Source organism: Vibrio mediterranei, from assembly GCF_900088415.1.
Lineage (GTDB): Bacteria > Pseudomonadota > Gammaproteobacteria > Enterobacterales > Vibrionaceae > Vibrio > Vibrio mediterranei.
In genome coordinates this window covers 115,343-346,028 of record NZ_FLLQ01000001.1, presented here as the reverse complement: position 1 = coordinate 346,028, position 230,686 = coordinate 115,343, and the positions used below count along the sequence as shown (strand labels likewise).

At 42.5% G+C, this 230,686-nt stretch carries 193 protein-coding genes, 6 tRNA genes and 2 pseudogenes (2 of these 201 cut by a window edge); 87 read left to right on the top strand and 114 right to left on the bottom strand.

Annotation, left to right across the window (positions count from 1 at the left end; all coding sequences use genetic code 11):
* A protein-coding gene (locus tag VME0621_RS01530) for an SOS response-associated peptidase (protein ID WP_062458818.1) crosses the window boundary here: on the top strand, window positions 1-363 show its 3' portion. It extends 216 nt beyond the left edge of the window; only the last 363 of its 579 coding nucleotides appear in the window; the start codon falls outside the window, past its left edge; its stop codon occupies window positions 361-363.
* A gap of 271 nt (window positions 364-634) precedes the next feature.
* On the opposite strand, the gene VME0621_RS01525 is transcribed toward VME0621_RS01530, so the two are convergent.
* Window positions 635-880 (bottom strand): YgjV family protein, encoded by a 246-nt coding sequence (locus VME0621_RS01525; protein WP_006072803.1) that lies wholly within the window; start codon window positions 878-880, stop codon window positions 635-637.
* Window positions 881-1,156: 276 nt separating this feature from the next.
* Window positions 1,157-1,474 (bottom strand): DUF496 family protein, encoded by a 318-nt coding sequence (locus tag VME0621_RS01520; protein ID WP_006072802.1) that lies wholly within the window; start codon window positions 1,472-1,474, stop codon window positions 1,157-1,159.
* A 166-nt stretch (window positions 1,475-1,640) separates the two neighbouring features.
* Here VME0621_RS01520 and VME0621_RS01515 point away from each other — a divergent pair, with 166 nt between their 5' ends.
* The 5 genes from VME0621_RS01515 (at window position 1,641) to luxQ (ending at window position 6,708) form a co-directional block, all read left to right on the top strand.
* Window positions 1,641-1,880, top strand: a complete 240-nt coding sequence (locus VME0621_RS01515) for a hypothetical protein (protein WP_081875790.1) — start codon at window positions 1,641-1,643, stop codon at window positions 1,878-1,880.
* 50 nt (window positions 1,881-1,930) lie between these two features.
* Entirely contained in the window at window positions 1,931-2,590 is a 660-nt protein-coding gene (locus tag VME0621_RS01510) for a YceH family protein (RefSeq protein ID WP_062458816.1), read from the top strand.
* Between the two features lie 60 nt (window positions 2,591-2,650).
* Window positions 2,651-2,935, top strand: a complete 285-nt coding sequence (locus VME0621_RS01505; protein WP_062458813.1) for a GIY-YIG nuclease family protein — start codon at window positions 2,651-2,653, stop codon at window positions 2,933-2,935.
* Window positions 2,936-3,010: 75 nt separating this feature from the next.
* Complete coding sequence (locus tag VME0621_RS01500) at window positions 3,011-4,114, top strand: autoinducer 2-binding periplasmic protein LuxP (RefSeq protein ID WP_038226789.1); 1,104 nt, start codon at window positions 3,011-3,013, stop codon at window positions 4,112-4,114.
* Window positions 4,114-6,708: a quorum-sensing autoinducer 2 sensor kinase/phosphatase LuxQ gene (luxQ, locus tag VME0621_RS01495; RefSeq protein WP_062458810.1), complete on the top strand. Its 2,595-nt coding sequence runs from the start codon at window positions 4,114-4,116 to the stop codon at window positions 6,706-6,708. The genes VME0621_RS01500 and luxQ overlap by 1 nt, the downstream gene beginning before the upstream one ends.
* A 49-nt stretch (window positions 6,709-6,757) precedes the next feature.
* Here luxQ and VME0621_RS01490 read toward each other — a convergent pair whose 3' ends face one another.
* The 5 genes from VME0621_RS01490 to VME0621_RS01470 all read right to left on the bottom strand — a co-directional run bounded on the left by VME0621_RS01490 (window position 6,758) and on the right by VME0621_RS01470 (window position 12,814).
* A complete protein-coding gene (locus VME0621_RS01490; RefSeq protein WP_062458807.1) occupies window positions 6,758-8,017 on the bottom strand; it encodes a hydroxymethylglutaryl-CoA reductase in 1,260 nt (419 codons plus the stop codon).
* A 161-nt stretch (window positions 8,018-8,178) separates the two neighbouring features.
* The gene (locus VME0621_RS26755; protein WP_088879041.1) at window positions 8,179-8,340 is read right to left on the bottom strand and encodes a hypothetical protein; all 162 of its coding nucleotides are present in this window, start codon (window positions 8,338-8,340) and stop codon (window positions 8,179-8,181) included.
* Between the two features lie 209 nt (window positions 8,341-8,549).
* Window positions 8,550-10,721 carry a YccS family putative transporter gene (gene yccS, locus VME0621_RS01480; RefSeq protein WP_062458803.1) on the bottom strand — a complete coding sequence of 724 codons (2,172 nt, stop codon included), beginning with the start codon at window positions 10,719-10,721 and terminating at the stop codon, window positions 8,550-8,552.
* Window positions 10,722-10,840: 119 nt separating this feature from the next.
* Entirely contained in the window at window positions 10,841-11,779 is a 939-nt protein-coding gene (ylqF, locus tag VME0621_RS01475; protein ID WP_062458800.1) for a ribosome biogenesis GTPase YlqF, read from the bottom strand.
* Window positions 11,780-11,914: 135 nt separating this feature from the next.
* Window positions 11,915-12,814: a LysR substrate-binding domain-containing protein gene (locus tag VME0621_RS01470; protein ID WP_062458799.1), complete on the bottom strand. Its 900-nt coding sequence runs from the start codon at window positions 12,812-12,814 to the stop codon at window positions 11,915-11,917.
* A gap of 112 nt (window positions 12,815-12,926) precedes the next feature.
* Between VME0621_RS01470 and VME0621_RS01465 the strand changes: the two genes are divergently transcribed.
* The 6 genes from VME0621_RS01465 (at window position 12,927) to VME0621_RS01440 (ending at window position 18,572) form a co-directional block, all read left to right on the top strand.
* Window positions 12,927-13,862, top strand: coding sequence for a DMT family transporter (locus VME0621_RS01465; protein WP_062458798.1), 936 nt, complete (start codon window positions 12,927-12,929; stop codon window positions 13,860-13,862).
* A gap of 125 nt (window positions 13,863-13,987) precedes the next feature.
* Window positions 13,988-16,138: an LruC domain-containing protein gene (locus VME0621_RS01460; protein WP_082795510.1), complete on the top strand. Its 2,151-nt coding sequence runs from the start codon at window positions 13,988-13,990 to the stop codon at window positions 16,136-16,138.
* A 9-nt stretch (window positions 16,139-16,147) separates the two neighbouring features.
* Window positions 16,148-16,636, top strand: coding sequence for a hypothetical protein (locus VME0621_RS01455; protein ID WP_051867989.1), 489 nt, complete (start codon window positions 16,148-16,150; stop codon window positions 16,634-16,636).
* A gap of 104 nt (window positions 16,637-16,740) precedes the next feature.
* Window positions 16,741-17,217 carry an RNA-binding S4 domain-containing protein gene (locus VME0621_RS01450; RefSeq protein WP_038226816.1) on the top strand — a complete coding sequence of 159 codons (477 nt, stop codon included), beginning with the start codon at window positions 16,741-16,743 and terminating at the stop codon, window positions 17,215-17,217.
* Window positions 17,218-17,314: 97 nt separating this feature from the next.
* On the top strand, window positions 17,315-18,058 hold the full coding sequence (locus VME0621_RS01445) for a phosphatase (protein ID WP_038226819.1): 744 nt from the start codon (window positions 17,315-17,317) through the stop codon (window positions 18,056-18,058).
* 118 nt (window positions 18,059-18,176) lie between these two features.
* The gene (locus VME0621_RS01440; RefSeq protein WP_006072776.1) at window positions 18,177-18,572 is read left to right on the top strand and encodes a cytochrome b562; all 396 of its coding nucleotides are present in this window, start codon (window positions 18,177-18,179) and stop codon (window positions 18,570-18,572) included.
* Between the two features lie 73 nt (window positions 18,573-18,645).
* Here the strand turns inward: VME0621_RS01440 and VME0621_RS01435 are convergent, their stop codons facing one another.
* Window positions 18,646-20,349: an FAD-dependent oxidoreductase gene (locus VME0621_RS01435; RefSeq protein ID WP_062461577.1), complete on the bottom strand. Its 1,704-nt coding sequence runs from the start codon at window positions 20,347-20,349 to the stop codon at window positions 18,646-18,648.
* 161 nt (window positions 20,350-20,510) lie between these two features.
* On the opposite strand from VME0621_RS01435, the gene VME0621_RS01430 reads away from it, so the two are divergent.
* From VME0621_RS01430 to VME0621_RS01420, 3 genes are all read left to right on the top strand, one after another.
* Window positions 20,511-20,849, top strand: a complete 339-nt coding sequence (locus VME0621_RS01430; protein ID WP_082795550.1) for an ArsR/SmtB family transcription factor — start codon at window positions 20,511-20,513, stop codon at window positions 20,847-20,849.
* Between the two features lie 90 nt (window positions 20,850-20,939).
* Window positions 20,940-21,356, top strand: a complete 417-nt coding sequence (locus VME0621_RS01425) for a YeeE/YedE family protein (protein ID WP_062461575.1) — start codon at window positions 20,940-20,942, stop codon at window positions 21,354-21,356.
* Window positions 21,357-21,367: 11 nt separating this feature from the next.
* Window positions 21,368-21,802, top strand: a complete 435-nt coding sequence (locus tag VME0621_RS01420; RefSeq protein WP_062461574.1) for a YeeE/YedE family protein — start codon at window positions 21,368-21,370, stop codon at window positions 21,800-21,802.
* A 141-nt stretch (window positions 21,803-21,943) separates the two neighbouring features.
* Here VME0621_RS01420 and VME0621_RS01415 read toward each other — a convergent pair whose 3' ends face one another.
* Window positions 21,944-22,792 (bottom strand): endonuclease/exonuclease/phosphatase family protein, encoded by an 849-nt coding sequence (locus VME0621_RS01415; RefSeq protein WP_167542842.1) that lies wholly within the window; start codon window positions 22,790-22,792, stop codon window positions 21,944-21,946.
* A 341-nt stretch (window positions 22,793-23,133) separates the two neighbouring features.
* Here VME0621_RS01415 and nrdD point away from each other — a divergent pair, with 341 nt between their 5' ends.
* From nrdD to VME0621_RS01395, 4 genes are all read left to right on the top strand, one after another.
* Window positions 23,134-25,254: an anaerobic ribonucleoside-triphosphate reductase gene (gene nrdD, locus VME0621_RS01410; RefSeq protein WP_038226824.1), complete on the top strand. Its 2,121-nt coding sequence runs from the start codon at window positions 23,134-23,136 to the stop codon at window positions 25,252-25,254.
* Window positions 25,255-25,287: 33 nt separating this feature from the next.
* Entirely contained in the window at window positions 25,288-25,758 is a 471-nt protein-coding gene (gene nrdG, locus VME0621_RS01405) for an anaerobic ribonucleoside-triphosphate reductase-activating protein (protein ID WP_038226826.1), read from the top strand.
* Between the two features lie 135 nt (window positions 25,759-25,893).
* Window positions 25,894-27,078, top strand: coding sequence for an amino acid aminotransferase (locus VME0621_RS01400; RefSeq protein WP_062461595.1), 1,185 nt, complete (start codon window positions 25,894-25,896; stop codon window positions 27,076-27,078).
* Between the two features lie 51 nt (window positions 27,079-27,129).
* Entirely contained in the window at window positions 27,130-27,840 is a 711-nt protein-coding gene (locus tag VME0621_RS01395) for an ATP-dependent zinc protease family protein (RefSeq protein WP_062461569.1), read from the top strand.
* 54 nt (window positions 27,841-27,894) lie between these two features.
* Here VME0621_RS01395 and VME0621_RS01390 read toward each other — a convergent pair whose 3' ends face one another.
* Window positions 27,895-28,431 (bottom strand): hypothetical protein, encoded by a 537-nt coding sequence (locus VME0621_RS01390; protein ID WP_038226829.1) that lies wholly within the window; start codon window positions 28,429-28,431, stop codon window positions 27,895-27,897.
* A gap of 112 nt (window positions 28,432-28,543) precedes the next feature.
* Window positions 28,544-28,921, bottom strand: a complete 378-nt coding sequence (locus tag VME0621_RS01385) for a YgiW/YdeI family stress tolerance OB fold protein (RefSeq protein ID WP_062461566.1) — start codon at window positions 28,919-28,921, stop codon at window positions 28,544-28,546.
* Window positions 28,922-29,100: 179 nt separating this feature from the next.
* Between VME0621_RS01385 and VME0621_RS01380 the strand changes: the two genes are divergently transcribed.
* The 4 genes from VME0621_RS01380 to modC are packed head-to-tail and all read left to right on the top strand — an operon-like array spanning window position 29,101 to window position 33,132.
* Window positions 29,101-30,570 (top strand): cobyric acid synthase, encoded by a 1,470-nt coding sequence (locus VME0621_RS01380; protein ID WP_062461564.1) that lies wholly within the window; start codon window positions 29,101-29,103, stop codon window positions 30,568-30,570.
* Window positions 30,570-31,328: a molybdate ABC transporter substrate-binding protein gene (modA, locus tag VME0621_RS01375; RefSeq protein WP_038226838.1), complete on the top strand. Its 759-nt coding sequence runs from the start codon at window positions 30,570-30,572 to the stop codon at window positions 31,326-31,328. Before VME0621_RS01380 ends, modA begins: the two co-directional genes overlap by 1 nt.
* A 2-nt stretch (window positions 31,329-31,330) precedes the next feature.
* On the top strand, window positions 31,331-32,023 hold the full coding sequence (gene modB, locus VME0621_RS01370) for a molybdate ABC transporter permease subunit (protein ID WP_038226841.1): 693 nt from the start codon (window positions 31,331-31,333) through the stop codon (window positions 32,021-32,023).
* The gene (modC, locus tag VME0621_RS01365; protein WP_062461561.1) at window positions 32,020-33,132 is read left to right on the top strand and encodes a molybdenum ABC transporter ATP-binding protein ModC; all 1,113 of its coding nucleotides are present in this window, start codon (window positions 32,020-32,022) and stop codon (window positions 33,130-33,132) included. The genes modB and modC overlap by 4 nt, the downstream gene beginning before the upstream one ends.
* 43 nt (window positions 33,133-33,175) lie before the next feature.
* Here the strand turns inward: modC and VME0621_RS01360 are convergent, their stop codons facing one another.
* Complete coding sequence (locus tag VME0621_RS01360; RefSeq protein WP_038226845.1) at window positions 33,176-33,613, bottom strand: DUF3069 domain-containing protein; 438 nt, start codon at window positions 33,611-33,613, stop codon at window positions 33,176-33,178.
* Between the two features lie 234 nt (window positions 33,614-33,847).
* Between VME0621_RS01360 and VME0621_RS01355 the strand changes: the two genes are divergently transcribed.
* Together VME0621_RS01355 and VME0621_RS01350 are read left to right on the top strand one after the other, a co-directional pair.
* Window positions 33,848-34,810 carry a GGDEF domain-containing protein gene (locus tag VME0621_RS01355; RefSeq protein ID WP_096443838.1) on the top strand — a complete coding sequence of 321 codons (963 nt, stop codon included), beginning with the start codon at window positions 33,848-33,850 and terminating at the stop codon, window positions 34,808-34,810.
* Window positions 34,811-34,987: 177 nt separating this feature from the next.
* On the top strand, window positions 34,988-35,917 hold the full coding sequence (locus VME0621_RS01350; RefSeq protein WP_062461555.1) for a Solitary outer membrane autotransporter beta-barrel domain: 930 nt from the start codon (window positions 34,988-34,990) through the stop codon (window positions 35,915-35,917).
* Window positions 35,918-35,932: 15 nt separating this feature from the next.
* Here the strand turns inward: VME0621_RS01350 and VME0621_RS01345 are convergent, their stop codons facing one another.
* On the bottom strand, window positions 35,933-37,171 hold the full coding sequence (locus tag VME0621_RS01345) for a GGDEF domain-containing protein (RefSeq protein ID WP_038226851.1): 1,239 nt from the start codon (window positions 37,169-37,171) through the stop codon (window positions 35,933-35,935).
* 293 nt (window positions 37,172-37,464) lie between these two features.
* Here VME0621_RS01345 and VME0621_RS01340 point away from each other — a divergent pair, with 293 nt between their 5' ends.
* From VME0621_RS01340 to VME0621_RS26055, 8 genes are all read left to right on the top strand, one after another.
* A complete protein-coding gene (locus VME0621_RS01340) occupies window positions 37,465-37,740 on the top strand; it encodes an HlyU family transcriptional regulator (protein ID WP_062461592.1) in 276 nt (91 codons plus the stop codon).
* Between the two features lie 344 nt (window positions 37,741-38,084).
* On the top strand, window positions 38,085-39,623 hold the full coding sequence (gene pntA / locus VME0621_RS01335) for a Re/Si-specific NAD(P)(+) transhydrogenase subunit alpha (RefSeq protein ID WP_038226853.1): 1,539 nt from the start codon (window positions 38,085-38,087) through the stop codon (window positions 39,621-39,623).
* Between the two features lie 8 nt (window positions 39,624-39,631).
* Window positions 39,632-41,035, top strand: coding sequence for a Re/Si-specific NAD(P)(+) transhydrogenase subunit beta (gene pntB, locus VME0621_RS01330; RefSeq protein ID WP_006072736.1), 1,404 nt, complete (start codon window positions 39,632-39,634; stop codon window positions 41,033-41,035).
* 623 nt (window positions 41,036-41,658) lie between these two features.
* On the top strand, window positions 41,659-43,113 hold the full coding sequence (vxrA, locus tag VME0621_RS01325; RefSeq protein WP_099046327.1) for a sensor histidine kinase VxrA: 1,455 nt from the start codon (window positions 41,659-41,661) through the stop codon (window positions 43,111-43,113).
* Entirely contained in the window at window positions 43,088-43,747 is a 660-nt protein-coding gene (vxrB, locus tag VME0621_RS01320; RefSeq protein ID WP_038226856.1) for a response regulator transcription factor VxrB, read from the top strand. The genes vxrA and vxrB overlap by 26 nt, the downstream gene beginning before the upstream one ends.
* A complete protein-coding gene (locus VME0621_RS01315) occupies window positions 43,747-44,625 on the top strand; it encodes a DUF2861 family protein (protein ID WP_062461552.1) in 879 nt (292 codons plus the stop codon). Before vxrB ends, VME0621_RS01315 begins: the two co-directional genes overlap by 1 nt.
* A gap of 91 nt (window positions 44,626-44,716) precedes the next feature.
* Window positions 44,717-45,835, top strand: coding sequence for a conjugal transfer protein TraF (locus VME0621_RS01310; RefSeq protein WP_062461549.1), 1,119 nt, complete (start codon window positions 44,717-44,719; stop codon window positions 45,833-45,835).
* A gap of 78 nt (window positions 45,836-45,913) precedes the next feature.
* Window positions 45,914-46,075 carry a YoaH family protein gene (locus VME0621_RS26055; protein ID WP_006075648.1) on the top strand — a complete coding sequence of 54 codons (162 nt, stop codon included), beginning with the start codon at window positions 45,914-45,916 and terminating at the stop codon, window positions 46,073-46,075.
* 1,246 nt (window positions 46,076-47,321) lie between these two features.
* Here the strand turns inward: VME0621_RS26055 and yciH are convergent.
* Together yciH and VME0621_RS01300 are read right to left on the bottom strand one after the other, a co-directional pair.
* Entirely contained in the window at window positions 47,322-47,633 is a 312-nt protein-coding gene (gene yciH / locus VME0621_RS01305) for a stress response translation initiation inhibitor YciH (protein WP_038226864.1), read from the bottom strand.
* A gap of 1 nt (window position 47,634) precedes the next feature.
* On the bottom strand, window positions 47,635-48,009 hold the full coding sequence (locus tag VME0621_RS01300; protein WP_038226866.1) for a DUF3319 domain-containing protein: 375 nt from the start codon (window positions 48,007-48,009) through the stop codon (window positions 47,635-47,637).
* Window positions 48,010-48,106: 97 nt separating this feature from the next.
* Here VME0621_RS01300 and VME0621_RS01295 point away from each other — a divergent pair, with 97 nt between their 5' ends.
* The gene (locus VME0621_RS01295) at window positions 48,107-49,066 is read left to right on the top strand and encodes a site-specific integrase (protein WP_062461545.1); all 960 of its coding nucleotides are present in this window, start codon (window positions 48,107-48,109) and stop codon (window positions 49,064-49,066) included.
* On the opposite strand, the gene VME0621_RS01290 is transcribed toward VME0621_RS01295, so the two are convergent.
* Both VME0621_RS01290 and VME0621_RS01285 read right to left on the bottom strand, forming a co-directional pair.
* Window positions 49,063-50,058: a D-alanine--D-alanine ligase gene (locus VME0621_RS01290; RefSeq protein WP_062461541.1), complete on the bottom strand. Its 996-nt coding sequence runs from the start codon at window positions 50,056-50,058 to the stop codon at window positions 49,063-49,065. The genes VME0621_RS01295 and VME0621_RS01290 overlap by 4 nt on opposite strands.
* 164 nt (window positions 50,059-50,222) lie before the next feature.
* Window positions 50,223-50,813 carry an SPOR domain-containing protein gene (locus VME0621_RS01285; protein WP_062461538.1) on the bottom strand — a complete coding sequence of 197 codons (591 nt, stop codon included), beginning with the start codon at window positions 50,811-50,813 and terminating at the stop codon, window positions 50,223-50,225.
* A 244-nt stretch (window positions 50,814-51,057) separates the two neighbouring features.
* Here VME0621_RS01285 and VME0621_RS01280 point away from each other — a divergent pair, with 244 nt between their 5' ends.
* Window positions 51,058-53,742 (top strand): bifunctional acetate--CoA ligase family protein/GNAT family N-acetyltransferase, encoded by a 2,685-nt coding sequence (locus VME0621_RS01280; RefSeq protein WP_062461535.1) that lies wholly within the window; start codon window positions 51,058-51,060, stop codon window positions 53,740-53,742.
* A 9-nt stretch (window positions 53,743-53,751) separates the two neighbouring features.
* Here VME0621_RS01280 and VME0621_RS01275 read toward each other — a convergent pair whose 3' ends face one another.
* From VME0621_RS01275 to VME0621_RS01265, 3 genes are all read right to left on the bottom strand, one after another.
* Window positions 53,752-54,639 carry a LysR family transcriptional regulator gene (locus VME0621_RS01275; RefSeq protein WP_006074908.1) on the bottom strand — a complete coding sequence of 296 codons (888 nt, stop codon included), beginning with the start codon at window positions 54,637-54,639 and terminating at the stop codon, window positions 53,752-53,754.
* 116 nt (window positions 54,640-54,755) lie between these two features.
* Window positions 54,756-56,789 carry a TonB-dependent hemoglobin/transferrin/lactoferrin family receptor gene (locus VME0621_RS01270; protein ID WP_062461531.1) on the bottom strand — a complete coding sequence of 678 codons (2,034 nt, stop codon included), beginning with the start codon at window positions 56,787-56,789 and terminating at the stop codon, window positions 54,756-54,758.
* Between the two features lie 212 nt (window positions 56,790-57,001).
* Window positions 57,002-57,367, bottom strand: a complete 366-nt coding sequence (locus VME0621_RS01265) for a hypothetical protein (protein WP_006074906.1) — start codon at window positions 57,365-57,367, stop codon at window positions 57,002-57,004.
* A gap of 508 nt (window positions 57,368-57,875) precedes the next feature.
* Between VME0621_RS01265 and VME0621_RS01260 the strand changes: the two genes are divergently transcribed.
* From VME0621_RS01260 to VME0621_RS01250, 3 genes are all read left to right on the top strand, one after another.
* Complete coding sequence (locus tag VME0621_RS01260; protein ID WP_062461528.1) at window positions 57,876-59,108, top strand: L-lactate MFS transporter; 1,233 nt, start codon at window positions 57,876-57,878, stop codon at window positions 59,106-59,108.
* Between the two features lie 151 nt (window positions 59,109-59,259).
* A complete protein-coding gene (locus VME0621_RS01255; RefSeq protein WP_062461585.1) occupies window positions 59,260-61,614 on the top strand; it encodes a fatty acid cis/trans isomerase in 2,355 nt (784 codons plus the stop codon).
* A 30-nt stretch (window positions 61,615-61,644) separates the two neighbouring features.
* Window positions 61,645-61,830 carry a hypothetical protein gene (locus tag VME0621_RS01250; protein ID WP_006074903.1) on the top strand — a complete coding sequence of 62 codons (186 nt, stop codon included), beginning with the start codon at window positions 61,645-61,647 and terminating at the stop codon, window positions 61,828-61,830.
* 51 nt (window positions 61,831-61,881) lie between these two features.
* Here VME0621_RS01250 and VME0621_RS01245 read toward each other — a convergent pair whose 3' ends face one another.
* The 3 genes from VME0621_RS01245 to torS all read right to left on the bottom strand — a co-directional run bounded on the left by VME0621_RS01245 (window position 61,882) and on the right by torS (window position 65,773).
* On the bottom strand, window positions 61,882-62,346 hold the full coding sequence (locus VME0621_RS01245) for an RES family NAD+ phosphorylase (RefSeq protein ID WP_062461525.1): 465 nt from the start codon (window positions 62,344-62,346) through the stop codon (window positions 61,882-61,884).
* Between the two features lie 77 nt (window positions 62,347-62,423).
* The gene (locus VME0621_RS01240; protein ID WP_062461522.1) at window positions 62,424-62,777 is read right to left on the bottom strand and encodes a hypothetical protein; all 354 of its coding nucleotides are present in this window, start codon (window positions 62,775-62,777) and stop codon (window positions 62,424-62,426) included.
* Window positions 62,778-62,851: 74 nt separating this feature from the next.
* The gene (gene torS / locus VME0621_RS01235; RefSeq protein ID WP_065311643.1) at window positions 62,852-65,773 is read right to left on the bottom strand and encodes a TMAO reductase system sensor histidine kinase/response regulator TorS; all 2,922 of its coding nucleotides are present in this window, start codon (window positions 65,771-65,773) and stop codon (window positions 62,852-62,854) included.
* Window positions 65,774-65,865: 92 nt separating this feature from the next.
* Here torS and torT point away from each other — a divergent pair, with 92 nt between their 5' ends.
* Together torT and VME0621_RS01225 are read left to right on the top strand one after the other, a co-directional pair.
* Complete coding sequence (gene torT, locus VME0621_RS01230) at window positions 65,866-66,858, top strand: TMAO reductase system periplasmic protein TorT (protein ID WP_062461515.1); 993 nt, start codon at window positions 65,866-65,868, stop codon at window positions 66,856-66,858.
* Window positions 66,859-67,003: 145 nt separating this feature from the next.
* The gene (locus VME0621_RS01225) at window positions 67,004-67,459 is read left to right on the top strand and encodes a methylglyoxal synthase (RefSeq protein ID WP_006074898.1); all 456 of its coding nucleotides are present in this window, start codon (window positions 67,004-67,006) and stop codon (window positions 67,457-67,459) included.
* A gap of 49 nt (window positions 67,460-67,508) precedes the next feature.
* Here the strand turns inward: VME0621_RS01225 and VME0621_RS01220 are convergent, their stop codons facing one another.
* From VME0621_RS01220 to VME0621_RS01205, 4 genes are all read right to left on the bottom strand, one after another.
* Window positions 67,509-68,423 (bottom strand): alpha/beta fold hydrolase, encoded by a 915-nt coding sequence (locus VME0621_RS01220; protein ID WP_062461512.1) that lies wholly within the window; start codon window positions 68,421-68,423, stop codon window positions 67,509-67,511.
* Window positions 68,424-68,595: 172 nt separating this feature from the next.
* Entirely contained in the window at window positions 68,596-71,757 is a 3,162-nt protein-coding gene (locus tag VME0621_RS01215) for a response regulator (RefSeq protein ID WP_062461509.1), read from the bottom strand.
* Between the two features lie 100 nt (window positions 71,758-71,857).
* Window positions 71,858-72,727 carry a YdcF family protein gene (locus VME0621_RS01210; protein ID WP_062461506.1) on the bottom strand — a complete coding sequence of 290 codons (870 nt, stop codon included), beginning with the start codon at window positions 72,725-72,727 and terminating at the stop codon, window positions 71,858-71,860.
* A 12-nt stretch (window positions 72,728-72,739) separates the two neighbouring features.
* Complete coding sequence (locus VME0621_RS01205; RefSeq protein WP_038226897.1) at window positions 72,740-73,138, bottom strand: OsmC family protein; 399 nt, start codon at window positions 73,136-73,138, stop codon at window positions 72,740-72,742.
* A 126-nt stretch (window positions 73,139-73,264) separates the two neighbouring features.
* Here VME0621_RS01205 and msrB point away from each other — a divergent pair, with 126 nt between their 5' ends.
* Window positions 73,265-74,401, top strand: a complete 1,137-nt coding sequence (msrB, locus tag VME0621_RS01200; protein ID WP_062461503.1) for a peptide-methionine (R)-S-oxide reductase MsrB — start codon at window positions 73,265-73,267, stop codon at window positions 74,399-74,401.
* 258 nt (window positions 74,402-74,659) lie between these two features.
* A complete protein-coding gene (locus tag VME0621_RS01195) occupies window positions 74,660-75,754 on the top strand; it encodes a mechanosensitive ion channel family protein (protein WP_370736745.1) in 1,095 nt (364 codons plus the stop codon).
* A 46-nt stretch (window positions 75,755-75,800) separates the two neighbouring features.
* On the opposite strand, the gene VME0621_RS01190 is transcribed toward VME0621_RS01195, so the two are convergent.
* Window positions 75,801-76,202 carry a hypothetical protein gene (locus VME0621_RS01190; protein ID WP_082795548.1) on the bottom strand — a complete coding sequence of 134 codons (402 nt, stop codon included), beginning with the start codon at window positions 76,200-76,202 and terminating at the stop codon, window positions 75,801-75,803.
* Window positions 76,203-76,312: 110 nt separating this feature from the next.
* Entirely contained in the window at window positions 76,313-77,365 is a 1,053-nt protein-coding gene (gene aroG / locus VME0621_RS01185) for a 3-deoxy-7-phosphoheptulonate synthase AroG (RefSeq protein ID WP_062461497.1), read from the bottom strand.
* Between the two features lie 381 nt (window positions 77,366-77,746).
* On the opposite strand from aroG, the gene VME0621_RS01180 reads away from it, so the two are divergent.
* Entirely contained in the window at window positions 77,747-79,363 is a 1,617-nt protein-coding gene (locus VME0621_RS01180) for a VRR-NUC domain-containing protein (RefSeq protein ID WP_065311642.1), read from the top strand.
* A gap of 55 nt (window positions 79,364-79,418) precedes the next feature.
* On the opposite strand, the gene VME0621_RS01175 is transcribed toward VME0621_RS01180, so the two are convergent.
* Entirely contained in the window at window positions 79,419-80,099 is a 681-nt protein-coding gene (locus VME0621_RS01175) for a MaoC family dehydratase (RefSeq protein WP_062461491.1), read from the bottom strand.
* A gap of 332 nt (window positions 80,100-80,431) precedes the next feature.
* Between VME0621_RS01175 and VME0621_RS01170 the strand changes: the two genes are divergently transcribed.
* A tRNA-Ser gene (locus VME0621_RS01170) sits at window positions 80,432-80,522 on the top strand.
* A gap of 132 nt (window positions 80,523-80,654) precedes the next feature.
* Window positions 80,655-81,377, top strand: a complete 723-nt coding sequence (gene nfsA / locus VME0621_RS01165) for an oxygen-insensitive NADPH nitroreductase (RefSeq protein WP_062461488.1) — start codon at window positions 80,655-80,657, stop codon at window positions 81,375-81,377.
* Window positions 81,378-81,441: 64 nt separating this feature from the next.
* Here nfsA and VME0621_RS01160 read toward each other — a convergent pair whose 3' ends face one another.
* Together VME0621_RS01160 and VME0621_RS01155 are read right to left on the bottom strand one after the other, a co-directional pair.
* Complete coding sequence (locus tag VME0621_RS01160) at window positions 81,442-82,785, bottom strand: sensor histidine kinase (RefSeq protein ID WP_062461485.1); 1,344 nt, start codon at window positions 82,783-82,785, stop codon at window positions 81,442-81,444.
* A 2-nt stretch (window positions 82,786-82,787) separates the two neighbouring features.
* Entirely contained in the window at window positions 82,788-83,480 is a 693-nt protein-coding gene (locus VME0621_RS01155; RefSeq protein WP_062461482.1) for a response regulator transcription factor, read from the bottom strand.
* A gap of 444 nt (window positions 83,481-83,924) precedes the next feature.
* Between VME0621_RS01155 and VME0621_RS01150 the strand changes: the two genes are divergently transcribed.
* Entirely contained in the window at window positions 83,925-85,538 is a 1,614-nt protein-coding gene (locus tag VME0621_RS01150) for a hypothetical protein (RefSeq protein WP_062461479.1), read from the top strand.
* 39 nt (window positions 85,539-85,577) lie between these two features.
* On the opposite strand, the gene VME0621_RS01145 is transcribed toward VME0621_RS01150, so the two are convergent.
* The 6 genes from VME0621_RS01145 to VME0621_RS01120 form a co-directional block, all read right to left on the bottom strand.
* Complete coding sequence (locus VME0621_RS01145; RefSeq protein ID WP_062461476.1) at window positions 85,578-86,369, bottom strand: EAL domain-containing protein; 792 nt, start codon at window positions 86,367-86,369, stop codon at window positions 85,578-85,580.
* Window positions 86,370-86,577: 208 nt separating this feature from the next.
* Window positions 86,578-87,624, bottom strand: coding sequence for a GMP reductase (locus VME0621_RS01140; RefSeq protein WP_062461473.1), 1,047 nt, complete (start codon window positions 87,622-87,624; stop codon window positions 86,578-86,580).
* Window positions 87,625-88,150: 526 nt separating this feature from the next.
* Window positions 88,151-89,683, bottom strand: a complete 1,533-nt coding sequence (locus VME0621_RS01135; RefSeq protein ID WP_062461470.1) for a bifunctional ADP-dependent NAD(P)H-hydrate dehydratase/NAD(P)H-hydrate epimerase — start codon at window positions 89,681-89,683, stop codon at window positions 88,151-88,153.
* 138 nt (window positions 89,684-89,821) lie between these two features.
* Window positions 89,822-90,064 (bottom strand): hypothetical protein, encoded by a 243-nt coding sequence (locus tag VME0621_RS01130; RefSeq protein ID WP_006073638.1) that lies wholly within the window; start codon window positions 90,062-90,064, stop codon window positions 89,822-89,824.
* A gap of 36 nt (window positions 90,065-90,100) precedes the next feature.
* Complete coding sequence (locus VME0621_RS01125) at window positions 90,101-90,997, bottom strand: DUF6279 family lipoprotein (protein WP_062461467.1); 897 nt, start codon at window positions 90,995-90,997, stop codon at window positions 90,101-90,103.
* 108 nt (window positions 90,998-91,105) lie between these two features.
* Window positions 91,106-92,092 (bottom strand): cytochrome-c peroxidase, encoded by a 987-nt coding sequence (locus VME0621_RS01120; protein WP_062461464.1) that lies wholly within the window; start codon window positions 92,090-92,092, stop codon window positions 91,106-91,108.
* 495 nt (window positions 92,093-92,587) lie between these two features.
* Between VME0621_RS01120 and VME0621_RS01115 the strand changes: the two genes are divergently transcribed.
* The 3 genes from VME0621_RS01115 (at window position 92,588) to VME0621_RS01105 (ending at window position 95,057) form a co-directional block, all read left to right on the top strand.
* Entirely contained in the window at window positions 92,588-92,980 is a 393-nt protein-coding gene (locus VME0621_RS01115) for a glycine zipper family protein (protein ID WP_062461461.1), read from the top strand.
* Between the two features lie 66 nt (window positions 92,981-93,046).
* Window positions 93,047-93,865, top strand: coding sequence for a LysR family transcriptional regulator (locus tag VME0621_RS01110; RefSeq protein WP_038226931.1), 819 nt, complete (start codon window positions 93,047-93,049; stop codon window positions 93,863-93,865).
* Between the two features lie 175 nt (window positions 93,866-94,040).
* Complete coding sequence (locus VME0621_RS01105) at window positions 94,041-95,057, top strand: OmpA family protein (RefSeq protein WP_062461458.1); 1,017 nt, start codon at window positions 94,041-94,043, stop codon at window positions 95,055-95,057.
* A 47-nt stretch (window positions 95,058-95,104) separates the two neighbouring features.
* Here the strand turns inward: VME0621_RS01105 and VME0621_RS01100 are convergent, their stop codons facing one another.
* Window positions 95,105-96,373, bottom strand: a complete 1,269-nt coding sequence (locus tag VME0621_RS01100; RefSeq protein WP_062461455.1) for an O-acetylhomoserine aminocarboxypropyltransferase/cysteine synthase family protein — start codon at window positions 96,371-96,373, stop codon at window positions 95,105-95,107.
* Window positions 96,374-96,606: 233 nt separating this feature from the next.
* Here VME0621_RS01100 and VME0621_RS01095 point away from each other — a divergent pair, with 233 nt between their 5' ends.
* Window positions 96,607-97,476, top strand: a complete 870-nt coding sequence (locus VME0621_RS01095) for a patatin-like phospholipase family protein (protein WP_038226936.1) — start codon at window positions 96,607-96,609, stop codon at window positions 97,474-97,476.
* Window positions 97,477-97,510: 34 nt separating this feature from the next.
* Here the strand turns inward: VME0621_RS01095 and yqfB are convergent, their stop codons facing one another.
* From yqfB to VME0621_RS01080, 4 genes and pseudogenes are all read right to left on the bottom strand, one after another.
* Window positions 97,511-97,819 (bottom strand): N(4)-acetylcytidine aminohydrolase, encoded by a 309-nt coding sequence (yqfB, locus tag VME0621_RS01090; protein WP_038226938.1) that lies wholly within the window; start codon window positions 97,817-97,819, stop codon window positions 97,511-97,513.
* A 9-nt stretch (window positions 97,820-97,828) separates the two neighbouring features.
* Window positions 97,829-99,424 (bottom strand): annotated as a pseudogene (locus VME0621_RS27100) (SbcC/MukB-like Walker B domain-containing protein); the annotation flags it as partial.
* Window positions 99,425-100,203: 779 nt separating this feature from the next.
* Window positions 100,204-100,873: pseudogene (locus VME0621_RS27095) on the bottom strand (AAA family ATPase); the annotation flags it as partial.
* Between the two features lie 6 nt (window positions 100,874-100,879).
* Window positions 100,880-102,025 carry an exonuclease SbcCD subunit D gene (locus tag VME0621_RS01080; protein ID WP_062461449.1) on the bottom strand — a complete coding sequence of 382 codons (1,146 nt, stop codon included), beginning with the start codon at window positions 102,023-102,025 and terminating at the stop codon, window positions 100,880-100,882.
* A gap of 442 nt (window positions 102,026-102,467) precedes the next feature.
* Between VME0621_RS01080 and VME0621_RS01075 the strand changes: the two genes are divergently transcribed.
* Complete coding sequence (locus VME0621_RS01075; RefSeq protein WP_038226944.1) at window positions 102,468-102,764, top strand: hypothetical protein; 297 nt, start codon at window positions 102,468-102,470, stop codon at window positions 102,762-102,764.
* A gap of 33 nt (window positions 102,765-102,797) precedes the next feature.
* Here the strand turns inward: VME0621_RS01075 and VME0621_RS01070 are convergent, their stop codons facing one another.
* The 9 genes from VME0621_RS01070 to VME0621_RS01030 all read right to left on the bottom strand — a co-directional run bounded on the left by VME0621_RS01070 (window position 102,798) and on the right by VME0621_RS01030 (window position 114,586).
* Entirely contained in the window at window positions 102,798-104,090 is a 1,293-nt protein-coding gene (locus VME0621_RS01070; RefSeq protein ID WP_062461445.1) for an ATP-binding protein, read from the bottom strand.
* Window positions 104,091-104,101: 11 nt separating this feature from the next.
* Window positions 104,102-104,809, bottom strand: a complete 708-nt coding sequence (locus VME0621_RS01065) for a response regulator (protein ID WP_038227740.1) — start codon at window positions 104,807-104,809, stop codon at window positions 104,102-104,104.
* Between the two features lie 326 nt (window positions 104,810-105,135).
* Window positions 105,136-108,291 carry an efflux RND transporter permease subunit gene (locus VME0621_RS01060; protein ID WP_062461442.1) on the bottom strand — a complete coding sequence of 1,052 codons (3,156 nt, stop codon included), beginning with the start codon at window positions 108,289-108,291 and terminating at the stop codon, window positions 105,136-105,138.
* Window positions 108,292-108,294: 3 nt separating this feature from the next.
* The gene (locus VME0621_RS01055) at window positions 108,295-109,428 is read right to left on the bottom strand and encodes an efflux RND transporter periplasmic adaptor subunit (protein ID WP_062461439.1); all 1,134 of its coding nucleotides are present in this window, start codon (window positions 109,426-109,428) and stop codon (window positions 108,295-108,297) included.
* Window positions 109,429-109,552: 124 nt separating this feature from the next.
* Window positions 109,553-110,407 (bottom strand): mechanosensitive ion channel family protein, encoded by an 855-nt coding sequence (locus VME0621_RS01050; protein ID WP_038226948.1) that lies wholly within the window; start codon window positions 110,405-110,407, stop codon window positions 109,553-109,555.
* 28 nt (window positions 110,408-110,435) lie between these two features.
* A complete protein-coding gene (gene pepT, locus VME0621_RS01045; RefSeq protein ID WP_062461436.1) occupies window positions 110,436-111,665 on the bottom strand; it encodes a peptidase T in 1,230 nt (409 codons plus the stop codon).
* A 448-nt stretch (window positions 111,666-112,113) separates the two neighbouring features.
* The gene (locus VME0621_RS01040; RefSeq protein ID WP_006073603.1) at window positions 112,114-112,302 is read right to left on the bottom strand and encodes a hypothetical protein; all 189 of its coding nucleotides are present in this window, start codon (window positions 112,300-112,302) and stop codon (window positions 112,114-112,116) included.
* A gap of 286 nt (window positions 112,303-112,588) precedes the next feature.
* Entirely contained in the window at window positions 112,589-113,542 is a 954-nt protein-coding gene (locus tag VME0621_RS01035) for a TerC/Alx family metal homeostasis membrane protein (RefSeq protein ID WP_062461433.1), read from the bottom strand.
* A 468-nt stretch (window positions 113,543-114,010) separates the two neighbouring features.
* Entirely contained in the window at window positions 114,011-114,586 is a 576-nt protein-coding gene (locus VME0621_RS01030) for a hypothetical protein (protein WP_062461430.1), read from the bottom strand.
* Between the two features lie 170 nt (window positions 114,587-114,756).
* Here VME0621_RS01030 and VME0621_RS01025 point away from each other — a divergent pair, with 170 nt between their 5' ends.
* Window positions 114,757-116,811, top strand: coding sequence for an alpha-amylase (locus tag VME0621_RS01025; protein WP_062461427.1), 2,055 nt, complete (start codon window positions 114,757-114,759; stop codon window positions 116,809-116,811).
* 49 nt (window positions 116,812-116,860) lie between these two features.
* Here VME0621_RS01025 and VME0621_RS01020 read toward each other — a convergent pair whose 3' ends face one another.
* Genes VME0621_RS01020 through VME0621_RS00995 form a run of 6 tightly spaced genes read right to left on the bottom strand, consistent with a single transcriptional unit; the run spans window position 116,861 to window position 132,487 of the window.
* A complete protein-coding gene (locus VME0621_RS01020; protein WP_062461579.1) occupies window positions 116,861-117,742 on the bottom strand; it encodes a PstS family phosphate ABC transporter substrate-binding protein in 882 nt (293 codons plus the stop codon).
* A gap of 25 nt (window positions 117,743-117,767) precedes the next feature.
* Window positions 117,768-118,385 carry an OmpA family protein gene (locus VME0621_RS01015; protein ID WP_038226954.1) on the bottom strand — a complete coding sequence of 206 codons (618 nt, stop codon included), beginning with the start codon at window positions 118,383-118,385 and terminating at the stop codon, window positions 117,768-117,770.
* On the bottom strand, window positions 118,385-119,701 hold the full coding sequence (locus VME0621_RS01010) for a TolC family outer membrane protein (protein ID WP_038226955.1): 1,317 nt from the start codon (window positions 119,699-119,701) through the stop codon (window positions 118,385-118,387). The genes VME0621_RS01015 and VME0621_RS01010 overlap by 1 nt, the downstream gene beginning before the upstream one ends.
* A gap of 18 nt (window positions 119,702-119,719) precedes the next feature.
* Window positions 119,720-121,048, bottom strand: a complete 1,329-nt coding sequence (locus tag VME0621_RS01005; RefSeq protein WP_062461424.1) for an HlyD family type I secretion periplasmic adaptor subunit — start codon at window positions 121,046-121,048, stop codon at window positions 119,720-119,722.
* The gene (locus tag VME0621_RS01000; RefSeq protein WP_062461421.1) at window positions 121,038-123,182 is read right to left on the bottom strand and encodes a type I secretion system permease/ATPase; all 2,145 of its coding nucleotides are present in this window, start codon (window positions 123,180-123,182) and stop codon (window positions 121,038-121,040) included. Before VME0621_RS01000 ends, VME0621_RS01005 begins: the two co-directional genes overlap by 11 nt.
* Before the next feature lie 26 nt (window positions 123,183-123,208).
* Window positions 123,209-132,487, bottom strand: coding sequence for a T1SS-143 repeat domain-containing protein (locus tag VME0621_RS00995; RefSeq protein WP_062461418.1), 9,279 nt, complete (start codon window positions 132,485-132,487; stop codon window positions 123,209-123,211).
* Between the two features lie 265 nt (window positions 132,488-132,752).
* Here VME0621_RS00995 and VME0621_RS00990 point away from each other — a divergent pair, with 265 nt between their 5' ends.
* On the top strand, window positions 132,753-133,400 hold the full coding sequence (locus tag VME0621_RS00990) for a hypothetical protein (protein WP_051868007.1): 648 nt from the start codon (window positions 132,753-132,755) through the stop codon (window positions 133,398-133,400).
* Window positions 133,401-133,438: 38 nt separating this feature from the next.
* Here VME0621_RS00990 and VME0621_RS00985 read toward each other — a convergent pair whose 3' ends face one another.
* Window positions 133,439-133,654, bottom strand: a complete 216-nt coding sequence (locus tag VME0621_RS00985) for a DUF3820 family protein (RefSeq protein ID WP_062461415.1) — start codon at window positions 133,652-133,654, stop codon at window positions 133,439-133,441.
* A gap of 162 nt (window positions 133,655-133,816) precedes the next feature.
* The gene (locus VME0621_RS00980) at window positions 133,817-134,158 is read right to left on the bottom strand and encodes a cupin domain-containing protein (RefSeq protein ID WP_062461412.1); all 342 of its coding nucleotides are present in this window, start codon (window positions 134,156-134,158) and stop codon (window positions 133,817-133,819) included.
* Window positions 134,159-134,342: 184 nt separating this feature from the next.
* Here VME0621_RS00980 and VME0621_RS00975 point away from each other — a divergent pair, with 184 nt between their 5' ends.
* On the top strand, window positions 134,343-135,545 hold the full coding sequence (locus VME0621_RS00975) for a potassium/proton antiporter (protein WP_006073575.1): 1,203 nt from the start codon (window positions 134,343-134,345) through the stop codon (window positions 135,543-135,545).
* 87 nt (window positions 135,546-135,632) lie between these two features.
* On the opposite strand, the gene VME0621_RS00970 is transcribed toward VME0621_RS00975, so the two are convergent.
* Window positions 135,633-136,721 carry a ketoacyl-ACP synthase III gene (locus VME0621_RS00970; protein ID WP_062461409.1) on the bottom strand — a complete coding sequence of 363 codons (1,089 nt, stop codon included), beginning with the start codon at window positions 136,719-136,721 and terminating at the stop codon, window positions 135,633-135,635.
* Window positions 136,722-136,901: 180 nt separating this feature from the next.
* Between VME0621_RS00970 and trxC the strand changes: the two genes are divergently transcribed.
* Window positions 136,902-137,336 carry a thioredoxin TrxC gene (gene trxC / locus VME0621_RS00965; RefSeq protein WP_062461406.1) on the top strand — a complete coding sequence of 145 codons (435 nt, stop codon included), beginning with the start codon at window positions 136,902-136,904 and terminating at the stop codon, window positions 137,334-137,336.
* Between the two features lie 23 nt (window positions 137,337-137,359).
* Here trxC and VME0621_RS00960 read toward each other — a convergent pair whose 3' ends face one another.
* Window positions 137,360-138,262, bottom strand: a complete 903-nt coding sequence (locus VME0621_RS00960) for a helix-turn-helix transcriptional regulator (protein ID WP_062461403.1) — start codon at window positions 138,260-138,262, stop codon at window positions 137,360-137,362.
* 72 nt (window positions 138,263-138,334) lie between these two features.
* Between VME0621_RS00960 and VME0621_RS00955 the strand changes: the two genes are divergently transcribed.
* A complete protein-coding gene (locus tag VME0621_RS00955) occupies window positions 138,335-139,717 on the top strand; it encodes an MATE family efflux transporter (RefSeq protein WP_062461400.1) in 1,383 nt (460 codons plus the stop codon).
* Window positions 139,718-139,797: 80 nt separating this feature from the next.
* On the opposite strand, the gene VME0621_RS00950 is transcribed toward VME0621_RS00955, so the two are convergent.
* The gene (locus tag VME0621_RS00950; protein ID WP_038226965.1) at window positions 139,798-140,685 is read right to left on the bottom strand and encodes a LysR family transcriptional regulator; all 888 of its coding nucleotides are present in this window, start codon (window positions 140,683-140,685) and stop codon (window positions 139,798-139,800) included.
* A 258-nt stretch (window positions 140,686-140,943) separates the two neighbouring features.
* On the opposite strand from VME0621_RS00950, the gene VME0621_RS00945 reads away from it, so the two are divergent.
* Complete coding sequence (locus VME0621_RS00945) at window positions 140,944-141,312, top strand: MaoP family protein (protein ID WP_031495460.1); 369 nt, start codon at window positions 140,944-140,946, stop codon at window positions 141,310-141,312.
* Between the two features lie 122 nt (window positions 141,313-141,434).
* Here VME0621_RS00945 and VME0621_RS00940 read toward each other — a convergent pair whose 3' ends face one another.
* From VME0621_RS00940 to VME0621_RS00910, 7 genes are all read right to left on the bottom strand, one after another.
* Entirely contained in the window at window positions 141,435-141,872 is a 438-nt protein-coding gene (locus VME0621_RS00940) for an ATP-dependent zinc protease family protein (protein WP_031495458.1), read from the bottom strand.
* A gap of 4 nt (window positions 141,873-141,876) precedes the next feature.
* Window positions 141,877-142,896, bottom strand: coding sequence for a succinylglutamate desuccinylase/aspartoacylase family protein (locus VME0621_RS00935; protein ID WP_038226967.1), 1,020 nt, complete (start codon window positions 142,894-142,896; stop codon window positions 141,877-141,879).
* Window positions 142,897-143,802: a 30S ribosomal protein S6--L-glutamate ligase gene (gene rimK, locus VME0621_RS00930; RefSeq protein WP_038226968.1), complete on the bottom strand. Its 906-nt coding sequence runs from the start codon at window positions 143,800-143,802 to the stop codon at window positions 142,897-142,899.
* A 492-nt stretch (window positions 143,803-144,294) separates the two neighbouring features.
* On the bottom strand, window positions 144,295-145,308 hold the full coding sequence (gene galE, locus VME0621_RS00925; protein WP_062461397.1) for a UDP-glucose 4-epimerase GalE: 1,014 nt from the start codon (window positions 145,306-145,308) through the stop codon (window positions 144,295-144,297).
* A gap of 101 nt (window positions 145,309-145,409) precedes the next feature.
* Window positions 145,410-146,825, bottom strand: coding sequence for an FAD-dependent oxidoreductase (locus VME0621_RS00920; protein WP_062461395.1), 1,416 nt, complete (start codon window positions 146,823-146,825; stop codon window positions 145,410-145,412).
* Window positions 146,826-147,078: 253 nt separating this feature from the next.
* Window positions 147,079-149,511, bottom strand: coding sequence for an ABC transporter permease (locus VME0621_RS00915; RefSeq protein ID WP_062461392.1), 2,433 nt, complete (start codon window positions 149,509-149,511; stop codon window positions 147,079-147,081).
* A gap of 3 nt (window positions 149,512-149,514) precedes the next feature.
* On the bottom strand, window positions 149,515-150,189 hold the full coding sequence (locus tag VME0621_RS00910) for an ABC transporter ATP-binding protein (protein WP_006071725.1): 675 nt from the start codon (window positions 150,187-150,189) through the stop codon (window positions 149,515-149,517).
* On the opposite strand from VME0621_RS00910, the gene tesA reads away from it, so the two are divergent.
* From tesA to VME0621_RS00890, 4 genes are all read left to right on the top strand, one after another.
* Entirely contained in the window at window positions 150,188-150,796 is a 609-nt protein-coding gene (gene tesA / locus VME0621_RS00905) for a multifunctional acyl-CoA thioesterase I/protease I/lysophospholipase L1 (protein ID WP_038226973.1), read from the top strand. The genes VME0621_RS00910 and tesA overlap by 2 nt on opposite strands.
* Before the next feature lie 137 nt (window positions 150,797-150,933).
* On the top strand, window positions 150,934-152,130 hold the full coding sequence (fabV, locus tag VME0621_RS00900; protein ID WP_006071722.1) for an enoyl-ACP reductase FabV: 1,197 nt from the start codon (window positions 150,934-150,936) through the stop codon (window positions 152,128-152,130).
* Window positions 152,131-152,314: 184 nt separating this feature from the next.
* Window positions 152,315-154,204, top strand: a complete 1,890-nt coding sequence (locus tag VME0621_RS00895) for a putative bifunctional diguanylate cyclase/phosphodiesterase (RefSeq protein ID WP_062461389.1) — start codon at window positions 152,315-152,317, stop codon at window positions 154,202-154,204.
* A gap of 87 nt (window positions 154,205-154,291) precedes the next feature.
* Entirely contained in the window at window positions 154,292-155,947 is a 1,656-nt protein-coding gene (locus tag VME0621_RS00890; protein WP_006071719.1) for an ABC-ATPase domain-containing protein, read from the top strand.
* 36 nt (window positions 155,948-155,983) lie between these two features.
* Here VME0621_RS00890 and VME0621_RS00885 read toward each other — a convergent pair whose 3' ends face one another.
* Together VME0621_RS00885 and VME0621_RS00880 are read right to left on the bottom strand one after the other, a co-directional pair.
* A complete protein-coding gene (locus tag VME0621_RS00885) occupies window positions 155,984-156,595 on the bottom strand; it encodes a DNA-J related domain-containing protein (protein ID WP_062461386.1) in 612 nt (203 codons plus the stop codon).
* 101 nt (window positions 156,596-156,696) lie between these two features.
* Window positions 156,697-157,536 carry an isopenicillin N synthase family dioxygenase gene (locus tag VME0621_RS00880; protein WP_062461384.1) on the bottom strand — a complete coding sequence of 280 codons (840 nt, stop codon included), beginning with the start codon at window positions 157,534-157,536 and terminating at the stop codon, window positions 156,697-156,699.
* A gap of 198 nt (window positions 157,537-157,734) precedes the next feature.
* On the opposite strand from VME0621_RS00880, the gene VME0621_RS00875 reads away from it, so the two are divergent.
* Window positions 157,735-158,343 (top strand): DUF2238 domain-containing protein, encoded by a 609-nt coding sequence (locus VME0621_RS00875; RefSeq protein WP_062461381.1) that lies wholly within the window; start codon window positions 157,735-157,737, stop codon window positions 158,341-158,343.
* On the opposite strand, the gene cutA is transcribed toward VME0621_RS00875, so the two are convergent.
* The 5 genes from cutA to VME0621_RS00850 all read right to left on the bottom strand — a co-directional run bounded on the left by cutA (window position 158,333) and on the right by VME0621_RS00850 (window position 161,370).
* Window positions 158,333-158,653 (bottom strand): divalent-cation tolerance protein CutA, encoded by a 321-nt coding sequence (gene cutA, locus VME0621_RS00870; protein WP_062461378.1) that lies wholly within the window; start codon window positions 158,651-158,653, stop codon window positions 158,333-158,335. The genes VME0621_RS00875 and cutA overlap by 11 nt on opposite strands.
* A gap of 11 nt (window positions 158,654-158,664) precedes the next feature.
* Complete coding sequence (locus tag VME0621_RS00865; protein ID WP_062461375.1) at window positions 158,665-158,916, bottom strand: hypothetical protein; 252 nt, start codon at window positions 158,914-158,916, stop codon at window positions 158,665-158,667.
* 4 nt (window positions 158,917-158,920) lie between these two features.
* Window positions 158,921-160,642, bottom strand: coding sequence for an SgrR family transcriptional regulator (locus VME0621_RS00860; RefSeq protein WP_062461372.1), 1,722 nt, complete (start codon window positions 160,640-160,642; stop codon window positions 158,921-158,923).
* 63 nt (window positions 160,643-160,705) lie between these two features.
* The gene (locus VME0621_RS00855; protein WP_062461369.1) at window positions 160,706-160,939 is read right to left on the bottom strand and encodes a DUF3389 family protein; all 234 of its coding nucleotides are present in this window, start codon (window positions 160,937-160,939) and stop codon (window positions 160,706-160,708) included.
* A complete protein-coding gene (locus VME0621_RS00850) occupies window positions 160,936-161,370 on the bottom strand; it encodes a hotdog fold thioesterase (protein WP_006071705.1) in 435 nt (144 codons plus the stop codon). Before VME0621_RS00850 ends, VME0621_RS00855 begins: the two co-directional genes overlap by 4 nt.
* Window positions 161,371-161,509: 139 nt before the next feature.
* Here VME0621_RS00850 and VME0621_RS00845 point away from each other — a divergent pair, with 139 nt between their 5' ends.
* Window positions 161,510-162,292, top strand: coding sequence for a M48 family metallopeptidase (locus VME0621_RS00845; RefSeq protein WP_065311641.1), 783 nt, complete (start codon window positions 161,510-161,512; stop codon window positions 162,290-162,292).
* Between the two features lie 47 nt (window positions 162,293-162,339).
* Here VME0621_RS00845 and VME0621_RS26490 read toward each other — a convergent pair whose 3' ends face one another.
* Window positions 162,340-162,555, bottom strand: coding sequence for a hypothetical protein (locus tag VME0621_RS26490; RefSeq protein ID WP_143696316.1), 216 nt, complete (start codon window positions 162,553-162,555; stop codon window positions 162,340-162,342).
* Window positions 162,556-163,052: 497 nt separating this feature from the next.
* On the bottom strand, window positions 163,053-164,000 hold the full coding sequence (locus VME0621_RS00835) for a hypothetical protein (RefSeq protein ID WP_062463863.1): 948 nt from the start codon (window positions 163,998-164,000) through the stop codon (window positions 163,053-163,055).
* A 449-nt stretch (window positions 164,001-164,449) separates the two neighbouring features.
* Between VME0621_RS00835 and VME0621_RS00830 the strand changes: the two genes are divergently transcribed.
* Both VME0621_RS00830 and VME0621_RS00825 read left to right on the top strand, forming a co-directional pair.
* Entirely contained in the window at window positions 164,450-165,697 is a 1,248-nt protein-coding gene (locus tag VME0621_RS00830) for an outer membrane protein transport protein (protein WP_038226987.1), read from the top strand.
* Between the two features lie 16 nt (window positions 165,698-165,713).
* Window positions 165,714-168,107, top strand: a complete 2,394-nt coding sequence (locus tag VME0621_RS00825; RefSeq protein WP_062463865.1) for a VolA/Pla-1 family phospholipase — start codon at window positions 165,714-165,716, stop codon at window positions 168,105-168,107.
* A gap of 56 nt (window positions 168,108-168,163) precedes the next feature.
* Here the strand turns inward: VME0621_RS00825 and VME0621_RS00820 are convergent, their stop codons facing one another.
* A complete protein-coding gene (locus tag VME0621_RS00820; protein WP_006071694.1) occupies window positions 168,164-169,216 on the bottom strand; it encodes a cysteine synthase A in 1,053 nt (350 codons plus the stop codon).
* Between the two features lie 272 nt (window positions 169,217-169,488).
* Between VME0621_RS00820 and VME0621_RS00815 the strand changes: the two genes are divergently transcribed.
* The gene (locus VME0621_RS00815) at window positions 169,489-170,331 is read left to right on the top strand and encodes a patatin-like phospholipase family protein (protein ID WP_062463867.1); all 843 of its coding nucleotides are present in this window, start codon (window positions 169,489-169,491) and stop codon (window positions 170,329-170,331) included.
* A gap of 92 nt (window positions 170,332-170,423) precedes the next feature.
* On the opposite strand, the gene VME0621_RS00810 is transcribed toward VME0621_RS00815, so the two are convergent.
* Window positions 170,424-171,617: an acetate/propionate family kinase gene (locus VME0621_RS00810; protein ID WP_062463869.1), complete on the bottom strand. Its 1,194-nt coding sequence runs from the start codon at window positions 171,615-171,617 to the stop codon at window positions 170,424-170,426.
* A gap of 275 nt (window positions 171,618-171,892) precedes the next feature.
* On the bottom strand, window positions 171,893-173,797 hold the full coding sequence (locus VME0621_RS00805; RefSeq protein WP_006071603.1) for a DEAD/DEAH box helicase: 1,905 nt from the start codon (window positions 173,795-173,797) through the stop codon (window positions 171,893-171,895).
* 363 nt (window positions 173,798-174,160) lie between these two features.
* Here VME0621_RS00805 and rnb point away from each other — a divergent pair, with 363 nt between their 5' ends.
* A complete protein-coding gene (rnb, locus tag VME0621_RS00795; protein WP_065311640.1) occupies window positions 174,161-176,176 on the top strand; it encodes an exoribonuclease II in 2,016 nt (671 codons plus the stop codon).
* Between the two features lie 82 nt (window positions 176,177-176,258).
* Here the strand turns inward: rnb and VME0621_RS00790 are convergent, their stop codons facing one another.
* Complete coding sequence (locus VME0621_RS00790; RefSeq protein WP_062463879.1) at window positions 176,259-176,606, bottom strand: DUF3024 domain-containing protein; 348 nt, start codon at window positions 176,604-176,606, stop codon at window positions 176,259-176,261.
* A 184-nt stretch (window positions 176,607-176,790) separates the two neighbouring features.
* Here VME0621_RS00790 and VME0621_RS00785 point away from each other — a divergent pair, with 184 nt between their 5' ends.
* Window positions 176,791-177,606 carry a phosphate ABC transporter substrate-binding protein gene (locus VME0621_RS00785; protein ID WP_062463875.1) on the top strand — a complete coding sequence of 272 codons (816 nt, stop codon included), beginning with the start codon at window positions 176,791-176,793 and terminating at the stop codon, window positions 177,604-177,606.
* Window positions 177,607-177,770: 164 nt separating this feature from the next.
* Window positions 177,771-178,091: a heavy metal-binding domain-containing protein gene (locus tag VME0621_RS00780; protein WP_006069660.1), complete on the top strand. Its 321-nt coding sequence runs from the start codon at window positions 177,771-177,773 to the stop codon at window positions 178,089-178,091.
* Window positions 178,092-178,144: 53 nt separating this feature from the next.
* On the opposite strand, the gene pulA is transcribed toward VME0621_RS00780, so the two are convergent.
* The 11 genes from pulA to VME0621_RS00725 form a co-directional block, all read right to left on the bottom strand.
* Window positions 178,145-181,777, bottom strand: coding sequence for a pullulanase-type alpha-1,6-glucosidase (pulA, locus tag VME0621_RS00775; protein ID WP_062463881.1), 3,633 nt, complete (start codon window positions 181,775-181,777; stop codon window positions 178,145-178,147).
* Window positions 181,778-182,310: 533 nt separating this feature from the next.
* Window positions 182,311-183,834, bottom strand: coding sequence for an alpha-amylase (gene amyS, locus VME0621_RS00770; RefSeq protein ID WP_099046343.1), 1,524 nt, complete (start codon window positions 183,832-183,834; stop codon window positions 182,311-182,313).
* Window positions 183,835-184,058: 224 nt separating this feature from the next.
* A tRNA-Cys gene (locus tag VME0621_RS00765) sits at window positions 184,059-184,132 on the bottom strand.
* Window positions 184,133-184,163: 31 nt separating this feature from the next.
* Window positions 184,164-184,250 (bottom strand) — tRNA-Leu (locus tag VME0621_RS00760).
* Between the two features lie 79 nt (window positions 184,251-184,329).
* Window positions 184,330-184,403: transfer RNA gene (locus VME0621_RS00755), tRNA-Cys, on the bottom strand.
* 32 nt (window positions 184,404-184,435) lie between these two features.
* Window positions 184,436-184,522: transfer RNA gene (locus tag VME0621_RS00750), tRNA-Leu, on the bottom strand.
* Between the two features lie 321 nt (window positions 184,523-184,843).
* Complete coding sequence (locus tag VME0621_RS00745; RefSeq protein ID WP_065311639.1) at window positions 184,844-185,089, bottom strand: nitrite reductase; 246 nt, start codon at window positions 185,087-185,089, stop codon at window positions 184,844-184,846.
* A gap of 203 nt (window positions 185,090-185,292) precedes the next feature.
* Window positions 185,293-185,366 (bottom strand) — tRNA-Cys (locus tag VME0621_RS00740).
* Window positions 185,367-185,547: 181 nt separating this feature from the next.
* Window positions 185,548-186,993, bottom strand: a complete 1,446-nt coding sequence (gene viaA, locus VME0621_RS00735; protein WP_062463854.1) for an ATPase RavA stimulator ViaA — start codon at window positions 186,991-186,993, stop codon at window positions 185,548-185,550.
* A gap of 84 nt (window positions 186,994-187,077) precedes the next feature.
* The gene (locus VME0621_RS00730; RefSeq protein WP_062463852.1) at window positions 187,078-188,739 is read right to left on the bottom strand and encodes an ATPase RavA domain-containing protein; all 1,662 of its coding nucleotides are present in this window, start codon (window positions 188,737-188,739) and stop codon (window positions 187,078-187,080) included.
* A 175-nt stretch (window positions 188,740-188,914) separates the two neighbouring features.
* Entirely contained in the window at window positions 188,915-190,408 is a 1,494-nt protein-coding gene (locus tag VME0621_RS00725; protein ID WP_062463850.1) for a VWA domain-containing protein, read from the bottom strand.
* 222 nt (window positions 190,409-190,630) lie between these two features.
* Between VME0621_RS00725 and VME0621_RS00720 the strand changes: the two genes are divergently transcribed.
* Window positions 190,631-191,149 (top strand): NUDIX hydrolase, encoded by a 519-nt coding sequence (locus tag VME0621_RS00720; RefSeq protein WP_062463848.1) that lies wholly within the window; start codon window positions 190,631-190,633, stop codon window positions 191,147-191,149.
* Window positions 191,150-191,159: 10 nt separating this feature from the next.
* Entirely contained in the window at window positions 191,160-192,164 is a 1,005-nt protein-coding gene (ltaE, locus tag VME0621_RS00715) for a low-specificity L-threonine aldolase (protein ID WP_062463846.1), read from the top strand.
* 43 nt (window positions 192,165-192,207) lie between these two features.
* On the opposite strand, the gene VME0621_RS00710 is transcribed toward ltaE, so the two are convergent.
* Both VME0621_RS00710 and VME0621_RS00705 read right to left on the bottom strand, forming a co-directional pair.
* Entirely contained in the window at window positions 192,208-193,023 is an 816-nt protein-coding gene (locus VME0621_RS00710; RefSeq protein WP_062463844.1) for a helix-turn-helix domain-containing protein, read from the bottom strand.
* A 17-nt stretch (window positions 193,024-193,040) separates the two neighbouring features.
* A complete protein-coding gene (locus VME0621_RS00705; RefSeq protein ID WP_062463842.1) occupies window positions 193,041-193,799 on the bottom strand; it encodes an EAL domain-containing protein in 759 nt (252 codons plus the stop codon).
* 263 nt (window positions 193,800-194,062) lie between these two features.
* Here VME0621_RS00705 and VME0621_RS00700 point away from each other — a divergent pair, with 263 nt between their 5' ends.
* Window positions 194,063-194,380 carry a c-type cytochrome gene (locus VME0621_RS00700; protein ID WP_038227003.1) on the top strand — a complete coding sequence of 106 codons (318 nt, stop codon included), beginning with the start codon at window positions 194,063-194,065 and terminating at the stop codon, window positions 194,378-194,380.
* On the opposite strand, the gene VME0621_RS00695 is transcribed toward VME0621_RS00700, so the two are convergent.
* On the bottom strand, window positions 194,366-195,223 hold the full coding sequence (locus VME0621_RS00695) for a LysR family transcriptional regulator (RefSeq protein WP_062463840.1): 858 nt from the start codon (window positions 195,221-195,223) through the stop codon (window positions 194,366-194,368). The genes VME0621_RS00700 and VME0621_RS00695 overlap by 15 nt on opposite strands.
* 118 nt (window positions 195,224-195,341) lie before the next feature.
* Between VME0621_RS00695 and VME0621_RS00690 the strand changes: the two genes are divergently transcribed.
* On the top strand, window positions 195,342-195,713 hold the full coding sequence (locus VME0621_RS00690; RefSeq protein ID WP_062463838.1) for a YybH family protein: 372 nt from the start codon (window positions 195,342-195,344) through the stop codon (window positions 195,711-195,713).
* A 138-nt stretch (window positions 195,714-195,851) separates the two neighbouring features.
* Window positions 195,852-196,286: a hypothetical protein gene (locus VME0621_RS00685; RefSeq protein ID WP_031493468.1), complete on the top strand. Its 435-nt coding sequence runs from the start codon at window positions 195,852-195,854 to the stop codon at window positions 196,284-196,286.
* Window positions 196,287-196,357: 71 nt separating this feature from the next.
* Here VME0621_RS00685 and VME0621_RS00680 read toward each other — a convergent pair whose 3' ends face one another.
* Complete coding sequence (locus tag VME0621_RS00680) at window positions 196,358-197,098, bottom strand: sulfite exporter TauE/SafE family protein (protein WP_065311638.1); 741 nt, start codon at window positions 197,096-197,098, stop codon at window positions 196,358-196,360.
* 381 nt (window positions 197,099-197,479) lie between these two features.
* Here VME0621_RS00680 and hpfG point away from each other — a divergent pair, with 381 nt between their 5' ends.
* Together hpfG and hpfH are read left to right on the top strand one after the other, a co-directional pair.
* Entirely contained in the window at window positions 197,480-200,011 is a 2,532-nt protein-coding gene (gene hpfG / locus VME0621_RS00675) for a (2S)-3-sulfopropanediol dehydratase (RefSeq protein WP_062461344.1), read from the top strand.
* A gap of 71 nt (window positions 200,012-200,082) precedes the next feature.
* Window positions 200,083-201,048, top strand: a complete 966-nt coding sequence (hpfH, locus tag VME0621_RS00670) for a (2S)-3-sulfopropanediol dehydratase activating enzyme (RefSeq protein WP_038165968.1) — start codon at window positions 200,083-200,085, stop codon at window positions 201,046-201,048.
* Here the strand turns inward: hpfH and VME0621_RS00665 are convergent.
* The 4 genes from VME0621_RS00665 to VME0621_RS00650 form a co-directional block, all read right to left on the bottom strand.
* Window positions 201,045-201,392, bottom strand: a complete 348-nt coding sequence (locus VME0621_RS00665; RefSeq protein WP_062461341.1) for a DOPA 4,5-dioxygenase family protein — start codon at window positions 201,390-201,392, stop codon at window positions 201,045-201,047. The genes hpfH and VME0621_RS00665 overlap by 4 nt on opposite strands.
* A gap of 114 nt (window positions 201,393-201,506) precedes the next feature.
* Window positions 201,507-202,799: a DEAD/DEAH box helicase gene (locus tag VME0621_RS00660; RefSeq protein WP_231892895.1), complete on the bottom strand. Its 1,293-nt coding sequence runs from the start codon at window positions 202,797-202,799 to the stop codon at window positions 201,507-201,509.
* Window positions 202,800-202,961: 162 nt separating this feature from the next.
* On the bottom strand, window positions 202,962-203,294 hold the full coding sequence (locus VME0621_RS00655; RefSeq protein ID WP_038227010.1) for a YnfA family protein: 333 nt from the start codon (window positions 203,292-203,294) through the stop codon (window positions 202,962-202,964).
* Entirely contained in the window at window positions 203,287-203,955 is a 669-nt protein-coding gene (locus VME0621_RS00650) for an isochorismatase family protein (RefSeq protein WP_062461338.1), read from the bottom strand. Before VME0621_RS00650 ends, VME0621_RS00655 begins: the two co-directional genes overlap by 8 nt.
* A 183-nt stretch (window positions 203,956-204,138) precedes the next feature.
* Here VME0621_RS00650 and pncB point away from each other — a divergent pair, with 183 nt between their 5' ends.
* The gene (pncB, locus tag VME0621_RS00645; protein WP_062461335.1) at window positions 204,139-205,374 is read left to right on the top strand and encodes a nicotinate phosphoribosyltransferase; all 1,236 of its coding nucleotides are present in this window, start codon (window positions 204,139-204,141) and stop codon (window positions 205,372-205,374) included.
* A gap of 22 nt (window positions 205,375-205,396) precedes the next feature.
* Here pncB and VME0621_RS00640 read toward each other — a convergent pair whose 3' ends face one another.
* The gene (locus tag VME0621_RS00640) at window positions 205,397-205,612 is read right to left on the bottom strand and encodes a TIGR02450 family Trp-rich protein (protein WP_006069640.1); all 216 of its coding nucleotides are present in this window, start codon (window positions 205,610-205,612) and stop codon (window positions 205,397-205,399) included.
* A gap of 94 nt (window positions 205,613-205,706) precedes the next feature.
* The gene (locus VME0621_RS00635) at window positions 205,707-206,291 is read right to left on the bottom strand and encodes an acyl carrier protein phosphodiesterase (protein ID WP_062461332.1); all 585 of its coding nucleotides are present in this window, start codon (window positions 206,289-206,291) and stop codon (window positions 205,707-205,709) included.
* Between the two features lie 250 nt (window positions 206,292-206,541).
* Here VME0621_RS00635 and VME0621_RS00630 point away from each other — a divergent pair, with 250 nt between their 5' ends.
* Entirely contained in the window at window positions 206,542-207,150 is a 609-nt protein-coding gene (locus tag VME0621_RS00630; protein WP_006069638.1) for a DUF6198 family protein, read from the top strand.
* Between the two features lie 21 nt (window positions 207,151-207,171).
* Here VME0621_RS00630 and VME0621_RS00625 read toward each other — a convergent pair whose 3' ends face one another.
* On the bottom strand, window positions 207,172-207,753 hold the full coding sequence (locus tag VME0621_RS00625; RefSeq protein WP_062461363.1) for a dioxygenase family protein: 582 nt from the start codon (window positions 207,751-207,753) through the stop codon (window positions 207,172-207,174).
* 170 nt (window positions 207,754-207,923) lie between these two features.
* Here VME0621_RS00625 and VME0621_RS00620 point away from each other — a divergent pair, with 170 nt between their 5' ends.
* The gene (locus VME0621_RS00620; RefSeq protein WP_062461329.1) at window positions 207,924-208,649 is read left to right on the top strand and encodes an HAD-IIB family hydrolase; all 726 of its coding nucleotides are present in this window, start codon (window positions 207,924-207,926) and stop codon (window positions 208,647-208,649) included.
* A gap of 71 nt (window positions 208,650-208,720) precedes the next feature.
* Here VME0621_RS00620 and ptsP read toward each other — a convergent pair whose 3' ends face one another.
* Genes ptsP through dhaK form a run of 3 tightly spaced genes read right to left on the bottom strand, consistent with a single transcriptional unit; the run spans window position 208,721 to window position 212,829 of the window.
* The gene (ptsP, locus tag VME0621_RS00615; protein WP_062461328.1) at window positions 208,721-211,117 is read right to left on the bottom strand and encodes a phosphoenolpyruvate--protein phosphotransferase; all 2,397 of its coding nucleotides are present in this window, start codon (window positions 211,115-211,117) and stop codon (window positions 208,721-208,723) included.
* A 2-nt stretch (window positions 211,118-211,119) separates the two neighbouring features.
* Window positions 211,120-211,755, bottom strand: a complete 636-nt coding sequence (gene dhaL / locus VME0621_RS00610; RefSeq protein WP_006069634.1) for a dihydroxyacetone kinase subunit DhaL — start codon at window positions 211,753-211,755, stop codon at window positions 211,120-211,122.
* Between the two features lie 15 nt (window positions 211,756-211,770).
* Complete coding sequence (gene dhaK / locus VME0621_RS00605) at window positions 211,771-212,829, bottom strand: dihydroxyacetone kinase subunit DhaK (RefSeq protein ID WP_062461325.1); 1,059 nt, start codon at window positions 212,827-212,829, stop codon at window positions 211,771-211,773.
* 349 nt (window positions 212,830-213,178) lie between these two features.
* Here dhaK and VME0621_RS00600 point away from each other — a divergent pair, with 349 nt between their 5' ends.
* From VME0621_RS00600 to VME0621_RS00580, 5 genes are all read left to right on the top strand, one after another.
* Window positions 213,179-214,264: a glycerol dehydrogenase gene (locus VME0621_RS00600; protein WP_062461322.1), complete on the top strand. Its 1,086-nt coding sequence runs from the start codon at window positions 213,179-213,181 to the stop codon at window positions 214,262-214,264.
* 123 nt (window positions 214,265-214,387) lie between these two features.
* The gene (locus VME0621_RS00595; protein ID WP_062461320.1) at window positions 214,388-214,951 is read left to right on the top strand and encodes a TetR/AcrR family transcriptional regulator; all 564 of its coding nucleotides are present in this window, start codon (window positions 214,388-214,390) and stop codon (window positions 214,949-214,951) included.
* A gap of 233 nt (window positions 214,952-215,184) precedes the next feature.
* Complete coding sequence (locus VME0621_RS00590) at window positions 215,185-217,149, top strand: NHL repeat-containing protein (RefSeq protein ID WP_231892894.1); 1,965 nt, start codon at window positions 215,185-215,187, stop codon at window positions 217,147-217,149.
* Window positions 217,150-217,403: 254 nt separating this feature from the next.
* Window positions 217,404-218,033: a heme-binding beta-barrel domain-containing protein gene (locus VME0621_RS00585; protein WP_062461314.1), complete on the top strand. Its 630-nt coding sequence runs from the start codon at window positions 217,404-217,406 to the stop codon at window positions 218,031-218,033.
* Between the two features lie 327 nt (window positions 218,034-218,360).
* Window positions 218,361-218,732, top strand: coding sequence for a hypothetical protein (locus VME0621_RS00580; protein WP_006069628.1), 372 nt, complete (start codon window positions 218,361-218,363; stop codon window positions 218,730-218,732).
* A 95-nt stretch (window positions 218,733-218,827) separates the two neighbouring features.
* On the opposite strand, the gene VME0621_RS00575 is transcribed toward VME0621_RS00580, so the two are convergent.
* A complete protein-coding gene (locus VME0621_RS00575) occupies window positions 218,828-220,012 on the bottom strand; it encodes a MalY/PatB family protein (RefSeq protein WP_062461306.1) in 1,185 nt (394 codons plus the stop codon).
* 68 nt (window positions 220,013-220,080) lie between these two features.
* The gene (gene malX / locus VME0621_RS00570; protein WP_062461303.1) at window positions 220,081-221,655 is read right to left on the bottom strand and encodes a maltose/glucose-specific PTS transporter subunit IIBC; all 1,575 of its coding nucleotides are present in this window, start codon (window positions 221,653-221,655) and stop codon (window positions 220,081-220,083) included.
* A 236-nt stretch (window positions 221,656-221,891) separates the two neighbouring features.
* Here malX and malI point away from each other — a divergent pair, with 236 nt between their 5' ends.
* Together malI and VME0621_RS00560 are read left to right on the top strand one after the other, a co-directional pair.
* Window positions 221,892-222,914: a Mal regulon transcriptional regulator MalI gene (gene malI / locus VME0621_RS00565; RefSeq protein ID WP_062461300.1), complete on the top strand. Its 1,023-nt coding sequence runs from the start codon at window positions 221,892-221,894 to the stop codon at window positions 222,912-222,914.
* 133 nt (window positions 222,915-223,047) lie between these two features.
* Window positions 223,048-224,718: an amidohydrolase gene (locus tag VME0621_RS00560; protein WP_062461298.1), complete on the top strand. Its 1,671-nt coding sequence runs from the start codon at window positions 223,048-223,050 to the stop codon at window positions 224,716-224,718.
* An 8-nt stretch (window positions 224,719-224,726) separates the two neighbouring features.
* Here the strand turns inward: VME0621_RS00560 and VME0621_RS00555 are convergent, their stop codons facing one another.
* Window positions 224,727-225,335 (bottom strand): LysE family translocator, encoded by a 609-nt coding sequence (locus VME0621_RS00555; protein ID WP_062461295.1) that lies wholly within the window; start codon window positions 225,333-225,335, stop codon window positions 224,727-224,729.
* 119 nt (window positions 225,336-225,454) lie between these two features.
* On the opposite strand from VME0621_RS00555, the gene VME0621_RS00550 reads away from it, so the two are divergent.
* The gene (locus VME0621_RS00550; protein WP_062461292.1) at window positions 225,455-226,468 is read left to right on the top strand and encodes a GlxA family transcriptional regulator; all 1,014 of its coding nucleotides are present in this window, start codon (window positions 225,455-225,457) and stop codon (window positions 226,466-226,468) included.
* Here VME0621_RS00550 and dhaR read toward each other — a convergent pair.
* The 3 genes from dhaR to VME0621_RS00540 form a co-directional block, all read right to left on the bottom strand.
* Window positions 226,460-228,394 (bottom strand): dihydroxyacetone kinase operon transcriptional regulator DhaR, encoded by a 1,935-nt coding sequence (gene dhaR / locus VME0621_RS00545; RefSeq protein ID WP_062461289.1) that lies wholly within the window; start codon window positions 228,392-228,394, stop codon window positions 226,460-226,462. The genes VME0621_RS00550 and dhaR overlap by 9 nt on opposite strands.
* A 320-nt stretch (window positions 228,395-228,714) precedes the next feature.
* Window positions 228,715-228,864 carry a hypothetical protein gene (locus tag VME0621_RS26750; protein ID WP_038227019.1) on the bottom strand — a complete coding sequence of 50 codons (150 nt, stop codon included), beginning with the start codon at window positions 228,862-228,864 and terminating at the stop codon, window positions 228,715-228,717.
* 185 nt (window positions 228,865-229,049) lie between these two features.
* On the bottom strand, window positions 229,050-230,686 hold the 3' portion of the coding sequence (locus tag VME0621_RS00540) for an alpha-glucosidase (RefSeq protein ID WP_062461286.1). The gene runs 382 nt beyond the window's last position; the window shows 1,637 of its 2,019 coding nt (coding positions 383-2,019); the start codon falls outside the window, past its right edge; its stop codon occupies window positions 229,050-229,052.

Sequence of the window (230,686 nt, the reverse complement as noted above, 5' to 3'; positions counted from 1 at the left end):
GAAACGGTATCTATTAAACCGACTTTTCAACAAGCTTTTGCTTTACATAGGGTCGTTGTACCATGCTTTGGTTGGTATGAATGGAGTCAAGGAACCTCGTCCACTGAAAACAAAACCAAGTATTTATTTTATGCAGCAGATAAGTCGCCTTTGTATATGGCAGCTATTGGTTATCCGGAGTCGACGCGGGTTATCACACTCACCACTGCACCGACACAGGAGTATCTACGCTATCATCACCGTATGCCAGCGCTGCTTGCGGCTGAATCGGTTTCAGATTGGCTTAATTGCAATGCTCTCGAAGCGGAGGCCTTGTTGAAAAGTGGATTAATACGTAATGCTTGGACTTGCCGGCCCGCATAAAAAGCTAAGTGAAAACAACATCACTTGTGATTCATCGAGAAGGAAGTAAAATCTTTCAGACTTTCAAATACAAAGGGTAAACTTGGTATGATGCTCATCGCTTATAAACTGGTGAAATTAGCGATTATTACTGCTGTGTTTTTGACAATTTTTGATCTGGTTGCTTACGGTGAAATAACGTGGTTCAGCCGTTGGTTTGGACTTTAAGCAAGAAACCATTACGTATAAAAAAAGCCTCATCTAGTGAGGCTTTTTTCGAATTCTGTTTGTACTAAGCGTTAGAGCTTACAACACGCTTTTCTTGTTGCATCTTGATTAGAAAGTAAACGTTGACGCAAGCTATAAAGCCGTTGGTGATAACAACTGGCATAGAATCAATAGCCAGCCCATAAGCTGTAAATAATGCACAGCCGATAAAGTTCAACACTCGTAGCTTTACGATATCCTTCATCGTTAATGAGATAGCCACCATAATTGATGCTGCATAACCCAATAACTCAACCATATTAATGTCCATAATGTGCTCCTCTAAATCTTGCCAGTGAGTCTGGTACCTATTCTTCTCATCATGAGATTTACGAGGAAGCTCCTTGCCTCGAACGGTGTTGCTAATTCGGGTGCACTATATCAGCCAGAGTTCTGTGATGGAAGCCTCACTTTTGTGTTCGGAGAGGGTTAGCGATTACGCAAACGTTTTTTTGGCTGACCTTAGTTACGAAGAACGGTTTTTGTTGAGTAAAATGTTAAAAAAAAAGCCCGCTTTAAAAGCGGGCTTATAAATCCGGTTAGGCGATTACTTCTTACCTTGAACCATTTGCTTGTCTTCTTCAGTCAGTTCGCGAATACGACGGCTGATATCACGACGAGCTTTTGAAATCTCGGCGCTCTTGATGATGTGGTCATCAACACGATCTTCGTAGTCTGCTTTCATATTTTTGATGATGGTGACGATTTCATCGTGAGTCATTTCAGGCTTGATATAGTCCATCAAGTTTTCTAGCAAGTCTACACGTTTACGGTTATCACGAACTTTTTTCTCGTTATCTAGAAGCTCGCGTTTTAGTTTGTTCTTACGACGTGCTTGTGCAACGATCTCGAATACGCTACTCATAAGTCCTTTCCTAAATTATTGTCAAAATCTAGCTTGATTAAAGCATAACAAAACTCGATATAACAGCCCTTAGATCAATACTGACGGTCTATTGCTCATAATGTCATCACTCAAGAAAGAAACAATTGAGTTAATAGCTCACTTAGCGCTATGATTTCCGAACCCAATGTTTGTCAATTTAAAGAAAACCATGTTACCTCACTCAAAAACACTTCCTGAATTCAAAAGTGACATAGTGATCAATCAAGAGGAACCTCAAGTTTCGCCGTCAAGGAAACTGAAGGGAGCTTATATCAATGAGCGTTCTCGACTGGAAGTGACGGAAGTTGAGCTCAACCGCAGTAAGGTTGTGATGGTCGACCAAGATGGCAATTTCATTAGGGTTCCGTTTCTTTCTGAACACTAGGTACGTATGCTTACTTCTGTAAGGTTTAAAGCGAATAAAAGGATATAACAATGAATATAGAACTTTCCTTGGTCGAGGCTCGTGTTATCGGATGCCTTATCGAAAAAGAAGTGACAACGCCCGATCACTATCCCCTTACGTTGAATAGTCTAACAACAGCATGTAATCAAAAAAGCAATCGTGACCCAGTGTTATCTTTGTCAGAAGCCGAAGTTCAAGATGCAGCTCAAGCATTGATTTCTCGCCGTTTAGTGAGCGATGAAAGTAGCTTTAATAGCCGTGTATCGAAATTTCAACACAGGTTCTGTAACACCGAATTTGGTGACCTAAAACTCAGTGCTCAGGAAAAAGGTATCGTATGTTGTTTGCTGTTGAGAGGCGCTCAAACTCCGGGTGAATTGCGTACTAGAACTAACCGTTTATGTGAGTTCACGGATGTTAAAGAGGTAGAAGCTGTTTTAGATGCAATGAGCAGTCGCGAAGGTGGGGCTCTTGTCGTTAAGCTCCCAAGAGAAGCCGGTAAACGCGAGTCGAGATATATGCACCTATTCAGTGGTGAAATCGATATTGAGGAGTTTGCGCAGCAATCTGCCGGGCCAGTTTCCGTCTCCACTCCGACGACCGAACGTATCGAAGCTCTAGAGCAAGAAGTTAAATCTTTAAAATCTGAGCTTAGTGAGCTAAAGGCGCTGGTCAATTCACTTATGTAATGCGAGAAAGGGTAGCAATTATCGCTACCCTTGTTTTTTAGCGTATTTAGAAATTAAGTTATGGAAGTTGAACACGAAGAGCCATCCTGGTTTGTTTACCTTATTAGAACGTCTCAATCGGCACTGTATTGCGGGATTACTAATGATTTGCAGCGGCGCTTTAAACAACACCAAGAGGGTAAGGGAGCAAAAGCGCTACGCGGTAAAGGACCTTTACAGCTTGTGTGGAGTCAATCCGAAATAAACAAAAGTGAAGCTCTAAAAACAGAAATAGCTATTAAGAAGCTCAAGAAAACGCAGAAAGAAGGTCTAGTAAAGCAGGCTGTCCGTTTCGAGCGAAAATAACAGTAGCAAGATGACTGGCTGAACACATCGATGTTGTATACACTTGTTCTATAACAGAATAATGATAAGCAACACATGAACAGAATCTATTCAACTTTGCTAGCTTCCATAATCATTCCATTCGCCACTCAGTCGGCAGCGAGTGAAATATTGCCGGGCTATTGGGATTACCAAGAATATCTCCGTGCCCATCCTGTTCAAGAACAGCTTACCAATGAACTTTCCGAGGTGGTTAGGCAACAGCCAACACCACTCTCTGTCGAGCAAAATAAACCTGTCACAATATCAGTAGTTTATCCCGGTCAACAGGTTTCTGATTATTGGGTAAGAAACATTAAAGCGTTCGAGACACGTATGGAAGAACTTGGTATCAACTATGAGCTAAACCAAGTTTTTACTCGACCCAATATAGATTTGCGACAGCAAAGTGTTTCGTTGATGGAAGCGGTGAAAAATAAATCCGGTTATTTGATTTTTACACTAGATACGACACGTCATCGTAAGTTTATTGAGCACGTTATTCATTCTACTGATACAAAACTCATCCTGCAGAATATCACTACACCAGTGAGAGCATGGGATGAAACCCCTCCATTTCTTTATGTTGGCTTTGACCATGTGATCGGCAGTCATCTACTCTCGGGTTACTTTAAACAGCGATTTCAGAATAGCCACTCTTATTCTGTTTTGTATTTTTCAGAAGGTTACGTTAGCGATGCACGCGGTGGTACGTTTATCCAAGACATGGAAGAGTCAGGGGACTATCAACTCGCTTCGTCCTATTACACTAAAGCGAATAAAGAGAGTGGCTACAAGGCGGCATTAAGTAGTTTGCAACAGAACCCAGATATTAGCTTTATTTACGCCTGCTCAACGGATGTAGCTTTAGGTGCTGTTGATGCCCTAGAGCAACTTAAACGAAATGATATCGTTATTAATGGCTGGGGAGGGGGATCTGCCGAACTGGATGCAATCGCTAATAATAAACTTGATGTAACCGTTATGAGAATGAATGACGATACCGGTGTTGCCATGGCGGAAGCCATTAAGTGGGATCTTGAAGGAAAACCAGTACCAACGGTTTATTCCGGTGATTTTGAACTGGTTACCAGTGAAGATTCGCAATCAAGGATCGATGAATTAAAAAAGAAAGCATTTAGATATTCTGATAAAAGCTGATGCCACTAACGAACTTCAATAAACATAAAACACTCGCCACTCTTATTACCCGTACTGTTGTATGGGTAGTGACGATCTTTACTGTTGGCGTGTTGATTCAAAGTTGGCATTTAAGCCGGGATATTGTGCAAGAAGAAGTCCAACGAACCTCTCGCCAAACGAGTAGCTTAATACATAACTTCTTCGAGTATCGCCTCGCTTCGTTACAAATTTTGCAAGACAGCAATGCTAAAAGTGATACGGTTGAGAGCTTTTTTAACAATCACGATTCTCGCTCGCTAGACTATTTTTTTCTGCGGGAAGACAATCTTGAACCAATCCATTCACCAGACTTTCGTTTTATCAGTCATTTAAGTGATGTAATTTGGGATGACGGTAACGCGCTTTTCTATGGTTTAGAGTCCTCAAGTCTAACTGAGTTGTTTCATAAAGTGGACATTCACAGCAATTGGAACGCATTGGTCACTGATTCCCAGTTAGGACTTAAGCATACTTTGATTCGACGTACGCCAATCATCCAGAGTGAGTCTGGGGAAGTCCTTGGGTTCCTATTTGTTGGGGTTGTTCTTGATGACAATGCCGGTTTGTTAGCGAGCTTGTTACGTGGCAGCAATAGCGATGATGTTATTCTGCGTTTTGGTAATAAATTTATTGCGTCGACTATTTCACCTGATGACAATTATACGCTTAAATCAATTTCTGATTTGATTTATAGCGGAGAAACAGATTTAAACCGATTATTGATCACTGAAACAAACTTAACGGTAGGGACGAAACAAGACGTCTTGAGTATCTTTTCAGTACAACGAAACCCTAGTGTTCTGGCACTGCGTAATAGCTATTTGTTCTGGATTTTTCTTTCACTTATCGTCATAACCACCATATCTTTTTTAACCAGGCGTTGGCTAAATAGAAAGGTGACTCAAGAGTTGTCTGAGCTGATGGTTTACACCAAGGTTGCTGTAAACAAAGAGCGTGTTCAGAGGTTCGCTGGTTCAAGTATCCATGAGTTCAATCATATTGGTAATACACTAAGCAACACATTTGAACGCTTGTCAGAACAGGAAAAACTGTTCCAAGATCTATTCAATTTTTCTTTATCTCCAATTATTGTTTGGACTGAGAAAGCTACGATTCTACAAATTAACCCAGCAGCAAAAAAATCACTAGAGCTGTTTGAAGAATTGAATCAGTCAAATAGCGAGAGCTTTGTTTCATTTGTAAACGAGATGACCCCACTTGTCATGAAGGCGAGTATGGGGGCAACATTAACAGGTATTGATGTCCCTATCGGAGAAAAAGTATATCGATGGAGTCTATCAGCGATTCAGACTAGAGATGACAGTACACTGGTACTTTCACAAGGACAAGACATTACCAAATTGGTAGAGGCGGAAAAACAAAGTATCAAAGCCCGTAAAGAGGCTGAGTGGTCTGCTAAGGCCAGAACTGACTTTTTGGCGAAAATGAGTCACGAAATTCGTACACCATTGAATGGAATCTTAGGTATTTCGCAGCTCCTTAAGCAAGGGGGTGATGATGGACAATATCAAGAGCAGATTGAAGTGCTTTGTAACAGTGGCGAACACCTACTGGCAGTACTGAACGATATTTTAGATTTCTCTAAAATTGAAAATGGTAGTTTTAAACTTGAAAAGCATAACTTCAAGTTCAAAGAAGTGATTACTGCGATTGAGGGGATTTATAAGCCGCTTTGCGATCATAAGAATATTGAGCTCGTTATCCAAAATAGTTTGAGTGCAAATACAGCGTTAAACACAGACCAAGTCCGATTGAATCAGATTTTGTTTAATCTGGTTAGTAACGCGATCAAGTTTACCCACAAAGGTTTCGTCAAGGTGAGCTTTGCGCTTAAAACAGCCGAATCGAGCAAAACAAATTGGTTAACCATCCATGTTGAAGACACTGGTATTGGTATCCTAAGCGATCAAATTCAGCAGATCTTTGACCCATTTGTTCAATCGGAAGCAACGTTGACACGTGAGTATGGCGGTAGTGGTCTTGGGTTAGCGATTGTTAAAAACCTAGTAACTATTTTTGATGGCCAAATCAATGTCAGTAGTGAGGTAGGTCGCGGGACTAGATTCGAAGTTAGGCTACCGGTAGAAACGGCAATAGGACAAGCAGAGCAAAGTGTTGAAGAAACCGTTATCGATTTTAGTTTGTTTTCTGAAATAGTGAACGTGTTACTGGTAGAAGATAATCATACCAATGCCTTTATTGCCAAAGCCTTCTGTGAAAAGTACGGCATGAATGTGATTTGGGCTAAAGATGGACAGGAAGCGCTAGAGATTCTAAATACGATGTCATTTGAGTTGATCTTAATGGACAACCAGTTGCCTTCTGTATCAGGTATTGAAGTGACTAAGCGAATTCGAAATACGATAAATCAAAAAGTACCTATCTTTGCTTGTACCGCGGATAACTTAGATTCAACCCGACAAGCCTTCTTCGCTGCTGGGGCAGATTTTGTCATTGTGAAACCGATCAAAGAGAAATCGCTGTACGAAGCACTCCGACATTTCAAGAAATATCACTATCAGCTAGGGCCACAACAGGCTGCAGAGAAGTAACAAAAAGGGAAGCGAAATTCGCTTCCCTGCTTTTAATCGTTTGATTGAACTAACGAGCTAGCTTGTGATGAGCATTTGAGAAGTGGCCAGCACAAAATGCGCCAACAATTGAAAGCTCACCCGCCAAACAAAGGCTCGCTGCTACTTCTGCCAAGGCTTGGGAGTTACCGGTTCCATGTAAACCTAGCAAGTCTAAGCAGGCTTTTTGACTCGGTAAGCTTGTGCCGCCTCCAACAGTACCTACCATTAAGTTTGGGAGGGTGACGCTTGCATACAACTCACCTGCATCAGTGACCTCCATGCGCGTCATACCAATAGCCGATTCTGCAACGCAAGCAGCATCTTGCCCACAAGCGATATAGAGTGCTGCTAACGCATTAGCATAATGTGCGTTGATACCTATCGTACCACTGAGCGCTCCGCCAACTGTGGTCATCTGACCAAACTGAGCCATTTTCTTTGGGGTGGTGTGAAGGTATTTCTCGACTAACCTTGCTGGAATTAGAACTTCAGCAGTGACTTTCTTGCCTCTAACGCTACGTAAAGTTTGAGAGTTAGCTTTTTTATCACCGGATAAGTTACCGTCGAGAAACGCATATTCAGGCTTGATAGGGGTATGCGTCAGGATGTAATCAAATACAACGTTGGTTGCTATGGTCACCATATTCTGACCTGAAGCGTCTCCTGTCAAATACTCAAATACCAGATAAACATGATTACCTTCGATATTGACGTTGATATCGCTTAACTTTCCGTGTGATGTTGTAGATTCAGCCAATTGTTTAAAGTGGTCAAACTGTGTTACTAACCAAGCCACAAACTTTCCGGCTTCAATTAACGACTTGAAGGCGAAACCAGGGGTGCGCGTTACGCCTTCATTAAGCAACATAGCGCTAGCACCGCCGCAAGCAGTAATAAGATTGGCACCTCGGTTGTAAGAAGCGACGAGAGCGGCTTCTGTTGTTGCTAATGGGATTTGGTAGTCGCCCTGTGCAAATAACCCATTGACCCGTAGAGGCCCCGCTGTACCAATAGGCATTTTTAGAGTGCCTATGAAAAACTCGATATTTTTAGCATAGCTATCCATTTGGGATTCGGTATGGACGTCGAGTAATTGTGATTTAGCTTCTGAGTTATCAAGAATTCCCCAACGGTAATCAACATTACGAGCAGTTAGATAAGGGCTGCGATTCACTTTTCGAGAAGGTGTATGTTGCTTAGGCGATAACTTGGCATCGAACTCAGTCAAAGTGAGGTCTTTATCAATACTAGTGAGGTAATCACGTTTGTGAAGGTTAACTTTTGGCATGCGGATCTTAGTAAAACAGTTTGGAAGGGAATTCTACCCACCTAACACTCAGATACAAGGAGTTCCAGTGCGGTTATGTGACATCTTATTACTTTGCCACGTGAATCCAATGGGTTACTGAGAGAAAATGCAATACTTTGAAACAATACAACGATTGGTATTTACTGGAATAGTTGCGTTAGAGCGCTCATTTCTTCTTCACTAAGTAGGCTTGCAGCACTCGGGGAAAGCTGGTTGGATATCTCACCTTGTAGCGCTTTCAATTGCTGGGGAGAGAGCAATTTTAGTTGTTCTCTTAGCTGTTCAAACTGTTGCGTCGACATTTTATGACCTTTATTTAAATTGTTGAGTAAAGCAGTCTGAGTTCCGTTCATCTTCACATCGTAATATGGCGTTGATGTTTAATCTATCGTTGAACTGATGAGAATTTGTCCGAGTATTGTAAGGAACAGTTAATTGAACTGTTAGAATAGTCAGGTTGCTTTCGCTTACAATTATTTGAAGCAACCTGAATGGTGGGGAGCGGTGAGACCTAAACTTGTTTGAAACTCTCACTGTGTGGTTGGGTTAGAGTGTCAGTTAACGCATGAAATTCGGGCAACATTCGATAGATTAAGTGCAATTGTTGCAACACCATGCGAGCCGAACGATCATCTTCATCGCGCCACTCTATTAACCTGCGGTGTATATCAAACTGATCAACAGTAGTAACGTTATTTTCATCCCCCGTTCCTTCAAGTTGATTTTCCAATAACTCAATATGATGGTTTATGGTTCTATGTGCCTCTAGTACGAGAAGGTGAATTGATTCATCCTCTAGTCGTTGCCTATGAGCCCCCAAAGCAGACACATAACTGAGAAGCGCATGACTTAATGTTAGGAATCTGAAGCTCCTATCGGTATCCACTTGATAACGCCCTGGCTCCGCCAACATATTTGAAATCGCGGTAGAAAGATTAGCATCGGCATTATGAGCATCGCGCCTTGCGATGCGATAATTCAAATCGTCTTTTTTACCCAGGCGATATTGGCCGATGATCTGCATTAGATACTTTCGATTTGTCCTCAGCGAATTCGCCATGATCTTATGCATGCGTTTCGACTCCCAATCCGGGAGAATAAAGTAGACGGCACTTACTGCTAGAGCACAGCCGATAAGTGTGTCCATCAGCCGTGGCAATACTACGGCATAACCTTCACCAAGCTGGTGAAAACACAGCAGTACAAGTACGGTGATAAAGCCAGTAGCGTATCCGTAATTGTTGATTCTAAATGCAAAGAACATGACACCAGAAAGAACAATCAGGAATAATTGGCTCTCTGGAGAAGGGAAAAGAGTAAGTAAAGGGACGCCAACAAATAACCCCACAAGGGTACCTGCAATTCGCGCGGAGAGCTTTTGACGTGTTGCGCTGTAGTTTGGTTGGCATACAAATAGTGTCGTTAGTAAGATCCAATACCCTCGATCGAGATCGAAACCCTGAATGATGCCGTAGCCAATGGTCAACGCTATTGATAGGCGAACGGCATGTCGAAAAAGAATCGACTCCTTCGACATACTTGCTTTGATTCGATTCCACATCGCTGTGAACGTGTGTGGGTTGGTGTCGTCCAGTATTCCGTCTTCCAAAAAGTTACTATCTGGATTGCTGACGTTACTAAGCAGCTTTTCTACAGTTGCCAAGTTATTAAACAGATAGTTGAGCTGAACTAACAAAGGTGACCATTCGGGGTTGTTTTGTTGTTCTAGATACTCAATTGAATCTTGTAATTCGACTAACGCTTTAATGGAGTCATTGCTGTGAGAGTACTTTTTCCCCAGCTTAAGTGCAAAGGCGATCTCTTTACAGGCTTTTGCCTGCATTTCTAAGACATGCTTAAAACGAAACAGGACATCAGAATGCGAAAATTGTGTTGCTAGTTCTTGATAACGATAGTGACTTGAACTTACGCGCTCATGAATGTCTTGCGCGATAAAGTAAACCTGCAAAAAGCGATCACTTGGCCCATCGACGTGACCACGTCGAGAGCGGTTTAATAACGTTGACTTGCAAGCGTTGAGCGCAAAGACGGTACATGCATTAAGGCTGGCTTCTTTTAAGCGATGCGGCTGCGGAATAAGGTTTAAAGTAGGGTGGAATAAGTTTCTTTTGGCATCTAGGTATAAACTCAACTCGTTGAACACGTTAGAGAGACTTTGTTGAACAGGCTGCATTGGCCAGAAACTATTCCAGATAATAGAGACTAAGTAGTACCAACTCGCACCACCTAGTAGTAACAACGGCTGGAACCAGATGTTCGTACTTTCATGAGCTCCGAGCATGGTGTAGATGGCGATTAACAATGAGCCGAATGCGATACTAGAATAGCGAGGACCGATGGCACCGAGAATAATGAACAGGAACGTTGAACAAAAAAGTCCAATCGCAAACAACCAAGGTATGTTAAATAGAATCTCAATAGAAAATGCGGCAATTGCAAAGCAAATGAGGGTAAGGGTGATGGCTTTAATGCGCCCGAAGAAATTGTCGTCAGTTTCGGCTAGCGCAGCGGCGATGACGCCGAGAATTAATGGTGTAACCCATGTGTGTTGCTCGAAGTACCAAGCTGGAATCACAACGCCTAATAGCGCTATGAGCATTAACACACTGTAGTTAAAGGTTTTATTGGCCCATTGAAGGCGAAGTTGACCAAGAATGCTCACAATAGAATGCTGTATCTGATAAAACCGTTATTCTAGCAGAAACTACTGTGTCTTATAAATGACTGTTTTCTAGGAAGAACGAGCGACATTCGTTCTCCCTAATCGCAAGAGGTGCGGGATTAACGTTTGTTCTTTAGATAACGTTTACGGCGCTCTTCTTTACGTTTTGCTTTCTCTTCTGCTTTTCGTGTAGCTTCTATTTCAACTTGTACGAGCTCTTCAGTAATCATTTCAGGCAATTCAAGGGTGACCTGACCTAGAGTACCGTTCCGCAATTCGTGAAGTAGAATTTCAGAGGCTTTGTGAAGATTCACACGGCCACCAGATTGTAAAGCACCGCGTTTACGACCAATTAGCTCCATAAGTTCTAAATCAGATTCTGGAAGCTCTTCGTCGATCTGATAACGTTCTTTTAGACGCTCTGGATACTGAGCCGCCATATACTCCACGGTGTAGAAAGCAACTTCATCGTATTCGATAGCGGTATCTTTTACTGCGCCAGTAGCCGCTAATCTAAAACCACTATGAGGGTTTTCTACTTTTGGCCATAAAATCCCCGGAGTATCAGAAAGAACGATACCGTTTTGCAAGTTGATTCTTTGTTGACGACGAGTAACCGCTGGTTGGTTGCCGGTCACAGCGATGGTTCTACCTGCAAGAGTGTTGATGATAGTTGACTTACCAACATTTGGGATTCCCATGATCATCGTGCGAATGTTTTTACCAATCTCTTCGCGGTGTGGCGCGAGCTTTCGACAAAGCTCAAGAATTTTGTGCACTTCTTGAGTATTAGATGTGGTGATGGCCATTGCCTTAACACCTTGCTCTTTCTCTAGGTGCTCGATCCAAAGTTCCGTCTTTTCTGGATCCGCCAGATCACGTTTATTCAACACTTTGACGACAGGTTTGTCGCCACGGAGTTGAGAAATCATAGGGTTTTCACTACTAAATGGAATACGTGCGTCAAGCACTTCAATAATGACATCTATTTGTGGGATGACTTCTTCGATTTCTTTGCGAGCCTTGTGCATGTGGCCTGGAAACCATTGGATAGACATGAGTGAAAACCTATATTTTGAAATTTGTGCACATTGTAGGAGGTTCAACGAGATAGTAAAGCCCTGCATTCAAGTGGTGAGCGAAGTTTTTGTCGTGATGTTCTTGAATAGTAGGTGGAGAAACGCCTTTATTGTCTACTCTTTTTGGCCGAACTCGGTATGTAGCCATCGCCTGAGGGTAATAACACTTTCGTATTTCAAGCTCTTTGGAGAACACGCAAAATAGAACGCTTGATACGGATTTGGCGTGGGGGAACCAAGCTCTACCAGCAGTCCTTGTTCCACTTCATCTTTAATAAACAAACGGTGAGTGACAAGTATGCCTAAGCCTCTGATTGCGGCATGAATAGCCTGTACAGAAGCATTAAAAATCAGGTGATTATGGTATCTAGGGAGTGTTAAAGCATTGGTTTTACACCATGTATCCCAATCGTGTTTCCTTCTATCGTTGGTGACCAAAATACTAGGATAATCCACCAGCACAGCGTCGAGTGATATAACTGTATGTTGATCGAGTAGGTTAGGGCTGCACACCAACACCAGTTCATCGTCACCCAGCTTTTCACAATAGTAATCTTGCCATTCGTCTGTTTTTCCGTGAATCAAGGCGACATCGACGCCTTCTCTCTCAAGGTTAAAACTGCCAATTAAATTCGAAATACGGATATCCAGATTTGGAGCATAATGTTGGAGATTGGTTACTCTAGGGATCCACCAGTGAAGAGCTAATGAATTAACCATGTTAACAGTAAGCCTATTTGTCACTGTTTTGTTAAGCAATGCTTCATTAGCTTCAACAATTTTCTCTAGAGCAGGCGCAACTTTTTTGTAGTAAAGGCGGCCTTGTTGATTTAACTCTATGCGCCGACCTATTCGATGAAACAGCTTAGTATCGAGTTGCGCTTCTAGGGATTTAATTGACTGACTCACAGCTGAGTGGCTTACGAATAGCTTTTGTGCCGCTTCGGACATGCTACCTGTTTCTGCTACGGCTACGAATGTATAAATGGACTTGAGTGCAACGTATTTATTCATTTATCACTGTATGTAAGTAAAACTTACATAATCATTAATAATTACTCAGTATTTTTCAGTGATCGCGATCACTATAATTTAGCCCCAAAGACACATTTCGTGAGCATAATACATGGCAAAAACTACACTAACCCATACTCCAGTTTTCTATATGCTATCGTCGACACTTAGCTTATCTGTCACTGGATTACTAACTAAGTATCTGTCTGAAAGTTTCGATGTGACCACATTGGCGTTCTTACGATTTGCGCTTCCGGCATTTCTCATATTTTCGATACTGCTTTTCACTAAGATAAGGAGGCCTAATGTTGCCATGGCCAAATTACTCGTTGTAAGAGCACTGTGTATTGGGGCGTGCCAATTGTGCTTTATCTATGCATTGAACAAGCTCTCTTTGGTAGAAAGTGTGGTTCTATTTGGAACTGGGCCTATTTTTATCGCAGTTTTGGAAAAGGTAATCTTCAATATTAAACTTCATCGTTCAACAATCGTAGCGCTGTTGATGACGTTTATCGGAGTGGTAATGTTGGCCAATAATGGTAGTGGGTTTGTTATCAAGCCTGAACTCTTGGTCGGTCTTTTGGCGGGTTTCTTTAATGCTGGTTCTCAGTTGAGCCTTTATAAAGCATCAAAAACGGAAATGTCAGGTTTAGAAACCAATGCGTGGACATTTGGTATTGCTAGTTTAATTCTACTACCGATGGTGATGTTTTCTCATTGGCCTTCTCCTCAAAGTATTTTCAACGACAATGCTGTAAATACTGGGGTACTTTTGGCTTTGGCGATTATGGCACTACTGATTATCAACACGCAGGTTTCGCGACACAAAGCCTATTCAACTGCTGATAGCAATTCCCAATTAGCACCTTTAATCTATAGCAATCTGGCTTTCACAGCCTTATGGCAATTGCTTGCGTTTGATGTTGATTTCAGTTACACGCAGTTACTAGGTTTAATGCTCATTGTTATGACCAGTGTTATAACAACGGTGCTTCCGTCCCAAAAGGTCATTATTTCTCATAAAGAAAAGTCTTCCTTCGCAGGTTAGCCAAATTGAATTGCAGATTGAAAATAGATTCAATAGTAACCTTAACTACCTGAAATATTTGTATTAAATATATGGCATGAGTTTTGTAGAAATCTGATTAGTCATTCATAAGCAGGGAACAGCAGATGAAAAAACAGATGTTACCACAAGGCTCAAAACGACTGATGGCATCCTTGGCTCTAAGTGGAGCTTTATTCAGTGCGACCAACAACGCTGCGCCGTTTGATACGTGTCCAAGCAAAGCCTATCTTTTTCAATCAAATCCAGTTCAAGTCTATGGTGTAAACCTTGTCACGGGTTCGACTAGTCTATTGCAAAGCGATACTGGTATGAATGTGAACATTAATGGTGTGGGCTTTGACTTTGATAACCGTTATATCTATGGCTATGACACTAGCAATAAGCGGATCGTTCGTTTAGGGAGCGACTTCCAGGCAGAAGTAGTAAATACATCGGGTTTACCAACTGACCATACTTTTTATGTTGGTGATGTCTATGAAAGTGTTTATTACCTATATAGAAAAGGAAAAGGACTTTTTACTATCGATATTTCACCGCTTGCGAGTGATAGTAGTGCGGTTTTACCGGTTAATCGAGTGACGACGCGTGCGGTAGTAAATCTCACTGACTTCGCCTTCCATCCAAGCGACGGTAAGCTATATGGCGTAGATAACGGCTCGGGTGCTTTATATTCGTTTAACGCTAGCACAGGTCAGGAAACTTATATTGGTGATACTGGCGAAACGGGTACGTTTGGTGCAGGGTACTTCGATGTAGATGGCTATTATTATGTGTCGAGAAATCAAGATGGTCAGATCTATCGCATTGACCTTTCACCAGGTAATGCCGCAAACATAGCTGCGGGCATAGTTCCGGCTGTCAAATTTGCCGATGGTCCAAATTCGAACCAAAACGATGGCGCTCGATGTGCGAACGCACCAGTGATAGATGAAGACTCTAACATTGATTTTGGTGATGCTCCGGAAAGTTACTCAACAAAGCTTGCTGACAATGGCCCACGACATGAGCTCGACGGTAGTACATGGTTAGGAAGTGGGGAACCAGATGGTGAACAAGATGGACGTTACAACAATTTAGCGGATGATGAAATAGGCACTGATGATGAAAACGGTGTGGGATTTGTCACTGCGGTTGAACCAGGACTCGACAGTATTGTTAGGGTTAATGCTTCCACCTCTGGATATCTGTCTGCATGGATAGATTGGAACCAAGATGGTGACTTTGCGGATGCTGGGGAGCAGGTTTTCACCGATGAATCGCTGTCTGCGGGAAACAACGATCTAGTCTTTACTGCTGATATTAATGCAACGGTGGGTACGACTTGGAGTCGTTTCCGCTTTAGCCAACAAACAGGGCTAAATTACTTTGGTGGTTCAACGAGTGGTGAAATAGAGGATCATGCTCTCACGGTTACCGGAGATGGCATCACAGTTCGCTATTATCCAAATGCTACCGGTTATGCCACCGTTGCCTTTGAAGATAACTGGCCTTATACCACCGATTATGACATGAACGATGTTGTTGTTCGTTACCGCGTCACGGAGATTCTTAAAAATGACCAAGTAGTTAAATCCAAAATCGATGGTTACTTAGGGGCAGTGGGTGCATCTTACCATAATGGCTTTGCTATCCGACTTAAAGGTGTCAACCGTGACGATATTGATAGCGCGACCACTCGTCAAATTCAAAACGGAGAGACATTAGCTTCAAGTGGATTAGAGCTGATTTCTAATGAAGCGATTATTGTCATCACAAACGATACGTCAACATTTAAAGTTGATGGTTGTGATTTCCATAGGACCTTGTCTTCATGTGCTGAGCAAGAAGATGTACAACTCAACTTTACTGTTCACGTTAACTACAATAGCGGCACTACAACGGGGCTAATGGCTATGCCGTATGACCCTTTCATCTTCGCAACAGACAATACGTATCATGGAGATGGGTATACTGAACCAGGACGTAAATGGGAGGTTCACCTACCTAACTACGAACCAACTGAACAATTTGATGCAGATATGTTCGCTGGGTTAGGCGTTGATGTTAGCAATTCAAACACTGGTGTGTACTTTAAGACAGCAGAGAATCTACCTTGGGCGCTGTTAATCAATGATGAGTGGGAGTGGCCACTGGAGTATATCGATTTAGTTGTTGCGTATCCTCAATTTGCGACCTACGCAGAGTCATCCGGAGAGAGTGCTCAAAACTGGTTTGAATCGCAATATGCTACCCCCGGTAAATGTTACGTTCCTTAGGAGAAGATTATGAATACCAAATATATAGCTTTACTTATTGCCTTCGGAACACTCACTGCCTGTGGAGGCGGTGGTGGTGGCGGTGACTCTTCAGGTGGAGGCTCTACGGGGAATACTACCGAGGCAGCCCCTGAGCCTGCTCCCGCACCACCTCCGGTTACAGTTTCTGTAACAAGAACAATGGATGACCTGTCTATACCAGACACATTAGACTATAAGCCGATCGAAGATTATTCATTGGACATTGACGCGAGTAATGATGTAACTGGTAGAGCATTTGCCTCGGTATATACAGAATATGAGGACGACGGCTCTGGTGTACTCACTCCAGTGTACGACAGTAAAATCGCTTCTACGTCACTGGATAATGGGAGTGCACAAATCGATTTTTCAGCGGCAGAACATGTTGATGCGTTCTTGGTAGAAATCTGGACGTATGATGGCAACCCACCTGCTCAGAAACTGGTGTCAGCGAGTAGTAGCAACCTCGCTTGGTAACAAAAAGAGGAAAATAAGAATTGCCCCGTTTTACGGGGCTTTTTAATGGCTTGCTAGTCAACAACACAGTACAATGCGAGAAAATACTAGATTCAAATCACATTATGAGCCAAGAATACAACGACGAACACTATGACGATGATGCCATTGAGATTGAAGCTATTGGTATCGAAGTTTCAAGTCATCCAATCGAGCTATACAAACTATTTAAGGTAGCAAACCTTGTTGGAGGCGGCGGTGAAGCTAAGCACTTTATAGCGGAAGGCTATGTAGCGGTGAATGGCGAGCTAGAAACGCGAAAACGACGCAAAATGTATGATGGTGACTTCTTTGAGTTTAACCAAGAATATTATGTCGTTGTATGTGACAAACCGCCTGTTGAAACTGAGGAAAGAAAACAACTGCAATCTAAACAGCCAGAGGTAGCAGCGCCTTCGTCAAAACAAAAAAAGCAGAACAAGCAGCAAAAAAAGACGAAAGAGCAATCGGCTAAACAGAAAAAGAAATCTACTGAGCCGAATAAAGCGCGCTCTAAATCAAAAGACCCTAATAGCGGACGTGGCGGTATCGATTTTTTCTAAGACGATTTACGTTATGCGAGCAATCGATATTCGCTGTCGTTAAAGTGCCACACTTTCCGCTGATAATAGAGGCTTAATAGCAATAGAGGAGATAACAATGAAATTTGAGGTAGATACGCATACTCATACTTATGCAAGTGGGCATGCCTACAGCACCATTATTGAAAATGCTAAAGCGGCAAAAGAACATGGATTAAAAGTCCTGTGTACTACAGATCATGCTGATTCAATGCCAGGTGCCCCTCACTTTTGGTTTTTCTCCAACCAACGTGTTATCCCAAGGTTTCTATCTGACGTTGCTATTATTCGCGGTGTAGAGGCAAATATTCTTAATGTGAATGGGGACATTGATGTACATCCCACGTCATACAAAGCACTTGATTGGATTATTGGCAGCTTTCATGAGCCTGTGTTTAGACCTTCTACTAAGGAGGACCACACTCGAGCGCTCATCAATACAATTGAAAGTGGCAATGTGGATGCGCTTGGACATTTGGGAAATCCGAACTTTGACTTTGATTTTCAAAGCGTAGCGGACTGTGCCGCAGCCAATCATGTCGCAATAGAGATCAATAACTCAACGCTGAGAGGGCACAGCCGAGTCGGAAGTGTGGATCGCTGCTATGACATCGCTCGAGCAGTAAAGCGCGCGGGTGGGTACATCACTACAGGCAGTGACTCACATTTTTGCGATACCATTGGTTTATTCGAACTGACCAGTGAATTGCTTACTACGGTTGAAATGCCGACGGATAAGATTATTACTTACAACGCTCGTCAATTCTTGGATTTCCTAGAGCTGAGAGGACGCGCACCTATAGAAGAGTTTGCCGAACTCTAAGATTTGCGTAAATAACGTTTAGAAACAATTTCATTAACGTTGTAGTAACGAGATTTAGTAAACTCGGTATTCAGACCTCAGGAAACTGGGGTCTAATTGATCTTCAAAAGGAATAATAATGATAAAAATAACTACGGCTAGCCTGCTTACATCAGTTCTTTTATTTTCTACTAGTGCTCTAGCAGAGGAGGTGGACCTCAAGAAGAACATGCAAGCCATGAAGTTAGCATTTAAACAAGCAGCAGAAGCTCAGTCCATTGACGAAATGCGCAAACCAGTACTTGATTTGGAAAATCTAATTGCCGACTCAAAGCAAGGTGATTATCCACCAGAGAAAACAGAATTGTATTTGGAAGGTTTCAAAAAGCTGTCAGGCGCGGTAAGTGAAGTCAATGCGGAACTGGATCAGGGTGACCTTGAAGCGGCCAAGCAATCATTACGTGAAGTGGACAGCTTGAGATTGGAGTACCATGACAAGCGTAATCCAAGCATTTGGAAGCGTCTGTTTGGTTAACTGATATCGAATTCGGACATTAAAAAGGAGCACTCTTTGAGTGCTCCTTTTGATTTAGATTAAATAGGTAGCGCTATGCCTGTGCAAACTTAAAGGTTCGGTAGCCCCCAATTAAGTTCTTCGCTTTATAGCCATTATTCACTAATTGACGATATGCAACGTTACCGCGTAACCCCACTTGGCAGTAAATAATGATCTCTTTATCTTTAGGAAGCTCATCCATACGTTGGCGCAGCTGATCTACCGGTATATTAATTGCGCCGTCAATGAAACCAACGTTTTCTAACTCACCTGGATTACGTACATCCAGCAACAACTGGTTGTCGCTCAAATTAACTATTTCATCGAAATGTATCGGTGTTGCATCACCTTTTAAAATATTATTGGCAACGAAGGCTGCTTGGTTGATGACATCTTTGGCGCTGCCATAAGGAGGAGCGTAAGTTAGTTCAAGATGTTGTAGCTGCTCTACGGTCATTCCTGCACGTTGAGCCACAGCTAAAACATCGATACGTTTATCAATGCCGTCTTTTCCTGCTGCTTGCGCACCAAGAATTTTGCCAGTTTCGGGGCTAAACAATAGCTTTAACGAGACTATTTCCGAACCAGGGTAATAACCGGCATGACTAGCGGTATGTACGTATACTTTCTCGTACGCGATATTATCACGTTTAAGCAACTTTTCGTTTTTACCCACGGACGCTACAGCAAGATCGAAGATCTTAACAATCGCAGTACCTTGTGTGCCTTGATAACTCTCTTTACGGCCTAACATGTTGTCAGCAGCCATCCGACCTTGACGATTAGCAGGCCCAGCTAACGGAACGAAGCTAGGTTTTCCTGTGATGAAATCAGGATCTTCAACAGCATCGCCTACTGCATAAATATACGGGTCGCTGGTTTGTAGGTGTTCGTTGACCGAGATACCACCAAACGCACCAAGTTCGAGGTCTGCGTTTTGGGCTAGGGTATTTTCAGGTCTGACACCAATAGACATGATAAGCATATCAGTGTTTAAGGCATCGCCATTGTTTAATGTTAAACGTAACTTGCCTTGCAAATGTTGATGTTCGTTTAACTCTCCTGCATTTTGATCGGCAATATGTTCATTTGGAATATACTCAACAGATTCAAGTGCTGCACTCAACCTGAGATCAACGCCTCTTTGTTTAATCTCTGCATGTGCAAAACCTGCCATTTCTTTATCAACGGGAGTCATCACCTGATCAGCCATTTCAATTAAGGTGGTACTGATTCCTAGCTGTTGGAACGCCTCCATCATTTCTAGCCCGATAAAGCCACCGCCAACGACTGTCGCATGCTCAGGCTTATTCATTTGAATCGTCTTTATGATTCGATCCATATCAGGGATATTGCGAAGGGTATGAGTCAATGGGTTATCAATGCCCGGTATGGTCGGTACAAATGGAGCAGCGCCAGGACTTAGCAATAGAAAGTCATAACTTTCAGAATATTCATTACCATCAACGAGATTGCGAACAGTAACAAATTTGTTCTGTTTATCGATGGAAATGACTTCGTTCATAACACGAACGTCAACATTAAAACGAGCGAGGAAACTCTCTGGAGTTTGAAGTAATAACTTTGAACGGTCGGTGATATCTCCACCTATGTGATAGGGAAGACCACAATTTGCGAATGAAACGAAAGGTCCGCGCTCAAACATAATAATTTCGGCTTCTTCACTCAAACGTCGAGCTCTTGCTGCTGCAGATGCGCCACCTGCAACTCCGCCTACGATTAAAATCTTAGTCATACTTTACCTCTGTCAGTGTCGTTTAGGTACGATGTCCTAAACGCGCATTCAATGTTCATTTGTCGTTACTATATCAATAAAATTAGAAAAGTCTAATGTAAAATTAACTAAATATTAAAATGCTAATTAAGCATTGACTAAAGTAATGAGTTGGATAGATAATGCGCGCTATGAAAAATGATAGAATCGTGGAGACTACCGTTGTGGACTTAATGGAAATGAAAAGCCGAGTCATCGATGTAGCGGATGTACTCAAAACATTATCACACCCTGACAGACTATTTGTTTTATGCCAGCTTGTTGATGGCGAACAAGGTGCAGGCCAGCTTCAGTCCAACTCAAACTTAAGTCAATCGGCTTTCTCTCAACATCTGTCTGTATTAAAGAAAGCAGGGTTAGTAGAGATAAGAAAAGAAGCTCAACATGTCTATTACTCTTTAAAAGATCAGAGAGTTGCAGGGCTTATAAGCCAATTACATAGTTTGTATTGCCATGGATAGGGCTTTTCTGGAGTGGGTTTAATTTGCGAAATTTTTCGTTAAGTTTCGCCACTTACATTATTTTTAGATTTAACTCTTAGTGAGGTAACAATGGAGTTTTCAATTCCGTGGACATCGTTATTAGGCGGCATGATGCTAGGGCTTTCCGCGACAATTTTGTTATTGTTCAACGGCAAAGTAGCAGGTATTAGCGGCATAGTGAGCAAGATCTATAAAGGAAGAGCTGGCGATACAAGCTGGCGTGTATTGTTCGTCATGGGGATGGTTGTCGGTGGAGTAGCCACCGCAAAGTGGTTTGGGTTAGGCCCTGTTTCTATGGTGGTGTCAACGCCATTAGTTCTTATCTCAGGTTTACTCGTGGGTATAGGTACTAAATTAGGTAATGGCTGTACAAGTGGTCATGGTATTTGCGGAATGGGTCGATTGTCTGTTCGATCAGTAATGGCGACTGTAACCTTTATGGCGGTGGCCATGATAACCACATTTGTTATGACACACGTGCTTTAGGAGTTTTGAATATGCAAAGGTTGATATCCATTGTTGCAGGTTTGCTATTTGGCGCAGGTATGATCATCTCAGGCATGAGTGATCCAAAGAATGTCATTGCTTTTCTGGACGTTACTGGACATTGGTCACCAGATTTGGCGTTTGTAATGGGTGGAGCATTATTGGTATTTTCACCAAGCTATTGGCTAATCATCCGCAAAAGAAAGGAGCCAGTATGTGCAGATTCATTCGGCTTGTCGGACAACAAGAAAATTGATGGTCAGCTACTAAGCGGTGCCGCTCTGTTTGGCTTAGGTTGGGGGATTGCAGGTATCTGCCCGGGACCCGCAATTGCATCGATGGCAAACGGCAGTTATAGCGTCTTGGGTTTTGCTGTCACTATGTTGGTTGGTATGTTCATTGGCGATAATATCTCGAGGAAAGAAAACGGAAAACAAGCAGCGTAGTGGCTTATCGTATTTATTGGATTACTCCTCAACTAAAGTGACATTACAGTGCTATGTCCACTAAGAAGAGCACTCTTGAAGTTTGGGCTAAAGTAATAACCAAAATACTGTAAACATCGAAATTGGAAATGTCATCTCTAGTTAATCATACAACTTTATCGATAAAGGGCAGTGATCACTCATTTGGTACTTTAGCACGTCCTCGACTGGCATGAGACTTTGAACAGCAGGACTTGTTCTTAACTCTGGACTGACGATGATGTGATCGATTAGAGAGCGAAATTGGTGTGTTTTGCCGTTATTCTTGCGAGATTTTACTTTACACGTGGCTTTAGTTTGCTGAGAGGTTAAACGCGGCGCAGTATCTAGACCATTGGTGATTATCTTCCATAACCAATCGCTTTTATAGGCTAGGTTGTGATTGAAATCACCTAACACAATGTATAGCTCATTTTGTTGTTCGACCTGCTTTAGCCAACTATTTATGACTTTTCCTTGTTTTTTTAAAGTATGACATGAGTTTTGATTGACGAATTTTCCCGAGCAACCGGCTTTTAAGTGTACTGACAACAGGTTTATTGTTTTGTTGTCCACGTTAAGTTTGATTGCAGAAGCAAATCTTAGTTTACTACCTGTACTAAGAGGGAAGTCCGCTGCGTCTTTGATGGACAAACCCTTTTTCACAGCGAAGCCAGTGTATTGGTTAATCGCGGAGAATTGATGTTGTTTATTAGATGGCAGTGCACGATCCGACAAATAAATGTCGTAATCGTTGCCAACTATTTTACGGATGGCTTCCTGGCTATCTACTTCTTGAAACGCTAACACAGAAGGGGAAAGGACTTCAAATTGACGTGCTAAAGCGAGAAAGTCGTCCTTGCCCCTTTGACTTGCTTCGAACTTTGATGAGGGATTAAGCGTTAACCATTCAATATTCCATGTGGTCAGCGTTGTCGCAGAGACAAATGTAGGAAAAAGTGATATTCCCATTACTAAAGAAAATAACCACTTATAATAACTTAATGTTCTTTTCATCGTGCTTGCCATTTTAAAATTCCCTCACAGCCAATGTGCCGCAAGCGTTACTAAAATTGCAACCGAAAATGCGTTAAATTTCGTGACAAATTTTGTTTTTCCTTCATATGAGATCTACTTCATCTAGATCGAATTCTTCTTGCTCAGTAGCCAATTTTTATTGATCTGAATCAATACTTTGATTTGGTGCTTTTCGTTAAATACACCACAATATATTGTGTCAGAATAAAAAGTAACAACCCTATATAGTGTGTTTGTGGATAACTCTGTGAGTATACTTTGGGTAAGGAGAAAGGGTGAAAACAATCGTAATCAAGAGAGACGGCTCTCGTGCTCCGTTTACAAAGGATCGTATTGAAGCTGCTGTGGTAAGTGCGGCGGAACATGCAGATAAAGAGCTCGAAATCTACGCTAAAAATGTGGCTTTAGCGGTAGAGCTCAAACTGCAGGATTGCGAACATGTAGACATTCAAGAAATTCAAACAGCGGTAGAGAATGAACTAATGCAAGGTCCATATAAAGGACTTGCTCGTTCGTACATTGAATATCGTCATGACCGTGATATTGCTCGTGAAAAGAAAAGCGCTCTGACTAAAGAGATCGAAGGTCTGATTGAAGAAAGCAACGCCGATCTTCTTAATGAGAACGCTAATAAAGATGGCAAGGTTATCCCGACGCAGCGTGATTTGTTGGCGGGTATCGTCGCTAAACACTATGCGAAGACTCGAATTCTTCCTAGGGACGTTGTGCAAGCACACGACGAAGGCGACATCCATTATCACGATCTTGATTACGCGCCTTTCTTCCCGATGTTTAACTGTATGCTCATTGATTTAAAAGGCATGTTAACGCATGGCTTTAAGATGGGTAATGCTGAGATTGATACTCCTAAATCAATTTCAACTGCTACAGCTGTAACCGCACAGATTATTGCTCAAGTGGCAAGTCATATTTATGGTGGCACAACGATTAACCGTATTGATGAAGTGTTAGCGCCTTACGTAAAAGCAAGCTATGACAAACACCTTCAAATTGCTCAAGAGTGGGACATTCACCAGCCTGAAGCATTTGCTCAAGCTCGTACGGAGAAAGAATGTTATGACGCATTCCAATCATTAGAGTACGAAGTCAACACCTTGCACACTGCCAATGGTCAAACACCATTTGTTACCTTCGGTTTTGGACTTGGTACGAGTTGGGAGTCAAAACTAATCCAACAGTCGATTCTGAAGAATCGAATTGCTGGTCTTGGTAAAAACAGCAAGACAGCAGTCTTCCCTAAATTGGTGTTTGCGATCAAAGATGGCTTAAATCATAAGTCTGAGGATCCAAACTACGATGTTAAGCAGCTAGCGTTAGAGTGTGCGTCTAAGCGTATGTACCCAGATATTTTAAACTACGATAAAGTGGTTGAAGTAACGGGGTCATTTAAAACTCCGATGGGCTGCCGTAGTTTCCTTGGTACTTACGAAGAAAACGGTGAACTTCAACATGAAGGACGCAATAACCTAGGTGTTGTGAGCTTGAACCTTCCTCGCATTGCTATCAAAGCCAATGGTAGTGTTGAGAAGTTTTATGAGTTATTGAACGACCGTTTAGTGCTGGCGCGTAAAGCTCTTGAAACTCGTATTAGTCGTCTAGAGAAAGTTAAGGCTCGTGTTGCCCCAATCCTTTATATGGAAGGCGCATGTGGTGTACGTCTAAAAGCAGACGACTCTATCGCACCGATTTTTAAGAATGGTCGTGCATCAATTTCTCTTGGTTACATTGGTATTCATGAGATGGTTACGGCTCTATTTGGTAATGATGTTCATATGTACGATGACAATACTATGCGCGACATGGCGCTTGATGTTATTAAACATATGAAGCAAGTGGTAAACCAATGGGCTGAAGAAACCGGCTACGCATTTAGCTTGTACGGTACACCAAGTGAAAACTTATGTAGTCGTTTCTGCCAAATTGATACTAAAGAGTTTGGGATCATCGAAGGGGTGACAGACAAAGGCTACTACACCAATAGCTTCCACCTCGACGTGCAAAAGAAAGTTAATCCATACGACAAGATTGACTTTGAAATGCCTTACCCAGAAATTTCCTCTGGTGGTTTCATTTGTTACGGCGAATTCCCAAACATGCAGCGTAACATTGAAGCTTTAGAGAATGTATGGGACTACAGTTACACACGCGTTCCTTACTATGGTACGAATACACCGATTGATGAGTGTTATGAGTGTGGCTACATGGGAGAGTTTGACTGTACTAGCAAAGGCTTCACTTGCCCTAAATGTGGCAACCACGACTCTACCCGAGTCTCAGTAACACGTCGTGTATGCGGTTATTTAGGTAGTCCAGATGCGCGTCCATTTAACTTTGGTAAACAAGAAGAAGTTAAACGTCGCGTTAAGCACCTTTAATATCAATTTACTAAGAACCAAGAGAGTCAATATATGAATTATCATCAGTATCATCCTATCGACGTAGTCAATGGACCTGGTACGCGTTGTACTCTCTTTGTTTCGGGCTGTGTTCACCAATGTCGAGGCTGCTATAACCAAGCGACATGGTCTTTGCATTCAGGGCATAACTTTACCGATGAGTTGGAAGATCGGATCATTGCGGACCTAAACGATACTCGTATTAAGAAGAGAGGTTTATCGTTATCTGGAGGGGACCCGTTACACCCGTCTAATGTAAGCCGAGTACTACAGCTGGTGGAAAGAGTAAGGCGTGAGTGTCCCGATAAAGATATCTGGCTTTGGAGCGGTTATTTGTTACAGGAGCTGTCACCTGAGCAGCAACAAGTGATTGACCTAGTGGATGTGCTTGTCGATGGTAAATTCGAAAAAGAGTTAGCTGACCCAGAGTTAGAATGGCGGGGCAGTTCGAATCAAGTGATTCATCGATTCAAACAGTTTTAATATAAAAGAGGGAGCGCAATGCTCCCTTATTATGTACACTCCGAATTAATCCTGTTTATAACAAAACTATTTCAATATTTTTAATCTAATGCTAACGTGATGCCACTACTTGAATTTCAAAGGGTTGTGACTTTCATGTTCTCTCAATTACCCGAGCCAGTGCTCGATCCTATTCTTTCCTTATCCGTTGCTTTTAGAAATGATGAGCGTGCCGACAAAGTTGATTTAGGCATTGGTGTTTATCGTAACAGTGACGGGCAAACTCCAATAATGAAAGCCATTGCTGAAGCTCAGCGCATTGTCACTACTGAACAACAGACTAAAGCTTATGTTGGTCTTGCTGGGTGTGAAGAGTTTAACCAAAGTATTGCCAAAGTTGTGTTTGGTGAAACACCTATTTATGATCGCATGTCCGTCATTCAAACTCCGGGCGCGAGTGGTGGTTTGCGCATGTTGGGAGATTTACTCAATGTCGCTCAGCCAGGGACAACGGTTTGGCTTTCGAACCCAAGCTATGTAAATCATAAACCAGTAATGGAAGCAGCGGGCCTGCAGGTTAAGTATTATCGCTACTTCGACCCTGCAACTAAACAGGTTGACCGTGATTTAATGCTATCTGATATTGCTCAAGCAGGGCAAGGCGATGTCGTATTGCTTCATGGATGTTGTCACAATCCAACTGGCGCGGATATATCGCTAGAAGATTGGAAAACCATCACAGAGCTAAGCGTGAAAAATGGCTTTGTACCATTTGTTGACGTCGCTTATCAAGGCTTCGGTGACGGGTTAGAGCAAGATGCATATGGTCTTCGACATATGGCTGAAAATGTTGAAGAAATGCTCCTTACTACGTCATGTTCTAAGAACTTCGGGCTATATCGTGAACGTACTGGAGCGGCGATCGTCATTGGTAAAAATGCGACTGAGGCTGCGAACGCGAAAGGTAAACTACTTACATTAGCTCGAGCGACGTACACAATGCCACCGGATCATGGTGCAGCATTGGTTAAAACCATCTTGGCCGATGAGTATTTAACCAACATGTGGTCAACGGAACTGACTGAAATGCAACAACGACTGGTTGCGTTGCGTGATGGCCTTTGTAAAGAATTGAAAAATACTCATTCATCTGATCAATTTGACTTTATCATGTCTCACAAAGGCATGTTTACTGTGCTAGGATTTACACCAGAGCAAATGCAGCGTTTGCGTAACGACTTTGCTATTTACGGTGTAGACGATGGGCGAATTAACATCGCTGGCTTATCAGAGTCTCAATTACCTTATGTAGCCAATGCGCTGATTGCTGTCAGTCAATAATCGATGAGCATTTATGCGCGTCACAGAAATAGAATGAATAAAGGTGAATGAATGAAACCGTGGAAAGTGATTTTACCACTGATGTTAAGTGGTGGCTTGGTAGCTTGCTCTACTACACCAACTGAGCCAGTGACTCCACCACAAGTTGAACAGCCTAAGCAAGACACTGAAGCTGCAAAATCAGAAACAGAAAAAAGTGCAACGGAAACTGAGATCACAAAAAAAGAAAGTGATACTCAGAAAGCACAACCAGAGAAAGAGACAAAACCCGCAGAGAAACCAGAAGCTAAGCCAGAAAAGCCAGTTGCTAAACCTGCACCAGTGAAAAATGAAGAAGGTAAATTGATACTAGGTGAGCAAGAGTATGTTCGTTTAGTTGATATGAAAGTTACGACTAAAGCACGAATTGACACAGGAGCAACTACATCGTCACTGAGTGCTGTCGATATCGTTCCGTTTGAGCGTGATGGTAAAGAGTGGGTTAAGTTCAAGGTAAAACATAGTGGTGTAGAATCTAAAGAGATGAGTATGCCAGTTGAGCGTTGGGTAAAAGTAAAACAGTCAAGTTCAGAAGAGAGTGATAAACGCCCAGTTATTGTATCCGTCATTAAGATTGGTGATATGACTAGCAAGACTGAGTTTACTTTGGCTGACCGCACGCATCTTAAATACCCAGTGTTGTTAGGTCGCAGTTTCTTTAGAGATGTCGCTCTTGTAGATGTGAGCCGTAAATACGTCCAACCTAAGCCAAGCGGTAAATAATCCAAGTAAAGAGTAATAAAAAATGGCTTTCCAATCGGAAAGCCATTTTTTTATTTAGAAGTTAAATGCAACAGACATTTCTACTTGGTTTCCGTAGGTGCCGTTGTCAAATAAGGCTGCGCCTATTGACAGAGCGTCGGTAGAGTGAAATCTAGCGCCAACTTTCCATATAAACTTGGTGTCGTCATTGCCGTTAAGCATACCAATTCGTGCGTCTCCTTCTACATTTTGAAGGAACCAGATACGTGAGCCAATATTGAACTCAGATGCAAAGTCTGTATCCCAAGTGTCGTGGTTTTTTTGTTTGATGTTGTGCACTAGTAACTGGCCGTACACGTCGGCAAATTGTCCTGCTGGACCGTTAAAACCAATACCGCCAGCGACATCCCAATCACCATCAAACCGACTATCACCTCGCACTATAAAGTGTGTATTTTCGGTAAAGTACGTCGTAAATTCTGCTCCCATAGTGCCAGGATCTGCGCCTAAACGAATTTGAAAAGCATTGTAGTTAAAGTTGTTAGCGTAAACCAACGAAGGGGCGGCGACTGCTAATGTTAATAGCGCAGTACGGCTTGCTTTACCTAGCATGAGAACTCCGTGATAAATTGATGTCGACATAGTCTCTAAAAATGAGTTTGTCCAGTATATAGAAAAATGGTCTGCAAAATACAGACCATTTTTGACTAAGTCGAACTTTTCTTTACATTATTTGAATGTGGTCAACCTCAATTTCTGGCGTATTTCCACCTTCGTACTCTCCGAAAATTCTTACTTGAGTTTCATTATTAATCGGAGTTGTTAATCGTGCATCGTCCATATCTACCTGAATTTCAGCTTCACCATCACTGAAGATAAACTTATCGTCTCGAACTTGACGAACTAAATAGCCATCAACAATAACGTTTTTCTCAGTTAACATACTGGTATCGGTTAATAACTCAGTTACCGAGATTGTTTCAACAGGCCCTGTATATACTACGCTAGGCGCCTTAGAATCATGATGTCCATCATCTTTTGCTAGCACAAGAGTCGGAGTAAGAATTAATGCTGCTGCTAGAGTCAATACCGTTTTTTTCATAACTTGGTTCCTTTTAGAGTGCCTCTTTAGTTGTCGGTTGTTATTAAAGCGCAGTTAAGCTTAACCATTGCTGAGTGCGGCATTCATATTCCATTCACTGAGGTTTTTTAGGCTGTCGGTTGGGTCTAAGGAGTAAAAAAGGTAAACTTACCAAAGACTTCATAGCAATTTGAGAATATATGCGTCGCACTTCACAAGCTCTAATGGTTCAAGGAACAACTTCAGACGCAGGAAAAAGCGTCTTGGTGGCAGGATTATGCCGGGTACTCGCGCGGAAAGGGTTCAATGTTGCCCCATTCAAGCCACAAAATATGGCGTTGAACAGTGCCGTTACGAAGGATGGCGGTGAAATAGGTCGGGCGCAGGCTGTTCAAGCGCAGGCTGCTGGAGTTGATGCGACGGTGGATATGAACCCGGTTCTGATTAAACCCAACTCTGATACTGGTGCTCAAATCATTATTCAAGGCAAAGCATTTGCCAATATGGATGCAGTAGGGTTCCATGACTACAAAAAAGTGGCCATGCCTTATGTTCTAGACTCTTTTTCTAAACTAGCCGATCACTTCGATGTCATCATGATCGAAGGAGCTGGAAGCCCTGCAGAGATTAATCTTCGACAAAACGATATTGCCAATATGGGTTTTGCTGAAGAGGCCGATGTACCTGTAATTATTGTTGCGGACATCGACCGGGGGGGAGTATTCGCTCATTTGTACGGCACATTAGCATTGCTATCTGAGAGCGAACAGAATCGAGTCGTTGGTTTTGTTATTAACCGCTTTCGGGGCGACATTTCATTGCTAGAGCCAGGGCTTGAATGGTTAGAACAAAAAACAGGGAAGCCTGTAATTGGCGTAATCCCTTTTATACACGGACTTAATATCGAAGCAGAAGACGCCATCACTGCGGAGTATGTGACCGCCGAAACAACTAAACTAAGCGTCGTGGTTCCCATACTCACTCGTATTAGTAATCACACCGATTTTGACGCGCTCCGGTTGCATCCTGATATAGACTTTCGATACGTTGGTAAGGGAGAGCGAATCGATAATGCTGATTTGATTATTCTTCCGGGTACGAAATCTGTTAGAGATGACCTTAACTATCTGAGAGAGCAGGGGTGGGATAAGGATATCTATCGACATCTACGATTTGGCGGAAAGGTGATGGGAATCTGTGGTGGATTTCAAATATTAGGCAAGCACATTACCGATTCACTCGGTATCGAAGGAAAAGTCGGAACTAGTGACGGTTTAGCCTTACTTGATGTCGACACTGAACTACTCCCAGAGAAACAGCTGACCAATGTCAGTGGTGTGTTATCTCTTGAAGGTACAAGGGTTACTGTTTCTGGTTATGAAATACATGCGGGACAAAGCACAGTTTTAAGTCAGGCACTAATTGAACTCAGTGTTGGCACGAAAGATGGTGCAATTAGTGAGGATAATCAAGTAATTGGGACCTACCTTCATGGCATACTGGACTCTTCCGAATTTGTATCTTTATTGGTGCGCTGGGTAAACGGAGAGTCTGTTTCTAGTTATTCGATTAACGATGAAAAGGAACAAGCGCTGGATACGATAGCGGATGCTCTCGAAAACCACCTAGACCTTCGCCAACTCTGGCCAGACTTGGGTTTCACAAACTGATGAAAAAGTTATTAATTTCATTTTTAGTTACACTGTCACCAGTGACGTTAGCGGCAACGCTTAATATATACGCTGCGTCTTCTATGACGAATGCCGTTGATGAATTAGCCAATGAGTTTAATCAGCAATCAAATGTTGATGTAGTAAAGGTTTATGGTGGTTCTTCTTCTATAGCACGTCAGATTTACCAGGGCGCTCCAGCGGATCTGTTCATTTCTGCTAACGTTAAATGGGTGGACTATTTAATAAAGAAAGGGACAGTCGAAACAGAAAATGTATCCAATATTGCACAAAATCGACTGGTGTTAATCAAAAACAACGCCGTAACACATAAAAGTGCGTTTGTGTTCGATTCTGCGAAGAGTTGGGAGGAATGGTTAAATGGTGAGCGCTTGGCTATAGGGACAGTATCCTCTGTACCGGCCGGTATCTATGCCAAACAATCGCTCGAATCTTTAAATGTCTGGGCGTCTGTACGTTCTCATTTAGCACCAGTTAATAATGTTAGACAAGTATTAGCTTTGGTTGAGAGAAATGAGGCTCCATTAGGGATCGTCTATAAAACTGATGCGATGGCAAGCGATTCTGTTGAGGTAATTGGCGCTTTTCCTGATACGACCCACGATCCTATTATTTACCCACTAGTTAAATTGAATTCACGCCACGAGACCCAAGAATTTGTAGAGTTTATTAAGTCTCAGCCAGGCCAAAAAATCTTGGCCAAATACGGATTTTCGCCATTGGGTGGTAACCACTAAGTATGTTAACAGACTACGAAATCCAAGCATTACAGTTAAGCCTCAAAGTGGCTGGTGTAGCTATAGTCTGGCTTATTCCGATAGGAGTTTTTTTAGCGTGGATCTTAAGTAAGAAAGAGTTTTACGGCAAAAGCATTCTCGATAGCTTGATTCATCTTCCTCTGGTACTTCCTCCCGTGGTTATTGGTTATTTATTACTGATTTCTATGGGCAGACAAGGGTTCATTGGAAAATTCATTTATGATCTTACAGGCATCAGTTTCAGCTTTAGTTGGAGAGGAGCCGTCGTGGCTTGCATTATTGTATCTCTTCCCCTTATGGTTCGCTCTATTCGCCTCTCAATGGACAGCGTCGATCAAAAACTTGAGCAAGCTGCACGTACCCTTGGTGCTTCGCAAATCAAGGTTTTCTTTACCATCACTTTGCCTCTCGTCATTCCAGGAGTAATCAGTGGGACTATGCTCTCATTTGCTCGAAGTTTGGGGGAGTTCGGCGCAACAATAAGTTTTGTGTCAAATATCCCTGGGGAAACACAAACCATTCCACTCGCTATGTACAACTTCTTAGAGACCCCAGGTGCGGAAGATGCAGCTATGAGGCTATGTATTATCTCGATTGTTATTTCTCTAGCATCCCTCTATTTTGCAGAAGGACTAAATCGTTGGATGAGTAAGCGATTAGGTGTAGCGAAATGAATAGAATAAGTCTCGACGTAAAAAAGAACTTCTCTGATAGAAGCTTTCACTTAAAAACACAATTACCATCGAAGGGGATCACTGCCATATTTGGACGCTCCGGCGCTGGTAAAACGACGTTGATTAATTTGGTCAGCGGGCTTTTGACGCCGGACTCTGGCTTGATTAAAGTCGAAGACCGCATTTTGTTCGACTCAACCCTAAAGCTTGATGTTCCGATTGAAAGGAGACAAGTGGGTTACGTGTTCCAAGATGCAAGATTGTTTCCCCATATGACTGTTAATCGTAATTTGCGTTACGGCGTCACAGATGGCGACTCGGAGTATTTTAATGAAATTGTTGGACTTTTGGCTATTGGGGATTTGCTAAATCGTTATCCAAGTAGCCTGTCAGGGGGAGAGAAACAGCGTGTTGCAATCGGAAGAGCACTCCTAAGTAAACCACAAATTTTACTAATGGATGAGCCATTAGCGTCATTGGATATTTCTCGCAAACGTGAACTAATGCCGTTTTTAGAGAAACTATCGCACTCTATTGATATTCCAATCCTTTATGTCACTCATAGTTTGAATGAAATTCTTCGTCTTGCTCAGCATCTAGTAGTCATCGAAGATGGCAAAGTTGTGGAGAGTGATACCATCGAAAACGTTTGGAGTTCATCGATTATGCAGTCGTGGCAATCATTTTCAGATAGAAGCTCCTTGTTTAAGGGAGAGATCCTTGAACAAAATAATTATTACGGGCTGACGAAAGTAGCGTTAACAGAACAGCATTATTTGTGGGTTCAACATACAGAAGGTGTGATTGGTGAACATGTTCGATTAAGAGTTAGAGCTAGTGATGTATCCATCGCGCTAGAACGGCCAAATAAAACGTCTATCCGTAATATTTTATCTTGTACAGTGGGAGCTATTCACCTGGGAGGTAAAGGTACGTCAAGACAGAGCGTGGAAGTCATTCTCTCACTGACGAATCAACAAAAATTGATAGCAACAGTCACTCAATGGGCGATTGATGACCTGGCACTAGAAGTAGGCCAGAAAGTATATGCTCAAATAAAGGGCGTCAGTGTTTCTCAGAAAGACGTGGCGATTGAGCCGCAAATATAGAAAAGGTCGCTAACAAGCGACCTTTAAATGAGAACATGGTGTTTTATTTCTCAAATACTTCTTTGAAATCGCGCTTCAGAATAGCATCACGACGCGCTTTCTTAATCTGCTTAACCATATCACGAATACAATTGCTTAAAACTTTATCAAGCAGTTGAGCTCGATAGTCTTCTTTCTCTTCGTCAGTCATATCAGCAGGGAAGTCCATAGTTGTGAACTCTTCCATTGTGCTTACGCCCGCGAATGCTTGGCTAACTGAGATCAAAGCATGGAACTGCTCAAAGTTATCAAGGATATTCTGTGCACTGGCAGGTAATGTGTCCCAAGCTTCACGCACCGCTTCTTCAGTCACCTCGTGAATAGAGACCACCATGTTATGCAATTCTTCAGGCACGTCATCAAACGCGATGACTTGACGTAATTCTGGGGATACCAATTCTAGGTCAACTTTGGTTGCTTCGTTATTTTGTGTCTCAGACATACTACTATCTCAGTGTGTAAAATTGCGCTTATCCTAGGAGAAGCAATGTAAAAGTCAATAATAATCGAAGTCTCGGCAAAAATCCTCCCGATATTGGACAAATCAACCTTATCAATACGTTAAAACCTCGATTAAAGTGGGACTGGATGAATATTGTCCTAATATGTGTTATATCTGACTCATTAGGGTTGGCATGCAATTACAGGAAGGCTTATGACACCCATGGATTCTTCAATGAGAATTCTTCTCGTAGATGATGCGCAACTAGAACGGATGCAGCTTCAAATTCGACTGAAACAACTTGGCCATGTAGTAGAAGTTGCCGCGAGCGGAAGAGAGGCGCTAGCCTTATACCCATCATTTGATCCAGAACTTGTTCTCCTTGATATCTCAATGCCGGAAATGGACGGCTTTCAGGTGGCTGCGGAGATAAGAGAACGCTATCAAGCAGACTGGATTCCCATTATTTTTCTGAGCAGTCATGATGAACCTGAAATGATTGCAAAGGCTATAAGAGCGGGGGGTGATGACTACTTGGTTAAACCAGTTAATAAGATAGTCTTGCAATCTAAACTAGTCGCCATGCAACGTATAGCGGATATGCGTCGCGAACTGAAGCAAGCAAGTGCGCAACTAGAAGAGGCTAATAGGGCGTTGCAACACCAAGCAAATGAAGATGGACTGACTAAACTATTTAACCGTCGTTATATGGATGAAAAACTCACTGAGCTTATTCAATGGCACGGTCGTCATCAAATACCGCTCTCGGTTATTTTGATGGACGTCGATCACTTTAAGGCGTTCAATGATAATTATGGTCATACCGAAGGTGACCAGTGTTTAATCAATATAGCTCAGTTTCTCGATGTGATGTTTATTCGCAGTGGCGAGTATGTCGGCCGATATGGCGGTGAAGAATTTGTTATTGTACTCAGCAAATGTGACATTCATGAAGCGAAAGAGAATGCGGCTAGGGTTAGGGAAGGGATTTCTCAATTAAACATACCGCATCAGTTTTCCAATACAACGGACAGAGTTACGTTGTCACTTGGAGTGTTTAGTTTGGTTCCTACGGGTACAGAGACAATTAACGAGCTGTATGAAAGTGCTGACAAATTGCTTTATCAAGCAAAACGAACCGGTAGAAACAGGTATGTTTCCCAAATTGAAGGCGATATCATTAGTACAACGTCTTGAGTCTAGCGTAATATGCACGTTATGAACTCCTCAATTATTGAGGAGTTTTTTTATTTAGTTCTGTAGATAAATTCCTAAATTACAAACTGTTACCCACAAATATTCATTGTGGGGCTATTATTAATATATTTCTTCACTCGGTAAAAATCTGTGTCCAAGGCTCGTTTCGTTTCTTTGATGTGTTTGACAACTTTATCTTCCCAAAGTGTGGCTGAGCCTGAATTTCGTGACTTGTTTGAAGAAGATTTTGCAGCAGCTATCATTCTCACAGACAGTGATGCTCTAACATTAGGGTTCAAAGACTTTGATCCAAGCTCAGTGCTCAATATTGATAACGACGAAATAGGATCTCAAGAAGCACTTGATCGACGTAAGAATATTGCCGTTTCAGCATTGCCACTTACCTTTGCGTTAAATGATGATGATAGTTTCCAACAGAGGTTAACACTTAGGTTTTCAGCGCTTAGAATTGAAGACCAAATCCTAGATGCACCAGACAATCATACCAAATATGTTTTGGGAGCTTTTACGGGCTATGAACAAGAAATACAGTTCTCTAAACACTGGACATTTGAGACAGGTATAGGTGCACACCTTCAATACCTTCACAGTGACTATGATTTTCAATCCTCTTATTCAAAACTATTTCAACCGTTCCTAGATGGCAAAGTGGTCAATACGTCTGCGTGGGCGGCGAGTCTACAGCCTAAAGTCGGCTTCAACTACCACAAATACAAACCTTGGGGGGAAGTGAAGTTTAATTCAACCTTCAACTATTTCTCAGGGGTAGGTTGGGGAAAGGCAAATGATGGGGATGTCGGAACGCCTGAAGGTTGGTATTGGTCAAATGAAGCGAAATTGTTTTATGACGTAACTGATTGGGGGCGTTCAGTTCAGACTATCTACACAAGTCTTAGGCGAGTGGATATTGGCGGAGATACAGTCGGTATGCTTGGATCCCCTCATTACTACGAAGGAACGGTTGGCTGGCTAATGACGCCTCCGTTTAAAATTGAGTTTGTTGATAATATTGGGATAGGGCTAAGTATTAACTATGGGAGTGATCTGAAAGGCGGTAGCATTGTGCTGTTTTTCAACCAAGATTAGTTCACTAAGATAGCATCAACGGGCGCACTGAACTTGGTTTCGCCCTTTTTCTTTGGCGCTGTACAACGCTTTATCGGCTTTCTTTAAAACTTCTTCTGGCTTTCTTGTTGCTTTGCTATCTGCTGCACCAATACTTACAGTGATGCTGACTGTTGAACCTTTGCTATTCGCGTTACGTTGTTTTGCGCCTTTTTTGTTGTCATTTGGGCGTTCGGCGTTATTTCTAATTACCATTTCATAATCGGCTATCTTCTCTCTAAGTTCATCAAGATAGACTTTACTGTCCTTGGCTGTTTTACCCTTAAACAGAATTGTAAATTCTTCGCCGCCATATCGATAGACTCGTGCGTTACCGCCAACAGATAACATTCGTGAAGCAACCAGCTTTAGTACATCGTCACCGGTATCGTGACCATAGGTATCATTAAATTTCTTAAAATGATCAACATCTAACATAGCAACAGTAAACTTCCTGCCCAAATGTTTCATATCCATTTCTAAAGCGCGACGACCAGGAATATTCGTGAGTCGATCATTGAATGCCATTTGATGACTGGCAGAAATAACATAAATAATGACTAAAACACCCGCTAAAGAAAATAGGGTGCTAGACATATGCGGGACATGAAAGAAAATGAATGTGCTGCTCGCAAGCAAAATACTGGTATACACAACAGCATCTATTGGGCGATTGTAATTTAATAAGAAAATACCCGTTGCTCCAGTTATAGCTAGGCTATACAAAACTAAAACCAAAGGTAAACGCGAGATTTCGGGGATCGCTAAGAGTAGATCACTGTCAAAATGGTTAAAGCCACCAGTAGCGAAGTGGCTCAATATCAAATAGCTCCACAGTAAAAAGCTCATAACAATCGCAGAGAAAAGGTACATTCCCTTGCTTAACACCCCAGTGTCTGGAAATAAAAACGCAAGACAGCAAGCAACAGGCAGTAGAAGGCTTAACAAGGAGAGTTCTAAAAGAGTTGTACCAGTTGATAACGGAGTTTGTAATCTAAATTGAATGACGCCGTATGCCAACAACATAGAAAGCGCCACCATAGCAATGCGCGATTGCTTAAAGCTGTGACTCAGTGCGAAAGCAGTACCAAACAAAATGTAGGGCAAGTTTGTCACAAAGCCTGAGTTGGCTTGAGTTGCTGCAATGATATGATTTAAGCCTACGAGTATACCCGCAATCATGATAAGGGGAATAAATAGCCGGAACAGATTTGAGCTAGCAAAAGAGGTCGACATTAACGATATGACTCAGAGACTTGGCAGTAGATTATAGTTCAACATCTTAGGATACGGTAATTTGATGTTTTGCCAAGTGATTTGTTAATGGGAGACTCAAAACTCACACCATTTTCTCAAACTTAATAAAAATCGCTTCAATAATTTAATGAGTTTATAAAACCTAACGCCTATACAGGCGAAGGCAGAAGCAACGCAAACTGTAAACAAGATTCACTTTCCATACGCTAATGGTTGACCAAGCGCTCCAAACCCTACAACATGAATCAATCCATATAGAAAGAGGAAAAAAAGTGGGATTCTTCTCTAAGTTATTTGGTGGCGCTAAGGCTGCCGAGCCAAAAATCGTTGAGCCAGTAGAGTACAAAGGCTTTTTGATCTACCAAGAAGCATTGGCTGAAGGTGGTCAATACAGGGTTGCTGGCAGAATTACGAAGCAATTAGGTGATGAAACAAAAGAGCATCGTTTTATTCGCTCTGATGTGGTTGGGTCTGAGTCTGATGCGAATGAGCTGATGTTGAAAAAAGCACAAATGTTCATCGACCAAATGGGAGACAGTATTTTCTAACGTCAACCCAGCCACCAATATACTGATGTCGATTGATGAAGATTTATTCTGGCAAGACCAGTATTAGTTGTTTGATTTAATTGATGTTGGTCATCTGCTTGCAGCATTTATTGTCATAATATGACCTACCTACACGAAATTCCTCTGCGAAAGCGTATTATAGCACTGGTAAGACCTCTATATTGAGGGTTTCGTGTGGTTTTTTTACTAAAGATGCCTGTTTAAAAGTCATTACGTTCAGTTATATGTAATGAAATATTGTTTTTTTATTACAAATTGCTTGATGTTGTGCACTTGGTTGGTTAAAAAAGAACAATACTTCTGCCAATAGTTAAGGAATAGCTATGCAAATTGGTGTGCCAAAAGAAATTCTCGCGGGAGAAACGCGAGTCGCTGCGACGCCCAAGTCGGTTGAGCAGTTACTAAAATTGGGGTTTGATGTCTCAATAGAATCACAAGCGGGTCTGCTTGCGAGTTTTGACGATTCAGCTTATGAAGCCGCTGGAGCAACCATCACTTCTTCAAAGGAAGTATGGGAGTCGGATTTAGTGCTAAAAGTAAATGCGCCTACTGATGAGGAAATTGCCTTCCTTAAAGATGGAGCGAGTTTAGTAAGCTTTATATGGCCTGCCCAGAATCCAGAGTTAATGGAAAAGCTTTCAAGTAAGAACATTAACGTGATGGCTATGGATTCGGTACCGCGAATCTCTCGTGCACAGGCTTTAGATGCATTAAGCTCCATGGCCAATATTGCTGGTTATAGAGCGGTCGTTGAAGCAGCACATGAATTTGGACGCTTCTTTACTGGTCAAATTACCGCTGCTGGTAAAGTGCCACCCGCTAAAGTGCTGGTAGCTGGGGCTGGGGTTGCTGGCTTAGCTGCGATCGGCGCTGCAGGTAGTCTTGGCGCAATCGTTCGTTCATTCGACGTGCGTCCAGAGGTAAAAGAGCAAGTAGAGTCGATGGGTGCAGAGTTCTTGGAAGTTGATTACCAAGAAAACTCGGGCTCAGGTGATGGCTACGCGAAAGAAATGTCAGATGAATTCAACAAAAAAGCAGCTGAACTCTACATGGAGCAAGCGAAAGATGTTGATATCATTATTACCACGGCATTGATTCCTGGTCGACCAGCTCCAAAGCTGGTAACAAAGGAAATGGTTGATGCAATGAAGCCTGGCAGCGTTATCGTTGATTTAGCTGCAGCGAATGGTGGTAACTGCGAATACACTGTTGCTGACCAAGTGGTGACAACAGAGAACGGTGTTAAAGTTATCGGTTATACAGACATGGTAGGCCGCCTTCCAACTCAATCTTCTCAGCTCTATGCGACTAACCTAGTCAATCTTCTAAAACTTCTTTGTAAAGAGAAAGATGGCAATATTGACATCGATTTTGAAGACGTTGTACTTCGCGGTGTAACCGTAGTTAAAGAAGGTGAGGTCACATGGCCAGCACCGCCAATTCAAGTCTCTGCTCAACCAGCTCCGGCAAAAGTAGAAGTAGCCAAACCTGCGGAAAAAGCAGAAGAGCCAACGTCACCAGTGAAAAAGCTGCTGGGTCTTGCTGCTGCCGTTGGTGTATTTGGTTGGGTTGCTTCTGTTGCACCGGCCGCGTTTTTATCTCACTTTACAGTCTTCGTATTGGCGTGTGTAGTAGGTTATTACGTGGTATGGAACGTCACACATGCACTACATACACCACTCATGTCGGTAACTAACGCGATTTCAGGGATTATCGTTGTAGGTGCACTTCTTCAAATTGGACAAGGAAGTGGCGTTGTCACGTTTTTATCCTTTATCGCGGTATTAATAGCAAGCATCAACATTTTTGGTGGCTTTACCGTAACCAAGCGCATGCTTGAAATGTTCCGTAAAGATAAATAGGAGGCAACATGTCTGCAGGATTAGTACAAGCAGCATACATTGTTGCTGCATTATTTTTCATTATGAGTTTAGCGGGTCTGTCTAAGCAGACCTCAGCACGTGCTGGTAACTATTACGGCATCGCTGGTATGGCAATCGCGTTAATTGCGACTATTTTCAGTCCTGATGCGCAAGGCTTCGGCTGGGTTATTGTAGCAATGGTAATCGGTGGGGCGATTGGTATTTTCTACGCACGTAAAGTAGAAATGACTGAAATGCCCGAGCTAGTAGCAATTCTTCACAGCTTCGTAGGTTTAGCGGCTGTTCTTGTTGGTTACAATAGCTATATTGATCCACCGGCAATCGCTAACGTTGAAATGCTTTCTGAAGCCGAAGTTCATGCTCATCATGTAATTCACATGGTAGAAGTCTTCTTAGGCGTGTTTATCGGTGCAGTAACCTTTACAGGTTCTATAGTTGCATTCGGTAAATTACGCGGGGTTATTTCATCATCGCCACTTAATATTCCCCACAAACACAAACTCAACCTTGCTGCGATTGTTGTCTCAACCTTGCTGATGATCTACTTCGTGAAAGCAGACGGCAGCATGTTTGCTCTAATTGTGATGACACTGATTGCCTTCGCATTCGGTTATCACTTGGTTGCCTCCATTGGTGGCGCAGATATGCCAGTAGTCGTTTCAATGCTTAACTCATATTCAGGTTGGGCAGCAGCGGCAGCTGGTTTCATGTTAGCAAACGACCTGCTCATCGTTACAGGTGCATTGGTCGGATCGTCAGGTGCAATCCTTTCTTACATCATGTGTAAAGCGATGAACCGCTCGTTCGTGAGCGTTATTGCCGGCGGATTCGGTCAAGAAGTCGTTATTTCAAGCGATGAAGAGCAAGGTGAACATCGCGAGACATCGGCTGAAGATGTTGCCGATATGCTCAAAAATAGCAAGTCAGTTATTATTACTCCTGGATACGGTATGGCGGTGGCTCAGGCTCAGTATCCAGTGCATGAAATTACTGAAAAATTGCGTGCTCAAGGCGTAGAGGTGCGTTTTGGTATTCACCCTGTCGCTGGCCGTTTGCCTGGACATATGAACGTTCTATTGGCAGAAGCGAAAGTACCTTATGATATCGTTCTGGAAATGGATGAAATCAACGATGACTTTAGCGAAACTGATACGGTCCTAGTTATTGGTGCAAATGACACGGTTAACCCAGCAGCTCTTGAAGATCCAAATAGTCCTATTGCTGGTATGCCAGTTCTAGAGGTATGGAATGCGCAGAATGTAATTGTGTTTAAGCGCTCGATGAATACCGGTTATGCGGGTGTGCAAAACCCACTGTTCTTTAAAGAAAACACCTCGATGCTTTTCGGTGATGCGAAAGAGAGTGTGGACGCTATTTCCAAAGCGCTTTAGAGCCCAATCAAAAATAAAAAAGCCAGCATAAGCTGGCTTTTTTTGTGTTCGGTTATAACTACTATAACCTATAGAACCTCGGTTAACTTGTAGTCTTTGAATTGATCTAAGCCTAACCACTCTGTAGGAACAGCACTTCAATTAGGGGACTCCGATGATAAAATCTTTTGTTTGCTTTACAGTCTTTGCCGCGATTATGTCAGTTGGAATAGTGAACTATGCAAAGGACTCTAAATCTTATTATCTAGTTCATAAAACTCATCTCGCCGATATCACGTCAACGCTCGATAAACGACACGAAGCCTGTACACAGTATTTTAGTTGTTCAACACCCCTTTATTCACAGCCAAAGTATCAAGCTTGTATCGATCCAGATCATGGAACTGCAAATAGCATCTTGCGTCAAAAACGCATAGCTGAACTGCGGCTAGCGAAACTAAAAGGTCGAGTTGGAAAGATCTTGACTTCATAACTCGGGCTATTCCTTTAAGTCAGAATGGTAAATAGAGTCGCGAATCGTGTTTTCCAATAATTGACAAAATAATTGCGTGCACTTGGCGCGAATCTTGCCGATAATATGTAAATTAGTGTTTTTGTATTATTGACCAGACAAGATTATTCGTTTGAAGAAACTAGCGCGCCCTTTGCTTACCATTCTATCTATTGTTCTTGCTCCTCTGGCTTTTGCTGAGTCGCTACCTGAACGTATAGATAATTTCGTCAGTTTTTTTGATTTTGAGCAAGCGACCGCTTCATACGATGTAAGGGTTATTCAGGCTGATTACCCGACACAGCTTCTTACACCTATATCTATGCTTCCTCAAACAAGTAAATACCCCTTGAAAGAAGTACAACAACTCTATCGGTTGGCTGAAAAGTGCAGTGGCACGTTACCACTAAGCCCTTTAATCACAGAACCTTTAGTTTTTACTAGAGCAATGTGTGGTGGTCGTAAGTTATCGACGAAATGGTTTGCGCGCAGTGGACTGATTCATCCCGGTGGTGGTACTTACGCAGCTAGGTACATCACCAAATACCCAGATAAAAAACAAGAACTTCAAAAGTTTATGCACATCAAAGAAAGAGAGTTGGCACCTCCAGGTTCTCTCTTGGGTAGGCTGCAAGTAATGGATGAACAAACCGTCATTTCTTTAATCCGAGGTTCCTCAATGTTCGTTGAAAACGAGGAGTTGTGGTTGAGAAGAGGTGATATTTACTATTTGTTCCCTTCAAACATTTGGACCTCGAAAGCCAAAGAGGCTGGCCTCAACTTTAAACTGGCTTCTCAAACCAATACGTGTTTCGTGCAACGAGGAAACCTATGTTGGGAAGTTGAGGATCATTCTGATGTACTTCGTATTAGCATGATCAGTTTGATCATCGCTAACATACTTTTAGTAATTGGTTGGGCAATCTATCGCTGGAATACGAAACGTCAAGAGATGAAAAGCCGGATGCTAGTGTTACAAATTCTTACACACGAATTGAGAACACCCATCGCCAGTTTATCTCTGACTGTCGAAGGGTTTAGACGTGAATTTGAGCACTTACCAGAAACTGTATATGATGAGTTTAGAAGACTATGTGAAGATACGCGTAGACTGCGTCAGTTAGCTGAAGCCAGTAAGGATTATTTGCAATCTGATAACAAACCTTTATCGACAGAATGGCTACCATCTGTACAGGATTGGTTAAGTTTCAAAGCAGAGGAAGAATTTGAAGCTGACGTGAATTTGACTATTAATCAAGACGTAGCCGCTAAAATTAACATATATTGGTTAGGAACTTGTATTGATAACCTAATACGTAACGCGATTAAGTACGGCGTTGCACCAGTGAGTTTGAATGTTGTGACTTCTTCAAACTCTATCAAAATTGAAGTCATCGACAACGGACAATTAACTTCAAAGGACTGGCGTGAGCTTAGAAAGCCATTTGTAAGTAAGGCAGGCCTCGGCCTTGGCCTTACTATAGTAGAATCTATGGTTGGTCGAATGGGCGGTAAGATGTACCTAGTCGGGCCACCAACAACATTTATTTTGGAGATACCTTGTGAAACAGACACTGCTACTTGTTGAAGACGACAAGAATCTAGCTGACGGCCTTTTGGTGAGTTTAGAGTTGGCTGGTTATAACTGCCTTCACGCTGAATTCATCTCTCAGGTCGAGCAACACTGGGAAGAAGCAGACTTGGTAATTCTCGACCGACAACTTCCGGATGGTGACTCAGTAGAGCACCTTGCTGGTTGGAAGAAAATCAAAGATGTTCCAGTGATATTGCTCACTGCGTTAGTCACAGTAAAAGACAAAGTAACCGGCTTAGATGCAGGTGCAAATGATTATTTAACCAAACCTTTCGCCGAAGCTGAGCTTTTTGCTCGTATTCGTGCACAACTTCGCGCACCAGAAGCTGACTCGGAAGATGCCACTAAGGTTGTAACAGAGAGTTTGGTGATCGATAAAGCGACTCGTGAAGTGAACTATAAAGGTGAACTGATTACATTAACGCGTACTGAGTTTGATTTGCTGCTATTCCTAGCAAGTAACTTGGGACGTGTGTTTACTCGTGATGAGCTGCTTGACCATGTTTGGGGTTACAATCACTTCCCTACGACACGAACTGTTGATACCCACGTGTTACAACTTAGACAGAAACTTCCTGGACTAGAGATCGAAACACTTCGTGGTGTTGGCTACAAAATGAAAGGCTAATGTCTAGAGCATCAAAAATATTTGCGCTAGCAATCCTTACGGCATCAACATCAGTTGGTGCCGATTGGTTTGAAAATAATACAACTATTACGCAAGCGCACCGTCATTTACTTAATCGTGATTTGGAATCTATGTTCCAATCGCTAGTCGAAGAGTGGCAGCAACAACCGACTAAGAGTATCAAAAACCATATAAACAGGTTGTTTTTACAATCTTTAGAAGTGGATTGCGGTAAGGGTTACTCCTCCCAACCTCTACCTGAATGGATTGACTCCGTGGTAGTAAGACAACAATCTATTCAAAGTCCAGGAAGAGACACCTATTTATCTGCGATAGAAATTGAATCAAAGCGTGTCATTTCAGAAATAAGCCTAAAAAAATGGGTTGATCGGAGAGTTTCTAATGACAGCGAATTTTACGTCAATCCGATTAGTGACGCTGTAACTGAAGAGGCGGCTTATGGAATTCGCTACAACTTAACATCTCCATTAGATGTCGGTCTTTATCGTCTTGATGTGCGCTTACTTGATGGCGAAACTTGGAGTCAGTGGTTAATCTTTACCGATCAATCATTAAAACAGACAGTTCGTTGGTCAGCGAAAGATGAATGGCGTATCGAAAAAAATGCACTTCTAAACCCTTATTGCCCGTTGCCAAAACTCGAAGTTGGTTTATACGATTACATTGGCGGCAAATATACTCAAGTATGGGGCAAAGAATACGAATCTGATTACCCGACGAGTCTAGAAGCCAACAACATCACGCCTGACCGCTATGTATTAGCGGTTTCAATGAAGCAAAGTCGTTGGCAAGGTCCAATACTTTTCGAGCGCTCTCAAATAATTAGTAAAACGTTTGACGTTTCCGCCGACGAATAGCTCATTAGAAAGATTTCCCTCTGAAATCACTAAAGAATCTCGAATCGACGCCGTTAATAAATGCACAAAGGATTAACGGCGTTATTTTTAGATGAAAACCCAATTAAAAACACTAGCAGCCCTTATTATTACTACTTCTATGTCGGCAAGTGCTTCGACGTTAGCGATCGATGCTCGTGGCGATGCAATGGGCGGAACGGGGGTTGTCTCTGCTTCTTATCTTACTGCTCCATTCTATAATCCAGCACTGGTTGCAATCTATCGACGAAACGATGATGCAGGAATGTTGTTACCTAGCCTAGGGCTTAACTACAACGACGAAGACAAAATGTTGGATAAAATTGATAACGTCGTAAATAACCCAAGTGCTTCGGCGCTTAATGAGTTAAATGGTACACAGGCCAAAGTGGATTTTGGTGGTGCAATAGCATTTGGGATTCCCAACCGCTATATCGCTGCAAATATTTTTGGCAAAGCTTATGTGGAAAACGTAGCAACACCAGATATTGACCAAACAGGTAGTAATGATGCGGAAAAAGCGGCTAGGTCAGCAGTCAAAACCGCTTCAGTAGCCGTTACTGAAATCGGAATATCCTTGGCTAAGTACCAAACCTTATTTGGACAACATTTTTCATTCGGCGTATCTCCAAAAATCCAAAGAACCTATACCTATGCCTCAGTAAGTTCACTAAATGATTTCAATTTAAACAATATAAGAGAAAACTCTCAGGGCGATACTGCATTCAACGTTGATGCTGGAGCACTATGGTTCCATGGTCCGTTTAGAGTTGGATTTTCGGCCAAAAATATGTTGTCTCGAAATATTGAAACTGCGAGCGGCACTAAGAATATTGGTGGGAAAGACATACAATATGGTTATGAATACCAATTGTCTCCTCTGTATACTGTTGGTGCTGGTTTTATAGCAGATTACTTTCAATTTTCTGTGGACTACGACCTTAATACTGAAAAGAAATTCACACAGTTTGACGATGACGTAAGAATGCTAAGAGCAGGTATAGAAGTCGACTTAGCGCGACAAATTCAGTTAAGGGGAGGGTATATGAAAAACATGGCTGGTGATTCAGATGGAACATTTACAGCAGGTATCGGTTTACGTCCTCTAAATATTATTGAAATGGACATTGCTGCAAGTTACACATCACCTAAGGCTATGGGGGCTTCAATCAACTTTATTGCAACCTATTAGGTTTAATTCCCTTGCTAGTAAATCTAAATAGTCTATAGTCCTGTCATTAATTAACGTCCGTGTTATTGGGAGGACTTTATGTTTGACGATTTATCCCTTAGCCATGAAGAGCAGCAAGCTGCTGTAGAACGAATCCAAGAACTGATGAAGCAGGGGATTAGTACTGCTCAAGCGATCAAAATCATAGCTCAAGAGATCCGAGAAGAAAAATCGAAAGACAGTTCTGACGAACAAAGTTGATTTCTGTTATTCAAGTTTATCTATAAAGCCCTTTTAAAGGGCTTTTTTTGTGCCCAAATTTAATCCATTCGAATATCAAATACATGCTACAAAATAGAGCTAAAACGCTCGTGATTCATGAGCACTTGGTGATTGCGAATAACTCTTTCTATATATATCAACTACTTATAGCAGCATTATCTGCCGTCAGCTTCGTTCAAATATATGGACTTGTAATAAAATTACTTAACCGTTCGAGCAGTGTATATGTTGCAGTGAATTATGCTGCTCAATAAAAGCAGGTGGTTAAAGAATAGTAAGTAGTCACGATCTAAATTTGATCATTTTTAGGTGAGCGAGGCTTGTAACAATAAAGAGGCATGCCTTCGATTACAAAGACTGATAGGTGACTTTGATTAGTCAAAACCAAATAAAACATGACAGTGTCACGTTTATGATAATCTCTTAGTTAGCCAAATAAGATCACCAGAACTAAGACTAGAGTTGCGACTATTAGAAGCACACGCCATATCGGACGTGTGTTTTGAACATCTGAACCGTTGTGATGACACATACCCATAACAAAAATACTCGACTAATTGATTCCATTTGTTAACCATAAAGGTTCCTCCAAGGTTAAAGTCAACGATCCAAAAAGACTAAACTAGGACAACAACCAGTACGGTGCGTAACAAAACATAAATGTGGTTTCGTGTTAAAACGTTATTATGTAAGGAGAGAAGTTTAAGGTAGGTTGTCTAGGTTCCTTCAAAGTGATGCTGCTTTTAGTTGGGAACATTATGCACATACGCCGTCAGGTGTTTTTGGATGCCACTTGAACTCCCCAACATTCAAGTGGCTTTTTTTATCGTCATTATGTTTCTATAACGTGAGGTTTCGTTTTTAAGAAAGGAACATGTTCTTAAGGATTTATACAAACTCGTTGTCAGGCCTTAGATAGCTAGAGTGTTAATTGAAACTCTAGAATCATAGAAGATAGTTTTTAGGTAGTTGTCAAAGGCCTTAATACGTCGTTATATATACCTCATGATGAGTGCGTATTATCTATCTTATGTTAAATACGATATGCAGGAGATTAAAATCCTTACCTTAAACCCGCTCCACTACCTTGTTTTATCCCAGATTTAACCATAATCGATATTTACCATAAAATACCTAATAACCACATGAGTTAATCTACGTTTAACTCAGTGTCGATTAGGTTTAAGAAAGCCAGCATAAAAATGCTGGCTTGTACGCTGTTGGATTAACCGCCTGCAAGTTTAACGGTATATCCTTTTTTCTCTAACGCGGCTTTTATTTTGTCTCTTGCGTCACCTTGTATTTCGATGTTGCCGTCTTTGACAGAACCACCGCAACCACAAACTTTTTTCAGTTCTGCTGCGATAAGCTTTAACGCGGCATCCTCTAAGTCTAAGCCAGTGACAATTGAAACACCTTTGCCTTTGCGTCCTTTTGTCTGTTTTTGAATTCTAACGATACCATCGCCTTTTGGACGTTCTGGCTTTTGTTTTTCTTCTTTAATGCGTCCGGTTTCTGTTGAATATACAAGAGTCATGTTAGTTCTTAGTTTGTTCTGCTTTCTTCTTTGCGATTAGATAAGCTTCAATGTGTCGCTGAATTGCAAGCTTACCACCTTTGATAAGTTTACCATTAAACATGCAGTACCAGGCATTATTTGCACCTGTATCATTCTTTATAGTAAACCCATGAAAGTTCTCTTGGGTGCCAGCTGACCCGCTCGCGCGTTCTGTTGCTGCTTGCGTCAGCTGTGATGGGTCTATGATAGACGCCGTATCACACCACCAATCAATGCTTTTTTTAACCGCAGGTAGAGAGCCTTGTAACTCTCTATTTTTAATAGTTACTTTCCATATCTGGTTTGTTGTACCAATGGACTTGAGGGTAAACCCACGATAACTCGCTAGAGCCATAAAGATCTATCTCTTATTGTGTACGTTGATGCTTTACATTGCGTTTCACATGGTATCAGTTATTCTAAACCAATCAATTGAGTTATAGTGCATTAGTATGAAAAAAGACATACCCAGAATCACAGAAACAAAACAAATTGATAGATATTTGACGAAACTTAGAAGTTCTATAGATAACAATACCTTTGATGAACTAACGTCTTATCGCTACTCTAAGAATTCCGTCGTCGCAATGGCCAAAGATTGGCATTTGTTCAATGAATTTTGTATCTACTCTCACTACCCATCGCTTCCAGCGTCCGTTGCCACCATAAAAGCATTTTTCGAGCGTGAGCAACAAACACGAAAGTACTCAACGCTAAAACGTTACGCTGTGACTATATCTTTAATTCACTATCTGTTCGAGTTTAAAGACCCTATCAAATCAAGAGAAGTTGGCTTACTTCTTGAAAAAATAAGAGTTTTAGGTGTTGATTCTGTCTCAGAAACTCAAGCATTAACACAGGAACACTTAAAACAGTTGAGGTTGATACTTGGTTGTAGTCAATCTCCGAAAGATATTAGAGACATGGCAATATATAGCGTGATGTTCGAATGCGCATTAAAACGGCGAGATTTACGTCAACTATCTCGAACGAATATTCAGCTTAACGAATACGGTGATTGTTTCGTGGAAATTGAAGGCGCAGTTTACCAATTGAGTAATGAATCAAGCACTATTCTATTGCGATGGCTAGAATTGACACCCTGCTCTACTGTTTTTACCGGTATTGACCGACACGGCAACATTAAGGACAACGAACTAAATGATTCTTCGATTTTTCGAATCTTACGTCAAGCCAGCAACATACTTGACCTACCGTTTGAAGTTAAATTCTCTTCCCAATCGTGTCGTGTAGGTGCTGTTAAAAAGTTGGCTCAGGATGGCCTGAAAATAAAAGAAATTCAAGAATTTGGTCGATGGGCTAGCCCCGCCATGCCACTACAATATAGCGGCAAGCGGACATTATCCGAAAAGGAAAAAGCAAAGTTTAAAGACGACAATAACTATGATTAACGGAATGAAGATTCAATACAGTCCGACAAGAACTCAGAGAACTCAAGACCAGAATGCTCGACCATCTTTGGAAACATAGAAATCGGTGTCATACCAGGAAAAGTGTTAACTTCGTTTAGGTAAATCTTGTTATCTTCTGTCAAAAAGAAATCAATTCTTGATAAGTGTCTGAGTTTCATTTGAGTGAATACTTTGACCGCACAGGTATGAATGATTTCTAACTGCTCGTCTGTTAGGTCACTCGCTTCTACTGTTGTAGTTGAATGACTGTCTGCACTGTACTTTTCATCATAAGTATAAAATGCACCATCAGGAGCAATAATTTCACCAGGCCTGGTGACGCACAATTGTCCTTTGTACTCGTACGCTGCGACCTCAAGCTCTCTTGGTTTTACTGACTGCTCAATAACAACTTGGTCCGAATAACCAAAAGCAGAGTTAATACTAGCATCTAACTGTTCGATATTAGTTACGCTGTAACAACCTACCGAAGAGCCCTGCTTTGCGGCTTTTACGAACACTTTCCCCCACTTTTCAAAAGCTTGAGCAGCTCTAGTATGAGCGTCTTTATCGTTTTCGGTAAGGAATAGATAAGGTGTATTAGGTATGCCTAATGTGTCATACCACAGCTTTGAGGTGATTTTGTTAAAGCTATTGCTACTAGCTTCAGGCCCACAGCCCAAATACGGAATACCAGCCATCTCAAAAAGAGATTGAATATCGCCGGTTTCACCAGGGAAACCGTGAATACAAGGAACAACGTAATCTATATGTAGAGTTTGTTGATCATTAACAAGGGCTTTTTGATTAAGGTCTAAAACAACTAAATGACCATCACTGCACTTCCAGCCCTCTTGAGTTATTTCAACCCGGGTAACATTGAATCTAGGATTGAGTTTGAGTTGGCTTTCTAGAAAGTTAGCTGAAACGAGAGACACCTCGTGCTCAGCAGAGCCACCACCACATAGAAGAAGGATATTGAGTTCTGACATCTTAAGCTTGTCCTTAAATTGCTTTCACTAAATGATAAACGATCGAGAAACAACATTCAGTTCTAAATCTGTTAAATCTGCCGCCATAGTTACTGTCTGCACATAATACATACAAAAACGCGCTCAATTTTGGATTGAACGCGTTATAACATTAGGTGTATCAATTAATTCAGCTTGCTCAATGTCGGATATTCCGACTTCTTGATTTGGTCGATGCTACGTACAAACGGCTTAAGGTTTTTAAACTCATTTGGCAGTGTTGCGATAGCTTCCTTCGCTTGTTGCTTCGTTGCATAGTCACCGAAGAGAATTGAATACCATTTCGTTCCGTTTACTACCTTGTAGTTTTGCCAAATTGGCTGGCCGTTCTTTGGTAGTTTATCGGAAAAAGTTGCAACTTTGGCTTGGCTGCCAACGGCAACTACTTGAATTGTGTAGCCAAAACGGAAATCTTGCTCAGCTTGTTTTTTTGATGGTGGTACGATTTTTACTACATCATTTTTAGCAGGCTGTGTTTGGGTCGTTGTCGTGGAAGTTGCAGCCACTTTTTGCTCTTGCACAGGGGCTTTCTGTGCCGCTGGCTCTTTCTTAACATCTTCTGTTTGTGTGGCCGCTACGGCAACAGGAGCAACTGTCGTCGTTTCTACAGGAGTGTAATCCTCTCGGTAACTTTCAGATTTCACCTCGGTTGTATACTCACTAGAAGAACACGCTGCTAACAATGAAACTAAACTTAAAATAACGACTTTTTTCATTTTATTACTGCCTGAGTTAATAATTCCCTAAATCATGCAGACAGAATTCTCTTGAATCAAAGATTCACAGCACCTGTCCTTTCTTCCTGTGACATGTTACACAATAATTGAGGTACAGCAATATGTTATGTCTAATTTTAGGAGCCAACGATGTCTAAGTGATGCCTTACTAGACTACTATAGTTAGGTCTTATAAGGATCGCATGTAGGTCACCGTCGTCTTTTACTGCTGTAGAGGTAAACCATGTCGTTAGATACTCTTTTCAAGCCATCTTCTATTGCTGTTATCGGTGCATCGATAAAGCCTCATCGAGCAGGTAGCGTAGTGATTAAAAACCTTCTCTTGGGAGGTTATCAAGGTACGATTTTGCCCGTTCATCCTCGATATAAATCTGTTAACGGCATACTCTGCTATCGCGCAGTGAGTGAACTTCCGCTAAAACCAGACGTAGCTATTTTGTGCACTAAAGGCGAGCGAAACGTAGATTTATTCAATGATCTTGCGATTTCTGGCGTGAAGACCGTTATCGTAATGGCATCAGATATGAGTCGTCCGTTTGATGATACGGCAACGATAGAACAAAAATGCCTTCAGATAGCGCAGCAGTCTGGCATGCGTATATTAGGTCCAAATAGCCTCGGCATCCTTTTACCTTGGCAAAACTTTAATGCGTCATTTTCTCCTGTTAACTGTAAGCGAGGTAAACTAGCGTTCATATCTCAATCATCAGCGGTTTGTACCACTATACTTGACTGGGCTAATGATAAGAACATCGGTTTTTCCGCGTTCTTATCTATTGGTTCTGGATTGGATGTGGATTTCGACGAGTTACTTGATTACCTAGCGAGAGACAGTAAGACTGAATCCATTCTGTTGTATGTAGACTCTATTCGCGATGCTCGCCGTTTTATGTCGGCTGCGCGTGCTGCATCACGTAACCGCCGGATTCTGGTCTTAAAGGCAGGAAGAAACAATCTGACTAATTTAGTCAAAGGCCATGAATCCGACTCATTTGATATCGTTTACGACTCGGCGATTCAGCGCGCTGGTATGCTGAGGGTAAACAACACACACGAACTATTCGCGGCAGTAGAAACGCTAACACATTCCGTCCCGCTTCGGGGGGAACGACTGGCTGTGATTACGAATGGAATTGGTCCAGCAAACATGGCACTGGATACGTTGACCGATCGAGGTGGCAGTATCGCCCAACTTTCCGATGACACAATATCCAAACTGTCTAACGTTTTACCTGATACTTGGTCCAAAGGAAACCCTATTGACCTTGTCGGTGACGCAACTGCGAAAAGGTACTGTGACGCACTGAGCATAGTCTTAGACAGTGATGATGTGGATGCTATTCTAATCATGCATAGTCCATCTGCGACAGCAGATTCGCAGCAAACGGCAACGGATCTGATTGAAACAATAAAAAAACATCCTAAATCCAAACGATTTAATATTTTGACGAACTGGTCTGGAGAAGCGACAGCTAAAGACGCCCGCCTTTTATTTACCAATCATGGCATACCGACATACAGAACTCCTGAGAGCGCAGTCACGGCCTTCATGCATTTGGTCGAATACCGACGAAATCAATGGCAGTTAATGGAAACACCAACAACGACAGACTCGTATACCACAGAGCAGCTTTCTAAAGCTCACGAATGGCTCGCATCCCATGTTGAATCCATATCAGAAGATAAAGAGTTCACGCAACTCGAATCTCATATCTGCGAACAACTATTTGATTTATTTGAGCTTCCTACTCTTCCCACTTGGTTGGCTCATGACCCAACAGAGGCGATACATCTAGCAGAAAACATAGGTTACCCTGTCACAGTAAAGCTTCGTTCTCCTGATATTGCTCACAAGTCTGATATACATGGCGTCATGTTAAACTTGAGAGATGCTAATGAAGTCAGTAGCGCGGCACAGTCAATACTCGATCGAACCAAGCTCTCCTATCCCGAAGCAAGGATTGAAGGATTGACGGTACAACAAATGGCTAAGATTGCAGGTGGTCAAGAGATTCGCGTCAAAGTCATCACTGATGCTACGTTCGGGCCAGCAATCTTTCTAGGCCAAGGTGGTTCAGACTGGAAAATTGAAAAAGAGGCGGTCACCGCATTGCCACCAGTCAATATGGCTCTCGCTCGCTACTTAATTATTAATGCAATCAACAAAGGAACGTTAAGGTTCCAGCAATCTCCGAATCCTGTGAATCTTGGAAACTTAGCTCAATTTTTAGTGAAAATTTCACAGATCATTGTCGCTTGTCCTGAGATACACGAATTAGATATCCACCCACTCCTTTTAAATGGTAACGACATCACTATATTAGACGCTTCAGTGGTGATAAAAGGCTACGAGGGTGAGCCTCAAGCTCGGCTCGCAATCAGGCCGTATCCTACTGAGATGGAGGAGCTCATAACATTGAAGGATGGCTCAAAAATCTCGTTACGCCCTATTCGACCTGAGGATGAACCCTTTCATGCAGACTTCATTAATAACGTCACCAAAGAAGACCTTTATAAGCGCTTTTTTTCAGACGTCGGTGAGTTCAACCATGAGGCGTTAGCAAACTTAACTCAAATCGATTACGACCGCGAAATGGCATTTGTCGCTGTTGATCTTAGTTATGCTAATCCACATATTATTGGCGTTTCTAGAGTTTTGGTTACCCCAGATAATTCTGATGCCGAGTTTGCCATCTTGATACGTTCCGATTTGAAAGGCAAAGGACTTGGGCGAGTACTAATGAACAAAATAATTGATTACTGTAAAAGCAAGAATACTAGACAGATTTCCGGAATGACCATGCCGACAAACCGTGGGATGCTCACGCTAGCTCAAAAATTGGGTTTTGAGCTAGACGTGCAGTTCGAAGATGGCGTGGCAGATATGGTTTTAATGTTAAACCGATAACTTTAACAATTATTGCAGATCCCAAGTGTTGGCTAAATGGCGTATGCACCAAGACTTGGCCTCTCCAATATTGTTTCTTTTCCAAGCCATAACGATATCTATGGTCGCTTCATCGGTGTCTTTGATTCGTTTGAGCTTACCTTCTTTGATCAAGGTATCAGCTACTTGTGTTGGTAAGGTCCCAATCCCAAGCCCTTTTACCAATGCATCTATTTTAGTCACTAAGTTTGATACGGTAAGACGAGGTTGCTTCTCCAGGATATTTACACTTAATGCAGGTTGTTCTCTCGCAGTATCGGCGATAGCAATAACTCGATATTTTTCACGAGCACTACTGTCAAACACACCACTGCGTTTATGTACATAATGATCCGTTGCAGCGACCCAGGTCATCGACATGGGTCCGAGTATTTGTGTTTTCACCCCTTGAGGCACTACTTCAGGTTGAGGGCACACCAACAAAGCGCAACGGTCTTCATTTAAGGACTCCCAACAACCCGCTAACACCTCTTCCTCTAGTTTGATTCTGGTTTTGCTGACCATGCCAAGTTTATCAACTAAATCAAAAAAATTGCCAACAGGAATAATGCTGTCATATGCAATAGTAAGATCGAGCTCCCAGCCGTTTGCGAGTAAACGTGCCTCATTGACCATATTCTCTGTGGCTTGGAGTATGACTCGTCCTCTCTCTAGAATTAGCTTCCCTGCATCCGTTAACGATGCTTTGTGGCCCGAACGATCAAAGATCATAATATCTAAATCTTGTTCAAGTTTTTGAATCTGATAGCTCAGGGATGACGTTGCTTTATCGAGTTCTGATGCAGCTGCAGCAAACGACCCTCTTCTTTCAATCGCGTCAAGAATATGAAGAGCCTCTAGTGTTATGGGGTTATGCACTTAACTTCCTTATCAATGAAACAGATAAATATATAATACAACCTAGAGCAAATAAAAAAAGCGACTTCATTTAGAAGCCGCTTTTCTACGTTATAGCATTTTAAAATCTGAGCATATTAAAATGTATATTGAGCATTTAAGCGAACAGAACGACCTGGTTGATATACTTGCGTCCATGCTGTTCTGTAATTTTCATCAAAGGCATTAATTAAAGATAAATCAACCTTTAGCCCTTCGAGGTTGCTTGTAGGTTCCCAAGATGCATAAAAGTCAACAAGTTGGTAAGAGTCAAATGGCCCCTCGGTGTAGCCTGTTGGAACTCGATCCTGTGCACTTACGAAAGTAGCCCTAGTACCGATTTTGGTGTCGATATTCCAAAGACCATATTGTAAATGTGCAACCCATTTATCCGCCGGAATGTTAGTAATCCATTCATCAGTATCGGTATCTTTACCACGAGTCTGTCCGTAAGAAAGACCAACTAATAGTTGTTGCCAACGATAGTCAGCGGCGACTTCATACCCCGTAAGCTCAGCGTTATCTATATTGCTTGATTTACTTGTACCAGCACAACCCTCAAAGGAGCCCGGAGGATTGCAAGTTCCTGCTGGAGTCATGTCGACATCTAGATTGATGAAGTCTTTAACTTTATTTTGGAAAGCTGCTGCCGTTATGTCTAAAGAGTCATCCGCAAACACGTTTTCAAAGTTAAATTGGCCCTTCAATTCAATATTATGCGACTTTTCTGGATTTAGTTCTGGATTTGGTACAAAGATATTGCTGGGCCCGCCAGGGTAGTAAGCAAAATGCGTTCCGCTCATAAAAAGTTCTGACGTGTCCGGAGCTCTAAATGCTTCATCGTAACGTACTGACCATGCCATCCATTGTTGGGCTTGCCAAAATAGGCCAACAGAAGGTGACCAAGAAGACTGATTGTTGTCATCGTACCCTTTCGCTTTCGATGTAAAAGAGTCGTAACGTACGCCAATGTCAGCAACTACAGATTCAATGATTTGGTAGTTGATATAACCAAACGCTCCTATAACAGACGTTTGTGCATCTGTTGGTAATTCAGGTCTTCCCGAGACAGAAGCAGCGCGATGTGCATCTAGGTCGTCTAAGTATCCATCAACACCGGTAAATAGTTTCAATTTTCCAGATTCAGACTGGTTTGTAATGTTAAAGCCGGTAGTATTTAACTGAGAAATATCGTCTCCTTTAATCGATGGATCGTTCTCTGTAATCTTGGTGTCATTTCTATAAAGAGATGCTTCTAGGTTCACCCATTCGTTGTTAGGGTTGAAGCTGTAGTCAACGCCGTAAGATTGATCTTTAGTCCTACGGCTAATTAAAGAATCAGGGTCGTTAAGCTGCCCACTAGAATCGCCAACTACGGGCGGGTGTCCATCCAGATCCGCATAACGTAGATTGAAACCGAGTTTATGAGCTTGGTTAATTTGCCAATTAAACTTTGCTAGACCTGTTTTATTAGTCGCTTCTGTTCCATAAAGCGTTGAACCATCCCCCTGCTTCATATAGCCACTATCTTTATAACTACCTGCAAGAATCCAATCGATGTTGTCTTTTTTGTTAGCTAAAGCCGCAGTGTTAGTCCAAACATCTCCATTGTCTTGATAACCTACTTTAACACGACCACCTAAACCGTCGTCTTCAAGGATATCGTCGGCACTCAACGTATTTTGTACTACTACACCACCAATAGCTCCTGAGCCATACAATGAACTTATAGGTCCCTTTACAACTTCGACGCTACCTAAAAGAGAAGGGTCTAAAAAGTAAGTAGGTCGATGTCCGTACTGCATGTTTTGGCGGTTGCCATCAATAATTTGAAGGACCTTGTTACCACTTAATCCTCGAATGTTTATTGATTGATTTCCTGGTACATTTGCTCCGTCAATCGATACGTTGGGTTCGTATTTTATAGCTTCTGCTACCGAGTTGGGCTGGATTTCATCGAGCTTCTCCAAATCCACCTTAGCTACAGAACGAGTTTTGTCCTGATCCGTTTTTTCCGCTCGAGAGCCCGTTACAACCACTTCATTTAGAGAGGACACATCCTCTTCTGCCATAGCATTTGAAGAAAGTGCTAGCACCACTGAGCTAGCGATAATCGACAGTTTAAGTTTCATAGTTCCTTCTTTATATCTGTTCGAATCACATCAAGGATGTTAATTATTACAAATATAAATACGAATTACTATCATTTCCACTTGCGTTAATGGTGATTATTTTCATCTTTACATTGATTTACACGATAATATGCGCTCTATTTTATATAGTCTTTTAGGCACAAAAAAAGGAAGGTAACCCCTTCCTTTCTTAGAAAACTTGAATGATATCTTTAAGCCAAGGATGACTTCATCACTTTTGGCGTTGGAGTAATGCTATCTCTATAGCTAAACCACAAGTAACTTACGGCAATAATGTAGAACAGGTATGAAAGTGCAAAAACTATAGGAGATGTAATCAGGTCATTTGAGATACTGAGACCAACACCAACTACAGTAACGGTCAATTTGGCCATTGTACCTAACAACAATAAGCCCATAGCAAACTGAGGGAACCTAGTACTTGCAAAAGCAATCATGTAACAAGCCCCTACTGCCAGTGAAGCAATAGATAAGCCTAAAAGGTATGAGTGAAGGTGATCAGCTGCCGCATAACCTGCTCCAAGTGAAACACCAAGCAACATTAAAATCTTAGTCATGAACATAAGCTACCTCAACAAAATAGAAAAATAGTATTTGAAATATCCATTTTTCAAATATGCAAACTCATTTTACATGTATTGTCTGCGTTATTTTATCGAAATTCAAGCACGTTTTTTACGCAATTTCTTTATTTAAATCGACGCTATTTTTGCTGTAACAAATAGATAACACAACTTACCCTTGGTCGCCTTTATTTACAGTATGTTACGTATTTTACCTATGCCAATGGTAACCTGGTTAACAATTAAATTACATAAAAGCGTATTCGAATTAATTTGAATTTCTGTGAACAGAACCGGAAACACAATCAATGAAACAAAAAATTAACCTAAAGGTGTACCTAATTTTACATGAGTGAGTTTATTTGAACTAATTCAAATAAATCGATTCCAATCACAGTTTTATTGGTTATAATCCGCGCTCATTTGCGACATATGTTGATAAACGCAAACTTAATTTGAATTTTTAACCCCCGAACATTGTTCGAAATATCAGAGAACCAAAATGAGCAAGATTGATAAAGCTATGCGAATCCTAATTGCTGGATTCTGTATCAACCTTTGTCTTGGCATCCTATATGCTTGGAGTGTCTTCAATAAAGCGTTAGTTAGCGAATGGGGCTGGAGTGCTGCTGATGCATCTTCACCTTATGCTATTGCAACCATCACCTTCTCGATCTGTCTTTTAGTTGCGGGTATTCTTCAAGACCGTATGGGTCCACGTAACATCCTAATTCTAGGTGCAGCACTAACTGGCTTAGGCATGATCGCTTCAAGCTTTGCTCAATCAGTTCTAATGCTAAATATTACCTTTGGTGTTATCACTGGCGCAGGTATCGGTTTTGGCTATGCATGCCTGTCTCCTTCAGCTATGAAGTGGTTCCACCCTTCTAAGAAAGGTATGGTTAATGGCTTAATCGCTGCTGGATTTGGTTTAGCAGCGGTTTATCTGGCGCCTTTGACTTCATCTCTGATTGGACAAATGGGGATCAGTTCTGCGTTTATGGTTCTGGGTGTTGGTGTCTTAATCATTGCAGTTCCACTTGCTGCTACTATCAATAACCCACCAGCAGGTTACGTTCCAGCAGAACCAAAAGTAAAAGCCGGTAAAGCACCGGTTCAAGTTAAAAAGGCTGCCGATATTAGCTGGAAAGCGATGCTTAAAACACCTCAATTTTACTCGCTTTGGATCATGTATGCATTTGCAGCGGCAGCAGGCTTGATGATTATCGGTAACATCACCAATATCGCAAGTGTTCAAGCTAACTTACCAAATGCTGTTTACCTAGCTTCATTACTGGCTATTTTCAACTCTGGTGGTCGTATTGCAGCGGGTATCCTATCGGATAAAATTGGTGGCGTTCGTACGCTGATGCTTGCGTTTATCTTACAAGGCGTAAACATGGTGATGTTTTCGACTTTCACTAGCGAATTCATGCTAATTATCGGTACCGCTGTTGCTGCAGTTGGTTACGGTACGCTTCTAGCTGTATTCCCTTCTCTAACTGCGGAATATTACGGTCTTAAGAACTACGGTACTAATTACGGCGTACTTTACACCTCTTGGGGTATTGGCGGTGCAATCGGTGCAGCAATCGTTGGTTACTCAATGACTCACGGCGGCGGTTATAACCTAGCCTACACTATTTCAGCGGCAATGATGGGCGTTTGTGTGGTTCTGTCTTTCATCACTAAACCAATTTCAGAGCAAAAAGCGACGCAACTTTCAGCGGCTTAACAGCTCTATCTAATATTGTTTCATCAAGGCTCAACGTTCCGTTGAGCCTTTTTTTTGTTAAACGTTGGAAAAATATTGATTTATTAACAAAAATTAGCACTATGCATAACAAGGAATTTGAACGCAATTTGCGTAGCATTGAGAGCTAATGATGAAAACGAAAAGTATTGTCCTTTATTTACTTGTACTGGTGTTTTCTGGTTGCGCCACTTACGCCGGCTTAAACTATGACCAGCTATTTGGGAAACCAGAAGTCCGAGAAAGAACTGTTACCCCAACCTCGCCCACTGCGGATTACTTTCTTACTGAAGTAAAACCAATCATCGATAACCGCTGTGTTGTATGTCATGCGTGCTATGACGCACCTTGTCAGCTAAAATTATCCTCTGTTGATGGAATCGACCGAGGTGCTAGTAAAGAAATGGTATATCAAGGTACTCGCTTAACGGCATCTCAACCAACGCGATTGTTTGAAGACGCACAAAATACCTCTGAGTGGCGAGAACTCGGTTTCTTTCCTGTTTTGAACGAACGTCAACAAACATTAGCTGGTAACTTGGACGCTGGACTGGTCTCTCGAATGATCACTCAAAAAGCCAGACATCCTCTTCCAGAAACGGCACAACTTGAAGGTTTTGATTTCTCTATTGATCGCACTCAAGTTTGCCCGACCATTGAAGAATATGACGCTTATGAATCAGATTATCCGCTCTGGGGAATGCCTTTTGGCATGCCTAATTTGGAACCATCGGAGTATCAAACGCTGATTGCTTGGTTGAGTGCGGGAGCAAAAATGAACGCGCCTATTCCACTGAATGCAGAAGAACAAATGATGGTCGACAAGTATGAAGTATTATTAAACAAAAGTGCTCGCAAAAACCAACTTGCCGCTCGCTATATATATGAACATTTGTATTTGTCTCACTTGTATTTTTCAGAGATTGAGTCTCAACGTCGATTTTTCACCATTGTTCGTTCATCAACTCCTCCAGGAGAACCATTAAAACGTATCGTCACCAGAAGGCCTTATGACGCACCGGGCGTGGACCGTGTCTACTATCGGCTTGTTCCCGTTCGAAGCACCATTGTTGATAAAACCCATATGCCGTTTGCACTTAACGATCAGAAATTGGAACAATGGTATGAATGGTTTATTGAACCGGATTATGTCGTTCAGGCCTTGCCAAGCTACGACATCAATATAGCAGCTAACCCTATGACGGCCTTCAAGGACATACCTGTGAAAGCGCGTTTTAGCTTTATGTTAGACAACGCGCAAAACACTATTATGGCGTATATCAAAGGGCCTGTTTGTCGCGGACAGCTAGCGCTTAATGTAATTAACGATCGTTTCTGGGTGTTCTTTTTAGATCCAGAGAAATCCGATATACCTGCGGTAAGCCAATTTTATCAAGATCAAGCTGACAACTTAAAGCTCCCTAGTGAGCTAGAAAGCAATACCGTCCCAATCACTAACTGGGTCAAGTATTCGAATCAACAGGCTCGATACCTTGAGGCTAAATCTGAGTTTATGAACACGTGGTTTAAGGGTGGAAAGCATCTGACAACTGATGTACTTTGGACCGGGGATGGCGAGAACCCAAATGCTGCGCTAACCGTCTTTAGACATTTCGACAGTGCATCGGTTGTTCAAGGCCTAGTTGGTACTAAACCCAAAACGGCATGGATCTTAGACTATGCGCTGCTTGAGCGTATTCATTACCTACTCGTCGCAGGCTTTGATGTTTATGGGAACTTTGGCCATCAACTTATCACTCGTATGTTTATGGACTTCTTGCGTATGGAAGGAGAAAGTAACTTTTTGGCTCTGTTACCAAATACAGTTAGACATGAAGAATTCAGTAGTTGGTATCAAGACCAAAGTCCGCAATTTAGTGCTTTCTTACAACGAAACATCAAACCATTTAGTCAACCGACTCAAGAGCTTTACTTAACCACAGATTACAAATCTGAGCTATTTGACAAGATTGAAGCCAAACTTGAGCCAGTGCTGCATGACCGATTTAAAATCGTCAACACAGGTCTTTCTGCAGAAAATGAAGCCTTGCTTCAGCAGATCGATAGCATCACAGGTGAAGGACTTAAATCCGTACCACAGATCATTATGGTTATGATAGAAACCGAGTCAGGTAATGAACAGTTATTTACGCTACTGCACAATAATGCTCACATTAATATTTCGAGCTTATTTTCAGAAGAAGCCAACCGCGATTACAAGAATGACAGTCTCACATTTGTGCGTGGAGTGATCGGCAGCTACCCTGCTGCGTACCTAACTCTCAAAGAGCGCGAAATCAGAAATTTCGTTAACGAACTTAAAAATATTCAGGATGAACAGAGTTACATAAAACTGCTAGACAATTATGCAGTTAGACGTAGTAGCAATGAATTCTGGGGTTTTAGCGACCGCGTTCATGAGTTTTACCAACGCACCCAGCCTATCGAATTTGGTCTTTTGGACTATAATCGATTTGAGAACAGATAGGTGCTCTCCGGAACTCTTAGGAGGTGTATGATGAGCATTAAAGATAGCATTGAAGCCATCGAGCAACAGATATATGTTGCCTGTTCAGACGGCGACTACGAGGCCGTAAATATGTTGGAACACCAACTTGAACATTTGAGAGGACTATCAAACAGAGGACTTGATGAAGACCCTTATGCGATTGAACATCGCACCTTTTATGAAGACGAACGGTAAATCATCAAGGACAATCTAATGCAAAGGGCTCATATGAGCCCTTTTTCTGTTTCATGATTTAATAGTGAGCTGATCACCATACACCGCAGCGAGACGCCCATCCGGATCATATAAGGTGATTTCACCATCCTCCCAACGAAACGCGACCAAGTTATACTCGCCTACCATTTGATAGCTAGGTACTAATAAAGCTCTAACCTCAGGACGTTGTTGAAGTGCTTGATATAGAGCCCAGCCCAAAGGCTGTTTTTTCTTCAACAGCTCAAGTCGCCAACCAGGAGAGAACTCTTGATAATATAAACGTAAATCGAGTACTCCATTTATGTCGATATGGTATGAGCATAGCGTCATCGGATCGAGCAAACGTGTTGATGCGCCACCAGCTACCTCGGCAATACACGTTTCCGGCTTCAAACTTAAGTAAAGTGCTGGTGATCCCTTAGGATTGAATCGCCCACCCACGCGCGCAGCCCCTTCAGTACTCAGTGGAGACCATGCCCAAACGGGGTTGTGCATTCGATAACAAACGCCTTGATACCTAGTTAAAGGTGCAGAAAGCAGGCTGGATATCAATGGGTTGGTTTGACTCAAAATCACTCAAAAGAACCCATTTCTTTTGCTGTAATATAATCGTTCAGTGCGACTACACCGTCAGCTTTATACTGCTTAATGATCTCCGAAGGCGTCAATCTACCAAACGAGGCGATCGGTTCTCCAATAAACCATGACCAAGCCGCTTGCTCACTCGAAAACCAAGGTTGAACCCTTCTTAAAAGTGCATGGACCTCTAAAAGACGGGTTTGAATTCTCGCTTGCTTTATGCGGTCCACTCGTTTTAATGACTGAACAGGTAAGTCCACAAATAAAGCGATATGATCAACTGTCGTGTAAAACGCGTTGGCCCATAGTTTGGGATCTTCTAACCCTTCACGTTGTAAACTCAACATTGGCACCTCGACAAATTAATGACATGATATGACGTCAATTATATGTCAATATCAGCAAGTAGTCACCTTTTGGTTCAGTCTGTATATTTATCCAGTACTGCTATCAGTGAGTCTACGGACATTCTCTGAGCCGCAACCAAAGGTTCCAGCAGTTCTAAATATCGTCCAAGTTGATCTTCTGAAGATTCGATGGATAAACAGATTTCAAAAAGTCTACTTAAGCCAAGAGAGCCTGCAGAGCCCTTCATTTTGTGGGCTAACGCCTTAATATCTTTAGCATTATCAATTTGTGCTGCTTGTTCTAACTCGTGTAATGTCTGCTCACTTGTACGAGTAAATGCGTCTACAATCTTGGCCATTCTTTCGATTCCTAGCACTTTGATGTCTGCCTCAATAACACTAGGATCGATAATACCCGTTTGTTCAATAGCAGGTTCTTCATGAGTAGAAATTACATGTTCTTCATTTTTCATTTCGAAATCGCGGCCTTTTAACTTCGTTTGTATCATCTCTTTTAACGCTTCCCTATCTACGGGTTTCGGAAGGTAGCCATCAAAACCTGCTTCTAAGTAGCTCTCAACTTCCTCACTAAATACGTGAGCAGAAACGGCGATCATAGGCGCATGATGTTTTTGTGCTTGAGAATCTTCGATTTCACGAAGTTGATGCATTAGGTCAACGCCATTGCAGTCAGGAAGGTTGATATCAACTAGGACGATATCAAAGTCGTTATGAGAAAAAATATGTTTTGCATCATGGCCACTTTCAGCGCAAATGACATGGTGTCCCATATTCATTAAAAAGCCTTCAGCCACCATTGCGTTAACTGCATTATCTTCAATCAACAGGATGCGGCCATTTACCGTTTTAGTGATACCAAGCGGTTGGATTATTTCTTGTTTATCTATAGTGCATTGCTCCAGTGGAACAACAAACCAAAAGCGGCTACCTTCTTCTAAGTAGGAGTCAACGTAAATTGCCCCATTCATCGCTTTGACCAATTTTTGGCTGATCGCTAAGCCAAGCCCAGTGCCGCCTGCAGTCGAATACCCATTTTCAGCTTGAGTAAATGCGTCAAATAGATTGAGCTGATCCTCAGGGCTGATACCAACTCCTGTATCTGAGACCTCAATCATGACACACGTTTCGTCATCTGGATCGAGTGAGACGTATATATCCACTTGGCCGGAAGGTGTAAACTTAATAGCATTACCAACGAGATTATTAAGCACTTGGCTTAATCGAGTTACATCGCCACAATAGACATCAGACACGTCACTTTCGATATGAAATTTAAAGTCGAGACCTTTCTCTAACGCTTTGCCTAACATAAGTTGATAGCAGTCTTGGATCATACGATAAAGATCAAACGGCTTATTTCTGATTTCTAAATGCCCTGCTTCTATTTTAGAGTAATCGAGCACATCATTGAGAATCGCAAGCAGGTTCTGACCACTTCGATTAATGACATCCAGAAACTTCTGTTGCTGGTTGTTTAGTGGTGTCTCTTCCATTAAAGCCGCTGTACCTAGAACTCCATTCATAGGAGTGCGTATTTCGTGACTCATTGTCGCCAAGAATGCTGATTTAGCGCGGTTGGCCTGTTCCGCAGCATTTCTCGCTTTAGCGTGGTTAAGAACTTCTTGATTTAATCGTTCATTACTCTTCTGAAGTTGTAACGTTCGATCCGCTACTATCTCTTCAAGATGTTCTTTGTGCTCTTGAAGCTCTCTTTTTGCCGCTGCTTCGGCCTCAGCAACCACTTTGAGTGCCTGAGCAGTATTGCGAGCGGTGATGATGGCTTGTCCCATATGAGCAAGTTCATCATTACCCTTGACGGTGACATCCACCTTTAACTGGCCTTTAGCAATGGAAAGTAGTGCTGATGAGTATTCACCTAGACGTTTCACTACGGACACATAAACCACTCGCCATACAATCAAAACAACAACGACAAAACCTGCAATAGATAAAAGAGTTAACGTCCATTGCGCAAAACTTAATGTCGAAGATAGCTCAGCCACTGCTTTCGTGGTCGCCGCATTTGATTGATCGACCAACTTAGACGCCGTGGAGTTTAACGACGTAAACTGTTCTAGGGTCTCTTGCATTAACGTCTTAGAGCGTTGTCTAACATTGTGTTTCTGAGTAAGTAATGAGAAAACGCGCTTTCCTTGAGATAGTTCAGCCAAAAGCTCACTCATTTGCTTAGAACGAGCTGGGTCTTCAACCCCTTTGACTCGTCTTGTCATAATACTGATGTTGTTTTGGTAGTCCTTCTGCAGTTCTTCAATTCGGCCGAGATCTGAAACTGTACGACTCTCCTCAATTTGATTTAGAGTCTTAAAAGCCAATAAGTGCAACTCATGTAATCGTTCCGACAAGTCAAGGTCGACTTCTACCAAACTGTCTAGCGCATCTAGGGCATCGGCTTTATTTTCTTGCTCCAGTAAGCGATATATGTGAGTGACGTTCGCAACGGCGATAGTACTGGTGTTAAGAACCTGAGTGCGCGTTAGCTGCTCGAGTTCTTCTGCTTTTACTCTTAGAAGCTCGACTTCATCATCAATAGACTGATCCAATGTAATAGATTGCTCCACAGCAACTCCAAGCTCGACAAGACTATCAATAATTGATTGGACATAGTTCTCAAGCTCGTTGAGCAATTGCGAATCAAATGAGTCTGAACCTAACGTTTTTATATGAGTGAGGAGCGCTTCCAAACGTGAAAATAACACCTTGCCGGCTTCTTGGTGTTGTTCTTTGGTTTTCGCATTAGACAAGGTTTGGACAGAAGCGATGATACGAGTACTCAACTCTGATACTTCACGCGCTTCGAGCATTGAAGGAATAGCGGTATCGACTACATTGCGCTCTGTTTTAGCAACAAAAGAGAACCCTGATACACCGATAGCCGTTGATAACAGAACCAACATCGCCATAACAAGAAACGAGAATAATAATTTACGGCCAATACTGGCTTTAGCGAGTAACATTAACCACTCCGGCAGAATCCACTTCTTTACTCTTTGATAGTACGCTATATTTTGCAGTGTTGAAGATAGAGATGCCACTAAACGATTAACCAATGTCAAAAAAAAACATATTCCATTCCATTTTCTCTGCTGCCTTGCTCATTTCTAGCTCGCAAGCCATCGCGTCTCAAGAAAAGATCTGTGCAATTTATCCTCACCTCAAAGATTCCTATTGGCTATCCGTTAACTACGGCATGGTTCAAGAAGCCAAAGAGCAAAAAGTAGAGTTGAAAGTGTTAGAGTCTGGTGGCTACCCTAATATTGATAAACAAAGGGCTCAGTTAAGCGCTTGTCGTCAATGGAACGCGGATGCCATTATACTGGGCACCGTCTCGCCTACCGCATTCACACACGATTTATCGGTCTATACAGGTGATGTACCAGTTTTTGCAACCGTTAATCACCTTGTCGTCGACAAACAACAATCTAAACACGTGAAAGGCGTGGTTGGCGTTGATTGGTATTGGATGGGTTACAGAGTTGGAGATTATCTTGCCAAGAAACACCCCAAGGGCTCAGGAAACACCCCTGTAGCATTGCTACCTGGTCCTCGCTCTAGTGGTGGCACGAAGCCCGTCATTCTTGGGTTTCTCGAAGCTATCAAAGATAGCGACATCAATGTAGTAGAAACTCTATGGGCTGACAATGACAAAGAGTTACAGCGTAACTTGGTTCAAAAGGTTATAGAGGACCACGATAGTCTTGCCTATATTGTTGGGAGCGCTGTTGCGATTGAAGCAGCAATCAGTGAACTACGAAGTTCTGGGAAAGAAGATAGTATTGAGCTTTTGTCCATCTACCTCAGTCACGGTGTTTACCGTGGGTTACTGCGAGATAAAGTTCAACTAGCTCCAACAGACAAAATGGTTGAACAAGGTCGCCTCTCATTGCTCCAAGCCACTTCTTACTTGAGAGGTATTCCATTTCAAAAAGACCAAGCACCGAGTATTGAAGTACTTTCACCGACACACTTATCGAGTCTAGCGATTGAAAAATCACTATCTCCTACAGGCTACCGACCTGTCTTCTCAGTCCAAGGAGATTAACTGTCACAGATATCAGCTATCTTCATTGATACTGAGTAATACAACTATTAACATCAAAGTATCTTGATACCTTTCAATTCCAATAACGAATGTGACAATACTTGGTTATTGGAATTGGAAGATAAACACTTAGGAATTGAGTCAAATGCAAAAAACCATTCGTACCATGCCTGCACATAAACATATTGCACTGGTCGCACATGACCATTACAAACCAGAATTGCTGCGCTGGGTACAAGAGAACAAAGAGAAGTTACAAGGTCACTTTCTCTATGCGACCGGCACTACTGGTCACATGTTAAGTAAAGAGACCGGCTTGGCAATCAAAAGTATGATTAGTGGCCCAATGGGTGGCGACCAACAAATCGGTGCGTTGATCTCTGAAGGTAAACTAGACATGCTGATTTTCTTCTGGGATCCACTAAACGCGGTGCCGCATGATCCTGATGTAAAAGCTCTACTGCGTATCGCTAGTGTTTGGAATATCCCTGTAGCTACAAACCGTGCAACGGCCAACTTCCTGTTTGAGTCGAACCTTCTAGAGCAAGAAGTTGAAATCGAAGTCCCAGATTACGATGCATATCTAGCAGAGCGAGTCTAGGTACTCAAGCAAAGCGCCAGTTACTTGCTGGCGCTGTCAATTTGCGACTTTAAGTCCGAGCTAGATGTTCCAACAGTGCAACATTCACTTGCTCCGCTGCTTCAAACTGCAATACGTGACCAGCATTCTTCAATAACACTAAGGTTGTGTTTTCACCCAACATATTAACTACCCTGCTAGCATCTTTAACCGGTATTACTTTGTCTTGGTCACCCCAAATGACCAACTTGTTTATGCCACTTAGTCCGACTACTTTATAATCTTCGCTAGGATCTGTGGAAATTAGGTTATTAGCCGTATCAATAATGGCTCTTCTGAAACCTTTGTATTGCATCTGTTCTGCGAATCTTTTTTCCCAATTAGGCTGTTTTTCCGGATAGACTAAATCATTCAGTTGATTAGCGGCAAGTTTGGGAATAAAGAAACTATAACCAAGCCATTTGCCAATAACTGGTAATGTCAATGGCCCAAGATCAATAGGCTGATTAAACGGCGCAATGTAACCCACACTCAGTACTTTGTGTGGGAATGTTGATGCGTAGGCCGATACTATTGCGCCTCCCATAGACAAGCCAATCAAGTGAAATTTATCCGTCGGCACAACTGCCTGCGTTAGATCTTCTATCTGGTTAACGAATAACAGGCGATCATACGTTGTATTGGGTCGGTCACTAAAACCGCGTCCATACAAATCAAATGTGAGTACTCTGTAGCCAGCATCAACAAGTGCAGAGACGTTTTTTTCCCACATATATGAAGGTGCAGAGAAACCATGAATCAGAACCACTACGTCGCCACTTTCGTCACCTTGTAATTCATAGTGAACATAACCCTCTGATAGTTTGGTAACTCTTCCAGGAACTAGGGCCCGGCTATACTGGTCGAGGTAACATTTCTCTTTGTTACGCATAATGGGTAATAATAGAACGGCAAATATAAGAATAGAAATCGAAATAAGTAGCATCGAAACACTCACGTAATTTAGGTTGCTTCATAGTAGGTGTTTCGTGGCGACGGTTCACCTAAGCAAGCGAGCAAAGTATGCACTTCTCTAATAGTACAATACCAATGCTATCTTTCGAGACACTATATTTGCTGCGGCAGTACCATTGTTAAAAAGACTGAGCCTGGAGAATCTATAGATAGTTGTTCATTTCATGTAGGAGTTTTTCTCTGCGAACAGGCTTTGGCACATACGCATCCATTCCAGCATCAAAACACTTCTGAATATCATCATCGACCACACTCGCTGTTAACGCGATTATTGGCGTTGGGTTCAATCCATTCTCTTTCTCGTACGAGCGGATATCCTGTGTTGCATGAAAGCCATCTTTTACTGGCATCATGCAGTCCATCAAAATGACATCGAACTTACCTTGACTGATAAATAGCTCTAATGCCTCTTGGCCATCAGCTGCTATCACGTAATCAAAACCGGCTTTTTTGAGATGTAGTGATGCAACCTTCTGATTAACTAAATTATCTTCCACCAACAAAACTCTTCCAGAAGAGAGAGCATCAGATACAGACTTCGTCTCTACCGGTGCTGGCCTAGATTTAAGTGTCTGTTCAATCGATGTATTGTTATCGAGCGTAACAGGACTATCGACCGCTCCTTTGAGCTCAATAGCAGATACGATCTTTTCTTTTAGTATTTCGGCTTTGAAGGGTTTAGGTACATAATCATCCATACCCGAGTCAAAACATTTCTGAATGTCATCATCGACCACACTCGCTGTCAAAGCAATAATAGGAGTATGAGGTAGATGGTTATCGGATTCGTGACTGCGTATTTTTTCTGTCGCTTCGAATCCGTCCATAATAGGCATCATACAGTCCATCAAAATAAACGCATAGCTTGTATCTTTCTTGTAATGCTCAATAGCTTCTACGCCGTTGTTTGCAACATCATATTCAAGCCCCATTTTGTTGAGGTGCAAGCTAGCTACTTTTTGATTCACGATATTATCTTCAACTAATAGGACTTTGACTCGTTTGGTAGCGTGAGTGTCGCTGTTTGGAGTAGCTAGCCCTTTATCTAACGTCCGACAGCAAGCTTCAAGAGATTTCAAAAGTCGATTACCCAGCAAAGGGTAAGTAATGAGTGCGCTAATGTTATTGCCAAAGTCCTTATTCGAGCTTGCAAACTGCCTGATTAAACATATCGCCGTTCGATTAGCTTGAATCTCTGCAAAGTGTGTTTCATCCTTATCTGAATTGACGTCTCCGCCTTCAACATAGATTAATAAGGTCTTGTTGTGTGAGTTGAGCAAGTCAACCTCCTGAATTGAACGGCAAACCCGTGCAATATTCAGCTGATAAAAGCCAAGTTCAGTACGTAAACGACGCTCATAGGCTAATGAATCACAAACAATAACGAGCTCATCTAAGACTAATGGACTTCGGTGCTGGTACTCTCTTTCATCAATGGCTAGTTCTAAGGTAAAGTAAAAGCGACTCCCTACTCCCTTCACAGAATCAAGTTGAATTTCCCCTCCCATCAATTCAATCAATTGAGTGCTGATCGCTAATCCTAAACCCGTACCTCCAAACTGTCGCGTTGTGGAATCATCTTCCTGAGCAAACGCTTCGAAGATTTTAGATTGTCTTTCTTTGTCGATGCCAATACCTGAATCCTGAACTTCAAACATCAACGATGCCATATTATTAGACTCACCTTGATAGCGTACCCCTATGGTAACACTGCCTTTATCAGTGAATTTGACGGCATTAGACATAAAATTCATTAACACTTGACGCATACGATGATCATCAGCAAGAACACGAAACGGAACGTTCTGGTCGATATCAACGTTTAGCTCTATGCCTTTCTCTTTGACTTTTGGTGCCACGATCGATGCGATGTCATAAATCGTTTCCCGAATAGAGGTGGAGTGCGGGTTGATTTGAAGCATCCCTGATTCAATTTTCGAAAAGTCTAGGATGTCATTTATTAGGCTTAATAGCAGTTGGGATGAAGTCTCAATTGTATCAACGTAATCTTTTTGAGTAGCAGTCAGCTCCGTATCAGACAAAACTTCAGATATACCGATAACCCCGTTTAAAGGAGTACGAATTTCGTGTGACATGTTCGCCAAGAAACTACTTTTCGCTTTACTCGCTTCGATGGCATTCTCTTTCGCCTGCTCGGCCGCGTTTTTAGCTTCGAGTAATTTCCGTTGACTCTCTTGCTGCTCGTTCGTGAGCCTTTCGACTTCACGTGCAAAACGGCTCAATTCGTCTTTACCACCAATTCGAGCCGTAAGCGGCATGTTTCCAATACTTTTTTCATTCTCTAGGAACGATAGGACCAAGCTCAAGTTACGAGTTACACGATGAGCAAGGCTTATCCCAATGCCCACCACCAAGATAGTTAAAACGCCAACTAATGTTAAAAACAATAGTCTTTGCTTTTCAAAACCAGAGACAAGTTCTCGAATTTCAATTCTAAGTTGTACTTCAATAGACTGGGACACGCCCTGAATCAGATTAAGCCTTAAGTCTAGCGCTTCCATTCCAAGCTTAATATCAGCTACAGGTAAATCAGTTGCACTCTTAGCATTTAAAAGCTGCTCTCTAAAAACCCTGCTTTGTTCAAAAGCAGGGTTGGAAAAGGCTCTAAGCAACAAACTAACTTGAGTTTCATCGGCGTTTATCGCGATAAATCTCTCTACAAAAAGTTGCTGGCTTTGCACTAAGTTAATTATCGATTCTCTTGTTGATAGCATCGCAACACTATCTGTTTGATCGTCATTTACTAAAGTATTGATCTGCCATATTTCTTCCCCCGCCCAAAACATTAGCCACTCTAATTGTGCGACAGATACCAAATGTCCACCAACTTGTGGGATCACGGCTGTTAATGGCGTTTTCTCTACAAACAACAGTAATTGCTTGTAACTCTCATTTTGCCAATCAACGAGCTCATTAGTCTCCGCTATGTCTTGGCTCTCTCTAATTGATTCAATCGTTTCAAAATAGTCAGTAAGAATGTTATCAATCCGTTTTAGATCTTCCACATCGTATATTTTTGCGGCGTACTGCTGGAGAGAATCAAGAACGGGGGAAAGCTCAACCGTCGTCTTATTTAGCCTCGTATTGTTTGACTGCGACTGTGTATCAGAGAGTATTTCTGAAAAACGCACTAGCGCTTCTACTTTTTCAAGATTGTTTAGTTGGAGGTTTAGGGTAGAAATCTGACGAGATGCCAAGAAGATAATCAGTGCTATCGGTAGTAACACAAGTAAAACCATTTTACGTTGAACCGACAAATTATTCCAAAAGTTAAGTTGCCTCATTCCCTTGCCCAACTAAAGTTTAGATACTTTGAGTGTAGGACATCATAGAGACAGGTCGAACTAATCGACTAATTTAATGAAATTTTTTACCAAAAGCCTGTTATCGCCACCACTTAATACTCTCGTCACGCTCAGGATCCAAATATCGATTTAAGTAGTTTAATAAAGTGTCGAATAAAGAAAGATCGTTCTCTATATCACTGGTGTTCTCTGTTGACGATGTTCTTTCAACTGCTGCCCTCAAAGCCGGCAGTTGATCATACAATACAGCATGAGTTGTAGGCGAAACGATACCTTCTAACTGTGCTAATGCACTATGGGCAATGGATAATGGTTTTACGATAACTTCAGATAAAGGACGTCTGTACACCTTATCCCTAACCCCCTCCAAATACACGCGGTATGTCGTCAGTTCATCTAACAAGAGGAACAACTGTCCATTTATACAGCTGTGAGGATAAGGTACTGGGAAATGTGACTTTATGTCAGGTGAGATATTTAAATTCAACCCTGCTCGCTGGCATTCAGATTTTAGGTAGCGTAGCAAACCTTGCTCATCGAGTAAGGACTGGATAGTAAACATTCTTGCCAAGTGGTAATCATTCGAAACGAACCTAACCTCGATTTGCGCACCGTTTTGTAGCAATTCACTTTCCAGTAGTACCTCAGACAAGTGAATGATGTTTTCCACCGTACTTGTTGATTTTTCTTCAAGTAAAACAGCGCCAATGTTGGAGTTGGTCATCGATGAAAGGCCGGTTTCAAACGCTTCAAACATTAATCGAGCTTCGGAAACTGATTGCCCATTCGTCATACCACCACAAAATGCAATGATCGATGAACTACAGTCATTGCTGCCAACATGACGCAAGATTTCTTCCACTCTAGACATCCCTTCCAGAGTGAGTGCATTTTTGTTGAGGCGCTTTCCTAGAACAACGATAAGTTGATCGAATTCCTTTTCTTTCACCGATGTCGTCCTTTAAATAATTTCCCAGGAGTGAGTCATTTCAACGCCGGCACCAAGCATGAGACATACCGAGCAATATTTCTCTAATGAGTCTTTAGTTACCTTAGCCACTAACGCTTCATCAAGATTGTCGCCACTGACTTCAAAATGGATGTTAATTGCAGTAAAGATTCTTGGTGCGATCTCACGTCGTTCTGTCGTTAGCTTCGCATTTACCGACGTTACGGCTTGGTTTTCTGACTTTAATCCATCAACTACATCAACTGAGCTACAACCACCTGCTGCCATTAGAACCATTTCCATCGGACTTGGCGCGGTTTCGCCACCACTGCCATCCATCACGATTGAATGACCAGATTGAGATTGTCCTAAAAACTTGAATCCTTCGATCCATTTCACTTCCGCTTGCATATAAACCTCTGCAGTCCGACTGATTGTAAGGACTGAGATAGTAACCGATAAAACGGCAATTTGAAATTTTTCCCCGGGCTGCTCTGTCTACTAGAAATAACAAACACTACTTAATTTGGAGCTTTAATGTCGAAATTCACCAAACTACTTATTGCAATAGTAGCGGCCGTTCCACTTCTTTGGCTTGTTATACCTCGTGAGGGGATGGCAGACTCCCCTAAAACACAAGCGGCGAATCAAGAGATCGCGACTTTAGCGGGTGGCTGTTTCTGGTGTACTGAATCTGATTTAGAACAGTTGCCTGGAGTGACAGAAGTTGTGTCTGGTTATGCGGGAGGTCAACAACAAAACCCGACTTACCGCCAAGTCGCGAGTGGCAAATCAGGTCATATTGAAGTTGTTCAAGTAATCTATGATGCTGACGAAGTCTCGTACGAGCAAGTTCTTGACTACTTCTTTCGTCATATTGATCCAACTGATGATAAAGGCTCATTCGTAGATCGAGGGCCGCAATATCGCCCTGCTATTTTCTACCATAACACCGAGCAAAAGCAGATTGCGGAGCGATTTATGTCTGAGATAGATTCACTCGGTGTGTTTCAAAAACCTCTCGCTACCGAGTTGATTGCTTTTGATACTTTCTGGCCTGCGGAGGAATATCATCAGGATTTTTATAAAAAAAGTAGCTTGAAATACAAATACTATCGATACAACTCGGGTCGTGACCAATACCTAGATGAGATTTTCGGTGAAGACAGAAAAGATAATCCAATGACCCTTCGCCAAATGATAGATAGTCAGGCCAGTAAAAGCTCATTAAAGCCTTATTCAAGGCCAAATGACAACGAAATCAAACAGACCCTTACTGAGTTACAGTTCTATGTTACTCAAGAAGATGGTACAGAAAAGCCATTCAACAATGAGTATTGGGATAACAAAGAGGATGGTATCTACGTAGATGTTGTTAGCGGAGAGCCTTTATTTTCTTCCACTGACAAGTACAAGTCGGGAACAGGCTGGCCTAGCTTCACCAAACCTATAAACGAAAGTTACATTGTCACAAATACTGATTACAAGATGATTTTTCCAAGAACTGAAGTAAGAAGCAGATTTGCAGATTCTCATCTTGGACATGTGTTTAAGGATGGCCCCGCTCCTACAGGACTGCGTTACTGTATGAACTCAGCGGCAATGCGTTTTATTCCAAAATCAAAGCTTGCACAGCAAGGTTATGAACAATACTTAGCTTTGTTTGACCAATAAGTGGGCAGCATAAACTTATGCTGCAAGTGTTGCTCATTTTTCAAAGGTTGAACGCACGCGATACCAGTCGACTCTCGGTATCGCGTTTCTTTTTTGTATCAAGAAAAGGAGCTGTTCCATAAAATAAAAATCACTTTCTGCATGTACTATCCTTATTAACCTGAGTAATATCCGATAATTACAATTCATTTACTCATTGATTGTTCTGAACAATGACATTGAGTTAAAGAAAGGTTTCTAACGGCGATGAATAGTTCAATGGATACACTACAAAACTATATTCAATCTTTTGGCTACGATCTATTAAGTAATCTACTGCTGATCACTGGTGGTAGCTTCCTTCTTTGGGTTATTTGGCGAATATTCTATGGGCGACTTGAAGCACTAACTCAAAGAACCAATCTTGTATGGGATGACCTACTCATCAAAGCGGTTAAGGCTCCAATTAGTGTCCTCATTTGGCTATGGCCTGCCACCGTCTCTATTGGGTTAGTGTTGAGCTCTCATACAGAAACGGATACAAGTTGGTTAAATAAAGTTGACTTACTGCTTGTTATATCAACCTTTATCTGGATTTTTCTTCGACTTATTCAAAACGTTGAAGAGCATGTCTTGGCTCAGAAAAAGCGCGATGAGACGACCGTTCAGGCCATAGCAAAAGTAGCGCGCTTGTTTTTTATCTCTATAGGCATTTTGACAGTAATGCAGGCGCTAGGCCTAAGTCTATCAGGTCTACTTACTTTTGGTGGTGTCGGTGGCTTAATTGTCGGTCTCGCGGCTAAAGACCTACTGTCTAATTTCTTCGGCGGTATGATGATTTATTTCGACCGCCCTTTTAAGGTTGGTGATTGGATACGCTCTCCAGACCGAGCAATAGAAGGAACTGTAGAACGTATTGGTTGGAGGATGACCATTATTCGAACTTTTGATAAAAGACCGCTCTATGTTCCAAACTCTGTTTTCAGCAACATTGTCGTCGAAAATCCCTCTCGTATGCTTAATCGTAGAATCTATGAAACGATTGGTCTTCGTTATGACGATGGAGACAAAGTCAGTCAGATTGTTGATGAAGTGAAAACCATGCTAGAAAATCATAAAGATATCGACACCAAACAGACACTGATGGTGAATTTCGATAAATTTGGTCCTTCTTCGCTTAACTTTTTTATCTATACCTTTACCAAAACAGTAAACTGGGCTCGCTATCATGAAGTAAAGCAAGATGTCTTATTACAAGTAATGGACATTATTAAGAAAAATGACGCTGATATCGCCTACCCTACGCAAACTTTGAAACTTGATCCTGTCTCGATTCACGAACACCCCACTGTGAAAGACATCATTGTTGAGTGACTTTAAAAGGGAGCATTTAATGCTCCCTTTTCCGTCATAAAACGCATTAGCTTTTGAGTTGTCTGGCTTGATACTTTTCTGATTTGAATCCGCCATTTCTTCGTTTCATCTTTACCTCTACGGATCTAGCCTTGTTGGAAACATCGTAACGGATAGCCTGCTTCAGGTAAGCATCATTTAGTCTAGACTCTCTCGCCTCGAGTTTTATTGTTTTCGAAGAACGATTCACGTGACAACGATAATCCCAGTCGTTGTTACCATCTTTTAACGCCAGAAGTATTTGTTTTCCGGCTAGCCCTTTTGTATTGATTCCACGTGGTTGTTTATCAATGGCAAGCGCTAGACCTGCCGTACAGAGTTGTTCATTGGTCAATGTGGTTGCACTTACGGTAGTAGGAAGAAGAACGCTAAAGCAAACGATGAGGATATGATGGATAGACAGCTTCATTATATTTAACCTAAAAATATGATAAGGCCACACATAATAGTATGCCATACTGTATAATTCAATAAAAAAGCCCTCGGTTAGCCAAGGGCTTAGACATCTATCAAAAATGCTTATGCTTTACGACGTGCTTCAACAGCGTCTGCCAGTTCACGAAGTACATTTTCAGTATCTTCCCAACCGATACACGCATCAGTAATCGACTGACCATAAGTTGGCGCAACTCCATCTACTAAATCTTGGCGGCCTTCAACTAGGTGAGACTCAATCATTACACCAAAGATAGCGTCTTCACCGTTAGCCATCTGCTGAGCTACATCGCTAGCAACGACTTTTTGACGTTGGAATTGCTTTGAGCTATTCGCATGACTAAAGTCAATCATAACTTTTGCAGGTAGGGCATTCGCTGTCAGCTCATCTTTGATCGCTTTTACATGATCAGCACTATAGTTTGGCTCTTTACCACCGCGCAAAATAATATGGCAGTCAGGGTTACCAGCGGTTTCAATAATCGCCGAATGACCGTATTTGGTTACAGACAAGAAATGGTGAGAAGCGCTAGCAGAGCGAATCGCATCAGACGCAATCTTGATGTTACCGTCAGTACCGTTTTTAAATCCTACAGGGCAAGAAATACCAGAAGACAGTTCGCGGTGAACTTGAGACTCAGTTGTACGTGCACCAATCGCACCCCAGCTAATAAGGTCAGCAACATATTGCGGGCTGATCATATCAAGGAATTCACTCGCCGTTGGCATGCCCATATCAGTCAAGTCCAGGAGTAGCTTACGACCCATACGCAAGCCATCGTTAATCTTGAATGTGTCGTTTAAGTAAGGGTCATTAATGAGGCCTTTCCAACCTACTGTTGTGCGTGGCTTCTCAAAGTAAACGCGCATTACGATTTCTAGTCTGTCACCAAGTTCGTCACGCAGTACTTTTAGTCGTTTGCCGTACTCAATCGCCGCTTCAGTGTCATGAATAGAGCATGGACCGACGATCACTAGCAGACGGTCATCGTCGCCTTGAAGGATATTGTGGATTGCTTTACGTGCGTTAAACGTTGTTGAAGAAGCAACTTCTGTCGCTGGAAACTTCTCTAAAACAGCAACTGGTGGTAATAGTTCTTTTACTTTATTAATTCGTACATCATCAGTTTGAAACATTGCTTACTTCTTCCTATTCTTTTAAATCTACATCTTTGATACACGACCGCATTCCATTTTGTGACTTATGTCGTGCTCTTTCCTTGTAACTTATCTGCTTCGAACAATAAGTTCAATCACTATTTAAATAAAAAGGCAAATTAATTACTCGTTTTTAAAATTAGACACAGTGTAAATATATTAATACAGCTATTTTTGAATAATAATCATACAGTTAATTAATATTGTCAGAAAAACATCCATTGGGCTGATAGATCTACATCACTAATCTACGACTCAACAAACGCTCTGTTATTGGTAGTGTGATATTTTTTATAGCTCAAATTACTCAACTAATATTTAATAAAACGGAATTCACCTAAACAAGAAGCGTCGTTCCTAGTGCCTGTTTTTTCACCACCTACTCTGCCACCTAAGTATTATCGAGATAACTTCATACGTTTGTTGTTGCATGTTGAGTCTATCTACTCTGATTTATTGAAACAGAGTGAACGACATTGGATTGAATCGTTTCACACTCTTAGTGAAAACGCACAATGCCTTGTTATTCGGTTAATGACTCGCAAGGGGATTTGGTTTAGAGACGATAAACTGAACTATCCCGAGATCGGCTGTCTCGATTCACCTATATTAGAACTCATAGAGTATGGTTTTATAAGTACAGAGCCACCGACAAGTTCATTTGAACTCGCTTCCACGTTGTTATCAAAACCTGAGATTCTCGCTTTTTATTCAGGTCTAAAACGTACCGCTAAAAAGAACGAACTGATAGAACAGTTACATCACAAACAGCCTAATCATGTTCCGAAACTTCCGTTCACTGTCGTCAGACTGTTGGACGATGAGGTGTTACCCCTTCTTTGTTTACTATTCTTTGGAAATCGGCACCAAGAGTTTGCACAATTCGTTTTAGAGAACTTAGGAATTCATAAGTTCGAGAACTATGAAGTGTCTAAGGCAACTAGGTTGTTCAATAATAGAGCGGAAATAGACTCAACTCTTGAAATTACAGATCTAAGGATAGCGTACACAGAACTCACAAAGCCTTGTTCTAAGCTCATAAGGCAATTTGCTGACTTGCTCCCATCTGCAAACGGAAAGTACGCCACTAGACAATTAGACAAACTCACTAATTTAATCGCAAGAGATCTAGAACGACATGGCGACCTCGACCTCGCTTTGCGCTTGTTCGAGTCCTCCCGACTTCCGCCCTCGAGGGAGCGACAAGTTCGTATACTTATTCATCAAGAAAGATTCGAGGCAGCCATTAAACTTGCACTAACAATGATTAAAAACCCTCTAAGCATTGATGAGCAAGAAGTCGGAGAACGACTAAAAGCTAAACTCGACAGGAAATTAAAGACAACTCTTGAGAAGACGGTCAAACCTAGTTTTCCAGAACGTAGGTTCAATCTTGACTTATCTCATGAGCGTGTTGAGTTAGTTGTTTGCAATAAGTTATCTGATCTAGGATGGGAGGTTTTCTATTTAGAGAATCAGTTTCTCAACACTATGTTTGGCTTGGTATTTTGGGACATTATTTTTGCCCCTGTCGAAGGCGCTTTTATCAATCCATACCAACGCCAACCGCTCGATTTATATCATCCGTCATTTACTGAAAGGCGAAAATACGCAATCGAGCAAAGACTATCCGAAGTTAAACAAACTGGTATTAAACCGTACCTAAGCATTCTAGAAACCAAAAGAGATATTCAGAACCCATTCATTGTTTGGGACCTAGTGGATACCGAATGGTTAGAGTTGGCAATGACATCCATTGACTATGAGCAATTAGCAGATTTGTTCGCTGTTCTTCTCTCAGACCTAAGAGCATATCGCAATGGTATGCCTGATCTAGTCGCGTTTGAAGGCAACGAATGGTTATGGTGCGAGGTAAAGGGACCTGGTGACAAACTTCAGAACAATCAAAAACGTTGGTTTAAACAGATGGAGAGATTAAATATTAATTATGAAGTGTGTTACGTCAATCATGACTGAGTTAGTGGCAAGCAAAAAAAAACCAGCAATGATGCTGGTTTTTTTGAAATTCGACTTAGAAGTGTAAGTGAATCACAGATGTCGCAATGCACGCTGGGCGACGGATTCCTTCTATTTCTACGCGTATTTCACGCTCTATCTCAAGACCTTTCTTGAACGGTGTAACTTTGACCAAGGTACTCTTAGCACGAAGGTTACTACCTACCTTAACTGGATATGGGAACCTTACTTGGTTCAACCCGATATTTACCATCATCTTCGCAGTCGGAAATAGAGGTTTATCTGGGTCAACACTATCTGTTAGTGCTGGCAACAAAGACAGAGTTAAGAAACCATGTGCGATAGTGGTCTTAAATGGTGATTCTTGTTCTGCTCTTTCTGGATCAGTGTGGATCCACTGGTTATCTTCAGTAATTGATCCAAATTGATTGATTCGTTCTTGACCTACGTGAATCCAGTTACCTTCATGAATCACAGTGCCAATTTTGTCTTGCAGTTCGTCAAATAGTGCCTGTGCTGCGGGCTTGAGCACAATTTCTGGTTCGACCTGTACTACATGTGGTTCATTTACTGCAGGCTTGTGATAGTCTCTGACCCATGCTAAAAAATTGCTATGGTTTGTCTTGTCGACAAACTCAGTCCAATATTCGCGAATAGTGGGCGACATCCATTGCATAAGCTCAGACTGATGCTTAACCGAATCAGCTCTTTGTTTAAACAATTTTACAACTTTCATCTTGACCTCAAATCTCAGTTCATAAGAACTAACCTTACTATTTTGAAGCATGTCCCTTCATCACGCAAACTTTTTCGAGCGAACACGCGTATTCTGAACGCTGTTTTATTGATAAATTTCAATATCTTAGCAATAAAAAACATTATTTTATTTAGCAGTAAAACTCGCTGAATATCCTCTTTTAGTAAAACAATCTTCTTGGAATCACACACATAACGAGCATCATGAGTAAATCGACATCACTTTGACTACATTTAACGCAGTCAGTGCTCCAAAGGGAATTTTCTTCTTTACAGCCCTTTCCTATGATTCTATTATTAGCGCCACAAAACGGAGAGATGGCTGAGTGGTTGAAAGCACCGGTCTTGAAAACCGGCATACGTTAATAGCGTATCTAGGGTTCAAATCCCTATCTCTCCGCCACATTCTAAAGCCTCGCTAAATGCGAGGCTTTTTTCTTTATTCTACAATCCTCTATGCAATTCAAACTTGCAATCTCCTATGAAAAGAAACTAAGGTTCAGTAAGTTATATTAGCCATAGGGACAAAAGGAACGTGAACTCTACTCTAGAAACAATACTCAACCACCGTTCTATTCGAAAATTTAAGCAGCAACCTATCGATAAGGATATTCTAGACACTATTTTTAAAGCTGGAATTGCCGCATCATCATCTAGCCTATTGCAAGTCGTCTCTATTATCAGGGTCACAGAGAAAGATAAGCGCAACAAACTGGTGGAACTTTCTGGCAATCAACCTTATGTGGCTCAAGCCGCTGAATTTCTCGTTTTCTGTATAGACTATCAGCGACACCAAGAGTTAAACCCAAACGTGAAAGTTGACTACACAGAGTTAGGTTTAATCGGTGCTATTGATGCCGGAATAATGGCACAGAACTGTTTAGTGGCGGCCGAGTCACTAGAGTTAGGCGGCGTCTATATCGGAGGCCTGAGAAATAAAGCGGCTGAAGTTGATGAGTTGTTAGGTTTGCCCCCGCACTCTGCGGTTCTTTTTGGGATGTGTTTAGGATATCCAGACCAAATCCCAGAGGTAAAACCACGCTTGCCTCTTGACGTCATTGTGCATGAAAATGAATACCATCAGCTAGATAAAAATGCGGTTGCACAATACGATGATGTGATGCTTTCCTATTACGCACATCGATCAACAAACCAAAAAAGCAGTACGTGGTCTTCACAAGTTACTAGTAAGCTAGAAGGTGAATCTCGACCTCATATGCTCGGTTACCTAAACAGTAAAGGTTTGTTCAAACGCTAATTTCTACAGTAAGAACTCATGACTTAACCTCTTTCTAATCATGAGTTCTTTCGTACAAAGTAATTCACTCTTTCGGGATCACTACTGTAAAACGGGCGCCACCAATGTGGCTTTCATCTACAGATACACTCCATCCTAAGTTTCTGCTTGCCTGAGCGACAATAGCTAACCCTAGACCGAATCCGCCATTGTTATGATTTCGCGAAGAGTCCAAGCGCGAGAAGGCGATAAATACTTCCTCTCGCTTTTCAATAGGGATGCCAGGACCATTATCTTCTACGTCCAAAGTCCAACATGAGTGGTACTCTCTCAGGGTGACATTGACTACCCCGCCACCGTAACGAAGTGCATTTTTAAGTAAGTTATCAATGACCAATTTGGACAAGCACTTAGAAGCCAAATACCTATCATCTAGGATGTTTGAATCTTTGATAAACTGAATTTGCTTAGTATCAGCGATAACATCGATACGTTTTTCAACTAGTTCAGAAACGGAAAATGCCTCGCGAGCGATTGGTAGTTCACCGTACCGACCGTTAGTAAGCCTCGATAACTTAAGAATATCACTGGTTAAATGGGAAATGTCTTCAATATAACTGTCTATGTCGTTAAAGAGTGTTTGTTTGTCCTTTGTATCCTCTCTTCTGAGTAAATCACTGGCCATTTGAATTCTAGTTAGGGGCGTTCGGATTTCATGAGGAATAGCCTGAGAAAACACCAGCGACTCTTTTACTCTTAGTTCGATATCATCAGCCATATCGTTAAAACTATGAGCGAGTTCTTTTATCGGTGAAATATGGAACACCTCAGAGCGAACACTAAGGTCACCTTGTCCAAATTTTGTCTGCACAGCTAGTAGTTTGTTAATGCGCTTGTTGACTCTGTGCAACGGCAAGTAAATTAATCCTGCTAAAGCGATGCTCAATGTCACGAATAAGGCAAAAAAGAACTGGTTATCGCTGTCTTCATACCATTGAGCGTCAGCACTAAACGGGTCTTCGGTTTCTATAAAGAATAGTTGCTTGTTGGTACGTGGTATTGGAAAAGCGGCTACGAATAACTGGTTATTTTTTATATAAACATCAATGCCATCTCTTCGTTTGAATAGTTCACAATCTGAACAGACGTCTGTAATGGAAATAGCACTGTCCGATAGCATCAATTTGTAGTCGTAATACAGCAAAGAGGACGTGGTGTTGAGCTTATGATAAAATCCGTGCCTCTCATATTGACTATCGATATAATCTTGAACGTAAGAATTACCATTGTCGATAAAAGAGCCAATATCCTCGTGTCTTAATAAAACGTTCGTGACATTGATAAAGATGAAGAAGGTTAATACTAACCCTACTAGACTTTCTATATACAAGCACGTAAACATGTTTTTCGGCTGAGACTTAATTTTCATCGTTAAGCCTTAACCAGTCTGTATCCTTGGTTTCGAACTGTTTTGATAATTGCGTCATATATTTCAGCTTGAATCAGCTTTTTCCTTAAGCCTGATATTCGCATATCGATCGAACGGTTGTAGGAACTGTACTCAATCCCTCTTACAACTCGACAACAATGCTCTCTAGAAACTGTTTTTCCCTTATTTTCAATAAGTAACTGAAGAATTTCAAACTCAGAGTTAGTAAGGTTTAAAGGTTTCTGTTCATAGTATGCAGTCTGGTTCTCACTATTAACGACGATTCCATACGCATCTGATATATATAGTGTTTTTTCAGCTTGTTGGTCAGGTTTATAACGGCGCATTAACGCTTCAATACGAGCAACAAGAATATGGCCTCTCACTGGTTTTGTTATATAGTCGTCGGCCCCTAGCTTGAATAGCGATACCTCACTCATTTCATCTTCTGCTGCCGTAACTACCATAATCATTCCAGAATAAAATGCGCGCGCTTCTCGACAAATATCCACCCCTGACTTTCCTGGTAACATTAAATCTAATATCACTATATCGGGTTTAAGAGAATCGATTTTGTTCAGAGCTATTGATCCGTCTTCAATCCAGTTCACGGTATAGCCTTCTGCCTCCAAGAACATTTTGGTTAAATTTCCAATATGCATGTCATCTTCGATAAGCAAAATATTGCAATCCATAACTCCCCCTTAAAACGTAAACGCGCCGGAGTATATTGAAACTTGAGCATTTCTCAATGCCAATATAAAAAAACATAAAAAAGTTTAGTATCACGGATTTTACAACGGCCTTGCTTACATTAGCTTACTCCCCCCAAATATACGGTACGTAACACCGTTTAGATTAATACTTTAGTGGTATCAAATTACTCACAGAACCGAAAGATTACATTTAATGACTAAATGTGACTAAATAATTATTGAACTCATACTTACAAACACCTTAATTGAGCACTGTAACTCCATTTTTACACCTAGATTTCTGCTCTGTATTTATTACTATCGCGCACAATTCAGAGGCTAGGTTCACGTTTTAGAACTGCCCCACTTCGTTTATAAGCATTAACGTATTTCTAATAATGTTGAGCTTGTAAAGGTTATCGTTAGAAATCATTAGGAAATAAAATGCATTTGATTAAGTTGCTAAGCTTGAGCGCAATGACACTAGCTATTGCTTCAGGCTGTAAGTCAGACAGCGATTCAAGTAATCCAACTTCACCCCCTCCAACAATTCCAACATCGAAGACCGTGAGCAACATATCAATTAGTCAAGTTAGTAAGTCACTTCCACCAGAGCTCAACATCGCAACCAATGCTGGTTTTAACCTCTACGTTTCGGTAACTCCATCAGGCACAGCGACGACGCAATTGAGATCGTCAGGTATAAATAATGGTGCTATACATATCATCGCGTATTTTGATGAATCAAAATATCCAGATACTGTAGAAAAGGAGAAGCATAGAACAATCGTCAACTATAAAGTTGAGCGAGCAACCAAGATTCTTCAACATCTGATGTCCAACGTCCCTAACTCACAGTATGGAGAGAATAAATCGTCAATCGCTGCACTCATGGCTCAACGAGAAGCCACATTGATAATGACGGAAAACGATGAGCAAAACCAAATGATGCTCACCAAACTCTTTGTCAGCGAAGCGTTTCGTCAAAACAAAATAGATGATTGGGTATCAAAAGTTCCTTCTGCACCAAGTGTCCTTGATACAACATCAGAATCTAATTTCTTGAACTCTCTAATACCGCTAGCGTCGTCTGATGAGGATCTCTTAGATAATATTATTACTTCGATCTTAACCGGCGTACAACAAAGTCCCGATAGCCCCAAGTGGCTCATCAACAGCCAATCATTAATGTTCAGAGAGTTAACACTTGAAGGTGACTGCCACTATATGAGTAACTTCGCAAACTATTGCGAAAACTTAGGTAAACATGCAGATAGAGACGCAGGGTTTGAAGAAATACTTCACTTGTTTCAAGCACAAGGTATCGCTCCTAATCCGACGTTTTATGTGTTTCAACAACAGATTCAACAACGAGCGCTCTCACTCTATACCGATCACAAAAACGGCCAGTATTCACCATGGCAACCAAGCAACAGAAGTTGGCAAGATTGGAAAAATGACGACATAGACCCAGCTATCGGACCAAGTTATTCTCATGAGTACTTTGCGGCTGCGTTCGAAGCTTACATGGGCATGTGGGAGCACAAGAGCGAAGGTTTAGATAACTACCAAGCTGTAACTCGCTCTCAAATGCGTTCTATTGATACCGAGTCAGCCTTTTGGATAGAAAACATGTTCCACGACTACTTACAATACACCGCAAATATCGATTCCAACGGTGTCAAGACGTATTACAACCACCGATTTCCGCAAGGGGGCTTAACCCCGACGTTCAATATGTCGAAAAGCACTCATCCACCTCTCGAACCGTATACCTTTAAATCTCGCTGGCTAGTTAACGCAAAAATCGTAGGTGATGCAACGATTAACCTTAATGCCAACGACCAGGACAATCGTATTGAAGGTAATAATAAAGACAATGTGGTAGATGGTAAGGGTGGCAATGACGTCTATATTATTGATGAGGACTTTGCTAACTGCGTTATCACAGAGCAGAAATACGCAGTTGCAGTGCAATGTTCAAACACAGGAACAGATACCCTAGCGAATTTCGAGGCTATTCAGTTTAAAGATCGCACATACTCCCTCGTGCAATAACTCCTGCTCTAGGAAGCAACCTTATTGGCTTGCTTCCTATCAATCTAAGTTACTTTCCAATATTTTCATAGCATTGGGTTTTGCTAAGCCGAACCCTTGAAACAATGACACTCCATGCAGTTGACAGCGCGTTAATGTGTCTTGATTTTCAATGCCCTCTGCTACAGTAGTTGCGCCTATTTTATTCGCAATGGTTACCGCTTCAGAAATTTTCTCATCACACAATAAGACGCTTCTATCAATTTTTAGATAGTCAGCTTTAATTTCTAGTGCGCGATCTTTAGTGGAATAGTCTGTCCCATAATCATCAAGTGCCGTCTGCACACCAAATTTCGCGAGTTTGCCCTTACCCATGACAATAGCGCGGATGTCAGATTCTTTAAACTCGGTAATTTCAAACACTATTTGTGATGGTACTGCACCAAATTCACCTATTCGTGTCATGAAACGTTCAACGGCAAGAGGTTCATTTGCAAGCAGCTCGAACACACACGGAGAGACGTTTAGGAATAACTTTCGTCTTCTAAAACGAGAACAAGAAAAGTTATGCAGGTGTAACTTACAACATAGAATAGTACAGACAACATTTATCTCTACTTGTCGCTCTAAATCAGCAAAGTAACGCGCCGGTTCCAGTTTCTGACCAGAGATGTGCTTTATCCGAGCTAGCCCCTCAAGTGCAACAAGTTCTAATTGTTGGTTGAAAATCGGTTGGAACACACTAGTAAATTGAATGTCTTGATACACACCAGTGGCAAAGCCATCTGGTTGTATTTTTAGCAGCTTTTGCACCGTGTCATATTGATTAGAATATATATTGCCAATGTCCATATTACGCAAACAGTCCTTTCTTTGCGGGTTGCAGCACGAATTATCGGCGCAATAGTACCAAACCCCTGTTGTGAGATACGTAATACCATGTAAGCAAGGCTCTTTTTTGAGTCTAGTATTGGAATTGAGGCAGAAACAATGCAGAAAGATAAGATCAAAAAAGAGCCGCCTAGGCGACTCTTTTATCAGGGCTTGGATTAAAAGCTAATTAACCTTCTTTACCAAATACGTTGTTCTCTTGCTCTTGTACACGGATGAAAGTCGTACGCTTAGTTAGCTCTTTCAGTTTCGCTGCGCCTACGTATGTACAAGTTGAACGAACGCCACCAAGAATGTCTTGGATTGTGTTGTTTACGTCACCACGGTAAGGCAGAAGAACCGTCTTACCTTCAGCGGCACGGTAGTTAGCAACACCACCAGAGTGTTTGTCCATAGCAGACTGAGAAGACATGCCGTAGAACTTCATGAATTGCTTACCATCTTGCTCGATGACTTCGCCACCAGATTGCTCATGACCAGCTAACATACCACCTAGCATTACGAAGTCTGCACCGCCACCGAAAGCTTTAGCAACATCACCCGCACACGCACAACCACCATCACCAATAATCATGCCACCTAGACCGTGTGCCGCGTCAGCACACTCGATGATTGCAGAAAGCTGTGGGTAGCCAACGCCAGTCTTAACACGTGTAGTACATACTGAACCAGGACCGATACCTACCTTAACGATATCCGCGCCAGCTAGAATCAGCTCTTCACACATATCGCCAGTTACTACGTTACCTGCTGAAATCGTTTTCGTTGGGAATTCAGCTCGTACTTTTTGTACAAACTCAACTAGGTGCTCTGAATACCCGTTCGCAATATCGATACAAATGAATTCTAGATCTTCGCTTAATGCTAAGATTTCTTTTGTTTTCTCGAAATCACGCTCAGACGTGCCCGTTGATACGAATACTTTGTTCAATGTTTCTTTTGTTGCACCAGCAACAAACTCAGCCCACTGCTCTACTGTGTAATGCTTATGCATCGCAGTCATTACACCGTGTTGTGCTAGCGCTGTAGCCATTTCAAAACTACCAACAGAATCCATGTTAGCTGCAATTACTGGTGTACCAGACCATTGACGACCACTGTGCTTGAATGTAAAATCGCGGGTTAAATTTACTTGAGAACGACTTTTCAGTGTTGAACGCTTAGGGCGAAACAGTACATCTTTAAAGCCTAACTTAAGTTCTTGTTCGATACGCATTGTGTAAATTCCTTGATTTATATAGTACATGTTCCAGTGGGCATATGACTAAGCATAGTGCGTTGGCTCTCCGTTGGCAGACGGTTTACCTTTCTTCGGACACAAAAAAACCGGAGCGTTGGCAGACGCTCCGGTTTTCAGCATTATAGGTCGCGAAAATAATCTCGCAAGACTGATATTTTAATTTTTTTTGTGTTACTATTCCGACAAGTTGCAAATCCGCTGATTATCAATCCTATCTTAACGAAATAAAATCTCTCCAACCCTCTGATATAACAGAAAAAACCCACGTTATTTACATAAACAAGCTTACTTTAGCACTCGACGCAAACGTTTTTGCACTGTGCAAATATCGAGCTCTCAACACCTGAATGTACATTTATTAACCAATTTTTGTGGTTATTCTTGTTATCTATTAGCTCATTTTTACCGATTGATTCGGAAAAAAACCGCTATTTTATATAACCTCTGAACTGTTCAAATCAAAAGTCATTGTTCTTATCGCCATCACGAATACTTCAAACGCTTAAGATGAAACATAATTGTCATGATTTCGAACTAATCGAATTTGTGGGAGTAAATCAGAAGCTAGCATGCCTACTTCTCCATGTTCCTTTGACTCCTGGTCAGCCGCAAGGCTGTGAATCAAAGTGCCAAGAGTTGCAGACTGCATGTTGTTTTTTCCCTGTCCTAATAGAGCTAAGATTGTTCCAGTCAATAAATCACCCATTCCACCACTGGACATCCCTGGGTTTCCTGCATGACAGACAACCATTGACTGACCATCATAAATCAGTGTTCCTGCACCTTTCAGTACCACTACTCCACCGTAAGTTTTTTGTAATGCTCTAATTGCCTGAAAACGGTCCTTCTCTATATCACTTATACGACAGTTTAATAATTGTGCGGCCTCACCTGGATGAGGTGTGATGATATGGTTCTTCAAGACAGCTGTGTCGCTTTGTATCTGGTTAAGCCAATATAGGCCATCTGCATCAATGACGACTGGAAGATCCAACGACATCGCCAACTTCAGTGTTTGGTCAAAAACTCTAGCGGACCAAGCTGTTCGTCCTAACCCCACTCCAATTGCGATGGCGGAGCTCCAATTTACGCGCTCAGTCAATGATTGGGTGGTGCACGCATCAATCATCGCCTCTGGTAGCAACGTTCTTATTGGTGTGACACTCGCTTCGTGGGTTAAGACGGCGCAAAGCCCACCTCCTGCTCTCAAACAAGCCGCAGAAGCCAGATAAGCCGCCCCACTCATTCCATTGTTTGCACCAACCACTAGCAACTTTCCATGCGTTCCTTTGTGAGAATCTTTTGCTCTTTGCGGAAGATAACTCATCCAATGATTGTTGGTTAATACGACGTTTGCTTTATTCTGTTGAGCAAACTCCCTATCTACCCCTAATCCAGCAAAATGCAGGTGTCCTGTAAATGCTCTAGCTCGACCCGTAACTAACCCTTGTTTGACGCCGATAAAAGTCACGGTTCTATCAGCTTTGATCGCGTTTCCCAAAACAACACCGGTATCAGTATCAAGTCCAGAAGGAGTATCTATCGAGATGATTGGCTTAGAAGACTGGTTTAAACGATCAAACACATGAGAATAGAAAGGACGTACTTCACCTGAAATACCTGTCCCTAATAAAGCATCAATAATAACGTCAATGTCATCCGCAACCACATTTTCCGGCGAATCAATAACGCCACCAGCGGCTAGAAATTCATCTCTAGCTCGCAATGCGTCACCTTTAAGTGCGCTTGAATCGCCGATTTGCCAAACCGTAACGTCATAACCTGCACAAAGACTTAGTTTAGCGACGATATACCCATCGCCGCCATTGTTACCCTTACCGCAGCAAACTAGCAGTTTTCGAGTCTCTGAATAGTAAGTTTGTATAAGTTCAAATACTGACGCACCAGCCTGCTGCATTAAGGTATACATTTCTATACCCAATTGTTGAGCTACGATCTTCTCTCCTTCGCGAACTTGTTGCGAAGTGAAGAGCGATTCAGGCAAGGATGTTATATTTTGGTTCGAAGAGATCATTGTGTGCTCCCGTTTAACCCTAGTGTCAGCTTGTTGGGCAACAAGTGAGGGGCGACAAAGCTTTAGCTATTCGCTTTATTGGTATTTATCCAAATGTTAGCAAACGGGGCACTACAAAGGTGTGAATGAGATTACAAGTTAAAACTGAGGCCAGAAAATATGCAGCGCAAACCTCAAGACAATGGCGAAAATGATCAAAGCTACACCTAATCGATAACGTTTGTATTCATCAACGCTCATGGGAACGCGTTTATAGAACATCGTGACGACGCCCTTCCAATCTTGACTACGACGACCATATTGCACGATACCTGTGATAATGAACAATACACCGGCAAGTAACAGAAGTTTCTCTGTCCAAAAAACACCTTGCTCTATCATAACCCAACTCACTCCTTAAACTGGTTCGTAACTAGTTTATGATGGAAAGGCGTACTTTTCTGTAGAACTATAGTCTAATAGCGCACTTGTCATTAAGTCTGAAGCGATGTCTCGCCAACCGTCAATTTCTTCTATTAGATGTTGATGTTGTTTTTCTGTCACACTGCTGAGCGCAAGAGCTATGTATTTTTCTGCTACTAGTCGATTGTTAGCGATTTTAAGTTTTAGTTTCTCGCTATAAAAACTCTCACTGTCATTTAACAAACGCTGAAATTCTGGTTGAAAGTAGCCTAAGTCCGAGCGCCGGTTAAGCAACTGACGCATAAAGTGTTGCATCTGCTGACGATGGGCTTGCCAATCAAATACAGTAACATCCATTTCATTTGCCCAACGACTCGCAAGTGTTTTTTGCTGCTCCGTCAGAGGTCCGAACCAACGCTCCAAATTCTCTTCAATTCGCTGTTGGTAAATAAGTCGAACATCTTCGTCTTGGAGGCCTTGATACTTTTTAATGAACTTATCGTCTTTCTGCTCTAAATTTTCAAGTAACTCTTTCACTTGTTTATCTGTCATCTGTTGTGTCAATGCATACAGATCAGGGGTAATCTGAGCGACTAATCGTTTTGTATGCTGCCTCACCTGTTCCATCTGCAAAGAAACATATTCTGCATCCACAGTTTTTGGATCCTTATTTCGTATATCCGTCAACTGTTGTAGGTAACGAGGCAATTCATTGGACTTATGCCAATCACCAAGAACAAGAATACGCTCAGTTAATATTTCCTCCTGGCCGTCTTCAAGCGTTACATAGTCATCAATATAATCAACAATGAACCAATCCAAATTGCTATATAGAAATTTGGTAGTACACCCTGTTACAATTAACAAACTGACAAATAAGCCAAAACTCTTAACCCAGCCAACCTTTTTCATATAAATACTTCTTCCTTAATATACGTTAACGCGGACTTATACGAAGTTTAAGATAAGATTAGATTGAAAATGACTAAAGCGCCCAACTTTGAGCGCTTTTTAACTTGTTTAAATTTGTGGTCTTGCAGTTGAGTGCGTTGACGGAGGAAGGTGAGGTAAAGTGATCTCAGGCTGCTCGCCTGTAAGCGATCTTAAGAATGCGGTGATTTTCTTCGATTCGTCTTTAGTTAAGCTTTGCCCTAACTGAATATCAGCCATTACTTCTACTGCTTCTTGCAAATCCCATACAGAGCCGTCATGGAAGTATGGGTAGGTAAGTTCTATGTTGCGGAGTGTAGGAACTTTAAACACATATTTATCGAAATCCTTTCCTGTTACCGCGGCTCTGCCGATGTCTGGATTATCTGTTTTAAATGCTTTGACCAAGCCCATTTTTTGATACATCTGGCCTCCTGCAAGTGGTCCACTATGGCAAGCGGTACAGCCTTTTTGCTTAAACAACGAATAGCCTTCGACCTGTTCGGCAGTCAAGGCTGAATCATCACCTTTTAGCCACTTATCGAACGCCGCATTGGGGGTTCGAAGCGTTTTTTCAAACGTTGCAATAGCATCTGTTACTTCGTTAATGGTAAAGTTCTTTGAACCATACGCACTTTCAAACCACTGTTGGTATTGAGGGATGGATTGCAAAGTCCCAATAGCGAGTTCATGTGAAAACGCCATTTCTATCGGGTTTTCAATAGGCCCTGCGGCTTGCTCTTGAAGGTCTTTCGCACGTCCGTTCCAGAACTGTACGAAGTTTAAATCTGAGTTAAGAACCGTCGGTGAATTGATAGGTCCAATTGCCCACTTGTGACCGATAGAGCTTGGAAGATTATCTACACCACCTTTCGCCACATTGTGGCATGAATTACACGAGATCGTATTGGATGCAGACAACCTTGGTTCAAACCAAAGGGCTTTACCCAAGTCGACTTTTTGTTGGTCCAAGCCAACAACGGGTTCAATCACCTTAATCGGCTCTTGATCTTGCCTTTTCGCATTAACGTTAAATGCGATACCTACTGCTATTGCTGTTACTATTACATTTCTCATTGCTTATTCCTTTGCGCAAATATGTAAATATTAAATACAAGCGAATACCGACGATATATATCGTCTAGTTAGGTTATAATTATTATTAAAATCAACAAACTTATGGCTTATTTGTTCGTCGCAACAAAACAGTAAGGAAATATTAATCGCTTTTACAATGCAAATTTTAGATTAAGCTGATGAAAAAAAGGAATGTAAAGTTTAACAAGCTGCCATCCGCCTTTATTTATGGGGATTTGAAAAAATAATGAGAAATTAGTCATTACAGTAATTCTACATTTTGTTTACACACTTTATTGATTTAAATCAACCAGAAAATTTATCGTTAGAAAAGAAACGATACACTAGATCCATTTATTTCTTCATCACATTTCTCTAGTGAATTCCTAAAAGTCCACCATATGCGTTTCATCCAACGCTATACGTAATAACCGATATTCCAAATTGACACACCGATTTCGTTAACATGCTCCCAAATCAACCGGAGTACCCCCCATGAAAAAACCTTTATTTTCTTTACTGTTAGTCTCTACATTTGCCTTGCCTAGCTACGCAAACATCATCGTTGATATGCAAGGTGTGGACGAAAAAGACTACATCTACGATCTACACCAGTGCGAAGAGATGTCTGGACAAGTACAGAAGCAAAAATCATCAGGTGGAGCAATAAGCGGTGCAGCTAAAGGGGCTGCTTTAGGTTCAGCTGGCGTAGCAATCGCTGGTGGATCGGGTACTGAAGGCGCGAAAAAAGGTGCTGCAGTGGGAATGGCGGCTGGCGTTCTTGGCCGAAACCGCGCTAATCGTGAAAACTCAGAACAATATAACCAAGACAAGCAGACAGTAGTTAAAAACTGCATGACTAACCGTGGTTATGTGGTACTGAACTAATAATTGCTAAGTTCCTACCCAACAATTATAGTTTCCTTACATTAGCTAAATGGTATCAACTTGCCGATGAACGATCTCAATGCGCTACGCGTATTCCTAACCTTGATGCAAACGCAATCTACGTTAAAAACAGCCAAAGCATTAGGTCGTTCTCAGTCCTACGTCTCTAAAACGCTGGCTCAATTAAGGATCGACTTAGCGGACCCGCTGTTTGTACGCAGTGCAGAAGGCTTATCTCCGACTAGTTATGCTCAAAACATTGAGCCTAAACTAAGAAGTGCCCTCGCAGATATTACCGATGCTTTAAAGCCGGATACCTTCAATCCGAAGTCTGTGGATAAAATCACTTTACACATCATCGAGCCTTACTTAATCGGTTGTGGCAAAGAAATTATCGATGCCATTCGCTCGCATACATCAACGCCAATTGAAATCAGGCAATGGAACAAAAGCTCAGAATCGTTGCTTCTGACGGAAGAAGTCGATCTTGCAGTTCATGCTTTGACTGACAAACCGCAATCTATTTATCAGAAATATATTCATACTGGTACTGGTGTGTTATATGGCAATACGGACGGAGAATACGTTAAGTATATGGTTGCCGATCTAAATGAACATATTGATTGGTACAAGCTACTTGATAGTGACGCTCAAGCAACCATTTTCGTCGATAATCATGCCTTGATGACACAGTTAATGGAACAATGTTACACATTGCGGTATATCACGTCCGAAACACCAGAAAAAGCTCCCTTACATTTAGACATGGCTATCTTAACCAAGGCGTCGCGTAAAAATGAAGAAAAGGTAAAATGGCTAATAGAAATCGTTGAGCCGATTCTGAGACGTTATACCCCTCTCTCTTACAGCAGCACACCCAACTGATACTTGGACATAGTTCACATATTTTGGTTATCTTCGTCAGTTATTTCTTATAAATGAACAAAACACTCTTTTTTAATATGAAACCAGTTTTATTTCTTTGAAAAAAAAGCGGACCTCACCTATTTTTAGCAGTGATGTAATACATCGTACAGTTAACGATAAAAAGGACGTCATTATGAGAAAAACAGTGGTAGCAGCATCAATTATAGGAGCGATGACAGCTTTGCCAGTTATCGCCGACGAAGGGCTTTATCTGGGTGGCCGTTTAGGGGGGTCTCAACTCTCTGATGCGTGTAACATCTCAGGAGCACCTTGTACAGACAGTGGTTTCAGTGCTGGCTTCTTTGCCGGTTACGATTGGAATGACTATATCGCGCTCGAATTTGCTTATGATTGGCTAGGTAGTTATGAAACGTCATTTATTGACGGCACTGGGTATAAACAAGATGCCAATATGAGTGCTCTCACACTTGCGCCTAAATTCTCTTATCCTTTCACTGACGATTGGTCAGTGTTCGGTAAGGTTGGTGCGGCATACACAACTTACGGCGATAGAACGTCGACAGCATTAATGGGTGGCGTTGGTGTTGAATACGATTTCGCTACCGCTTGGTCTGGACGCTTGGAGTATCAACGAATTAACGACGCTAAAGATGATTGGTTTAACACAGATGTCGATACATTCTGGCTAGGCGTTTCATACTCGTTTGGTAATGCAGCAGCTGCAGCGGCGGCTACTGCGGCGGCAGCTACTGCAGCTCAAGCACCTGCAGAAGAACCACCTGTAGTAGAAGCGGTAGTGATGACTAAGACATTTGAGCAAGTGTCTGGTCAAGAGAACTTTGCATTTAACAGTACTGAGCTTGATGAGAGTAAGAAGTCTGACTTTGATCCACTTATCGCTCTAATGCAAGATCACCCAGAGTCAACGGTAACCATCACCGGTTATACTGATTCATCTGGTCCCGAAGAGGTCAATCAACGAATTTCTGAAGAGCGCGCTGAATCCATCGCCGCTTACTTGGAATCTCAAGGTATAGAACGTTCGAGAATGACGGTTAGTGGCATGGGCGAAGCTAACCCAATTGCCGACAACTCAACGAAGGAAGGTCGTGCGCAAAACCGTCGCGTTGAAATTACTGTTCCTGAGTTCGAATACACCACAGAAGAAATGGTAGAAAAAACTCAATAGTAATCTTTAAGAGCAAAAAGAAACCGAGCTTAGCTCGGTTTCTTTTTTTATGCTTTAAGTGCTTGTTCCAAGTCGGCCAGTATGTCATCTATATGCTCAATACCAACTGAAAGCCTAATCATCTCAGGACGCACTCCCGCTTCTAACTGTTCAGACTCACTCATTTGTCTATGAGTTGTAGAAGCAGGATGACACGCTAACGATTTCGCATCGCCAATGTTCACCAATCTCTTAAATATTTGTAACGCGTCATAAAAACGTACACCAGCTTCATAACCGTCTTTTAAGCCAAAAGAAAGAATTGCTGAGGGTTTCCCACTCATATATTTGCACGCCAGTTCATAGTGCGCCGAATCTTCTAAACCTGCATAAGACACCCAACTCACTTTCTCGTGTTGCTGTAAATATTGCGCCACTTTCAAGGCATTTTCAGTATGGCGCTCCATACGTAAAGGGAGAGTTTCTAAACCTTGTAACAACATAAATGCGTTCATCGGAGAGAGCGCTGACCCTGTATTGCGCAAAGGTACGGTTCTAGCTCGACCTATAAACGCTGCTGGACCAAATGCCTCGGTATAAACCACACCATGATAAGATGGCTCTGGTTGATTGAAAACTGGGAATCGCGCTTTATGCTGGTCCCAAGGAAACTTCCCAGAATCGATAATCACACCGCCGAGCGAAGTCCCATGTCCGCCAACATACTTTGTCAAAGAATGCACCACTATGTCCGCACCATACTCGATGGGTTTACAAAGTATCGGAGTCGCAACAGTATTGTCGACAATGACAGGAACGCCTTGTTGATGTGCCAACGAAGAAATACCTTCTAGATCGACGATATTCCCTGCCGGGTTACCAATCGATTCGCAGTAAACTGCTTTGGTATTTTCGTCAATTAGCTCGGCAATCGATTCTGGCTTGTCATCTTTAGCAAACTTTACTTGAATCCCTTGCTTGGGCAACATATGAGCAAATAATGTGTATGTTCCGCCATAAAGTTGAGGCGTCGAGACAATGTTATCTCCGGCTTCAGCTAGAGTCAGAATGGCATAGTTAATCGCGGCACTACCAGCACTAACCACCAACCCAGCGATTCCCCCTTCTAAAGCAGCCATGCGCTGTTCGAGTACATCATTCGTTGGGTTCATAATGCGAGTATAAATATTACCTGGTACTTCTAAATTGAATAGATCCGCTCCGTGCTGTGCGCTATCAAATTCGTACGCTACCGTTTGGTAAATGGGCGTCGCGACTGATTTTGTCGTAGGGTCCGTTTCATATCCGTGATGAATTGATAGTGTTTCGTCTTTCATTGTCGTTCCTTTTACAAAGTCCTATCTTTCTGGACGTTTTTAAGCGTCAGCCTTGCAGTATTTCATTACTAAATCGAGAATTCTTTGAATCAGTCCAAAAAACCAACATGAGTTTTGCTTTTAAACCTGATGTTTTATCGGTTTTACCAATTAATGAAATAAGTAGAGCCAGTTATACGTGCTTCAACAATCCTAGTATTGTTGTAACATAAACCAAGAGAAGAGAAATCCATATGATCGACAAAGCACTGATCGTCGAAGGTGGCGCAATGCGAGGCATATTTGCGGCAGGTGTATTGGACGCATTTTTAGAGCAGTCCCACAACCCATACCACTTCGTTATCGGCGTTTCTGCTGGAGCATCGAACCTACTGGGATATTTAGGGAATGCTCCTGGTCGAAGCTATCAAGTCATTAAAGAGCTCGCGACTAGCAAGCAGTTTTACAACCCTAGACGATTTGTATCTGGGGGACATCTCGTGGATGTAAAATGGCTATACGAAGAATCCAATAGACAGTTTCCACTCGACCAAGACACGGTATTCAATTCAGTACCTTTTATTGCCGCAGCTACAAATGTTTCAACAGGTCTACCGGATTACTATGAAGTCACTCGCTCCAATATCGCTAAAGCATTAGAGGCAACCGCTTCATTACCTCTAGCCTATAAAGAAACGCCTTGCTTTGATGGTGGATGTTATACCGATGGTGGCGTAGCAGATTCTATTCCCGTACGTGAGGCTTATCGTCGAGGAGCCAGAGACATAACGGTTATCCTGTCTCATCCGTTAAGCTATGAAATGCCCAAACCTAAATCAGGTTGGCTGATGAAAAAGATGTTTGTCAAACACCCAAATGTAGGCCGAGCACTCACTAAACGCGCTCAAAACTACAATGAGTCTTTGGATTTTATCAAGAACCCGCCACTTGACTGCGTCATTCGTGTCATCTCTCCACCAGAGCATTTCCCGGTGCGACGTTTAACAATGAAAAAAGAGTTGCTGGATGTAGGTTACGATATGGGACGAGACGAAGGAAGAAAGCATGTTCACCACCTTAGAGGTGAACATGTCTATCAACAAGAAGAGTGCCCTTTTTGCTAACAACCGGTGTTTTAGGAACAGACCTTACAAGCGATTATGCTAGCTCAAACGTGATTACGTACAATTCGTTCTCACTAGGATAGATGTCACGGATGACCTCTTTTAGCTGAGGCAAAGTCATGTTCTCTTGATGAGCGTGAGCCTCATTAATGTCGTCGTATTGGATCGCCTCAATAGAAACAATGTTTAAATTTCCAAACTTTCTACCAGTTTCAAACGTTGCAACAGGAATAACTCGTCCTAATTCAAAATCAATTTCTGTTTTGTCGCGAATCGTAATTGTTTTCTTACCTGACAAAATATCAGTTTCGAACCTTTCGAAAAACGTGATTTGGTCTAGCATACAATACCCTTAATTAACCAAACTTACTGTACTACCAACTCGCGATGCATGGACATCTAGACGAAGTGGCATTTGTTCTTTTAATTCGGAGACATGGGAAATAATCCCAATTGTTCGTCCGCTTTGTTGAAGTTCAACTAGAGTCTGAACTGCAAGGTCAAGTGACTCTGGATCTAAGCTACCGAATCCTTCATCGATAAACAGCGTATCCAATCGAATGCCGCCACTATAGGATTGAACAACATCTGACAAGCCTAGTGCCAAGGAAAGCGCTGCCATAAATGACTCACCACCCGAGAGCGTCGCCACATCACGCCATTTTCCTGTATATGCATCCTCTACTATCAAATCCAAGCCAGACCCTGCATTACCTTTACTTCGTGTTTCTTTTCGTTTTAGGTCATATCGACCTTTACTCATCAATCTCAATCGTTGTGATGCTTGGATAAGTACGTCGTCAAGCAATACACCTAATACAAAACGATGAAGACTAATTTTATTACCCGTCTTACCATTAGCCACGTCACTCAATGTCCCAACCACTTGATATTGCTTATCAAGCTCTGCATTTTGCGACATCAACGAGTTCACTCTAGCTAATACGTTATTTAGGCTATCCAATTTAGATTGCTGTTGTTGGTACTGACCTAACATATGTTGATACGATGCATCTGTTTCATTTTTGGCAACAAGCAGTTCCTGGACGTTCGGATGCTCAGCGCCTTTCAACTCTTCAGTTAATAGTTTCAACTGCTCACTAACTCTAACCTCATCTCGAACAAACGTCTCAAGTTCAAGCTCAAGTGCAGCGATACGTGGCTCGTCTACTATCGAGGACAAGAAGGCTTCCTCGTCAGAAAAATGACTACTCAACAGTAGAGTCTTCCACCTCTCTACTGAAGACGCATGTTCGTTTGATAAGTCATTCAATTGCTTAGTTAATGTGTCCAAATGAGACTGATATTTAACCAAGGTTTCTGCTGTCTGATTAGCATAGCGCTGTGCTGCTTCAAGCGCCTGAGAAAGCTGTGTTAGTTCATCAGAGATTGAAGCTTGACGCTGAAAGACTAATTGCGCATTAGCGTATCCAGTCTTGTTGTTCGATTCCAATTGTACAACCACTGCTCTCAGTTGCTCTTTTGAAATTGCCGCTTTATTGACTGAATTCGTTAACGTGTTTAATAACTCTTGCTTAGCTGATGTTTCGCTAACGTGTTTGTTAAGCTGCGATTCCATAGCGTTTAAATCAATCTTGTTGAGCTCACTAATTTTGTTTTCAAGCATCGTTATTTGATTCTGCGTTTCAATAGCAGATTGATCTAACTTTGCCTCTTCTAACTCTAATGAATTTATAAGGTCGCTTCGCTGTAATACGGCACTGTCTAGAACACTATTTAGTCTTACTAGCTCTTGTTGCTGCTGGTTTAGCTCTGCATTTACGCTCGTTTCATTGGCTCTAAGGTCATTCAATTGTTGTAAGCTAACGGTTTCCTGTGATGGTGCAGCTAGTTTAGGGTGTTCAACACTACCACAAACTGGACACGCGGTACCTTCTTCAAGAGTCGCGGCCAATATCGAGGCTTGACTAGAATGCCAAGCTATTTCACATTCTGTACGCTTGCGAGTAGCGGCTTGAGCTGAAGCTGACAAGTTTTCAACCGTAGATTGAGTGTCATTTCGCTGTTTCTGCAAGGCTACAATATTCGCGGCTAATGTTTTAAGTGTTTCAATACCTTGCCATTGTTTTCGCCGCTCATTGAGTGACATTGTCACTTCACTAAGTTTCTGCTTCTCTTTTCCAGCGTCAGTTAACGATTTTTCAAGCGTTAGAGTTTGCGCCTGAAGTCGTTCGACTTCATCGGCTATTTGTTTATGCTGATCTACATATGTGTTGAATTGACTGTCAGCATGTTGAGCTTCTCGCCTTTTATCATCAAGTTGGTTCAGAGCTTTTTCTAACTGCTTTAAGGAATAGCTTTCTTCATTGAGCGCTTCACTTCTTTTATGAACCACTTTTTGTTGTTCCAAAGCAGTAATAGACGCATCTCTTTCCTTTTCCGCTTGTTGGATTTTTCCACGCCCAATATCAATACGTTCCGATAAAGTTGACATGTTTTGTGCAAGCTTTATGGTTTCATCAAAAGTAGGTTTGATCTTTATTGCCTGCTTGTGACTCGTCATAATTTGCTTGTTTAGTGCAATTTCTCCACGTTTGTCGTTTAGCGTTTTCGCCTCAGCCTCTAAGTTATTCTTAGCTTGGAATCTCTTTTCTAGTGACTGCGCTTGATCATATGTTTGCTGAGCTTGGTTTTTTCTCTTTTCAACGACCTGTAATTCTTGCTTTGCTCGCTCAACATTGGGAGATAACATGTCTAAAGAGTCATTGAGCTGCTGTAAAGATTCAAGAGAAGCTACATCTAATGCGCCTTTAATTTGGTTATCAAATTCCTCTTTCGCTTTGCGAATACCTGCTGCTTTATCAAAAAGAGTACGTTCTATCGCCGTATAGACTTGTGTTTGAAATAACTGACCAAAGATAGATTCCCTCTCTTTAGAACTTGCGGTTAGCAACTCTCTAAACTTTCCTTGAGGAATCACCATCACTTGTCGAAACTGCTTAACGTCAAGTCCTAGCAGTTCTTGTATCGCGACACCTACTTGTTTAGGTTTATTAGCAATAAGCGTGTTGTCGTTAAGCTTAAGTAATGTAGCACTATGGCTTCGTTTTGTTGTACCTTCTCCACGCTGTTTTGGAACTTCCTGATCGGGACTACGAGTAACCTCATACTTCTCACCCGACAGTTCAAACTCAAATACCAAGGTGGTCAGCGTTTTACTATCGGCATAATCACAACGCATTTGATCGCCAGTACGCTCGCTTCCAGTGGTCTCGCCATAAAGCGCGTAGCAAATCGCATCCAGTATTGAGCTTTTTCCAGAGCCTGTAGGGCCATTGATAAGAAAAAGCGGACAATCACCTAGCTGAGAAAAATCAATAATCTCTTTACCAGAGAATGGACCAAACGCCTGCAGAGTCAGTTTTAAAGGTTTCACTATTGATTACTCCTCAGACTGCTTTTTCAACGACATTACAACTTCTGATAACATGTCCTTTTGATTGTCTGTCATTTCGTCACCTTGGACTTCCAGGAAAAAGTCCCTGAACATATCCACTTCAGAACGACCTAAACGGGCTTGTGATATTTCTTTATCCACACCGACCAACATTCCAGGCTTTTCTAAATGAAGTACGTTTGGGTAGACCTCTCTTAACTTCGCCATAGGATCGAGAATCGCGTGCTTATCCGTCAGTCTTACCAATAGATAATCATCAGAATTTGCATCACTTCGACCTAGTTCAAGTAAGTTCTCTAACTCTCCTTCAAGCACTCGCATATCGTGCGGAGCGTTTAAAGGCAAAGCTCTTGTGGTAATCTCGCCACTCTCATCGCAGATTTCCACCAACGTCACGCTTTTTCTATGATGCTGCTCTGAAAACGAATACTTCATGATAGAGCCTGAATAACGAATGGTTTCTAGTCCTCGTTTTTGAGCTTGATGAAGATGGCCTAACGCGACGTAATCAAACGACTTAAAATGTTCATAGCTAACACGATCGGCTCCCCCTATTGATAATGTTCTCTCCGATTCACAAGTCTCAGCACCATCAATAAAACAATGGCTAATAACTATATTATGTACATCTTTATCTAGGACATTACCGATCTGAGAGGTAAGGTACGCATGAGCGTCGTCATGATTATTGATTTGGATATCATAATGGTGCCTCACCGTTTCAGGGTCGCTATAAGGCATACCATAGAAGTGAACGACTCTATCTTGATCGGAAACAATCTCGACAGGAGTACAGAGTTGCTCAAGTGAACTAATAATGTGTAGGCCTGCTTTATCAAATTGCTTTGAACCGAATCCCAACCTCTTTGCCCCGTCATGGTTACCGGAAATCATAATTACCGGCACGTTCAAATCTTGAACCATGTGATTCAAAAAACCATCGAGCACTTCAATAGCTGCGGTTGGTGGTACTGAACGATCATAGATATCACCAGCAATGACTATGGCGTCAATTTGGTTTTCAGTAACGTATCGAGTGATTTGGTTCAAGACTTGCTTTTGATCTTCAAGCAAAGAGACATTGTGAAACTGTCTCCCTAAATGCCAATCAGAGGTATGGATAAATTTCATGTGGTTCAATTTGTTATCGATGATTTCCTTTTAGCAAAGTATATCATCAGCGCTTCAAATTCCTGCGAAAAACTTCTCGCTGAAGCCACTTAGCCTTAATTGCCATATTCTTAGCTATAACTGCCAAAAAATGGGGGTTTTATGAATTTTGATATCAGTTTAGTTATAAATATCACTACTCCCCGACAAAAATAAAAACGGGTAAAAGGGTTTATGAGAGTCAACCACAGTTGATTTAACTGTAATTACTCGCGATGTTGGTCATGTGTGTTTCATTATGCCGTGGTCACGTTATCAGCTTTGCTTTTTGTAACTTAGCTGATATCACAATTGGTTGATTTTCTCTTATCGCGGCCTACTCATGGATGGCAGGCCGCACTTTTAATCCACTCAAAGATACGTCAGACAAACAATGTCTAGAACAATAATAAAGGAGACGAAAATGAAAGCTCCACAGCGAAAAGATAGAATTGAAGACCTTCTGCAAGGGGTCGCTAAAGAAGTACATGCCTACCTTCACGAATGCGGACGTTCAACTTCCGATGGTTGGGTTTCTTCCGTGACGATTCAGAAACAACTTGGTCTAAAGCATCATTGTAACCCCATTGGGTGTTCAAATGACACGCCCAAAAGCTGGGTCTTTAGCGTCATTATGAGAAAACTACAAGACCAAGGTAAAGTAGAGTATAAAAAAGTGGGGTCCCGCGTTACCTATCGAAGCCGTACCTGCGTGCATTGACAATCGACAACCGTTACCAATAAGAAAGGAGCCTTACAGCTCCTTTCTTATTGGTAGAATCAAACTAAAACAGGCTCCGCCCAGTTCACTGTGACTAACTTCCACATCTCCTCCATGGCGAAGCATAATGTGTTTCACAATGGCAAGACCTAGTCCATAGCCCCCAGATGCCCTATCCCTTGCTTTATCGACACGATAAAACGGTTCAAACAGCATACTCCAATGTTCTGGTTCAATCCCGATGCCATCATCATGAACTTCGATTGCTATATGGTCAGAATCTGGAACTACTTTTACAACAATCGTATCTTTTGCATAGCGTTTAGCATTACCAACCAGGTTTACTAATGCCCTGCATAACAGAAAACCATCAATCTGTGTTAGTAACTCGGTCTGATAGGTTTGTAGAAGAAACTTTTGACCAATGTGATGTTCCCATTTGGTGTGATTCTCTTTGAGCCATTCTACTAGGTTTACACTCTCTAAATTAATAGCAGCATCAGGTCGTTCCACTCGGGCATAATAGAGCAACTCATCCACTAACTTTTCCATGTCTTCAGTATCTTCAATAATACTGGTTAGCTGCTTTTTAGCTTCTGGGTCTTGTATCTGTTCAAGCAGGATCTCGCTTTGCCATTGAATCCTAAATATTGGAGTTCGCAGTTCATGAGCAACGGCATTAGTTAATGCTTTATTACTGATCATAAGGTCAGCAATCTTGGTCGCCATTCTATTAAAAGTACGATTAAGCTTGCCTAACCTCACCCAATGACGCTCTGAGGCTCTCGCTGCAAAATTACCACTGGCAAATTCCATCGCTGTTTTCTCCAAAACCCTTAAACGACGGCTCAAGAACCAAATGAGGACAAAGCTGAATGCAACAAAGCTTGCTAAGAAAAACAGCCACACTACTTGATTCCCAAACTCAATAGCTTTAATCAGCTCAGAGTCTGGGTCATCAGAGAGCTCAAAGTAATTAGGGTTGTTGTCAAACTTCAACCATAAATGACTGTCATCATTTAACAAAAAATGCGTATCTTGGTTTTCTTTGAAATATTCACTGATGGGCTCTGGAAGCTTATCTTGCGGATATTGCTCTAACAAACGGTGTGTTTTATTTGCGAAAAGCTCCATTAGTTCAATGGCTTGCTCATCACTTTCATTGGTTGACACATGATTCATGATGTCACGAAACGCTTCCACACGAAGGTTAGCGTCGACTAAATCAGGATCCGTCTTACCGTAAATTAAGTATTCATAACCATAGATACTGGCTGCGAACAGTAAGATCAATCCTACTAGAGACTCTACAAATATACGCCACACAATAAGCTACCTTAGTGTTTCCAACCATCGGCAACAAATAGATAGCCTTTTCCACGCACAGTGATGATACCTTTAGGGTTTGTCGCATCATCAGAAAGTTTTTTACGTAGCGTCACTATACGGTTGTCGATAGTACGATCAATACCATCATAGTCTATGCCGCGTAATTGGCGAGTAAGGTAGTCTCTTGAAAGAACCTCCCCAGCCGATTTTCCAAGTAACCACAATAGGTCAAACTCACTGTCAGTCAGAGCTACATCAACATTGTCATACTTACAGCTTCTGCTTTTTTGGCAAATAACTAAGCTGCCAAAGGACATAGAATTTCCGTCTACTTGTACGTGGTCGTCCGCTGGGCGTCGTAATAAATTACGGACACGAGCTAGCAATACACGAGGCTTAATCGGTTTAGATACGAAGTCATCAGCCCCTGTTTCTAACGCAGCAACGTGATCAAAATCGTCATCACTGGCCGTGAGCATTAATATTTTTCCCTGATAACTGTCTCGAACCTCTCTACATATAGACAAGCCGTCTTGGCCTGGAAGCATGAGGTCTAAGATTGTAATGTCAGGATTGAACTCGGTAATTAGCTCAGCTGCTTCATTGCCTTCGAAAACTGTCTTTACCTCAAAACCTTGAGCTTTAAAGTAATCGCCTAACATCACGTTGAGCTTCGTGTCATCTTCTACAATTAACAATTTTTGATTTACCATGATTGAGTCCAACTCTTATCTATATTGATCGCAACAATACATAAATTTACATAATACTACAATCAGACCTGTTTACAGGTGCGTCAGATTATTCTTAGCACGCGTGTTGGTGCATATAACTACATTTATACAAATTAACTCTATAATACAATAACTTATCCCATCACTCTAATCAGTATTAATTGAACGCCGTACAAAATACAGCGCTAGTCTCTTTTTTAGATCCTACTGTATGGATTTGTCAGAATCCAGAAGACAGAACATTACATTTTATAAAAAAGCCCCTCTAGATAGAGGGGCTTTAGATTTGAATTTAGTTTTTTTTTAGATTATTCGTCGTCTTCTAGAGGTACTAACTTAGTACTTCCACCACGTATTTTTTCACGTCGATGCTGAATCATGGCGTAGAAACCCGGGATTAAGAACGTACCGGCTAGTAACACACATAACAAGCCACCAACTAATGAAATACCTAACGAGTTTTGACTTACGTGACCTGCACCAGATGCAAAAATCAAAGGGAATATACCTAAGATAAACGACCAAGACGTCATGTTCACTGCTCGGAATCTCAACATACCGCCTCTAACCGCTGCATCATCGATAGCCACATCTTTATCTTCACGTTCTAATTTGGCGAATTCTACAATCAATATCGCGTTCTTCGCCGCCAACGCTATGAGCAAGACGAGACCTATTTGCGCATAGAGGTTAAGTGGCGTACCTGTGAGATTAAGAGCTATAAACGACCCCAATGTCGCGACCGGAACAACGAGTATGATGGCTAAAGGAATTGTCCAACTCTCGTATTGAGCCACCATGAACAGATAAATAAATATTAGCGCAAGTGCAAACGCGTAAATCGCTTGGTTACCCGCTAGTACTTCTTGATATGCCATCCCTGTCCATTCATACTGGTAACCCATTGGGAGTACCTCAGCAGCTACCCTTTCCATCGCAGCAATCGCGTCACCACTAGAATAACCAGGAGCTGGTTGTCCTTGAATAACAGCACTTCGGTACATGTTGTATCGCCACGCCACGTCCGGTTCAAACACTTGTTCGTAAGAAACCAATGTGCTTAATGGAATCATCTCACCGTTGGAAGAACGCACGTGGAACAATTGTAAATCTTCCATTCCACTTCGATACTGGGCGTCAGCTTGTACCGTAACACGGAAGTTCTTACCAAACATCGTGAAGTCATTCACGTACAATGAACCTAAGTTACCCTGTAGCGTTTGAAATATCGATGAAAGAGGGATACCTAACTGTTGAGCTTTCTCTCGGTCGATGTCGACATAGTAGTGTGGGACATTCGCTCGGAAAGTACTAAACGTGTAGGCTATTTCTGGTTGTTGATTAGCCGTCTGAATCACATCTTGCATTACCAGAGCTAGATCAGTCCGGCTTCGTCCTAAAGTATCTTCTAGAACAAACTCAAAACCCGAAGCTGCGCCCATACCCGGAACCGCTGGTGGTCCCATCGCAAACACAACAGCTCCTGGAATCTGCTGAGCCGCCATTCCATTAACTCGTGCTGCAATCGCGTTTGCAGAATGATCACCTTCAAATCCGTTTCGCTCGCTCCAGTCTTTCAATTTGATAAACAGTGAAGCACCATTGGAAGCCGCCGCTCCGGTCATAAACGCATATCCGTTAGCAACTGTGATTCCGTCGATTCCCGGTTCCTGCTCTACTAGATTCACCAATTTTTCAGTGGTTTCAGTAGTACGAGATAACGAGGCAGAATCAGGAAGTTGGACGTTTACCAGTAGAATGCCTTTATCTTCTTGAGGAACAAACGCTGTTGACGTATTTTTCGAAAGGAAAGTTACTGCCCCTACCGCGATAATAAAGAATGTCATTAGCAGCAAGGCTTTTTTAACCAAAAACCCTGCAACTTGGCCATATCGCATCGTGATGCGTTCTAACAGTCCGTTAAACGTTTGGAACCAACGAGCTGTGTTTCCTCCGCCCTGTTTCAATACTAATGAACAGAGTGCTGGTGATAGTGTCAACGCATTGATCGACGAGATGATTACCGAGATACAGATAGTCAACGCAAACTGGCGGTACATGATCCCTGTGATCCCCGGAAGCAACGTCACAGGAATGAATACAGCTAATAGAACCAGCGTCGAGGTAATAATCGGCCCCGTCACCTCTTTCATCGCCATCAAGGTTGCTTTTCTTGGCGAGATATGAGGATTGCGCTTCATGATGGTATCCACATTCTCGATAACCAAGATGGCGTCATCCACCACGATACCAATTGCAAGAATGATCCCGAATAAGGTTACTGTATTGATCGTAAAGCCGGTCATGTTCATCACGGCAAAAGTACCAATTAAAGATACCGGGATAGCAACAACCGGAATTAATGTTGCTCGCGCACTACCTAAAAACAGATAAGTTACTGCGATTACCAGTAAAATAGCTTCCACCAGTGTTTTAACTACGCCCTTGATCGATTCTGCAACGAACACCGTCGTGTCATAACTGGTTTCATATGCCATTCCCTCAGGGAAATTGACACTTAGACGCTCCAGCAAATCCATCACTGCCTGTCCACTTTCTAATGCATTAGCATCAGATTGTAGGTTTAGCGCAACGATTGATGCGTCCTCCCCACGGAATTGACCACTACCGTCATAGAACTTCTTACCCAATTCAACACGAGCAACATCTTTTAAGTAGACCGTTGAACCATCAGAGTTTGCTCGAAGAACGACGTTTTCAAACTCGCTGACTGACTCAAGACGACCTTTAGTTACTAAGTTAAATTGTACCTCTTGTGGATCAGCATAAGGCGCAGCACCGACCCTACCCGCAGCAACTTGAACATTCTGTTCCGCAAGCGCTGCATAGACATCGCTGGTAGTCATTTTAAGATTCGCTAGCTTATCGGGGTCTAACCATACGCGCATCGCGTATTCACCGCCACCAATAACGTTAACTTCACTAATGCCTTTAACACGAGCCAGCTGATCTTTAACGTTGAGATTAATGTAGTTAATCAAGAACTGGTCATCGTAACGACCATCTGGAGAATAGAAGTTGAGTACCATCAACAGATCAGGCGAGCGTTTTTTAACCGTCACGCCGACCATACGAACTTCTTGCGGAAGTTTTGATTCTATCTGCGATACTCGGTTTTGAACGTTAACCTGAGCCATGTCCGGATCAGTACCGATGTCAAAGGTAACGTTTAGGTTATATGAACCATCATTAGCACTCTTTGAGGACATGTAAATCATGTTCTCTACACCATTCACCGACGTTTCTATCGGATCGGCGACAGCTTCTTCAACGACTTCCGCACTTGCACCGGTATAATAAGCGGTAACACTTACCGATGGCGGACTGATTTTAGGGTACTCAGCAACTGGCAGAACCATCAAAGAAATAGCACCGGCGAGCGTGAGTATTATCGAAATGACCAAAGCGAACTTTGGTCTTTGAATAAAGAAACGACTTAACATGTATTAGGCACCCTGTTCTTGTGACTTAGGCTCTTGAATACGTACAGGGATTCCATTTCTTACACGTTGTAGACCTTGAGTGATAACAACATCAGTAGTTTTAAGACCAGAGCGGATCACAACCCCCGTTTCCACCTGAGGTCCTAGTGCAACATTGCGGCGCTCCGCCACATTTCCTTCAGAAACGATCATGACAAAGTCACCTTCTAGGTCAGTTTGTACTGCTCGTCTTGGCACAGTAACCACGTCACTCGCCTCTTTTTCCATAAGCTCTACGCGAACATGTTGACCCGGTAGCAGTCTTTGGCTTGGGTTTTCGACCACTGCACGCATCGCTAATGTGCCAGTATTAAGATTAATTCGGTTGCCTAAAAAGTCGATTTTCCCTTGTTGTTCATAGACGCGACCATCTTCTAGGATAACGTTGACTGCTACGCCATTAGATTCATCAGAACCATCACCTTCAATTTGGTCCATGCCTAACGCAAGTCGTTCTCGCTCTGAAATACTGAATGAGGCATAAATAGGATCCATACTCACAAGAGTAGTAAGCACACCTGAAGACGGTGATAACAGGTCACCCGTACTTACTTTACTGTCAGAAATTCGACCTGTGAATGGTGCTCTGATCGTAGTATGCGATAGGTTTACTTCAGCAACTTTCTCTTGTGCAATTCCAGCTTCTAATTGCGCGCGAGCGCTCATTAGTGAAGCAGTTAATGCATCAAATTCGGCCTGAGAGATATTGTTTGATTTAACTAGGTTTTTACCACGCTCGAAGTCCAGTTCTGCTTTCTTTAACGAGGAGCGAGCTTCTGAAACCATAGCTTTTGCGCTCGCTACTTGAGCTTCAAACGTTGAAGGCTCAATGGTATAGAGCAAGTGTCCTTTTTCTACAATTTGCCCTTCTTGGAAATGACGTTCCAGTAAGTAGCCTGAGACTTGAGCTGTAATAGCCGTGTCTTCTACCGCATCCATGCGTCCGATATAAATTTTACTTTGTTGATGAGGAACCACCTCCACCGCTTGGGTTTGTACTAGAGGTGCTGGCGCGTTTTGTTGGGTATTAGTTGTTTCACCGCACCCTGCTAAAAGAACAGCAGAGACTAGGCTAGCAACGAGTAGTTTTTTAGGCATTGAAACACCATTTTATCTTCTAATTGGAACAAGCTTTGGCAGACTAGCAAATTACAAGTCAGCTGAATGTCCGAGAAGTATTAATAGTTATGTTGAAAGTGTTTCAAAATATAACGAACTGTTTTTACGTAGTTTTTTCTATATCTTTTGGAAATGCATGGTGGTAGATATTCATAAAATCAGCGCGAATTTCTTGCTCTAAATGTGTCGCTAATTCTGTAGGACAAAATATCATTACATGTAGAATTTGTTCCCCCGTCGCGCCACTAGAAATGTGGATATGTGGCTCTGAACCAGGGAGATCGACACCGGCATGTTTCTCTATAACACTGTTATAGCGCCGCGCAACATCGATAAAGCTCTCACTATGGTGTTCAATTTTACTCGTAAGTTCAGGTAATAATGGGAATAAGTTGTCAAACCCAGGGACAATAATAGAAAAGCTATGGTAGACATACCTTTTCATGAAGTTTAGGTTTTTTACCGCGTAAGTGAAGAACATGCTGTTTGGCAAAGTGATCGTTTTGCCAGTGAAGTGATATTGGCCGTGATACAAGTCTATCTCTTGAATAACAGTCGCCATTAAGTTGTGCTCTATTACCTCACCACTCGTTTTGCCAACCTCAATCCAATCTCCGATTCTAAATGAACGAGAGCTCGCTCTTTGGATAGAACCAGTAAAGCACAGGATAATTTCTTTGGAAGCAACGACAATAGCGACGGCAATAGCCGTAACCGACAGTGCAAACTCACTGATTTCAGACTTCCAAACCAAAAACAACGTGATAACGATAATAGCAAAAGAACCATTTTTAGTTCTCGACATCCATTTACGCTGATCTTCCGATAAGAAAGCGACATCCCCTCGGATACCAGAAAGGGTCACTCGGCGAATGACTAAGATAACAAAGACGACCAGAAAGCTTAATAACAGTTTGTTTTCTAATAAGAACGCTATTACTTTTTGAAAATCTTCCATGGTCGCCTACTGCATAACTTTGTTTTCCTTAACGATAACGAATTGCAGTGTCTTTCGCAATTTGCACAATCACGTTTACTGCTAATTCCATTCCTTGAACGGTAATAAATTCATGAATACCGTGGAAATTATAACCACCAGTAAAGATGTTTGGACATGGTAGGCCCATAAACGATAATCGTGCTCCATCCGTACCACCACGAATCGGTTTGATGTTTGGCTTAACATCGCAAGCTATCATCGCTTGTTTAGCAATATCGACAATATGTGGATGTGGTTCAACCATTTCCTTCATATTAGAGTAGTTATCAGTGATCGTTAAAGTGACGAGTTTCTGTTTGCTACCTTGGTTAAATGTCGCGACCTTATCCTCCAGGTAAGCTTTTCGTCTCTCCAGACCTTCTTGCTCAAAGTCTCGCAAAATATAATGTAGCGTAGATTTCGGTACTGACATTTCTGCTGTTGTCAGGTGGAAGAAGCCTTCATAGCCTTCTGTCATTTCAGGCGTCTCTTCTGAAGGCATTTCTGCTTGGAATCGCGATGCGAAAGTCATGGAGTTCACCATCTTGCCTTTCGCCGTGCCAGGGTGAACATTGTTACCATGAAACGTCACCATTGCGGCGGCTGCATTAAAGTTCTCGTATTCAAGCTCTCCGACAGGTCCACCGTCTATCGTGTAGGCCCACTGTGCCCCGAACCTCTCAACATTAAACAAGTCCGCGCCACGTCCTATCTCTTCATCTGGGGTGAAGGCAATTTTGATGTCGCCGTGAGGGATATCTGCATTTTCGATCAGATACTCTACTGCAGAAATGATCTCTGCAATACCTGCTTTATTATCTGCACCCAATAGCGTCGTGCCATCGGTGGTTATGATGTCATGCCCATGTAACTCATGAAGATCTGGATACTGTATCGGAGACAAGACTTCCTCGCCCTTACCCAAAGCAATATCACCACCTTGATAATTTTCTACTAGTTGAGGTTTTACGTTAGCTCCTGAAGCATCAGGGGCTGTGTCCATATGTGCAACAAAACCGATGGCTGGAACGTTGTAGTCAACATTGGAACGAAGTGTTGCCATTACATATCCGTTGTCATCTAAAGCAACTTCATGCAGACCTAGTGATAGAAGTTCGTCTCTGAGAAACGCAGCGAATGTCGTTTGACCTTTTGAACTTGGACAACAACCTTGTGACGGGTCTGATTGCGTGTCAAACGTGACATAATTGAGAAACCGGTCGATAAGACTTGTCATTTTTTCACCTTACGTTCTTATGAATATTGGTACTCATCATACGTAAACTCATTGCCACTAAATTGCGATGAATCAGTTTTATATAGATTGAGTGAGAAAAACGCCAATTAATATACGCCTATTACCCTACGCCCTAAATTTGATAGTTTGGGCTGATGACGATTAGAGACATTAGATAAATAATGAGTTTATAAATTACGTTTACCAATCTAAATGTGGGCTTATCTTATGACGGTCAATAAACATTACGTGTTTTCTCCAGAGGATCTTAGTGAGGCTACTGAAGTAGTTACAAAAAACACATCTCGGGAATCAGAAAGAGTTGAGTTAGTAAAAACGTTACAGAAAAAAGGTGGTTTTGAAGAACACTGATAGGGTTAAGATTATTAAAACGAGCAAAAAAAAGAGCACCTAGATAACTAGGTGCTCTTTTTCAAATTCTTTGTGTTTATCGGTTTATACCGATATCACGCTGCATGTGACCAGATAATTCGTTTGCGTAGTAAGTGTTCTCTACTTCGCCTTTACCGAACATAATGTCTAGTAAATGTGCAATCAATCCTTTGAAGTTAACCGCGTAGGTTTTCTTTTCCATAGAGGGTACAGCGATAGTTTCGATGTTCATTGCTTGTGCCATGATTGCCTCTCTTAAAAACTGGGTAACTCGTTGTTGTTGGTGACAATATTAGGCAAAAAAACGCTGTTTAAAAAATGACAAAATTTGGGGATTCGCATTAGTTATTCTAATAAAACAAGGCGTTAACAACAGCCAGTTGATGTTATCTCAGAATGGTGACTACATAGTCAGAATGCGCCTAAATAAATGCATAAATATCGCACCAAGTACTTGGCAATAATGAAGTTGTTGTATTATTGTTAAACAAAAAACCTCTTATAATTAAGAGGTTTTTTGCTATTTGTCGTTAGCTATTCTTATCCACCATATGAGGTTCGCGCTTTTCTCGATAGAGCGATGCAACCGTTGCTACGGTCATAGTCACTAGAATCACACTTAACGACACCCAAGTTGGGATTTCCCAAGCTGAACCTACTAATGCCATTTTCACACCGATGAAAATCATAATGAATGACAACGCTGGTTTTAAGTAAACAAAACGATTCATCATCCCTTCAAGTACAAAGTACAAAGAACGTAGCCCAAGCAGAGCAAATACGTTAGCTGCTAGTACTAAGAACGGCTCTCTAGTAACTGCAAAAATCGCAGGAATTGAGTCTAGAGCAAACATAATATCCATAAACGCAATCACACCGATTACGACTAACATTGGTGTAAATACACGTTTGCCGTTTTCGATAATAGATAACTTGTTACCATGAAAATCATCTGTAACCGGCACTAACTTTCTAATTACACGTTCAGGTAATGGGTTAACTTCATCCTCACTTGAGTCTTTAGCAAGCTTAATACCTGTCCAGATCAAGAACGCCGCGAACAAGTACATTACCCAGTGGAACTCAGCAAGTAACTGAGCTCCAACACTGATCATGATTGCTCTTAAAACCAATGCACCTATAACACCCCAAAGCAGAGCTCTTGGTCGCAAATGTTGAGGTACTGCGTACTGGTGGAAGATAATTGCAAACACGAACAAGTTATCCACGCTCAGCGATTTCTCTAATAAGTAACCCGTTAAGAAAGACACCGTCGCCTTTTTCGCGGTGTAATCACTTGCTGGAGCGTAAAAATCCCAAAATAAGTAAATCGTTGCAGAAAAAGCAAACGCTAGTAAAAACCAAAACACACTCCATATCGCTGCTTTGCGAATAGAGATTTGACCACCGCGAGTTTGATATATGTCCAACGCAACCAAAGCTAGCGTTAGTACAAAGAAAGAAACATAAATAGATGGGCTCATAAGTCCTCCAGGCGGAAGGACGAAGAGTATGGGTGTCGACCTTCCACAAACAAATACTTCACTCAGTAACAAAATACTGAGCATTTGATTGCGTTGGTCTCGTCAAAGCGCTGTCTGCGCTCTTATTTGCCGGATAAGCTCTAGACTTAACGAGATGACGACAAATAAACGGGTGACTACTCCCCAAAACGAGCGGATTGTATGCCTCAAATTTGAGGTTGTCTATCTTTTTTGTGGGCTAAAAACGAAAAAACCAGCACTTTCTTTTTATGCTGGTTTCACGTCTTGGTTTGTAAAGCTTGATTACGCTTTTACTTTATCCGTTGTTTTCTGGTTTGTTTCTTTCCAGTATTGAATACGACAACGATGAAGCTGTGCACGTCTCATTTTTTTCATGGTTAACTCCTTCTATACTTTACGCAATTCAAGTTACTTTTTGAATGTAACATTGAAATGACAGTCGTAAGACTATTGTGTGACAGTGTTAGAAAACTGGGGAAAGTCCCAAGTGAGCATGATTTGCTCTTTGTCACTTGTCATTAAAAGCGTTTCTGTTGCTAACGTATTCTGAATCTCATTTTTGCGGATCCAGGTAAATAGTTTGGACTCAGAAATGGGATATAAGTTCAAAAATTCTATGAGTTTCTTATCGGCTATATGAGGTAAATCCTGATTGATTAAATCTTCAACAATCAATTCCTTACCCGCTATTTTAACGCTTTTTAATTGATAGCCGTCAGAACGTAGTAAGGTCTGAAGCCTGGTGTAATTTGTAACCGTCATTGGTATGAAAAAAGACACTCGCGCTACTGACTGATTCACAACATCGATCTCAGCCACCATAGGAATGCCACGGTAGTTTGTGTCAAAACCGCAATAACGCTGATGTTCTATTTCACCACAATCATATACATCAGACAGCGACCTAACCTGATTTAAGTCACTTAATGGCAACTCTCCCATCACATAACGAGATGGCCATGTAGTCATAGCAAAGCAGATAGAGGGAATCAGTAGTGATAACAACAATATTCTTAATTTCATCTCTCGATGATACCTATTATTTCTTTCTACGAACTCATCCCCCTCTAACTCATCCCTAAGAATCCGTTATGTGAGCTTACTCTGACTTTGAGGCGTAGAGCATGGGAATGATGTGAAACCGCTTGAGGCAACTTACAGTAACCTCGGATTATTAGAACAACGGAATGAGCATGAAACATAAGACCCTACTTGCTTGTATGCTGTTGGCTTCGCCATCGCTATTTGCATCACCCTACTTAACCATCTCTACCTCCACAACGAGCAGAGACTATCCACTAGACCCTACAACACCATTAGTCGTCACTCTTAATAAAGATAAGTATCAGCTCGAGATCAGCGCTATAGACACGCTCTGCAATAATGAGCTGCCCAATAAGGTTAAGTTCAACACTCCAGTTCCTCTACTATGCGACAAAATATCTACTTTGCCTTTGAATATTAGGTTCACCGGAGACTACGCCTTCATCTACGATGAAAAACTTCACACGTTGACCTTTAAACGACAACCTAAAAAAGTGGCTAAAACTGAGTTTAAACGTCCAATACCAAATGTTAGGTGCGAACAGCTCCCTAACCAGCTCCAAACTATTGATCTAGGAAGCTCTTACCCCGACGGGACACAGTTGAAGGATGTGTTTTCAGGTTCAGTAGTCACTGTACATAATGGTCAAGTCTCACTACAACCAAACGCATCGAGTGGCGGTCTAACCTTGTTAGAGTCAGTTAAATCAGTCCAATCGAACACCAAGTTCGATTATAGAAACGCCAACATCTATTTCGTCATGGTCGATCGTTTTAAAGATTCCAACCCGGAGGCAATACAACCTTATGGACGTCAAAAAGATGGTAAAGATGAGGTCGGGACATTTCATGGTGGCGACTTAAAAGGCGTCACTGAAAAGCTAGATTATATTAAAGCGCTTGGTACCAACGTGATCTGGCTTTCTCCCATCGTAGAGCAGGTACATGGTTTTGTTGGGGGTGGCGATAGCGGATCGTTTCCATTTTATGCCTATCATGGTTACTGGGCTCGCGACTTCACCAAAATTGACCAGAGCTTTGGTAATGATAATGATTTGAAGCAGCTTGTTTCTGAAGCCCATAAGCGTGGGATAAAGGTTTTGTTGGACGCTGTCATTAATCATCCAGGCTATTCAACACTTGCCGACCTCCAATTCGACCACATTGATGTTGCCAAAGCTACCAATGTACTTCCAAAGACCTGGACACAATGGGCACCTAAGAAAGGTGAAAATTGGCACAGTTATCACATCAATATAAATTACAACTCACACCATTGGGCTGATTGGTGGGGACCTGATTGGGTAAGAACTGGTCTACCTGGCTACGATAAGCCAGGCTCTAGTGACACAACCTTGTCCCTTGCAGGTCTGCCAGATTTCAAAACAGAATCGAATAAAACCGTTCAACCACCAGAGTTTCTATTAAATAACCCAGGCACACGAGTAGTCGCTAGAGACAATTATACCGTGGCGGACTACTTAATCGAATGGCAAACTGATTGGGTTAAACGCTTCGGTATAGATGGATATCGAGTTGATACCGTCAAGCACGTTGAAGGCGAGGTCTGGAAAAGACTCAAAGCTGAAGCGACTTCTAGTCTTGAGTTGTGGCGTTCAAAAAATAACGTTGAAGGACAGCCTTTCTGGATGATGGGTGAAGTATGGGGGCACAGCGCCTACAGAAGCCCCTACTTTGATGATGGGTTTGATGCTTTAATTAACTTTGATATGCAAAAGAAGCTCGACAAAGGCGCTGCATGCTTTAGCCAGATGGCGGACACTTATCAGCATTACGCTGACTCCATTCAAAGTTCACCTGATTTCAATCCAGTAAGTTACATGTCGTCTCATGACACAGAATTGTTTTTTAGCCGCTTTAAAGACTATGACATGCAACGAAATGCGGCCAATGCCCTGCTACTAAGCCCTGGCGCGATTCAAGTCTACTACGGCGATGAGGTGGGAAGAAACATCGGTCCTTATGCAGATGATTTCCATCAAGGTACTCGCTCGGACATGATTTGGGAGCTTTCAAATGATAAGCAAAAGTTGTTAAAACACTGGGAAACAGTTGGACAATTTAGAGATCGACACCCAGCCATAGGAGCAGGAAAACATACAGTATTGGCGAATGACAACGCTTACGTATTTTCAAGAGAATTAGGCGACGACAAAGTCGTCATCGCCTATTTTGGAAACTAACAGCTAGAGCCATTCAATCAAGAGTTCTTAGGCCAATAAGCCTAAGAGCTCATTTATATCCTCCTTCTATCATAGGTTCATCTAGCTTTAGTCTAATTCGATTACGTTGAATAGCTTCTGGCGGCAAACTGATAAACCCATATCGATTGAGCACTGGTTTCTGCTCTTCAGACAACGTTAAGCCAATAAAGAACTCTTCTTGCTCATTAAAATACTCTCGATTCGGAGGTAGATTTAGATACATGTAGTAAACGCTAGCTAGCGGATAACGTCCAGACAATATCGTTTCTTTATTGACATCATAAGACTCACCAAAACGGTTGGTGACTTTTAAAATATTGGTATCTTTCAGTTCATCACTATAAACGGTATAACCGAGCGCCCCTTCCTCACCGGAAATTTCATTTAAAAATGTTAGTTTGTCAGACACAAAGTGCGTCGCAACGTATTCGTCATCTTTACATGTCACCCAACTTGAAAACTCCTTGTGCATTACTAATTGATTGTCGATAGCAAAAGGAACCATAGGGATAGTGCTCTGTCCATTACCGTCCGCCCACCTCACCACATCTGGTTGTGAATGGCAGCCAAAGACTCGTTTTAGCTCCGCCACAGAAATAGATTGGGTTTGATTACTTTTATTAGCGACAATTGCTATCACATCAGCCGTAAAGAACAACTCCGTTGGCTTATAACCATGTACTTGAACAAATTTTGCCACCTCTCTGTCTTTCCATTTACGAGAGCTAATTCCCATGGCAAGTTTGTTATTGGTGATGCTATAAGGAACATCAGCACTACCCTTAACAGTGATATCTAATTGCTTTGCTTCAACTAATGCCTGCATTAAAGGGACTAAGTTGTGCTCAACCGCAACAATAGAAGGCGGTGTCATTTTCTGCTCTGCTAGGGCGAACGGAGAAACTGCCATGCTACCGATAATTACTATACTCAGTTTATTCACTGGGAGCCTCCACCTTAGTCGCACTGCTTAAGTTTTTTTCCGAAGTAAAGATATCCCACTCCTCGGTTACTTTCATTTCAGGGCGATAAAAAACCGCTATCGTTCGACGCTTACGTTTATGAAGCTGTTCTGTGTAATACGTTGTTTGCGTGAACTCCTGCTCCGAAATGCGTTCTGATTCAATACCCATTCGCTCAAGCTCATTACGGATTGCACCAGTGCGTCGCTTAGCAAGCGCTTTGTTGTAAGTATCTGTTCCTTCTGAGCTCGTATCCCCTATTAGAACCACGTTGGAGTTAGGGTATTGCTCCAACATATCGACAAGTCGCTTCACTTTAGACGTCTGGTCGGAACGTAATTTTGATTTATCGAAATCAAAGTCAACACTTACAACCACTGGTTTGTCGGAAATTTGCCAATCTGCGCAGCCAGTATTGTCGACCGCGACATGCTTGGGAGTATCAAGGCATCGGTCTCTTTGATTAATAACGCCATCTTGGTCTTGATCACGTAAATCATCAATTTGATGTCTATTAGTTTGAACGTTTGGAGATTCAGCACAACCAATAAGCAAAAAAGGAAGAAGCCCCATGATAAATAATCGCTTCATTACGACTCTCCTTCTTTTTGCCACTCGTCTGGATGTTCAACACGTAATGCGTACGTCAGCACGCCCATCGCGTTTAATAGTCGATATGCAGCAAAGGTGCGATCATACTTACTTCGGATATAGTTTTGTCTAGCAAGAAAGACCTCAACTTTGGCATCCAAGACATCAAGCAAACTGCGTCGTCCTACATTGAATTGCTGGATGTAACCAAGTTCAGCAATTTTTGCCGCATCGACATTTTGTTGGAGCAGGCGAATTTGTTGTTCCAACATTGAGTAAGCATTCCACGCTAGTTCAGTACCCTCTCTTACTTCACGTTCAGTTCGTACTCTTATGGCACGTGCCTCCTCTAAACGCCACGCCGAAGACTCCACTCGTGCATTGGTTGAAAAGCCACTGAAAATATCGTAATCCAGCGTCACCATGGCGCGCATATCTTCATCTGGACCCACTACGTTTCCTACGTTACGATTTTTGTTTGCATGCAGCTCCAATTTAACTTCCGGATAATAATCGCCTTTTTCACGTCGAATCTCTTGCCTTGCGGCGTCCATATCAATCATTGCAGCTTGAATCTCAGGATGGTTATCAACTGCTTGCTGAATCGCTGTATCAAGGGTGCTTGGGAGCAATCCACTGTCGAATTTTGGAAAGACCAATTCGCTTCCAGGCTTGCCTACTAAGCGCAAAAACTGTGTTTTCAAATCATAGAGGTTGTTTTGAGCCGATATTTGAGATGACTGTGCCGTCGCGACACGTGCTGAGATCTGTGCTAAATCTGAATTACTTGCCAACCCTTTCTGTTTTTTGTCTAACACGTCTTGATATATTTCTTGGTGCTCAAGCACATTCCTATTAGCCAATTGCAGTAACGTTTCTGCTTCTAATAGCTCCAAATATATTCTGACAACATCAAGCGATACATTTTCAGCCCTTGAAATCAGGGTTAGACGCTCAGCTTCAGCCTCATAGCCAAGGCGTTTTACATTCGCACTAGTACCGAATCCATCAAATAACAGCTGCGATACCCGAACGCCTAATTCGGTTCGGTTTAGTCGCCTATCATCTGGGTCGATATAATTACCATTGTTATAACGAGTCTCTTCAACACCTGCCGCAGCATACAGATTTACTTGCGGTAAGCGATAACCACTGGCTGCATCACCATCTCTAATTACCGATTGATACCTAGAGTACTGGGCAAGTACTTCTGGACTATAATCGATTGCAAATGCTACTGACTCTTCTAGTGAGATCGCGTGAGCTTGAGATGCAAACGCCACACACATAGACAGCATGAGCTTTGAACAACGCATACTTTTTCCTTGTCGTTATTATCGTTCTCGTAAAGAGTTCTGTTTCGCTCTCAGTATTGGTTTTAACCAATAACTCAAAACTGTTTTTTCCCCGGTTAAGATGTCCACTGCTGCCTGCATCCCAGGAATGACTGTAAAGGATTTTTGTTCGAGTGCTTGCTGATCCAGTTCAATGTGAGCTCGATAGTAAGCCGCACCATCCTCAGTTTGCAGCGCATCGGCACTGACATATGTCACTTTGCCTTTTTGTCCACCATATATAACAAAATCATAGGCCGAAAATTTAACTGTTGCCTCCAAACCTACTGAAATAAAAGCAATATCTTTTGGAGCAATCTTGGCTTCTACGATCAAGGCCGAGTTTTTTGGCACTAATTCCATAATGGGTTCTCCTGGACGAACGACACCACCAATGGTTCGAACGAACACATCTTTAACAGTTGCATCGACAGGAGAGGTAATTTGAGTTCTTCGAAGTTGGTCAGCAATTGCTTGTCGGCTTTCATTAAGTTGGGCTAACGTTGCTGAAACTTCATTGAGTTGTCCTTGCGCTTTAGTTCTGAAGTTGAGAGCGATACCACGATGGTCCGCGATTGCTTCTGAATACGCGGCACGTTGTTTTTGAGCAGACACTTTTGCACTCGATAAGTCGCCTTCCAATCGTATTACGTCGCGGTTGAGTTTCAAAAGTTCCACTTCAGCGACCGCACCGCTTTCCACAACAGACTTAAGAAGATCACGCTCTTTTCTTACAATGGTTAGGCTGCTCTGCAATGTACGGACACTAGACTGGGTATCACTGTATGCTTGTGCCTGCTGTTCAATGCGGAGCTTGGATTCTTCTAATTCAGATGTCACCTGTTCAAGTCGCTCATAGTAATTGGCCTTAGCATTAAACAACGCTGCACTTGAGTTATCATTAGTGACGATGTCGATAGGAGTAATAGTAACTTGGCTTTGCCAGTCGCTCTGTTTGTTATCGACTTTTACAGATGCCAACTCAGCTTCTAATCTCACCTTTTGCGCACTTAGGCTATCAAATTGCTTACCAGATTCTTGAAACGAAGCCCGAAATCGAGTGTCATCCAAAACAGCTAACGGTTGACCCTTAATAACCGAATCCCCCTGCCTGACAAGAATATTCTCGATCAACCCTCCCTCTAAGGATTGTATTGTCTGAACCGATTGGCTTGGTACCACAGAGCCTTCTCCAACGACTACCTCGTCTAAGGTTGCCCATGCTGCCCAGGCAACAATAACGACTACCAAGACTGCAATTATCCAAATGAGTTTTCGTGAACGGTAAGCCAATTGACGATTATTCCATTCGATGTGACTAGTGCTCATGATTACCTCCTTTTACGACAGAGATATTCTTTACTTTATGTTTGCTAGACCTACGCTCGAAGATTTCTTTTGGAGTGCCCTCTAAAACAATCTTTCCCCTCTCAAGGACGAGCACACGGTCACACAACGCCAAAAATGACTGTCTATGAGAACTAATCACCATGGTGATATCTTTGGGCATCCTTAACAGCGCTTGATAGAAGCGTTGCTCTGCTTGACTGTCCAGAGCACTAGTTGGTTCATCAAGAGCAAGCAGTTTTGGTTGACGATATAATGCACGTGCTAAAGCGACGGCTTGTCGTTGTCCTCCGGACAAGTTCCGTCCACCTTCTCCTACCTGCGTTTCTAACCCATTAACCAAACGTGGCATATAATCGTTTAGACCGGAGAACTGAATAGCATACGCTAGTCTTTTCTCATCAAACTGAGTATCGCCAAAGGTGATATTTTCGAACACAGACCCGAAAAACAGCACGCTATGTTGAGCTACCCAGCCCGTCGTTTCACGAAGGACACTATGCGGCCATAATTTTGAATCCAACCCCTCAAAATACACCTGACCACTGCTAGGAGCATATTGTTTTAACAGTAAAGACATCAACGTCGATTTACCCGCCCCCGCAGCACCGACTATGCCAACCCGCTCTCCTGCCTGGATTTCAAGATCAATGCCAGAAAGAACTTCAGACTGCATTTCGGGATAAATAAACCCAACATTATCGAGTTTAATTCTCCCTTTAAACGTTCCCCTTTCTAATACCTGATGATTGGTGTCCTCTTGAGGCAAACTCATGATTTGGTTTAGCCCTTCCATTGCAGTTTTCGACTGCTGATATCTCAGCATCAGCATTGATAACTGATTAATTGAACTTCCAGCTCTACCACTAAGCATGACAATGGCGATGAGTCCTCCCATCGTCAGTAGCCCCTCCGAAATCTGATAAACACCAAACACAATAAGTGACACCGTCACCACCTGTTGGCTAGATCGAATACTATGTGAAATGATATTGGTGTAGGTTCTTGAGCGGGTTTGCCAAGTAGAAAGCGATGCGACAACTTGCTCCCAACGCTTTTGGAGTAATCCTTGAGCGTTATTTTGTTTTATTTCGGAAAGCGCGTTTAGGCTTTCTATTAACTGTGCTTGACGCTGAGTTGAGAATCGAGAGGTTTCTTCAAGCGTACTTTCCACTTTGCGCTTCATAGCAATACTAATAGTGACCAGTAACAACATAACCCCCATAGGGATCAGCATCATAGCTCCACCCAACCAACCGATTAGCACCAAAAACAAGACCGTAAATGGTAAATCGACCAAGGTCACTAACGTCACTGAAGTCAAAAACTCTTTGACTGAATCAAAGTCTTGAAGCTGTCTCGAAAACGCACCAACCGATTGAGGACGGTTTTCCAACTTCATGCCCATTGTTTTACTGAATAGTTGCGAGGAGAGTTTGTTGTCAACATAGCGACTAGCCATATCGGTTACTGAACTACGTGACTCCTTTAGTATCCAATCAAACACAATAACAATAGCGACGCCGGCAGATAATACCCATAGCGTATTAAAGGCCTGATTAGGTACCACTCGATCGTAAACGTTCATCGTAAACAGAGGCACGACAAGAGCTAGGACATTAATAACAAAAGAAGCGACTAGGAGATCACGATACCATGACTTTACTTCTTTGAGCGTCATTAACAACCAGTGTGTAGGAGTTCGCTGTTTTAAATCCTCAGCACGTTGATCGACTTTACTGGCTGCGTTGATTTGCCATAAAGGTTTGTCAACACGAGTTCTGAACTCTGAAAAATCAACCGTTGATTGTTGAAAGTCATTCGCCACCTCAAGATACGTAACTTGCTGCCCGTCTATGCATGTAATAATTAACGGGGTTCGTTCTTTACTTTCGATGACTACACACGGCAAAGAGGCTTTGGTAAGCTCGTTAGTCGACAGCTCCATAATATCAATTTCATGTCGTTCCAATGCTCGAACAAACAAACTTTCTGATAGCTTACCGTCATCTAGAGGTAACCCTGATTTTATTTTTACTGGATGACAACGTACTTCAAAATGCCGACATAGCCATTGAACCGCTTCTAACCAATTATCCTTATTATTTCTCTCCACCGCATGTCCCTACTGCTTAAAGCGACCTATGACAAAATTAAGTTCTGGTCGTCTATCATTTTTTGGATTATATCGACCTCTGCGACACCTGAGGTGCTCGTTCCACCATATAAACTGTCTAACGTTGTATTTTCTAAAACGATATGGTGTTTAACATTAGTTCCATCTGGCTTGATGTCGATTCGTACGTTAGCTCCGTCTTGAATCAGGTCCATCTGTTGGTCGGCCTGAGTTGCTGTTGATACGCCTGACAAAATACCACTGAGGTCTATAGAGTCTGTATTTTTCTCTGTGTCAAAGTCTTTTATCGTGTCCGTATGTCCAATGATTCCCAATTCATCAGCACCAAAATAGAATGTGTCTGCCCCCAAACCACCGTACAGAGTGTCACTGCCATTACCACCATCGATAAAGTCATCCCCACCTCTTCCGTCAAAAGTATCGGCTTTATGAGTTCCTAGAAAACGGTCGTCTTCGGAAGCGGCTGTTGCACTGTCATTGATAGCAGTGTCATCGTCATACAATGTGATTTGGAGCTCTGTGCTTAAACCGTCTGCCGTATTTCCATTTAGTTCTGCACTCGGCTCAAGGGTTAAGGTGAAATCCAATGGATTATCAGTTGGTATGGCTGGATAACCAGTGATTGAAAGGTCAGCTACATCCGCAAAATCTACGATCCAATCGCTTCCGCTTGCCTGGCCTTTGGATAGGGTAATGTCTGTTGGTAGCCCAATAATGGTAAGTGTTCCTGTCTCTGCATCCGCAGGGTTAACCAAAGACATACTTAGACCTAATGGTATGTTGCCTTCCGCACTCGAATATATGGCGTCGTACTCAAGAGTTAGAATCGGCTCGTCTGGTTCAGGCGTTATAGATAGGTGAACCGTATCCTGCTTAATTGGTCCGGGGTCATAAACTCGATTGCCCAGTACTGTGTTTTGATCTAACGTATCCGCGGTGATGGTCATATCCATTTCGCCAAACGCGTTGCCAGCAAACAGTTCAATACTACTGATGGAACTTGCGCCTACGATTATTGTTGCCGTTGCTATATTACCCACTTGGACAAATTTGGCGGTCTTTCCATCGATTCGAATACTCTCTATTCCATCAATAGCATCCGGATCAGTCGTACCTTTAACGGTTACCACTATCGTTAGAGACTCGTCACTGTTGGTCTCAAGGCTGGTGATCTCTACAGGAATTTCAATAACGGCATCTTCATCTCCTGATACCGATTCTGGTAACCCAAAGAATTCAATATCATCACCAACGGGTTTAACACCCAGAGTAAAACTGGATTCCGTAACCCGAGTATCATTAGTAGCCAGTTCTTGTGTAATGGCTTTGAGTTCTAATGGAATATCACCACTGAAATCAAGTGGAGGTAAGATGTACGTGTCATTGAGAGTCGCTACATCTAACTGCCACTCATAAGTAGGTGAGCCATTGAAAGAGCCACCATCTAAACCATTGTTAGGGAGTAATTGATAGCTCGAACCAGATTTGATCACTACCACCGCCCCTTCGGGCACTCCAGATACGCTCAGAGACATGTTTTCCGATCCATCTTTGTCAATCAGATCAGCGTCTAGCGCAGCAAGAGATATATAACTATCTTCGTCCCCTAAGATGTCACTAGTCACAAGGTCGGCGGGATCCACAATAGGGTTGATGGAGATGACCTTCGTTACCGTTTTAGTTTGTGTATCAGATTCCGAAAGACAGTCGGTTTTGTCGGTAATCGACACACTAGCAGTTAATGACAAATCACCACTGTAATGTTCTGGCGGTACAAGCTTCACATCAGGTAGTTTGGTCACATCAGTCAATGTCCATGAGCCATCGCCATTGTCCACCAGCCAACTCGGGTTACCATCTGCAACAATCTGAGCTCCGTTGGAAACGGCTATCGTGAAGGAATTAACGGTTTCTTTACCAGTCGCAGAATCCCCTTCACCTACCACAGTCTGACCAAATTCGATTGAATCCCCCAATATCAACGTAAGGCCTATATCTGTCGTTACGTCTTCATCAATATCCGTAAATGCAGTAGACAAAATAATTTCATCTACCACAGGTCGAATTTCGATATTGATAGTTTGACTGGTCGTTAAAGAAGACCCATCACAAGCCGAAGTTTCCGTCGTTTCAACAGTAAAAGATAAACACCCAGCAAAGTCCTCATCTAAGCCTTTAATTTGCAAATTACTTAAGCCGCTCTGGCTTATGGAATAGCCGACTAGCTCTCCGTCATCGTCATATACTGGAATAACACCATTGCCCTGTAGTTCAACATCATCAGGTAATGACGAGGAAGGAACATAAAATGAAATATCGTTGTTTGGGTCACTCGCGATGTCAGGATTTAGAAGGCCCGATAGATCGAGTATTTCGGTCCCTTCATCAAACTCGATATCGTCACTGGCTTCAATTTCACCAGGAGGACCGACAGGGTCACAAGGTTTTCCACCACCGCCACTATGCCCGGTAATTTGTATTTGGAATACCCCATCAATGTATTTGGCGTCTTCGCCGTCGATCACTCGAGCTCGAACCACTATATCTAGCACCGGTGTATCCACATTGCTCTCTATTGACACACCATCGAGAATAAACTTGGATAGCTCTTGTACACTCTCACTCGTTAACCCTTGTGCAGAAATAAGCCAGTTGCCATCTGGCGTTTGTTGAGGTTCATTACCGGTACTATTTACCACTAGGTCATAGCCATTAGGCATTTCTAATATGATGTAATCTAGATATTCTGATCCGTCGATGTCTTCTTCAACAAATTTAACCGCTGCGGAAACATCCACTGGTGACCCGTCATCACTAGTAAACAAGTCGACAGACGTTTCCAAACGAGTATCGATCTCAACTCTTGCGTCTACAACAACGGTTAAATTACCTGAAATCATTTTAACGCTTGTAGCGCCCAATCCTGATGTATCCGTTACCTCATAACGAATAGGAAGTGAGAACGTTCCACTTAAATCTTCTGTTGCGACAACACTTAATCGCCCGCTGTTTAGTAAGCTGTCTAAAGTAGGTGTTGTAGAGTCTAGTAGGGTTTCAAGGTCTAATCCTGATGAAGGTATGGTAATCGCCGCGCCGTCAAAATAGAGCGTGAGGTCATTGGGCACTGAATCGATATAATACCCTGTCAGAGATTCACTCTTATCGTTATCTCCACTTATTCTAGGCTCTAGCTCCAGAGCTATTTGAGCATCTTCAATACCAGAAGTACCTACAGATAGTCCATCACTTTGATCAACGACGGGTAATAAATCAACTTGGATTGTATAGTCGAACGAACCTGAGTCGCCGTCGGGCTCCGTAGAAATAACCGTCGCATCAAAAGTAAAACGGCCACTAAAGTCCTCCAACGGTTTTATGAACAGTGAAGCCAATTCACTATTACTTACCTGATAAATATTCCCCGTTGTTGGATCAATTCCCGCGATAGTAAGCGCTACGGGATTGCCTGCACTATCTACGATTGAAACATCATCAGGTATATTGGTTATTAGGATGTTCAGCGTTTCAGAGACATCATCATCGGTTGTAACAAATTCAAAATCCAGAGGAACTAAACCATCTTCAAGGAAGCTACCGACTGTCCTGATAGTATTCGTGCCGCTATCAAATCCCCAGTGACCATTGCCAGCATCCTGTGCAATTGGCTCATCTACGACGCCTTTCAGATGAATATTGATTGTCTGAGTTTCGCTGAAAGCTTCGCTGTTTATTGGCGTCAACCCATCAATCGTCGACTCAATTGATACGGCAGTAACTTGAATTGAGAGCGACTCGGTAACCGAGCTAATATCTTCTTTTGGTACCAAAAGTGCTTGCGAATTAGCAATAGCATCAGAATCGACACGATAGGTGTTAGCAGAGATTAATTGAAAGCCAGTCCCCGTAAATGACCAACCATCTTGTACGACAATATCGTATTTCAATGTTTCCGAGCCATCTGTATCGGTTAAATTACCAAATATGGCATCTTTTAGATCAATCGTTTGATCTTCTAAACCTCTAATGTCTTTTACCGTTAGCTCTGGTTCGTCGGCATCGGGAGAGACTTCAATTACCACTAAGTTGGAAATCTCTTCCGTTTTGTCGTCTGGATTTGAGAAAGTACTACCTTTTTCTGTAGCAATCGCTTTGATATTGAAACTAAACTCGCCCGCTAAATTCTTTTGAATCGTCACGGTCATATCGTCTAACTGGCTTTGCGTATAGCTTTTTCCTTCGATGATTTTGCTACCATCAAGCTTAATCGTTACACCACTAGGTATGTTAGATATTTGATACGAAAGATTCTCTGATTTGTCGATATCTGTTAATTGAGCATCGATATTAAGGGAAAATGTTCGTCCAATGTCTTCGGTTAGATTGTATTCAAATTGCGAACTCGCCCAGTCAGGGGCATCTGCGACGGGTAAAACCGAAACTTCGAGATTTGCACTGGTTACGTCTTCATCTGCAACTCCAGTTCTGGTTATGGTGGCCCCTACAACCAGTGCGACAATACTCCCAGTAAGCGTCGTGTTTGACTCATTAAGTTTTGGAACATAAGTCAAATTGCCATTAGGAACGAAATAATCCCCCGTAGCCTTGACAATTTGCCCACCCGATAAGGTGACCACTCCACTCCCATCAGGTGTCAACGCTACGTTCCCAAAATAGAGAGTACCACCTTGTAGGTTGCTAATCGTAATTTCACTGACATTTTCGTTCTGATCGAAGTCACCAACATAAACTTTGATATCTAAGCTAGCAGTTTCATCTTCACGGATTTCAGTATTGGCAACGCGAATAACCCCTGAAGAGTCATCCAGCACCAAAGATGCTGTGCTGGTGACGGTATCACCATCAAAATCAGTGACAGTGAATTCGATGTCATCGATCAAAGCAGGAGTCGCATCGACATCACTATCGGTCGTTATGGTATACCGCCCATCAGAGTACAAGCTAAACGTACCGTAGCTTGAATTAGAGTCGTACTGGTTAGTAAGGGTAATAACAACAGGTTCTCCCCCAGAGAAATCATAATCAGTGGACTCGTATTTAAATGAAGTGACCGTCGCACCATCAACACCCATCGCGGATGCACTTAACAGATTACCTTTAAATGTTTCTCCCTCAATAAGCTCTAACGTGTTATCTGTTGAGGTCGGAATATCATCAGTGACAACAACCGTTAAATTAGTAGAGACTGATTGGTCACCATCTGCATCGGTCGCAAAAACGGGGAAATCTACGTCAAGAGTGTTGGCACCGTTACCACTTGGGTGATCAAGTGGCTTTGATAGGATAAATTCTGCAGACCCATCTACATTGAGCCGAATTCTAAACACTTCATCACCAGAATTCGCTTGTGTCCCAATAAACCAGTCGTTGATATCACGAGCAGCTAATACGATATTTTCTCCACCACTTTGGTAACCTGAACCGTTAAATGTTGCGATATCGACATCAAACGAAACGATGGTATCTGAACCTCGAATAAACGAAAGCGCTCCAGTATTTTTCACCTCTACTTCCGGTGATTCCGATAAGTTCGCCTCGTCGATCTCCAGTGATGTGGTAGAAATAGAAGGATCTCCCCCATCGTAGATTTTGACTGTAGATATTTCAGTCGTTTCAGTACCATCAAAATCTTTAGCAACAATAGGAAGCTTTATCGATAACTCATTTAGGCTTCCATCATCACCGTGATCAATCTCCTTAAATACACGGAATGAAAGTTGGAAACTAGAGGTTAAGCCTGATGCAACTGTGTAATCGTTAGGTAACGCTGCTCGGAATACGACGACACCATTTTCATCAATACCATCAAAGGTTTTGTCTCCATTATCGCGCCAAAAAATACTTAGCCCATTGGTAGTAATTGGAGAACCTCCACTATCGACGACTACATCACCAGTACTCACTCCTAAATCCACTTCAACAATACTATCGACAGACGCACTTAGAGTGAGCGTGCCACTATCACTTGTTGACGTACCATCAGGCGCCTCACCTATTGGCAATTCAGTTACGGCTAAAGATGTTGAACCTAAATTTGCTTGTCCCGAATCACTAACGGACACATTCAAGGTCAGTTTAGTTAAATCGTTATCAGAGTCTCTCGCTGTGACCACGAACGGGAGTTGCATAGGATCAGCGGTGTTATCAAGTTGCTGTTTGAGGTCAAAGGCATAATCAACGGTACCGCCAGTCTTTGCGTCCGGAGCCACAAACGATAAAACAAAAACGATATTAGACACATCCCCAACGTACCCCGTCAGAATCGAGCCTGAAGGACTTATGGTATAAAGCACTTCCTCGCCATTACTATAGACAAGAGGTTGTTCTGCCTTTAGAAAGTAAACAGAGGCATCATTTTGTTGGTTCGTATCTAGATCATCGGCACCAAGCCCTACTTCAAATTGTCCTGTTGCAGAAGCACTATTACTACTTACATCGGCTTCGGATACCGACGCATCACTATTTGACGTTAATACTGGATCGGAACCATCTTCTATTAGTAAAGTAAATTCCCCTGGCTGCAATTCTGTCCCATCAGTATCTTTTCCGCCTATCAACAACGGTAACTTCAATAAGTCATTTTTGTTGGGGTGATTTAATGGACGTTCTAAGATAACTTCTATATTGCCAGTGACAAATGTCGCGTCGCCCGATGCTACAGAACCTGTCAAAGTGATAGTAAAAACCGTTTCACTACCTGATTTCGCCGTAATGACGGTTGAATCATCATTTAAGCTATAGTCCAAAGTCATTAAACTTGAACCGCTCGTTAGCGATAAACTATCGAGCAGATTAAGCGTGGAACTCTCGAAAAATAGGCTATCGGGGTCGGGATTGTCTGAGCCCGGAGCAACCGAAAAGTGTGCATTAATTGTCTGCGGACGTAAATCAGCATCCGCTTCAATAAATGAAGTAGAACCGTCAGTAACATCTCCAGCCTCACCATCGCGAATAAATATAGTCGCGGTTGCCTGCCCAAAGTCGTTTTCTTGGTCCCCAGCGATATAGTCAAACTGAATTTTTGGGTTAGTCGAATCATCAAGATTTCTGCTGGCGGAAAAATTGTAGTGGCCATTAGCAAATACAGATAATTGACCTTCTGCCAAAGTTACAACAGTAGGAGTGCTACCATTGACAGCATAATCCACATTATCAATGGTTATTTGAGATATCAGTAACGTACCATCCAAGTCGATATCATTGTTCAGTACATTTCCAGATTTAACTTCACCTTCGGTAACAAAAGCGAAGTCATTAAATAGAAGTGGTTCAAGGTCGGCTATATTGATTGGTAAATGGCCGATAACTACTTCAGTAGTGCCATCAAGATCGGTTTGAGTACCTTGTATCAATATTGCGGTTTGAATTGCGTTTAAAGATGGGTCTTGGTCTATAACTTCTTTGAAGGCAATATTGACCGTATCACCAGAAAGTGTTGCTTCAAATACCGTTTTTCCGTCACTGCGTATACCGGTTATTGACGTGTCAGTGATCGATAAAGTGATCGTCAAACCAGTGGATGTTAATTGATCAATCAAAGATTGATTACTATAAAATTTAAAATCCGCTCCTTGAATTCTTACATCGGATTCTTGTTGTTGATTACCAAAAATACCAATAATCGTATCTGAGAAAGCAACGGATTCAGGCAACACAATGGTGGGCATATCGTCAAGTGCAGTATTGCCTACCAAGTTCGATACTTTTGCATCGAGTGTCCATTCGGTACTTTTATCGAGTGCAGATATGTCGATGTTGCTGACAACCCACGCTCCCGAACTATCCACGTCTCCCAAGAACTCTAACGTAGTCGTCCCATCGCTTACTACGACTGTGACGGGCAAGCCTTCTTCTACGAGACTGGTTGTTCCTTGTAGCGTGGAAAGATTACCCCCTCGAAAAGAAAGAATATTGAATCCTTGTAGAGTATCAATATCAATAATCGGTTTAACCGTATCAATGACCGATGTATCCGATGCTGAGGCTGGGTTTCCGGCAATATCGACCGTAGACGCAATAACCGTAACAGAGCCGTCATCGAATGATGAAAGATCAACACCTGTTATCGACCATTCACCGTTTACTATAGTCGCAGTTTGTTTTATCGGCTTCCCATTTAGTCCAGTAATCGTAATCTCGACCGTTTGACCATCTTCAACATCAATGACTGTTCCCGAGATCGTCGAGGCTGTAATCTCATTCTCATTGATTGCACCATCAACATCCTCAAAAGAAACTGTAATTGAAGCTTGCGTATCCTTAATGATGGTATCTGTTGATGTTGCAGGATTACCGGCAATGTCGATAGTGGAAGCCTCAATGGTTAATACTCCGTCGACTAAACCTGTGACATCAAGTGTATTAACATCCCATACACCAACAGCATCAACATTTGAGGTCCCAGAAAGCGTATTGCCTTGCTCATCTGTTATAACCCAATTAATGGGCTGACCCGACTCAACATTAGTGACCGTTCCTAGATATACACTCGAACCTACCTCTTGAGCGTTCAAGTAATCGTCGCCGAATCCGTCAGCTTCCACTGTAATTCCCGCCAAGGTATCTTTAATGGTACCGTCATTGGCGGAAATACTATTTCCAAAGTCATCAGATATGAAGGCTGTCACCACTAACGGACCTTCGACTAGCTCTGTTAACACCACGCCTGAAACAGAATATTGTTCATCCTGAGTAGTCGCTTGGGCTTGCACTGTGTTGCCATCTTGGTCGGTAATGGTTATCAGAACAACACGGCCATCTCGCACATCGGCAGCGCTACCTAGGATAGTGACATCTGGCACTTCAAATTGATTTTCGTAACCATCACCTCCGTCGAGAATCTGAACCGTTAATTGCGCCTGGTCTGATAGGATGTCGAGCGTTGTCGTTTCTGGCCTAGATTCTTGTGTATCGAATAATCCGGGTCGGGTATCAAACCCCGCTCGCGCAATGGTTTCATCCAAGGTTGCTTTCAGGGCGATGACAAAACCACCACTGTCGCTAGAACTGGATGAAATCGTATCTACAGTCCCTTGTGAATTAACGATGTTGTTAGATAAGTTATTTAAGGTTTGAGAAAGCTCACGTTCAATAGCAGCAATCTGAGTTTCAGATAACTGCACATCTTCCCCCAATTCCTCAACCTCTTGTCTAACAAGCTGAATTCCATCTAATAATTCCTCATCATCAGCTACTCGTTGCCACGAGCCGTCAGCGAATATTTTCCAAACCACATCGCCAAGCTGCATATAAAGAACCGGGACCATAGTAAAAACCTTATGCGACACTAAGTTATTCATTAAGAATAGTATTTCTTACAATCTCTGCATGAAATGTTGTAAAAATACGGTGTTATTCTCAGTTTAAATACTTATCAACATTCTTATCATTGCATTGATGACGAAAATTCTGGGCTAAAGATCGCATTTCCTACCAATAAACGTTACGAACCTTGTCTATTTACTAGGCTATGTATGATGTAGTGATTCATATAACCACATGTTTTTAATGGATAAATGAAAGGGAACTTCAATGGCAAAAATAATCTTGTACATGCCCACACCAACAACTGATCTGCTGTCTTACATTGAATATGGCGATCAACTTAACGACAAAGGCAATTTATCGACTTACGCTGGGCATCGGAAAAATCATCAATGGATTGAATATCTGCTAAACACTAAGAATAAAGAAGCGATCCAAATTTGGTATGAACCAAAAACTGTAATAAACGAATTAAAAACCATTTCTAACGACGACCAAATCTATATTCGAGGACATGGCGAACCTGGGAGCGAGTTTATTAAAACCTCAAAGGGTGGTAAGGAGCTAGGACATCGATTTGTTGTTGATCGATTGAGAGAAAACGGTTTACCCAAATCTTTTAGAGGAAAGATAAAGTGCTATAACTGCAATAGTGGCTCGTGGCTCAACGGAAAACGCAGTTTTGCACAAGCACTGGCGGATTACATGTATGGCTGGGGTTATGACAAATGCACCTATTACGGATACAGAGGAAAACTTGATTCGTACTATAAACAAGGTACGCAAGGCGTACACAAGTACATTCGCGAAGGAGCATGGGATGTGAATCAAGGTATTTGCAGGGCTAGAGATGGCCGGGTACAGATAAAACCTCAGGCTCTTAACCCCACTCAATGGGAGTCTCTATCAGGTTAACGAATACAACTAAGCGACGCACATAGCGTCGCTTTTTACTACATTCGCTTTAATGGCTTGACGACACTATCTAGCCCTTCAATTTTCAGCGCCAAGCACAGCTGAAGCAACTCCCCTAACTCGCCATTAGGCCAACCTTTTTTGTCAAACCACAATAAGTACTCTTCAGGTAAATCGATCAATACCCTGCCCGCATACTTACCGAACGGCATTTGAACCCTAGCGAGCTTTACTAAATTTTGTTTATCTAACATTTTATTCTTGGGACTAATCAGGTTCTTTTATGGTGAGTAATCTTAAAGATGTTCAACCAAATAGCAATATAAACAAAGAGGAAGAAGACAATAGTTAAAAACTAAGCAGCGAATCGCAGACCTCAAGGTCAAACACTTCTCTAGGATTTAAGTTCGGAATTTCTACTCACTCCCATCTTTCGGATAGAACACAGCCAACCAAATTGTCAATGAGGACTCTGAGGTGGACTTTACTCGATGCTTGACGTGTGCTGGTATATCAATGTAATCACCAACACCTAAGGTCACAAAAGTACCGTCATAGTACTCAATAACACCTTCTCCTTTCAAAACAGTCACCCATTCATTTTCGGTTTGATCATACCAATCACCAATTGGTGTAAAGTGGCCATCTGAAACGATACGTTCAATTCTCACTCCCTCAGAAGCAATGATGTCTTCAAATACTTCATTGGTTAAATCTTTTGGAATTTCACCAAATATATTTCCTCTCTTCAATCCCATTTATCTATTTCACTCTAGTTATGTAACCAACTAAAATACTTACAAAATTTTTGCTTGTAAGTTAAAGCTCTATCGTTAATAAGATACTATAATCTAAACAAATAGAAACATAGAGTTTACGAATCATTTTCCATTTTGGTTTCTGATTTATGTCATTTGGAACAACAACGATAATAGGACATACATGAACTTTGAGTTTGGACTCGTAGGTTTTGCGGCGTTAATTTGCGTAGGCATTCTGTTACATCACCCTTCTCGTACTCTTGGCTTACCTTCTCTTTTGATCTTTATGGCGGTAGGTCTGGTCATAGGTAACGGTGAATTTGGTTTCGTCTATGACAACTTTACACTTACTTCTGCAATCGGGGCGATTGCATTAAATATTATTGTCTTTGTCGGAGGTTTGAGTACTTCGACACAAAGCATCAAAGTGGCTTATAAAGAAGGTGGCGTACTTTCCTCTCTTGGAGTTGTATTTTCCACTGTTGTCTTCGCGGGTATTATCTATGTTCTCTTTGGTCTCCCGCCGGTGCATTGTTTATTATTTGGGGCAATAGTTTCCTCAACGGATGCAGCTGCGGTCTTCTCTATCCTTGAATCCAAGAAACTAAAACTCAAAGAAGACACTGACACTATCTTAGAATTCGAATCAGCAACTAATGACCCTGTCGCTTTGATACTAGTCGTATTGCTGACCAGTCTTGCCCTTACTCCCGATACGGTTCCTTCAGTTACAAGTATCGGAATCGAGTTATTACTGCAGATCTTTGTCGCGCTAGCTATAGCCATTTCTATCGGTAAGCTATGTACTCACCTGTTAAACAGCATCAAACTTGAAGAATATGGGCTAATCCCGGTTTTCATTTTAGCTTCCGCAGTGCTAGCAATGTATGGAAGTGATTTGCTCGGTGGCAATATTCTACTCGCTTCCTATGTCGTTGGAGTGGTCATTGGCAACGGCGTAAAACGTGGTATGGAAGTCAGTCGCCACTTTTTTAATAGTCTTTCGTGGTTAGCTCAAGCAATACTCTTTGTCGCTTTAGGATTACAGATCTTCCCTCAAGAACTATTCAAAGTGTTCTGGCAATCCTTGCTACCTGCTTTCTTGTTGATTCTTGTAGCAAGACCGATAGCAGTACAGCTATGTTACCTGCCTTTCAGAAAAGCCAGTTGGCAAAAACGTTTATTTATATCTTCTATCGGATTGAAAGGAGCAACACCTATCGTATTTGCACTAATTCCTGCAGCCGCAGGGGTTGAAAATGCGGTTACTATGGTTCATATGGTGTTCTTCATTGTTGTAATATCGGTGTTCGTGCAAGGTGGGGCGATTGAAGTGTTGGCAAACAAACTCAACCTTAAAGAAGTTAATACACCAGAAGACTAAGCACTTATTCTATATACACTCGATTGTTTAAGAGTCTATAAAACAAAAGAGCCAGAGAAACTCTGGCTCTTTTAGTTCACAAAAACCTTATTCAGCTGGTTTATTGTGACAATGCTCAATAGCAGTTTTCATCAGCTCTAGTGCAGACTTGTCACACGGTGGCAATGCAGCATCGCTAGTGCCAATTGGCTCGACTCTTTCGCCCCATTTGATGTAGCTAGCGCCCCACGTCAGACCCGCACCAAATGCGGCTAGCAACAAGTTATCTCCTGGCTTAACTCTTCCTTGCTCCATTGCCTCACAAAGAGCGATTGGCACAGTCGCAGCGGAAGTGTTGCCATATTTTTGAATATTGACGAATGCTTTATCTTGGTCGATTCCAGATAAATCACACAAGGTTTGAATGATACGGATATTAGCCTGATGCGGAATCACAACATCAATATCTTCTTTAGTAAGGTTAGAACGAGTCAAAACAGTATTCGCTGCCGCCCCCATTCCTTTTACCGCTCGTTTGAAGATCTCTTTACCAATGAAGTTGAACTCAAAGTAACCGTTATCTGCTGCGAATCTCTCCATAGAAGTGCCAAATTTTGGCACAGCGAGAATATCGCGACCTTTTGCATCACAACCAATTTGTGCATCTTGAAGTCCGACTTTACTTTCAGTACGAGAGAGCACTGCAGCACCTGCCCCGTCACCAAATAGTACGGCGGTATCACGCTCACTCCAGTCAATAAAGAACGAAAGTCGCTCAGCACCAATAACGATGGCGTTACGATAGTTACCTGACTGAATCAGTTTTGTGGCCGTTTCAAGGCCATACACAAAACCTGTACAAGCCGCATTTAAGTCAAACGCAGCGGCTGCTGGAACACCTAAGTTTTGCTGAACTCGTGATGCTGTATTGGGGATCAAAGAATCTGGAGAACACGTAGCAACGATAATCAAATCAACTTCATCTGCCGTGATTCCAGCACATGCCATTGCATGTTTAGCAGCAACGGTTGCCATTTCAGAGGTGTTCACATGGCTAATGCGACGATTTTCTATACCAGTACGGGTTCTAATCCACTCATCGGATGTTTCCATTACAGTGCTAAGATCGTGGTTAGATAAGATCGCTGGTGGAAGGCACTTACCCCAACCAGTGATTTCGGCGTAAAATGTTGTCATTCTGTACCTATTTTTTTATAGTTTTCGTCAATCGAGATAGACAAATAATATCAATCAGCTCACTGTGATAAGTTTCAATAATAACTTGTCTATCCCGACTCTAAGAGCTTCGAGTATACTCATAATCTAAGGCTCACAGAAGCCTAATTTCATAAATTCAATTCACGGTTGGGAGAGACCATGTCGACTATCAATACCCGTTGCCCATCATGCAATGGACTTAATCGTTTACCCGCAGAAAGAATCACCGAGTCACCTAATTGTGGTCGTTGTAAAGCACCGCTTCTTGATGGCCAACCAGTTGAAGGGACGCTAGACAACTTTTCCGCACTTTTAAACAGTAACCAACCTGTTGTTGTCGATTTTTGGGCCACGTGGTGCAATCCTTGTGTTGGTTTTGCGCCCGTGTTCCAACAAACCGCCGAAGAACGCAAAGGACAAGTACGATTCGTGAAAATTGATACAGAGCAACAGCAACAACTGGCAGCTCAATTTCAAATCAGAAGTATTCCGACCATTATGGTGTTTAAAAATGGTCAGCGCGTGGATGTGATCAATGGTGCCCTGCCAAAAGGTCAATTCGACCAATGGTTAGAGCAAGCTATTGCAAAATAACCACCATAGAGCGCAGAAGCGCTCTATCTTTCTTCATTCGATTGCATGACTTGTTTACGATATGCACTTGGCGAACTACCCATATGTTTTGTGAACCTATGGGTAAAATTGAACGGATCACGATATCCTAATCGCTCCGCAATCATGGCAATTGACCAATCGTTATTTCTTAGCAAATCACACGCTTTTTCCATACGTAGATTAATGAGTCTTGCTCGTGGTGACACGTTGTAAAGCCGTTTACATATTCGTGCGAGTTGCTCTTCGCTTAAAAATGTCTTATTCGCCATAGTTTTAACAGTCCATGGTAGATGAAGCTGACCTTCAATTTGGCTGAACAAAGCTTGTACTCGGACTGTCGAGTCAGTAGGCTGCGACTCAAGTCCAGTTATAATACGGCACACTTCCCCTACTAGCAGTTTTCGATAACTTGCTCTGCCACCAATTTCCAAATACAGGAGTGTCATTAAGGCCCAAATCCGTTCACAACCATGAAATGGCAGTACTTTCTGTCCTAAATCAGATAAAGCTTGCCAGCGTGGTCGGTCTTTAGGTAGAAACCAGATCATGCGCCAATGTTTATATTGAGGGTTGATCTCAAATCGATATGGTGTGTGTGCTGGTAATACGACTATCGAGTACGGCTCGATAGGAGCAACAAAATCCTCCGTCATCAACACGCCACCACCTTCGATTGTAAATAAGACTGTGTGTACATCAATGCCCTTGCGCTCCACATGGTAGCCTTCAATCAAGTTTGCCATTCCAGCCATGAAGATATCTTCAGGAATGAACTCGGGGATATCGTTGGACGAAAGAAAGCGTTCTTCACATGCCTCCGATAAAAAGACTTCATCTACCCACTCAGATTTGATGTTAAATTCATCAATGACGGATTCGCACAGGTTTTGTCTATTTTTGAACATGGTTTTGATGTCTCAATTTTCTTATATTACCACCGTTTATATGATTCAAATCACACTTTCAGGAGGGCTGCTATGACAACTAAAACCTATCTTAAGTCATCTAACAAGGCTTCTCAAAACCATCTTCTCTCTTCTGTGGTAAAGCTTGGTTTCCCCGTCGCAATTCAAAGTGCACTTGTTGCAATTTTGGCACTAGCGGACGTACTGATGGTCAGTGATTTTGGTAAGGAAGCAACTGCTGCAGTAGGCATTGCCTCTAAATGGCACTTTGTCGCTATTATGATCATGGCTGGAATGGCTTCAGCCAATGGTGTACTTGTTGCCCAGTATTGGGGACGTAACGACAAACGTAGCGCCAAAACTATCACCCAGCTTTCAATGGAGTTCGGTGCAAAGCTGTTAGTACCCGTGACATTAGGTATCACGCTCTTCTCCAGTTTTATTATGATGCTGCAAACCAACGACGCTACCGTTATTGAGCTTGGCGCTACCTATTTATGGTATGCGTTTCCGGTACTTATATTGACTCACGTGGTGATTGTAGCGGAATCAGCCATGCGCTCATCCGGTGACGCTGTCACACCTTTAATTCTTGGGGCTATGACAATCTTTATCAACATTGCCCTCAACTTCTGGTTAATTAAAGGCGGTATGGGTGTCCCTCCAATGGGCGTAGCCGGCGCTGCATTAGCGACAACGATATCCAGATTACTTCAGGTAATTTTCATCTGGGTTTATCTCAACCATCGTAACCATTGGCTTCTTACAGAAGCGAAACTTGAGAATACCGAACGACTCTGGGGTTCTTATAAAAAACTCGCGGTGCCGACCACACTTAACGCTATTTTATGGGCAATGGGTACACTTATGTACCAAGTGATATTTGGTCATATGGGCACTACCGAGCTCGCTGTTTTTAGCATGATGGGACCATTTGAGTCGCTGTGTTATTCGTTGTTTTTTGGTATTTCGGTAGCCTGCTCTGTGCTACTTGGTCAATCCTTAGGCAGAGACGAATTTGAACAGGCATTCAGTATGTCTAAATTCTTTATTAAAGCGGTATTCTTGTTTGGCATCGTCACTGGAGCGATTCTACTACTTGGTCGTGAAGTCATTCTTGAGTGGCTGAACTTAACCACCGATGAACTTTATCCGCTTGCTGCTCCCGCTATGTTTATTCTGTGTAGTGCGATATGGTTACGCATGCTGAACCTTATTATCATCAACGGTATTCTACGAGCCGGAGGAGATAATAAGTTTTGTTTAAGAATGGACTTCATCGCAATGTGGACTGTGGGACTTCCGCTAACCGCAACCGCAGCGTTTGTATTCGGACTTGAATTTCAGGTTGTCTATGCCTGTATGCTTTTTGAAGAAGTCGTTAAGTTTGCTTTGTGTTTCCACCGTTATTTAAAACGCTATTGGATGAATAATTTAACCGTGGTTAGTGCTTAGTAATCTGTAAATGCAAAAAGGCTTCACTTGTTTAGGTGAAGCCTTTTGCTATATGTTACTAGAGTACGTAAAGCTGTTACTTAATCCGTATTTTCCCCAGCCTGCTGCATCAAATAACTTGTCGTTGGTTCAATAGTATTAATCAGTTTTTCTACTTGGAGTATCGCCTCTATAGACGTGCTGTTTTTGCGGTAACTGATAAATAAAGGACGAGACCAAACCTCAGACCCGTCGACTTGATAGAGCTGTCCAGAGTCTAAGAAAGGCTCTACAAGTGAAGATGGCAAATACGCACAACCACCCTTCTCAAGAATAAAGTCCAACGCAATTCGACCTGTTGAAGTGCGTAGATATGGTGCTGGAATATTTGGATGTCTGTCCGCATGCTCAAAAGCAAATTGTGTACCCCAGTCCACATATACATATTTATCTTTAAAAGCATCATCAAGCTCGCGTTGCTCTGTTGAAACCAGAACTAACGTCAATTCAGCAATCTGATGGCTTTTAAACTCCTCGACTTTAAATGGGTCGAATGAGAACGCAAGATCTAGTGTACGCTCAAGTAGTTTCCTATTTAGCTGCTCGCGCCCCAGAGACTCAGCCACAAAGCCATAACCCGTTAATGAATCAGTGACAACACTTAAACAGTTTTGCAGATAGGCGTCCCAAATATTAGGTGTACCGCCAATCGTCAATTGCAACGCTTTATTGCTCTCTAATGATAAGTCAAACGTCGCTTGCTTTAGCGTCGATACCATTACTTCTGCGTACCCTATTAGCCTTTGGCCAGCCGACGTTAGTTGGATGTTGTTTCTGTGCCTTGTAAACAGCCGAGTATCAAAGTATTCCTCTAGTTGTTTGATGCGAGCACTCACAGCGGCCTGAGTTATATAGAGATTTTCTGATGCGCGGCCAAAGTGCTTTTCCTTCGCGACTTCGAGGAAAGTTTGAAATACTTTTACGTCCATAAAATGACTCTTAAACAGATTCTAAGTAGTTGAGCTAACGAAAAAGTTAGCTCAGTATTCTTACACAGTTATGCTGTATTAAGCATAAAGAAATTTTGTGATTTCGACAAAAACAATTCGTTTCCTTTCTTGCCGTTTTCACACTATTTTCAGCATCGAACCAACACGGGATTCAACCGGTTTAGTCGACTTTTCTTTGGATTGTTGCGGAGCCACCTGAATTACCTTGCTTTACTACCTATTTGCTTTGAGGTCTCTATGACTGAAACTCAATTTCGCCACGGCAAGAAACGTTTTTATGATGCAGTAAAGTTTCCACGCGGATTCGCTAAATCGGGAGATTTTACACTTTTGGAAGAAGACATCTTAGTGACTTATGGTGAAACTATGCTTGCGCTTGAGCGCGGTGATATTTCACCAGAGAACGCTGAAGAGAAACACTTCACTAAAGTGATCGTTAACCCGAGTAAGGCGAAATCTAAACTGGAACATACTTGGCTTAAATACGTTCGCTTAGCGCGCGGAAGACGAGCGTTCCACACTTTAAATAGTAAATCGAAGTATCACGAAGCTTCGAAAGACTATGATTATGATATGGATAACGATGACGTTCTAGAGCCAGCATAAGTATTGTGATCTTTCCTCCTAAACGCAAAGTAGAGCCAAGTGCTCTACTTTTTTTTGCGCCGTAAACGCTCGCATATTCTTCCTAACCTCAAATCACAAAAAACCGCCCGAAGGCGGTTTAATTAGTCAATCAGAAACGCTCTGCTAGGGTCTACATAGACTTTGTCGGCCATCGCTTCACGTCCTAATAACATCATATATGACATATCCTGACGATTACTTAATGTAATTTCAATTGGCCACTCTCTATCCCCTAATCGGAATAGTGTTTGAATCACACAACGTTGCTCTGAGTCACCGTTGGATGATTTGATGCGCCTTGAGTCGTGGATAAGTGACTCACAGTGTACGATTTCTTCCAAATGATAGATATCTGGATGAAGATCGTATTGAACATACATGCGCCCGTCACGTTTGAAGCGTTCAAGGTTGTCCACATGAAGAGATGAGGTTTTAGCCCCAGTATCAATACGAACTTCGAGATCGAAGATTCCCAACTCAGGAAGACTGCACACTTCCAAGTTACCAATTATCATTCTGTCATTATATGTGTTTGGCATAGTGTTACATGCTCGGTTCTACAGGAACAATCGATTCTTGCATGATTTCGATATGTTCAAATACCTCTTCTGCGCTATCTCCAAAATACGCAATGTGATACATAGCTTCACCTTCCTGTACTAAAGGAATGTTCTGCTTACCAATGATGATCCCCGTACGGTTGGATTTTACTTGGCTGATATTATTTCCTAGCGGGCCATTGATATCTGCCAATGTTTCGCCTTTCTCAACCATAGAGCCAAGTTGTACGTACTCTTTAACAAATCCACTCGCATCTGCACGAGTCCAATCACTGCGGTTAGCGATAAACGGCTCAGTTTTCGCTTTAGAGACACGCTTACGAATCATGCCAAGTGCTTTGAGCACTCTCAAAACGCCTTTAACGCCAGTCTGAATCGATAGTTCATCAAAACGTAACGCTTCACCGGCTTCATAAAGCAGCACTCGAGCACCATGATTTACAGCAGCTTCGCGTAAAGAGCCATCACGGATGTTGGCATTCAACAATACTGGTACTGCAAATGCCTCCGCTAGACGCTTAGTTTCTTCATCTTCAAGGTTGGCACGAATTTGTGGCAAATTAGAACGATGAATCGCGCCTGTGTGTAAATCAATACCATAATCACAATGTGCGACAATGCTTTCTAAGAATGTATGAGCTAGTCGACCAGCAAGAGAACCTTTCTTCGAGCCAGGAAAACAGCGATTGAGGTCTCTGCGATCTGGCATGTAACGGCTTTGGTTTAATACGCCGTAGACATTCACCATAGGTACATAAATTAACGTACCATTCTGGAGTTTTAGGTTCTCTGCGATAAGACGACTGATGATTTCGATACCATTCAACTCGTCACCATGTACCGCTGCACTGACAAACACCACTGGGCCTTCTTTTTTAGAACGAATGACCTGTACTGGTATTGATACTTCTGCATCGGTATATAGCTTAGCTACTGGTATATCTATTTCTTTACGCTCTCCCGGGCGTATTTCTACGCCCGCAATGACAAGCTCTTTTGCCATTTAACCACGTCCTTTTGTTTTGTTGTTGTTAGGCTTGGCATTTTTCTCGATAAACTCGTAAATTAAGCCCGCCACATCTTTACCTGTCGCGTTTTCAATTCCCTCTAGGCCTGGTGATGAGTTAACTTCCATCACTACTGGGCCATTTTTCGATTGCAGAATATCAACACCACACAGGTTCAGTCCCATCGCTTTAGCCGCAGCTACAGCAGTCGCGCGTTCTTCTTTAGAAAGCTTAATAAGCTGAGCACTACCACCGCGATGTAGATTTGAACGAAACTCACCTTCTGCCGCTTGACGTTTCATCGCCGCAATCACTTTGCCACCAACGACAAAACAACGAATATCAGCGCCATTAGCTTCTTCAATGAACTCTTGTACCAAGATGTTAGCTTTAAGACCCATGAACGCTTCGATAACACTCTCAGCAGCTTTGTGAGTTTCTGCAAGCACCACACCGATACCTTGAGTACCCTCTAACAGCTTAATGACAAGCGGTGCGCCACCAACATTCTTGATAAGATCTGGAATATCATCTGGCTTACTAGCGAAACCAGTTCTTGGCAGACCGATGCCTTTGCGTGATAGCAGTTGCAATGAGCGCAGCTTGTCACGTGAACGGCTTATCGCAACCGACTCGTTTACACAAAATGTACCCATCATTTCAAACTGACGTACTACTGCCGTTCCATAGAACGTAATAGATGACCCAATTCGTGGAATGACTGCATCGTATTGAGGTAACTCCTCACCCATATAACGGACTTTAGAGTTACTACTAGTAATATCCATATAGCAATGCAGGGTATCAATGATATCCACTTGATGTCCCCTCGCTTCCCCTGCTTCTTTTAGGCGGCGAGTTGAGTACAAGTTTTCGTTGCGAGATAGAATCGCAATGCGCATGGCAGTATCCTCTTATAGATGTTTAGTTTTATGAGTGTGAAACCCCGGTATCGGACGACCGGAAAGAGCGTGCACCTTAAGAGTTTAGTCGATAAAAATACAACGATTGTTTTTGACCGTTACGACAATTTATTTTTATCGTTAATTACGCAAATTTGGGGCATAAAAAAACCGGCTTTCGCCGGTTTTTGTTAATAAATTCATTCAGATAAAAGGTATGTAATCAAAGTGTTAGAATGAATATTACTTATTAGCCATTTCTTTCTTAACCATTACTACTGCTGCAACTACGAAAGTAATGATGAGTGCTAACTCCATTGAGTTCCCCTTAGATTAAAAAGTTATTTCATACATAAAATTAAGTGCTGGTACCATTTTATCAAAATTACAACAATTTCATACTTTTTATTCACTGCTTAAGGAGATCCAGATCAAAAAAGAGCGCATTATGCGCTCAATTGTTATCAATGGTAATCCAATGTTAATAAAACATTATTCCGGATACCCTTCTGGGTTTTGCGATTGCCACTTCCAACCGTCAGTTGTCATATCTTGTAATGATCGTGTAGCTACCCAACCTAAATCTTTATTAGCTTTACTTGGGTCTGCCCAGCACTCCGCAATATCGCCAGGGCGACGCTCTACAATCTTGTAAGGAACTTGTTTTCCTGAAGCTAACTCAAACGCCTTAACCATATCTAATACACTCGAACCATTGCCCGTCCCAAGATTATAGACGTGCAAGCCTTTTTGATTATTCAGCGTCTTGAGAGCCGCAATATGGCCATCTGCTAAATCCATAACATGAATGTAGTCACGAACACCGGTACCATCTGGCGTCGGATAGTCATTACCGAATACCGAAAGAAATTCACGACGTCCAACAGCAACCTGTGAGACGAATGGCATTAAGTTGTTAGGGATGCCCTGAGGATCTTCACCCATTTCTCCGGTTGGATGTGACCCTACTGGGTTAAAATAACGCAGCAAAGTTATCGTCCAGTCTGGGTTGGCTTTCTGGAAGTCTGTTAAACACTCTTCAACCATTAACTTACTTCGGCCGTAAGGGTTAGTCGCACTTGTTGGAAAACTCTCTGTGATAGGAACAGAAGCTGGATCACCATAAACCGTTGCAGATGAACTGAACACTAAGTGCTTAACTCCGGCTTCTCTCATCGCGTCTACTAAAACTAACGTACCGTTAACGTTGTTATCGTAATACTCAAGTGGCTTTTCAACAGATTCACCAACCGCTTTTAATCCAGCAAAATGAATAACTGAATTGATATTGTGCGCTTTCAGAACTTCCAGTAGCGATGATTTATCGCGTACGTCACCTTGGATAAATGTAGGTCGTGTACCAGACACTTTTTCTATTCTGTCTAGCACAGCTGCTTTTGCATTGTATAAGTTATCGAAAATGACCGGCGTCATACCTGCATTTATTAACTGTACACAGGTGTGGCTACCTATGTAACCAGCCCCACCAGTAACTAAAATATTCATTTGCCAACTCCATGTCTAATCTACAAAGGATTATATGCAATCGAAACTGAATTACGACCATCAATGGTGAGAATTACTCTAATTTATCTTTAATTGATTGATTAATAGGCGATTGCCAACTCTTCAGGGTACCCTCTACTCAACGCGATTTGTTTCGCCCGAGCTTCAATAGCATCAACGTCCTCAATTATTGAGTCCACGTCATTAACTGTAGTGGCAGGAATACCAAACCATTTTTCAGCGATCTTCTTACCGGCAAGCAGCGCAGAAGAGGCTTTCACAATTTCCAGTCGAGCGTAACATTCTCCTTCGAAGCTTACATCTGCAGCTCGAAGGCTTGGGTCGTTGCCCGGAATTTGCTGCGCACCGTACAAAGGTGTTCCAGCTGGCTGAGCTGTCTCAAAGCAAGGAATATATTGACTAAGGTGTTGTATCGCGTTGCAAGCTCGCTGTGTTTGAACTTCCAAAGACCAACCTTTGTCGACTTTGTTAATTAGGTTTTGCGGCAATTGAGGCTGTGCACTCTCTGATGTGGACTGGACAAGTCCTTCATTAAATAAAGTAATGTTCTTAGTCATACCATGAAGTTGAAAGTACCCGCCAGGGTAAGGCGTCAGCTGAGCCATACCTTGTGGCGTACCACGTTTGCCATGAAAAATAATTTCTGGCCATTTTTCATTCTTATGACTTTGCCACTGAGTAACATAAGCGGCTTTAAACTCAACAAGACGCTTTCGCGATAATCTCAGTTGGTCATCAATAATGCCTGTTCTAAAGCCACAGGCATTAATGACAAAATCAAAATGAGCTTCACGACCATTTTCAAATTGTAATGTATACCCCTCACCCAATTGAAAAACACACTGAATGCAGCAACCCGTATGAATGTCCAGGTTTGTTAAGTTATTAGAAGAGAGCTCAACTGATGCCGCCACGCGAAATAGACTTAGGCCGTATTCCTGCACTACGTAAACCGGATACTTAAGCTTGTTCAAATCAGCATGCTTTGCGAAAGGTATTAACCACTCATCGATCGTGGAAGGTTTTTTTGGAGCTTCAAGAGATGCCAAGGCTTTCAATTGCGCAAAGCTAAACTCATGAAAATAGTCTTCAGGACTACCCAGTACTTGGTTAGCTGGATTCGCTTTCACTAATTGTAGGTAGCTTTCTCGAAGTAGTTCTAAACGAGGTAACAAGGACTCCGGCGTACCATCATCATTTTTTGGGACGGCTATAACGGTGGGACGCTTATTGACTGTAGCGGGAAAGAACTTCACGAAGTCTATCGACTGAACTAGCAAATCGAGACATTGTTGCTGGGAAAGCTCACGATACAGATTGCCACCAGCATGCAGATGACAAATTGGTGGGCCGCTAACTAGGTTGTTGTTTTTTTCAAACAGCGAAACACTTAGCCCTTGCTTTGCTAGATAAAGTGCCACTGTCGAACCAGCCACACCTCCACCAATGATTGCAACTCTTTTACCGCTGGTTGCCACCGCTAAATCTCTGTTCATCGCTTAGTTATCGGCGTTATAAAGGAGGTCAATTTTAGCCTTTTAATTTATTAAAAAAAATCACTATTTTTGTGATGTTTTTCTTGACAGTAATTCAGTGCATAACTCAAACCAATGTGTATTTTGAGTGAAATTCCTTTCCATTACCGATAAATCAATGGTTACAGTTTTATGCCAATAATTTTACTATCGAGTTATCCAAGACTTTATCCACCGATTTTGTGGATAACTCATCAAAATCGGTGGCTAACTATTAAGCAAACTGCTTCTGACTTGTAGTAAGCATCTGTCGTATCAATGAAAATAACACTAGTGCTAACGTGACGAAAGCGATTGCAGGTACCATTACCCACGTGGATAAATGCCAACTCCACGGCAATTCAAAACCGAACTTCATGATCGATCCAACTACGACTTCTGCGCCAAAAGTAGCGACGAAACCAGCTGTTATCGCCATAATGCCGTACTCAGCCCATATTGTCCGAACAATTCGTTTTCGACTGGCGCCAAGTGTACGGTACAGACGAATCTCTGCCTGTCTTTGAGATAAGCTCAAACGGAGTAAAGTAAAGATGAGTAACACCCCAGATAAAACGCCCAATGCAGCTAATACGGTAATTGACCAGACTATTTGGCTAAGTAACCCTTGAATCTTCTCTCCCATCAACCGAATATCCATTAAACTCACCGTTGGATGATTTCGTGATAATTCTCCAATCAGAGCATTATCTTTGTCTTCTAGTCGAAAGCTCACTAACCACGCACTTGGGATATCAGCCAACACATCAGGGGTAAAGATGAAGTAAAAGTTTGGTTTCATATCGCGCCACTCAACAAAGCGAATGGAGTTGATTTTTGCCGTTACTTTTTGCCCGTTGATAGTGAATCCAAGTTCATCCCCAAGTTTAAGATTCAGGTTTTCAGCGACCTCTTTCTCTACTGAAACACCGTTAGTTTCAGTCCATTCACCCTCAAGAACCTCGTTATAGGTCGGAAGAGATGCAGCGTAAGTAAAGTTAAGCTCTCTACTTAAGGCATCTTCTTGTTCTAGCCCTTGTTTTTGTCGAGACTGAGCGTCTTCCCCATTAATCTCAGTCAGTCTGCCTCTAGAGATAGGAAACGCCTCTGAACGCTGGATGTTGTTGCCGTCGAGTGCATCTAGGTAAGTTTGCTTCTCATGCTCGCCTATATTAAGCGCAAACGCATTAGGAGCGTCTGCTGGCAGTGTACGCTGCCAATCGCTTAATAAGTCACTTCGAACTAACCAGATGGTCGTTAACAACATTAATGACAGACCTAGCGCACCATATTGTAGTCCAGTATGGCGCTTACTACGGTTGATGCGACTGACCGCTAATTTCATAGAGACAGGCAGCGACACTTTTGAAAGAAGCAAGGTGAAAACAACGCTAATCGCCCCTAGAACTAAAAACAGACCAACAATGCCTGCGAGAACTATCCACACTAAGTTGTTATCACGATACGCAATAAGCAAAGGAATAAGGGGAACGAGAATCAATAGGTAGATGAACCCACCACGCTTCTCATCCGCGCTTTGTAACACCTCTACAGAAGAGACTGAGATAAGTTTATAAAGTGGTATACCCAGAGCTGGTACACCGATACACAAGCTAGAAACGACAGCGATGAATGCTGGCGTCATGCCATAGCTTGGAAGTGGATCGGGTAGCAGGTCAGTAAGTGGCAATCGAAGTAACGTTTCGAGAAGCGTACCCAATACCAAACCTGCAAAGATCGCTAACGCCACCAGCAACAAAGTTTGAATACTAAGCCAGCGAACCAACCATGCTTTGCTTGCTCCTAAGCTTTTTAACATAGCTACAGTTTGTCTTCTGCTCTGGACGTAATTTTGACAAGTCAGAACTAACGTTGTTGCCGCCATAATAATGATGATAGCGACCGTAAGAGACAAGTACTGAGTGGTTCGATCGAATATTTCATTAGTACGACTACCCGAGCTTTGATCTCGCCATCGGTCACTTGGTGTTAGCTCTATTTGGTCTTTTAATGTTGCAATCGCGGTATCGTCACCCGTTAAATAAGCCCTGAATTGAACACGACTGCCCAATTGTACCGCACCCGTGGCATCTACCGAATCTTGGTGAATATATGCAGTAGGCATCTGCTGGAACGGATTAAAGCTAATACCGGGCTCCTCCAAGATGACGCCACTCACCGTTAAATCTGCGTCACCAACAGTGACAACGTCACCCTGACTAACACCAAGCTGCTCAGCGATCCGACTGTCCAGCCATAATTCTCCAGGTTTCACGCGATGCTGAGTACCCGTATCGGTTGCAAGCGTCAACGTTCCTCTCAAAGGAAATCTATCGTCAACTGCCTTAACGGTAATAAGCTGCATGCCATTATCACTAAAAGACATCGTGGCAAAGCGAGTATAAAAAGAAACGTTGAGTCCAGAGGACTCAATATATTGTTGATTGGTTGGCGTTATTGGGTTCGCAGTGATGTATACCGTATCAGCGGTAAGTGCATCTTTGCCCTGCTTGACAATGACTTGCTCCATCCGCTCTGCAAGTGCTGCTAAGCCAAAGATACAGGCAATGATTAGAGTGAGTGAGATAGCAATCGGCCAAAGTTGCCCTTGCTTAATTTCATCAATGCTCCAACTAACTAGCCTTTTGTTAAGTCCTCCTTGTGCCATCGCTTATTCCTCTTCCAACTTTCCAGCATTCATGTGGAACACGCGATCACAACGTTTTGCTAGCGTTAAATCATGGGTAACTAACACTAATGTCGTGCCATGTTCTTTGTTAAGATTAAAAAGTAACTCAACGATCTTATGCGCTGTATTTTGGTCTAAGTTTCCAGTCGGCTCATCGGCGAAAAGGATTTTGGGACTGGTCATGAATGCTCTAGCAATAGCAACACGTTGTTGTTCTCCCCCTGACAATTGCGATGGCAAGTGATCGATACGATGACCAAGACCAACCGACTCTAACAGTGCTTTAGCTTTCTCAGTATCCTCATCTTCTCCCTTCAACAGGCAAGGTAATGTCACATTACCCAAAGCAGATAGACTCGGAATCAACAAAAAGCTTTGGAAAACGAAACCCAAATGGTCACTGCGTATCTTGGCTCGAGCCTCATCATCAAGACTGGATATGTTTTGTTCGAGCAGCTGAATCGTCCCATTTGAAGGTACATCTAGTCCAGCCAACAAAGTCATCAGGGTTGACTTACCTGCACCCGATGTTCCCACGATTGCGATGCTTTCACCCTCTTGAATAGACAGATTTACATTCTCTAGGATTGTTAAATGCTCCGTTTTCGTAGACACTACTTTGGTCACTGATTCAGCTTTGATTATGGAAGAACTCATGATTCGGCAACTTTCCTATTTCGTTTTAATTGTTATTTCCTTGGCCTCTTTTCATGCAAAAGCGGCAACGTTACTCATTCTCGGGGACAGCTTAAGCGCAGGTTACAACATGCGCGCAGAACAGAGCTGGCCAACGATGTTATCTGACGAGTTATCATCAGGTGATGAACCGATGAAGGTCATCAACGGCAGTGTTTCTGGCGATACTACGAGCAATGGCCTCGCCAAGCTCCCAGGTCTTCTTAAACAACACTCGCCAGACTACGTCCTAATAGAATTAGGTGCTAACGACGGCTTAAGAGGATTCCAGCCTAGCATAATCAAGAACAACTTGGCGTCGTTGATTGAGATAAGTCAACAGGCTGGTTCAAAAGTTCTGTTAATGCAAATTCGTATTCCACCGAACTATGGAAAACGTTATGCGTCGATGTTTGAGGGTATCTATCCTGCCCTTGCCCAAGAGTCTGGGGTACCTTTGTTACCCTTCTTCTTAGAGCAAGTCATTATCAAGCCAGAATGGATGATGGAAGACGGATTACACCCAAAACCAGAAGCACAACCGTTCATTGCCCAGTTTGTTGCAGAAAGCATGCAGCCCCACCTTTGACTCTCTCGTTGAAACTTTTTTAAAGTTTCTTCAATTTAAGGGCATCAGATTCACCTTTTTGATGCCCTAGCTCAATATAATTTACAACACTTTACGTTATTCTGTTCCTTTATCATCGTCTTAGATAGGTTGTATAAATGATAATTGAACCGATTATCAGCGGTGTCGTCGCACGGTCAGCCCACCCAGAGGGCTGTAAAAAGGCGGTCGATAACCAAATTGATTACGTAAAGTCTGCCGATCCGATCAAGAACGGACCTAAACGAGTACTCATTATTGGTGCATCTTCTGGTTTTGGATTAGCAGCGAGAATTGCTCTTACATTTGGTGGTGCTGAGGCCGATACCATTGGTGTTTCCTTCGAGCGAGGGCCTTCTGAGAAAGGCGTCGGGTCTGCCGGATGGTACAACAACATTTACTTCAAGAAACGTGCAGAGCAAGCCGGTAGACGCGCTATTAACATCGTTGGAGACGCATTTTCAACGGACGTAAGAGAACAAGTTATAGAGGCTATTGAGACTTACTTTGAAGGAGAAGTGGATCTGGTTATCTATAGCCTTGCTACTGGAGTAAGACCGAATAGCGAAGGTGGCTTCTGGCGTTCTGCAATTAAACCTATTGGAGAGTCTGTTTCCGGTGCAACTATTAACCTAGAAACTGAACAATGGGAAGACACCACTTTAGAGCCGGCCAACGATGAAGAAATTGAAGGCACTCTCAAAGTCATGGGCGGCGAAGATTGGGAAAGCTGGATTGATACTCTGGTTAATTCTGACTCTGTAGCAGATGGATTCAAAACTATTGCATTCTCGTATATCGGCCCAGCAGTAACACACCCTATTTATTTAGACGGAACTCTTGGCCGAGCGAAAGTAGACTTACACCAAACTAGCCATGCCTTAAACTTGGAATTGTCTAATTTCAATGGCAACGCTTACGCTGCAGTTTGCAAAGCACTGGTCACAAAAGCGAGTGTGTTTATCCCGGGTTTGAGCCCTTACCTACTTGCTTTGTACAAGACCATGAAAGCACAAGGTAAGCACGAAGAGTGTATTGAGCAGATGCAACGTTTGTTTTCAACCAAACTCTACGGCCAAAGCAAAATTCCAGTGGACGGTGAGCGTTTGATTCGAATGGACGATTGGGAACTGGATCCAGATATTCAAAATCAAGTAGGTAAGCTACTCGACCAAATGGACGCAGACAATTTCAAAGCCGTTGGTGATTTTGAAGGTTTCCAGCGAACATTCTTGAATCTGAATGGATTTGCCCTAGATGGGGTCGACTATTCTAAAGAAGTTGATGTAGATAGTCTTTATCGATTAAAACCATAGTTTATTGCATCTTTTAACCACAGTCTCAATTTTGAGACTGTGGTTATTCTTATCCCTCTCTACCTACCTGTAAAGCCTCCGTGCATCGCTCGCCGCTAATAGACTACTTATACTTAAAGAATAATAAAGTTCGGTTGAATCAATAATCAGTGATCATTTCAAACCACAGGATGTGGAACTATCTATGCGTAATTATCAAGCGTTAGAACCTTTAGGCTTTCTTTCTGATTCGGATATTCGAAAGATAAGAGGCGTACTTACATTACACGAAAGTGACCGTATGAATGAACCTGTATGGGGATATTGTACACTGCAAAACCAATCGATAGCTTTACAATACATTGACCATAAGAGCGCAACGTCACTATTTCAAAAGGGAGATGAATCCTCTGCCCCCTTTCGATTCCCTTGTAACCATGAATCAATCGCCAAGTATTTTGAAAAGCTTTTAGACAAACTAAACATGGATCTGTCTCAATATACTGTCGATTATCTCGAAATCTTCAACGCCAGCGACAAGCCATTAGGTTTGGCGTTTATCATTCATCAATTTGATAAGGATGCAAAAAACACGCTACGCCTACTAGTCGATCAGATTCAATCCATTGCTGCACAAAAAAAACTCTCACAAACGATTTTGGACATGGAATTAAGCTTTAAAACGTCACTTAAAGAACGTGACCACCAGATTGCTTTGCTTGAACAAAATCTTCAAAACCTAAAATCGAAAAATTCCCTTCTAGAAAGGCAGATGCAGTATCAGAAAAATCATGACTCGGCCACTAACATGTTAAACAGACAGGGGTTGGAAAATGCTCTAGAAGCCTCATTCAACAGTCGGGCTATCATTGACGGTAATGCGTATCTTTCTGTCATTTTTATCCAAATCACTAACGGAGAACGAATTCAAGCCAGGATTGGCTGCGATGGCTTTGATACGTTGCTATCGTTATTGGAACAGAAGATTAGCAAAAACACGCCACACATCCATTACTACGCTCGTATTTCAACGACTGAACTTGCATTAACAACCATTGTTCCCTCTTTCGACGAGCACTTTTTACCCAACCTTTGCCGACAACTGTCCGAAGTAGCACGGCAAGGCATGTTTTATCGCGATCAAGAAGTGCATCTACATGTCTTTATGGGTGTAGCAAACTCGTACCATACCGATAACTCTACAGACCTGATCAATAACGCATTTCACGCTGCAGTATCATGTAAAGAATCAGGGGCAACTGTAAGTACATTCACCCAAGCAGACCAAGATGAGCAGAAAGAGTTTAACCAGCTTGAACACTATTTACTTCAGGCCGTGAGAAATGACGATCTTATTCTTTATTTTCAACCAAAGATCGACTTAAAGAATGATAAATGGATAGGTGCGGAGGTACTGCTGCGTTGGAAGCATCCTGTTTTGGGTGACATCTCCAATGAAGCTCTAATTCATATGGCCGAACAAAATGGGCTTATTGTTGAAGTAGGTTATTTCGTGCTAAGGAGCGCGATTGATAAAGCCTCTGAATGGATTGAAATCGCACCTGATTTCACTCTGTCTGTGAACGTATCTGCAAAACAGATCTGTTCAGCCCGTTTTGCTGACAGAGTTCTCGAGATTTTAGAAAACAATGAGTTACCATCAACCAATTTAGAACTAGAACTCACTGAAAGTTGTCTTGTTTCTAACTTCGAAGTGGCTTATCAAAATATAGTTCGCCTTAAGGGACATGGCGTTCGATTTGCTCTTGATGATTTTGGTACTGGGTATGCTTCGTTTAGCTATCTTCGAAAACTTCCATTCGATTGCATAAAAATAGACAAAGAATTCCTCTCTAACATACTTCACAATGCTCAGGATAAAGCGATACTTCGTTCAATAATCAATATAGCTAAAAAGCTAAACAAGCAAGTCGTCGTCGAAGGTGTAGAAACATCAGAGCAACACCGATTCGTAGCAACCGAGAGTTGCGACGTCGCACAAGGATATTACTACGCTAAACCAATGCCTAGAGATATATTTGAGGCCCATCTCGAAAAACAGTACCCGCCGCCCAAGCAATTCATAATCCGATAAGCTTTTATTTTACAGCATAGTGCTTTACCCGCAGCTGTGAGGCTCCTATAATCCCGCACCAACCTTAAGAAATTCGAGACATTCGACATGGATCTATTAATCGCCAAACTAAAAAAAATCGAGAAGCAAAATTATCGTGCTTACCAGCAAATCAAAGGTAGTTACGATTTCTCTGACTTTGATTTTCATATAGATCATGTTCAATCTGACCCTTACGCAGCGGCATCTCGCGTACGAGCATTCAGACAATGGGCACCAAGCGGTCTTGAATGGTTAAAAGATCAGTCACCAGCTTATCAAATTGCCGCGCGAGACTATATTGCTCGCCAATTTGCTGCTTTTGCAAAGCAAGAGAACAATGTCTCCATTTCATTAACTGGTCAAACGGTGATGGACTCAACAGCCGTTATTTTTACCGACGAAGGGATTGAGCTTCGTTTTCGCGTTAACTTGCCAGCGGAAGGTCGCAGCATCTTAGCGAAGAAAGCCATTAATATGCTGACGTTCCATCTACCAAAATATATTCGTAAAGCGACATTAGAGCGCGAATTAAACATTCAAGAACTTAAGAAGCACTGCGAAGCAGTAGAAGATCAGGTAGCACTACGAGAGCAGCTTGCTGCGAATAACTTAATTGCCTTCGTTGCCAATGGAAGTGTATTACCTCGAATCGCAGGTAACTGTGATTTACCAATGAAAGACGCCATTCCATTCACGTCACCAGAATCACTCGAAGTAACGTTACATCGTCCCAATCAAGGTTATATCAAAGGTATGGGTATCACCAAAGGTGTCACATTAATTGTTGGTGGCGGCTTCCATGGTAAATCGACTTTGCTTAACGCACTTGAACGCTCCATTTACGATCATATCCCTGGTGATGGTCGCGAAGGGATCGTCACCGATGCAGATTCATGCAAAATTAAAGCGGAAGACGGACGCTCAATTCACAATTTAAACTTGAGTAATTACATTAATCATCTGCCGTTTGGTAAACAAACCTCTGATTTCAGTACCCAAGATGCTTCTGGTTCTACGTCTCAAGCAGCATGGCTACAAGAATCCATTGAAGCAGGTGCCAGTGCTATCATGATTGATGAAGATACCTCAGCGACGAACTTCATGATTCGTGATGAGCGTATGCAAGCACTAGTATCTAAAGGTGATGAGCCTATTACACCATTTGTTGACCGTGTTGGGCAGTTAAGAGATGAGCTAGACATTTCAACTATCATTGTTATGGGTGGTTCTGGCGACTACCTAGATGTTGCGGATACTGTGATTCAAATGCATGACTATCAGGCAATTGATGTCACAGAGAAAGCACAACAAGTCATCGCGCTTCATCCAACTGAGAGGCAGAATGAATGTGAGAAACCTCTGGAACTGATTCCACCTCGTCATGTTGATTGCGCACACCTACAGCAGCTATTGATCGATGGAAAATTCCGAGTATCTGGCAAAGGCGCAAACAGTTTACGATTTGGAAAAGAGTTTATTGATGTCCAAGCACTGGAGCAGCTTGAATCAAATTCTGAGCTCAATGCTATTGGTTGGCTATTGTTCCAACTAGCACAACAGCCTGGTTGGTCAACACATCCACCAAAAGCGCTATCCGAACTGCTTCAAGGTGATTGGAGTGCGACTATGCCAAATTCAGGTGATCTTGCAAAGCCAAGATTGGTTGATACGCTAGCGACCTTAAACCGCCTCAGAGGCGCGAAAATGCGTCAGCCGCGTTAATTGGGTTATGCCAAAAGTAGTGAGTCATCAGACTCACTACTCCTTCAATAGTGACCACGCTTCGCAGTAACGTCTAAACTTCTCAGCATCCCCACCTTCACGATCCGGATGCCACTTAAGGGCGAGTTTACGCCACGCTTGTCTTATCTCTCTTTGTGTTGCCCACTCATTTAATTCAAAACACTTAAGCGCAACACTTCGTGACATTGTCACAGATGAAACACCAACAAAATGTTTATACCGTTGCCAAAAGTCCTCTAACAAACGTTTGACCTCTCCTGTATCAGCCTCATAGTGTGACCAATCAAGATAATATTCTCTCAATGGGTTATTTTTATCTATGGCGTGCTCCGTGGAACGGTAAGACAAAAGTTGAATGTTCATAGCTTCGACTTGCAACCACTTCTCGGGTATCAGTAACTCTTGTAGCTGATAAAGGGCATTCATTAGTAAGAAGTTTCGTTTAAAAAGATCTTTTTCTGGAGATTCATCCAATGAAGGTATCAAGCCTGCGTCGGCGAGTTGAGAAGCTAAGGTGTGAATTTTCAAACCATCCACATTGTTCTCAATTAAATGTAATACCGACCAAAGCAAAGGGTTATCTGCTTGTCGATGAGATTTGACTTCGCATTCTGTAGATCCTGTCAATCATCCTCTCCTATTACACTGTGCTTTCATTTAGAGATTAGCACTTCCATCCCTTGAGTACACAAAAAAGGCCAGCATAAAGCTGACCTTGATTCTATTCGTTAGATAACACCTAACTCTCTCAATCGTTCCATTAGATAGCTATCAGCTGTGTATTTATCTGACAGTACAACCTCTGGATTTGGGTGCAAGAATAGTGGTAATGAAATACGAGACTTCTCTTGCTTCTCACCAGTTGGATTGATAACACGGTGAGTTGTCGAAGGGAAGTATCCGCCACTTGCCTCTTGCAGCATATCACCGATGTTGATGATTAAGTTTCCAAAGTCACATGGAACATCCAGCCACTCGTCATCCTTTGTCATGACTTGAAGGCCCGGTTCATTTGCCGCAGGTAAAACCGTCAGTAGGTTAATATCTTCGTGGGCAGCAGCACGAATCGCACCAGGCTCTTCTTTACCAGTCATTGGTGGATAATGCAGTACACGTAGTAATGTCTTTTCACTGTTCTTAATCATCTCAGACAGTTCAATCGAAAACTTGTCACTTACTTCTTTCGGTGCATACTCTTCTACCCAGCCAAGAAGCTCAGCTGCGAATTCATTCGCTCTTCGATAGTAGTCCAAGATCTGCTCTTTTAGTTCTTCTGGGATCTGTCCCCAAGGATAGACATGGAAGTACTCTTTAATATCCTTAACTGAGTGCCCTTTAGCAACTTCAGACACGCTAGGTGGAAAATAACCGTCTTGAGTCTCTACGTTAAAGTGAAACTCATTCTTCCTTTCTGTGCTGAAAAACGTGTGCCAGTTCTGATAAATCGACTCTACAAGTTCTTGAGGAATCGGATGGTTTTTAAGAACCCCAAATCCTGTTTCTCTTAATGAACGTACAAATTGTTCCGCTGCATCTGGTGCTAAATAATCAACCGTTTCTAATTTCATGACTTTGCTTTCTTGTCGTTATGGTTTGACGCAGATGTTAGAAAAAAGTTGGAGTTTTTTCAAAGAATCTATTGTATAGCTGTGTAAACGCTTGCGTGTTTTGTGCTATTCGTCACCAAAATCAGTTACAACTTAATTGAACGGTGTTTTATTAAAGTTATACTACGCTTACTAAAAAGATATTAGATAGCGAATATTATGAATTACAGAACCTCGAGGCGTTACTGCCCTATTCTCACCTTTCTTACCGGTTTATATTGTCTCGTTTTTGTCTTTTCAGCGATTGCGCCGAGCTCGCGAGCAGTATGGGTGGCGGAGATTATTCCTGCGGTGGCCATCTTGTTACTCATCTGGCTGATATCTGCCAAATTCCAGTTTTCCAAACCCGCTTACGTTTTGATGTTCATCTGGCTTGCCCTTCACACTATAGGTGCAAAGTACACGTTCGCCGAAGTTCCTTTTGATTGGTTCAATCATTTAATTGGCTCTGAGCGGAACAACTTTGATAGAGTAGCCCACTTTTCCATTGGCCTTTACGCCTTTCCTATTGCGGAATATGTCTATCGCAATAAAGTAATGAGTAAAATTCCAGCGATCATGTTTGCGTTATTCGCCATAATGAGTCTAGCTGCAGCTTATGAAATCATAGAATGGTGGTACGCCGCCATTGCTGGCGGAGATGAGGGGATCGCCTTTTTAGGCTCACAAGGCGACATTTGGGATGCACAAAAAGACATGCTATGTGACACGCTAGGTGCTATCACGGCATTAACACTTTTTGTTCTAAAAACACCAGCTAAGGCTTAACATTTTGTTTTAACCAATTGAGGTAAGGTCTAAACCCTGCCTCAATGGGTAAGGCTACAATTTGTGGGACTTCATACTCGTGGTTGGCAATAATAGTTCGTTCTAGACGTGAGTAGGCTTCATTAGTCGATTTGATGATCAACAACACTTCTTCGTCATGACAGACTTTCCCTTCCCATACATAGTGGCTACCGATGTTTTGTGTCTGAATGCATGCTGCGAGGCGACTCTCCAACAACACTTTAATTAAGTCATCAGCTTGTTGTTCATTTGATACGGTAGTAAGTACCGTTATGGCATTGGATTTCATCGACTGTTTCCCTATTTCATACGAACTTTTCCACCAACCATTTTGATTGCTGGCGTACCACGAATTAATGTATCCCTGCCGAAAACACTCGCACACTGAGGGCAAACACCGAGCTCATCTGTGAAATCTTCGGCAATCCGTTCCTTAAAACACTTGACCAGCGCGCCCTTTCCACCTTTACGATATCGAAATAGCTTAGTGCCGCATTTTGAACAGAAAATATCGACGGTCTTTACTGGACCTTTTTTATTAGGTTTTGCCATTGTACTAACTGTTTATCTCAAGGTCGTCTGGTTTGACCCACACTTTACTAAAGTCAAACCAGCCTAACGCATTGCATTTGGCATTTTGCAAACTACCACAATGGTCTTTGCTGATACCCAGCCAACAATGAAACATAGGAATGATTTGATAACTTTGAATCAGCTTTTTACCCAACTCTTGAGCTGGGAACTTTTCATTCGATTTTCCACGCCAATCTTCGACGATCTTAGACCATTGGTAAAAGTCTTCAGACTTGGACATATGTTCGATATCACTGTGTCCAAGTAACCAGCCCGCTAATGCTTCCTCGCGCTTACTAGCAATACCCATAGGACGAATCCATATGTCGATATCATCGAATTCCGGAGAATCCAAACCATAGCGCACCAACTTAGTTCGAATACCATCTTGTTTTAATAACTCTTCAATGCCCTTGGCAATCTCAGGGAACGTTGGATGCTCAGCGTAATAGGCAATTCTAATTTCTTTCTCTGCGATATCTTCATACTCAGTCTGTTGCAGCGCTTGTACCTCAGACGTTGGATGATGGTACCATCCAGGCTTAAGACCATGCGCGGGAATCATTCCAAGCTCTTCAATGGTCTTTTCCGGGAGCTTGCGGAATATCGCCAACGAATTGATTTTTTTGCTCAGATAACGAGCCCAATGATCGTCTTTAGCAATGCCAGACACACGATTTAACAACAAATAGGTGCAGCCAGGGTCAAGTTCAATGTCGTCTTGAACTTCAGAGCGAGCTCCAGCAATCGGATCCGCTAACGTAGGGAAAACCAATGTAGAATGCGTTTCGTCGATGACCCATACCTCTACCGTATCCAACAAAGGTCGATAACCAAAGTAGCCATCGAACGCGGATAAAATTAATCGCTTATCATTATTGGTCGTCACACAATAAGGTCCAGTACCAATGGGATATCTATCAAAGTCATCCCCTCGCATACTTTCGGGTGGCAATACCTTGGCCATATTCTCGGCAAAAAGCATCGGAGCTTGAAAATCGGGTTGTGTAAAGTAGACATCAATGACCCATGCTGATGGCGAGATCACTTTGTCCAAATGCTTGTAAAGGTTAGCACCTTTTAGCTTTTCAATACTTTGAATTATGTGGTCAATTTTGAGCAATTCACCGTTATGAAAGCGGATCCCGGGGCGTATGTAAAAACGCCATTGCGTTTCAGAGATCTGTTGCCAATGGTGAGCAATATCCGGTTGTAGTACATCATTCTCGTCAAATTTAGTTAACCCACTGAATACTTGGCGTGCTATATGAATTTCAGAACGGCGCATCGGCTTAGTTGGATTAAGCATCGACAACGCGCGGTAGTATGGAAGTCGAATGACCTGTTTACCGTCTGACTGAGTTACTCCTAGGTAGCTTTGAATGACATTAGATAGTCGACTTGCGTCTTTGTCGAGCACATTTAATGCGTGACCAATACGCCCCTCTTCCAGATAACGCCTTGCCAACGTTTCGCTTACGTCATTTCGATTCTGTTTGAAAATAAGCTGAGAGAGCTTCCCTCTGCCTGCCGCTGGGTGCCACTCAATCCACCCCTCTTCCTCGAGTTTATTAAGCACAATACGGGCATTTCGCCTCGTACAGAACAAAATACCGGTCACATCTTCTAGTTGTGTTTCAGCATCTTGACCTGAAAAGTGCTCAAATAAAATCTCAAATTGCTTTCTTAAGCGGGGACTGCTCATAAAGAGGAAATACCATTCGTTGACTTGGAAATAAGTTTCCTCTTTATTAACTTATTTAGCAAGTTACAGTGTCAAAATCGCTATGCCAGTCTCATCAGAGATAGTACGAATTTGCGTATCACTGTCTAATTTAACAGACCACTTACACTCCGCACCATTGGCGGAAATAACACATGCAGGAACGATAAGTTGTAGCGCATCAACTTGGGCTTGCAAAGTCACACCGCCCACCGCTAGCCGCACCACTACTTCATTTGGCGTAACAATCACCTTACCTTGGGAAAAATCGACGATCATCGGCTAGCCTTTTTGTTCTTTTTCACCGCAATCGTTAAACGGCTGGTACACACCAATCTCTGCTTCTCATCGGTAATATCGATTTGCCAAACTTGAGTTGAAACCCCGAGGTGTAACGGTCTTGCGGTGCCTATTACGAAGCCAGAACGCATTGCTCGCACGTGGTTAGCGTTGATGTCTAGTCCGACACAGTAATGGTCATTATCAACACAATAATTCGCAGCAAGCGAACCTAGAGTCTCTGCTAACACGACAGATGCGCCGCCGTGAAGCATCCCTAACGGTTGATGGGTGATGCTACTTACAGGCATCGTCGCGCTTAACGTGTCATCGGTGAACGCCGTATATTCAATTTGTAGGTGCTCAATTAACGTGTTCTTAGAAGTGCGATTTAACGCCTCTAATGAGATATTCTTCTTCCAAATACTCATCGATAAATCCTATACTTAGGTGAACTAATTATAAGAATGATGCCTGTCGTTAACGCGAATGGCAAATATCAAAATGTAGGTAACACGTTTCCCCTTGTTCCAGCCTAGGGGACGGATAACATTTAAGGGAGTCTTAGATATGAAGACTTGGACAAAGGCTTACTGCTTAGCAGCGATCACCTCTGTTATTGCAGCATGTTCATCGTCTCCAACCGGACGGAACCAACTGATTCTGTTCTCAGACGCGCAAATGAGTCAATTAGGTGCTCAATCTTTCGAGCAGATGAAGAAAGAACAAAAAGTAAGCACAGATAAAGAAGTGAATGCTTATGTTCAATGTGTGGCAAGAACCATCACAGATCACGTGCCACCCCAGCCTGAGTTCAGCGAATGGGAAGTGGTCGTATTCGATTCCGATCAAGTTAATGCCTTCGCACTACCTGGGGGGAAAATTGGGGTCTACACCGGGCTGTTGAATGTAGCAGTCACCCCAGACCAACTCGCTACAGTCATAGGCCATGAAGTGGCTCACGTTTTGGCTGACCACAGTAACGAACGCTTATCACAATCACAACTAGCCAATACGGGACTTCAAATTACAAATGTCGCTCTCGGGGGATCTCAATATCGCGATGTAACGATGGCCGCCTTGGGAGTTGGGGTTCAATATGGCGTGATATTACCTTACGGTCGAACTCAAGAGTCGGAAGCGGATATCGTTGGGTTAGAATTAATGGCGAAAAGCGGATTTGATCCCAATCAGAGTGTTGAGTTATGGAAGAACATGGCAAAAGCATCTGGAGGGAGTCAACCACCAGAACTTCTGTCCACTCACCCGTCTCACGATACTCGTATTTCAGACTTAAGAGCAAAAGCGGCTACGTTACCGAATTACGATACGATTAAACCTAACTGTAAATAATTTAGCTGGGCCACCTCTAAGTAAACGATTCAGCAGAGGTGGTTTGATTAACCATGCACCTTTAGAATGCCGCCCAATCTCTCTAAGACGACTGGGTCGTCTCTTACATTTTCAAACCAAGTATCAGTTGCTGTCGCCAGAGCAAGGCAAATGGTATCGATAGGTATCGCCATTTGTTCATTGATGTTGCTTTCATCCAGCGCTCGATATGCTTCAGGAGTAACAAATCTATATTTTTTGATCATCTTTAGAGACTTATTCATCTCTAAGCTACTACCTGTCTCATGAAAGAAAGCACATCTGAGCGCATACAACTCCTCTCCGCGGAGTTGCAAGATTGTACGTGCTTGTTTATTAGTTTTTTCCGTTAACTGCGAAGAAACCCATATTTGATACCACTTTTGATATCTCGCCCTAGGTTGCTTCTGAGGGTTTTCTAACCTGCCACATATATCGGGTAAAGTGAGAGCAGTTAATAAGGCAGCATACCAATCTTCTCTTTTCAGAGATTTCCTCACTGAGTCGGTAAAGTGTTTCATCTTGAGCCTTTAACATGGTATTAAAAATAAGCACAAAGCGTTATTTTTTTGTCGCTGACATTTTTTTGACAGCTATGAATCAGGTGCCATACTTTTATGTTTCAGTTTATAAAATGCAGTAGTTGAGCACATATGCGCTCAACTACACTCGTTATAATCAATAGCTCTATAAAAGTTATTTAGTATAACTAACTAAAACAATAAAACTGTATCAACCAAGATTAAAACGGATAATATAAGTCATTTTCCGGACCTAGCTCCTCGATTGAAGACTGTGACTTCTTATCATAAACAGCCTTTACAATGACTTTTGAATTATATGAATTTCTAAATAAGACTTCTTTACCTTCACCCACTTTTTTACCATTAATGTAGTAGGTGGCCTCTTTATTTGAAGATAATTTAATATCCTTAGTACTTATTCCAAGCTCTTTATTTATCTCTTTTATAGTAAGTAAAGAAAAAGGTTGTGTATACGTGATTGCGATGCTATAAGACAACGTACCATTAATGTTTAAGTTAGCATCTTCAACCTTCGTTGCATGAACCCTATACTCACCAACCGCTGACTTCATAGCCTGGCTAACAATGTTTGCTTTATTTTTATTAAAACAATCACTTAGAGTCATTGAACTTGAGCAAACAACCTTTCCATCAAAGAAGACTTTTTTCTCCTTATCAGCATCTTGCTTGAGCCTTGTCTCAATATCTTTTTTCAGTTTAGTAAGCTCTAGCTCTTTGCTCTTTTCTATCGCTTGCTTTTCGTCTTCATTATTTTTTATCTTCTTAACAAGTTGAGCTTCTTTATTCGTATCGCTATTTAACTTAGCAACACTTTCATTATAAATAGCAATGTTATTTTGCAGTCGATTAATGAGATACTCGTTAATTTCTTTTTTTTCACTTGTAAGATTAACTAAAGAATTATATGTCGATTCTATATCTTCTTGTTTGTTACCTATTTCATTAATTACTGCATCATTATTATATCGCAGTATATCAATTTCATCATAAAACTGTTTGAGTGTTATATTGACACTTTGGGTATCGAATTTCTCATAGATCTCTTTCTTTTTAGCCAACTCCTCTGGTGACAGTTGCAGTTGAGCAAATGAAACAGAAGGGAGCAAAACAGAGAGAAGTAATACTGGCTTTGTTATGTTCTTCATAATATTTGACGTTTTATTGTTAGTTTACTTAGTTTCAATCATATCTTTGGACATAGATAGAAACAAGCAAACGCTAACATTGTTCTGACATTTATTTCAAAGGTGAGATCGTGGGCATATTTTATTTAGATGATAAATTGGAATCATGAATGTTAATTGTCTACACCTTTGGATCTACAATAAACGAAAACCTAAGGAACAATCAGTATCATGGTTGTCTTTACCGCTGAGATCCTCAACATTAAGTTGCTACGGCTTCCCAACTACCCTCTTTCCTCTCGCTAAGAACCTTGCCGCACTACGACGACCCAACCTTGTACACAAGTTAATCAAATTTCTCTTGATTTAACACGCGCTTTACATATAGTTAACAACTGGTCTGATGAGACTTATATACCGATACAACTATAAAAATGGAATTTCTAGCTTTTCCGAAAGGACACAAAGATATGAAACAAAAAGCTCTCCTAATCCCTCTTGTCTGGGGAATAACCCCTGCTGTCTTAGCCGCAGGATTTCAGGTAAACGAACACTCTGCGTCAGGCTTAGGCCGAGCGTTTTCTGGAGAAGGTGCAGTTGCTGATAATGCGTCGGTACTTGCGCGTAACCCCGCAGCCATGACCTTGTTTAGTACAGCACAGTTTTCTGGCGCTATTTCGGTCGTCGACCCTGACATTAACATCACCGATACGACTAACAATCAAGAAATGAAAGACGTCGCACCGATGCAAGTCGTTCCCGGTGCTTACTATATTTCTCCAATTAATGACCAGTGGGCATGGGGAATCGGACTGTTTAGTACCTACGGGGTGGCAACAGACTATCCAGACGCGAGTTATTCAGGCGACCTTGCTGGCGACACATCTTTAGTCTCAGTTTCATTGAATCCTAATGTCGCCTATCGTATCAACGATTCGTTCTCAATTGGAGCTGGAGTAAATGCCGTCTACGCCCACGCTAAGTTGAATCGCCACAAGGGAATCTTAGCGGATGCGGTCTTTGGTGGTGCTCCAAGTGACAAACTTATCTCTATGGAAGGCACCACTTATGCATTTGGTTGGAACCTTGGTGCTCTGTACGAAGTTAATGAAAACAACCGTTTTGGTTTTTCTTATCGAAGTGCGATTGACCTTGCGTTTAAGGATGGTGATTTCTCCAGCTATGACACGGGGATCTCTACTCCAGCGGATACCAAAGCCGACTTAGATGTCACACTTCCTGCCATTTGGGAAATCTCCGGTTATCATAAGTTTGCTAGCCGCTGGGCAGTACATTATGGCATTCAACGCACTGAATGGAGTGACTTTACAGAACTTAAAGCCACATCATCAACATGTACTGGGGGCACTCCTCCAGGAGTATGTTTCTATAAAGAGGAAGACTACAAAGACAGTAACCGTTATTCACTAGGGTTTACTCACTTCTTAAATTCAGATTGGACTTTACGCGCTGGTTTTGCTTACGACGAACAAGCCGGAAAAGCGACGTTGAGCATTCCGGACTCAGACCGTTACTGGTACTCAGCTGGTTTGACTTATCGTATCAATGACAAGATGACATTGGATGCAGGTTTTACCTACATCGATGCTAAATCAGGGTCATTTACTGAAAAGAATAAGTTAGATGAAGAACTCGTATTCACTGGTAAATCCGCCGCTTATATAAGCGCGATTCAGTTTAACTATCAGTTCGATTAATTCCGGGAGAATAACGATGAAAAAGCTACCACTAGCGCTAACCATTTCAGCTTCATTACTCATCTCTGCTTGCGGAGATGAAGGTGAACTCGTTGGTACTCCAACGACACCAAACTATGAACCTTATATTCAACAGTCCCTTGCACAACCAACCAAACTAGCTTTTACATTACAAGGCAGCAATGCAGACGTACCGTTTCCTACATTTGCGTTAATGAACCAGACTGATGGAACATTAGAATTACCAACAGGCGGAGATGATTCACTATCAAACCCAATAGCAGCAATGGGCCAGATGGATGGCTGGTCTACTACTTCGCCTATTTCTGTTAAATTTGGTGCCCCACTAACGCTATCACCAGATCCTTCCTCTGTAACTATCATCAAGCTAACTGAAGGTTTGACATCCGCATCGCCAGCGCCGGAAAGCGTACTAACTTATGGTACAGACTACGTTCTAAGCACTTCAGGTAATAGCCTCGTCATTGCTTTACTCAAAGCCCTAGAACCATCGAGTGAATATATCATTGCAGTAAACGATAAGCTTCTTGATATTAATGGTGAAGAGGTCGGTACATCTCAAGGCTATGCAGCGCTGAAATCAAGTGCAAAAACCTACACCGAAGGCACATTGGCAAGTGCACAAAAAGTGGTTCAAGGGACTGAACAGCTCATAGCTGCCGGTACTTCTAATGCAGTAAATACCACGAATATTGTCTATTCCACTTGGTTTTCTACTCAATCTGTTGGACAAACTTTGTTTGCGACTAAGTCTATGATCGCAGCGACTCTGCTGCCTGAGTACTCGCCAAGTGATATTTGGAAAGGAGTGGCGAACCCCAACAATGTAGCAATTGATAGCTTGGGTCAAATGACGTTTGGAGTGCCTGAAGACTATGCACAAGCTCTCGCCAGTGATAGCAATTTTATCAGTTACATCAATACCGAGGATGCACGCAACAAGCTCATTGGTGTTTATGCTAACGCGGGCACTGTTAGCGTCACAAAGGGCTCTGTCAAACTTCCGTACTACTTAGAAACTGGTGCGAATTGGAACACTCAACCGTTTGAATCAGGCTCACCCAGTTTAGCCGTTATTAACAGTATCATTAGTGACGACGATGAAAAGGCTAACTTTGTGGCACAGTTAGTTGCCAAGGGGATTGATCCTAGTGCTTTTGAATCCGATCCAGCATCGCAACTACCCAAACTAATGGGCACTACTTTTACTAAGTTGGATGGTTCACGGTATGACGAAGAGCGTATTATCACTCGTTACGCACCAGTCCCAGCTGTAAAGTCGTTACCGGACGTCAATTTTTTACTGTTCACTCCGACATCAGGTAGTATTTCTGGTTTAGTGATTTACCAACACGGTATTACTTCGGCTAAAGAGAACGCTTATGCTTTTGCCAAGAACTTTACTGATGCAGGTTTAGCGTTAATTGCCATTGATGCTCCCATACATGGTGAGCGTAGTCTTGATGCCCAACGTTCAGCCAACGTAAGTGTGTTGGCGTATATGAATCTGAGTGTCTTACCAGTCGCCAGAGATAATATTCGTCAGTCCATGTTGGACTTGATGACATTACGATATGCTATCTCAGCAAATCAAGCAGCTGGTGCATTGGCATCAACTCCCTTAGCTACTTTGCCAAACACCACTACAACACAACCTAGTTTCTTAGGACACTCATTAGGTGGTGTTTTGGGAGTCCCAGCCGTAGCGCAAGCTAACGCCAAAATGGGTAACACTGCCGATTCTATGTTTGGTTTTTCCAGAGCAGCTTTCGTCAACTCAGGAGGCCAAATTGCGAATTTACTCTTTGGCTCTGGATTCTACGGCCCGTACATCACACACAATATTGCACTTCAAGGTAGTACCGGTTACGGTTCTTATGCGAGTGCTAATTGTAGCGGAATATCAGAAGCGCAATGTTTAACAGACTTTGAGAGTACATCAAGCAGTAACTTACCTGCTCTACTGGCAGAAAACTTACAGTTTATCTACGCAACTCAAACCGTAGTAGATACCGCTGACCCTTATACCAACGCAGACACGTTGATTGCAGAAGGAACACCTGTTTATATGGCGCAAGTGAAGGATGATGGCACAGTGCCTAATAACGTTCTCAGTGCCAAATATGTCACGTCATCACCAATGGCTGGTACTGAACCTCTTGCTACAAAATTTAGCTTAGAAGTGTTCGATAGTGCGAAAGGGAGTGGTAGTAGTACTTCTCCATTTGTACGTTTTCGTGATATTGGTAAACACTCTACCTTCATTTCGGTCCAAGACACCGATAACCTGAGTGATTTAGCGTATCACGCAGAGATGCAATCGGAAGTTGTTAGCTTTTTAGCCACCGGAAGTAGTGCAATTTCTGACGCTAACTCAGTGTTAGAATAGAAGTTAATTAAGAGATATAAAGCGAGTCGTAGACTCGCTTTTTTCATTTTAATACATCAAGAGACATCAACAACTCTGCTATCATCATCAGCTTGGTAACGTGCCCATATCTCCTCAAGAGTTTCAGTCTTGAGACTTATCCCTCTCTCTTTTAGAAAATCCTCGTTGTACAACTTTGAGTAGGAACGATCCGCCAAGTCACAGCTAAAAGTAACAATTGTTTTTCCTTTGCCCATTCTCGCAGCAGTGTACAGCGCTCCCGCAACGTTCAGTGAAGAACTGCTGCCAAGAACAATACCGTCATGTTCCGCTACCAAACGAGAGATAGCTACTAAATCCTGATCAGGCAAAGTGATTGCGTGGTTGATTTTCGCCTGCCTGAAGTTATCTACCGTTCTCATAATGCCTATCCCTTCGGTAAATGAACTCCCTGTAGATTGGTATTCTCCGTTTTGCAGAAAAGAATGAATACCTGAGCCATCAGGGTCGACCAGCCACGTTTTCAGATTTGGCTGTTGCTGCGAGAGGTAGTGAGAGTTTCCGGCAATTGTACCACCTGTCCCTACTACAGACACTAATGCGTCTATATTGCCTTCGGTTTGTCGCCAGATTTCGGGGCCCGTGTTTAAATAGTGCGCTCGGTAATTGCTTAGGTTCTCAAACTGATCAGCCCACCAGTAATCTTCATGCTCCTCACCTATCCTCTTGGCAGTGTGGTAAAAGTGTTCAGGGTTTGCAAATGGGCAAGGGTCGACTAGCAACAGTTCTGCGCCATAGAGGGAAATCATTCGTTCTTTTTCTTTCGCCTGCCCTTTTGGCATCACGACCAACATCTTGTAACCAAGTGCCTTAGCCACTAGTGCGAGCCCGATGCCGGTATTTCCTGCGGTCCCTTCTACTATAGTCATACCGGGTTTTAGTTTTCCCGCGTCAATGGCATCGGTCACCAACTGAAGCGCGGCTCTATCTTTTATTGAACCACCAGGGTTCTGTTGTTCGCACTTGAGAAGAATGTTACAACCTGATATCTCTGAAAGGCTATTAATTCTGACCAGATCGGTGTCACCGATGAGTTCACTGACATTGTTTGCAATAGAGGCAATTGACATAATGGCTCCACTTATCTATCTGATTTATTTAGCATGTATCTTCATTGTTAATTATCATAAGCGTAGTTAGGTGGATTGCTTAGTCAAGATAAGCGCAAAGGAAGATGGTATTTATAAAGCGCTTTCGTATAGAGAAGCTCAACGGAGTTTGGTATTTTATCTTAAACCAATTACACATCAGACCACTCGTACATTCAGTGTTTAATGCCGTAATAGCAAGGTCAACGGGTCAAATGGAAACGCCTGTAAAACTCTAAAGGAATCAATTTTTCATGTTACAGAAAACGAAACATGCTTTAGTCGTCGAAGGCGGCGCTATGCGAGGCATCTTTGCCGCTGGTGTTTTAGATGGCTTTATCGACCACAACTATAATCCTTTTGATTTTTGTATTGGAGTTTCTGCTGGAGCGACTAATATCGCTTCGTGGCTGTCCAAACAACGAGGACGAACCTACACCATCATTGCTGACTACTCGTGTCGTCCAGAATTTATCAGCTTCCATAACTTTGCTAAGGGTGGTCACTGGCTAGATCTCGACTGGCTCTGGGATCATATTGCGATACATTATCCTTATGATATGCAAGCATTTAACGAACAGCCTATTCCTTTCCATATTGTTACAACCGACATTAACACAGGAGCTCCTGTATACACATTAGGATCACAAAGTAATTTAGAAATGATTCTAAAGGCATCATGCTCAGTGCCTGTCGCCTACCGAACGCCTATAGATATCGATGGAAGAAAGATGATTGATGGAGGAGTTGGTGATTCAATTCCCGTGATTGAGGCGTACAAAAGAGGCGCTAAGGTCATCACGGTGGTTCTGTCGCAAAAGCAAGGTTATGTCAAACGCCCACCTAAAGCACCTTGGCTACTGCGTCAATTTATGAAAAACACTCCTCTACTGGCAGAAGCTATGATCAACCGCGCGGATCAATATAACCAAACGATGGCGTTTATCAACAACCCTCCACCCGACTGCACTATTCACGTTATTACTCCAGAAGATAGTTTTTCTGTGGGACGGCTAACAACAAATAAAGACAAGCTTGAAGCGGGATATCAGATGGGGTTAAGAGCAGCAAACAAAGTGGTTCAGCAAGCTACATAGCGCGTGTTGTCTTGCGATCATCATTTAACTAATAGATAGAACTAAAAAAGCGAGCACTAGGCTCGCTTTTAACTATTCATTTTCTATTCTGGTTATAGTAGTTCTACCGACTGCTGCGCAATCACAAACTCTTCATTCGTCGGAATAACCATTGCTACAGCACCTAGCATCTCAGATTTACCGATGATGCCAGCGTTTCCGAAGCGAGCATCTTCGTTGCCCTTCATATCTTCTTTAAAGCCAAGAAGTTTTAGGTTGTTTAAAATTTCGCTACGGATTGGCATAGAGTTTTCACCAATACCACCTGTGAAGATGATCCCATCAAACGATTCTAAAGCTGCTAGGTAAGATGCAATGTATTTTGAGACGCGGTAAGTAAACACTTGAAATGCTAGTTTAGCGCCTTCATGACCTTCTTCCATCGCTTCTAAGATGCCACGTGCATCGCTCGTTAGTCCAGAAACACCCAGGAAGCCAGACTCTTTGTTAAGTGCGTTAAATACTTTGTCCTGTGACCAACCCTTTTTCAAAAGGTATTCAATAATACCTGGATCTAGGTCGCCACAACGAGTACCCATCATTAGCCCTGATAATGGAGTGAAACCCATTGAAGTATCGACTGAATCACCATTGTTGATAGCACATACAGAAGCACCGTTACCAAGGTGGACTGAAATGAAGCTAGATTCTTCAATAGGTTTATTGATCATCTTCGCTGCTTCGCGGCTTACAAAATAGTGGCTAGTACCGTGGAAGCCGTAACGACGGATGCCGTAGTCGGTGTATAGTTCGTTAGCTATAGCACCAGTGTATGCACGCTCAGGCATCGTTTGGTGGAACGCTGTGTCAAATACTGCAAACTGAGGAAGAGAAGGAAATGCTTCCATCGCTGCTCGGATGCCGATAGCGCCTGCTGGGTTATGTAGTGGAGCAAGATCCGCAAGCTTTTCAATTTCCGCAGTTACTTCTTCGTTGATGCGTACAGTCTTAGTGAATTTTTCACCACCGTGAACAATACGGTGACCTACGGCAACGATGTTCTCTTGTAGACCAAGTTCATCTGTTAGACCCACAAGCTTGCTGATTGCAATTTTGTGGTGACTGCCGTCGCCTTCGATAGCGATTTCAGTTTTTTCACCATTAAATTTCCAGCTCATACGAGATTCAGGAAGGCCAAAGCACTCTCCAAGACCAGACAGAACTGCTTCACCACTTGCTGAATCGATTACAGCGAATTTCAGAGATGAACTACCAGAGTTAATCACGAGAACAAACGAATTAGACATGGGGGGATATCCTGTTTTGAGCATTGATGGAAGACGACTTCCTAATATTTGTTTGTATTATTCAATATTTTTTGAATCTTTCAACTTTCTTTTATACAAACAACTGTATCAAAATGATATTTATTGATAATGATCAAGGTCCTATTTAATTCACATCTTGAATTTAATCGGTTACATCCCTTGATTATAGGGCAGGTTTACACCAGTTGCATATTCGTCATACAAAAAAGCCGGGCATGAGCCCGGCTTTCAACTATTTTTGAATAGAAGCGATATTATGCTTCGTCACGACGATTGCGTGAGAAACTGCGCTCACCACGGTGACTACCACGATGGTCACCACCACGGTTACGATCAAAACGACGCTCGCCATCACGACCACGACCACCTTCACGGTTGCCATCGCGGTTGCCACGATAACCACCACCCTCACGGTTGCCACGGTAACCACCACGGTTGCCATCACGGTTTCCGTCACGACGACCACCATCACGACGACCACGAGGCTCACGGAAATCAGTGAAGTCGACCACTACCGCACCCGCTTCTTTTTGACGAATACGTAGTTTACGAAGTTTACCAGCAACATCAGAGGTCATTTGCTTTGGAAGCTGAACGTAAGTTGACTCACGATCTAGCTTAATTGCACCAATAGAACCTTTAGTTAGGCCAAGCTCATTCGCAAGTGCACCTACGATGTCTTTAACTTGAACGCCTTGCTCGCGACCTACTTGCAGTTGGTATGTATCCCAATCGGCAGTGTTGAAGCTACGACGACCATCACGGCCTCCGTCACGACCACCTTCACGGCGCTCTTTACGACGTTGCTTATCACGCTCGATAGCCGCGATCATTGGATCTTCACCAATGTAGAATAGAGGACGTTTGCCTTGTTGACGCTTAAGTAGAATCGCTGCCAATGTTGCAGCATCGATTTCTAGGCTTTCTTGTAGCTTCTCTACAAGCTCAGCAAATTTGTCTAGAGACTTATGCTCTTTCTCTTGCTCAAGCTCTGCACCTAGTTTAACTAGACGAGCTTCTGCAACTTTGTCACGTAGAGGAAGTTGGATTTCTTCCATTGATGACTTAGTCACTCGCTCGATAGTACGAAGCATACGGATTTGGTTAGTGCGAACTAGAAGAATCGCCTTACCTTTACGTCCAGCACGACCAGTACGACCGATACGGTGGATGTATGACTCAACATCGAACGGGATGTCGTAGTTAAATACGTGTGTAATACGCGGTACATCAAGGCCACGTGCAACAACGTCAGTTGCTACTAGGATGTCGATAACACCTTGTTTGATGTGATCAACAGTGCGCTCACGCAAAGACTGAGGAATATCACCGTGTAGTGCTGCCGCCTTAAAGCCACGTGCAGATAGCCAGTCAGCTAGGCGCTCAGTATCTTGGCGAGTACGTACGAATACGATTGACGCGTCTGTTTCTTCAGTTTCAAGAAGACGTGCCATTGCTTCGTCTTTCTCTACACCTTTAACAACCCAGAACTGCTGCTCTACTTTGTCTACCGTGTGGTTTTTACCAGCAACGTCAACGTACTCTGGCTCACGCAAGAAACGATCAACGATCTTCTTAAGCATTGGAGGCATAGTCGCAGAGAATAATACGCGCTGTGCTGTTTCTGGTGCGTGCTCCATGATCTCTGTTACATCATCAACAAAGCCCATGTTAAGCATTTCGTCTGCTTCATCAAGAACGAACGTGTGTACTTCGTCTAGGTGTAAACGGTCACGGTTGATTAGGTCTTGAACACGACCAGGAGTACCAACAACAATGTGAGCACCGTTTTTAAGTGCACGCATTTGATCAACGATAGATGCACCACCGTAGATCTCTAAAACTTTTAAACCATTGATGTTTTGACCAAGGTTTTTCATTTCCGCTGCAACTTGGATAGCAAGTTCACGAGTCGGCGCAAGAACCACAGCTTGTGGTTTACGCTGGTCAAGATTTAGCTTGTTAAGTAGTGGAAGAGAGAATGCAGCTGTTTTACCAGTACCAGTTTGAGCTTTACCTAGCGCATCTTTGCCTGCTAGCAAGTGCGGAATTGCCGCAGCTTGGATAGGAGTTGGAGATACGAAACCCATTCCGTCAAGAGCAGAAAGGATTGAGTCGTTCAGCGCTAAATCGCTAAACTGAATTGAAGAATCTTGCATTGGGATCCCATTTATCAATTATTAACTAAGGTCCCACGAGCTCTACCAATTCCAAACTGATCCAGATTGCTTCTAAAGCAAACCTTAAAGAGCTGATTCCATTCAGATGCGGATAAGTAGCAAATCGCATCAAGCCGCTAGGGACGTAAACAAGGAGGCGGATTATTCCCTAAAAGCACAAAAAAAGCCAGAAAAAATTGAAATACATCACAATTTTCTTCTCGATGACAAAATTCTGTATAAAGCGTCATCAAATTTACATCTAATACGCTTAAAACCTAGCCTTTCCTGACTTATTTCGGCTAGGCATATTCCGGGCATTTGGGTATAGTGTCGGCACTTTCATCGTTAAGAAGTAGATACATGTTCCAAGACAATCCGTTACTTGCACAACTTAAGCAACAAATCCAAGAAACCCTTCCAAAAAAAGAAGGGACGATTAAAGCAACTGAGAAAGGGTTTGGCTTCCTAGAAGTTGACGCGAAAAACAGTTTCTTTATTCCACCTCCATACATGAAGAAATGTATGCATGGAGATAAAGTTGTTGCAATTATCCGTACTGAAAAAGACCGAGAAGTAGCGGAACCACAAGAACTTATCGAACAGGCTGTCACGCGATTCATTGGCCGAGTCAAACTTATCAAAGGAAAACTTAACGTTGTTCCTGATAGCCCTACTCTTAAAAAGCTCACACTTAAAGCCAAAACTAAGAAAGGCATTAAGTCAGATGATCTAAATGACGGTGACTGGGTCGTAGCACACGTAATTCGTCACCCATTAAAAGATGATGGCGGTTTCTTTGTTGAAATCACGGAAAAGATCACAGACACCAATGACAAAATCGCACCTTGGTGGGTAACATTGGCTCAAAACGATTTACCAAAGACTGAACCAGCCGGCCTTGAAAACTGGGAAATTAACGATCATTCCGATTTAGAGCGTATCGACCTAACAGACGTTCCATTTGTCACTATCGATGGCGAATCAACAAAAGACATGGACGATGCACTTTATGCAAAGAAAAATGACAATGGCAGTTTTGAACTCACCATTGCTATTGCCGATCCTACCGCTTATATCACACCAGAAGACGATATGGATAAAGTCGCCAGAGAGCGTGGCTTCACTATCTACCTTCCGGGACGTAATATCCCAATGCTACCTCGCGATTTAGCGGACGATCTCTGTTCGTTAATTGAGAATGAAGTACGCCCAGCGATTTGTTGCAAAGTCACAGTAAGTGCTGACGGCGTGATTCAAGATGATATTCAATTCTTTGCTGCTAACATAAAATCTCATGCACGTCTGGCTTACGACAATGTGTCTGATTGGTTAGAAACCGGAACATGTGTCAAATGGCAACCAAGTGAAGAAATCGCTCAAGTAGTTACTGAACTAAATGAGTTTGCCAATGCTCGCGCGCAATGGCGCGAGACACACGCCGTTGTGTTCCCTGACCGTCCAGATTATCGCTTTGAGCTTAGTGAAGACAATGACGTCGTAGCTATCCACGCAGATATGCGCCGTGTAGCCAACCGCTTGGTAGAAGAGTCCATGATTACCGCCAACATTTGTGCTGGCCGTGTTCTGAGTAAAGCGTACGGCTATGGCGTTTTTAATACTCATCTTGGCTTTAAAGCGGACAAGCTGAAAGATGTTGTAGAGCTCGTCAACCAAGGTAAAGAAGACAACCTTTATACTGAAGAAAGCCTGTCAACTCTTGAGGGATTTGCTCAACTCCGCCGTAATCTTGGTGGTTTAGATTCAAGCTACCTAGATAACCGGATTCGCAAGTACCAAGCGTACAGTGAAATCAGCAACCAGCCAGATGCTCATTATGCAATGGGCTTGGACGTGTACGCGACGTGGACATCTCCTATTCGTAAATATGGCGATATGGTCAACCATCGTCTGTTGAAAGCCTACATTCTTGGCTCTGAACCATCACAACAGCCAGATGATGCTTTAGGTGAAGAGCTTGCTCTACATCGTAAACACCATAAGATTGCTGAGCGTACTGTAGGTGATTGGTTATATGCTCGTACACTTGCTGACGAACCTAAGAAACAAACACAGTTCACCGCAGAAATCTTTGATATCAATCGCGCCGGTATCCGTGCTCGTTTGCTAGAAAATGGCGCTTCTGTGTTTATTCCAAACCCACTCATCGTTGACAACAAAGAGCGCATTGAAGGAAACAACGAGAACGGCACGGTTTCTATTGATAAAGAAGTCGTATATCGTCTAGGGGACACGTTTAAAGTAATACTGAACGATGTGAATCAAGAAACACGTAGCCTAATCGCTAAGCCTGTTGAAGTATTTGCTGATGCACCTAAAAATGCATCAACAGAGCAAAGCGATGAAACGGCTAAATAGCCAATAGCATCTCGCTAGATAACACAAAAAGGGAGCCATCGGGCTCCCTTTTTAATATGAATGATGTTTTGTCGTTCATGCGTCACCAAAAGTACGCTTTAGGATCTTTCTCAATCTCCCTCATCACCGCGGTAAGGTCCGTACTTTTACCCAGAAATGGATACAGCATCCAGTTGTCCCCTTCATCTTCATCGGGAACGAAAATCGACCATTCTCTGGTATTGGAATCGAATAGGACTTTAACGACGACACTGGTGTAACTGGAAGAGCTTGAGTCCAATAGATAATGAGCTTTAGAAAACAAGACGCCATGCTCAACCATTTCAAACAAAGACTTACCCAATTCAACGGGCATGCTCTTGTTACGGTTGCTGCAAACAATTTCGGCACATCTTTCTAGGCGACATTGTGACATTTCAATAAGTGTCATATACCCCACCTCTTGGCTGACTATGTGTTTAATATAACTGCTTTTTGGATAATATGTTAGCGTTCGACGCCACACGGTAACCATTTTTATCCTCTAATTTATTGGCTATGCAACTCCACTTCACAAAAGTGTCACACAAACGAAATATGATGTGGCAAATTATCACTTTAATTGGAGTTTCTCTATGCTTCGCGTCGCTTTAGCCGCTCTACTCTCCTTCTCTGCTGTAAACACCGTAGCAGCACAAGAAGTCAATATTTCTGGTTCTACATCTGTTGCTCGTGTTATGGATGTCTTGGCGGAACAATACAACACGTCACACAGCGACACGTTCATAGCGGTTCAAGGAATCGGTAGTACAGCAGGTATCACCCTAGTAGAAAAAGGGGCGGCGGATATCGGTATGAGCAGCCGTTATCTTACAGAGCGTGAAAGCAGTGAAAGTCTAGAAGTTTTTCCTATTGCTTACGATGGTCTAGCTATTGTTGTCAACTTGGCAAACCCGGTTCAAGACCTCACTCGAGAGCAGTTGTTTGACATCTATAAAGGGAAAATTAATAACTGGAAGCAAGTTGGTGGCCCAGATCAGAAGATTGCGGTTGTGACACGTGAGGCCTCTTCAGGTACTCGTTCAAGTTTCGAAAGTCTATTGGGCTTAACACAGATCATCAATGACAGACTAGTCTCGGATATCAACCCAACGAACCTCGTTGTGAATAGCAACAGTATGGTCAAGACCATTGTGAACAATAACCCACACGCCGTAGGATATATTTCTGAAGGTTCGGTCGACCGTTCAGTTAAAGCCATTAAGTTTGAAGGTGTAGAAGCAACCACCAAGAATATCTCCGAAGGAAAATACAAGCTCGCACGCCCTTTCCTTTTGCTACACAAGAAAGATGACATTGATGATGACGCGGATAAATTCATTTCTTTCGTGCTATCTAATGAGGGACAATCCCTCATCCAAGAATATGGCTACACGCCGATTAAAAAGTAGTAAAGTCATCGCTACATTAGGGAAAGCATTTGCTTTCCCTTTTTCGTCTCTACCAAGATTGGAATCGTTGAATACATAATTACGACACTTCTGCCGTTTCCCATGTTATCGCAACCTGCTATGTTGTTATTCGGAAATGGTTTATCCCCAATAGGAGTCTATTCATGATTGTCACTACTACTCAAACCGTTGAAGGAAAGCGTATAGTTGCTTACAAAGGCGTGATCGCTGGCGAAGCGATTTTGGGTGCCAATGTCTTCAAAGACATGTTTGCTGGCCTGCGAGATATTGTAGGCGGACGCTCGGGCACCTATGAGAGAGAACTACAACGTGCGCGTGAAATCGCACTAAAAGAACTAGAACAAAAAGCCGCTGATGCTGGCGCGAACGCTGTTGTGGGTGTTGACCTTGACTATGAAGTACTAGGGACTGGCAACGGCATGTTAATGGTGTCGGCGAGCGGCACTGCAGTCGTTGTTGATTAAAGATGAATAAATAAGGCAGCGAATGCTGCCTTATTTGGTTGCTCTAAAAAATATTAAAGCTTAGTTACCGTCAGCGTTGGATTGACTTTATTTGTTGCATCCAACTTGAAACGATAGTTTGCCTCTTCAGCAATATTTATAGTAACATTATCATTGCTACCTGCAGTAAGAGTGTTTGCCTCACCCAAAGTAACACTCACTTCGCCACCAAAGTTTGTCTCTGCGTTCCAAGAAGCATCGGCGACCTTCATGTTAAAACTCCCCGTTTGCACCTCTATATCTAACTGGTAAATATTATTGGCAATATAGCTAAACTTGGCATTGGAATTTTCCGCTGGGGCATCCCATGTCGTGATCGATCCACGTAAGTAGAGTTCAGTATTTCCGAATGGGGCGATACTAGATACATCTTTATTACTGTTGTCTATCGGCAAGCCTACACCCTGGCTCTCGCCTTGTGGAACTACAAAGACAGCGGTTGTCAATGCTGGTACAGAGAAGATTTCATTACTAAATGAGGCTGCTTTCACTTCACTATCATAAGACGATTTTTGAACCGGATGTAGTTCAAAACCGCTAGCTCCTTCAATCTTAAACTCCTTAGTAACTGCCGTAGAGTTAACCACAACCACCACCGCATCATATGCAGAATCAAGATCAGCGCCCGCGCTGGTTCCATCATCGATCGTCATGACAATTAAACCTTGTGTTTGGCCCTGACCAACGTTGCGGAAATCGACTCGTTTCATGACCTCTTCCGCACTATCTAAGCGGAACAGCTCACTACTACTTCTAATTTTAAGTAACTCTAAGAATTGTTGTTTGGTTAGCTCAATGTCCGTTGGGGAGGGTTTGACACTAGGATCAGCTATGATTTTTCTGATCAAATCCCAGTTAGCACCATCTTTGTCTTCTCGAGGTAAACCAACATTCCAGTTGTTGTCTGAACCATCGAAGCGAACGCGGTTATACCAATCACCTGAGTCATAGGAATCTCGCTGCATCGACTTAGATCGCAATAGCTCTGAGCCCATGTGAATAAATGGAATACCCTGCCCCAACATTACGGTTGAAAGCGATACAGTCTGCATTCTAGCTCGCTTCGCCGAATCTATCCCTGTCGCAATCTTGTAAGCGTTGTTGTCCCAAAGTGTTTGGTTATCATGCTTCGAGACGTAAGAGATATTCTCCGATGGGAACTTGGTATAGCCTGCCGGAGCGCCATTATAATCCACATCTTTGCCACGTTTAGTCTCACCAGTGTAATCCAAGAGAACATAGTCAGCTAAATTGCCCGCCATGCCTAAACGGACGATATCTTGGTTGTGAAGTCTATCGTTTGTTGTTTCAGCTGATTCGATTACCTCTTCATTAGGATAAGCCGCATTACCAAACCCTTGATTAAACCTCAGTGAATGGCGGCCATCGCTGTTAACGCCGCCATCAAAAGGACTACCACCACGTACTGCGTCACGCAATCGATCAGAAAACGTACCAATTTCAGTACCGGCCATAGCTAGCTGTGTGGCTTGCTCGAATCGAGCGTGATTAGAAACTTCACCGAAATCCCAACCTTCACCATAGAAAATAGTATCGGGATCAATCGCTTTCACTTTCTCTAACGCATAAACCATCAAGTCTTTAGGTTGGTGCCCCATAAGGTCAAAACGGAAACCATCGACTTTGTAGTCATCAGCCCAAACTAATAGTGAATCAACCATTAGCTTACCCATCATCAAGTTTTCCGTCGCAGTATTGTCACAACAGGTCGAGTTTTCTACGCCTCCGGAATTGGCATTGAGCCTGTGATAATACCCAGGAACAATTTTATCCAACACTGACTTATCATTTACGCCAGAGGCATTGGTGTGGTTATATACGACATCCATGACGAACTTTAGTCCCATATCATGAGTCGCTTTTACCATTTGGCGGAACTCTTTGATTCTTAGTGAACCTTCAGCGTCAGTAGCGTAACTACCTTCGGGAACCGTGTAATGAAATGGATCATAGCCCCAGTTAAAACTGTCATACATGCGTAGGTCATTCATCAAAGACTGCGCATTCGCGCTCGCCGGGTCATAGCTTTGCAACAAATCTTCAATGACTTGCCCACTATCTGCTGTAGAACAAACCGCAGCTTTGGCATTAAGAGCACATAGATCACCGACCGTATCGGTAATATCAACTCTATTGACCTCATCAACTGTAGCAATATCAAACACAGGTAATACATGCAACGTTGTTAAGCCTGCTTGTTGCAATGACTTCAGATGTGTTACTGACTCTCGAGTATCTTCGGTTAGCGCTAAATACTTGCCATTCAATGCCTCCGTTCCTCTAGAATCACTGAAGCTAAAATCACGTATGTGAGATTCGTAAAGGACATGATCCTCAGCTTTAGATAATTGAGGACGAGAATATGATTCGTTATTCCAACCTTCAGGCATTAATAACGTATCATCGAGATCTACAACTTGAGAATATAGAGAATTTGCAGACACGCTAAGTGAATATGGGTCGGTTACCAATCGCTGCTCCACTTTACCCGTCGTAGGATGGTACACCTTAACGTCGTAACGATAGAACTGGTTCAGCGCTCCACTTACGCCATCCGAGGACCATATGCCAGTATCTGCATCTTCAGTCATTGGATATACACTATCTAGGGTCTTATCTTCATTATAAACTTCTACCGACACTGACATTGCTGTTGGTGCCCAGAGTTTAAACGTCACATCAGTTCCTTCAACAACAGCACCGAGCGTTTGAGCTATCGCATTACCCCCTTCTTTTGAGGCAAACACAGAGTCAAGAACTCCAGCTGTTTGAAGCTCAGTGGCAGCAATAATTTTATTACTCTCGTTATACGCGGCTATCACAAGTTGGTTTTTCAAAAGTGTATGTCGTGTCTCCGCATTCACATCGATGTTCAGGGCAGTTAAGCTCGCTAGATGCTTATAGCGAGCCTTGAGTGTCTCAGGTAGCTCCCCAGAAATGGTGAGTTCAACGTGTCCATCTTGCCCTTGAATAGACCTATCATCATTCATTGTGATGCTGCCGTCTTCACTGTAGAACAGAACCACTTTATCTGCCGTCGAGGCGGCTTCCCAACCAATTGTGGCACCATCTAACCAGTGAGCTGCGCGCCCATCGATCGCGACAGGTCTATCAGCAGTAGGGACGTAATAAATTTGGCTACTGCCATGGAAACCAAATAATCCCTTATTGTCATCAAGTTGACGTAGTTGAACCTTGTGATTTCCACTCCCAAAGGCTTTCTCATCTCCTTTGTGAAGTATAAAGTTCATACATTCGTGAGGGTCTGATGCATCTGGGTTCACCTTCAGAACATAATAAGCGCCATAGGTAGAGCTAATCCCTGTATACCCAAATGGAGCATCCCAGCTCGTTCCACCATCACCAATATTCATTGCTTCTAGGTCAGTACTTTCACACCCTTCGCCATTCCACAGGTGTAACCCCCAACCAGCGTACGGGTCACCAGATTGAGCCGCTGAGTCACGTTTGTAATAGATGACGACTTCATTCTCGCCAGCCTTATACAAGCCATCCACATCGCCACTATTGCCACCAGCCTCTGTTCCAGACTCACTATTCGTATTGCATCCTGCGAGTAATACAATTGAAATCAGTGGTATAAGCGTTTTAGCTACCACTGTCATCTTCGGTTTATTATCGTCCACTTTTCAACCTTTTATTATTGAGGGTAAATCGGTTAGTTCACCCTCTATGCTATGAAAAGTGATGCTCAACAAAATGTGAACAATGCATGTTAAGTTTTTGTGTCAGATGAAATAAGGGTTTGATTGAAGCGTGTTCACATTGATAGCCATTTTTGCCAAAAAATATGCACACAAGCGCACATTTTTCAGTCTTTTTTTCTCAGGCGTAGCGACGACGGCGTAGAGAGATAGGATGAGAATTCATCCTCCAATACGAGATATAGATCTATTATTCACTCTTTGTTATTTTTCTTCGTTAAGAAAGAACGGCATTTCTACTGTTATATTGGAACTCCAATAATGTTCATTCACTAGGGAGAAAATCACCTTTTAACAGAATGACTCTCCTCTGTTCAGAATGATTATCAAGCTGGAAACAGTCAACTAATAAACCCCAAAGGCATCAACGCCTTTGGGGTTTTCCACACGTACTAACTGGCTAAACATTACTTTCATGTTATGGGCAAAAATAATTATCTCTGACTTACCCAAACAGAAACACTGCCACCATTGACCGGAAACTCAGCCCACCCATTCGCATCAGTCCATACATCTTCAGAACGGATACCAAGTTGGTCGGTATAGCGGGTACTAGGTGACCCTGTGTACATCCATTTCTCTCCACCTGGACCATCGCTCATAATGACAGCCAGAGAGTTCGGATGTTCAGTATTTCCTTCTCGGGTCCATCCAATAATATCCCAATGATCAAGGTACGAATTCTGCTTACCATACGCATAGTCTTTGCGAAGACGAACTAACTGTTCTAGATGGGGTACTTTAGCCATATTTATATGATGTCCCTTATCACTGTACTGTGCACCGTAATAATCCGCGTAGAAGATTGTAGGATAGCCTTCCTCTCTAAGAAGAATAAAAGCATACGCTAATGGCTTGAACCACCAATCAACGGGCGATTCCAATGCTTGTAAAGGCTGAGTGTCGTGATTTTCAACTAATGTCACCGCTTTAACTGGATTATCCTTCATCAAGGTTCCATCCATAATAGTGCGCATATCAAAGCTGCCACCTGAACGGGAGGCTCGATAAAAATTCATATGTAACGGTGCATCAAACAGCGACATACTGCCCGATGTCTTACTAATGAAGTTGTGTAAATTATTGACGTCATAGTTCCAATACTCACCAACAGTAAAAAGCTCCTTTCCTGTCTTCGTGCGCAAGTATTCAATCCACTCTTGCAAGTATTGATATTTTATATGTTTAACAGCATCCATTCGAAAACCATCTACCGCTGTCGTCTTGAGATACCATTCCCCCCAATCCTTAAGCTCTTGTTTTACTTCTGGATGATCCATATCTAGATCGGCATACATTAAATAATCATAATTGCCTTTCTCTGAGCTTACTTCCCAATCCCAAGCCTTGCCCTCTCCTTTGAACTTGAAGATCGCTTTTTCTTTACCTGCATCATCCCAATCTACGCCGTCAAAGTGATACCAAGTCCAGTGAAAGTCCGAGTATTTATCGTTTCTTCCCGGAAAGTTAAACTCAACCCATGCTTCAATCCACTTATCACCAAGTTCTATGTTTCGGTTATTCCAATCCACTCGCTTTGTATCGACCCATGACTTTCCATCAGCACCACCACGATGGTTGAATACGACGTCACCATAAACCTGTATGTTGTGTTTGTGCGCCGCCTCAATTGCGGATAAGTATTGATCCTTGGTCCCATACTTTGTACGTACCGTATCTTTTTGAGCGAATTCACCTAAATCATACATGTCGTATACGCCATACCCAACGTCATTGATACCTCCAGACCCCTTATATGCGGGAGGAAGCCACAATGCGGTTATACCGTTCTCAGAGAGTGATTGAGCATTATGTTCAACTTGCGTCCATAATGCTCCATCATCAGGGGTGTACCAATGGAAGTACTGCATCATAGTTCCATTCTGTGCAGCCCATGCGGGAGTACTCAGCAACAAAGCAAAAGGAATATAAAAAGAAGGGTGTTTCAATTTTGTCATCATGTTGTCTCACAGTTAGGGTCAATTGTGGACACGTTAACATTGGCACTAACCTACCGTTATTGAATCGACCCGCAATTATCGACCCAACAAATAACAATAAAAACAATTATTCAAAACTATCTGAGATGAAGTGGGATGTTGGTAATGGGAAATAATCAGCTTGGATGTAAAGCTAGAGATAAAACGAAAAAACCCGTCGATGAGACGGGTTTTAGATAATATGGAGGCGCCTCCCGGAGTCGAACCGAGGTCCACGGATTTGCAATCCGCTGCATAGCCACTCTGCCAAGGCGCCATAATTTGTCTGCTAACAATTAGCGAATAGATGGTGCCCCGGGCCGGACTTGAACCGGCACAGCGCGAACGCCGAGGGATTTTAAATCCCTTGTGTCTACCAATTCCACCACCAGGGCACGCAATTTCTTGCGATGCCGATTACTGAACAGTAAAACACCATCTTTTTCTTACCGCAGTTGCAGTAAGACTTTAATATGGAGGCGCCTCCCGGAGTCGAACCGAGGTCCACGGATTTGCAATCCGCTGCATAGCCACTCTGCCAAGGCGCCTTAATTTGGGTGCTAATTAATTAGCGATTAGATGGTGCCCCGGGCCGGACTTGAACCGGCACAGCGCGAACGCCGAGGGATTTTAAATCCCTTGTGTCTACCAATTCCACCACCAGGGCACGCAATTCCTTGCGATGCCGATTACTGAACAGTAAAACACCATCTTTTTCTTACCGCAGTTGCCGTAAGATTTTAATTTTGAGCGATTCACTAGGTTTCCGTTCTTCAACGGTCTTGGTGTGACGTTAATCTTGGCAAGGCTGCCTATAACAGTCACGCTAGTCTCGCATGCGTTTTCATCGGGGTTTCCCGTGAGAACGAGGTGTACTTTAACGGATTAAGTTTTTGCGTCAACAGTAAATTTTAACTTTATGAATCAACTGACTAAATATCGAGCCAAGCAGTATGAAGGCCATACAAATCGGCTAATTCAACACCACTTACAAGTTAGCTATCTTGCGATCCAGTTGATATTTTTCGTCTGTAATGATTTTCTCAAGAACTTCAACGCGCTTAGATAGGCTTTTTATTTGTTGCACCAACTCGCTATTCACATCGTCCGCACCTTCGATTGCTTTTTCGAGTTCAATTGCTCTCATCTTTTCGCGATGAGTGAAAAATGTTCGCAGCATACCTCGACCAAAAATAGCGCCAAAAATGATGAGAACAACCAAGACTTCAGACATAAGCACCTCCACGAATATAGTGATAACTCACCATAATCGTCGACTAACTTAAACGCAAACTGTTAACAATGCTGAAAATGGATTTCGAGGCTTAGATCTCAGACAACGTGAATTAGCTATCCAAAACGTTGGTGAGTACAGTGAGGGAAAACTCTTAGAGCCAAACGAACGAAACCCCGACGATTGTCGAGGTTTCTGAATAATGGAGGCGCCTCCCGGAGTCGAACCGAGGTCCACGGATTTGCAATCCGCTGCATAGCCACTCTGCCAAGGCGCCTTTCTATTAACACACTGAGCTGCTGCTCCGTCGTGTTCGGGGCGTACTTTACGGAATACTCAACATTAGTCAAACAAAAAAAGATATTATCTCTCCGTTTGTCCAGATTAACGGCAATATGCTTAATCAAGCAGCGATCTAATGGACTAAGCGTACTCACCGTCACATCTCTTAGTGTGTTTCACCACTTTTTCATCAAACGCCCCACCAAGTTTGGATGATAGGACCAGCAATGATCAAACATACTCATCAGTGCGGGGTTGCCATACTTAGACAGGTTGATGGCGTGAAAGCGGTTTTTACGCTCTTTTAGTTGGTCGACTTTTTGTATCATCTCTTCGGATTGTTCCGGCGCGATAAAGTCAGAAATCACAACCATGTCTGCGTTTTTATAAGTATCGGTACCCATCAAATCGATAGACTGAACTAATACGGGTTCTAAGTCAGTTCCACCATGAAATGAATAGCTCAGAAAATCAGCAGCTTCTCGCAAACCATCTTGCTTAGTCAGTTCATACGTAATGTGTGTAGTAGAAAACAGAATCACATAGCATTCGCGATCTTCAGCCAAAGCAATTTGCATCAGTGCGTAAGCCATTGCTTTGGCACACTGCTCAGGAAATCCACTCATCGAACCAGATGCATCGATACAAACAATAAATGGCCCCTTCTCTATTTCCACCTTACCGTTATCCGGTTTACTAGTCCGTACTTTTTTAAGTGTGCGTGATTTTCCTTGAGTTTTGTAGTTCATTAAGCGTTTATCAGCGAGATGTTTGTAAAACACCACTTCCAATTCAGGATAAGCGAGAAACATGGTTTCATTAGGAAGCAGTTTATTCAGGTCGTCGGACTCGTGAATGCCTACAATATCATCCGTCGCCTCATCACTTTGCTCTTCAACCATCTCAACATCATCAGCTTGTGCTTTATTAAGTTCAGGATCATCCTGATCATTTGCCATTCGTCCAAGCTGTTCTGCTATCTCTTGTAGTCCCTTATTCTTCTTAAGAAACTCGGCATGGTTGTGCATCACTTTTAGATCAGTCTTGGTGAGTTTCGCAGAGGCCATATCCCACAAACGGCCCATGGCTGCTTCGTCACCCTGCTCCGTCACGGTATCCATGTTTTGCATGGTTTCCATTCGTTGATACAAATCGGCGAGAAACTTCTCTTTACTTGCTTCTAACTCAGAGACCTCGGCTTGTTTAATCGCATCCGCTAGACTCTTATACCAAAGATCGCAAAAGAAACGGGGAAACATGGGATTATTAACTGACTTGTTTTTTTCTAGCAGACGTCTCGCCTGCATGTAGAACGCAGAATGCCACTCAAGTTGCTTGACGACATCATTAATGCGTTCAAAAAAAGTCGCTTCATCCCAGTGGATGACCTCTTGATAGAGTGCAAGTTCTTTCTGGAAACGTTCGGTCTCACAAACACGAGTCATACGTTTTTTTACCGAGCCACGCCACTTCAACAAATGGCCTTTGACTGCAGAACGAACGCCGCGCTTTTCTGTGAGCGCAACAACTTGAGAGCGAGCCATCAAATCATTAACTGCCGAATCAATTAGACCTGAATCAGCAATCATTAGCGCCAAGTTTAATCCGTCTGCTCCGAGCATCCATGCCTCCGGTGTTTTATCTTACGATGTCACTCAACCAAGTTAGCTAGCCATCTAATTAAGTAAAGTTCCTAAGCGAGCTTTCTAGGCAAAAAAGTCATTTAATCCTTTGATCCTGGCGACTGCTTTCTCAGCTTCGGCATTAGTAGTTTCGAGTGTTTGCGTGACTGTTTGTAAGCTCACTTCCATCTCTGTTGGTATCTCTTGTTGAATAAAGCCGTGTGGCAGAGCGCCATGGAAGTTAGAGCGTACTTGTCTAAGGTGATATTCTGCATGAGTAAGCTGCGTTAATACCTGATCAGCTCTCGTCGTCCACTCTTGAAGTAAATTGGAGTCAATACCAGAAGTGGTCACAAGTGTGGTTAGAACAGAGCGATTAGCGATATCTTTAATAACGAGGTTATTGGCAGCGTCAATATCAAGCTTCAAGCGGCACAAATGCGTATTTTGGTTTACATAACCATACACCTCACTGCCACCTTCTTTGATGGCTCGGCTAAGCTCATCTTTTGCTACATAGACCCAGCGGCTATCGCCTTTTTCACTCTCAGATACTGACATGTTGCTTTGCAGCAAGACCAATTTGACTAGGTCCGTAGCCGGACCAACTTTGTATGACTTGGCGTTGCTAATATCGTATTGGTATACATCTTTTCGAAGCAGCCCCGTCGTGGATTCCATAGAAAGAGGCATCGCAAACTCAGCTTCGATTTCATCTTGAATATCAGCCAATTGCTCTTTACCTTCTTCGATCTGTTGGAATACTTCCTGTTGATCAAAGGCGTAGTTCAACGCAAAGTCACGAACAACATCGCGAATAATTTCTAGTGATTCTGGACTGTTCCACAAGCAGTCTTGTAATAGTAGTAAGTCGAGTGGGTTGACGCTATCGCGACCATTAAAGAACGCACTCGCCTTAAGAAGTTTTACCGCTTTCTTCCAACGGCGGTCGGAAACATATAGATCTGACTCAGAGAGTCTGCCTTGGTTTTCTTCCGCTGCGGACTCTAGCAAGGTTTTAAGTTGATAGAGTTTTTCAAAGACGGAATCGGTCAACTTGACGTTATCGAGTTCGCGTTGCCATTGATGATATTCCTGATCGGTAATCGCCAAACCTTCGGGGATCTTCGCTTCTTCAGTTGTGCCAACCGTTAACATCGATTTGAAGTTCTGTTTATTCTGAATACGATTTACAAATATGCGTACCAACATACGGTCATAGAGAGCTTCCAAACCGCTGTCTTCATCTGGCAGTTCATTTGAGGCGGAAACCAGCAAGCGCATAGGTACTCTTTCAATATCACTACCGTTCTTAAATGTTTTCTCATTCACGACGGTTAGTAATGTGTTTAAGATTGCAGGACCTGCTTTCCAGATTTCATCTAAGAAAACCACTTGAGCGGTAGGTAAGTAACCTTCGGTTAATCTTAAATAACGTCCGTTGTCTTTGAGCTCTTGAATACTAAGGGGGCCAAACACCTCTTCAGGGGTAGAAAAACGTGTCATTAAGTATTCAAAATAACTACTGTTATCAAATGCTTGTATCAATCGCTTCGCAATTAGGCTCTTTGCTATTCCAGGCGGGCCAAGCAAAAAGACACTTTCTCCTGCAAGGGCGGCTAATAAGCAAAGCTTTATGGTCTCTTCTCGTTCGTAAACGCCATCGGAAAGTGCTGAGGCGAGTTTATTAATTCGTTCAGATAGCAACGCTTTATCAGCGTGGGAAACAACTGTGGGCTTTATCATGCCAATACCTCTGTGCACAAAACAGGAATGCATAAATGATTTTATACATTTGTTATTATTATGTTACAAGATTTTTCATTCATGCTTTATTTAAAGCATGACCGCAAACCTAAAATTATCAAGCTGATTTTTATAGAGTTTTGTCACTAAGAGTCGCTTCAAACAGCAGAACTCATTAGCCGAAAGTATGAGAAAGCGCCTGTTTTGCTCTATTAAATTGGAACGTAGGTTTTTTAATGAACTGTCCGACGAGACTGGGGTGATAACGCCATTGTGTATCGAATAGCCCCAAAACTTCTGGGTTACCATATTTTGAGAGACATAAAGAGTGGAACCGATTGTAGCGGCCACGTAATGACTCTACTCTTTCGACAATCTCCTGTTCCTGCTTAGGTGCGACGAAATCGGAGATCACCAGCAAATCGGCATTTTTGTATTGCTCACCTTGCATCAGTTCCACTGCGTGATCCAAGACCTTTCCAAGATCGGTTCCGCCTTTAAAGGTATAAGACAAAAAGTCACTCGCTTCTTTCAGTCCAGTCGTCCCTGTTAAGTCATAACTAATGAACGTGGAGGAGAACAATATGACGTGGCACTCGCGTTGTTGTTGTGCCGCCATTTTCATTAGTGAATAAGCGATAGCTTTCGCTGATTTTTCCGGAGCACCCTGCATTGAACCTGAGACGTCTATCGCGATAAGCATAGGGCCTGTCTCTTTTTCTGCTTCACCAGTCGCTGTTTTAGGTGAATGTAATTGACGAACCGTACGTTGTTTACCTTCTGATTTGTAGGTTAGCAATCGTTTTTCCACCAAGTGTTGATAGAAAATGGTTTCTAATTCTGGGTAGGCCAAATACATGGTCTCATTAGGAAGAAGATTGTTGATGTCGTTACTTTCGTGAATGCCCACAATATCATCTGTCGCAAAGTCCGCTCTCTCTTCAACGACCACTTCATCGTGGCTCAATGCTTTATTTAGCTCTGGAGCGTCCACTTCTTCTGCCATACGTCCGAGTTTGTCGGCAATACGTTTTAGCTCTTGATTGTTCTCAAGGTACTCTGCCGTACGTTCTATGTGTCGCCAATCCTGTTTTGTTAGTTCTGCTCCTGCCAAATCCCAAAGCCTTCCCAATTTGCCCTGTTCGCCACCTTTTTGCAGGTTCTCCATATCTTTTAAGGTATCGATTTTCTGATACATCTGTTTTAAGAATTTAGACTTCTGCTGGTCAACTGTTTGTTGTTGTTTCGACTCAACGGCCTGTTTTAAGCTTTCATACCACTGTTTACAAAACTGACGAGCAAACAGTGACCGTGGGTAAGCATCGATATTGCTCGCTAACTGACGAGCTTTGGGTAGGAATTGCGAATCTTCAGGCAGCTGCTCAATCAATTGACTCAATTGGCTATCAAACTCTTGCTCCGTTAGATAGACTGCACGTTGATAAAGTTCGAGTTCAGATTGCAGAGACTCGGTCTCTTGACCTTTTACGAGCTTGCGTTTAACAGATTTAGACCATTTGGCCATTGATGCTGTTAAGCTTTGCTTAAGTCCCTCATCGCTGCCCATCGCCAACAGGTCTGTTTGCTGCATGATGTCTCTAACCGCAGAATCAATAATTCCTGATTCTGCTACCATCATCGCCAAATTTAGACTGTCCGCACCAAGCATTTCGTTACCTATAAATAAACTTCACAACCGTGTAGACCTCTTGATATACCTAAATTTTTCATTGTATTACAGGTAAGAAACCCTAGTTTTCATTTTCGATCGCCATTTAATAAAACGATCCCCTTCTTATCCATCGACTTTTATGTCACGTTATGGTCATATTGAACCCTGATTACGTAAACCTTCTACGTACTTTATATCTAGCCATCAACGGATGATTTTATGGCCCAAAGAACAATTCATCAGTGGAAATCCATTGCTCTCGTAGAAGAAGACATTGAATTACCAAATCAAAAAAACATTACGCACACGACAATTAAACACCCCGGCGCTGCGGTCATCCTTCCAGTTACCGAATCCGGCGATATCATGCTATTAAATCAATATCGGCCCTCACTTAAGAAGTGGCTTTTAGAGCTTCCCGCCGGGACGATGGAACTGAATGAAAACGCTGAAAATTGCGCACACAGAGAACTGATTGAAGAAACGGGCTTCGAAGCTGGTATTATGATTTCTCTAGGACAGGTAACACCACTCGCTGGCTTTTGCGACGAAATACAGCATCTGTATATTGCAAAATCACTAAAACCGAATCGCAGTTTAGCATGCGATGATGATGAAGTAATTGAGTTAGTGACAATGTCACTAACTCAATTACAACAAAAAATAATCGATGGTGGCATCACGGATGCCAAAACAATAGCGTGCTTAAGCAAAGCGACGCTATGTGGATACATTTAGGAGAGTATCAATGGATTTTCGCTCAGACACAGTGACCCAACCTACCCCAGCTATGCGTGAAGCTATGGCTAATGCACCTGTCGGTGACGATGTTTACGGGGATGACCCAACGGTCAACGAATTAGAACAATGGGCAGCAGAGCGACATGGTTTCGAAGCGGCACTGTTCACAACATCTGGTACTCAGGCAAACCTGCTTGGTTTAATGGCACATTGCCAACGCGGCGATGAGTACCTGTGTGGCCAGCAGGCTCACAACTATAAATATGAAGCTGGCGGTGCAGCAGTACTCGGCTCAATTCAGCCTCAGCCTATTGAGAATAACCCAGACGGTACACTTGATTTTTCTAAGTTGAAAGCCGCGATAAAACCTGATGATAGCCACTTCGCGCGCACCAAATTGTTAAGCCTTGAAAACACTATCAACGGTAAAGTTCTACCATTGTCATATTTGGCAGAAGCAAGGAAGTTTGTTGATGAAAACAGACTGAAACTGCATCTAGACGGCGCTCGAGTATACAACGCAGCCGTGGCATTAGATGTGGACGTAAAAGAAATTGCTCAGCATTTTGATTCTATGACAATCTGTCTTTCAAAAGGCTTAGCAGCTCCTATTGGTTCCCTACTTCTTGGTTCTAAAGCGTTTATCGAACGCGCAAGACGACTACGTAAAATGGTTGGCGGTGGTATGCGCCAAGCTGGCATTTTAGCCGCGGCAGGAAAACTTGCGTTAACAGAGCAAGTCGATCAGTTAAAAGTTGATCACGCTAATGCCAAAAAGCTCGCATTTGGCCTAAATGACATTTCTGGATTTAGTGTAAACGCCGATTTTGTCCAAACAAACATTGTTTTTGCTAAGCTCGATGAATCGGTAAAGATTGATGTTATTGCAGAATCGTTGGCTAAAGAGGGCATTACTATTACCCCAGGTAATCCGATTCGATTCGTAACTCACAAAGATATTTCGAGTGCGGATATTGACCACTTGCTCACACGCTTAAAGCAATTAGTTTAAGACTGTATAGCGCCCTCGCAAGTTAAGGTTTGGTAGTCAAACCTTAACTTGGCTTTATTAATGTTTTTTTGCATTGAGTAGGCGTCATTCCGTATCGTTTTTTGAAGACATAACTGAAGTAAGCGAGACTTTCAAAGCCGCAATCAAGAGCCACCTTAGAAATGCAAGTATCAGAGCATGTTAGTGTTTTCCTTGCCACTTCTAGCCTTACGGTGCTTAACAACACACTAAACTCCAAAGATTCACCTTTCAATTTACGTTGTAATGTCGAATTTGACATGTTTAAGCAACACGCTACGTCTGATAGTTTCCACTTATTTGTCAGATCGCTTAAAATGACTTCGGTCACTCGCTTACTAGTTTTTTTCTTCGCCATTAATTCATAGAAAGGATCAATAACACCACAGACAACCAGTTCTCTAAGAATAGAATATGCTAATGAGCAGTGTAGCGTCGCTGCACAGTGGACATGGATGTTTTCTAATGTGACATATGCATCAAGATAATGACCTATTTTATCTCTCACATCAGCCTCACATTCCGAAACGCCCTCTTTCTGTTTGAAGTTCGGGTCTGAACTAAACATGGATATTGTAGAATTAAAAAACTCTTCAGTAATCGTTACCACTTCTAACTCAATTGGCTTATTGGAAACTGATCGTATATCTATATGAATGCTTTTTCCCATTGGGAAAAATACAACACTTCTATTAGAAGCTGCTTCTTTTTTTCCACAAATAGAAAACGTTCCTTCAGCATTGATTAATCTAATAATTTTATACTCAAGCGAATATACTTCAGTTAAAAGGTTTTGATGCGGAAGAACTACTCTGTCAAAAGCCACTTTATTATCGTACACAATACCACCTTATTGCTCTATTGACTTTCAATCATTCTCAATATTTCGCCTACTGAAATAGGATATGAAAGATAGTAGCCCTGAAGATAAACATTATCCAATGCTATCTCACTTCTCTGATAAATAGTCTCTACCCCTTCGAAAATTACACCATCTTTAGAGTGTTTATTAACTCTATCAGTTAGGACTTTTGCAGTTATTTTCTCGTTAAGTTTGTCAGAAAAATAGGATTTATCGATTTTGATTAAATCCCACTCAACCTCCGTCAAGACGACATTGCTAGCATGCGATAAAACAAGGTAATCATCAAGCCAGAGCTTAATTCCACAATTCCTAAATCTATCTAAATTTCTCTCGATTATGGGATTGTCAAAAGAGTATCTAAGCACATCAATTTCAATAGCTAACTTACTTGGAGAAAGCGATATCACATGGTCAACAAACCCATTATCAATAAGTAAATTAACTGGTATATATACAGAAATTAAAGCCTTACCAAGTTGTCTTTCAATCTTCTTTGCAATGTCGACCTGACTCAATGCAATTTGTTTAATAATCTCCCCATCAAGACAAAAAAATATTTCTTCTACTGTCAGTTCAGAATCGAAAATTGTATTTACGGAAACTCTCGATAACATCTCATATGCATAAACTTTATTCTCTAACGAAGATAGTATAGGTTGAATTACAAACTCTAACTCTAGAACATCTTTTTTATTTGAGTCAGAGCGTATTTTTACGCCAGAATATTTTCTATCACATTGCATTCGTTTCATATTAGGAGCACTCCATAACTTGGGTTCATAGAAACTATTCTCATACATATAAGTTTGTCAGTTCAATATGTTATTCAGTCATTTAAAAAATATGACTCTATTTCTAAACTATTAATCTGATTTATTTATGTTCAATAGAACTGCGAACGCATAAAAGCATGTGAGCGATGTCTCAATTCAATTTACGTGCAGCAATTAGTGCTTTAGATTACCCTTAGGGTAAGCCTTACAATAGATGTATATACTTGAAAAATCAAAAATCTATGAAATCAACCCAGATACTTATATTCGCGTCAATTTTCGTACCGTTGCTAAGTCATGCAAGCTCCTTCGGAAATCCCGAGCTAGGTGAAATGAAAGCACCAAGCTGTGTGTTCTGCCACAACCCTAATGGAGCTCCTACTCAAGCTAACTACCCAAACCTTAACGGGCAAAACTCGCTTTATCTGTTTAATGCTATGAAAGCGTATCAAAATGACGAGCGCCAAGGCGCGATGGCAGAACTTATGAAGGCTCAGCTTCAAAACTTAACGGAAGAAGACTTGAAAGATATTGCTGCGTTCTATTCAACTATCGATTAGAAGAGTATTTATCCTCTGTTCAATCGCACTTATAGCCATAGACACTGTAAGAGGCACATGTGCTTGATAAGGGTGTAAGGAGTAAATAGGATTAGGTTTCGTCTTCTCTATTTCAGCAACTGGTTTTATTGCCATGCTTTCACCAAGTAGAAATTCAGGAACCAAGCCTATACCAAACCCTCTCTCGATTAGGCGAATAGCATCGTAGATCGTGTTGACACGGTGTGCTGGAACAAACGTTAACTCTTGTTCCGTATTTAATTCTCGATGATGTATTTGCGCTGGTTGCCAATGTTGAGCCACATATTGGCACGATGTTATATCTACTTCATTGTTTTTCGATTGGCATAGGACGTCAGAAAACTGACCAAGTTTCCTTTGTTTTAGATTGGAATCTCCAGATGCGCCTACACGAATTGCTAGATCAATATCCTGCTGAATTATGTCCACGTGGTCATCGTCACTTACCAAGTTCAGCGTCACATCAGAAAAATCATTAAAAGTATCAGCGAGCGCTGGTATGACAATACTCTGCATCAACGCGTGTGGCGCTGTCACCGATAGTCTTCCTGATGGCGTGTTCATCGACTCTGATGCCTCAATCCACGCAGATTCGGCATGCTCTTGCATGAGAGCGCATTGATGGTAAAAACGCTCTCCGGTAGAAGTCAGCATCTGCTTGCGCGTCGTGCGTTTTAGTAAGCTCGTATTCAACTCATTTTCTAACTGTTTTAGCGCTGAACTAACTACAGATTTAGACACATCGAGTTTATCAGCCGCTTTAGTTATCGAGCCACTTTCAACGATTTGTACATAGATGGACATTAAACGCAGTTTATTCACGATAAGCTCTCTTAATTGTTCTTTTTAGCAGAACATACCTTTCCAATATGTTTGTTTTTCATTACCAATACTATCTCTATGATTAGCTCTTACACAACCCAAATTGAAAGGTATGATGATGACTCAATCAGCTTTAGAACGCTCAAAAACTGGAATTTCCGCATGGCAAGTTGCATTTAATAACCAAGATGCTGCTGGCTGCGCGGCACAATACGCCGAAGACGCTGTAATGGTAGCGAAACCTTTTGGCACATTTGAAGGTCGAGAGGCAATACAGGCATTCTGGCAAAACATTATGGATCAAGGATTTAAAGACGTTGATTACACCAATACTAAATGGGAAAAGGCTGGAGAAACGTCGTACATTTTGACCTCAGACTGGACAATGAACAACGCCTTTGGAGTTGTTCATAAAGAGCTATGGGAAATTCAAACCGATGGTGCGTCTCGGTTAACTTATGATGAGTTTGAAGTGCTTGGTGAGCGTTAATGGTGTGATGGTATCGGTCTGTCTTTGTTATTGTAACTCTAGTATAAACTACTAACTTGTTACCTACCGTAAATTACTTAACTCTTTTAAGCGTCGCATAAATAATGGACATAGTTTTATTATTATGAGGGTTAAATTATGGGTGTAAATCACTACGACAGAAAAACACTGGTTTCAGGTTATTGGACTCTACATAATTTCCATTATGGTCATGTCGCAGAAGCGAAATGTGAGCTTAGTGTTATCAAACGAGTTTCAATTCACAAAACACCAAGTGATCCATGTATTCACCTCTCAATAGATATTTTAGATAACGATGAAGAGAAGTTGTTGAACGTTTATCTATTAGCAGATCAGCAAACCATTTTGCTCAATGAGTTTGTAGAATATCAGTGCGTTCGTGGAGTAACAAAGCTTATTCGCTTCGCCATTCCACCACAATTTGCAAGGTATTTTACTAACGAGGAAGGGTTCAGGGTTCAGCTCAATGATCAAGTTGACGAAATATCAACAGCAGGTGCTGGTGACGTTATCAGCAACGCAATACGTTATAAAACAGAAATTTGCCAATGACACACTAAACTGAACTATCAAAAAATAGAACCTTCCATGTGAAGGTTCCATTTAAAAAACACCAATAATAATCAAAAATGAACATTTTTCGCCACTAGCATACACCCAATGACTAATAAAAAGATATGTACGATTCGGTGATAGTCAATTTTGTATTTGTGTAAAAGATGATAGCCGATCATCCCGCCAGTTAAACCAATGACAAACGCTGGCATTGCCGACATCACCAAAGATAACACTTCTTCAGTTATCAAACCTTCATTCCAAAAACTCACGTTGGCACCAATCATCTGCAACATAAAGAAGAAAGCCAATGTCGATTTGGTTTGATCGGCCGTCCAAGGCTGCATCGATGTATACGCAATCACAGGAGGACCCGATTCACCTACGCTAGCACCTAAAACACCTGAAGTGAAACCTGCCCCTACTGTTACCGGAACAGAAGTCTTTTTAAACAAAGGCTTAGTTGAGCGTAGAGAATGTAAACTTGAAGTAACTAACACAATTCCCATAGTCAAAAGAATGTACTGGGAAGGCATTGTTGCAAGTAATTTAGCGCCAACAAAAGAAGCTGGTACCGAACCGGCAAATAGAATCAATCCAGTTTGGCGTTGTATTGAATGGCGCATTTTCCAAACGATTGGCAAAGTAACTAGCCAGCCAAAAATGCCAGCAATTGGAACTGCTGTTTGAGCTCCAACAATGAATGAAAGCAACGGAACCGACACTAACGCTGAGCCGAATCCCGTTAGCCCCTGTGTGAAACCCGCTAATGCAATGATCAACGAAACGAGTATTAAAGTGGTATCCATATGTCCTGTTATTCAGCCGTTAAAAGTTCTTCACACTATAGACTCATGAAATTTAATAACCATTACTCGTGTCACATTTTGTTGTTTTATGTACTTTTTGATTCGTTAGTGTGACTATTTTCTCAGAACAGGACGTTCATCTCCTTATAATGACCATATCCATACAGTTTTGAACAATACGCTCACTCAAAAGCGTCTATAAGACTAAAGGTGTTTTTTACAGGCTCTCATCCCAATCAGCCTTCCCTTCAGCTCCTTGTAGACAAACCGTGGTAGCGGATAAACACGAGCACTCATCGATCTTCAACACGGACGCCTTTAAAGAAGTATCGATTTGAAACTGTTAACGAATTCATCGTATTTAAATTTATGAGGTAAACAATGGATCACTTCCAGTTAGAGTCGGAGCAGTTGTTTGAAACACAGGCTCATCAGCACACGTCAGCAAGGGGAATCGAAGAGTTTGATAAGGTTTATGGGTTAGGATACCAAGTGGATCATGCCGATTGGTCCCCTTTCCCGCGAGTCAATCAATTAAGACAAACCTTCCTAGATAGGTCGTATGATATCGACGTTGAACGTCTTCGTCTTGTTACCGAAGCATATCGAGAGAATGAAACCTTACCACGTATCCTGCAGACTGCTTTCGCTTTCCAGAACATTCTCCATAACTGCACACTGCACGTTTATGATGACGAACTAATCCTAGGGGAGATTGCTGCTCCAGCAAAAGCCTCACCTATTTATCCTGAATTCTCTGTTGACTGGATCATTGACGAAATCCTTCACTCTCCTTTTGAAGAACGAAGTAACGACCAATTTTATATACGTAGTGAGCAGGATAAAAACGAAATTTTGGAGTTATGCGCATACTGGAAAGGCAAAACGGCCAATGAGATCATTACGGCCCACCTTGATGATGACCAAAAGAAAGGCTCACATATTGGTGAAAAAGTCTTTCAGACCAATAACTACCATTTTGCAGGCATCGGACATTTTGCCATGGACTTCACTAAGCTCATGACGCTTGGTTATGACGGGGTTATCTTGCAGGCCGATTCCGCATTGAAGAAATTGTCGAAACAAGACCCAGACTATAGCGATAAACGAGATTATTACAAAGCGACCATTGTGTGTTTAGAAGCGGCTAAGCACTATATTACAAGGTACGCGCAGTTAACGTCTGAAATGGCGGGACATGAAACTGACGCTAAACGCAAACAAGAACTGTACACCATGTCCCTCAACTGTCAGCAAATCGCAGGTGGTGCTCCAAAGTCTTTCTGGCAAGCTATTCAGTTATTCAATTTTGCCGTTACTTTGACCCAAATTGAGGGAAATGGTCACTCTATCTCTTATGGTCGTATGGACCAATGGTTACTTCCCTTCTACCAAAAAGATGTCAATGAACGTGCCGTATCAAAGTCGTTTATCTTAGAGCTCATTGAAGTGCTTTACGTCAAAATGAACAATCCAACTAAGCTCAAAGATAAAGGCACAGTAAAAGTTCGCAATGGTCGAGGTTTTGGTGGAGAAAGCTTAACTCTAGGTGGAGTAGACTCAGAAGGTGAAGACGCCACCAACGACCTAACAATGTTAATGTTGGAAGCATCAGCCCATACTCGAATGATGAACCCTTGGGTCTGCGTTCGAATGCACGAGAAAACACCGTACGAGCTCAAGATTAAGACGATTGAATGCATTAGAGCCGGTTACGGTCACCCTAAATTGTTCAATGATACCCCAGCGATAAAAGCCATGTTAGGTAAAGGGGTGTCTTTAGCTGAGGCGAGAAATTACGCTGTAGTTGGCTGCGTTGAACCTACAATCCCCGGCAAAGAGCATGGTTGGTTGGACGCCGGCTACGTGAATACCGCAAAAATGATGGAAATGGTCATCAATGGTGGACGAATTCTATCAGGACCAAATGCCGGCCAGCAACTGGGGCCAGATACTGGCAGTTTAGAAACTTACGCAACATTTGAACAAGTTCTCGAAAGTGTCGATAAGCAGTTTGCGTACTGGTGCGATCAATTATGTACCTGCTTAAATGTCACCGACAAAATTCATCGTATGGTCAAACCCACTCCCTATATCTCAGCGTTTTTTGAAGGTTGTATCGAAACCGGACGAGATATGACATTTGGTGGTGTGAAATATAATGGTACTGCTCCGCAGGCTGCTGGAGTAGCCACTTGCGCCGATTCTCTTTCTACCATTAAGAAGTTAGTATTTGATGACAAGAAGTACACGGGTAAACAACTGCTTGATGCTGTGAAGAATAATTGGGTTGGTTATGAAAAGCTGTACGCGCTCGTCAATAGCTCCAAGATCCCCCATTATGGCAACGACAACGATGAAGCCGATGAGCTATTCACCTTTATGTTTGAATGCTATTGCCGTCATATCAAAGGACGCATCAACCCTAGAGGCGGAAAGTTTAGTCCAGGCGTATACACCGTCAATGCGAATGTTGGTATGGGCTTATACACCAATGCGTCGTTAGATGGTCGCAAAAATGAAGAACCTATCTCTGATAACATGGGACCTGTCCATACCGCAGGCGGTTCGCACGATACGCAAGGCCCGACCGCTATCGTCAACTCCGTCACTAAGGTAGACCACAGCTTGGCAACCAATGGCACTCTACTCAATTTACGTTTTCCAGAAGACGCCGTTTCAGGTATTGAAGGAAGAGATATTCTTGTCAGTTTTATCGACGAATACATCTCCAAACAAGGCATGCACGTGCAGTTTAATATTATGAGTTCGGACAAAATGCGCGCCGCTCAGAAAAATCCTGAGCTATACAGAGACATGTTAGTGCGAGTAGCAGGATACAGTGCGTATTTCGTGGAACTTGGGAAACCTTTGCAAGACGACTTAATTCAACGCACCGAGCTTAGGTTCTAACAAATAACCTAATACAACTACTGTCAAGCTGGGCATTCAACGCCCAGCTTCTAACTTAATTGAGGTTATTTGTGTCAAACCAAGCCACCGTATTGAATGTACAGCGTTTCACACTCCACGACGGTCCAGGGATCCGAACTGAATTCTTCCTTAAAGGATGTCCTCTACGATGTGATTGGTGTGGAAACCCGGAGAGTTTTAATCGCAGAATAGAAGTCGGGGTCTACCATAACCAGTGCATCTCAAATGAGCACTGCGGAACGTGTTTAGATGTTTGTCCATCGCCCGATATGTTGACGTTTTCCGATGATTGTCTATTTGAAGTCAAACGTGATTTTTGCTCTTCCTGTATGGCTTGCTCTGACGACTGCCCTGCAGAAGCAATCAAACAATGGGGCAGTTTCATGACTTTGGATGAGTGCATGGCGGCTATCCGCAAAGACAAAGGCTTCTATCAACGTTCAGGTGGAGGTGTAACTGTGTCTGGCGGAGAGCCCCTTTTACAGAGCAACTTTGTATTGGAGTTGTTTAAGTTATGCAAACAAGAAAACATCCACACTTGTTTAGAATCGAGTTTCTTTGCTAACTGGAACCGAATAGAAAAGCTCCTTCCCTATACCGATCTATTTATCTCCGATATTAAGCTACTAGATAGCCAGCGCCACAAAGCGCACACCGGAGTTGATAATCGCAAAATCCTCAATAATCTTAGAGCATTGAGTAAAACTGAAAAGCCCATCATATTGAGAATCCCAGTTATCCCGTCCATCAACGATGACGATGAGAATATTGCCGCGACCGCCGATTTCATTATTAATGAGCTCAACGGACGCGTACAAACGCTGCAGTTACTTAGCTTTATGCGCTTAGGGGAAGAGAAATACCGCTCATTAGGGTTGCCATACAAGATGGCCGACCTAGTCTTTGACCGTGACAGCTTTCAACTAAGGGTAAATCAAATTGCCGACTACTTTAATCGCCGAGGCATCCATTGTACGGTTGGAACCAAAAACGCCAGCCTGAAATGCGCAAATTAGAATCCATCAAGATTAAGAGGCACTTCTTTACCTAGCCAATATGCATAAGTGGTGTGATCAATAAGGTCATCGCCAGTGTCAGCGTGTACTAAAACACTGAGTTCGCCTCTAACACTATCAAGCCAAGGGATAAGTGCATCAAAGTCTTCACGAAAGAACAAAATCTGGAAGCTCCATTTCGTATGAGGCCCAACAGGCTTTTGATGTACTCTTCCGACATGCAGACAAAATTTTTCTGTAATTGTTTCACTTAACACGGTAGCCATTTCTAAAGAAGATTGATCAAAGTAGACGTGTGCATGGTATTTATCGTGAAGGTTTTTGGGGGTTTGAGGTGATGTCATGGGGTTACTTTGCGATAAAATTGCGTGAGGAAATAGTGGCGGGATTGTAACTGATATCTATCTGAAAAATAAGGGAAGAAGTTAAATTCTTACCCTTATTTTCTTTGAAGTAAATTAGCGCTTTTTACCACGATTGGCATGAATCTTAAGCTTGGCTTTCATCTTACGTTTATCCGCCCCTCGACCTTTACGGCGAGGTGCAAGATCAGGTTCGACTTCAGAGGCCGGACTTGGTTCAAAGCCTGCCAACCACTCTTGTGGTAATCGCGTATCTAGCAAACGCTCTATTGCTTCTAGAAGATACTGCTCATCGTGACTCATTAACGATACTGCAAAACCCGCATGCCCCGCTCGACCTGTTCGTCCAATACGATGGATATAATCTTCCGCTTTATACGGCAGCTCAAAGTTCACAACTTGCTCCAGCTGCTGAATATCTAGTCCACGAGCCGCAACATCCGTTGCAATCAATGCTCGTACTTTTCCGGATTTAAAATCATCCAACGCTTTTTGACGCGCTCCTTGGCTCTTATCACCATTGATCGAAACCGCATTGATGCCATCGAGCTTAAGCTCTTTTGCGAGTGCATCACTACCCTGTTTTGTTTTGGTAAACACCAATACCTGTTGCCAATTGCGGGAACCAATTAAGTACGCCAGCAGTTCGTGTTTACGTTTTTTGTCGACGGGATAAACCATCTGTTTTACGGTATCTGCCGTCGAGTTCGCTGGGGTGACTTGAACTTCGATGGGCTCATTCATAATACGATGCGCTAGCGTTTTGATACGCTGTTCAAATGTTGCTGAGAACATCATATTTTGGCGCTCTTTTGGTAAGCGCTTGAGAATACGATTCAAGTCTGGCATGAATCCCATATCTAACATACGGTCAGCTTCGTCCAAGATTAGATATTCGCATTCAGATAAAGTGATATTGCGGTTATGTTGGTGATCCAAAAGGCGTCCTGGTGTTGCTACCAAGATATCAGCACCACCAACTAGGTTTTTAGTTTGTACGCCCATACTTGTGCCACCGTAAGCAACAACTACTTTAAGTCCAGTGTCTTTTGCTAACGGTACTAAGCTATCAAACACCTGTTGTGCAAGTTCTCTTGTTGGTGTGAGTACTAAAGAGCGAATAACTTTTGAGTTAGACTCTCGATCCTTAGGTTCTTGAGCAATTTTGTGAATCAAAGGAAGCCCAAACGCCGCAGTTTTTCCCGTGCCTGTTTGTGCTCCGGCTAAGATATCTTTGCCATCAAGAACATGTGGAATAGCACGTGCTTGAATAGGTGTTGGCGACTCATAGTTCAACTCAGCTAGGTTTTGATGAATTGTGCTACTAAAAGCAAAAGAATCAAACGAAGTCACGTCTTCGGAAGCATCAAGTAAAGTCTTGTCTGTCATAAATTCGCCAACAGGTATTATTTAGGGGTCGCGAGTGTATCAGATAACACGACATTGGTTAACGCCATTATTGACTTAGTTCATCAATCATGACTTGAACGGTGTATAACTGCTACTACCGAGCAGATATACCAATGCTTTGCTTTCAACTTGCTACTTAGACTAAATGTTTCTTGGGGCAAACATGATAATTGCCATACCAAGTAATGCGACTGATACGCCGACAATATCCCACATGGTTGGACGAATGCCGTCAACAAGCCAAAGCCACAATATCGCGACGAAAATATATACGCCACCGTACGCTGCATAAACTCTGCCGGCCGCCGTAGGGTGCAAAGAAAGAAGCCAAGCGAACAACCCAAGGCAAATCGCGGCAGGGACAAGCAACCAAATTGACTTCCCTTCTTTTAACCACAAGTAAGGCAGATAGCAACCTAATATCTCCGCCACGGCCGTGACGAAGAACAGCCCCATTGTTTTTAGTTCAGGCATGTAAAGTATCCAATAACTGGATGGAGGCAGCGTCTTCCACAACTGTCACACCCTGGCTAACAAGATGCTCAATGACTTCCTGCACATTGTCAGGAAATACGGCACGCGTCGAAGCTAAATTGAGAATAACATTAAAGCCTGCATCGACGAGCTGTTCAACAGACTTTTTCACACAGAAGTCTAGAGCCAAGCCACCAACAATCACATTCTTAACCCGTTTAGATTGTAAAAACTCAATCCCTCCCGTTGATAATGTATCAGCTTGGTCGTGATAAAATGCACCATAAGGATGAGCATCTGGATCGATGCCTTTATTGATTTGAAAATCATAGTCGCGAATCGCTGGCAGTCCTGGAAGCAACTCCACGCCTTCCGTTCCCACTACGCAGTGAGGATTCCATTTGATGTCGACCTCAGGCAATCCGACGGGTTCCAGCATACGCTCAGGCGTTTCCGCTTCCCAAGCAGCGCCAGGAGCGTGCATATCTCGAGAAACCAGTTTTAACGCCGCTTTGCTATGATTGTTTACCAGTTCTGTAACAATCTCTAGCGCGCCTTGCACTGGCAATTCATCGGGACACAGCTCGCTAAATCCTTTTTGAGGGTCCACATCAATGGACGCAGTTTGGGATTTAAAGAGTTGTATAGTGGTCAAAGACATGGTGACTTCCTTCACGATTCGTCTAGGGTTTAATCGGTAATACTCTCTATCATACTTAAGTAAATAGATAACACACGTCCTTTACGAATAGCGTCTTCACCCAACAGGGTATTTGACAATTTTCTCAGCCTTATCTAGAGTGCCACTTCTTTATCAATCCTAGTAACACAGTAGGAATGCCGGATGTCAGGCTCACTTTTCAACGATCGTATTATTCAAAGCGCACTCGACCTAGACGTATACAAAATCAATATGATGTTTGCAGCGTTCACGCATTATCCGCAGACTCGCGTGCGTTACGAACTTATTGTTCGATCGAATGAAGATTTATCAGACCTCCAACCCCTTATTGAAAAAGAGATAAACGCTCTTTCAGGCTATCGATTTACGACCGAAGATATTGCTTATTTAACAACCCAAGCCCCTTATCTAAATGACAACTTCCTCACTTATCTGTCTGACTTCGCATTTGCTCCTAAGCACCAAGTGAAGGTATCTAAGACTGATGAGCAGCTTAGTGTTTCCATTACCGGCATTTGGCACGAAACCATTCTTTACGAAACCTTGGTGATGAGCATTATCTCAGAGCTGCGCAGTCGCCAACGTTGGAACGCAATACCTTACTCTCAGTTCACGACTACGCTTGAACAAAAAGTCGATGCAATAAAATCCGAACTGAAGAAACGTTCCATTGAAAATTTTCAGTTTTCTGAAATGGGTAGCCGTCGTCGATTTAGCGCGCCGGTTCAACGCGAGGTGGTGAGCTACTTCAAGCAACATGCTCCTGCACTAATGAGTGGCACAAGCAACTATCAATTAGCAAAAGAGCTAGACCTTACGCCAATTGGTACCGTGGCACATGAATGGTTTATGGCGCATCAAGCACTAGTGGAACCAGAGAAGTCGCAACAAGTTGCTCTAGACCTTTGGCAGTCTACGTTTAATGGAAAACTTGGTATTGCGCTTACTGATACGATTGGTATTGATGCCTTTCTAAAGGACTTCAATGTAGAGCGAGCCAATGACTACGCTGGCGTGCGTCATGATTCAGGCAATCCTTTTGAATGGGGTGACAAGATGATCGCGCATTACCAATCCCTTGGTATCGATCCAATGTCAAAAATCTTAATTTTCACCGACGGACTAAACTTTGCTGACGCTCTCGACATATGTGAGTACTTCGCGGGTCGTGCGAATATCAGCTTTGGTATAGGTACATTCCTAGCCAATGACATGGGCAATTGGCAACAAGACTCTGTGCAATACCAACCCCTGTCTATTGTCGTCAAAATGGCTGAATGCAACGGTCGTCCTGTTGCAAAAATCAGTGACGAGCCAGAAAAAGCTATGTGTGAAGATGAAGAATTTTTGGCTGAATTAAAGAAAAGCTTCGGTGTACAAAGCAAATATGCGGCGTAAGCTCACACGTTCAACCACGCCGCTATTTCCATCCTTGAAGCCACTTTTCGCTGTCTTTTAACTCTGTCCAATCAATCGGATATTCGTTACGAGACAGCACGGCTTCAAGCTTGCACGACATGACTGTCCCATCCTCTTCAAACTCGACTTCTGACACCAGAAAGTGCTTTTCTCTATTAAGCGGTTTAATCGCCGTCCATTTGCTGTTTCGTAATTTCGCTGGATTAATACGATTCATTTCAAACCCATAACCATCTGTTTATCATTAGAATTTCTTCTACGCGTCAGGTATAAATTAAGTTCAAACAAGACAAACATAGTTCGCCAAATCGTCAGAAAATCTTCCCGATCTTAATCGCTTGCTCAAGAACCTCGGGATAGAGTTCAGCGAAAAAGTCTGAAAACTCTTGATAATTCTGTTCTAGTTGCACTCCACAATCAGCAAGAGGTGTCATGCGCATACTTCTAAGTGACATTCGCTCTAAGGCGTACTGTATGTTTTCTAGTTCACTGTATGACTCTAACCAACGTCCTTGCCACATATGAGAAGTCATATTGATAAAACGCTCTGGTAATACTTCTTCAGTAGACGTAATCTTTGCTTCTGCACTATCAACAAATTCTTGCAGGGTTTGATGGTGGTAATCATGCCATCGCTTGGCTAGACAATGGTCCCAAAACATATCCATGGCGATAGGCGCAAATCGTTTTAGGTCTGGATCGAAACGCTGTTTACACAGTTTGGTGATGGCATGGTTGTCGGTATAAGAGTCGACAAAACGGTGCAGCCTGATCCCTTGGCTAACATCAGAATTATAGAGCTTTGAGGGGTCCCCCTTAACAAAGTCTCCAAGTAAGTTGCCTAGTAGACTGCTCTGACAGTGATCCGCAATGTGCAGGTGTGCTAAGAAATTCATAACTCTCCATTACTAGTCGTTTGCTACATTGTGGTGACTGTTATCCAAACGGTCAAATCCCACACTCACTCATAGCATCGTATGCGCCAAGTGTAAATCTGACGAAACACTCAATAAAAATCTGATATCAGCCATCAACTCGACACCACCCTGCCGTCACAATTAAACTCGCGCCTCTTACATTTGTGAAGTTCCACGAAGGATCGTTTGCACTGTAGATATCATTTTTATTTTCAAAGGAAGTGTCTTTATGGACAAAGATCATAGCCTTAGAGAGAACCTACTCGCTCTCACTCTTGGCAGCGCACTGGTATCACTTGGCGTTATTTTTTTCAACCAAGTGGGGCTACTGACCGGTGGCACTGCGGGACTCGCGCTGTTTATCACTAAAGTGACCGCTCTCAGTTTTGGTCAAGTGTTCTTTATGCTTAACCTACCGTTCTACATTCTTTCGGTAACCCGAATGGGATGGCAGTTCACCATCAATACCTTTATTGCCGTGAGTATCGTTTCATTCGCGGTAGACCATCTTCACCACGTCATTCAGATCGCACATATTGAACCAATCTATGCTGCGTTGATTGGTGGCGGACTAATTGGAATGGGCATGTTGGTCATTTTCCGTCATAAAATGAGTTTAGGTGGGTTTAATATTCTCGCTCTGTTCTTGCAAGAGCGCTTCGGCATTCGAGCGGGCAAAGTTCAAATGGCACTAGACTGCACTATTGTGGTTCTGTCACTGTTTGTAGTCGATTTCTACCTCATCGCTCTATCCGTTGTCGGAGCCATTGCAACTAACCTAATTTTAGCGATGAATCACAAGCCAGGGCGTTATCAGCCCTTACCAAGCCAGTCATAAAATTCCGATCCCCAACGTGGCTTAACTAAGTGAAGCCACGATAAAATCAAAATGAGCGTGCGCACTTCCTTTAGCATCTTTGAGCTCTAATTGAAGCAACTCACGCTCATTACCACCCCACCACTCATTACCTATTTGCCCTTGCAAATATAGTTGTGTGGTTAACAGTTCTCTATTTCCAAGCCATAGCTTCACATGAATATGAGGCGGCCTTCCTGTATAAGGTACTGGGTAGAGAGTAGTGAAATTAAACCTGCCCTCTTCGTTGGACTCAGTTGCCCCAGAACCAGCAAAGTTTCGATCGAATTGTTCAACGCCAGGCTGTCTAGGATGATCATAAACACCAGCACCATCGCATTGCCAAATTTCCACACGAACTTGCTTCATAGGTTTGCCTTCTGGTGTTTTCACATGACCACTTAGTTCGAGAGTTTTCCCAATGAGCGATGATTGATTGAGAATGAGATTTGAGCGAACTGGAATAGTGTTAAGCGGATAAAATGGGCCTTCTGCCTGTGTTGGCGTCATTGGCAGGCGTGTGTTAGCCAATACAGGCCACGCAAACCACACCGAGCATATGGTCAGAAAATCTCTCCTTTGCATCGTACAGTCCTCCACGCTTCTTAAAAACAATTGTGGCTCAGATGGTTCGGATTGCCAGTTTTTGATCAATTGCATTCACTGTCCTCACACATTTTGCAAATGTTGTCGAAATAACAGTCATCGGAAAACAGTTGATATACACTTAAATCAAGAAAAAAGGAGTTTATTCAATGATAAAGATGTTGGTATGCGATTTTGATGGAACAATCAGTGGTGGGCCTACCGATGAGTTATCAGAGTTTACTTCCTACGTTGAAGCTCAAACAGGTATGCAGTTCGTAGTCGCTACGGGGAGAACCTTTCATTCAATTAACGATGGATTAGCTCAGCATACGTTACCTAGACCTAACACTATTGTCAGTGACGTCGGTACTCAGATTCATCATAAACGTACGCTAACCCCTGACTATGACTGGCACACAAAAATGGATTGTCTATGGGATGAAGGACGAGTTTCTGCCGCGTTACATGATTGTGGCTTTTTGGGGAAACAGACACCTGAACATCAGGGCAGCTATAAGCTGACTTATGAAGGGAGATTAGACGGTAAGCAATTACAGTACCTACAAGCTCTGTTTCAAGAAAATGAGCTGTATGTCGACCTCACCTACTCGCACGATTGGTTTTTAGACATCACACCAAAAGGTATAAATAAAGCAACAGCCATCCACCACTTAATGAATAAGCATAAGCTCTGTCCTTCAGAAGTTGTCGTTGCAGGCGACTCCGGCAACGATACCGCTATGCTGACCATAGCAGGGATTAACGCAATATTGGTGGCGAATCACTATCAAGAGGTCGCGCACCTTTCTTCTTTATCTCATGTCTATACGGCGAAAAATACCCATGCGCTTGGTGTACTCGAAGGGTTAAAACACTGGCAAAACAATCGATGAATGTGTAGATCCAAACAACAAAAAAGCCAGTAGTGTTAACTACTGGCCATGTTTAGCTATCTTAAAGATGATTATGCGTTTGCAAAATCTAGGGAACGTACTTTTTGTTTAAGTTCTGGAATCAGTGTAGAACTCGCGCTGAATTTTCTCAGCCCTAGATTCATCAATAGCTCTGTCGCTTTAACATCCCCTGCCATTTCACCACACATACTAACCGAAATACCGGCTTTGTTTGCAGATTGAATGGTCAGTTCGATAGCTTTAATAACCGCTGGTTCGAAGTAATTTACTAGCTCAGCAACTTCAGTGTTTCCTCGATCAGCCGCCATAACATATTGTGTTAGGTCATTGGTGCCAATCGAGAAGAAGTCGACCTCTGCCGCTAAGGCATCCGCGTTGAATACCGCAGCTGGTACTTCAATCATTATGCCAACAGGCAGAGTGGATTCAGGCAACCCCAACTTATCACACTGTTTAGCGATCAATGCTTTCACTGCTTTTACTTCAGCAACCGTTGCAATCATTGGAATCATCAATTGAATGTTAGGTTGTTCTGCGTAAGCTCTTAAAACTGCACGTAACTGCGTTTCAAAAAGCGCTTCATGCTTCAAACACAGACGCACGCCACGTTGACCCAAGAAAGGGTTTTCCTCTTCTGGCATCGGATATGCGGCAAGCGGCTTGTCACCACCAACATCAAGACTGCGGATCGTGATTGGCTTGTCGCCAAACGCAGCTGCAATCTTTTTGTAGACCGTATATTGTTCATCTTCTGTTGGTAGTTCTGCGCTTTCTTGGAACAAAAATTCGGTACGGAACAGGCCAACCCCTTCAGCGCCATTGGCTAACGCCGCTTCTACATCTTCAGGACCACCGATGTTAGCCAAAGCGTGAATCGAGGTACCATCTTGGGTTACTGCTTGTGATTGAGCGTTTTGTAACGCGACCTCTTGAGCCGCAAGCCATTCATGACGCTTGCTATTTAGCTCTTCCTGTACCGCTTGAGTTGGGGCAAACCACAATAATCCACTGAAGCCATCTACTGTGATGTTATCACCTGCTTTAACCTGTTCAAGGCAACCTTGAACTTTTACTATTGCAGGAATTCCCATAGCTCTTGCCAAGATAGCACTGTGAGAGGTTTTACCGCCTTCACTTAGACAAATAGCTACCACTTTTGATTTATCAAGACCCGCCACATCCGAAGGCATTAAGTCACGAGCGAGTAAAACGCTTGGCTGCTCGATGGTTATCGCCTTCGGTTTCTCACCCGTCAATGACAGCATCACTTGACGACAAATATCATAAACGTCTGCTTCACGCTCACGCATGTATTGGCTTTCCGCAGCTTGATATTGTGCCGCTAGCGCCATCATCACGTCCATCCACGCTTGCTCAGCGATTAACTCCGCTGCAACTTTTGCTTCTGCTTGAGTCGCAATTTCAGGGTCAGCCAACATCATCGCATGCGCAGCAAAGATTTCACCATGCGGCAATTTTGCTTGAGCTTCTAAATGTTGCTTAACCTCTGCGATAGCGTGTTTAAGCTTCGCAAATTCTTGCTCTGCATTGGTAAATGTGCGTATCGGAACATTGGGCATTTCTTGGGTAAAGATGACTGCTGGAGCCGTCACGATACCGCCATTGACACTAATACCGGCCAAAGCACCTTCAATATCGTTAGTAAGCTCGGGAGCTTGCTCCAATACCTCTTCTACTACTTCACCTTTAGCGACTTGTTCCGCTTCACCAAAGTGCTCATTGGCAAGGCTAACAAAAGCATCTAATGCGTTTTGGGCATCACTACCACTGACATAGAACGTAATCTGTTCATCACAACGAACTCCTAATTTAGCAATGCTATTTAGACTCTTCGCACTGACTTTTTGTCCTGCTTTTTCTAAATACACATCACTAGAAAACGGCGCTAGACAACCAACGATTGCCGCAGCTGGTCGTGCGTGAATACCATGAGGGTTTTTAACCATCCATTGAAAGCTTAACGCATTCGCATCGTCGACAGGCTCGCCCGCAAAGTCAGGAGACTGCACAGTAAGATCCTCACCTAGATGTTCTTTTTTTACATCTAAAGCGCTGGATGCTTCAGCGATTACTGCCTCAATAGGCAAGCCAGCCGCTGCCGCTACTGACGCTGCCATTGTGCCTTCTACTATTGGAGCAGACACCAACGCGACTTTGTCACGGGTCTCATCATCTAACAGTTCTAATGCCATTTCAGTACTAAGTAGCGCACTACCTAAGTCCATTAAAACTACAGCACCATCTTGGTCACATACTTCTTCAATCGCCCCCATAACGGCAATTGCATCTGTGCCGATTGGGTTCTCAGGATCATCAACTCCCGCTGCGATCGCAATATTAGCTTTGCCTTGCGTCATTTGAGTGGCCAGTTCGGCCACTCCTTCTGCTAATAGGCGGCTATGCGATACTACTACAATGCCTACCATGCTTACTTTCCTGCTATCGCCTGTCTTAGTGCTTTGATCATTAGAAGTGATGACGTCGCACCAGGATCTTGGTGACCGATACTGCGCTCACCTAAATAGCTTGCACGGCCTTTCTTCGCTTGCATTTCAATCGTTGACGTTGCACTTTTCTCTGCAACTTCCACCATTTCATCAAGTAAATGATCTGGGCTAGTACCGCCTTCTAGAGACGTTTTCATCTCGTTTAGTACAGGTAACCAAACATCACACATGGTCTTGTCGCCCTGCTCTGCTTTACCGCGAGAGATGACGCCATCAACACCACTCTTAAGATCGTCAATTAACTCTTGGAAAGTCAAAGATTCACGGCTTCCTACGGACGCAGCTGTACGAATAAATAACGTGCCGTACAATGGACCACTCGCCCCGCCAACGCTAGACAACAATGTCATACCGGTATTTTTCAAAATGGTTGAGATATTTTGTTTCTCAACTTTTGGCAAGGTTTCTTTTACTTTCTTGAAACCACGATTCATGTTTAGACCATGGTCTGCATCACCGATGTCACGGTCAAGATCTGTTAGAAAGTCTTGGTTTTCTTCGTACGATACTGCGCAAAGCTCAAGCCAATTAATGATGTGTTGTTTTTCAATTTGCATATGTTATTCCTCGGCTTACCACTTCATCGCTGCTGTATCTACTGGAGCATCGAATAGCTCTAGCATCTCTGTGTCTGCTTTTAATAGCGTGATAGACACACCTTCCATATTCAGAGACGTACAGTAGTTACCCACTAGGTTACGAGCAAGACGGAAACCTTCTTTCTTACAGTTATGCGCCAAACGGTTGTATACACCGTAAAGTTCCGACTCTGGTGTTGCACCAAGGCCGTTCACAATAGCGATATAGTCATGATCTGTTTCAAAGTTCTCAATCGTTGACTCTACTTCGTCCCATTCACCTTCAACACGATTCCAAATACGCAGCGTGCGGCTATAAGCGATGTTTTCTTTTAGCTCAAGGAACATCTTGTCAACCAGCTCGTCAGCGTTGGTGTATTTAATTCGCTCAATACCCGGTTCACCGTGGATACCAACGCCAAATTCAACTTCGTCATCTGCAAGTTGGAAAGATGGTTTGCCCGCTGCTGGTACTACACATGCATCTAAAGCAACACCGAACGAGCGGCAGTTATTATTAATACGGCGAGCGAGTTCTTCACACTGCTCTAATGAGTAACCTTTGTCTGCTGCTGCACCCACGATTTTCTCGACAAGTACTGTACCAGCAACGCCACGGCGGCCTGCGGTATATAGACTATCTTTTACCGCTACGTCATCATCAATCAACACCGAGCCAACCTTGATACCGTCAGAATGAAGAAGCTCCACCGCTGTCTCAAAGTTCAAGACATCACCAGTATAGTTTTTGATGAAGAATAAAACGCCTTCGCCCGTGTTCACTTGGTTACCGCACTCGTACATTTGGTCGGGTGTTGGTGACGTAAATACTTCACCTGGGCAAGCACCCGTCAACATACCCTTACCAATGAAGCCCGCATGCAATGGTTCGTGACCCGCGCCGCCACCGGAAACTAACGCCACTTGTCCTGGCGTTTCTTCATGCCACATATAACGTGGCTCGTAGTTAGCTTTTAATTGTGGGCGAGAGGCAGCAAGACCTTCCATTTGCTCTTTTACAACGTCTTCAACACTATTTATTAGCTTTTTCATACCTTGTTTCTCTTTTGTAATTTTTAATGTTCGTTTAATTGGATTTGTGTAGGTTTAGGTCCATAATATGAACAAATCCTCCCCAGACAACGAAAAGAATTTACGTTTCATAATGAAACATTTCCGTTTATTTATCGTTTCATTTTGGAACGCCAACGTCGCTATTTTGTCCTTTTAGTGATCTACTCCAAGATATGAGCATACTCTCCATTCTTCGCAAATCTGGCTTTGCTAGCCATGTCATAAAAACAACAAGCGCAGTGGAGAATGACTTAGTAAACGCAGCCTTGATATCTATGATGAATCCAACGTTGAAACAAAGATAACCATTAACAGAAGGTCTGAAAAAATGGACAAAATTATTATTAGCCCAAGTAAGTATGTTCAAGGTGAAAACGTATTAGGCTCTATCGCTAGCTATGTAAAAGCACTTGGTGCTAACCCACTTGCTATTGCTGATGAATTTGTAACTGGCCTTGTAGGCGACACAGTTAAAGAAAGCTTCTCTAAAGAAGATATGCCGTTGGCAATGGACGTATTTAACGGTGAATGTTCACGTGTCGAAATCGACCGCCTTACTGACATCTGCGCAACTCAAAAGAACGATGTCATCATCGGTATCGGTGGCGGTAAAACGCTAGATACGGCTAAATCAGTAGCGTTTTACACTAAGATCCCAGTTGTTGTAGTACCAACTATCGCTTCAACTGATGCGCCAACAAGTGCACTAGCGGTTATCTATACACCAGAAGGCGAGTTCGCTGAGTATCTGCTATTCCCTAAAAACCCAGATATGGTTGTTATGGACACCAAAGTTATCGCTGGCGCACCAGTTCGTCTTCTTGTAGCTGGTATGGGTGATGCTCTATCTACTTACTTCGAAGCACGTGCCAACATGACATCTGGCAAAGCAACAATGGCTGGTGGCGCACCAACACGCTCTGCCCAAGCACTGGCAAAACTTTGCTACGAAACGCTGCTTGAAGATGGCCTAAAAGCAAAAGTTGCCGTTGAAAATGGCGTCAGCACTACGGCTGTTGAAAACATCATCGAAGCAAACACATACCTAAGCGGTATCGGCTTTGAAAGCTCGGGTTTGGCGGCTGCGCACGCTATTCACAACGGCTTAACGAAACTTGAAGAATGTCACCACCTGTATCACGGCGAAAAAGTAGCATTTGGTACGTTGGTTCAACTTGTTCTAGAAAACGCACCAATGGAAGAGATTAACACTGTAATCAACTTCTGCCGCGAAGTAGGTCTACCAACTAACCTGTTTGAAATGGGCGTAAAAGAAATCAACAAAGACAAGCTATTTGAAGTAGCAGAAGGCGCAACGGCTGAAGGTGAGACCATTCACAACATGCCATTCCCTGTTACTGCAGACAGTGTGTTCGCGGCGGTCCTTACTGCACACCAACTTGGTCAAAAGTAATCTCCCTGTCGTTATGAGAATCAAGAGCCAGCTTTAAGCTGGCTCTTTTTTTTGGTCGATGTTCCCTACTGCCAATTTACTATCTATACTCAAAAAGATTCTTAAAAAGAGAGAGTTAGGACAGTGACAGCCAAAAGGCAACGTATCTTAGAAGTGGCTCTTGAGCTAGCAACAACGACAGGCATCGATTCCTTATCCACCATTGAGGTAGCGAAACAGGCAGAGGTTGCAAAAGCAACGCTATTCCATCATTTCAAATCTAAACAGGCTCTCACAAATGCAATTTATGAATCGATCAAGACAGATTACGACTTTTTTACCAGCCATGAGACCCTAGATATCAATGTTCGATTAGAGCTTTTATGGCGAGAAAGTCTATCTTGGGCAATTTTAAATCCAGAGAAAGTAGCATTTTTGAGCATGTATTACACATCTCGCTCTGTTCCTAGAGAAGCTCGTCAGCGAGCTAAACAGCTATCACTTGATGGACTGCACCGTCTTATTCAGGAAGCCCAACACCGTAATGGTTTACAAAATGAGAGTACAGAAGTGCTAGTTGAGTCTGTCTATTCAATGTTTATGTCTACAGCGCAGAACCTAGTTTACGAAGAGCATCAACGACAAGCATTGTTTGTTGATGGAAGTACTCTAGTGTTCAAACGTTTACTAAACTGCCCTGTTACCTAACACTACTCTCTTCCTTCCTCACCTCTGTGCATGTGTTAGTTGTTAACTAACATACATTTATCTGAGTTTAACTTTAAGTGAACCAAACTTAATCCACATCTTAGTGCTGTTGATTGTTCTCGACCGACCGGATGGTTAGTATTACCTCATCAACTGAGGCGAGACAGCAAATTAGGAAGTTTCTTCTCTTTATGTCTAAGAACAACTTACTGAATTTACACATGAGGATTACCATGAAAGCTTCTAAACTCGCGACTATTCTTCCTGCTGCTCTTGCGCTATCCGCTAGCGTCCATGCAAGTGACACACTGTCGTTTGATGTGACGGTAGAATCTGACCACCAACAAATTAGCGATGCTCAAGTATCATTGTGGTATGCACAAGCTGGTCAATCACCAGTGCTTATGGCTGAAGGTAAAAGTGGACACGATGGCCAGGTATCCTTTTCTGAGAATACACGACAAGACGAAGGGGTCTATTACCTAACAGCAAAAGGCGGCACTATCCAAGGCAAGTCCGTTGAAAAATACCGAAGCTTGGCGATTTTAAATAGCCAGCAGCAAGGTGATGTTGTACTGAATGAACTCTCTACTATCGGTTCACTTTGGCCAAATGCTCAACAATACGTTCAAAACTATGGTTTGAGCGGCTCTAAAAACGGCTTACTTATCGGCTCAGAGCAAGTTCAAAACTTAGTTGATGTGCAAACGGGCCAGTTTGGCGCTACCGTACTCAACGGAGTTAACTCAGCAGACTCCGAGACAGTCGCTCGTATGAATACGCTCGCAGCATTAACTGCGCTTTGTGGTGCAGAGCAAGCACGCGGCCTATGTGACCAATATTTAGCGATCACTAATAGTGACGATACGTTGGAAGCACTATCCAAGATTGCCCAGCAGCCCTATTTACACACTAAGGCTTTGTTTGATCAGTTTGCTAATGCCTACGTCTATCCAAAGGGTGAGCAGCGTCGAGATACCGACTTTTTACCATACTTGAGCTACACGCCAGATGATTTTGCACTGATGGTTCGTTTCACTGGCGGCGGTATTTATTCTCCAGGCCGCCTGATGTTTGATAACGAAGGTCAGCTTTGGAGCGGACAAAACTGGATGCCGGGTTCTCAGTCGGGCTTAAGCACAGCGATTGGCGGTGGCGTAGTAAAAATGGCGCCGAGTGGCAAGCCACTGTCCCCTCCTCTCGTTGGGTATAACAGTCAAGGACTCGATGGCAGCGGCTGGGGTACTACTGTGTCAAAAGACAAGGTTTGGATTAGTACATTCAATGCAAAAGTTGGTGTATTCGATCTGACAGGTAAAGCACTCGGCCCTGCAACTATTAATGGTCAGCACGGCCAATTACAAGGTCTAGCAACCGCTCCAAATGGCGATGTCTGGGTTTGTGATAACCAGTACAACCATATGATACGTTTCCCTAAAGGCGATTACACCAAAGGCGAGATCGTTGATGTACCGGGACTTAAAAGACCATTTGCGGTCGCTGTAGACAACAATAACGTGGTTTGGGTAACAAATAACGGCTCAATGACAGTCACACGTTTTGAGGCAGATAACCCTGCTAATGCAAAGCAAATTAAAACTGGTATCGCTCCACGTGGTCTCGCTATTGATTCAAAAGGCAACGTATGGGTAGGCGCTAACTTGTCTCCGGGTTACCCGTTACCTAACATTCCAAAAGGAACAAGCATTATTGATGAATTCCGTATCTCAATTGAGAACATATTTGCGCACCAAGCTGATATACCAAAAACAGGCAATGTAACAATGATTTCTCCAGATGGTGAAGTGGTAAAATCTAACTTACTTGATAAAGAAATCTATGCAGCATGGGGGGTTAGTATTGACGGAGCTGACAATGTCTTTGTGGGTAACTTCTTAGGTACAGGTTTTGCTCAAGTGTGCGGTGAAGATACTTCTAGCTGCCCTGCGGATACCAAAACGGGTGACCTTATTCACTCATACAAAAGTGGTGTAATGCAAGAAGCAACAGACACAATGGTGGACGACGCAGGTAACGTATGGGTAGCAAATAACTGGAATGTGATTAGTGCTTTAACTGATAAAAACCCTGAGCGCAGAACATCAACCATGGGAGGAGGAAACGGTATTGTCGCGGTTTACGGTATAGCCAAACCAGTGAAAAACCCATTAATCGGTCAAGTCCGAACAAACAAATAGCGTAATGAAAATACCATCGTAAGTTAACGCATAGAGAGGCCTACTATTTAGGCCTCTCGTCGTTTCTTCGCCCGAAAAATCCCGCCACATTGTAACTTCCTCAGCGTAGTTCACATCTAGAAACAGATACTAACCTAATGAATCAGTTGAGTTTATTTTGCGGAAGCAAACATGATTTAGATTAATTTTTACACATCAATATGCACTTAGTATCTCTTGTGAAAAATAACTCTAATATCAATAAGGAAGCAGTAATGAAATCAACAGCAGTACTAAGTTTATCGGCGATGCTTTTAGCTCCAATTCCAGCATTGGCAGATCACACAGTAATCGACGGTATGGACTTCGGTCCTCTTGCTCAACTCGTTGGAACTTGGAAGTCAGTAGAAAGCGGCGGTGTCGATATCTCTCCAGCTCAGGCAGGTACTGAACAAGGTAAAGGTGCACCTGCCATTACCCCTTTCTACGAGACCATGACGTTCGAAGTCGCTGCAGATGCAGTCAATGCCAGTGAGCAAACGCTTGTTGCGCTTTACTACAAGCAAGAAGTTTTCCGCAAAGCAGACGATACTAAGTTCCACGACCAACGCGGATACTTTATCTATGATCAAGAGAACCAAATCGTTTACAACTCGTTCTGCGTACCGAGAACCACCTGTGTCACCGCAGAAGGTGCAGCTGGTAATGACATGACATTAGTGATGTCAGAAAGAGGTGTCGCTGAATCTAACTTTATGAAAGAAAAAGCAAGCACAACCGGTTTCACAATGAATATCAAAGTTGACGGTGATACGCTGACTTATTCTCAATCAACAATACTGAGCATCTATGATGGTGAATTTGCTCACACAGATTCGTCCGTACTTGAACGCGTAACGAACTAATACAACACGCAAAAATAACTCTTCTCAGCTGAAGCCCCGCGCTTCAGCTGTTTCTCTTTATTTTCCTACCACACTCGCCTTACTAAATCCGCAGCAACCGCTAGACTTTCAAGCCAATAGTTAATCCACCGTAATTGATTGACCAATTCAACAGCAAATAGAGCCAAATTGCGCGTTCGTGACTATTAAGCATGCTCTGCGTATGGCAGAATGATTAAACAACAACGAAAGCTCGATCCTCCATTATTTACAGAGTGAATATAATGGTTGGAATAATCAGTAGCTACGTAAAAGCAGCGGTTAATCCCATGTAGAGGAGATTCAATAATGACCCATGAAACAAAAACAATGGAAGTACCTGTCGCTATCGCTGATAGAGTACAAGCATTGATTGATGGCTTTATAGCGAAAGAGAAGTTCAATGCTGAGCGAAAAGAAGTGGTCAACAACTTTCTTGCAATGGATGGTTTAAGCTGTGAAATGGCTGTTTATAGCCTTCCTCAAGACGAGTTAATCAGCACACTCAGCTATGTATATGAACTCTCTGGTACCAACAGCCGTTTCGTCAAAAACATTATTACTCAAACCAGAGACAATCCTAAGAAAGTGCTTTCTGATTCTCAGCGCTCTTCAGCTAAGAGTTTATTATTTAACTTGCTTAATGATCCGTCGGTAATATCGGCAATGAAAGAGAATTAATCGTCCTAATCGACAATTAACTTCCTGAATAACCTAAAAGCGAGCATCTTTACATGCTCGCTTTTGTTTTACTTCTAGCCAATAGAATTAATCAGTTAACTCTTTAATTGGCATTGAATTGCTTGAATCAATGACTGGACCCCTGCCTTCACTTTCTCGCGTGAACAACCAAGGTTCAGTCTCAAATGACCAAGCCCAGACTCTCCATATACCTCACCCGACATGATCGCTACACCATAATCATCAATTAATGTCCTATTAAGGACATCCATATCTAGCGCTAATGGTGAAAGATCTATCCACGCCAGATAGGTTGCTTCTGGTATAACGTACTGAAGGTCATTAAACGCAGCATTGAGCGATTCTCGTACATAACTATGGTTTTGGTAAACGTAGTTATTGAGTGCTTCTAACCAATCTTCACAATGATTATACGCTTCCATCGTAGCAATAACGCCAAGAATTGAAGGGGATGACAATCCATCTACTTGCTTCAATTTAAATAAGTAATCTTCTCTCGTTTGAGCATTAGGAATCAATGCATACGCGCCGTTTAACGCAGGGACATTGAACGACTTCGATGCTGAGGTTACTAACGCCCATTCCATTGATTGATCAAATCCAGTAAATGGGAAATGAGTGCTAAAGCTGACATCCATATGAATCTCATCCGAGATAACTCGCACACCATGCTTGGCACAGAGCTCAGCCATTTTGGTCAGCTCTTCATGAGTCCAAACTCTTCCTGTAGGGTTATGCGGGCTGCAAAGTAGTAAAATCGTATTTTCAGGCTGAGCAATTAGACATTCAAAGCTCTGCCAATCTATTTGATAGCGGCCCTCAACTTTTAGCAGTGTACTCCTTGCGCAAACGCGACCTTGCCCTTCAATCATTTTGTCGAACGCGTCATAAGCCGGTGTGTGAAAGACTACCCCTTCTCCTACTTTCGACCAACGTTCAATGAGCTTAGAGATGATATAGATAACGGATGGTCCATAAACAATGTCACCTTTGTCGATCGTTGTACGGAATCTTTTTGAAAACCAGTGAGATATCGAGGTTTTGAAATCATCATGATTCCATCGGCTATAACCAAAAACAGGGTGTTCAATTCGGCTTTTCAACGCACTTTGAATCGCTGGAGGAGAGGCAAAATCCATATCGGAAATCGTAAATGGCAGCAAGCCTGCTTTCCCAAACCTGTCTTGAACATAATCCCACTGAGTGCAATAAGTGCCTTTTCGATCTATTACGGTGTCAAAATCAAACTCTTGAGTCATTACTGTCTCCAAAAATGAATAAACCTCAATGTCAGACAATCGACACTGAGGCAGAGCAAAACACTGAACTAGCTTGCGCTCATTAAAGCCTGCATTTCGTTTTTAACTAAGTGCACTTGAGTGCCAATGACCACCTGTAAGTTATGTTCATCAAGCTTAATAACACCCAGAGCACCGTTGGCTTTTAGCTTCGCATCATCCACTAAACTCATGTCATTAACAGACATGCGAAGGCGCGTAATACAGTTATCGAGAGAGGTGATATTCTCTTTTCCACCTAACGCAGCCAACACCGCAGCCCCTTTGCCAGATTCATTTACAAACGCTGCTTCAAGTTGGCTATCGACTTCAGCCGTATCAACGTCACGCCCCGGCGTTTTCAAGTTAAAACGAGTGATGGCAAATTTGAACACTGAGTAGTAGACGATAAACCAAACACCCGCGACTAGTGGTACCAAATACCATTTGGTCGCTGTTCCTTGGAGAATACCAAAGACGAAGAAGTCGATAATATTACCGTCGGTGTTACCAATCGTGACGTCTAACAGTCCCATAATCATGAAGCCAAGCCCAGTCAGGATTGCGTGAACAAAATACAAAACTGGTGCCACGAATAAGAACAAGAACTCTAGAGGCTCAGTAATACCCCCTACCACGCACGCTACAACACCAGAGATCAAAAGTGCTTTAATCTTTGAACGATTTTCTGGACGCGCACAGTGGTACATAGCCAATGCTGCACCTGGTAAACCACCTAGGAAAGTCGGCATTTTACCTTGAGAAAGGAAAGCGGTAACTTCAGGTGTGAATCCTTGAGTATCAGGACAAGACAGCTCAGAGTAAAAAATATTCAATGCACCAGAAACCGTTTGACCACATACTTCCATTGTACCGCCCGCTTCAGTGAAACGAATCAAAGCAACTAAGATGTGGTGTAAACCAATAGGTAATAACAAACGCTCGCCGGTACCAAATAGCATTGGACCAAACTCGCCAGCACCCTCGATAACATGACCAATACCGTTGATACCCGCTGCGAAATATGGCCAAACAAATGGGATAAATACACCAACCACACCTAGCACAATCGCAGAGATAATCGGGACAAAACGTGCACCACCAAAGAAGGCTAATGCATCAGGCATTTTAAAGGTGTAATAGCGCTGGTGCAGTTTTGCGACGATAATACCCACAACGACTGCGCCTAAAATGCCTGTATCTATCGACTCAATACCGATAATACTTTTTACACCATACGCTTTTTCTTGGGCGCTATCACCTAGCACGCCAGCCACGGTTAGGAAGAAGTTGATCGCGAGATTAAACGCAGCATAACCAACAAAACCCGCAAAGGCCGCCACACCCTTTTCTTCGCGAGCTAGACCAAGAGGAATGGCGATAGCGAACATTACTGGAAGATAAATAAACGCAACAAGACCTATTTTTGTCATCCACATGAATAGGTATTGCAACAAGGTATTATCTAGTAAAGGGATCGCTTCTTTAATTGCCGCGCTCGACAGTGAACTCCCCACCCCAAGTAAGATACCTGAGAAGGCAAGAAGTGCGACAGGCAACATGAAAGTCTTGCCAAGGCTTTGCAGAAACTCCCACATGGTCGATTTGTTATTGCGTGTAGACATAGTACGTCTCCAAAAGATTAAGAGCTTGTAGGGCTCATACTCACCACTGCTGATGGGCATGATATTTTGTATTTATGACGCAAATATAAGCTGATAAAACTTTTGATAAAACGTTTTATCAGCAAATCTGTGATCCACTTAAACAACAAATCCAATAGCCAAAGTAAGGCTTTAAAAAACAACACAATGAAGGTAAAGTAATTTGATAAAACGTTTTTCCTACATTAAGTGAAACTATGTCATCAAAAAAAGTGACCATTACAGAAGTCGCTAAATATGCGGGAGTCTCTGTCACAACTGTTTCCATGGTATTGGGAAACAAAGGACGTATTTCTCCCGACACTATAGACAAGGTTAACCAAGCTGTTGAAGAGCTTGGCTACATTCGTAATCGCGCTGCAGCAAACTTACGCTCAAATTCGAGCGAAATAATCGGTCTGATCCTTAAAGACATTAGTGACCCTTATTACTCCGAAGTCGCATCTGGAATTAGCGAAGAGATTGAACGCCAAGGGTATATGTTGATTCTGGCTCAAAGTGGCGATAGTCAGGAACGATTTGAAAAGTGCATGATGACAATGTCACGGCAAGGTGTCGGTGGTATCGCTTTCTGCCCTATCGCTGACAACCAGCAATTTAATATCGAAAAAATGAAGGAACAAAACCTGCCTTTGGTCTGCGTCTCTCGTGCATCGCTCGACAAGCAAATAGATTTTGTCGGCCCTGATAATAACTATGCGGCGAAGCTTGCAACCGAACATCTAATAAAACAAGGACATCGCCGAATCGCATACGTTGGAGGTGCAAGCAGTTCGTTGTGCAGAGCCGAGCGAATCGGTGGATACTGTTCCACCCTCATGCAATTTGGTTTGCCATTTAAACCAGAGTGGGTGGTGGAATGCGAAAAAGGTCAAAAGGCGGCTGCTAACGCAGTACAAACGCTACTGTCTGAACACCCGCAAATAACCGCAATTCTTTGCCACCACTCTTCCACTGCGCTTGGTGCTGTATATGGCATTCATCGTTCTGGTCGACAAATTGGCAAAGATCAGTTTATTGGTGAACAAGTATCAATTATCGGTTTTGATGACGTAGAAGAAGCAGAGTTAACCGAGCCTCCGCTTACTTTCGTCAACTTCAACGCAAGAGAAATGGGTAGACAGGCTGCGAAACGTCTTATTAGCCAACTAGAACAAGAATATTCTCAACCGTATAGTCTTATTCAACCACCTCAACTGATCATTCGTGAGTCGGCGTAGCTGCCGGCTTTATGACTATTATTGCTGTTGCCGTACGCAGCGCCTATTTTCAATTTCGTCCATAAATCAATCACTTTGAGTAGTTATTTTCTAGAATCCCTTTCATAATGAGTGAGAGACAGAAGGAACGATCATGAAAAACACCTACGCTCTACTCACTGTTTTTGGGTTCACTATTAGTAGTTTCGCCAATGCTACCAGTAGCGCGGATACTCTGTTGATTAATGCCAAGATATACGGCTACGACGATGCAACGGCCATTGCCATTCAAGATGGCAAAATCCAGTCTATCGGTGACCTCTTACATATTAAGTCTTACCAAGATAAGCACACTGAGATTATCGATCTTAAAGAAGCTTATGTCTTACCTGGTTTTATTGATAATCACAATCACGTATTTGAAGCAGCTTCAGAGGCTGGCGGAAACTGTGCGCTGGGATTGGATGCAACGTTGGAACAGCAAATCCCTTACTTAAAAGCCTGTGCACGATACTCTTCTGACAACTCATGGTTGATTGGATACGGTTTTTCGCTAGAGGCTATTTTAAATGACGACAACGAGAACAGCCCGTTGCAAGTTCTAGACGAGATATTCCCTAACCGTCCGGTTATCCTAATGGAGCAAACTTCGCACTCTATGTGGGTCAACTCCGTGGCTTTGGAGCTCGCAGCAATTTCTGACAATACGCCTGATCCTCAAGGCGGCAAAATCCTCAAAGATCAACAGAGCGAAGAGCTCAACGGTATCCTTTTGGATAACGCTGGCGACATCGTTATGGAGTTGGCATGGAATAGCATGAACAACCAGTTCGACCAAAGTTACGATGGTTTAATGGTTGGGCTAGAACAAGCGGCCGCTCATGGTATTACCACGATTGGTGATGGGCGCCTGTATTGGAAGCGAGGTTGGTTTGATGTGTGGAAAGAAGCCGAGCGCAACGGCGATTTAACCGCTCGTGTATCTTTGCGTCCTTGGATTTACCCCACTGACACTATGAAATCCCAATTAGGTTATCTGAAGAAAATACACACTAGCGACTCCTCACAACGACTGATTGTAGACCAAGTCAAAATGTACAGCGATGGCATCTTTATCAACGGAACTGCGAAAACGTTAGCACCCTACTTGGATACTTATGTTCCGGACCAACCTTACGGCCTAAATTACATCCCACCAGTCGATATGGAGAAATGGCTGACGGCACTTGATGCAATTGGCTACAGCGCGCACATCCACGCTATCGGTGATGGCGCAATCAGAGAGTCACTCAACGCGATAGCAAAAGTTCGTCGCCATGGTTCTACTAAATCCTACACCCTGACTCATGTGGAGTTGATCGACAACGATGATATTCCTCGTTTTGCCGAGTTAAATGCCACCGCCGACTTTCAAGTTGGTTCCGACTACGTCGCCAACAATGACCATCGATGGGCACAAGCATTTCTTGGCGCAAGACGTGCTCACGCTTTGATGAACTTGCGCGCCATATTTACTAGCGGTGCAAACTTAACCTTAAGTAGTGACTGGAATGTGCATGACATCAACCCGTTAGTTGGCATAGCTAATAGTATTCATATGGGCAGTAAAGGACTTCCCAATGTAAGTACGGCGATCGATGCCTATTCAATTAATGCCGCAAAGAGTCTAGGTATTAGTGATATTACTGGCAGCATTAGCGTTGGAAAATCTGCTGACTTTGTTGTTCTTGATCGTGATATCACGAAGGTTGCAGTAGAGGATATTCCTTCAGCAAAGTTTATGATGACCATGCTACAAGGCGAAATCGTCTACAGTCAGCCGTAATACTTCGTTTAAGAGGCGATGAAGCTGCCACCCAATATCACAAATATAGAACCGCATCCTTTGTTGAAACGCTTTCCATGCCGAGCCAACCAAGGACGCAACCTATTTGCCAGACGAGCAATGAGATACTCAACAGCAAATTCCACTACAGCAAAGGTTACAGCAATAACCACAAATTGCTGCATCAACGGTGTGGTGGAATTCATAAACTGAGGTAGAAACGCACCAAAGAACAACAACACCTTTGGATTAGATACCGCCGCCAAAAAGCCTTGTATAAACAAACCACGTTTTCTGGCGTTAACAGTTTTCTCGACACTTGTCTGTTCTGGACTCGGGCTATTCCATAGCTTATAACCCAAATAGATAAGATAAGCGCCACCCACCCACTTTAAGATCGTAAATGCTTCCGAAGTCGCTAACATGACGGCACCTACACCAAACATCGCCAATGCAATCAACAACACAAAACCAATCACGCCCCCAGTAATCGTCGCTAACACTTTTGTCTTGCTGTAGACGACCCCATGACTCAATGCAAGCATGCCATTCGGACCAGGAGCCAAAGACAGACACACCACACTAAACAGATACACTAACCAAACATCAAACGTCATCGTTAACCATTAAATTGAATTACTTATGACGTCAGTATACGAATCACTAGCGTTTTCTTTGGGTGATATATAGACTTAATTCGGTAATTTTTGGACATTACATCATCAACGGAGCTCTCATGACTGCCTCACCTGACCATACGGATGTTCGCTTTCTTTTAGTCGTCCTAGACCAATTCAACATGCTACCTTTTGGCGGTTTTTTGGATAAATTACGTTTTTCAGCCGACGAAGAAGATTACAGCCAGCAGCGCTATTGTCAGTGGAACATCTCCTCTCTAAAACATGGCGCGATCACCTCAAGCAGTGGCGTTGCGGTTGAAACTGAATTTGCGTTAAAAGACGCACAATTTGAGCATTACGATTATGTTGTTGTTTTCGGCTCACGAGGCGCTACGCAAAGTATGGAGAACGCGACAGAATATAAGCCGCTATTAAAAAAAGCAGTGACACGGGGTGCAACTTTAGTTGCTATCGATAATGCTAGCTTCCTATTCGCCGCATGTCGGTTGCTGAATGGACACCGTGCTGTCGTCCATTGGCGTCACGAGCAAGAGTTTGCTAGTGAATTTCCTGATATTCCTTTGCTCTCTGATCAGCTCTATTGCGTTGATAAAAATCGAATAACTTGTGTAGGAGGTACCGCCGCGATTGAGTTAGCCGTTGAGTTAATCAGTCGACATTGTGGCCGACAAAAGGCACTAAAAGGACTCGCCGATATGTTCGTCGATGAGGCAAGGCAGAGTCAGCATGGAGTGAAATCCCTCTCTTTTGGGCAGGATGGCAATACTGCTTCTCCTACACAAACCAAACGTGCAATAGCGTTAATGCGTCAAATGCTATCGAAGAGACAAACTATCGATGTTATCGCGAGCGAGATTGGTATAAGCCGACGCCAGTTAGATCGTTTGTTCATGGAAGCACACGATATTACAGCAAAAGGCTACTGGTTAAAGATGCGTCTTGGGCATGCACATTGGCGAATAAACAACTCAAGCCTACCACTTGATCAAATTGCCGAAGAAATCGGCATCGGTGATGTCAGTTATTTCTGCAAACAATTCAAACGCCACTACGGTATTAATCCGGCAGAATTGCGCCGTACAAAACATGCTCTTAGTACATCAGCTTAATGTTTGATCATCCAAGCCATATTTTTGGATCTTGCGCCACAAGGTTGTTCTACCAATGTTAAGCGCTTTTGCCATATCTTGCATCTTGCCATCAAACATATTCCAAGCTTGGATAATGGCTTTCTTCTCTACTTCTTCGAGTGTCAGTATTTGCTTACCACTCTTTCCCATCGCGTCATTAGAATTATGTTTAATCTCTTCTGGGATATCTTCGAGCGAAATCATATTGGAACTGCGGTTGAGTAGAATTCGTTCCATACGACTTTTCAACTCTGAATTGTTACCTTGCCAACTAAACTGTACCAGAGCTTCCATTACTGTGCGCTCAATGGACACCGCCACATTATGACGCTTTTCATAGTTGGTAATAATCATCATCACTAATTGCTCGATATCTTCCTTGCGCTTTCTTAATGGTGGGATATTGAGTTCGTTGGACGAGATTTCGTAATAGAGCTGACGACCAAAGGAGCGCTGCGCCACATATTCACTAATGTCAGATGTGGTACTGGTAATAAGCTGAAATGCTACTGGAATCAAGCGCTGACTGTCACTACGACTCACCAAGCCAGTCTTGAGTAACTTCAAAATCACAGTTTGTAGTTCAGGATTTAAATACTCGATCTTCTCCAGATACAAGCTACCGTTGTGCGCCAATTCGAACTTAGAAGGCAAGCCATGACCATCTTCATCGTCGTAACCCAGCATTTCTCGAATCATTGCTTCTGAAGTGAGTGAGCGACAATTGATACTAATGAACGGTCCATCTTTGAAGTCACTTTCGTTGTGTATCGCCATAGCTAAGTCAGACTTACCCACGCCTTCTTCGCCAGTAATTAAGATTGGTGCCTTAGATTTGATCGCTCGCTTCGCCACAGTAATAACATGCTTCATGCCCTTTGACTGCGCGTTGAGATTAGCAAAAGTGTATTTCGCACTGCCGCCAATTTGCTGCTGTGCTAACTCACGAATCTTATCGATTGGATGGATAAAGAGCAGTTTAGAACCATCCACTAATGGTCTGAGTGTGATGATCGATTCAATAAACTCACCACCAATCTCTACCGTGGTTTGCTTACGGCGGATCGTGCTGTTTTCTTCAATACTTCTCAAGATAGAAGGCGCAAAACGAACAATAGAAAAGATATCCTTTTCAATAACATCTAACGTCTTAAATTTAAGTAATCGTTCTGCCTGATGGTTTGCCATCGTGATACGGTTTTCATCATTCCATGCTAGTAAACCGTCATCCATACACTCTAATGTCGCATTGTGCGCATTCAGCAATCGGTTCATATTCTCTTGCTCGTTTTGCACATGGATTTGCAACGCAATTTCCTTAGCACAGGACGAAATAATCACATGGTTTTCTTTAGTGTATTCCTTAGCGCGTTTTAGCAAAGAAATAGTGCCCCTCAAGCGTCCGAACGTATCAAAAATAGGCGCCGCGGTTGTGGCATAAGGATGCAAATGTCGATTAAAATGCTCAGCCGCAAATACTTCCGCTGGCATATGGGTATTCAAAGTCAAACTGATGGCATTAGTGCCTACTTTGCCCTCAGAAAAAAAGCAGCCTTTTTTTAAACCAAGTTCATTCACTTCGCGCAGCAAATCATCATGCCCTACGGTAAATAAGACACAACCACTATCATCTGTCACAAATAGAATGACAGCTTCATCACGCAGCAAATCGTAAGTATCTTCAATAACTGTAGTCGCACAGGTAATCACTCGCTCATTACGCTTGATGAGTGATTTGAGGGTGTAACCTGAGGCAATGTGGGGTTTGGACCAATTATACGGGCTAGATTGCTTTGAGCAGCGCTCCCACGACTCTAGAATTGGCGACAACATGAATTCCGGGGAAACCCAATGATGCTTTTGGAAAAAATCCCATTTCTTTTTGTTATCTTCTATGGACAGCATTGATAAACCAGAGTTGTTCGCTTTTGAGCGAAACGGATACGAATTGACGAGTAGGCTTGCTACATCGTGCAGACCCTGTATTTTACTGACTTACACTATTAGTGAGAGTGATCGTATTCACAACACGAATGGACATTAATGACTAATTCGAATAACACTGATCTTAGTCAGAATTGGTTAGAATTAACTGAAAATTGACTCTTTGGTATTAGGCCTTGCCTGATCGGCAATAGGCTAATCTGTAGAAAGTATTGGGATATGTTATGAAAGTTAGAAGATAAGGCTAGTAATGCACTTCCATGTGTGCATAACGAATCGTATTAGATCCAAGCAAGAGAAAGTAGCAAAAGAGGTACTGCGATAGATGCAGCCATTTTTGTTAAAGATAGCGCTTCACGGAGTATAACTTTAGATTTTGAATCAATAAGTTCAATTGGTTGTTCAAGAGCAATAGTTGCTGTGTTGTTCATGTGTTTTCCTTTTAAAGCAGCGAACTGCAATCCAGCTCACCTTGTGATTTATGTCGCAATTTTGCACTCTTTTGTGAACCACGTCAATATCAAATTGTAATTATTTGTCCATTTATGTTGAAAACAACAAAACAAAAAGCCCTGTGTTAACACAGGGCTTTAACTAGTTTTATAACTATCTGAATTTACGAGTTTTTAATGCCATCTAATAAAGTACGATAACTCGATGCTTCGCGGTAGAATACCGCAGGTTTTCCAATTGGCGCCTCCACATCTATCCATCCACCGTCAAATACCTCACCAGTCCAAGCATGAATCCACTTGTCTTTAGGGAGATAGACACGTTTTACGGTTTCGCCTTGATTGTATACTGGCGCAACTAGGATATCGCGGCCGAATAAGTACTGATATTTAATGTCGTAGGATTCGTCGTCAGACTCATAATGCATGAACAATGGACGTTGAACTGGCATACCTTCCTTAGCATTAAGTGCAACTGCATCCTTTATGTATGGCTTAAGGTGGACAAATATCTTAGTCATCTTAGCCAAATGACTCATGGTTTCCTCATCAGAGTCATATTGGTGGTTATCTCCAGGACGGTTACCCTCATGACTGCGCATAATTGGCGTAAATGCAGCCATTTCTGCCCAGCGTTGGAATAACTCTTTAGTACGCTTCATACCATGCAACGTAGTGTAACCACCGATGTCGCTATGGTGAATACCGTTACCCATTAAGCCTGACGACAGAGCTGCTGGAATAACAGAAGCCAGACCATCATCAAGACACCAATCTACTGACTGGTCGCCACCCCATAAGGTGTGACAATATCCTTGAATACCGGTACCACCAGCGCGCATAAAGAACAAAATATCATCGGTTTTGCCCGCTTCTTCAATCGCTTCATGCTGCACTTTTGCCCAACGATAAGGCCATTTGTTGTGTTCAATTTCCGCACTTACGCCATTGCTTAGAGAGCAGTCTGTAGGGAGGTATTCACCAAAGTCCCCCATCCAACCGTCAAGGCCGAAATCAATCATGTTGCTTTTGATGACACCTTTGTACCACTCACAAGCTTCTGGGTTCGTGAAGTCAACAACACCACAATAAAACTCGCCAAAGTCGACAACGTATTTAGAGCCATCTTCCTTTGTCGCTAGGTAGCCCTTTTGTTGTGCTTCGTCATACAGAGGAAAATCTTCAAGCACATATGGGTTGATGTAACCCAAGAAACGTACGCCCTGCTCTTTCAGTTCATGAATCTTAGTATCTAGCTCTGGGTATAGGTCTTTGTTCCACTGCCAATCCCATTGAAGTCGTTTACCAAACGACGTCATCTTGATACCTTGCCAATCCTGACACCATGCACCCGCTACCTGAATTCCCGCTTTCTTAGCAGCTTCCACTTTCTCGATGGTAATTTCAGTACCGCCTTGAATACCCAAGATCACACCGTCATGCACCCAGTCTGGCATTTCTGGCTGACGACCAAAGACACCGGTGATATTGGTCATGAGTTCTGGGTAGCTGTCTTCTGCATCAAACAGAATGTATTGTGGGATATCCCAAGCTTGCAGCTCATGAAACTCTGAGTTGGTAAAATCAAAGTCTGCGTAAGCCGTAGTCTCTAAATGGCAGAAATACTTTTTGTCTGAAACGAAAGTTGGTTGCGGATAGTTAGTGTTGTAGTAATCGCCCCCTGCTTTATCAAGCACGTCCGCTTGCCATGTCACATAAGTGTTCTTGTTACGGCCAACACCCGGTTCTGATGACCAAAGCGGGAAATTTTTTCCACGTAGATTTAGATACGTTAGCTGCT

Coding starts and splice junctions, on each gene's coding strand:
- VME0621_RS01440 (WP_006072776.1), top strand. CDS start 18,177: ATGATAAAAATAACTACGGCTAGCCTGCTTACATCAGTTCTTTTATTT.
- VME0621_RS01270 (WP_062461531.1), bottom strand. CDS start 56,789: ATGAAACTTAAACTGTCGATTATCGCTAGCTCAGTGGTGCTAGCACTT.
- VME0621_RS01445 (WP_038226819.1), top strand. CDS start 17,315: ATGAAATTTGAGGTAGATACGCATACTCATACTTATGCAAGTGGGCAT.
- VME0621_RS01310 (WP_062461549.1), top strand. CDS start 44,717: ATGAAAACCCAATTAAAAACACTAGCAGCCCTTATTATTACTACTTCT.
- VME0621_RS01195 (WP_370736745.1), top strand. CDS start 74,660: ATGGATACACTACAAAACTATATTCAATCTTTTGGCTACGATCTATTA.
- VME0621_RS00850 (WP_006071705.1), bottom strand. CDS start 161,370: ATGAGTATTTGGAAGAAGAATATCTCATTAGAGGCGTTAAATCGCACT.
- VME0621_RS01450 (WP_038226816.1), top strand. CDS start 16,741: ATGAGCCAAGAATACAACGACGAACACTATGACGATGATGCCATTGAG.
- VME0621_RS01300 (WP_038226866.1), bottom strand. CDS start 48,009: ATGGCTCTAGCGAGTTATCGTGGGTTTACCCTCAAGTCCATTGGTACA.
- VME0621_RS01280 (WP_062461535.1), top strand. CDS start 51,058: ATGTCGTTAGATACTCTTTTCAAGCCATCTTCTATTGCTGTTATCGGT.
- VME0621_RS00580 (WP_006069628.1), top strand. CDS start 218,361: ATGACCCATGAAACAAAAACAATGGAAGTACCTGTCGCTATCGCTGAT.
- VME0621_RS00830 (WP_038226987.1), top strand. CDS start 164,450: ATGAAACAAAAAGCTCTCCTAATCCCTCTTGTCTGGGGAATAACCCCT.
- VME0621_RS00805 (WP_006071603.1), bottom strand. CDS start 173,797: ATGCAAGATTCTTCAATTCAGTTTAGCGATTTAGCGCTGAACGACTCA.
- VME0621_RS01490 (WP_062458807.1), bottom strand. CDS start 8,017: ATGCCAAAAGTTAACCTTCACAAACGTGATTACCTCACTAGTATTGAT.
- VME0621_RS00785 (WP_062463875.1), top strand. CDS start 176,791: ATGCTTCGCGTCGCTTTAGCCGCTCTACTCTCCTTCTCTGCTGTAAAC.
- VME0621_RS00690 (WP_062463838.1), top strand. CDS start 195,342: ATGACTCAATCAGCTTTAGAACGCTCAAAAACTGGAATTTCCGCATGG.
- VME0621_RS00955 (WP_062461400.1), top strand. CDS start 138,335: ATGACAACTAAAACCTATCTTAAGTCATCTAACAAGGCTTCTCAAAAC.
- VME0621_RS01035 (WP_062461433.1), bottom strand. CDS start 113,542: ATGAGCCCATCTATTTATGTTTCTTTCTTTGTACTAACGCTAGCTTTG.
- VME0621_RS01285 (WP_062461538.1), bottom strand. CDS start 50,813: ATGAAAAAAGTCGTTATTTTAAGTTTAGTTTCATTGTTAGCAGCGTGT.
- VME0621_RS01430 (WP_082795550.1), top strand. CDS start 20,511: ATGCGCGCTATGAAAAATGATAGAATCGTGGAGACTACCGTTGTGGAC.
- VME0621_RS01315 (WP_062461552.1), top strand. CDS start 43,747: ATGTCTAGAGCATCAAAAATATTTGCGCTAGCAATCCTTACGGCATCA.
- VME0621_RS01240 (WP_062461522.1), bottom strand. CDS start 62,777: ATGTTGAGTTTACAACGTGAAGGGTTAGAAGATCCCAAACTATGGGCC.
- VME0621_RS00720 (WP_062463848.1), top strand. CDS start 190,631: ATGGCCCAAAGAACAATTCATCAGTGGAAATCCATTGCTCTCGTAGAA.
- VME0621_RS01150 (WP_062461479.1), top strand. CDS start 83,925: ATGCATTTGATTAAGTTGCTAAGCTTGAGCGCAATGACACTAGCTATT.
- VME0621_RS01350 (WP_062461555.1), top strand. CDS start 34,988: ATGTGTTTGACAACTTTATCTTCCCAAAGTGTGGCTGAGCCTGAATTT.
- VME0621_RS00660 (WP_231892895.1), bottom strand. CDS start 202,799: ATGACAGACAAGACTTTACTTGATGCTTCCGAAGACGTGACTTCGTTT.
- VME0621_RS00880 (WP_062461384.1), bottom strand. CDS start 157,536: ATGAAATTAGAAACGGTTGATTATTTAGCACCAGATGCAGCGGAACAA.
- pulA (WP_062463881.1), bottom strand. CDS start 181,777: ATGACAGTGGTAGCTAAAACGCTTATACCACTGATTTCAATTGTATTA.
- VME0621_RS01420 (WP_062461574.1), top strand. CDS start 21,368: ATGCAAAGGTTGATATCCATTGTTGCAGGTTTGCTATTTGGCGCAGGT.
- VME0621_RS01415 (WP_167542842.1), bottom strand. CDS start 22,792: ATGGGAATATCACTTTTTCCTACATTTGTCTCTGCGACAACGCTGACC.
- VME0621_RS01460 (WP_082795510.1), top strand. CDS start 13,988: ATGAAAAAACAGATGTTACCACAAGGCTCAAAACGACTGATGGCATCC.
- VME0621_RS00815 (WP_062463867.1), top strand. CDS start 169,489: ATGTTACAGAAAACGAAACATGCTTTAGTCGTCGAAGGCGGCGCTATG.
- dhaR (WP_062461289.1), bottom strand. CDS start 228,394: ATGCTGTCCATAGAAGATAACAAAAAGAAATGGGATTTTTTCCAAAAG.
- VME0621_RS00780 (WP_006069660.1), top strand. CDS start 177,771: ATGATTGTCACTACTACTCAAACCGTTGAAGGAAAGCGTATAGTTGCT.
- VME0621_RS01115 (WP_062461461.1), top strand. CDS start 92,588: ATGAAAAAACCTTTATTTTCTTTACTGTTAGTCTCTACATTTGCCTTG.
- VME0621_RS00960 (WP_062461403.1), bottom strand. CDS start 138,262: ATGTTCAAAAATAGACAAAACCTGTGCGAATCCGTCATTGATGAATTT.
- VME0621_RS00550 (WP_062461292.1), top strand. CDS start 225,455: ATGACTGCCTCACCTGACCATACGGATGTTCGCTTTCTTTTAGTCGTC.
- VME0621_RS01010 (WP_038226955.1), bottom strand. CDS start 119,701: ATGCGTTGTTCAAAGCTCATGCTGTCTATGTGTGTGGCGTTTGCATCT.
- VME0621_RS00915 (WP_062461392.1), bottom strand. CDS start 149,511: ATGGCACAAGGAGGACTTAACAAAAGGCTAGTTAGTTGGAGCATTGAT.
- malX (WP_062461303.1), bottom strand. CDS start 221,655: ATGTCTACACGCAATAACAAATCGACCATGTGGGAGTTTCTGCAAAGC.
- VME0621_RS00910 (WP_006071725.1), bottom strand. CDS start 150,189: ATGAGTTCTTCCATAATCAAAGCTGAATCAGTGACCAAAGTAGTGTCT.
- galE (WP_062461397.1), bottom strand. CDS start 145,308: ATGAATATTTTAGTTACTGGTGGGGCTGGTTACATAGGTAGCCACACC.
- VME0621_RS00640 (WP_006069640.1), bottom strand. CDS start 205,612: ATGAATCGTATTAATCCAGCGAAATTACGAAACAGCAAATGGACGGCG.
- VME0621_RS01360 (WP_038226845.1), bottom strand. CDS start 33,613: ATGTCTGAGACACAAAATAACGAAGCAACCAAAGTTGACCTAGAATTG.
- VME0621_RS00845 (WP_065311641.1), top strand. CDS start 161,510: ATGAAGACTTGGACAAAGGCTTACTGCTTAGCAGCGATCACCTCTGTT.
- VME0621_RS01080 (WP_062461449.1), bottom strand. CDS start 102,025: ATGAAATTTATCCATACCTCTGATTGGCATTTAGGGAGACAGTTTCAC.
- aroG (WP_062461497.1), bottom strand. CDS start 77,365: ATGTTTCAAACTGATGATGTACGAATTAATAAAGTAAAAGAACTATTA.
- VME0621_RS00560 (WP_062461298.1), top strand. CDS start 223,048: ATGAAAAACACCTACGCTCTACTCACTGTTTTTGGGTTCACTATTAGT.
- VME0621_RS01205 (WP_038226897.1), bottom strand. CDS start 73,138: ATGCAAGCGGAAGTGAAATGGATCGAAGGATTCAAGTTTTTAGGACAA.
- dhaL (WP_006069634.1), bottom strand. CDS start 211,755: ATGCAAATTGAAAAACAACACATCATTAATTGGCTTGAGCTTTGCGCA.
- VME0621_RS00730 (WP_062463852.1), bottom strand. CDS start 188,739: ATGATAAAGCCCACAGTTGTTTCCCACGCTGATAAAGCGTTGCTATCT.
- VME0621_RS00990 (WP_051868007.1), top strand. CDS start 132,753: ATGGCAAAAATAATCTTGTACATGCCCACACCAACAACTGATCTGCTG.
- VME0621_RS01510 (WP_062458816.1), top strand. CDS start 1,931: ATGAATATAGAACTTTCCTTGGTCGAGGCTCGTGTTATCGGATGCCTT.
- luxQ (WP_062458810.1), top strand. CDS start 4,114: ATGCCACTAACGAACTTCAATAAACATAAAACACTCGCCACTCTTATT.
- VME0621_RS00625 (WP_062461363.1), bottom strand. CDS start 207,753: ATGCAAAGGAGAGATTTTCTGACCATATGCTCGGTGTGGTTTGCGTGG.
- VME0621_RS26055 (WP_006075648.1), top strand. CDS start 45,914: ATGTTTGACGATTTATCCCTTAGCCATGAAGAGCAGCAAGCTGCTGTA.
- VME0621_RS01040 (WP_006073603.1), bottom strand. CDS start 112,302: ATGGCACAAGCAATGAACATCGAAACTATCGCTGTACCCTCTATGGAA.
- VME0621_RS01015 (WP_038226954.1), bottom strand. CDS start 118,385: ATGAAGCGATTATTTATCATGGGGCTTCTTCCTTTTTTGCTTATTGGT.
- VME0621_RS00685 (WP_031493468.1), top strand. CDS start 195,852: ATGGGTGTAAATCACTACGACAGAAAAACACTGGTTTCAGGTTATTGG.
- VME0621_RS00590 (WP_231892894.1), top strand. CDS start 215,185: ATGAAAGCTTCTAAACTCGCGACTATTCTTCCTGCTGCTCTTGCGCTA.
- VME0621_RS01255 (WP_062461585.1), top strand. CDS start 59,260: ATGAAAACGAAAAGTATTGTCCTTTATTTACTTGTACTGGTGTTTTCT.
- VME0621_RS26490 (WP_143696316.1), bottom strand. CDS start 162,555: ATGAATAAGTCTCTAAAGATGATCAAAAAATATAGATTTGTTACTCCT.
- VME0621_RS01435 (WP_062461577.1), bottom strand. CDS start 20,349: ATGACTAAGATTTTAATCGTAGGCGGAGTTGCAGGTGGCGCATCTGCA.
- pncB (WP_062461335.1), top strand. CDS start 204,139: ATGTCAGGCTCACTTTTCAACGATCGTATTATTCAAAGCGCACTCGAC.
- VME0621_RS00895 (WP_062461389.1), top strand. CDS start 152,315: ATGCGTAATTATCAAGCGTTAGAACCTTTAGGCTTTCTTTCTGATTCG.
- VME0621_RS00940 (WP_031495458.1), bottom strand. CDS start 141,872: ATGCCAAACACATATAATGACAGAATGATAATTGGTAACTTGGAAGTG.
- VME0621_RS01025 (WP_062461427.1), top strand. CDS start 114,757: ATGAAACATAAGACCCTACTTGCTTGTATGCTGTTGGCTTCGCCATCG.
- nrdG (WP_038226826.1), top strand. CDS start 25,288: ATGAATTATCATCAGTATCATCCTATCGACGTAGTCAATGGACCTGGT.
- VME0621_RS00890 (WP_006071719.1), top strand. CDS start 154,292: ATGGATCTATTAATCGCCAAACTAAAAAAAATCGAGAAGCAAAATTAT.
- torS (WP_065311643.1), bottom strand. CDS start 65,773: ATGTTACTCGCTAAAGCCAGTATTGGCCGTAAATTATTATTCTCGTTT.
- VME0621_RS01190 (WP_082795548.1), bottom strand. CDS start 76,202: ATGAAGCTGTCTATCCATCATATCCTCATCGTTTGCTTTAGCGTTCTT.
- pepT (WP_062461436.1), bottom strand. CDS start 111,665: ATGACAAGTCTTATCGACCGGTTTCTCAATTATGTCACGTTTGACACG.
- VME0621_RS01260 (WP_062461528.1), top strand. CDS start 57,876: ATGAGCAAGATTGATAAAGCTATGCGAATCCTAATTGCTGGATTCTGT.
- VME0621_RS00680 (WP_065311638.1), bottom strand. CDS start 197,098: ATGGATACCACTTTAATACTCGTTTCGTTGATCATTGCATTAGCGGGT.
- VME0621_RS01245 (WP_062461525.1), bottom strand. CDS start 62,346: ATGCACAACCCCGTTTGGGCATGGTCTCCACTGAGTACTGAAGGGGCT.
- amyS (WP_099046343.1), bottom strand. CDS start 183,834: ATGACAAAATTGAAACACCCTTCTTTTTATATTCCTTTTGCTTTGTTG.
- VME0621_RS00980 (WP_062461412.1), bottom strand. CDS start 134,158: ATGGGATTGAAGAGAGGAAATATATTTGGTGAAATTCCAAAAGATTTA.
- yqfB (WP_038226938.1), bottom strand. CDS start 97,819: ATGCTAGACCAAATCACGTTTTTCGAAAGGTTCGAAACTGATATTTTG.
- VME0621_RS00970 (WP_062461409.1), bottom strand. CDS start 136,721: ATGACAACATTTTACGCCGAAATCACTGGTTGGGGTAAGTGCCTTCCA.
- VME0621_RS01130 (WP_006073638.1), bottom strand. CDS start 90,064: ATGATAGAGCAAGGTGTTTTTTGGACAGAGAAACTTCTGTTACTTGCC.
- VME0621_RS00705 (WP_062463842.1), bottom strand. CDS start 193,799: ATGAAACGAATGCAATGTGATAGAAAATATTCTGGCGTAAAAATACGC.
- VME0621_RS01470 (WP_062458799.1), bottom strand. CDS start 12,814: ATGAATAAATACGTTGCACTCAAGTCCATTTATACATTCGTAGCCGTA.
- msrB (WP_062461503.1), top strand. CDS start 73,265: ATGTCGAAATTCACCAAACTACTTATTGCAATAGTAGCGGCCGTTCCA.
- VME0621_RS01105 (WP_062461458.1), top strand. CDS start 94,041: ATGAGAAAAACAGTGGTAGCAGCATCAATTATAGGAGCGATGACAGCT.
- VME0621_RS01465 (WP_062458798.1), top strand. CDS start 12,927: ATGGCAAAAACTACACTAACCCATACTCCAGTTTTCTATATGCTATCG.
- VME0621_RS01520 (WP_006072802.1), bottom strand. CDS start 1,474: ATGAGTAGCGTATTCGAGATCGTTGCACAAGCACGTCGTAAGAACAAA.
- VME0621_RS00935 (WP_038226967.1), bottom strand. CDS start 142,896: ATGGCAAAAGAGCTTGTCATTGCGGGCGTAGAAATACGCCCGGGAGAG.
- VME0621_RS01100 (WP_062461455.1), bottom strand. CDS start 96,373: ATGAAAGACGAAACACTATCAATTCATCACGGATATGAAACGGACCCT.
- VME0621_RS00655 (WP_038227010.1), bottom strand. CDS start 203,294: ATGCCTGAACTAAAAACAATGGGGCTGTTCTTCGTCACGGCCGTGGCG.
- VME0621_RS01020 (WP_062461579.1), bottom strand. CDS start 117,742: ATGGCAGTTTCTCCGTTCGCCCTAGCAGAGCAGAAAATGACACCGCCT.
- modC (WP_062461561.1), top strand. CDS start 32,020: ATGAATAGAATAAGTCTCGACGTAAAAAAGAACTTCTCTGATAGAAGC.
- malI (WP_062461300.1), top strand. CDS start 221,892: ATGTCATCAAAAAAAGTGACCATTACAGAAGTCGCTAAATATGCGGGA.
- VME0621_RS01075 (WP_038226944.1), top strand. CDS start 102,468: ATGAAAGCTCCACAGCGAAAAGATAGAATTGAAGACCTTCTGCAAGGG.
- VME0621_RS00790 (WP_062463879.1), bottom strand. CDS start 176,606: ATGACACTTATTGAAATGTCACAATGTCGCCTAGAAAGATGTGCCGAA.
- VME0621_RS01395 (WP_062461569.1), top strand. CDS start 27,130: ATGAAACCGTGGAAAGTGATTTTACCACTGATGTTAAGTGGTGGCTTG.
- VME0621_RS01175 (WP_062461491.1), bottom strand. CDS start 80,099: ATGAAAGTTGTAAAATTGTTTAAACAAAGAGCTGATTCGGTTAAGCAT.
- VME0621_RS00995 (WP_062461418.1), bottom strand. CDS start 132,487: ATGGTCCCGGTTCTTTATATGCAGCTTGGCGATGTGGTTTGGAAAATA.
- VME0621_RS01005 (WP_062461424.1), bottom strand. CDS start 121,048: ATGAGCACTAGTCACATCGAATGGAATAATCGTCAATTGGCTTACCGT.
- ptsP (WP_062461328.1), bottom strand. CDS start 211,117: ATGGTAGGCATTGTAGTAGTATCGCATAGCCGCCTATTAGCAGAAGGA.
- VME0621_RS01155 (WP_062461482.1), bottom strand. CDS start 83,480: ATGGATTGCAATATTTTGCTTATCGAAGATGACATGCATATTGGAAAT.
- VME0621_RS00630 (WP_006069638.1), top strand. CDS start 206,542: ATGGACAAAGATCATAGCCTTAGAGAGAACCTACTCGCTCTCACTCTT.
- VME0621_RS26750 (WP_038227019.1), bottom strand. CDS start 228,864: ATGAACAACACAGCAACTATTGCTCTTGAACAACCAATTGAACTTATT.
- VME0621_RS00745 (WP_065311639.1), bottom strand. CDS start 185,089: ATGTCTGAAGTCTTGGTTGTTCTCATCATTTTTGGCGCTATTTTTGGT.
- VME0621_RS00950 (WP_038226965.1), bottom strand. CDS start 140,685: ATGGACGTAAAAGTATTTCAAACTTTCCTCGAAGTCGCGAAGGAAAAG.
- rimK (WP_038226968.1), bottom strand. CDS start 143,802: ATGCGCATTGCGATTCTATCTCGCAACGAAAACTTGTACTCAACTCGC.
- VME0621_RS00600 (WP_062461322.1), top strand. CDS start 213,179: ATGGACAAAATTATTATTAGCCCAAGTAAGTATGTTCAAGGTGAAAAC.
- VME0621_RS00725 (WP_062463850.1), bottom strand. CDS start 190,408: ATGCTTGGTGCGGACAGTCTAAATTTGGCGATGATGGTAGCAGAATCA.
- VME0621_RS00875 (WP_062461381.1), top strand. CDS start 157,735: ATGAATTACAGAACCTCGAGGCGTTACTGCCCTATTCTCACCTTTCTT.
- VME0621_RS01140 (WP_062461473.1), bottom strand. CDS start 87,624: ATGCGTATCGAACAAGAACTTAAGTTAGGCTTTAAAGATGTACTGTTT.
- VME0621_RS00945 (WP_031495460.1), top strand. CDS start 140,944: ATGACTGAAACTCAATTTCGCCACGGCAAGAAACGTTTTTATGATGCA.
- viaA (WP_062463854.1), bottom strand. CDS start 186,993: ATGCTCGGAGCAGACGGATTAAACTTGGCGCTAATGATTGCTGATTCA.
- VME0621_RS01030 (WP_062461430.1), bottom strand. CDS start 114,586: ATGAAATTAAGAATATTGTTGTTATCACTACTGATTCCCTCTATCTGC.
- VME0621_RS00650 (WP_062461338.1), bottom strand. CDS start 203,955: ATGTCTTTGACCACTATACAACTCTTTAAATCCCAAACTGCGTCCATT.
- VME0621_RS00835 (WP_062463863.1), bottom strand. CDS start 164,000: ATGAAGAACATAACAAAGCCAGTATTACTTCTCTCTGTTTTGCTCCCT.
- VME0621_RS00975 (WP_006073575.1), top strand. CDS start 134,343: ATGAACTTTGAGTTTGGACTCGTAGGTTTTGCGGCGTTAATTTGCGTA.
- VME0621_RS01225 (WP_006074898.1), top strand. CDS start 67,004: ATGCAAAAAACCATTCGTACCATGCCTGCACATAAACATATTGCACTG.
- VME0621_RS01355 (WP_096443838.1), top strand. CDS start 33,848: ATGAGAATTCTTCTCGTAGATGATGCGCAACTAGAACGGATGCAGCTT.
- VME0621_RS01455 (WP_051867989.1), top strand. CDS start 16,148: ATGAATACCAAATATATAGCTTTACTTATTGCCTTCGGAACACTCACT.
- yciH (WP_038226864.1), bottom strand. CDS start 47,633: ATGACTCTTGTATATTCAACAGAAACCGGACGCATTAAAGAAGAAAAA.
- VME0621_RS01055 (WP_062461439.1), bottom strand. CDS start 109,428: ATGCCTAAAAAACTACTCGTTGCTAGCCTAGTCTCTGCTGTTCTTTTA.
- VME0621_RS00635 (WP_062461332.1), bottom strand. CDS start 206,291: ATGAATTTCTTAGCACACCTGCACATTGCGGATCACTGTCAGAGCAGT.
- VME0621_RS00820 (WP_006071694.1), bottom strand. CDS start 169,216: ATGTCAATTGCCTCTATTGCAAACAATGTCAGTGAACTCATCGGTGAC.
- VME0621_RS01265 (WP_006074906.1), bottom strand. CDS start 57,367: ATGACTAAGATTTTAATGTTGCTTGGTGTTTCACTTGGAGCAGGTTAT.
- VME0621_RS00555 (WP_062461295.1), bottom strand. CDS start 225,335: ATGACGTTTGATGTTTGGTTAGTGTATCTGTTTAGTGTGGTGTGTCTG.
- VME0621_RS01295 (WP_062461545.1), top strand. CDS start 48,107: ATGAAAAAAGACATACCCAGAATCACAGAAACAAAACAAATTGATAGA.
- torT (WP_062461515.1), top strand. CDS start 65,866: ATGTCAAAAAAAAACATATTCCATTCCATTTTCTCTGCTGCCTTGCTC.
- hpfG (WP_062461344.1), top strand. CDS start 197,480: ATGGATCACTTCCAGTTAGAGTCGGAGCAGTTGTTTGAAACACAGGCT.
- VME0621_RS01215 (WP_062461509.1), bottom strand. CDS start 71,757: ATGAGGCAACTTAACTTTTGGAATAATTTGTCGGTTCAACGTAAAATG.
- ylqF (WP_062458800.1), bottom strand. CDS start 11,779: ATGTCTATCCAATGGTTTCCAGGCCACATGCACAAGGCTCGCAAAGAA.
- cutA (WP_062461378.1), bottom strand. CDS start 158,653: ATGAAATCCAATGCCATAACGGTACTTACTACCGTATCAAATGAACAA.
- VME0621_RS01290 (WP_062461541.1), bottom strand. CDS start 50,058: ATGTCAGAACTCAATATCCTTCTTCTATGTGGTGGTGGCTCTGCTGAG.
- modB (WP_038226841.1), top strand. CDS start 31,331: ATGTTAACAGACTACGAAATCCAAGCATTACAGTTAAGCCTCAAAGTG.
- VME0621_RS01525 (WP_006072803.1), bottom strand. CDS start 880: ATGGACATTAATATGGTTGAGTTATTGGGTTATGCAGCATCAATTATG.
- VME0621_RS01345 (WP_038226851.1), bottom strand. CDS start 37,171: ATGTCGACCTCTTTTGCTAGCTCAAATCTGTTCCGGCTATTTATTCCC.
- VME0621_RS01145 (WP_062461476.1), bottom strand. CDS start 86,369: ATGGACATTGGCAATATATATTCTAATCAATATGACACGGTGCAAAAG.
- VME0621_RS01500 (WP_038226789.1), top strand. CDS start 3,011: ATGAACAGAATCTATTCAACTTTGCTAGCTTCCATAATCATTCCATTC.
- VME0621_RS01425 (WP_062461575.1), top strand. CDS start 20,940: ATGGAGTTTTCAATTCCGTGGACATCGTTATTAGGCGGCATGATGCTA.
- VME0621_RS01250 (WP_006074903.1), top strand. CDS start 61,645: ATGAGCATTAAAGATAGCATTGAAGCCATCGAGCAACAGATATATGTT.
- VME0621_RS00700 (WP_038227003.1), top strand. CDS start 194,063: ATGAAATCAACCCAGATACTTATATTCGCGTCAATTTTCGTACCGTTG.
- VME0621_RS01120 (WP_062461464.1), bottom strand. CDS start 92,092: ATGAGAAATGTAATAGTAACAGCAATAGCAGTAGGTATCGCATTTAAC.
- VME0621_RS00860 (WP_062461372.1), bottom strand. CDS start 160,642: ATGAGCAGTCCCCGCTTAAGAAAGCAATTTGAGATTTTATTTGAGCAC.
- VME0621_RS01380 (WP_062461564.1), top strand. CDS start 29,101: ATGCGTCGCACTTCACAAGCTCTAATGGTTCAAGGAACAACTTCAGAC.
- VME0621_RS01125 (WP_062461467.1), bottom strand. CDS start 90,997: ATGAAAAAGGTTGGCTGGGTTAAGAGTTTTGGCTTATTTGTCAGTTTG.
- VME0621_RS01050 (WP_038226948.1), bottom strand. CDS start 110,407: ATGGAAGATTTTCAAAAAGTAATAGCGTTCTTATTAGAAAACAAACTG.
- VME0621_RS00575 (WP_062461306.1), bottom strand. CDS start 220,012: ATGACTCAAGAGTTTGATTTTGACACCGTAATAGATCGAAAAGGCACT.
- fabV (WP_006071722.1), top strand. CDS start 150,934: ATGATAATTGAACCGATTATCAGCGGTGTCGTCGCACGGTCAGCCCAC.
- VME0621_RS01160 (WP_062461485.1), bottom strand. CDS start 82,785: ATGAAAATTAAGTCTCAGCCGAAAAACATGTTTACGTGCTTGTATATA.
- VME0621_RS01110 (WP_038226931.1), top strand. CDS start 93,047: ATGAACGATCTCAATGCGCTACGCGTATTCCTAACCTTGATGCAAACG.
- VME0621_RS00865 (WP_062461375.1), bottom strand. CDS start 158,916: ATGGCAAAACCTAATAAAAAAGGTCCAGTAAAGACCGTCGATATTTTC.
- VME0621_RS00810 (WP_062463869.1), bottom strand. CDS start 171,617: ATGTCTAATTCGTTTGTTCTCGTGATTAACTCTGGTAGTTCATCTCTG.
- trxC (WP_062461406.1), top strand. CDS start 136,902: ATGTCGACTATCAATACCCGTTGCCCATCATGCAATGGACTTAATCGT.
- VME0621_RS00585 (WP_062461314.1), top strand. CDS start 217,404: ATGAAATCAACAGCAGTACTAAGTTTATCGGCGATGCTTTTAGCTCCA.
- VME0621_RS01505 (WP_062458813.1), top strand. CDS start 2,651: ATGGAAGTTGAACACGAAGAGCCATCCTGGTTTGTTTACCTTATTAGA.
- VME0621_RS00825 (WP_062463865.1), top strand. CDS start 165,714: ATGAAAAAGCTACCACTAGCGCTAACCATTTCAGCTTCATTACTCATC.
- VME0621_RS01390 (WP_038226829.1), bottom strand. CDS start 28,431: ATGCTAGGTAAAGCAAGCCGTACTGCGCTATTAACATTAGCAGTCGCC.
- VME0621_RS01060 (WP_062461442.1), bottom strand. CDS start 108,291: ATGTTAAGTCGTTTCTTTATTCAAAGACCAAAGTTCGCTTTGGTCATT.
- VME0621_RS01220 (WP_062461512.1), bottom strand. CDS start 68,423: ATGCTACTTATTTCGATTTCTATTCTTATATTTGCCGTTCTATTATTA.
- rnb (WP_065311640.1), top strand. CDS start 174,161: ATGTTCCAAGACAATCCGTTACTTGCACAACTTAAGCAACAAATCCAA.
- VME0621_RS01095 (WP_038226936.1), top strand. CDS start 96,607: ATGATCGACAAAGCACTGATCGTCGAAGGTGGCGCAATGCGAGGCATA.
- VME0621_RS01135 (WP_062461470.1), bottom strand. CDS start 89,683: ATGATCTCTTCGAACCAAAATATAACATCCTTGCCTGAATCGCTCTTC.
- VME0621_RS00665 (WP_062461341.1), bottom strand. CDS start 201,392: ATGACATCACCTCAAACCCCCAAAAACCTTCACGATAAATACCATGCA.
- VME0621_RS01385 (WP_062461566.1), bottom strand. CDS start 28,921: ATGAAAAAAACGGTATTGACTCTAGCAGCAGCATTAATTCTTACTCCG.
- VME0621_RS00855 (WP_062461369.1), bottom strand. CDS start 160,939: ATGATCGTCGATTTTTCCCAAGGTAAGGTGATTGTTACGCCAAATGAA.
- tesA (WP_038226973.1), top strand. CDS start 150,188: ATGATTCGGCAACTTTCCTATTTCGTTTTAATTGTTATTTCCTTGGCC.
- pntB (WP_006072736.1), top strand. CDS start 39,632: ATGTCTGCAGGATTAGTACAAGCAGCATACATTGTTGCTGCATTATTT.
- VME0621_RS00985 (WP_062461415.1), bottom strand. CDS start 133,654: ATGTTAGATAAACAAAATTTAGTAAAGCTCGCTAGGGTTCAAATGCCG.
- dhaK (WP_062461325.1), bottom strand. CDS start 212,829: ATGAAAAAGCTAATAAATAGTGTTGAAGACGTTGTAAAAGAGCAAATG.
- VME0621_RS01515 (WP_081875790.1), top strand. CDS start 1,641: ATGTTTGTCAATTTAAAGAAAACCATGTTACCTCACTCAAAAACACTT.
- pntA (WP_038226853.1), top strand. CDS start 38,085: ATGCAAATTGGTGTGCCAAAAGAAATTCTCGCGGGAGAAACGCGAGTC.
- ltaE (WP_062463846.1), top strand. CDS start 191,160: ATGGATTTTCGCTCAGACACAGTGACCCAACCTACCCCAGCTATGCGT.
- VME0621_RS00920 (WP_062461395.1), bottom strand. CDS start 146,825: ATGAACAGAGATTTAGCGGTGGCAACCAGCGGTAAAAGAGTTGCAATC.
- modA (WP_038226838.1), top strand. CDS start 30,570: ATGAAAAAGTTATTAATTTCATTTTTAGTTACACTGTCACCAGTGACG.
- VME0621_RS26755 (WP_088879041.1), bottom strand. CDS start 8,340: ATGTCGACGCAACAGTTTGAACAGCTAAGAGAACAACTAAAATTGCTC.
- VME0621_RS00620 (WP_062461329.1), top strand. CDS start 207,924: ATGATAAAGATGTTGGTATGCGATTTTGATGGAACAATCAGTGGTGGG.
- VME0621_RS01400 (WP_062461595.1), top strand. CDS start 25,894: ATGTTCTCTCAATTACCCGAGCCAGTGCTCGATCCTATTCTTTCCTTA.